The organism is Fibrobacter sp. UWT2 (assembly GCF_900142545.1).
Classification (GTDB): Bacteria; Fibrobacterota; Fibrobacteria; order Fibrobacterales; family Fibrobacteraceae; genus Fibrobacter.
Window position 1 is genome coordinate 115,343 of sequence record NZ_FRBF01000003.1, and the last position, 162,108, is coordinate 277,450.

Below are 162,108 nucleotides of genomic sequence, written 5' to 3' on the forward strand. Positions count from 1 at the left end.
CATTGCTACCTGCTGTTCCCCATGACGCTTCCGTTCGTGAGCGAAATCTTTAAGCGCCGTAAGGCTCCGAAGCAGGGCGTCGCCGAACTGCCGACGGTGTCGATTCTGATTTCGGCTTATAACGAAGAAGCGGTGATTGAGCGCAAGATCCAGAACATTCTGGAACTCGATTACCCCAAGGACAAACTTGAGGTCTTGATTGGCGACGATGGTTCTGCTGACAAGACTGCTGAAATTGTCGCTCGCTATGCGGACAGGGGAATCACTCTGGTGAAGGCCCCGAAGAATGCCGGTAAGGCTGCCATGCTGAACCGCCTGAACAAGATTGCAAAGAATGAAATCCTGCTCTTCTGCGATGCGAACACGATGTTCTTCCCGAATGTGGTGCGCAAGCTCGTGATCCCGTTCCAGGACAAGAAAATCGGTTGCGCTTGCGGACACTTGATTCTGTCGGACAAGAGCGGCTCTACGCTGGGTCGTGGCGAAAGTTCTTACTGGGATTTGGAATCCGAAATCAAGAAGTTTGAAGGCGTGCTCGACATGCTGATTGGCGGTAACGGCGCCCTCTATGCCATTCGCCGTGAACTGTATACGGAACTGCCGGTCAAGAAGAGCGTCATGGATGACTTCTTCGTAACGACCAAGGTTCTTGAAAAAGGCTTCTACTGCACCTTCGTGACAAGCGCTATCGGTACCGAACAGACTTCTAAGGAATCGAGCGGTGAATTCCGCCGTAAGGTTCGTATCGGCCGTGCGAACTTTAACTTCTTGTTCTCTTATTTGCCGCTGTTGAATCCGCTGCATCCGCTGCTTGCTTACTTGTTCTTCTCGCACAAGATTCTGCGCTGGTTCTCGCCGCACATTTTGATTTTGCTGTTTGTCGCGAACGCTTGCCTACTCACGAGTGGTCTCTTCTACCAGATTTTCTTTGGTGTGATGTCGCTTTCGTTGCTGGTCGCCGGCTTCAAGATTGTCCCGAGCGGTTACTACTTCCTTTCGATGAACTACGCGATGCTCAAGGGCTTCTTTATGGCGTTCAAGCCTGAAAAGAGCGGTGGTTGGGCTCGTGAAGCCCGCAGCGACGAGTAATATCAGACGAAAGAACGCCGTTTCACGGCTACAGACGAGAGACGAAAGATTATATTTTAACTGAGATATGAAAAAATTTCTGACTGCCATTCTGTTTGCTTTAGCATTCGCCTTCGTTCCGGCGAACGCATTCACCATGGATGTGCAGGGCGGTGTCGTGAACCATGTGAGTGATATCGGCACGTTCAACCTGAACGTTTTTGGCCACTTGTGGTATCCTATTGACCAGATGCTCTTTTTCGGCATCGGCACAGGTTATCAGGAAATCGACAACGTGAGCTTGATTCCCGTTTCGGGCAGCGTCTGGATTCGCCTGCCTATCGGCAGCACGGCTCTTCCTGTAGCGACGGGTGACTGGGGCTATCTCTTTGGTTCCAACGGCCAGATGTTCTGGCGCGCCGGTGGCGGTTTAGACATCAAGAATGGCGATTATTCGTCCATCATGCTGATGGGTGGCTACCAGTTCCTTGACCACGACGGTAAAGGCTACGCCTACGTGCAGGCGGGCATATTAGTAGAACTGTAGTCTATTTCCCTAATTCTTGTTCTAGGAACTGCTTGTTCTCTTCGACTTTCTGCTTCTGCGGATTGTCCGGGTATTCCGTCAGGCATTTGTCGAGCGGAGCGATGGCGTCTTGCAGCATCTTTTTCTTCTTGGCCGGGTCTTTTAGCTTTTGCGCCTTGGCGAACGTCTGGCTAGTCGTCTTGCGCTGCTTGGTACAGAAGGTATCTGCAAGCTTCTGGTAGAGTTCGCTGGCTTCTTTGCGCAGCTTGCTTGCCTTGAGTTTGTTCAAGAGTTCCTTGGCTTCGCTGAATTTTTCTTTTTGCAAGAGAGTGTCTGCCTGGGCCAGCGCCTGGGCCGGATCGTGGGATTCCCAGTACTTGGTGGCTTCGGCGTTAGTGAGTTGCATCAGTTCGCGAATGTGGTCAATCAGCTCCTGCAAGTGCAGGACGTCTTCGAAGTCGCGGTAACGCATCTGCAAGGTGACGGCTTGCTTCTCGGCTTCGGCAAATTGAGCCTGGTTGTCGGCGAGAGCCTTCACGGCTGCATATTCCTTTTTAGCCTTGGCGAGGGTGTTCTTGTAGGCGATATCTTTCTGTGCCTTGGCCCATTGGGTAAGGGAGTCTCCCGGAGCGAGGGCGATCAAGCTGTCGGCCGTTTCGGCTACGAGGCCGTAGTCGGAATTGGCGCGGTTCATGTTCTTGATCTGGAATACCATGGGCTCGTAGGCCTTGGCCTTTTCGGCTCGGGTCTTGCCGAATTCATTCAGCATGGAGTCGGCCTTGGTTTCCCACTGTGCCCACAAGGGCTTGATGACGCGGAAACGTTCCAAGTAGGCGGTGGCAGAATCGGTGTAGCCTGCTTTGTACAAAGCGTCGGCGTAGTCAAAAATATTCTGGACAATTGCCGGAATGGTGGTGTAGGGGTCGGCGACATCGGTCTTGGCGGTTGCGTCTGTGTTCGGAGTGTTGACGGGTGTCGCGCTCGGAATGTTGTCCGGCGTGCTCAAGCGATGGTTGTCCAACGCCTGGGAATTAAAATAGACATCTTGTTCGGCGCTTGTGGCCGGTTGGCTCGCTTTCGGGGTAGTCTCTGCTTGAGGCTCTGAAACGTCTGCGGCGTTTGCCGATTCAGGCTGGGGATTGGTTTCGGGGGCGGGGGCATTGCCGACGCAAGCCGTCAGCGCGAATGCCATAGAACAAATAAAACTGGGGAGTATAGCCTTATTCAAGATCATGTTGCTAATATAGAAAGAAAACGGACTGCGAAAATAGAGCTTTTTAGTGCGAAAAAGGATGATTTTTACTGAAAAAAAGGAGTGTCCGTGAAAAAACGTTTGCATTTCTGCAAATATTCAATTAATTTAAAGGAGAGAGAAAATGTGAATTAAGGTGGGAGCAATGACTTTGCGTGATAAATCCGACATTCCCGCGTCGGTAGTCGTGGATCTTTTGAATACGGCCAAGGTGGACCCGTTTGTGATTTTCGATGCGAAAACGCACGAAATCTATATGGTGAATCCTTCTATGTCGCTTTTTTGGAAACCGAAAAGACCCTATGAACAGGGAATCAAGTTCGAAGAATATTTCTTTCCTGCCAACGAACAGAATACCTTGTTTGTCGAAGAACTCCTTGAAAAAGGGGTGACGATTATTCGCTGCCCGTATTCGGGAAAAGACCTGGTTGTAGAGGCGTCGCAGATTTCCTGGAATGGCAAGCGCTCCATTTTCATGCGCGTAAACGATCATTCCGACCGGTTCTTCGATTCCCTGACGGGGCTTCCGAATTTAGAGTATTGCCGCATCCGCGGAGAAAACTATGTAGAGGGCCTTTTAAATGCAGGTAAAACCCCTGCAGTGGTTTTCTTCGACATTATCGGGATGAAGCTTTACAACAATGCCAACGGCTTTAGCTCCGGAAACGAGTTCTTGATTCACTTTGCGGCCGTACTGAAAAAGCAGTTTGCAGATAACCTGGTATGCCGTAGCACGAACGACCATTTTGTCGTTGTTGCAGACATTGCCAACCTCGAAGAAAAGTTGCGCGAAGTTCGAAAATACGTTAAAGGTACGGTTTCGAAAATTTCGATGGACCTTTACGTGGGCATTTGCCAAACGGATACAGAAAGCGATATTCTCGACGCGATTGAAAAGGCGAAACTCGCCTGCAACATTCAAAAGAAAAAAGGCGACAAATTTATCCGGCAATATGACGAAGACCTGCACAGGACACTCTTGTTGCACAATTACGTGGTAAACCACATTGACGATGCCATTGCGAACGGCTACATCAAGGTTTACTACCAGCCGGTGGTGCGAACGATTTCGGAAACGTTCTGCGGCATGGAGGCGCTTGCCCGTTGGATCGATCCGGAACAGGGCTTTTTGAACCCGGGCGAATTTATCGGCGCATTAGAGGAATCCAAGCAAATCCATAAGCTCGACAGCCACGTGATAGAACTTGTCTGCAGAGAAATGCGCGAACAATTGGACCAGGGCTACCCTGTGGTTCCGGTGTCGTTCAACCTTTCGCGATTGGACTTTACCGGCTGCGATATTTTTGAGGTAGTCGAAGGTATTCTTGAAAGATACAAGATTGAGCGTGACTACATCCGTGTAGAAATTACCGAAAGCATCATGGCGTCGGATTCGTATATCCAGCATGAAATTGAGCGATTCCGTCTGGTTGGCTACGAAGTCTGGATGGACGATTTCGGGAGCGGTTATTCTTCGCTGAATACGCTCAAGGACTACAAGTTCGACGAACTTAAAATCGACATGGCCTTCCTTTCGAACTTTAACGAGGTATCCCGCACCATTATCAGCTCGATGGTCCGCATGGCGAAAAGCCTTGGGTTAAAGACCTTGGCCGAAGGTGTAGAAACCAAGGAACAGATGGAATTCCTGAAGAGCATCGGTTGCGAAAAAGTCCAGGGCTACTACTATGGGAAGCCGCAACCGTTGAAGGCTACCATGGAGCACATGGAGACTTCGGGAATAGTCATCGAAGATAGTAACACGCGTGCAGTGTATTCAAAAATCGGGCGTCTCGACTATCAGGAAAATACTCCCAGGGCGATCATGTCCTTCGAAAACGGAATTTTCAAGTTCCTGTTTGTGAACAAACAGTACGAAGAACAGCTCCTGAGTCTCGGTTTTAAGGATGTCCAGGAAGTCGAGGATGCTTCGAACAATCCTGAAAACCCGGTGTACTACACACTTCACGAGGCAGAAAGGGCCGCCTACGAGGCTCCCTGTGAAGTGACCTATGTGACGCACGGTATGTACGTCTTTATGAAGGGCCGCCTTATTGCCGACAATAACGGCTGCCACATTTACGATTTGTCTTTCCGCAATACGCATGTGAGTGCTCATGAAAGTTCTTCTCGCGGCAAGGAGGTCGCACTTCCGGCGAATACGAAGACCATCTTGATTGCCGAAGCTAATCCGCAAGAGAGAGCGTTCCTTGAAAGTATTCTGAGGTCGGATTACCACGTGCTGCTGGCCGAAAATGGCGAACAGGCGCTCAGCTTGCTGCTTGAATACGGGCGTCATGTGGCTCTTGCCTTGATTAACGCAAACCTTCCGAAAATGGACGGTTTCAAGCTCATCCAGAATTTCCAAACTGAACGGCGCAATCTCCAAATTCCATTTGTTGTCATGACCGACAACATGGATTTAGCCAAAGAAAGCATCCGTATAGGCGCCACTCAGTTCCTCTTGACGCCTATTAAAGATAGGGGCATGCTCAAGGCAAAAATTGATGGCTCTATCAAGAATGCCGAAGAACTGCAGCAGCTGGCGTTGAACTACATGGAATTTGTTCCCGGCGGAGTAGTCTTGTTCAGCGTAAAGACGGGCGAAATTCTTTATGCGAACGCTCGCGTGCTCGATATGCTGGAGTGCCACAGCATCGAAGAATTCCGCACCTATGTCGGAAGATTCTTCAAGAACGCGATCCTCCCCGAAGATTACGGAAAGATAAATGCCGAAATCTCGGAACAGGTGACGAGCAGGAGTACAGCGACAAAGCAGCTGACTTTCCGTGTAAAGACGACTGGCGGAAAAACCAAGCGTGTCTACCATGTGGGTAAAGTCTTTGGCAAAACCCCGTATGGCACCATCTTTTCGGCCTTCATGTCCGAAGATGACTTGGCGATGAAAGCGTACTTTAACCGTAAAGACGCCTTTGAAAAATTCATGGCATCGGGCGTGTCGACGAACTCAAAGTCCTACGATCCGGGCTATCGAGGGTTCCTGTTCTGGAATCTGACAAAGAATTCTCCGGTACTTCGCATGGGCGGAATCTCGTACATTCCCAAGGAACTCGAAGACAAGTACACCTACGAAATCCATTACAGGTACCTGAGTTCCTTGATGCTGCAAAACGAGACTAATGTCATCAATTCATTGGATTACACCCGCGACAAGCTGATTCTCGATTACATGAACAAGTGCATGGTCCACGCAATGGACATAAGCTATGACGTCGCGGGCTTCAAGTTTACCATCCGCTCAAGCTTTGACATGATGATGGATCCGGAAACAGGCGACATCATCCTGAAACTGCAAAACGACAGTATCAAGACGACAAAGAAGTAACGATCTCTCAAAAAAGAAAACCCCGACTCAATTGAGCCGGGGTTTTCAATTTCGCGTTAGCGGGGCTTATGCCTGCTTGTAGCTTTCGAGCGATTCCACGCTGAGGCTCTTCACGAAGTTGTAGTGCTTCGCGACTTCGGCTTCGGCGAGGTTCAGGTACACCTTCACGCTCTTGTCGAACAGTTCAGGCGACTTGGTGGCATCGCGGAGGAGCAGCTGGCTCATCACGCAGTTGGCGGCCATTTCGTACAGGTGACGGCTGCAGAGGTCGGTGAATTCGTTGTTGTTCGCTGCCTTCACGAATTCCACAGCTTCGTTGTACTTGGCGTTCATGGCCTTTGCGCGAGCCTTGAGTGCTTCGTATTCCGGGCGCACATCCTGGGCTTCGAATTCTTCGAGCATCTGGCTGTAAGTACCGGTGGTCACGTGCGGGAGAGCTGCAACCGTCTGCAACTGCGTCGTACCTTCGTAAATGGATGTGATACGGGCGTCGCGGTACAGGCGCTGGCAAGCGTATTCGAGCATGTAGCCCGAACCGCCGTGAACCTGGATGCTGTCGTAGCTGTTGATGTTTGCGTATTCGGAGTTCATACCCTTTGCAAGCGGAGTGCATGCAGAGGCGAGCTTCTGGTACAGCTTGAGTTCGGCCTTTTCTTCGTCGGTGAGCTTGCGGTCACGTTCGATGTCTTCGAGGCCCTTGTAGATGTCCACGTAGCTGGCTGTCTGGTACAGCAAAGCGCGGCCTGCATCGAGGCGTGCCTTGATGTGGGAAATCATTTCGTACACAGCCGGGAAGTTCACGATAGCCTGACCGAACTGCTTACGGTCCTTGGCGTAGGCGAGAGCTTCGTTGTAAGCCATCTGGCTGATGCCCACGGACTGGGCGGCAATGCCGAGGCGTGCGCCGTTCATGAGGGCCATCACGTACTTGATCAGACCGAACTTGCGGCGGCCGCAGAGTTCTGCCTTGGCGTTCTTGTAGACAAGTTCGCAAGTCGGGCTTCCGTGGATACCCATCTTGTTTTCGATACGGCGGACATCAACGCCACCGTCGCGCTTGTCGTAAATGAACATGGAAAGACCACGACCGTCGCGGGTGCCTTCTTCGGAGCGGGCGAGCACCAGGTGAATGTCGGAGTCGCCGTTCGTGATGAAGCGCTTCACGCCGTTCAGGTACCAGCACTTGTCGGCTTCGCTGTAGGTGGCCTTGAGCATCACGCGCTGCAGGCCGGAACCGACATCGGGTTCGGTCAAGTCCATCGACATCGTTTCGCCGGCGCACACGCGCGGAATGAAACGGGAACGCTGGTCTTCGTCGCCGAATTCATAGAGCGTCTCGATGCAGTCCTGCAGGGACCAGATGTTCTCGAAACCGGCGTCTGCAGAGGCGATCATTTCGTTGATGGCCGTGTAGGCGGTAATCGGGAAGTTCAGGCCGCCAAAGCGGCGCGGCATCGTGACACCGTTGAGGCCAGCCTTGCGGGTGGCTTCGAGGTTTTCATAGGTCTTGGATGCGTAACGAACGCGGCCGTTTTCGCAGTGCGGGCCTTCGGCGTCCACTTCTTCGGAGTTCGGGAAGACGGTGTTCGCGGTGATGTCGCCAGCGACTTCGAGCACGCGGTTGTAGTTGTCCATCGCGTCGGCAAAATCTTCCGGCGCATAGTCGAAAGCGTCCTTGTCGGCATAGCCCTTTTCCTTGAGCTCGACAATGCGCGGCATCAGGGAATTGCTTTCGAGGTTGAATTTAATCTCGGGATGATCTGTATAAAAATTCGCCATATCGCCTACTTATTGTTTGCCTTGTAATACTTGATCATCTTCGGGAGAACTTCTTCGACGGTGCCGTTGATCACGTAATCAGCGATAGCGTTGATCGGAGCTTCGGGGTCGGAGTTCACGGAGATGATGATACCTGAATCCTGCATGCCAGCGAGGTGCTGGATCTGGCCGGAAATACCGAAAGCGATATAGACCTTCGGGCGGACAGTCACGCCGGTCTGACCGATCTGGCGGTCATGATCGACAAAGCCCGCATCCACGGCGGCGCGGCTTGCACCGACTTCGGCGTGGAGTTCCTTGGCAAGTTCAAACAGCAGGTCGAAGTTTTCCTTGGAGCCCATGCCGTAACCACCGGCGACCACGATGGGTGCGCCCTTGAGGTTGTGCTTGGCCTTTTCCACATGGCGTTCGAGCACCTTGACCACGTATTCCGTTTCCGGCACGTACTTGGCCACGTCGTGCTTGATGACTTCGCCCTTGTAGTTCGGATCGACAATTTCCTTCTTCATCACGCCTTCGCGCACGGTCGCCATCTGCGGGCGGTGTTCCGGGTTCACGATCGTTGCGACGATGTTGCCGCCGAATGCCGGGCGGATCTGGCAAAGCTGGTTTTCGTAAGCCTTCTTCACGCCACCGATGCTCATTTCGAAGCTGTCGATTTCGAGTTCGGTACAGTCGGCGGTAAGACCGCTGTGCATGGCGCTAGAAATGCGCGGGCCGAGGTCACGGCCAATCACGGTTGCACCGAGCAAGCAAATCTGCGGCTGCTCTTCCTTGAAGAGGTTCACCACGAGGGCTGCATGCGGGTTGGTGGTGTAGGGGAACAGGCCTTCGGCATCGAACACATGAACCTTGTCCACACCATACGGGAAAACCTGCTTTTCAATGCCATCGAGGCCCTTACCGGCGCAGATGCACTCGAGCTGAACGCCGAGCGTGTTGGCCAGCTTGCGACCCTTGGACAAAAGTTCGAGGGAAACGTCAACGACGGTCGTGCCCTCAATTTCGCAATATACAAATACGTTATTCATAGGCTAGCCAATAATTTTCTCGTCTAAAAGTTCCTTGATAAGTCCTTCAACGTCGGCGTCGCTCGCGGTAAGCGTGCGGCTTTCCTTCGCCTTGAACACGATGTTCTTGACAGCCTTCACGTTCGTCGGAGAACCGGCCTTACCGATCTGCGTCGGGTCGGCGTCGATGTCCGCGGCACCCCACTGCGGGATGTCGAGGTAGGGCTTCTTCGCGATGAGGGCGGCGTACTTTTCGGCGGCTTCCGGAGCGCGTTCGGCGACGGCGGTTGCATTCTTGAACTTCATGATGCGCTTCGCGTTGCGCGGGCGGCACGGAGCGGCACTGCCGTTCACGGTCACGACCAGCGGGAGCGGTGCTTCCACCGTTTCCACACCACCGTCGATATGGCGGCGGATCACAACCTTGCGGGCCTTCTCGTCGAGGCTCAAAATTTCTTCGGCGTAGGTCACCTGGGTGAGTCCGAGCTTTTCGGCAATCTGCGGACCGACCTGTGCGGTGTCACCGTCGATAGCCTGGCGGCCACCGAGAATGATGTCATAGTCGCCGACCTTCTTGACGGCCTGGGCGAGCGTGTAGCTAGTAGCGAGCGTGTCAGCGCCACCGAGGGAACGGTCCGTAATCACGTAACCGCAGTCGGCACCGCGATACAGAGCTTCACGGATAACTTCAGCGGATTTCGGCAGACCCATCGTCAGCACAGAGATGGTGGAACCCGGGAACTGGTCCTTCAAACGAAGGGCTTGCTCCAGGGCGTTCAGGTCTTCGGGGTTGAAGACCGCGGGCAATGCGGCACGATTGATAGTACCCTGCGGCGTCATGGCGTCCGGGCCTACGTTTCGTGTATCAGGTACTTGCTTAGCAAGCACAACGATTTTAAGACTCATAATTCTCTAATTAGGTTGTACAGTTAATTGCTGAAATCTTGCGACTTTGCAAAATTTACGGGGTATAAAATAGCATTTTCTCTCGAATGTCGTTCTCGGCTTGACCATGAATCGCCGCATTCACCTGTAAATTATGTGTAAGAAAACTGTAGTAAATTCGTAAGATGTGGCTTTGCCCAATGAGGGGGGAATGAAGATTGAGCCTGCAAAAATGTGTAGAATGATATGGGCAATGTAGCACTTTATTGTTGTGGATAAGTCGCCCGATAAGGAATGGCGAACTGCCCCCCGAAATTAGACTTCGTTTAAAATTTTAAACAAAGGGCGTCCTTTCAACACGAAAGTTCTACATAGCCGTTTTCGCAGAGCACCATTAACAGCCTGCCCAGAGGGCTTTGGCCATTTGCAAACCAGTTGAACGACTGATTTTTTACGTCCGCGTTTTGTGGCAGACGGTGCTCTACGTTGATAGCCAAGGGGCCGGTTCCCCTCAGGGTAACTGTCTCGATTCGCGATACTGTCAATACTGCGAAGGGCGACGACCTCAAGCAGATAGTGGAACTTCCCGCCCGAATCGAATACGCTGTCAGCGGGATTAGCTGCTACTCTGCGAATAAATATATTTAATGCGATTGTGAAAAGCAAGAGGTATGACTTTCGCCCTTACTTCACCACTTCGATGTACACGCCCTTGGGTAAATCGGGGAGGGCGCCGCTTGCGTTGCGTACTCCGACAGGCTTTCCGAGCGCATTGAATATCTTGCTGCCGGGCTTGCCGTGCCGCGCTTTCTCGAAATTGCGGATGACTGTGGTGCCGCCTTCGATTGTTACCTTGATTTCAAAGGTGACTTGCTTACTGCCGTAAACGAGCGCTTGTCGCACGGTGAATGTATCTCCGGCTTTGACTTTACCTGGCATGTGGCCGATTTTCGTGGTCATGGTCGTGAGGTCCACGTTGGAGAACACGACGCTAGAGCCGTTCGGGTCCCAGGCAACGATTTTGCCGTCCTTGTCGAACCAATGTCCGGTGCCTTCGCCGGTCGTTTTGCTGTTGAGGCTTCCGTCGGGTTCCACTCCGTAGAATTCTACTTTGTCTTCAATTTCAGTTCGCTTGATGCCGAGGATGCTTGCGGCTTCGCTGCCATTCAGGTCGAGCGTTACGGGCGCATAGCTGTCGCTTATTGGGAGCGTTGTCTTGAGCGCGATTTTCTGGACAGTGATTTCGACAGAGCTGCTGGATGCGGGTTCCGACGAACTTGAAGTTGGCTCGGAACAGTTCTCACCGATGCAGAACGTGAGCGATTCACCGGGCGTCCCGATGTCGGTAATCTTGAGACCTGTCTTGGAGCCGTTATACCAGCGGATAGCGGGGTAGACATCATCTGAAAATTCCGAATAAGTGCCGCTCTTGAAGAACGTGTTGGCGGTGCTGCCCGGACTTGGCCATTGATCGCCCGGGTTGTCGCTTGATTTGCCTGCGGCGCTGGCGTGCACGATTCGGAGTCCCAGCTTATCCGCAGCGGAATTGCCTTCAATGGAAAAATCGTAATGCTGCATCAAGAGGCCGCTGCCTGCAAGCACCTTGTTGCGGCCCGTGTTGCGCACGTAGGACCACACCAATCCTTCTTGGTTTGGCTTGTTTGGGTTCTTGTAGCGGTAGCAGAATTCTCCGGGCTTGGAAACTTCGAGGGGCGTTATGTTGTTTACGTCGTCGCTGGTGATGTCCACAAACGGAATCCAGCCCTGGTCTGCACGGAAAAAGTCGTTTATTGCCACCGGGTTCAGGTCGTTTGCGCGGTTGCCCATAGTGCAGTAGTCGCCATACCAGTAGAGGTCCGGCCAGCCAAAGATCATGTGCCCCGATTCATGCACAAAAACATATATCGAAAACTTGCCCGGCATGTCCGTCATCTGATGGTGCGTGAGCCGGACTCCATCGCGCCTTTCGTTGGACCATCCGGAATGCGGCCACAGGCCCTGTCCCCAAGTTTGCCCGGCGCCGGCGTATACGATGTTGATGGCTTCGGTAGTCCCGTCCTTGTCGTTGTCGTAGCGCGAAAAATCAACCTGAGAATCGAAATACGCGAATACTTCTTTCATCAGCGAATCCGACCCGGAGTATCCCTGCAAACCTTCGTACCAGGACTTGGGATGCTTTGCGCGGTACCAGCCGTAGACTTCGTTCGTGAGGTCGAGCTGCCCGTTAGAAACGTCTAGATAGTAGTCGCGTACGGAACCGTTGCAGCCGTCCCTATTGAAGCCTTCCTTGTTGAGCCATTCCTTGACTTCGTCCACTGTAACGGGGACTGCCTGGTCCGAGAAATCGACGAGCAGGGTAAGGCTGTAGATTTTGCCCTTGGGGGCGGCGTAGTGGCCCTGGGTTGTGACCGCGGTCGTTTTCATGAGGGCGCGGGTTTGGGGTGCCCCGCGGGAATTGTCGAACGTGGGCCTCGCCTCGGCGGGCCATTCCTGGACGCGTTTCCCCTGATACACGATGTCTGCAAAAAGCATCGTCGGGAACAACAATAATAAAAGACAAAGCGGGTTAACCCAATTTTTCATATAACACATCCCATGTTTAGTACACCTTTTTTCCGAAAATACATTAATTTCGCCCCAAAAGGCCGCTTTTCTTTAAATTTTACGCAAGGGGGCTTTGAAATTTCTGCAAAACTATTTGCTTTTAGGTGGGGTAAATCCCTTTTTGCCGGATTTATTTTTGAGAAAGGTTGTGTAGTGTTGGAAAAAGGATGGTACAAGATGTTTGGAATCGAAACAAAAAAAATTGCTTGCGTTGCCCTTGCTTTGGTTGGAGGTCTCTTCACACAAGGGTTTTCTCAAGACGTTCTTTATCCTGATATGTTCGCGTTGAACGAAGTTCAACTGCTTGACGGTCCGTTAAAGGAGCGCCAAGACTTGAACGTAGAAACCCTGCTGAGTTACGACGTGGACCGCCTTCTGGCGCCGTTCTACGAAGAAGCGGGCATGAGACCGAAAGCATCCAAGTTCCCGAACTGGGCTGGTTTGGACGGGCATGTACTCGGGCATTACCTGAGTGCGCTTGCGATGCATTACGCCGACAATGACGACATTCAGGTTAAAGAACGGTTGGAATATGTCTTGAATGAACTCAAGACGATTCAGGACCAGAATTCCAAGGACAATAACTTTAAGGGCTATATTAGCGGCGTGCCCAACGGCAAAAAGATGTGGCTCAGCATGAAGAGCGGCAATGCCGGCGCCCAGAATGGCTATTGGGTACCATGGTACAATATTCACAAGCTTTACGCGGGCCTGCGCGATGCCTACATTTATGCAGGCTATGAACAGGCTAAGACCATGTTCTTGGCTCTTTGCGATTGGGGCTTAACAATTACGGGCGGCCTCAACGATTCCAAGATGGAATCGATGCTAGGCACGGAACATGGCGGCATGGCCGAAGTCTATGCCGACGCCTACGCGCTCACCAAACAAGACAAGTACTTGAAAGAGGCCAAACGCTGGTCGCACAAGTGGCTTTTGAATGCCATGGCGGCAAGCAATGATAACCTGACCAACGTGCATGCGAATACGCAGGTGCCGAAAGTTGTGGGCTTTGCGCGCGTTGCCGAACTCACGAATGACGCAACATATGTAAAGGGCTCCGAATACTTCTGGGATCGTGTGGTCAACAAGAGAAGCATTGCAATCGGCGGCAACAGCATTTCGGAACATTTCCCCTCTTTCGATAACCACAAAAAGTATGTGGAAGAGCGCGAAGGACCGGAATCTTGCAACACCTACAACATGCTCAAGCTCACGGAACGCCTGTTCAATATGGACCATAGCGCCAAGCAGGCGGATTTCTACGAACGTGCGCTCTTTAACCATATCTTATCCACAATACATCCAAAACATGGCGGGTACGTGTACTTCACTCCTGCACGTCCCCGCCATTACCGGGTGTATTCCAAGGTGAACGCGGCCATGTGGTGCTGCGTGGGTTCGGGCATGGAAAACCCGGCCAAGTACAATCAGTTTATTTACACCAAAGACGGCGACAAACTTTACGTGAACCTCTTTGCTGCATCTATACTGAATTGGAAGGCGAAGAACGTGCAAATCAAGCAAGAGACTGCATTCCCGAAGGGTGAAAGTTCCAAGTTCACCGTTACCGGCTCCGGCTCTTTCGACATGCAGATTCGTCACCCGTACTGGGTCAAAGAAGGCGAATTCAAGGTGATCGTCAACGGCGACACTGTGGTGAAAAAGTCTGACCCTTCGAGTTACGTGTCGGCCGGAAAATCTTGGAAGAGCGGCGATGTGATCGAAGTGCTTTACCCGATGCATGTGCATACCGAAGACCTGCCGAATGTGTCTGACTACGTGGCGCTCATGTACGGCCCGATTGTGCTCTCGGCAAAAACGGGAACCGCAAACTTAAACGGCCTCGTAGCCGATGACGGTCGCTGGAGCCATATTGCCTCGGGCGCGCTCGAATCGCTTGACCAGGCGCCCATGCTTGCAAGCAAAAAAGAAGATATTCCCTCGAAGCTTGAACCTGTCAAGGGCGAACCGCTGCACTTCAAGGCGCCGTACTTGTTTGCGAACAAGAAAGACGGCAGCCTGCTTCTGGAGCCTTTCTACGAGGTGCATGACGCACGCTACATGATGTACTGGATGGTGCTTACGGACCCCTCGATTCTGGAACGCCTAAGAAAGGAACAGGAAGAAGCCTTGGCGCTCGACGAAAAGACGGTTGACAAGGTGGCTCCTGGCGAGCAGCAGCCCGAAGTGGATCACCAGATGAAGACCGAAAATACGACCTCTGGTACGGCAAACGGTGAATTCTACCGCGACGCAGGTAAGTGCAATGCGGGCGACGGCGGCATGATCAGCTACGTGCTCGAAACCAATAGCGAAGATTCCTTGAGCCTGATGGTTCGCTATTGGGGCAACGAAGGCTGCTCCCGTACCTTTGATATCATGATCGACGGCGAAAAGCTCGCGACCGAAAGCATCGAGGGCAAGTGGAACAAGAAGGAATTCGTGAATGAAGTCTATGCGATTCCCGATGCCATGGTCAAGGGCAAAAAGGAAATCCGCGTGACGTTCCAAGCGGGTGCCGGCAACATGGTGGGTGGCCTCTACGGTGTGCGCCTGCTGCGCAACAAGCCCAAGCCTGAACCGACGGCGATTGCCGCAAAATTGGCTACTCGCCCTGATTTGAAGGCCCGCGTTTACGGCGGAGAATTGCAGATTGATGCCGGTACGGCGCTTTCGCAGGGCTATACCGCCAGAATTTTCAGCATGAACGGTCGCTTGGTAAAGTCGCAGGCGCTTGCGGCGGGGCAATCCAGCTTCAGCATCGGCCTTGGCGACGTGCAAAACGGCATGTACATTTTGAAGATCCAACGCGACGGCTTTAGCTACGGCACGACGATTTTCAGAAAAAACCGATAAAATTGAGAACATTTCGCAGAATTTGAGAACATGAATTCTGCGAAATTCTGAGTTTTGTGCTTAAATTTGTTAAATTTTAGTTAATTTAGGACGTTTTGCTAATATAGAGCTATATTTACCATATAAAATTTGAGAACATTTTAAAAGTTCTCCGGGATGGATATATGGTAAATTGGGTGAATAAGTTCAAAATGGCGGCCTTGGCCGCCGCTTTGGGCACAGGCGTTGCCTCGGCAGAAAAGACGGTTGTGTTTTTTACGCCATGGTCGAATACCAATGCGGTCTTGTTCATGAACGGCGATTCCGTGGCGACAATGACTGCGCTTGACAATTATTGTGGCTGGTTCAAGGCGACCGTCGACGCTCCCGAAAAGAATTTCAACGTCTACTTCAAGCAGACCGTTGGCCTGAATTACGTGGGCGCCGAGGGCATGGTGACTGAAGAACCTATGATCGCAGGCGAAATATCGCTCGATTCCGTGGCAGCACTTTCGGACACCATTTGGGTGCAGGGCTACAAGACCGATGTTCCGGCGCAGTTTTCGGGCTACCCTGGCGTACTCGGCGATTGTCCGCTCAAGAAAATTCCCGTGACCGTTTACGACTGGCTGCACGGAACCAAAGGCGACGGCGACGGTAGCGGCAAAAATGGTGACCCCGCAAACGGAGTCAGTGCCGACTTTGGTTCGGGCGGATGTTCCGGCAAGGACAAGGCCGTCACAGGCATGGTTGAATACAACCTCGGCGAAAACGGAGTCCCCGTGCGCGCAGACCCGTTCCCCGAAAAATGCAAGATTACGGAACATCTCGACAGTTGGTTTTTGCCCGAAGTCATTGCCAAAGACGACGAAGGCAACGAGTACACCAACATGACTTGCCGCGACCTTTACGTGTCTATGGACGACGAAGGATTCTGGCTTGCTGAAGTTTCCAAAGACCAGATTTCTAAAGGCAACGAGGCCAATTCGGACGGCATGTTCCTGTTGGACGATTTTGAATTTCTCGACGAAGCGAAGACGGTTCCGAACCCTTATTACGACCAACTGAAGGGAACAAAAATCGGAAAGCATAACTTCGGCTATGCTGCAAAAATCCAGGCGACGTTTGAATACGTTCCGGGGCAGTATTTTGATTTTTACGGTGACGACGATGTGTGGGTGTTTATCGACCACCGCCTGGCGGTAGACATTGGCGGGCAGCATGGCCAGGTGGCGGGCGCTGTGGATCTCGATACCATCGGGCAGAATACGGGCGACAAACTTGTTCCCGGCAAAATCTACGACTTCCATATTTTCTATGTGGAACGCCATACGGGCTCTTCGAATTTCCGCATGCGTACCTCGATTGATTTGCAGGTTGATGCGTCAATCTTCTTGTCGTCGGACAATCGCGACGGCGGCACCACTTACGAAGTCTGGCAGATAAACAAGAAGAGCGAGCTTTCTTGCAACTTTGATGCAAATTCTACCGAGCTCGATACGACCGGTGGCGTGTCTACCTTCAAGCTTACGGGCGGAAACCTCGCAGGGCCAGAAATTCTGGGCATTGGCACCCATTACGAAGGTATCAAGATTACGAGCGATTCTACGTTCTCCATTGACTCTGCGGCGATTGTTTCTAGCTTTGCGCTTGCCCCCGGCCATTACTTCTTAGAAATCACGCTCAAGGCGGACCCGAGTCAAATGGTGAAGGTCGAAATTACGGTGCCCTCTTATTCTGTGCCGAGTGTCGCGTTTGCAAAAGAAGACTGGACGATTCTCGGTAAAGAGGTTTCGGGCGACACCGCCCAAATTGGCCCCTGGGCGTATGCGACATACCAGGTGAACATTACCTTCTTTGAAGAATGGGCGAAGGTCAACAATTACAACCGCAAGATTAATCTTTCTTTCTCGAACCCGGATATCGATATTTTAGATACGGTGGGCGGCAAGAAAATCAATGCCGTGACTCTCGACGAAAACGGTCGCGCCACGTTCTACGTGCGTGCGAATTCCCCTGTGTCGGGCGTGAACCTTACGGCCAAGGGCGCTGCAGCGGGTGTTTCGGTTTGGAGTAACTTGAAATTTGCCGAACCGCCTGCACCCCGTGTAGAACGCGCCATTGTGGTAGATAGAAACGGTGACGGCCGTGCAGATAGTTTGTATGTGCATTTCGAGCGCTCTATCATGGGCAATAGCCGACTTGATTCGATCCAGTTTACCTTTGGCGAATCGTTCCAACCGACATCGAAATTCAAGGTGATAAACGAAACCGATATCGTGATCACGGCTGAAGACATGACCGGCGAAGGATGCAGCAAGAGCGTTTGCGGCTTTGGCAGTAGGCAATTTACGGGCGATGCGTCCGGTGTTTACACAGGGACTTTGAATAACTGGTTCACCTACGAAAACGAAGGCGAAGTAAGCAGTTTCTATATCGAAAATGAACCTGTTGCCGATGGCGTTGGCCCCATTATTCTTGCGGCTTCGAAAACCGAAAACAAAGACGGGAATAGATTTTTGAACATTACCTTTAGCGAAGCGATTACGGATGAATCCAGGGCCGCCTTTGCCGAGATGTTTGAATTCACCTGCATACGTTCGGGCTCGAATCAGGTACCCGAAAAGCCTGTATTGCAGAGCGGTTTGGGTACGCAAATGATGTTGGTTTATGCCGTAAGCGAAATGGATGCGGTGCTCCCGAATGCCGGGGACATGATTCGCTTTGCGCCTCGCGGCTCCGCGCGTGATTTGGTCGGCAATGCGCCGCATGCCGAAAATCCGTGGGTCGTAATTACCGGAAACCAGGACCTCGGCGTAGAAAATCCGGGTGTTGTCGCGCTTGGCGAAGATCCCTACGATATCATCAAGAATAATTCTGTAACGCAGCCGAAGCTTATTACGGGTACAACGCAGACTGCCCAGCAGATAGCTGATTCACTGGGCGTGCAAGGGACTCTTCTTGATTTCGATATCGCAAAAATCATGGTGGAACAGACGAAAAATTCGGTCGATGCTCTTGACGCCTTTATCAAGTCGCGCATAGGGAGCGAAACCGATTATGACACGACTATTACGAGCATTAGCGAACAAGAAGCGCTTGCGCAGTTGTTCAACGATATCCGCGTGAATCTGTTGGATACGTCGTACGGCTTTAGCGAACAGACCATCAATGGTATTTTGGACGGTTCCATTACCGAAGAAAACTACAAGGCCTTTGTGGGCGAACAGGAACTTGGCGTGATAGCGACCATGACCGAAGCCAATATCGAAGCGAGCCGCGACACGACCATTACCATAGGCGGGGTTACGACAGTAACTCAGGGCGACATGTTCGAATTGATCCGTAGCGGAAAACTGGATGCCGAACTTGCCGAGGCGGGGGTGAGCGAAAAACTGGTCGAGGCAATCAAGCGGGGCGATGTGACCGAATACAACCTCGAAGAATACCGCAGCGGCGAAAAGACGGTTGTGGCCGACAATGCAGTCGAACTTTACTACCGCACGCATTATTTTAGCCAATTTGGCCAGTATGTGGGCGGAACGTCGGGTTCCATCAAGTGTTCCGACAAAGAAGTGTACGGCGACGAAGGCTGCCTCAAAAACAAGGGTAAAGTGTTCCTTGCCTGGAACATGCGCTCCAAAAACGGGCGATTGGTGGGTACAGGCGTCTATATTGCGCGCCTCGAAGTCAAAATTGTGGTAGACGGCAAGAATACGGTGCACCGCACGCACGATTACCTATGGGGCGTACGCCGCGGAAAATCGGGATTTTAGCCCCCCCCATTGACATTATGTCAATAGAATCTCCTTTTAGGGGGTTCTTTTTTTTTCGCTTAAAAGGTAATTTATAATCAGGTTGTTTGAAAAGGTGGAAAGGAAGGTGTTCTTATGATGTTTGGATTCAGGCGTGCCGCCTGCGTCGTTTTGGAGGCTACAGCTATTTCGGCAGTGAATTCTTTCGCTGTCACAAGTCAGTTCCGCGGTGTGAACTGGGCAGATAAACGCGATAATTTCGTGTCAGACGTGCTGGTGCTTTCGGGCATGAGCCTGTCGGACAATTACCAGTCGGCATCTGTGGTGGCAGACCGCGTTATCGGGCAGTTCCAGGAGCTTTTCGGCACCAACAGCGTGCGAATTCCGGTGAACGAACCCACGATTCTCAAGTTCTGGGATACCTACACGGGCGTTATCGACATGGGTCTTTCCAAGGGCCGCATCGTGATGGGCTACTGGGGCCCCGCACAGCCTTCAGGCCCGAAAAATATGAATGATTGGTGGAGCATGTGGGCAAAAATCGTCGAAAAATACGGCGATCACCCGAATGCCTATTTTGAAATATTCAACGAACCGCACATGTACAGCAAAACGGAACTGCGCGACCTTTATGCCCAGTGGTTGAGCAAGTTCCCGAATGTGCCGCGCGACCATATTCTGCTCGACGGTTCGGGCCTTGCCTGGAATGTGCCCGACATTGCCGACGACCCGCGTTTTGAAGGTTGCCTTTTCGCGGTGCACGAATACACCTTCTGGAACATGAGCATTACCACCGAGCAGGGCTGGAAAAACAGCTTCAAGGGCAAAGTGGGCAAGTACGTTGACCGCACCGTGTGTACAGAATGGGGCGGTGCCATGAGCCCTGGCGACAAGGCGGGCGTGCATTACGACTACATGGACTATAATTCTACTCCGACGAATTACTTTATGGCCTACATTCGCGGCATGTCCGATCAATTGCGCGAATGGGAAATGGGTAGTTTTTACTGGCCGGGGCTTCGCGATGGCGACTGGTACAGTATGACAAAGCGCAGCGGCGAAGGCGCAAACATCAAGCTCGAAATCGTGAACCAGTCGGGCGTAGACCGCATGAAAATGGCTTGGGCCGACACCGTCGAAACGAACCCGCCAGAACGCAAGGCATACAATGACAAGGTTGCCGAAATTCCGGGGAAAATCGAGGCCGAAAATTACGACGAGGGCGGTAACCGATTCAGTTTCTATGACAAAGATGCTTCAAACAAGGGCGAAATCTACCGCGAAGATGCCGTAGATGTCGTTACCCTCGATGGTGCGACTTGCAATGGTGACGCTTGCAAGGGTTACGCGATTGGTTACACCGAAGCGGGCGAGTGGCTTGAATACAGCGTGAAAGTCGCTGCCGATGGCAAGTACGGCGTTCGCGCGAACGTGGCGACAGCGTCCGAAACTTCAAAAATCCAGCTGCTTGTCGACGGCAAGGTGCTTCTCGATACCATTACATTCGAAAAGGTCGACACGACCTGGAATGTATACAAACAAGTTGATCTCGGAACCGCAAACCTTACTGCTGGCGAACACATTCTAAGGCTTGTCATTGCAGGCAGCTATGTGAATGTAGACTGGCTCCAGTTCTGCGAAAAAGAAACTTGTGAAGACAAAACAGGAATCCGCGCAATCGCTCCGACAGCGGTTTCCAAGACGGCCCCGCGCCTCCGCAAGCAAGGCGGCAAGCTCTTTGTCGAAAAGAACGGAATGCGCTTTGACTTGACCGGACACCGTATCAAATAAGTGTTTCGGCATTGACAACTTGTCAACGAGAACTCCCGAAAAGGGAGTTCTTTTTTTGACATCAAAAGGTATTTTTTTACTGGTGTGGATTTTTCGTGAGGTTTCTTATGGATACAAGGATTCTTTCTTTGGCCTTTGGCTGCACGCTCGCTTTTGCAGGTGCCGCCGCTGCCGCCACTCAGGCGACGTTCTATGTTTCCCCCTCTGGCAATGATGCTGCCGCGGGTACAAAAGATGCTCCGTTCAAGACGATTACGCAGGCACAAAAAGCCGTGCGCGCCATTAACGGTTCTATGACAGGCGACATCGAAGTCATTCTTCGCGAAGGCACCTACGTGCTCCCTGCAACCATTGCATTTGACGAACGCGACGGCGGTAAGGACGGCCACTACGTGCGCTATAAAGCTGCCGATGGCGAAAAGCCCTTGATTACCGGCGGTATGGGCATTACCGGCTGGACCATTCACGACGAGGCGAACAACATCTGGAAAGCCGAAGGCGTTGAAGGCCGTTTCCGCCAGCTTTACGTGAACAACCGCAAGGCGGTTCGCGCTTGTTTTCCCAACGTGATTGCCGCAAACGAAAAGGGCAACGGCGGTTTCGACCACGATTTCGTGCGCCTCACGAAGGTGGACTCTTCGGGCCGCGCCTTCGATGTCTCTGCCGACTACATCAAGAATATCAAGAACATCGAGGATGTCGAAATCCACTTGATGATTGCCTGGTCCGAAAACATTTTGCGCTTGGAAAAGGCCCAGGTAAACGGCGGCACCGCAAAGCTCATCCCCAAGGATCCTGAACGCACCAAGCTGTTCCACCGCGCTTTCCCCATGCTCGGCACCGCCTTCATGAGCAATCCGCCCAAGCAGCAGGTTTTCTATCTGGAAAATTCCTACGACCTGATTGACGCTCCGGGTGAATGGTACCTGGACGAAAAGAACCATGTGCTTTATTACAAGCCGCGTTCCGGCGAAAGTATGGCGACTGCCCACGTGGTTGCACCCCGCCTCAATACTTTGTTCAGCGTTTTGGGTAAAGACACCAAGAATAAGGTGGGCTACATGTCTTTCGAAGGCCTGACCTTTGCCCATTCCAATTATACACGCCCGAGCGAAGAGGGCTTCTTGGATTTGCAGGCGGCAAATTTCAATGTAGACGTTCTTCCGGATCAGAGCCGCGGAAACTGGGAAAAGCTGAACAGCAACAAGTACTTGCTGTGGCGCCCCGATGCGGCTTTCCGCGTCGAAAATGCGCACCACTTCTTGGTGCAGGGTAACGTATTCTCGCAGATTGCAGCCACCGGCCTTGACTTTGTCTCGGGTACCAATGACGACATGATTCAGGGCAATGCCTTCTTCGAAATCGGTGCCGCGGGCATTATGCTGGGCAAGTTCTATCAGGATTCTACGACTGAAATCCATATCGCCTATAATCCCAGCGACAAGGACGAAATCAGCACCCGCGATACGGTCAAGAACAACCTGGTCACCAACGTGACGAACGAACATCAGGGTGCCGTAGGTATTGGCGCCGGTTACCCCCGCTATGTGGTAATCGAACATAACGAAGTCTCTTACACTTACTACTCCGGCATTTCTATTGGCTTTGGCTGGACAAAGCAGCAGACAGCCATGACCAATAACCATGTGAACTGGAATGAAATTCACCACATTGCGCGCTTGCTTTGCGACTCCGGCCCGATTTACACTTTGAGTAACCAGGGCACTGGCAGCGAAATTCAGCACAACTACATTCACGATAACGGAACCTCCAAGTGGGCGGATTACTGGAACGTGCCTATTTACCTGGACGAAGGTTCCAGCGGCTTTACCGTGAAAGAAAACGTGTTCAAGAATTCCCCTGCAGGCGTAGGCCAGAATCAGGCGGGTCAGAACACTCTGCAGCAGTCCAATAACTATTACAGCGATGATGTGGTAAACAACGCCGGTATCGAAAAGGCCTTCCGTTACATCCGCGACATCAAGGAAATTCCGCTCGCTGACTTTAACGGCGCCATGGAACAGACCCCGTACAAGGCTCAGCTCACCCTCCCGGGAATTGTGCAACTCGAAGACTACGATATGGGCGGCCAGAGCGTATCGTATAGCGACAAGGACTTTGTGAACGAAGGTGGCGCCTACCGCGAAGACGGTGTCGACATTGTGCAGGTAGATTCTGCCGACGCTAGCAAGGGTTATGCCATTGGCTACACTCAGGCAGGCGAATGGCTTGAATACTCCGTGAACGTGGTGACCGCAAGCAAGTTCGTGTTCCGCGCCAGCGTGGCAGACGGCCTCGAAGGCGGTGGCATTCGCCTGTTTATCGACGGTAAGGCCGTGACCGATACGATTGCGGTACCGCAGACCGACGACTGGAACACCTATACGCTCATGGATGGCGAAACCAGCGAAATCGAAAAGGGCGAACATATTCTGCGCCTGCAGTTCACCGGTGCTTACGTGAATATCGACTGGATTCAGTTCGCACTCACCAAGGACGAACTTGGAACCACCGGAATTCGCGCCTACAGCATGGACTTCATGCCGAATGCGGATCGCTCTCTGAAGGTGTTTAACGCAAGCGGTCGCTTGATGGGTGTCTTCAATAACCGCGCGGGCCTCTCGCTCACTGAAACCTTGAAGCAGGCTGGCCTTGCAAAGGGAATCTACCTGGTGCGTGGCGCTGGCAAGACGCTCCGCGTGCAGGTGAAGTAATCGGCGCTAGATAAACTTGGGTCTATAAGAAAGGCGGGCAAATGCCCGCCTAATTTTTTTTCAGCAGCGGATGCTGCCATGGCTTCTTCGCGGCCTTCAAAAACTTCTGATTGGTTTTCTTCGACCTGAATATCTTCTTTGTTTTCCATATAAATCCCTTTAAGTTGTATGTACTTAAAGGGAATATATAAAAATTATCGCAGGATGTAGTAGCCGGGACTTGTGCGGGTGTGCGTGACGTTTCGGCCCTTGGTGTCGAAGCGCCTTGTGGTTCCGTATTGGGGCGCAGGTCGAATCGTGGCTTTTGGCCTGATGCCGTCAACGACGGTCGGCGTTGACGTAGTGAGCAGTACTGCGGTAATTGACTTTGCGGGGAGCGTCATCTTGAAACTGTTAATGCTGTAGCCAGTCGCAGAGGTGGTTCCGCCCTGCGGATTTGCATCTACCACGTTTTCTTTCAACGCGTTGCTTGTGTGTGAAACGAACGTTTCGCCTTGGAGATTTTGCAAGGTGAGTGTTTTGACTGTTCCGTCGGAGGCGAAGTTCGCAAGATCGATGTTGATTTCTTGTGCGTCCTTTTCTGCGCGGTTCACGAAGATGACTGTGAGCGAATCGCCCTTGTTGCTGATGGAACTATAAGCTGAAACGAGTGAGTCGTTTGTGGAGGCGGATTCGATGCGATTCGCATGCCCGTAGCGACTGAACAGGTGGACTGCTTCGTACATGCCGTCTCCCCATGTCCACGGGGTGAATATTTCGACGCCGTTGTCCTGCATGGTGCCGATGAACGAGGCGTAGGTGAGGGCTGTGACCATGGGGTCATCTTCGTCGATGAGGCTTGTTTCGGTAATGCCGAGCGTGATGCCATGATCCTTGCCGAAGTATTTGTCGAGCCAGTCGTTAATACGCTTGAAGATGTATTCCTTTTGGTTGTCGTTGTCCCAGCCGCCGTTTACCATCTTGATTCCGTTTGCGCCGGAGTAGTTGTAGGTGGTGTCGAATAGTACGCGGTGCCAGTTCATGCGCGATTCGTAATCCTTTTCGCTTGGGTACCAGTGAATGTCCAGGACGTCAAGCAGGCGCACGCCAGATGTCTTTTGTTCTTCGGCGACCTTCATGATAAAGTATTCGAGCCAGCAGTAATTGCGATCGGGGCCTTTGGGACGGTCCTGTTCGTTATACGAGGCGACGGAACACCATTGCCATTCGTTTGCGGCAACGGGGCCGGTGAGCTTGATATCTTTCCATTGCGCGCGAGCTTTTTTTGCGACTTCGATGTAGTGTTCTACAAGAAAATCTCCGGTGACGGGTAAGTCGAGGTCGGAATGTGTGCCGCGCCAGATTTCCATTTCGTTGTCCATGCTCCAGTATTTAAAGCGGCTCATGTCGAACTTGAGTTCGTCACGCCAGTACGGGATGATGGCGACGGTGGAGTCGGCGGGCCATTCCATGTTGTAGAGCTTGTAGTCGCCGGCCTTTACGAGTGTCTTGCCGTCTTCATCTACTTCGCCGCCACCTGCAAGGTCGAGTGTCGAGGTCGCGTAGAATCCGTGCTCTTGTTTCCAGTTCCAGTCGCCAAAGTTGTAGTCGGTGGAGCTGGCGGCGAAACCGGTGAGCTGGAAGGCGTACATGGCGTCGATACCCGGCATTTTGTCAAGGACTTTTTGTGCGGTAATCGCCCAGTCGTGAGAGTAAACGTTGTTGTACCAGTCGGGGTGAACGGTCATTTTGTGACGCCAGTTGTAGCGCGTGGCGTTGTTGCCGTTGTTTGCACGCAGCATATGCACGCCCGCTTCGAGCATCTGGTTGATGAAAGCGGTTTCTTCTTCATTCACTTCGGGGTCGCCATCGCTGATTTTATCAATGTTGCGCCCGTACAGGTACTGTGAAATTTTCTTGATACCTTTTTGCGTGTCGACGGTGATGTCGATGGCGGCTGTAGATACGGTCGTGAAACCCGCGACGGTAATAGCGGCTAAAAGTTTTTTCATAAAACAACCCTTTTTAAACAACCTGCCTTTAAAATAATCTCTTTTTTGAAAAAGCGGTTGAAGAGTCGAGGGCGTTTTTATGCATTTATGTTGAAAATCCCGCAACGAATACGATGCGGATTGGGACAAAATGGCGCGGACTTTGGTTTACACTTTCACGTGGAAGTAGTCGATTTCGGGGTGGCTGATGTAGAGGCCGCTCACGGAGGCCTGCGGGTACATGGCGCCGTTTTCGGTGAGGCTGATGCCTACGCTGCCGAAGTCGATGAGTTTTGCGACATTGAAGATTTCCTTGATGTTCGGGAGCACGGGGTAGCCGACGGCCGGGCGGATGCCCTTCCAGTTGTTGGTGCGTTCGAGTTCCTTGCTCAAGTATTCGGCGCCGGCTTCGGCCAGGCGGTCGGCGACAGTCTGCATCAAGAGAACGTCGTAGTCGCTGCCGCCCTGTTCGGCTTTCAGCTTTTCGAGGCGCTTGACGAAGGCGTCGCTTACGGTGACGGCGAAGGCACCCACGATGTCGCGGAAAACATCTTTACCGGCGGGAGCGGCGAAGACGCTTGCGGTGTTCGCATTCGCAGGAGCAACGTAGTCACAGAGCGCGAGGCAAGTGCCTTCGGGATTCTGCTGGCGTGCCGTGGCGACTTCGACAAGGTCGGAGTCGGTGCCGGTACGGCCCGTGTTGAAGATGACCGACTTTTCCGTACCGGCTGCAGGGTAGAACGCCTGCACGGCACGCAGTGCATACTCGGGCTTTGTGAGCGACTTGATGAGTGCTTCGGCATCGGCCTTGAGTTTTTTTGCTTCTTCTTCTTCGGGCTTGATTTTCCAAGTGAAGAAGAAGTATTCCCAGCTGATAAGCGGGATAACTTTTTCGAGCGGAATCGGCGGGAGCTTGCTTTCGCCCATGAACGGCGGTTCCACAGGCTGGTACTTGCTCCAGTCGCATTGATAGCGACGTTCTTCCGGAGTCTTTTCGGCAGCGGCCATGGCGCTTGCGGCTTCGGTCTGGATGCCGTTTTGCTTGTCGCGGATGCGCTGCTGTTCTTCACGGTTTTCGCGAATCGTAGTCTCGCTAGTGGCCGGATCCAAAAGTTTTTGGGCGAGGCCCGGGTTGCTCGCGGCGTCGCGCACGTGGAATACGGGGCCGTCGTAGCACGGGGCAATTTTCACGGCGGTGTGCGTGGGCGAGGTTGTAGCGCCGCCCACGATAATCGGAATGCGTTGGCCTGCGTCCTGCATGGCCTTCGCCACGGTGCACATTTCTTCGAGCGACGGTGTAATCAGTCCGGAGAGGCTCAAGATGTCGGCCTTGTTTTCGATGACGGCCTTTACGATGACATCTTCGGGAACCATCACGCCGAGGTCCACCATTTCGTAGCCGTTACAGGCCATAATCACGGAGACGATGTTCTTGCCGATATCGTGCACGTCGCCCTTCACGGTGGCGATTACGATCTTGCCGCGGCTCGATGCGTTGGTATCCTTGCCCGCCTCGATGTAGGGCTGCAAAATTTCCACGGCCTTCTTCATGGTGCGTGCAGTCTTCACCACCTGCGGCAAGAACATCTTGCCTTCGCCGAAGCGGCGGCCGACTTCGTTCATGCCGTCCATGAGCGGGCCAGAGATGATTCCCACCGGGCTATCGCCGCGGTTGATAAGTTCCATCAAGTCGGGCTGAAGCGTCGTGGAAGTTCCCTTGAGCAATGCTTCTTGCAGGCGTTCTTCGGGTGTGGTGGGCTTTGCATCTGCGGCGGCGTTTGCGCTGTCGTCAGAAGAGCTGCTTGCGTCCGTGCTCATGGCGAAAATCGCCTTCGGGTCGTATTTGGTGCCCGCTTCCTTGGCGGCTGCGGCGGCCGCGGTCATACGGCTTGCAATTTCGATGAGTGCTTCGCTCGCGTCCGGTTCCGTGTTGTAGATGACTTCGGTAATCGCCATGCGGAGTTCCAGCGGAATCGTCTTGTATTCGATAATTGCGCTGGGGTTCATGATGGCCATGCCCATGCCGTTCGGAATCGCGTAATGCAGGAACGTGGTATGCATCGCTTCGCGCAGGTAGTTGTTGCCGCGGAAAGCGAAGGAAAGGTTCGAGAGACCGCCCGAAATGCGTACGCCGGGAAGGTTGTCCATAATCCAGCGGACCGCGCGGATAAAGTCGATGGCGTAGGCGTTGTGTTCCGCCATGCCGGTTGCGACGGTCAAAACGTTCGGGTCGTAAATAATGTCAGAAGGATCGAAGCCGAGCTTTTTGACCATGATGTCGTAAGCGCGGGCGGCAATTTGCACGCGGCGCTCGTAGTTGGTGGCCTGACCTTCTTCGTCGAAGAGCATCACGATGACGGCACCACCGAGGCGCTTGATAGTGAGCGCATGCTCAATGAAAGCTTTTTCGCCCATCTTTAGGGAGATGGAGTTCACGATGCACTTGCCCTGGGCGCACTTGAGGCCCGCTTCAATCACTTCGAAACGGGAAGAGTCCACCATAATCGGCACGCGGCTGATAGCCGGGTCCGAAGCGAGCAGGTTCAGGAAGGTCTGCATTTCGGCGGTAGCGTCCAAGAGGCCGTCGTCCATGTTTACGTCGATCACGTCGGCGCCGTCTTCCACTTGCTTGCGGGCGATGTCGAGCGCTTCTTCGTAATTCTTTTCGTTGATAAGGCGGAGGAACTTCTTGGAGCCAGCCACGTTGCAGCGTTCACCCACCTTCACAAAATCTTCGGCGTTGCAGCTGTCGGCACCGTTACTCGGACGCACCTGTTCCTTGAACAGCGGTTCCAAACCGGCGAGGCGGAGCAGCGGGCTTGTGGCATACTTGGGTGCGGGCTTGCGGCGTTCGTAATCGGCCGGTAGGGCGTCGAGCATCTTACGCATGGCGGCGATGTGTTCCGGCGTGGTACCGCAGCAACCGCCAATCATGTTCACGAGCTTATCGTCCAGGTAAACGCCCATGAGTCGCACCATGTCTTCGGGCGTGTCATCGTAACCGCCGAACTGGTTCGGAAGACCCGCATTCGGGTGACAGCTAATGTAGCAAGGAGCGACCTTGCCCATACGGCGCAGGTACGGCACCATACCGTCGGCACCGAGACCGCAGTTCAAGCCGATAGAAAGCGGATGCATGTGCATCACGCTTACGGCGAATGCTTCCACCGTCTGACCCGAAAGCGTACGGCCCGAGGCGTCGCTCACCGTCATGGAGAACATGACTTCGACAGGGCGCGAAACATTTTCCATCACTTTGACAAAAGCACTGGCGGCAGCCTTCGCATTCAGCGTATCAAAAATCGTTTCAATCAGAATAGCATCAACGCCTTCTTCTACCAGCACCTGAATCTGTTCCAGGTAGGCGTCTTCGAGTTCGTCAAAGGTGATGCTACGGCTTGCGGGGTCGTTCACGTCTTCGCTCATGGAGAGCATCTTGCTCGTGGGGCCCACGTCGCCCAGAATGTACACCTGGCGGCCATACTTTTCCATGGCTTCTGCCGCAGCCTGCTTCGCAATCTTCACGGCAGCGCGGTTCATTTCGGCAATGCGGTGTTCCTGGTGGTATTCGTGCTGGCTGACGCGTTGGCTCGAGAACGTATTCGTCGTCAGACAGTCCACGCCCGCATCCACGTAACGGCGCTGGATATCGAGAATGATATCCGGCTTTTCGATGGAGAGCATGTCGTTGTTCGCGCCCTTGATTCCGTAGGTCTGAATAACAGAACCCATGCCGCCATCGAGCAGCATCATCTTACTTTCAAAAGCTTCGCGTAACGTCATTTTTCTATCATCATCCCGGCGTTGTTTTATGCATTTATTTAGTTTTATGCATAAAAGATAGAAAAAGGCGGAGCCTCTTTCAAGACCCTCTTTTGGGAGGTTCGGGGCGTTTGGTGGGTTATTCCTGCTCAGGATACGTGCCGGAATCGTAGCTGTTCGTCTCTTCCGGGTAATCGTAGCCTTCGATGCAACGCACAAAATGGTAGTCTTCGTGGCAGAGCATGGCTTCGCAATAATCGGTGCCGCCAAAGCGGTAGTGCCTTAACTGCTTGACTTCTACGTTGCCGTTTTCGTCGGGCCAAAGGGGGACTTCTTTCGAGTCCTTGGTCCAGTAAGATCCAAAAGCGTAAGTTTCGCCGTATTCTTCGGTGCATTCACCGTCATAATAGTGGCGTGTCAGAGTGGAAAAATTCATCCCGGTGGCATTCGTCGGGAAGAAGAATACTTCCGCGTCGGTCGAGTAGGACTGTGAACCGCTAAGGTTTCCGACTTGATGGATAGAGTAGAAGGGCCTGCGGTAGGCGGCAGAGAACAAGTCGTCGTAAGAAGCGTTTACGGGAAGGTTCGATTTCAGGTTTTCCAGCTCGGCGGCTTTTGGCAGGCGCCATCCTTCGGGGCAAACGCCGTTGATGTCGGATTCCGGATATTCCAAGCCCGCGTCCGAAGGCTGCTTGATCTTGGGAGAATCCCCTATAAAAGTGCGGCTTCCCGGAGTCTTGTATCGCATATCCTGTGCCATCCAAGTCTGGTCGCCAATGGTGATGGTCTTGTAGACTTGGCCATCGCGAGGGTCTGTCATCTGTCCGGTTTTCGCCTTGTGCGGCAACTTGGGGAATCCCCAGAACTTGATCAAGGCGATACACACGTTGGGATAGAGTTTTCCCGGATAAATATCTTCGATTTCAATGATGATCTTGAAAACGTTTTTCAGCGGCCTGTCAAAAACGATGATATCGGCGTGCGGGTCCTTGTACCCGTGCCATTTCGGTTTTGCGAGAGTGGCCACCTTCACGAGGTTATCCGAGGTGTTCAGGTAAATCTTGAGGCTTTTGGCGAGGCTGTTGTTTACGTAAGAGGCGGAATCGCGCATATACCCGTTATACAGGGTAATCTGATCCAGTCGCTGGGCCTCTACCAAGAATTCCAAGGTGATTGATTTGTCATTGTACTTGGCACTCCATACCTGGTAGAAGGGGTGTACGTACTTTTTCATGACCATGTTTTCGGGACGGAAGGTGTTCTGGCCATAATCCGGCAAGGTGGCGGAAGCCTTGATGCCGTTAATGGGAACGTCCGTAATTGCATAGGATAACGCTACTCCTGCAAGAATGAGTAGCGTTATCAATTTCGCCGATAAACTTTTCACGGGACACAATATATCTTTTTTTAAGCCCCAGCGAATGGAACAGAAATAAAAAAATATTTACCATTTGCCGTTAGTCAAGGCATTTTTCGAGTTCCATTCGAATGGTATCTTTATTGTAACCGTTGCCAATAAAGACGACCTGGTTTTCGCGGTCGCCATAGCGGGAATCCCAGTTTTCTCTGACTTCAGGATTTTCGGCAAGGTAGGCTTGCTTTTGATCCTCGCGCAGAGCGTCTATCCAAAAGGAAACGGGCATGACCGAGGAATTTCTGCCGGCCTGTTCGAACAGTTGCACATCCCTGCTCGCATCCGAGAACCAGATGTAGCCTTTGGAGCGAATGAGTTCGGCGGGGTAGCGGTTGTTGACGAAATCCATGAATCGAGTTCTGTTGAATGGTTGCCTTGTCTCGAAAACGAATGACGAAATTCCGTATTCGTCTACGCAACTGTCGCGTCTGCGTCCGGATTGCAGTAAGCTTGCGGTAGCTTTTTGAATGGCCGAGGACGATTCGATTTGACCATAGTTGAATGGCTTGGTCGTCATGATCTTATCGATATCGATGTCGCCGTTTACCGAATGGATAATCGGTGCGCGGGGCTGGAAATCTCGCACGATGGATTCGACTTCCTTGAGTTGGTCTTCGCTGAGTAAATCGCACTTGTTCAAGACGATGAAATTGCAGAATTCGATTTGGTCTACAATCAATGTGGAAATTTCTTCTTGCGAAAGATCATATTGGTCGGCGAGGTGATCCCGCTGTTCTTTTTTATGCTTCAGGTCGCTGAGGAATTCGCGGTAGATGCGGTCTGCATCGACGACGGTAACGATGGAGGTCAAGTAGACATTCGTTTTGGGATTGTCTTCTTCGTAGGCCAAGAAGCTTGCGCTGACGGCGCCGGGGTCGCTAATGCCGGAGGCTTCGACGAATACGACTTCGATAGAATCCAGTTTGGAAATCTTTTCGACTTGTTCGATAAATTCGTCGCGGAGGGTGCAACAGATGCAACCGTTTTGCAGTTCGAACATCGGACATTCGGCAACGTTCGAACCATTCTTCTTCAAGATTTCGGCATCGACATTGATGCTGCCCATGTCGTTGACGATGAGGGCGACTTTTCGTTTCTCTTGCTTGAGAATGTTGTTCAAGAGAGTCGTTTTGCCGGAGCCCAGGTATCCGGTAATGAGGATGACGGGTTTCTTGTTCTTTTTCATGGTTCTCCTTTGTGGTTTGATGGGTGTTACCATTCGATTTTGGCAAGTGCGCTAAAGTTGCGGCCCTTTTCGGGCATCACCGATTTGAGTCGTGAAAGGTGATTGCGTACGTCAGCGTCGAAAATGTTGTCGGTGCGGAAAACGAGGCTGTAATGGGCGAGGGCGAGTTCCCAGTAGAATTCTAGCGATGCTCCGAAGGTGATGTAGCCGGGAGTGCGTTCCTCGTATTTATCCACCTTATGTTGGGCGAGTGCAAAGTCGGTGTGCGCCCCGGTGCGTACATGTTCCCAGAGGTAGCCGAGTTCGCCGTGGAACTTGAACGGCGGAATTTGCGGCATGTCGCTCCAGTGGGTGTTGCGGTACATGCCGCGCACATAGCTTGCAGAGGTGGCGGCACGGAAGCCCTGCTCCGCTACAGTTTCTACAGAGGCGCTGGCGCCGTAGAGCAGGGCTTCGTCGCCCCGCACTTCGTAAATGGGGAGTAGCTGTGACCAGTTGGTGTCTCCGGTGGCGCGCGGGGCGAGGTGGTTCTGGAACCACGTGCCGTAAGCGGAGGTGCGTACATTTAGGTATTCGCCGTAAGCGCGGTATTCAAGCTCGCCGCCGTAGCCGCTTTCGGCATCTAGCTTATGGTTCCCCCGTTCGTAGGTGTAGGCGGCGAGATGCGGCCCCTGATTGTAAAGCTCCTCGATGGTGGGCGCCCGTGTGGTCCTGAAGACATCAAGCGTCAAGAATTTTCCCACACCGACGCGTTGCGAAAATTCCACGTCGAATGCCCATAAAGCAAAGTTGCGGTCTTCGATGGCCTCCATGTCGGCCACCACACTTTCGTGGGGCCTAAAGAAAGCACCTCCCATTCTTGCTGCTGCTGTAATCTCCAACCCACGCCACCCACTCGTCGTTACAGAAGCAAATGTTGCCGCCCCGTAAGACTGAGTCGGTGGCGTGAATACGTAGCCGCCCATTTCAATCCAGCGGGTTTCCAGTTCCGCTCCTAGTTTCAGGCCGAAAAGGGGGCCGAGATTCGCCATTGTTTTTTCTATAAGGAGTATTCTTTGATTTACGGCGAACTCAGCCCCCACGGCGCTACCTTCATATTCCTTGTGATGATATTGATTGCTTCGAAAGGTCAAACTCAAGGTGTCGATTGATGAGTTGGCCGGCAAATAAAGTCCACGAAGCGTCAAGTCGCGTTTCCACATTTCGATGTCGACGCCATTCGGGTGCCCGCCAATGAATCCGCCTGGAATTCCATAGTCGCTGTTGAACCAGCGGTAAGATGCTCCGAAACGGAAACGCCCCAAGGCGTAAGCCGCGCCCACGGCGCCGCTCCCATTTTCAATATCTGTATTTTTCAGTGTGCCATCGGGCGTTTCCATGTCACCCATGCGTCGCCCCGAAAGTTCTCCTTTCAACGAAACGCCTGCAACCGACGCGTTTGCTCCCACGGCCGTTGCGTACCCCGACTGTGCACTTTCTGAATACCCCGCGACATAGCCGTGAAAAAGGGTGTCGTCAAAGGGAATGTCCCTGCGTTCCACTTGCACTACGCCGCCCGCGGCAGAAAACGAATGCGCCAAGATATGCGGCCCGCGTAAAACGCGAAGTCGGTGTGCGGTTAAAACTTCTGATGCGACGGCGTGATCGGGCGATGTGGCACTCATGTCTCCACAAAAGGCGCCGTCTTCGGTAATTTCTACATGGCTTCCTGAAAGCCCCTTGATGACGGGGCGTGCGGCGGCAGGACCCATCGAGCGAATGGCTACGTCGGGCTCGTTTTTGATGGTTTCGGCAATGGTTGTGGAAAGTTTGCGCTCCAGGGCGTCCTTTTTCAAATCGTCATCTTCGCGCAATCCATCCAAAATGGCGTGCGTCGGGCCTTCCGTTTGCACCACCGAACTTCCTAAATCCTGCACAAAATCTTGAGCCGAATCTTGCTCTATAATTTGGGCAAAAGAAGAGTGAAGGAAGCCTCCTAAAAGGAGGCTCCCCATGGCAGCCCTAATAAGGCTAATCTTCATGTTCGTGCTCGTGATCGTGGTGGTCATGATCATCATCGTCGTCGTCATGATGATGTTCATGGAACGGGCATTCTTCTGCGTCCAAGGCCTTGTCTACGACAACGCGAATTGCCGGTGTACGTGCGTCCGCATGGTCGTGGTGATTTACCTTCAGAATCAAAGTTGTTTCACCTTCCTTGACTCCCTTCAGGTGGAAACCCCAGCTACCGCAGGAGTGTACGTCAAGAATTTTTTCGTCGGCGATTTCCCAGGCGAGGGAATGCTCGTCATCCGTCGGGGGTTCCACTTCTTTTTTATTGTCGTCAAGGAACTTCACGGAGATGTGTTCACTCATGCAGTTTGCATTCACGTGCATCACTTCGATAGAGGAATCGGCCTTGCCGCGATAAACGCTGTAGGCGAGTTGCCAGTCTCCCCAATAAAGGTTCCAGCCTTCGGCTTCAAAGTGTTCGTGCTGGTCGGTAGAGGCACTATTGCTGTCGCCACAGGCGGCAAAGAATACGCTAAGGACAACGGCAAGAAATGCCGCGTAAACGGTTTTGAAATTTTTCATTTTTCTCTCGATTGTTTGGTTTGATGTGGTTAAAGTTTTAACGAATTATATCGAGAGAACAGGAGGGGCGCGCGGCCTCGAAAAATGAAAATGCGGATTCGTCTTGAAGACGCGAGTTTCACTTACAAGTTCACAAATAACCACCAAAAACACGGCGACTTCGGGAACATCGCCACTAAAGTCGAGACCATTCTGCACTAGCGCGCAGACCGGGCAATCATCATGCTCGTCAAAGTCATCGTGATGGTGCTGGGCGATAGAGAGTACGCCCGCCACTACCAAAGCAACGATTATGGTCTTCAAAAACTTCACTAAAAATCCAGTTAAAAAACGGAATTATTTCTTGGTCTGCATTTCTGCATTGCGAATGATGGGGAATCCTCCGCCACCTTCGTCTTTTTCGTAATCGAAGTCGCCTTCGACTATGATGGCATCGCCTTCGGCGGGGTATTCTTTGGGGTATTTGCGCGGCTTTGCAAGCTCGAAGGCGAGTCCTTGCGAACAGCAGGCGAGCGCGTCGGCGATAACGCAGCCGTAAAAGCGTCGGTCGATTTGATCGTCGTAGTAGCTGGAAAATACGCCGGCCATCTTGATGTGCTTTCCTTGGAACTTGACGGGCTCTGTCACCATACGGTTAACCATGGCGAACACAACGGTGCCGCTCATTTTAGTCAAGTCAAAATGAATGGTCTTGGTTTGGCCCGGCTTTTGCGCGAAGCTTGGTGCTACAAGCGCGAATAAAACGAGGAATAAGAATATTCTAGACATTAAACTCTTTTATCGCGAATCAGGCTGACAAGGCAAATGATTCCGAACACCACGATGTCTATCGCCACGATGGTAGAACCTACGGGCGTCCCCGCCAAAATGGCGATCAAGATTCCGGTAAGCGAACACAAGACCGAGATAATGCCTGCGGCAACGGTTACCGAGAAAAAGCTCTTGAAAAGACGCATGGCCGAAAGGGCTGGGAATACGACCAAGGCAGACACCAGCAAGGCGCCCACCAGGTTCATGGCAAGAACAATGATGACGGCGATAATCACGGCAACGAGGATGTTGTAAAGCATCACGCGTACGCCTGTCGCCTGGGCGAAATTTTCGTCAAAGGTGATAGCAAAAATTTTATGGTAGAAAATAACGAATACGGTAAGTACAGCAATGGAAAGTGCCACGCAAAGGTAGACTTCTTCTACCTTGAGCGTGAGAATCGATGTAGAGCCGAAAAGTGTGGTACACACGTCGCCCGAAATATTTGCCGACGTAGAGAAAATATTCATGAGTAAGTAACCGATAGCGAGCGCCCCCACCGATACCATGGCGATGGCGGCATCGCCTTTGACCTTTGCCTTTTTTCCCGAGCACAAAAGCAGCACGGCGACTGCGATGGTGATGGGGAGAATAATTAGCATATTGTTGGTAACCTTGAGAACGGCTGCAATCGAAAGCGCACCGAAGGCCACATGAGAAAGACCGTCGCCAATGTAGGAATAGCGCTTGAGCACGAGAGTGACGCCCAAGAGCGACGAACACAGCGAAACGAGAACGCCCACGATAATTGCATAGCGCACAAACGGGAAATCCAGGTAGAAGAAGAGCTTGTCGAGTAATTCAGGCATGGGACTATCCTCTCCTATCTTCAATCGGGTCGAAATCCAGAATGCGGCTGGATTCTCTGTGGGCTGCTTCAAGATCGTGAGTCACCATGATGATGGTCATACCGCTCTTGTGCAAGTCGCTAATGATTCTGTACATGGATTCTGTCGATTCCGGATCAAGGCCGGTGACGGGCTCGTCGAGCAACAGCAAACGTTCGGCGGCGCAGAGGGCCCGGGCCAAAAGCACGCGTTGCCTTTGGCCCCCCGAAAGTTCGCGGAAGCAGGCCTTGCGCAAACTTTCGGTCCGCGTAAGCGCCATGCACTCCATGGCGCGTTCCCGGTGGGCCCTCTTGTAAAACGGCAAGAGTCCTTTTTTACCCTGGAACGCAGAGAGCACGATTTCTTCGACCGACGCCGGAAAATCTTTCTGCACGTTCGTGATTTGCGGCAAGTAGCCAATCTGGTTTCGCGTAAGGCCGTCGCACAATTCGATACTTCCACTCTTGGGCGAAAGCAGTCCCGAAATGCCGCGCAAGAGCGTGGTCTTTCCGGAACCATTGCGGCCCACGATGCAAAGGTATTCCCCTGCATTAATATCGTAGTCGAAATCGCTCACGATATCTTTGTTCCCGTACCCAAGTGTCAATTGACGGCACTTAATCAAAACCATAATGAACCTACTTCAAAGCCTTTTTAATCACTTCGAGATTTTCGCGCATGATATCGAGGTAGTTTGCGGAATCCATCTGCGAAGTCTTTATGGACTGCATCGAATTGAGGGTGAGTACCTCGGCGGTCTTGGATTTTTTGCTTGCGGCAAGTACGGCCTGTGCAATCTTGCCGTTGCCACCGTCGATCGTGAAGATGGCGGGCAGCGCTAACGAATCCATTTTGTTGGCGAGGAAGGCGACCGTCTCGAAACTCGCTTCGCTTTCGGCGGAACAGCCAACAAACGCGGCATAATACTTAATGCCATAATCGTCCACCAGATAGCGAAACGGGAACCTGTCGCCGAACAGGACTGTCTTGTGGGTGACGCTATCCATCGCGGCGCGGTATTGGGCGTCCAGGGCGCTGATTTTTGCAATGTAAAGGCCTGCGTTCATGTGGTATTCCATGGCGTGAGCCGTATCTGCTTTTGAAATGGCGTCTGCAAGGGCCATCACCAGGATTTCGGCATTCTTCAGCGAGAGCCAAACGTGTTCGTCATTTTCCACTTCTTCGGCGTGAGCTTCGTGCTCGTGATGATCTTCGTGATGCTCATGTTCTTCGGCGTGTTCGTGATGCTCGTGTTCCTCTTCGGCTTGCATGCCTTCGACGATTTCTTCGGCCTTGACGCGGTCACCCAAAGCCTCGAGCAAGTTCACTTGCACGCGTTTTTCGTTGGGCGTTGCTTCAAGAGCCTTTTCGATCCATTCGTCCGATTCACCGCCGACGTACACGATCATGTCGGCCTTGGCGATTGTGGCGATATCGGCCGCCGAGGGCTTGTAACTGTGCAAGTCCATACCGTTCTTGATCAGGAGCGTCAGGTCCAGGGAATCGGCCTGGTTGCCCAGGATTTCCTTGAGCCAGGCGTACTGCGGGTAAATGGTGGCAACAACGGAAATCTTTTTGCCGTTGCTTGCCGGTTGTTCAGGATTCTTCTTTTCGGAATCCGGGTTGCACGCTATAAAGAGTGTAAGTAGCGCAAAAATAGATGCAATGAATGCGATCTTCTTCATTAAAAGTCCTTCGCCATTTTGGCGTGAAATTGTACGTGTGAATAAGATGCCTTGCGACAATATGTCGCGTTCAATCGGAACACATCAATTCAGTAGCAGGACTTTTTGTGAAACAAGTGTCGTCGGCTGCGAAGTCGCAGCCCTAAAGCAAACTAGTTTGAAGTAGAAAAATCGTAATGCAAGTTCGAACGGTGCTACCACCAGTTCCATGCAAACCGAAATCAGTTCCAGGCAACGGTGGATGTGGTGACACACGTGGCAGTGTTCGCCGTGACAGTGGTGCTCCAAATGCTTGGCCACGTAGAGCGAAGCCAAGACGACGAGTAACTTGTTGAACAGGGCGTTAACCATGACGCCTCCGCGAACAACCCGCACAGCGTCCGAGCAACACCGATTGCTGCTGGTCCAGTTCAAAACCGCTGCGCTGCACCGAAAGCTGCAACACCTTGAGGGCGGGGCCTTCCAGGTGGAAGAACTTGCCGCATTCCTTGCAAACGAGGTGCATTTTTTCTTCGCAACGACCGGGTCCCGTATAGCGGTACTGCAACTCATTATTCTCGGCGGCGCCGACAATCTGGATCATTCCCGCCTTTTCGAGCCTGGACAGGTTCCTGTAAATGGTGCTCAGCGAAACTTCGGACAGGCTCTGGGCCAATTCGGAGGCCTTGAAAATCCGGTCGGGATTTTCGGCCATGTAGTCCATGATCATCTGTCGGGTCTGAGTTTTGTATTCCATTTCCAAAAACGCCTAATTTGCGAACGATTCGCAAATATAGTAAAATTGCGAATGGTTTGCAATTTGTAGGTTGGCAAGACCCCAAATCCCTTTTTTTGGGGATTTTGCCCCATTTAGGCCATTTTGTGACCATTGTCACAACCGATTTGGATAAAACGTCCACGGCATTTTTGCCGTTGGTATATGTTTCTTTACCTGCAAAGTCTATTTTATTATTGTAAATATACGGGTAAATAATTATGGTTACGTTTTCTGACATATCGGATTACCGCGACTTCTTGAAGGAGTACTACGACCGTAGAAAGGCCGAAATGCCGTTCTACTCGTACCGTATGATGGGGGACAAGCTGGGGCTGGATTCCAGCTACCTTTATCGCGTGTTGCAGAAAAAGCAGCACCTTCCGGCTCATGCACTCCCGGCCGCGAAAGAAATCCTGGATCTGTCCGGCCGTGAGGCCGAGTACTTTGACCTGCTCTTCTCCGCAGCAGTAACCAAGGACAAGAGCAAACGCGAAGAATTGATGGCGAAAGCCCTCGATCTTCGGGATGTGGACCGCCACAGCCTGCAGGCAGCCGAACTCAAGCTGCTCCAGAACTGGTGGATTCCGGCCGTGCGCGCCTACCTCGAACTGAACGGTGGCGTGGTTAACGTAAAGCAGATTTCTAGAGACCTGTGCCCCCCGATTACCGAGGCCCAGGCTCAGGAAGCTATCGATACTTTGCTAGAGGTTGGTTTGGTAAAGAAGATGGCTTCTGGTAAATTGGCGGTTACAGACGCCCATTTGACGGCTGGTGGCCCCGAAAAGAAACTTGCCGTGCGCCATTTCCAGAAAGAAGTCCTCTCTTTGGCTAGCGATGCGCTCGACAACATTCCTGTTGACGAAAGAAATATTTCTACTCTTACATTGTCCGTGGACCAGTCCTGCTTCGATGACTTGGGTGATATGCTTAGGGAATTTAGGCGCTTGGTCCAAAAGAGGGTGGACAGTGCCAAGAACCCCGATCGAGTAATGCAGCTTTCGATGGCTTTTTATCCGATTGCGCGTAAGGGCGGTGTCCGTACCGTTGATTCTGTGGAGGGCGACAAAAGGGAGTCCAAATGAAGAAATGGGTGTGGCATATAGGTTTTGCAGCAGCAGTGGGAGCGCTCATTGCGGCTTGCACTAGCGGCGAGACGAACGGCGCGGGTACTTCGCTTGAAACGGAGAACTCCATTGCTGTCGTGCTTGCAGTGCAGAAGAGCGATGGCTCTCCTGCGGCCCGTACCAAGGTTTTTGTGCGTCCCTCTGAATTCTTGGCTGGCGCAAACAATATGGCTTATAGTGAAGATCTCGACGGACTGGAATCGCCGGTTGTCGAATCTGATTCTTCTATTGGCGTCTTGAATATGGAAACGGACGACCAGGGCCAGTTGAACCTCCCGAGACTTAAACCTGGTTCTTATACGATTGAAGCCCGTCGCGAATCTGCCAAGGCTCTTGCCCGCGTGGTGGTGACTGACAGTTCCTGCGATTCTCTTTCTATCAAGGTGGAAAACGCTGGCTCCATTACTGGTCAGGTCTACTTGCCTGATAACGAATCCTCCGTGACGGTGGGCATCAAGGGCCTCGATTACTTTGTTGAAACTGACACTGCCGGTAACTTTGAATTCGCTAGCGTTCCGAAGGGTGTCTTGAATGTGGTGGGCTTTGTGTTCCGCACTTACAAGACTCTCGATATGAACGGCGAATCTTCTACCATCAGCAACTTCATGGCTGTGGGTAGCCGCAATACCAAGGTGGAATCTGACAAGACTTCCGAGAACGTGGTTATCGGCCAGAAGATTGTGATCGTGCAGCCGGATACGACATCTGAGGAAGATACTACAAGCAAGTATCCGGTGTTCGAATTCGAAGACTTCGAAGATAGCACCTATGGCTGGTACACCTCGGTGTCTAGGTATGCCTCTGCTGAACTTGATGCCGAAGGCGATGTCAATGGTCGCAAGGGTCTGTCCGCACACTTTGTATACCAGAATGATTCTAACTACAACTGGGCGTTGATGGGTCACGATCTGAATGGCGTGAAGGACTTCAGTGAACTTGATTCTGTGGTGTTCTGGGCCCGTGCAGGAATTGGCGATTCTACTCAGTGGATTAGCCTCTCCTTCGATGTGCTCCTGGATTCTATTGCCCTCGATAGCACTGGCTACGAAAACGGTAAGTCTTGGGTGCACTTGACTCTTGATACCGCATGGACCCGTTATGTGGTGACGCCGAAGAGCTTGCTCAAGTCGGATTCTACCAAGAACGGTGGCAATATCGGTTGGGACAACGTCAAGGATCATGTGACGAACTTGAACTTCTTTGGCGGTGGTGTCACGACGGGTACGCCTTACGAAATGTGGCTTGACGACATCACGATTTACGGCGTCAAGGGACTGCAGGAATAGTTTTCATCTAAAAATGTTGCACTAGGTGCAATGACGAGCATTATGGCGGGCTTCGGTCCGCCATTTCTGTTTTATGCTTATGGACAATGTGTCAATGGAAATAGGCTTTTGGAGCGTTTTTTTTGTGCTTTTTTAGGGTAATTTTTGAATTAAGAAGGTTTGGTTGTGTTTTTGCCTTCGAAGGAGTCCTCATGGATTACAGAAAAGTATGGGAATTGAAAAGCCTGAAAAAGGCTGCGTGCTTAGTTGCCGGACTTGCCGCGTTTGGCTTGGCCGACAACCCGATTTCAAGTTATCACTACCTGGCTGACCCGGGCGCTGCCGCCGATGACACCTATTTCTACGTCATCACCGACTCCGACGACCCGGCGGCATACAACGCAAACGGCTACAACATCAAGGCCCTCTACGGTTTCCGCACCAAGGACATGAAAAACTGGACCGACTTCGGTATCATTTACGATGCCCGCAAGGTTGACGGTATCGGCGATATCTGGGCATCCGGCATTGCGGTGAACCCCAACGATCACAGGCTTTACATCGTGTTCCCCGATGGCGGTGGTGGCGGCATTGGCCTCATCGGCGCCGACAGCATTGCCGGCCCCTGGACGAACCCCGTTTCGGGCAACAAGAAGCTCATCAACAACTGGGGTGGCGGTATTTCGGACTGCGACGGCATCGGCTGGTGCTTTGACCCGGCAATCTTCTTTGATGACGACGGTACGGGCTACTTCACGTTCGGTGGCGGTAGCAGCGATAGCCGCCCGGCGAACAACAACAATAACGACATTTTTAACATCTACAAGCTCAACAAGGACATGAAGGGCTTTGACGTGAGTACCAAGACTCACCTGAAGATTGGCGGCCCGAAGGCGATGGAAGCTTCTTACATCCATAAGTACAAGGGCAACTATTACCTGTCTTACAGTACGGCTGACTTGCGTATTGCCTACGGCATGTCCAAGAACCCGATGGGCCCCTACGAATACAAGGGAATCTTCATGGGGAACCCGAACATTGGTGGCCAGAACATCAACGCGAACAACAACAACCACCATGGCATTGCCGAATTCAAGGGCCACTGGTACGTTGCCTACCATGACCGCCGTATCGCGAACGGTTACGATGGCCTGGAAAAGATTCCTGCCGACGACGGCAAGGCGAATCCGGCGCCCGCATACCACCGCAGCGTAAGCGTCGATGAATTCTATTACAATGGCGATGGCACCATGAAGGAACTGACCTTCACGAAGGAAGGTCCGAAGCAGATTGAAAACTTTGATCCGTACGACTGGTATCCGGCACTCACGAGCTCCAAGCAGAAGGGCATCCGCAGTCGCTCCAACTGGGCTCCGGGTAAGGTCGCCGAGCACTTGTTGCTCCCGCTTTCCACGAAGGAATCCTGGATTCGCGTGAGTGGCGTGGACTTCGGTACGGCCGCTACGGGCTTTACCGTGCAGGCAGCAAGTGCTGCCGACGGCAACAAGATTGAAATCCATACCGGTTCTGCAAGCGGTACCTTGGCGGGCACATGTACGCTCAAGAATACCGGCAACAAGTCTACCTTTGCTGAAACCAAGTGCGAAGTGGAAGGCCTGAAGGGTGTCGTGGAATCCTTGTTCCTCGTGTTCAAGGGCTCGCAGGATTCGACCATGGCAATCAAGGCTTGGGGCTTCGAAGGAAGCGGCTCTACTCCGCCGACTCCTCAGACTCCTTATGGCGACAAGGCTGTGACGATTCCGGCTAAGATCGAAGCCGAAAACTATGACGTTCCGGGCACGGGCCGCGGTGATGAAGCGCAATCCTATAGCGACAACGAGTCCGAAAACCAGGGCGATGCCGAATTCCGTACCGACTTGGGAGTCGATATCGTGCTCGGTGGTACCGGCAAGGCTATTGGTTACACCGCTGCTGGTGAATGGCTGGAATACTCGATCGTGGTTCCAGAAGATGGCGAATACGCCTTGAAGGCATCGGCTTCTACCGGTATGGAAAACGGCGCAAGCTTCTGCCTGCTTGTCGATGGCAAGGTCGTGGGCGATACCGTGAAGGTCCCGCAGACTGGCGAAGACTGGAGCGTCTATGAAGAATTCAATGCCGGTAATGCGACCCTGACCAAGGGCGAACACATTGTCCGACTGGTGATTACCGGCGACAACGTGAACGTGGACTGGTTCTCGATTGGCGAAGTGGCCACGGGGATCCAGCAGGAAGCCAAGCTGAATGTTGCCTCTGTCTCGACTTACGATGTATTTGACTTGAGCGGCAAGAAGATTGCAAGCTTTACGGCCCGCAACATGATCGAAGCCACTAAGATGTGGCGCGATGGTTCCGTGAAGGGGTCTGAAAAGGCCCGCGGCGTGAACCTGCTCCGTAACCGCACCAGCGGCATGGTGACCAAAATTCGCACCGCGAAGTAAAGATTTATAAATAAACCATTGACAAAAAGTCAAAGAAAAGTGTCCTTCGGGGCACTTTTTTTTGTGCTTTTGAAGATAATTTTAAAGATAGAAGGTGTGGTGTTTTACCTTCAGAGGAGTCCTTTATGGATGTTTGGAATGTTAAAGGCCTGAAGAAGGCCGCGTGTTTGATTGTGGGCTTGGCGGCTTTCGGCCTTGCCGACAACCCGATTTCGACTTACCATTACCTGGCAGACCCGGGTGCTGCCGCTGACGATGAGTACTTCTATATCATCACGGACTCCGATGACCCGGCTCCGTACAATTCTAACGGTTACAAGATTTACGCCCTTTATGCATTCCGCAGTAGGGATATGCAGAACTGGACCGACTTCGGCATTATTTACGATGCCCGTAAGGTGAGCGGCATTAACGACATTTGGGCTTCTGGCATTGCCGTGCATAACGGTACGTTCTACATCGTGTTCCCCGATGGCGGTGGCGGCGGTATCGGCTATATCAAGGCTCCTGCAATTGAAGGCCCGTGGACGAACGCCGTGGGTAACGGCAAGGACAAGCTTGTCGGCGGTCGCGGCATTATCGGTTGCGATGGTGTGTCTTGGTGCTTTGACCCGGGTATCTTTATCGATGACGACGGAACCACCTACGTTACATGGGGCGGCGGCGAAAGTAACAGCCGTCCGAACACCGATAACTTCGATATCGTCAAGCTGAACGATGCGAAAAATGCTCCGGTGGGTAACGGCAGCCACGTGAAGGTGAACAACTTGCCGACCCGCAAGATGCTTGAAGCCTCTTACATCCACAAGCACAAGGGCACTTACTACTTCTCGTACAGTACCGGTTGGCAGCAGGGCGCTCCGACGATTGACTACGGTACTTCTAACAACGTAATGGGCCCTTACACCTGGAAGGGCACCATTCTCGGCGACCCGAGTATGAACGGCCGCAGCATCAACGGCAACAACAACCACCATGGTATCGCCGAATTCAAGGGCCACTCTTATGTTGTCTATCATGACCGTCGTATTGCCAAGGGCCATAACGGCCTGGAAATTATTCCGGCCGATGACGGTCAGCCGAAACCGAACGAAGGCTATCACCGTAGCGTTTCCGTAGACGAAATGTTCTACAACGCCGACGGTACAATTAAGCAGGTGGTTTGCACCAACGAAGGCCCGGAACAGATTGAAAACTTCGATCCGTACGATTGGTATCCGGCTCTCACGAGTTCCAAGCAGAAGGGCATTCGCAGCCGCTCCAACTTTGTGCAGGGCAAGGCTGCTGAACATGTGCTGCTTCCGCTTTCGACCAAGGAATCTTGGCTGCGCGTTTCGGGTGTTGACTTCGGTACTGCAGCGACGGCCTTCAAGGTTGAAGCCGCAAGCGCTGGCGACGGCAACAAGATTGAAATCCGCACGGGTTCTGCAACGGGTACGCTCGCAGGCACTTGTAACCTCAAGAATACCGGCAACAAGAATACTTATGCCGAAACCACTTGCGAAGTGGAAGGACTCAAGGGCATTGTAAAACAGCTGTTCTTGGTGTTCAAGGGCGCTCAGGATTCTACCATGGCTGTTAAGGCCTGGGGCTTCGAAGGCAGTGGATCAACTCCTCCCACACCGCAGTCTCCGTTCGGAGGCAAGGCTTGGGAAATTCCGGGCAAGATTGAAGTCGAAAACTTCGATGAACCGGGTGTCGGCCGCGGCAGCGAAATCAAGTCTTACAGTGAAAACGATTCCGACGACCATGGCATTGAAAATGGTGGCACGAGCTACCGCGAAGGTACCGGCGTCGATATTTACAAGAAGGCGACCGGTTACGTGGTGGGCTACAACCAGTCTGGCGAATGGCTCGAATACACCGTGAACGTGAAGGAAGATGGCGATTACACCATGTACGCTTCTGTCGCAACGGACAATTCTACCGCTGGATTCTCGCTGTCTATCGATGAAAACAAGATTGCCGATGTCGCAGTCTCTGGTTCCAGCTGGGAAGACTTTGCCAATGTGAAAGCCAATGTGTCTCTGAAGGCTGGCGAACATATCCTGCGCATGACGGTAACGGGCGACTGGTTCGACATTGACTACATCAACTTCGTTGCAGGCAAGGACGCTCCGGAAACACCGACGGGTCTTGCAGGTAACGTGAAGCTGAATGTGGCCAAGGAATCGACGTTTGACGTGTTCAATTTGAATGGCAAGAAGGTGGCTAGCTTTACGGCCCGCAACATGGCCGAAGCTTCCAAACTCTGGCAGAGTGGTTCCATTCAGGGTAGCGAAAAGGCTCAGGGAATATGCCTGATTCGTAATCGCGCAAACGGCATGATTGCAAAGGTGCGTACTACCAAATAGTTTCCCATAAACACATCCAACCAGGAGGACACCCCCGAACGGGGGTGCCTTTCCTCTGGGAAAAAAGGTCTTGATTTTAGAATTGCAGGAATGTATTTTAATATCGGGAGTTGTGTTAAAAAGGAGTATAAGATGACAATCCAAAAAATTGCAAAGAGTGTGGGCCTTGCCTTTGGAGTGGTTGGCCTTTGGAGTTCGGCTATGGCCTCGACGGTCAATGTCGACGTAACGGAAGAACACCAGGTCATTCGCGGTTTCGGTGGCATGGTGCATAACCAGTGGCAGGGCGGTGGCGGTCTTTCCGAAGCCGATGCCAAGCTTGCGTTCGGTACGGGCGATGGCCAGATTGGCTTGAACACGCTCCGTATTCCGGTGTATGCAAGCTCAAACGATTTTAATAAAGAAGTACAGGCCGCAAAGTATGCCAAAAAGTACGCCGGCGATGACTTTATCTTGTATGCAACGCCGTGGACTTCGCCGTACGCGGGTGCAAACCAGCACATGGCTTCTTCGAACTACCAGAAGTATGTGGATCACCTGAACAGCTTCAATGATTACATGAAGAACCAGGGCGTTCCCCTGTACGCCATCTCTATCAGTAACGAACCGGACTGGTGCGGTGAATGGGCTTGCTGGAGTGCAGATGAAATCTACAACTTCACCAAGGGCTATGCCGATAAGATGCGCAAGAACGGCGTCAAGGTGATTTCGACGGAATCGTTTGCTTATCAAAAGAAACTTTATGATAAAGTGCTGAACGATGCGAATGCTCTCAAGAACTGGGACATTCTCGGTGCGCACTTCTATGCGAGCGACAGAAACACTGCCGATAGCTGGTTCCAGTATTCCTTGGCTGACCAGAAAAACGTGGAACGCTGGATGACGGAACACTACACCGAAAGCCAGGGCAGCGGTAACTACTGGCGCACGATTACGAATACGGGCGACCAGGCGAACCAGAACAAGCGCGATACCGTGAACGCCATGGATGTGGCTTACGAAATCCACCGCGCCATGGTTGTGGGCAACTTCAATCAGTACACCTGGTGGTACATCCGTCGTTGCTATGGCCTGATCATGGAAAAGGACTTTGGCAACAAGCTTCAGATTCCGAGCAACGAAATCGGCAAGATTTCTAAGCGCGGTTACGTGATGAGCCAGTTCGCCCGATTCATCCGCCCGGGTGCAATCCGCGTGGGAGCGACCGCCAAGCCCGAAGCAAACCTGTTTGCCAGTGCTTACAAGAGCTCCGAAGGCGACTCCGTGATTGTGGTGCTCGTGAACCGCGATTACAAGAATTCCAAGACCGTAACGGTGAACGTGAAGGGTGCCGATGTGGAAACGTTCCATGTGTACACCACGAGCCAGGCGAAGAATGCCAAGTATGAAGGCGAAGTCGAAGTCAAGAACGGCTCCGTGACAATCACCATGGATCCGGGCAGCTCGGAATTCAAGGATTGCATCGTGACGCTCGTGGGCGTGGGAACGCCTGCAGAACCTGTACCGCGCGAACCGTTTGGTGGCAAGGCTGTGGAACTCCCGGGCAAGATCGAAGCCGAAAACTTTGACGTTCCGGGTACCGGCAAGGAAAACAAGACCTATTACGATTCCGATTCCGAAAACCATGCCTGCACCGACGAAGGCAAGACTGCCGAATGCTCCAAGGTTCGTGAAGATACGGGCGTCGATATTTACAAGAAGTCCTCTGGCGCTGTCGTGGTGGGTCACAACCAGGCTGGCGAATGGCTTGAATACACCGTGAACGTGAAGGAAGCCGGCGAATACACCATGACCGCTTCTGTTGCGACAGCCAATTCGGATCCGGGCTTTACGCTTTCGATCGATGGAAAGTCCCTTGCCGAAGTTCCGGTTTCCGGTTCCAGCTGGGATGACTTCAAGGATGTCACGGCCAAGGTGACGCTCCCGGCTGGCGAACATATTCTGCGCCTCGAAGTGACGACCTCTTGGTTCGATATTGATTACCTCAAGTTCGAAAAGCCGTGCGAAAACTGCAATACGGGTATTGCCGATGCTCGCCTGAACATGCCGACCGAAACCGAAAGCTACCGCATTTTCGATATGAACGGAAGCTATCTCGGTGTGGTTTCTGCAACGGGCATGCCAGAACTCCGTGCCAATGCGGCTAGCCTCGTGAAGCGCGGTGGCGCCTACCTGGCCAAGTCCATGAATGGCCGTACCAAGCTCATTCAGGTGACGAAATAAGCTAAAATCTCTAAAAAACCTTGCTGAAAGCCCCGGAATGTTTCCGGGGTTTTTCGTTGGTTGATTATTTATCCATGGAATATTCGCCTTTTATGCGAAAAAAGCTGTTTTTGAGGGTAATTTTAGAGTATTGCAAAAGGAGTGTGATATGGATTTCAAGAAGATTTCCGAGTTTTTGACCCCGGCCCTTTGGCTTGCGGGCGGGCTGATGATGCTTGCGACAATTGCAAACGCGGCACCGGACCCGAATTTCCACATTTACATTGCGTATGGCCAGTCCAACATGGAAGGCAATGCCACGAACTTTGACAAGAATGTCGACGGTAAGGAACATCCGCGCGTAAAGATGTTCGCAACGACGTCTTGCAGTAACCTTGGCCGCCCGACAGTGGGCGAGATGTACCCGGCAGTGCCTCCGATGTTTAAGTGCAACCAGGGCCTTTCTCCGGCAGACTGGTTTGGCCGCCACATGGCAGACTCCCTGCCCGATGTGACAATCGGTATTATCCCGGTGGCGCAGGGCGGCACGAGTATCCGTTTGTTTGACCCCGATGACTACAAGAATTACCTTAATTCCGCCGAAAGCTGGCTGAAGAACGGTGCCAAGGCTTACGGTGACGATGGTAACGCCATGGGCCGTATTATCGAAGTGGCCAAGAAGGCTCAAGAAAAAGGCGTCATCAAGGGCATTATCTTCCACCAGGGCGAAACCGATGGTGGCATGAGCAACTGGGAACAGATTGTCAAGAAGACTTACGAATACATGCTCACGCAGCTTGGCCTTAAAGCAGAAGAAACCCCGTTTGTCGCCGGCGAAATGGTGGACGGCGGTTCTTGCGCGGGCTTTAACAGCCGTGTGCACAATCTTTCCAAGTACATCGTCAACTTTGGCGTGGCGAGCTCCAAGGGCTACGGAAGCAAGGGCGACGGCCTCCACTTTACCGTAGAAGGCTACCGCGGCATGGGTCAGCGTTACGCTCAGGAAATGCTCAAGCTCATTAACGTAGCGCCAGTGGATCCTGAACCGCAGACTCCGTTCAAGGGAGAAGCTCTTGCGATTCCGGGCAAGGTCGAAGTGGAAGATTTCGACAAGCCGGGTATCGGCAAGAACGAAGATGGAACGAGCAATGCTTCTTACGGCGACGATAGCGAAAACCACGGTGACTCCGACTACCGCAAGGATACCGGCGTTGACCTGTACAAGAAAGCTACCGGAATTGCCGCTGGCTACAACACTACCGGCGACTGGCTCGAATGGACTGTCAATGTTGCCGAAGCAGGCGATTACACCGCTGCAGCTTCTGTTGCTACCGACGGTACGGGTTCCTTTACGCTCTCTATCGATGGCAAGTCCGTTGGCGAATTCACGGTCACGGGCTCTAGCTACGATGATTTCACCGAAGTGAAGCAGAAGGTGACTCTCCCGGCCGGTAAGCATATTCTGCGCATGGATGTGACGCAGCAATACTTTGATATCGACTACATCAACTTCTCGATGGCGCAGGATCCTTGCGATGGTTGTGGAGAACCATGCGCCGATTGCGGCACCAAGATTGCCGATGTCCGTCTGAATATGCCGACCGAAGCCGAAAATTACCGCATTTTCGATATGAACGGCACCTATCTTGGCGTGGTCCGTGCAACGGGCAAGGCGGAACTCCGCGTGAATGCCGCTAACCTGGTCAAGCGCGGTGGCACCTACCTGGCCAAGTCTGCAAAGGGCCGTACGAACCTGATTCAGGTAGCCAAATAGGCATTTTGGACGATTTTAAGAATTGAATGCTGAGACCCGCCTAAAAAGGCGGGTTTCTTGTTTATTTTTCATTACCTTTTGTTGACTATTTATCCATAAATTTTGGCGTTTTTCGCGTGAAATCGGCGTTTTTTGAGGGTAATTTTAGGGTATTGCAAAAGGAGTGTGCTATGGATTTCAAAAAAGTTTCTGAGTTTTTGACTCCGACATTATGGCTTGTGGGCGGGCTTTTGATGCTTGCGACGCTTGCCAATGCGGCGCCGAACCCGAATTTCCACATTTATATCGCCTACGGCCAGTCCAACATGGCGGGTAACGGCGATATCGTCCCTTCCGAAGACCAGGACAAGTACAAGGACAAGTTCTTGATGCTCGCCTCGCATAACGCAAACGCGAGCCAGCGCAGCGGCAAGACGAATCAGTCTATCAAGACGGGCGAATGGTACCCGGCAATTCCCCCGATGTTCCACCCCTTCGAAAACTTTTCTCCGGCAGACTACTTCGGCCGCGCTATGGTGGATTCCCTGCCGGGCGTTACCGTGGGTATTATTCCGGTCGCTATCGGTGCGGTGAGCATCCGCGCCTTCGACAAGGACCAGTACGAAGCTTATTTCAGGGGCGATGGCAAGGACATCATGAACTGGGGCTGGCCCAAGGATTACGACAACAACCCTCCGGGACGCATTCTGGAACTTGCCAAGAAGGCAAAGGAAGTGGGCGTCATCAAGGGCTTCATCTTCCACCAGGGCGAAAGTGACGGTACCGATGCTAACTGGCGCAAGACCGTTTACAAGACCTACAAGGACGTGATTGATGCGCTTGGCTTGGACGAAAATGAAGTGCCGTTTGTGGCGGGCGAACTCCTCCAGGAAGGCCAGAACTGCTGCTCTAGCAAAAACGGCGGCATTGCCCAGCTCAAGCAAAATTTCAAGAAGTTCGGACTTGCCTCTTCCAAGGGCTTGCAGGGTAACGGCAAGGACCCGTACCACTTTGGCCGTGCAGGCGTGATTGAACTTGGCAAGCGCTACTGCTCCGAAATGCTCAAGCTTATCGACAAGACGATTGATCCGGATGCTCCGCCGGTAAACCTTGTGGACCCGAGCCAGTCTACGGTTCCGGATGAACCGCCCGAGGAATATGGCCCGTACACGGACCCGATTGAAATCCCTGGCAAGGTCGAAGCTGAAAACTACAACAAGGGCGGCGCCGACAAGGCTTATTACGATTTGAGCAAGGGCAACGAAGGCGGCAAGCTTCGTAAGGACGATGTGGATATTTATCAGCCGAACATGGGCATTGTCGTGGGCCACTGCCAGAAGGGCGAATGGCTCAAGTACACCGTAAACGTGGAAAACGATGGCGAATACGAAATTTCTGCCAACGTGGCGGGCGAGAACGGAACCGGTGGATTTGTGCTCTACATGGATGGCGATCGCATCGGTGACGAAATCGTGAATGCAGGTTCGGGCTTTGATACGTTTACCACGGCGAAAGGCGGCAGGGCTGCTCTGGTTGCCGGTGAACATGAGCTCAAGCTCGAAATCACCAATGACTGGATCGATATTGACTTCATAGAATTCAGACTCACTTCTACGGGCATTGCCCAGCGTGTGAACCTGATGACCGAAGCCGAAAGCAATTTTAACCTGTTCGATATGCAGGGCAAGCATGTGGCTAGCTTCAAGGCCTCTGGCATGGATGCTGCAGTCCGCATGGTCAAGGGCGGTGTCAAGGGTATCCGTCAGGGAGTGTATTTGGTTCGCTCTGCAAGCAAGATGGGCATCAAACAAAAGGTGGTGACTTATGAAAAGTAATGAAATTACAATTATCAAGCAGATTGCGTTTTTCTCGGTAGTCGCGGTCGTGCTCGGATTCCTTTACGGTTAGGACTTAAACTCTCTCTCTTTGTTTTGCACCCCTGAATAAGGGGTGTTTTTCATTTTATTGGCGAAAAGGATTGACAATTTGTCAAAGGATAATGTGTGCGGGAATGGTAAAAAGGGCCTTTTTTAGGGTAATTTTACTATGAAGAAATTTGCATGGGCGGTGGTGCGCCCGCAAAAGGAGTACTAACATGGGATGGTTTAAAAGTTTGGGCATTGCCCTCGCTAGTTCTTGTGCAGTTTACGCTGTAACAGTTAACAATCCGATTATGTATGTCGATAGCCCGGACCCCTCGATTGTCCGCGTTGACGACGCCTATTACATGGTCACGACGACCATGCACTTTGCCCCGGGCGTGCCCGTTTTCAAGAGCACCGATTTGGCCCAGTGGCGCACGGTGGGGTATGCTTACCAGACGCTCACCAACAATGACCAGCAGAACCTGAATGGCGGCAAAGACGCCTACGGTAAGGGCTCGTGGGCATCGAGCATTCGTTATCACAAGGGATTTTTCTACGTGCTGACACCGTCGTACACGACGGGCAAGACTCACCTGTACAAGACCGCCGACGTGGAAAGCGGCCAGTGGAGCGAAGTGCAGCTTCCGTTCTACCACGACCCTTCTCTGTTCTTCGATGACGACGGAACCGTGTGGGTGTTCTACGGCAGTGGCGACCAGATTAGCTACGTGCAGTTGAACGACGACGCTAGCGGCGTGAAGGCTGGCGGCAAGAGCGGTAAGGTTGGCGGCGTGAGCGTGAACCAGGTGACCGGCACCAGCAATTACTATGTGCAGCAAGAAGGTTCGCACATGGAAAAGGTGAACGGCGAATATTACTTGTTCACGATTTCTTGGCCGGCTGGCAAGAGCCGTAGTGAAATTGTTTACCGTTCCAAGAACTTGCTCTCTGGTTACAGCGGAAGGTACTTCCTTTCTGACAACGGCGTTGCGCAGGGTGGCATCTTTGATACTCCCGATGGCAAGTGGTATGCCCTCCTGTTCCGCGATTCCGGCCCGGTCGGCCGTATGTCGCACTTGGTTCCGATGGAATGGAAAGACGGCTGGCCTGTGCCCACGAGCGGCTCCAAGGCGCCCTCTACAATTGACTTGCCGGAATCTCCGTTGCCGGGCTACGGCATGGTGACTTCTGATGACTTTGAATCTAGCGAACTTGCTCTCGAATGGCAGTTCAACCATAACCCCGATAACAAGAACTGGAGCTTGTCTGCAAATCCGGGCTTCTACCGCATTACTACGAGCCGCACTGATAGCCGCGTGGTGAATGCGAAGAACACCTTGACCCAGCGCTCTTTTGGCCCCAAGTGCTCTGGCCGTACGCTTGTGGATGGCACCGGCATGAAGGATGGCGATATGGCTGGCCTCGTTGCCCTGCAGGACGACAAGGGCTTTGTGGCGCTCGCTAAAGATGGCGGTAGCTACAAGGTGGTGATGTACACCGGAAACAAGAATGGTGAAAGCCTGAAGGATAGCAAGGCGATTTCGGGTTCCAAGGTTTACTTGCGTATCGATTTTGACTTGCCGATTGACCGCGGTACCGCATACTTCTACTACAGTACCGATGGCAGTACCTGGTCAAAAATCGGTAGCGATGTAAAGCTCAATTACGACCTGCACATGTTCGTGGGCGTGCGTTGGGGCCTCTTCAACTTTGCGACCAAGCAGGCCGGTGGTTACGCAGACTTTGATTGGTTCAAGGTCGGTACCGACGTGAACGATGAAATTTATCTCGATGGCGCTGGCTCTGAACCTGTCCCGCAGACTCCGTTCTGTGCCGCTGGTGAAAACTGCCCTGCTATTGCTCTCCCAGGCAAGATCGAAGCAGAAAACTTCGACGTTCCGGGCAAGGGTAAAGATGGCACCTCTTACTATGACGCCGATTCCGAAAACCACGGCGATAGCGATTACCGCAAGGGCACGGGCGTTGACCTTTACAAGAAGGCGACCGGCGTCATTGTGGGCTACAACAGCGAAGGTGACTGGCTCGAATACACCGTGAACGTAAAGGATGCAGGTGATTACACCATGTTCGCGGCTGTTGCTGCGGCTGGCTCTACCTCGAGCTTCAAGCTCTCCCTGGACGGCAAGGACATTACCGAAGAAATCGCAGTGCCTGCGGCAAGTTCCGGCGAAGAAAATTACGACGATTACAACAAGGTGAAGGCCAATGTAACGCTCCCTGCTGGCGAACATGTGCTCCGCTTTACGGTTACTGGCGCCTGGCTCGATATTGACTACTTCACATTCGTGAAGGGCGCAAACGCTACGGACCCGGAACCGATTGATCCGACGGGTATCGCAAATGCAGTGCGCTACGATGTGCAGGCCGAACAGGTTTACCGCGTGTATGGCCTGAACGGAAACTTTGTGGGCTCCGTGTTTGCGACAAGTGCAAGCGAGGCTCAGTCTAAGGTGCGCGCCATGGTTTCGGAAAAGGGCGTGTACCTGATTAGAGCGAAGAATGGGATGGTTCGTCGCTTTACGGTAACGAAGTAAGGACCCATAAAAAAGGAGCGAAGGATGTTTGGTTTCAAAAATTTGGGCAAGGTGGTGCTTGCCTTCGCAAGTGTTGCGCTGCTTACGGGTCATGCTGTTGCTGACAACATCACAGTTGACGGAAAATCCCGCAGCATGCTCGTGTATGCTCCGTCGGGAATCGAAAAGAATCGCCCGCTCATCATTCAGATGCACGGCATGAATCAAGATGCCCCCTACCAGAAGAATGCGGCGAAGTGGGAATCCATTGCCGATACCGCGCGCTTTGTGGTGGTGTTCCCCAACGGCGAAAATAAGGCCTGGGACATCGGTGGCAATAAAGACATCAATTTTATCAAGGCCATCATCAACGAGATGTACAACAAGTACGGCATTGATAAAAACCGTGTGTACGTTTCGGGATTTTCGATGGGTGGCATGATGAGTTACCATGTGGCAAACAAGATGGGCGACCAGATTGCGGCCATCGCGCCTGTTTCGGGTGGCGGTGGCGTGAATTCGCCTAAGCGCGCCATGCCGATTATGCATACGCACGGTACCACCGACGACGTGGTGAATTATAACAGCACCGTGAATACCCTGAAAGGCTGGGTCAATGCGCAAAAATGCTCCAGCAATTCGCAGAAGATCAAGCCGTATCCGTCGACCAAGCCGGGCTCTGCCGCATCGCTTGAAATCTGGAGCGGCTGCACCGATGGTGTCGAAGTGCGCTTGCTGACTATTGATGGCAAGGGCCACTGGTATTCCATGGACGAAGCCGTGAGCGTGAACACGAGCGTGGAAATCTGGAATTTTGTGAAGAACTATTCGCTGGACGGTTCTAGCATTACTCCGCCGACCCCTGCGATTGTCGTTCCCACGAACCGCGAAGAAGTCTTTAACGGTGGCTTTGATTCGAGCGCCGTGGCTTGGGACTTGCAGACGCATGGTGACGCTCAGGCCAGCGGCGATGCAAAAGACGGCAAGTACAAGCTCGATATTTCGGCAATCGGCACACAGAATTACCAGGTGCAGCTGATTCAGCACGACTTGCGCCTTGTAAAGGACCAGTGGTACGAAATCAGCTTTGATGCAGTCGCAAGCGCTGCCCGCACGCTCGAAGTGAACGTGGAACAGCATAATGACCCGTGGGAAAGCTACCTCAAGGAAAAGCAGAATTTTGAAATTGGAACAGATGTAAAGAACTTCAAGTTCAATTTCCAGATGACAGCCGCAACGGATACCAACAGTCGCTTGAGCTTTAACGCGGGCGCTGCAACGGGTACGCTTATGCTGGATAATGTCGTGCTTAAAAAGATTGATGCTCCGACGGATCCGGAATTGACTGGCATTGCACCGAAAATGGGCTCGGTTGTCGCTGCTACCGCCGAATATGCGGTATATAGCCTCTCCGGCAAACGCCTCGGAACGGTGAAAATTCGCCATGCGACGGAAACGGAGACTTTGTTGAAGGCCAAATTCGGGAAGGGCGTCTACATGCTCCGTAGCGAGAACGGCAAAAAGACCTTGTTCCATGTTAAATAAAAACGGTCGCTTTTATCGGTAAAAATTGCTGAAATTCGCTTAAATTCAGAAATAATATGACAAACGGCATTGACAAATAGTCAACGCCGTTTTGCTTTTCTGGGTGAGTTTTTCCTTTTTTTAAGAATATTTTTTTAGGTGTAAATATCATCATGGAGTGATGAAGATGTTTGGCTTAAAAAAATACTCGTTTGGCGGGGCTATCGCCCTTGCCTTCTGTGGTTTGGCCTCTCAGGCCTTTGCCCATCCCGATAGTTTGGTGCTTACACCCCCGCTGGGGTGGAACAGCTGGAACGTGTTCCACGAAAACATCAACGAAAAGCAGATTCAGGAAATCGCCGACGCGATGGTGTCTTCTGGCTTGAAGGACGCGGGCTATATTTACCTGAACCTCGACGACAACTGGATGGACACCAAGCGCGATGCGCAAGGCAACCTCCAGAATAATCCGAAAACCTTCCCGAGCGGCATGAAGGCCATTGCCGATTACGTGCATGCGAAGGGCCTTAAGTTCGGCCTTTACGGCGACCGCGGCAAACGTACTTGCCACCATTACAACAGCAAATGGGATAGCCAGAGCGGTTCCAACGGTCACGAAGAACAGGATGCCAAGAAACTCGCCGAATGGGGTGTTGACTACTGGAAGTACGACAACTGCGATTCTGACCCGAATACCCAGGAAAAAGATTACACCGCCATGTCCAAGGCCCTCCGCAATTCCGGACGCGACATCGTGTTCAGCATTTGCATGTGGGAATACAAGGAGTGGATGCCAAAAATTGCGAACCTCTGGCGTACCACTTTCGATATCGGTCCTGAATGGATTTCGACTTCTTGGTATCGCGGCGTCTACGAAATTATCGATGCCAACAACAAGTACTGGCAAATTGCAAAGCCTGGTCACTGGAATGACCCGGACATGCTCGAAGTGGGCAACAGGGGCCTCTCTTACGAAGAACAGCGCTCCCAGATGACGATGTGGTCCATTATGGCGGCTCCCATCATGATCAGTTCCGACGTGCGCAACATGAGCAACGAAACCAAGGAACTCTACCTGAACAAGGACATGATTGCCATCAACCAGGATTCTTTGGGCGTTCAGGGCCACCGCATCTCTGACAAGCAAGGCAAGCAGGTCTGGACCAAACCCTTGAAGAATGGCGACCTTGCCGTGGCACTCCTCAACAACAACAATTCTACCCAGACTGTCGAATGCAACTTTGCAGACATTGGCGTAGAAGGCGAAGTAGAAGTCCGCGACGCTTGGCAGAAAAAAGACTTGGGCCCGCGTTCCAGCGTTTCTATCGAACTTCCGGCTCACGGCTCGGCTCTTCTCCGCTTGGTTTTAAAGCCGGTTCCGCGCGCTCCGTTCAAGGGTGAAGCTCTCGCTATTCCGGGCAAGATTGAAGTCGAAGATTTCGACATTAACGGCGTGGGCCAGGGCAATACCACCTATAACGAAAGCGATACCGAAAACCACGGCGACTCCGACTACCGCCCGGGTACCGGTGTCGACCTTTACAAGAAGGCATCTGGCATCATTGTCGGCTACAACCAGGCTGGCGAATGGCTCGAATACACCGTGAAGGTGGCTTCGACGGGAACTTACACGATGAACGCCTCCGTGGCTTCTGCCAACAGCACGTCAAGCTTCAAGCTCTCCATGGACGGCAAGGACATTACCGAAGAAATCGCCGTGCCTGCAGCAACCGCCGGTGAAGACAACTATGACGAATACAATACAGTCGAAGCCAAGGTGAACCTGACCGAAGGCGAACACATTCTCCGCTTCACGGTTACCGGCGACTGGATGGACATCGACTGGATTGAATTCTGTGAGGGCGAAAGTTGCGAACCGATGGGCTTGCACAAGGCAATCCCCGCGGCAGTGCGCAACACTACCTCTCCGCGACTTCTCAAGAAGGGTAACGCACTCTTCATCGAAAAGAACGGCCAGCGCTTTGATCTCACGGGTCATCGCATCAAGTAATTTCCCATAATAATCACTCCTTGCCCGCCAATCCTGGCGGGCATTTTATTACATTTCTCACTATGAAATTCAAACGCATTCTTCTCAAGCTCAGTGGCGAAGCCCTCGCAGGCGAAAAGGGCCACGGCATCGATAATACTATCCTCTCCGACATGGCTTCGGAAATCGCATCCATCGTTAAGCAGGGCGTTCAAGTGGCTCTCGTGATTGGTGGTGGCAACTTGGTTCGTGGTATTTCTGCTTCTGCAGGCGGCATGAACCGCGCTCAGGGCGACGCCATGGGCATGCTCGGCACGGTCATGAATGGCCTCGCCATGCAAGATGCTTTGGACAAACAGGGTATCGATTCTGTGGTGATGTCCGCTATCCGCATGGAACCGGTTTGCGAATTCTTTGATCGTCGCAAGGCTCTCAAGCTCCTCTCCGCTGGCTCCGTCGTGATTTTCTCTGCCGGTACGGGCAACCCCTTCTTTACCACGGACAGCTGCGCCGCTCTCCGTGCTATCGAAAGCGAATGCGACGTGATTATGAAGGCCACTAAGGTTGACGGCATCTACACGGCCGACCCGGTCAAGGACCCGACTGCAACCCGCTTCGATGACATCTCCTACAAGGAAGTCATTTCTCGCGGTCTCAAGGTTATGGATACTGCAGCTGTGGCTCTCTGCATGGAAAACAACATGCCCATCTTCGTTTTCAAGATGGAAAAGGGCAACCTGACCCGCGCCGCTATCGAAGGCGACCTCGGCACGCTGGTGCACTGCTAATTTAAATCAGGCTGTATTTCTGGCTTCGTCCGCCCTTGTTTTCAGGGCGGACGATTTCTTTTTGAATCATGTCCTGAATGTCGCGGAGGGCGGAGTCGTGGCTGGTGCCGGTAAAGGCGGCGACTTCTTTGACCGAGAAAATGGCCGGCAGGACGCCGTTGCAGACGGCTTCTACAATCTTGCGTTCACGGCTGCTCAAGTCAACTTGGTCGTTCTTTTGCATAAGCTGCATTTTCTTGAGGGCGCCGGTGATTTCGCGCTTGCATTCTTCGATGGATTTCTGCATGGCGCCTAGGAACCATAGAATCCATTCGGTTAAGTCGCCGTTGCCGGCTTGTGCCTTGAAAAGCGTCTCGATGTATTTTTCGCGGTCACTTAAGATTTGTTCGTTCAGCGCGTATTGGCAGCGGGTGGTATCTTCGCTGCGGGCCAAGAGCATGGCACTTAAGGCGCGGGCGATGCGACCGTTGCCGTCTTCAAAGGGGCGAATCGTCAAGAACCAAAAGTGCGCGATTGCGGCTTTGATGGCTCCGTCTTGCGTCGAGTTTTCAAACCAGTCTATAAAACGCCCGATTTCGAGCGGAATGCGTTCCGGACTTACGCCTGTAAAGGTTCCGATGCCGCTCTCCTTGGTCCTGAAGCTTTTTACTTTGTTCTGGCCGATGGCGGCGTGCCACGCGAAAAGTCTCTCTTCGGTCAGCGGGAGCTTTGCGTTTTGAATAGCCCCTACAAAATTTCGGATGTCGTTCTTGGCGGAATTCTTCTTTTGAATTTCGTCTTCCAGGTTTTGCAAGTTGAGCTCGGTTCCGTCGAGGGCATAGTTCGCCGCAATATCGCGGGCGAGCATCTTGGTTTCGAACTCGGTATTGCATACCAAATCCGCCACACCTACGAGGGCGCCTTCAAGCAGGCGGGTCTGCCCCAGGGCGTCAATGACGCTTTGGGCGTTGTAGCGGAACTTGGTCCAGTCGGGGTACTGGTGTATGAAAAGCGGCTTAGAGACTATCATTTAACGCAAAATATACGTAGAATGCACCAAAAAGCAAGGCCGAAATTGGAATGTTCCATCTTGGAATAAGAAATTGTCACTTTTTTTCGCCGATTTACCTAAATGTGTTTATATTAGTTTACAAGATGGATGAAAGGGGTCCAAGCGGTTTTAGGTGTTTGCGCTTGGTGAGAGGCTCGGTGACGGGGTTGGCGTACCGAGCCTCTCCTTTTTTTTATAGTCCCCGCGAAGGCGGGAGTCAGCGTCGAGTGTCTGAAATTCTATTATTGTGCCATGCAGAAAATCGATACATGGTACAAGGCCGAGGGCTATTGCCCTGCCGAAGAATTTGAATTGGCAAGCTACCTGCTTTTTGAAGCCGGCGTGGCAACGCTCGAAGAATTGGACCCTAAGGCAGAAGGCCGCACGGATTTTTGCTTTTATACCGGCGACAAGGCCGAACGGGACCGTATCGTAAACGAATTCCCCCAGTATCATTTTTCCGTTAGTGAAGAACCCGCGAAGGATTGGGACAAGTGGTGGCGTGACCGTGCCCAGCCCGTGTCCGTTTCGCCCCATTTGTGGGTGCGTCCGCCTTGGGTTGAATTTACTCCCGATGACCCGAAAGCCGTGGTGCTTGAACTCGAAGCAAAGACTGCATTCGGCACCGGCGAACACGATACCACCAGCAGCTGTGCCACCCTTATGGAATCGATTGATTTCAACGGCAAGACGGTGCTGGACATCGGTACGGGTACGGGAATCTTGGCCATGTACGCTCGCCGCATGGGCGCCCGCATGGCAGTCGGTACTGAAATCGATCCGCTCACGATTCCTTGCATTGCCGAAAATTTCGAACGCAACGGTTTCAAGGAATGCGATTGCATTCTCGGTTTCTTGGATGCTTTTAAAGATGGTGCCAAGTTCGACGTCATTCTCTGCAACATGATCCGCAGCGAACTTTGGCCGCTCCGTGACGATATCGAAGACTTGCTCGCCGAAGGTGGCGAGTTGATTATCTCGGGCCAGCTTTTGACCGAAAAGGATTATATCCTCAAGTGGTTTGAAGAAGCCGGCTTCAAAGTCAAAGAAGAACGAATTAGCACAGAGTGGTGGAGTGTGCTCGCACACTCCTAACCATATTCCCTTTTATTCCTACTCTTTGTTCTTGACGCAGCGCACCGAGCGTGCGACTGTCTTGGACTTCGCGAACTTCTCGAGGACGGTGTTGGCATTCGAAATGGAGTAGTAGAATGCCGAGCTGTCGCTCACAATCGTGCTCGTCCAGAACTGTGCGCTAGTGCCGAGTCCGGCGAATTTTCCGTCGTAGTAACCGGCCGGAATCGCCGTGAATCCGAATTCATTTTTAGGATAGGCGATTTCTTTCCACAAACGGGTTGCCTTCAGCAGGGTGCCGATTTTCGCCGTGTTGTTCACGGCCTTTTCGAGGTTGTCCCAATCGGTTCTTGTAGAGACATGCCAGCCGCTGGGGCATACGCCTTGTTCGGTTCCGCCCAAGGTAGCGGCATTCCAGGTGTAGAGCCTGCCGTAAGTGGTGCAGTTGGAATCGGTGCTGTCGTAACAGACAGAGCCTTTTTTCAGAAGACTGGTGGTGTCGATGTAGTTCATGTTGTCGGCCATCCAAGTGTCTTCACCGATTTTCGTCGTTCTGTAGACCTTGTCGTCGCGAGTGTCGGTATAGGTGCCGAAATCCGTGAATTCAATAGGAGTGGCGCCTTCGTCTCGGATGCAACGTACCGGGAGGTATTTGCGTTTGGCAATGTCGGATGACCTCATGGAGGTGCCGCTGGAGAACATGTAGGCCCCGCCCGTGGAGGAGTCGTTTTCGGCAGTCCATAAACCGGTGTAAGAATAGTCTTCGAATCCGCAGGCGATGTAGTAACCCAAGGGGTACAGGTTGAAACCTGTGGCGGGTTCAAAATTGTTGATGCTGCGCCATCCGCTGACAGACGAAATGTCTGCAACATTTTTGCCGATGTTTTCGTAAAGGTGTTCGAATTCATTCTTGCTGGGAATGTGCCATCCGCTGGGGCAGAGTCCCTGGGGCTTTTCGGGCACTTCTACTTTTTCCATCATGTTACCGCTGGGGACATCCAATGCGGCATTCCAACGATAGTAGCAGCTGTAAACGGAATCAACAATACCGGAGGTGCATTTGCTACCGACACCTTTATCGGCGTATCCGCCTTCAGTGACGTAGACTAGGTTTTCGGCCATCCATACCTGGTCCACGATTTGCGTGGTCTTGTAGACCTTGTTATCGCGCAGGTCGGTCAACGTGTTCGCGACGCTGTCGTAGACGCTTCCTGCCTTGGGAGCGGGTGTAGCGCCTTCATCGATGTCGTAGTTTTTAACGCAGCGGACAAAGTTCTTTTGTTCCTTAAAGGTGCCGCCGCCACCTCCGGCACCACCTTTTGAGAAACAGATTTCTCTGGCGTAGTTTTCCGAAAAACTGGGACCGTCTTCTTCGGCGAACCAATAGCAAGATTCCGTGTGTCCCACAGAACCGTAAGTCACATAGACTCCGGCGTAAGAAACGTAGCCGCCGTAAACGGCAGAAAAACCGAAGGCGTCCGTTGCGGTGGAATCTTCGGGCCAAGCGCCGTTTCTGTTGGATTTGAGCGCGGCTCCAATATCGGTGTAACCTTGCTTCTTTACGTAATTGACGAGGATGTTCCAGTCGTGAACTTGCGGCAAATGCCAGCCGTCGGGACAGATTCCTTTGTAGTTAAAGACGTCTGTTGTACTGCAATATGTGTTGAATGGCCTTGAAAGGTCCACGGCTTCGCCCCAGGTGTACAGCTTTCCGCAGTTATAGCGGGACTCGGAGCTTTCCTCGGTTTTCAGGTCAAGGTTTTGCGCCATCCATGTTTGAATGCCGATTTTTACGGTCTTGTAGACGCTTCCGTCTCGCGGATCCTTAAGTTCGCCGTATTCGATGTCGGGGTTCAAATAGTCGTCTTGAGTGCGTTTTTGAGAGCTTTCGCTGCCAGAAGACGAATTGCTGTCGCTGGTAGACGAAGAGCTTGTGTCGTCTGTGCTGCCAGACGAACCGTTCGAATTGGAACCAGATGAATTGTCCGATTTGCCGCTTGACGAGGATCCATCCTTGTCGTTCGATTTAGAATAGCTCGAAGACGAATCCTGCGAATCGTCATCATTGGGGCCTGTGGTTCCGCTCTTTCCGCTACAGCCGGCGAGAACGGCGGCGCAAACACAGGTGTATAAAAAAGCTTTTCCCTTGATGTTCATAGAACCCCCATATAAAGCGTTACGTAAAACTTAGTATTATTTTCCGCGGCGCATGGAACTGAACTGTACCGGAGAATTGTTTCGTTTCTCGTTGCGGTTGTTTTGCTCGCGATTTCCGCGGTTGTCCTTGTTGGAATGGAAGTCGCGGCCCTTGTTGCCGTTAAACTTGCGGTCGCTATGGAAACTCTTGCGCTCTTCGCGCCTGTCATTGCGCGGTTCGCCAAACTGTGCTGCGCGGCGTTCCTTGCGGGCAGAATTTTCCCAGCGGCCCTTGTCGCCGGATTTCTGTGGCACGATAGTGACAACGCGCTGCTCGCGTTTCTGCTGTTCGCGCTGGCGGTAGTCCTCGTTTTCTTCGCGCTCCTTGCTCGGGAAGAATTCCTTGCCTTCGGCCTTCGCGCTGCGGCTAAGGAGCAGTCGGCCAATCTTGCCGAGTTTCAGGCGTTCAAGCGTCGCGCGAATCTGCGGGCGATTTTCTGGAATGTACCAGAAGAAGAACTGACGCTGGCTGCGCTTCTGTTCCGGTGTCTTTGCCACGTAAAGTGGCTTGCCATCCGGTGTCATTTCGCTGTAGAACATCTCGGTCGCAATCGTCATCGGTGTCGGCGTAAAGTCCTGCACCTGTTCCAGCTGGAATCCGAGCTGTTTTGTCTCGAGTGCAAGTTCCGCCATGTCGGCCTCGGTGCATCCGGGGTGGCTACTGATAAAGTAAGGAATAATCTGCTGGCGCTTTCCGATGCGTTTGCATTCGTCGTCAAAGAATTCCTTGAACTTGTGGAACAGCGTAAAGCTCGGCTTGCGCATCAGCTTAAGGACTGCATCGCTCGTATGTTCCGGGGCCACCTTCAGGCGCCCGCTCACATGATAGTCGATGAGTTCGCGAGCGTATTCCTCGTGGTCGCGGATTAGTTCCTTGTCGTCGGTTTCTTGCAACAGCATGTCGTAACGCACGCCGCTTCCGATGAACAGGTGCTTCACCTTCGGGTGGTTGCGCACTTCGCGGTAAAGCTCCAAAAGCTCATGATGGTGCGTGTCCATGTTGTCGCAGACTTTCGGAGTCAGGCAACTGGGGCGTGCGCATTTTTGGCAACGGCTCGGATCACGGCCACGCATGTTGTACATGTTGGCGCTCGGGCCTCCCAAATCGGTGATGGTGCCGGCAAAGCCGTCCATCTTGGTAATCAAATCCACTTCGCGCAGAATGCTTTCGCGGCTACGGCTCGCGATGAACTTGCCCTGGTGTGCGTTGATGGCGCAGAAACTGCAGCCGCCAAAACAGCCGCGGTGCGTGTTGATGCTGAACTTGATCATGTCAAACGCAGGCACGTTGCCGCGCTTTCTGTAACGCGGGTGCGGTTCGCGGGCGTAGGGGTATTCAAAGCTTTCGTCGAGCTCGCCGTATTCCAGCGGCGGGTATGCCGGGTTAATCACCACGGTCTGTTCCGCGACATCCTGCAGAATGCGGCGCTGGAACCACTTGTTACATTCAATGTCCACCTTGCGGCAGTTGTCAATTTGATTGCGCTTGTTGGCGAGGCATTCCTCGTAACTATACAGGCGCAAGTCTTCCCACTGCTTGGTCGTGGGAATTTGTCCCTTGGGCGCAAGGTAAGCGGTCTGCGGAATCGAATGCAGGCTGGAGAAGGGTACGCCCTTCTTCAAGAGTCGCACGATTTCTTTCAGCGGCTTTTCGCCCATACCGTACACGAGAATGTCGGCTTGTGTATCAAACAGAATGCTCGGCTTAAGTCTGTCGCTCCAGTAATCGTAATGCGTCACGCGGCGCAGGCTTGATTCAAGCCCGCCAATCAGCAGCGGAACATCGGGGTAGAGCTTCTTTAAAATCTTGGCGTACGTGTAAGTTGCGTAATCGGGGCGGAATCCGGCCTTGTTTCCCGGCGTAAAAGCATCGTCGCTACGCAGGCGTTTGGCGGCGGTGTAATGGTTCACCATGGAATCCATGCCGCTCGAAATCGCAAAGAACATGCGGGGCTTGCCGAGCTTTTTGAAATCACGCAAGTCGTCGCGCCAGTTCGGCTGCGGTAAAATTGCCACGCGTAGGCCTTCGTGCTCGAAAAGGCGACCGACCACGGCGTGCCCAAAGCAGGGGTGATCCACGTAGGCGTCCGCGCTAATGATAATCACATCGACATAGTCCCAGCCGAGTTCGTCCAGGTCTTCTTTGCAGATGGGTAAAAAGCGCGGATCGTACATAGAGTGAAAGATAGTAAATTTCTAAATTTCCTCCCATGAAACCTTTAAGCAATCGTACTGAACATTTTACGGAATCGGTCATTCGTCACATGACGCGCATCGCGAACGCTTGCGGTGCAATCAACTTGTCGCAGGGTTTCCCGGATTTTGACCCGCCCAAGGCCTTGCAAGACCGCCTGGCCGAAGTCGCCCATACAGGCCCGCATCAGTACGCGCTTACGATTGGCGCCCAGAATTTCCGCGAGGCGCTTTCCAAAAAGCAGGAACGTTTCAGCGGCTTGCGTTACGACCCGCAAACCGAAATGGTCATCACCTGCGGCAGTACCGAAGCCATGATGGTTTCGATGATGTCGATTTGCAATCCGGGCGACAAGGTGGTCATCTTCTCGCCATTCTACGAGAACTATACCGCCGATACGATTTTGAGCGGAGCAAGCCCGATTTACGTGCCGCTTGACCCGCACGATTTCACCTTCGATGCCAACGTCCTCGAAGATGCCATGAAGCAGCCGGGCGTCAAGGCGCTCGTACTTTGCAATCCGTCGAATCCGAGCGGAAAAGTCTTTACCCGCGAAGAACTGCAGATTATTGCAGACCTCGCCATCAAATATGATTTGTATGTAATCACCGACGAAGTCTACGAACATATCGTCTTCGCGCCGCATCATCATACGTATCTGGCAACGCTCCCGGGAATGCGCGAACGCACCATCGAATGTTCCAGCCTTTCCAAGAGCTATTCCATTACGGGCTGGCGCTTGGGCTATGTGCTCGCTGCCGAACCCATCATGAACTGCATCAAGAAAATTCACGACTTCACGGTGGTGGGTGCCGCCTCGCCGCTGCAAGAAACTGCACTTACCGCGCTCAACTTCGGTGACGATTACTATCAGGAACTCCAAGCGCATTACACGCACATGAAGGAAATCTTCACCGGCGGCCTGCACAATTTAGGCTTCAAGTTCACCGAGCCGCAGGGCACGTACTTCGTGATGATGGATATCAGCGAATTCGGCTACAAGTCCGATGACCAGTTCTGTATCGACCTTGCGCAAAAAGTGGGTGTCGCCGCAGTGCCGGGTTCCAGTTTCTTCCGCGAACCGGTGAATCACCTGATTCGCTTCCACTTCGCCAAGAAAGACGAAACCCTCTACGACGCACTTAATCGCTTAGAGTGCCTCAGAAAGAAAATGAAATAGTAGACAGTAGGAAGTAGGCAGTAGACAGTATTTGTTGCAATTCTCATTGCTCAAAGCGAAGCGACCTCATACCTCGTTCTTCTCTGCATCCCGCTTCGAGTAAACACACCCGCAGTAATTCTGCCTATATAAATTGTATTCGGCGGAAAGCTGAATGGAACGCTTGTACCCGCCCTTCTTCTTGAAGTCGCTGGGCAGGCGGCGGATGCCGTAAATATCGCACTGCTCCTGCACCACCTCGTTCAGCACCTGTGCATTTTTCATGGGACTGATCGTGAGCGTGGTGGTAAAGTATTCGCAGTTCAGTTCCTTCGCAAGTCTTGCCGATTCAGCGAGGCGCAGCTCGAAACACTTGCGGCAACGAGCGCCGCCTTCGGGCTCGTTTTCAAGCCCGCGAACGGTGTCGTAGAATTTTTTCGGGTCGTATTCGCCTTCAATCAGCGTGACCGGATGCTTCGTCTTGAATTCTGCCACAAACCGCTTGATTTCTTCGACGCGGTGGCGGTATTCTTCGTCCGGCGCGATATTCGGATTATAGTAGAAAAGCGTAATCTTAAAATACTGCGATAGGTATTCAATGGTGTAGCTGCTACAGGGTGCACAGCAGGCATGCAACAAGAGCGTCGGCACTTCGCCGGTGCGTTCCAGCCTGCGGATGATATAATCCAAGTCGCGCTGGTAATTATGCTTGGGTGCGTTGGACTGCTGTTCCATGGCCTACTCCCAACTTAAGGTGCCAAAAGCGGTAATCCAGTAGCAAATGGCCGTAATTACGGCGAAAGTCCCCATCACGGTGCGTTCCTTATGGGCGGTGCTAAAGAGAACCGTCGCGGTATAGAACGTCAGGTAAAGCGCAAAGAAGAAGGCGAGAATTCGCGTTACCATGAATGGGATAATCTCGGGTAGAACATGTCCCGCCGAAAGTAACACGAAAAGGGCGACGAACTGCATCGTGGTCGGCACAATGAATGCCTTGCGGACTTCGGGCGGAATCACCTTGTAGCGGGCATTCATGGCGTATGCGCCGAGCGGGGCGCCCAAGGCGAGCGCGATATTCAAGGCGATAGAGGGCAAAAAAGCGACTGCCCCGATGATTGTAGCGATAATCATTGTTAAAAAAATAGAATTTAAGTGAGGAAGGGGATCCCCGCGTTCGCGGGGAAGACAATAAAAAAGAGGACGGCCCTGGGTAAAGGAGGTAACCTAGGGCCGTCAGGGAGTGTTTGGGTACCCATAAAATAGATATTCCAACTTGGAATAAGCCTAAAAATCGTATAAATCGCGTATACCCGAGTAAACATCCTGTATCCACCTAAAACAGGGGCAAAATTGGCTTATTTTTTGAATTTTGGACCATTTTTACTATATTCCTCATTATGCTGGACCTCTATAACATTGTGGCGGAACTGTGTTCTGATATCGTAAACTCCTGCTCGGAGAAATTCTTTGTCGAATACAGCTGTGTTTCCCCAGCCGAAAAAGCCCGTATCACAAAAATTGTCCAGATAGGAATTCCCGTATTGTTTCTGGAATCCGGCGAAGGGGTGTGCGTCCGCGAGCTTTCCTCCGAAAATTTGACCACCGAATTTCTTGAAAACTTGAAATCGCTCGTCAATCGTTTGAAGGCTGACCGCGATTATTATGCGCTACTCGGATTATTGCAGATTTTGGATCGGTCCATGACTTTGCTATTGAACGAAGCCATAGCGGAGTTTGAACAGGAATCTTTTTCAATTGTATTGAACACTAACCGCGAAACGGTGGGGGTGGGTATTTTGCCGCGTTGCTCCTGCGTGTGGGAGCGCAAACACCGCCTGGTGCACCGCTACAACAACCTCGAAAGTTTCCTCTACAATATATTGCTCATCGAAAACTCGGTGCTTGGGGAACTCATTGATGAACATTTCTTTTTGAAAAAGGAACTGTTTCCCCGATTCAAGGAACGCAATGCCGTAAAGATTGCAGCTACCCCCTTAAGGCGTGAACGCAATTTTAAAGTCCAGCTCACCGACAAGGACAAGGTGCAGTATTTCAACATCGAATACGAAAATCCTTCCTTCGACTCGGATAACGAACTCATCTGGAAAAAGATATGGACTGCCGCCGAAAACGAAAGTGATATTGTGGTGTTTCCGGAACTTCTCGGAAATTCCAAGATGGTGGATTTCGTGGCCGGCAAAATCAAGTCCCTTTCTCCGGCCGACGCCGATAAGATTCCGTCCCTGATTATTCTGCCCTCTTACTGGGACAAGAATCGCAACGTGGTGACGGTCATGGACAAGTTCGGCAACGTGATTTGCAAGCAGAACAAGCAGAACCCTTTCCGCAAGGTGTTCGGCGGTGTCGGGTATCTGGAACAAATCAATTCAAACCTTGTCGTCAATATCCTGCATTTTGAAGGTGTCGGTCGAATTGCGATTATGGTTTGTAGGGACTTCCTTGAAACGGAATACATGCAGCAACTGATGCGCTGTTTCAAGCTGACGCTCATTATTGTACCGTCGTTCTCTACGGGATCTTACGATTTCCGCCGTTCCTTTGACTTGTGCGCTCACGAAGACTGCAACGTGGTGTGGATCAATTCCTGCGCTGCCTTGATCAAGGGTAAGGAAGCCAACTTCCAGGACATCGGTTACGTGCGCAAGCGAATTTCCCGCAACGAAGATGAAGCCCAGATGCTTTATAAAATGCCGATTTGCAAAGGGGCCTTCGACGGCGAATGTGCCCATGACTGCATTTATTACGAGACTATACAAGGGGTGTGATCATGGAATTTGAATCGATTGAAAAAATCCACCAGGGCAAGTTCATTACTCGATACGATATTCATTACAGAACGGTCAGCGGCAAGGCCAAGACCTACGAAATGATCAGCCGCAATCCCGATATTACGGGGCTCAAGGATATGCTCGAAAAGAAGCCCCATGCCGTAGTGATGATTATGCACGATTGCACCGGTCAAAAGCTCCTGCTTTGCAAGGAATACCGCATGGCCGTGGGTGAAAGCATCTACAATTTCCCGGCCGGCCTCATTGACCCCGGTGAATCTTACGAAGAAGCCGCTGCCCGCGAACTCCGCGAAGAGACCGGCCTTACGCTTATGCGCATAGACGAAGTGTGGAAGCCGAGCTATTCTGCTGTAGGTTTCTCTAACGAGCGAAATGTGGTCGTGTTAGGCGTGGCCGGTGGTGAAATCCGCCCCAGCGATTCCGAAGTTGAAGAAATTCAGGCGCAGTGGTTCGACAAGAAGCAAATCCGCGAAATCTTGAAAGACGAACGCCTCTCCGCCCGCACCCAAACTTATTGCGCCATGTGGAGCCGCACTTAAGTCCCCCGCCCTACGTCACCCTGAACTTGTTTCAGGGTCAGCTTTCCAACCTCGCTGTCATCCTGAACTTGTTTCAGGATTGTTTCAGGATTGTTTCAGGATCGTTTCAGGGTCAGCTTTTATCCGAAGAACCTAGAAACATACCTTCCCCCTGATCGCCGCATGCAGCGGGTGTAGCGCCTCGTCGCGTGTTCGCCTAAAAGTCACCGCCATTGACAGCTGCAAAAAATCATTGCCGACCTCGGCGCTGCTTCGTAACTGCAGTTCCCTCGAAGGCTTCCCTTTAGGAACCGTCACTGCGATACTCGTCTTATTAAAAGCATCAACCCCATAAGTGACCCCCGCCTCGTAACGAGGCGGGCCGAAGCCTTCGTCTCGAGTATGCCTTGCGCGGACTTTCCCGGAGAAAATGAGCTGCTTGCGATCAATGCTCCAGGAAGATTGCGCATTTAGAGCCAAGTCCTTTTGTCGGCAATGGTCTTCGGCTTGCAGGCATGTAACGCTGGTGGCGCTCCTTAAAACGTTTGGCCCCCATTCGGCGGTCGCTTTAAAGCGGGTCTTGCTGGAGTCGCCTTCAAGCGGAATGAGCGTTCGGGCGTTTACGGTGAGTTTGCTTTTCCAAGGGTCAAATGTGGCGACGCCGATTGTCTGGCTGCCCCAAAAACGGCTCTTGACAATAGTGGCTGCCAGATGAGCCTCTTGAGGTAAGGTCTCCCCGTGGACATAAGCGTCCGTCTTCCAAGTCAGCGAGGCAAATTCCATTTTTTCTTTGTGCTGCAGCTGCAATTTCATTAGAGGTAGGTCTCCCTTGTTTTCGGGAATCCACCAGGCTGCAAAACTTCCCCAACGGCCTTTCGCCTGCGACGAAAAGGAACGGTGCTCGACGCTGTCGGTCGGGTGTGTATGATTCCAGTAAGCCAGCTGCAAGTCTAAATCTTTGTTCGGCGAAAAATTCATGGATAGTCGCGTTGTCATCGCCGTATCCAGAAGCGCTCCCGCCTTGAATGCCCCTAAGGGGTAAAGTAAGACGGTGCCCCATAAGGTGTCTGTAGGAATCGTGCTGTGGATTTCTTTAGTGGAAACCTGCCCGAAGTGAGCCTCGCTGCCTTTGTTCCTGTAAGTCAACAGGGACTGCGAACCTAGCCGCAGCGAATAGCGGTAAAAGTTGATGCGGATTTCAGCACGTTGGCTTTCAAGATGCCCCAGGGAATCTGTGCGGCCTCGCCATTCTGCGAATCCATGCGGAACGATGCTCGGCCGCTCGCTTTTTCGGACTTGCCTTTTTGTGGAAGGCTTCTTTGTTTGCTGCTTCTTTGGCTGGGGCGTTTCGTCGGTGGTGCAATTTTCTAGGGCGTACACCTCGGCCAGAATGCAGGCCTCTTGGGTATTGCCTTCTTCCAATAGGTCTAAAATTTCACGGGCCTCGTCGCTGTCAATGATTCCGTCGTCCCACCATTCAAAAACCTGAGCCTCGTTAAGGGTGGCGGCGTTGACCGCCAAAGCGAAGGCGGTTAAATAGAGCGTTAGTGCGAAAAACTTCATTTTTCAGGGGAGCCTCTATACTATATACGCCGTTTTGCACAAACCGGTTCATTTTTGCACCCTGAAAAGTTCTATTTTTGTTTTTATGGCAAATAACTGGTCTAAAAAGCCCTTCTCGAAAGGCCCCTCGAGGCAGCCTTCCCGCAACGCCTCTGCTGCTGGTCGCGACTTTGTGCCGCACCTCAAGGCTCCCCGCACCGACTTTCCGCTGTTCAACGGAAAGCGTGTGACTCCGTCTTTGGCGGGCCTCGACAAGTTGCTGCATTACTATGGCGTGGAACTCCAGCCCGAAACGCTCAAGCAGATTTGGGAATTCCACCAGTTGCTCCGTGCGAACAACGATGACCAGGATTTGACCCGCCTGAACGCTTTTGAAACGATGGTGGAACGTCATTACGCAGACTGCACGCTCATCAATGCGTACGTGCCCAAGTGGCCTGCCCGCATGATTGACGTGGGTAGCGGCGCCGGATTTCCGGGCATTCCCCTCAAGATTGTGAACCCCTCCATTCGCCTCACCTTATGCGAGCCCCGTCCGAATCGTATCAATTTCTTGAATATGGTTATCGAGAAAATGGGCCTCAAGGGGATCGACGTGTTCGGTCACAAGGTTACTAGCCGCAGCATGACCATCCCGGTAGACGGAGTCATTAGCCGCGCTTTTGAATTGATGGAAAAGACGCTCCCGCGTATCGCCAATTCCCTGAAAGTGGGCGGCCGCGTATTCTTTATGAAGGGGCCCGCCGTAGCCGACGAACTCAAGACCTTCCATCCCGAAGATTTTGGCTACAAGTTCGTGGGCCAGCACTTCTATACGATTCCCAACAGCACGCAGGAACGCGCCCTGATTATTTTGGAACGCGTGGAGTAGCCGCCTCTTTTGCAGTGTTTGCAGAAGTGTCTGCGGGGCATTTGGGAAGTTCCTTTGCCCAATAGCTCGTGTCGATGACAATGACTTTTTGCGTCGTCAGGTTGACAGAACCGGTGATTGACGTATGATAAACTGAATCGATTCTGGGATCGTCAGTTTCGAGTTTGCGTAGCATTTCGGGCGTTTCGCTCCCGGTCAAGAATGGTCTGCAACCTCTGCGGATGTGCTTTTCGAAAATCAGGATGGAATTTCCATCGCGGTTGGTGGTGAGGGGCATCAGGTAATCGCGCTTTTCCCAGATCAGGTAGTTGTCGGGACAGTGGCCGACGACTTCGGCGACAATTTCTTTGACGGTTTCTTTTTCGCTTTCGTTATCTTCGATGATCACGTAGGCGACAAAACCTCCTATGACGAATCCGACCAATCCCCAGAAGGCGTAGAACCATATGTTTGTCAGGGTTTGCTTGATAGCCGCGATGATGAATTTCATTGGTAGAACTCCTGTTTTTATTGATTTATCGACATTTTGAAGAAAATTGTCAAATCCTCGTGTTGATAAAAAATCAACACAAAGTGCCTTTTGGGGCGGTTTTTGGCCTGTTTTTGGGGCTAATTTTATAGTGGTTGGAAATTTTTAGGAGCTCTTATGAAGACGCTGGGCTTAGTGTTTGGTACTTTGGCGTGTGCGGCGACGGTGTTTGCACCTGTGGCTTTCGCTGCCGAAAATCCCCTAAAATTGTGGTACAATAGCGATGCGGGTACCTCGTTTACCGACGCTTTGCCCATTGGCAACGGCTATATGGGCGGTATTGTTTATGGGGGTGTCGCAAAAGACATTATCGGCCTGAACGAAAGTACCGTGTGGTCGGGTGGCCCGGGCGACAACAACAAGCAGGGGGCGGCGAGCCACTTGAAAGATGCCCGCGATGCCATGTTCCGTGGCGACTACCGCACGGCAGAATCCATCGTTTCTAATTATATGATTGGCCCGGGCCCGGCGAGCTTTCAGCCGGTGGGCGACCTGGTGATTACCACGTCGCATTCGGGCGCTACCAATTACCGCCGCGAACTGGACCTCAAGACGGCTATCGCCAAGACCACGTATACGGCGGGCGGCGTCAACTACACCCGCGAATATTTTGCAAGCTACCCGGACCATGTGATTGTGGTGCGCCTCACGGCCGACAAGAACGGCTCGGTGAGTTTTGGTGCCACCATGACGACTCCGCACCGCAGCAACAGCATGTCGAACAGCGGCAACACGCTCGTTTACGACGTGACGGTGAATTCCATCAAGTTCCAGAATCGCCTGAACGTGGTGGCTGACGGCGGCACGGTTTCGGTCGCGAACGGCAAAATCAACGTGCAGGGCGCAAATTCTGCAATGCTCGTACTCACCACGGCCACGAACTTCAAGTCTTATAACGATGTCTCGGGCAACCCGGGCTCCATCGCCACCGAAATCATGTCCAAGGTGGCCAAAAAGTCTTACGACGACTTGCTCTCCGCGCACCTCAAGGATTACCAGACTATTTTCAATCGCGTGTCGCTGAACCTGGGCGAACCCGACAAGAGCGCAGGCGACATTACCAGCACTCGCGTCAAGAATTTCAATTCCACGAACGACCCTTCTCTGGTGGAATTGCACTATCAATTCGGCCGTTACTTGCTGATTTCTAGCTCGCGCAAGGGTGGCCAGCCCGCCAACTTGCAGGGCATTTGGAACAAGGATACGAACCCGGTTTGGGGCAGTAAGTACACCACGAACATTAACCTCGAAATGAACTACTGGCCGGTAGAGACGGCGAACCTCGGCGAATGCGTGTGGCCGCTCATTGACAAAATCAAGAGCATGGTGCCGCAGGGCGAAAAGACTGCCAAGGTGCACTGGGGCGTAGACGAAGGCTGGGTGGAACACCACAATACCGACCTCTGGAACCGTACCGCTCCGATCGATGGCGCGTGGGGCTTGTGGCCTACGGGCGCAGGCTGGCTAAGCACGCACTTGTGGGAACATTACCTGTTCAACCCGACCGACAAGGCCTACTTGCAAGACGTTTATTCGACCATGAAGGGGGCGGCGCTCTTCTTTGTGAATAGCCTTATCGAAGAGCCCGAAACCGGCAACAAGTACTTGGTCACGGCGCCGAGCGATTCTCCGGAAAACGATCACGGCGGCTACAATGTCTGCTTTGGCCCGACCATGGACAACCAGATTATTCGCGACGTGCTGAATTACACCATCGAGGCTTCCAAGATTCTGGGCGTCGACGAAGATGCCCGCGCCAAGATGGAAGCGGTGGTAAAACGCTTGCCGCCTACAAAGACGGGTAAGTACGGCCAGATTACGGAATGGCTGCAGGATTGGGATGACCCGAACAACAAGAACCGCCATATTTCGCACTTGTACGGCCTTTTCCCGAGCGCACAGATTACGCCCGAAGAAACTCCCGACTTGATCAAGGGCGCAGGCGTTACGCTCAAGCAGCGCGGCGACGATGCGACCGGATGGTCCTTGGCTTGGAAGATCAATTTCTGGGCGCGTATGCACGATGGCGATCACGCTTACACGATGATTCGCATGCTGCTTACGCCGAACAAGACTTACAATAATTTGTTTGATTCCCATCCGCCGTTCCAGATTGACGGTAACTTCGGTGCGGTCTCGGGCGTGAACGAAATGCTCATGCAGAGCCACAACGGCCGAATCAACTTGCTGCCGGCACTGCCTTCGCAGTGGAAAGACGGTAGCATCAAGGGCATTCGCGCCCGCGGCGGTTTTGAAATCGATTCCATGGCCTGGAAGGGAGGCAAGCTCACTTATGTGGCCATCAAGTCCGATGTGGGCCAGACGCTCAACCTGGTGAATGGCTCTAACAAGTTTACGACCACCACGGTTCCGGGCAAGGTTTATGAATTCGATGGCAATCTCAAGCTCACGAACCAGCCGTTCGAGCCGGTGGTCATTCCGGGCAAGATCCAGGCCGAAAGCTACATCTCCATGGACGGCGTGCAGATAGAGCCCGACACCGATGGCGAGCCGAATCTCGGCTGGATTAACGACGGCGATTACAGCGAATACCTGGTAAAGGTTCCGGCTGCAGGTGCTTACAAGCTTACCGCCCGCGTGGCCTCTGGTGCCGAAGAAAAGTCGACCATTGCGGTGACCGATTCTACGGGCAAGGCGCTTGCGACGCTTACGGTGGACCCTGCAAAGACTGAAGGTTGGAACGACTGGTACGAAACTTCGACCGCGATCGATTTGCCCAAGGGCGAACAGAAGCTCAAGTTCACTTATAACGGAAGCGACACGTACCTGATGAATGTCGACTGGTTCAGCTTCGATAGCGATCCGACGGCGATTCCGACGGCGGTTCGTGTAGCAAATTCGCTCAGTGTTCATGCGGTGTCGATGGCCCGCGCCTCGGTGGCCCTGATGGTAAGTGCCGACGGCGACTTTGAGGCCCGCCTGTACTCGGCAAATGGCAATTTGGTGGCAAAACGGCAGGGTAGCGGTAATTCTTTGGTGGAATTCGGCAAAAATGGCCGCCTGCTGCAAGGGACTTACATTGCGGTTGTCAAGAGCGGTAACCTGCAAAAAACGCTCAAAATCAAGGCATATTGATAACTTGTCCACGCGAAATGCCCTTTCGCGTGGAATTTTGGCCTTTTTTGGGGCTAATTTTAGATGGGTGAGTAAAGAAAATCGCTCCTGTGGGGGCGTAAAGGGATGAAATATGATGTTTGCGAAGAGTATTAAGGCGGCTGTTGCCTTGGTTGGTTTCGGGCTCTGCACGCAGGCCATGGCCGAAAACCCGCTTATCCAGACATATTATTCTCCGGACCCGGCGCCTGTCGTGTTCGGCGATACGCTTTGCACCTATTCCGGCAACGACGAGGGCGGTAGCTTTTTTACGATGCACGGCTGGCGCGTATCGTGCACCACGGATATGGTGAACTGGACCGACATGAACACCCTCATTCTGGAAGCGGGTGACTTCAACGGTTCTGCCAAGAAAAACGGCGACTGGGCTTCTCAATGCATTCGCCGCAATGACAAGTACTATTATTACGTGACCGTGGAATCCACCCGCGGCGGCCGCGCCATTAACGTGGGTGTGTCCGACAAGAAGGAAGGCCCCTTCAAGGATGCCCTGAACGGCAAACATTTGGCGGGCCCCAACTGGGACTACATCGACCCCACCGTATTTATTGACGACGATGGCCAGGCATGGCTTTACTGGGGTAACCCCAAGCTTTATTACTGCCCCCTCAAGGAGAACATGATTGAATGCGCAAGCGAAATCAAGGTCTCCGACATGAGCACCTTTAACGGCAAGTATACCGAAGGCCCATGGATTCACAAGCGCGGAAAAAAATATTACATGATTTACGCCGCCGGTGGCATTCCCGAATCCATTGACTATTCCTGGAGTGATTCCCCGACGGGTCCCTGGACCTACAAGGGCGTCATTATGCCGAAAAGCGAACCGGGTGCCGCGTTCACCGTTCACTCCGGCATTGTCGACTTCAAGGGCCGCAGCTTCTTCTTCTATCACAACCAGAAGAACGTGAAGGGTGGCGGCTACAGCCGTTCTACCGCAATTGAAGAATTCACCTGGAATGCCGACGGTACCATTCCCACTATCCGCGCTACCAACAATGGCGTCGTGAAGCCCATCAAGAACCTTGACCCGTTCGTGCGCGTGGAAGCCGAGACCAAGTCTTGGGTTGGTGGCATGACTGTCAATACGTCGGGCGGCTACACCATCATCGAACATGTGAAGGCTCAAAACGGTGCGGTTTACCTGACCAATATGGGTAACAGCTTCTACACCAAGGTGCGCTCTGTTGACATGGGCGACGGTGCCGACCGCATTATCGTTTGCACTAGGGGCAACGGCGGTAAGCTTGAACTCCATGCCGGCTCCGAAAACGGTGCGCTCCTTGCTACAATGAATATTCCGTCTAGTTCTGCCTGGCAAGAAAATTCGTTCGACTTGACTGATGCCGCAGGCGTCGATGACTTGTTCTTCGTGGTAAAGCAGGGCGGGTTCGATTTTGACTACTGGTACATGGAAAGCGAAAAGACCGCTGTGCCGCAGACTCCTTACAAGGAAGTGGCTGCAAAGATTCCGGGCAAGATCGAAGCCGAAAACTACGACGTGGGCGGCCACAATAAGGCCTTCTACGACAACGACCGCGAAAACCAGGGCAAGGCCTACCGCGAAGACGAAGTCGATGTGGTTGACATTAGTGATTCCAAGTGCGGCGACGCCGCCTGTGCGGGCTATGCTATCGGTTACACGAACGATGGCGAATGGGTGGAGTACACCATCAATGTCACGGCGGATGCCAAGTACGACATTACGGCGAATGTGGCGACCGCCTTCGAAACTTCTGCAATGCAGCTGTTCATTGACGACAAGGAAATTACCGAATCGGTGGTGGCTCCGAAGGTCGACAGCGTATGGACTACGTACAAGGAAGTGGAAATCGGTTCCGCAGAGCTCAAGAAGGGCGAACATGTGCTCAAGCTCTTGATTACCGGCGGTTACTTGAATGTTGACTGGATTCAGTTTACCGATCCGAACGACACCACGACTTCTATTGCGAAGAACGTAAAGCTTGCCCCGCAGACAGCGTCTTACAACGTGTTCGGCACCACCGGCAAGTTCCTCGGTCGCGTAGAATCCGGTGCGAACATGGCTGCAACCCTTAAGAATGCTGGGTTCGCAAGCGGTATGTACATCTTGCGTGCCGTGGGCCTGAACAAGACCCTCCGCGTGCAAGTCCGCTAGAACGTCATTCCGAACTAGGTTCGGAATCAGCTTTGCTCCGAAATAGGCGTTGACAACTTGTCAACGAGAACTCCCTAAAAGGGAGTTCTTTTTTGTTGTATAAAAGATATTTTTCTTATTGGTGTGAATGATTAAGTGAGGTTTCTTATGAAAAACTTCTTGGTTTCGTTTGCTGTTACGTGCGCAGCCCTTTGCGCTACGTTGGCTTCCACTACAAATGCTCAGCCCAACGATGAATGGAACGGCAAACCGCGTGTGTTTGCGGTGAATGCGCTTACGCCGCACGTCACGTCTATGCCGTACTCTACGGTCGAAGAGGCCGTGAAGGGTGACCGCCACGCTTCTGAGTGGTACCAGACACTTTCGGGTAAGTGGAAATTTTTCCATGTTGAAAAGCCTGCCCAGCGCAATAACGATTTCTACAAAGACAACTACGATGTGTCCGGCTGGAACGAAATTCCGGTGCCGTCATCTTGGCAGCTGTTTGGTTACGACCACCCGATTTACACCAACGTGGTTTACCCGTGGGCGCAGACCCATAACGTGTCTGCACCTGCAGCCCCTACCAACTTTAACCCGGTGGGCCATTACCGCCGTAACTTCACCATTCCCGAAAAGTGGAGCGGCAAACGCATTCGCCTGCACTTTGAAGGTGTGGAATCTGCCTACTACGTTTGGGTGAACGGCAACTACGTAGGCTACGCCGAAGACACCTTTACGGACCATGAATTCGATATCAACAAGTACTTGCGCAAAGGCGAAAACAACGTCTCTGTTCAGGTGTTCCGCTGGTGCGATGGTTCTTGGCTCGAAGACCAGGACTTCATTCGTCTCGCCGGTATTTTCCGCGATGTGTACCTGTATGCAGTCCCTGAAGTGCATATTCAGGATTTCCAGATCGATGCGACGCTCACGAACAACTATACCGATGGCTTGCTGAAGACGACAGCCTGGATTTACAATTCTACGGGCTCGGCTTCCAGCGAATTCACTGTGGAACTTTCCCTGTACAACGACAAAGGTACCGAAGTGATTTCCCCGTCGGCACAGAAGGTTTCTGGCATTGGTTCGAAGGGTGAAAAGAGCGTGCACTTTGAACTCCCGATTACAAAGCCGGACCGCTGGTCTGCCGAAACGCCGAACCTTTATACGGCGGTGCTTGCCATTAAAGATGCTAGCGGCAAGGTGATTCAGGTCGAAAGCAACAAGATCGGTTTCCGCAAGATTGAAATCAAGAAGGACAACGGTGCTCCGCGCCTGTACGTGAACGGCATGCCGGTGAAATTCCATGGTGTTGACCGCCATGAACTCGACCCGGATAACGGCCGCGCGGTTACATACGATCGCATGGAAAAAGACGTGATTCTCATGAAGCGCTTTAACATTAACGCGCTGCGTATGTCGCACTATCCGAATAACCCCTACATGTACGATCTTTGCGACAAGTACGGTATTTATGTGATTGACGAAGCAAACGTCGAAAGCCATGGTGCAAACGGCAGCTTGCCCAAGAATAGCGACGACTGGCGTGCCCCCGCTGTGGACCGTATGAATTCCATGGTGCAGCGAGACAAGAACCACCCCTGCATTATTCTGTGGTCTTTGGGTAACGAAGCCGGTAACGGTAACGTATTTGCCTCTGAACGTGAACGTGCCCACCAGATTGACTCCACCCGCTTTGTGCATTACGAAGGCGACTGGAATAACGCCGATGTGAACAGCTGGATGTACTATGGCCCCGACGCCGTGCGTAACTATAAAGACGCCAACAAGCCGATTATGCTTTGCGAATACGAACACGCCATGGGTAACTCTGTGGGCGACTTGCAGGAATACATGGATGCCTTCTACGGCAACCCGCGCAGCTTCGGTGGCTTTATTTGGGACTTCATTGACCAGGGCCTGCGCCATAAGGGTACGCCGTACTTTGAATTCGGCGGCATGTGGGGCGACTGGCAGAACGATGACAACTTCTGCGCCAACGGCCTCGTGTTCCCCGATCGCGCCTTGCAGCCCGAAATTTGGGAAGTCAAGTATCAGTACGCTCAGGTCCGCGTCAAGAACGTTGACGCCGCCAAGGGCAAGATTCAGATTGAAAGCCGCTACCTCTATAAGAACCTGGGAGATTTCCTCGATGGCTACTGGTCTATCAAGGAAAACGGCAAGGTCATCAAGGAGGGCAAACTGAGCGGTTCGCAGATGAACGTTGGCCCGAACGAAAAGAAAGAAATCACGATTGACATGCCGAAAATCGAAACCACAGTTGGTGCCGAGTACTTCTTGGATCTCGATTTCCGCCTCAAGAACGATGAACTCTGGGCTAAGGCCGGCTATAGCATTGCCCACGAACAGTTCGGCATTGATTTGGGCCAGCTCTGGTCTACTGAAATCGATATCAGCACCTTGCCGACTTACAAGGTGAACAAGGCGAACGGCCTCGAAATCGAGGGCAAAGATTTCAAGATTCGCTTCGACGAAAAGAACGGTACGCTTGCAAGCTATGTTCTCGGTAACGATACCATTATCAAGAACGGCGGTATTCCGAACTTCTGGCGCGCTCCGATTGACAACGACAAGGGCTTCAATATGGAAAAGGGTCATGGCGAATGGCGTAAGGCAAGCCTGAAGCGCAACGTGACCTCCGAAGTCAAGGAAGTTTCTCAGCAAGAAACCCAGGTGACCTTCAACTTCACGTTCCCCGACGTGGGCAGCACCAAGATGAAGATGACTTACTACGTGTACGGTAGCGGCGATATCGTGGTGAGCTACACGCTCAATCCCGATGGCTCCAAGAGCTACTTGCCGAACGTGGGTACAATCTTTACCGTGCCGGGCGGCTACGAAAAGGTCCGCTGGTTTGGTCGCGGCCCCGACGAAAACTACATTGGCCGTAACCGCGGAAGCTTCATGGGTCTCTATTCTACGCTCGCCGATTCTATGACAATCAAGTACATGGAAATCGGCGAAACCGGCCAGCGCACCGACGTCAAGTGGGCAACGCTCACCAACAACGACGGCAAGGGCCTGATGATTGTGGGTAACCCGCGCATGGAATTCAGCGCCCAGCATTACACTCCGGAACAGCTTTCCAACGTAAAGCTCCCGTGGGAACTCAAGCGTGACAAGGACATTACGCTCCGCGTAGACTTGCACCAGATGGGCGTTGGCGGTATCAATTCCTGGGGTGCCCAGCCGCTCGATGCGTACCTGCTCAAGGCTAACCGCGAATATTCTCACACCTTCCGCCTGGCTCCGATTCGCCAAAAGCTGAACGACCCGACCGAATACTCCTTGCTTGGCTTCAGGAACTTTGGCTGGAACAAGGAAATCGCCCCGGCTAAGTACGGCGAAACAGAAATCAAGAAGATTTACGAAAACCAGCCGGACAAGGATATTACCGAAGAAGCCAATGAGGAAACCGAAGGTCGGACCCCGATTCTGCCGGGTAGCGTAAAAATGGCAAATAATGCAGTCCGCGACTACAGTGTGTTTGACATGCAGGGCCGACTTGTTGCTAAATTTACGACAGTTGGTATCGAAGATTTGCAGGCCAAGACAACGGCCGCGGTCAAGCGCTCAGGTACTTACTTGGTGAAAACTAAGACGGGTACGGCTTATCGCATCAACGTAAAGTAATTGTCATCCCGGACTTGATCCGGGACCCCGAAACTCCACACCCCATGCAATGAACGCCCCGGAAATTTTCCGGGGCGTTTCCTTATAATAAACAAAAACAAAATGTGGTTGACCTTTTGGAGTTCTCAGAATGCATTGGAACTTATAGTAGTGCCGAGTTGAGTCGACAAGCAAAAGCTTGTCGTCGAAACGAAGGGCGACCAAAGAGTGGTAAACCTTTTGGAGCTTTCGTATGTCTTTGGTAGCGTATATAAAAGAAGTTCCTGCCGAGGCGGGAACTTCTTTGGTTTGGTTGGTTTTTAGGAGGTATTCTTAGGAGTACTAAGATTCGTTTGTGAGAGAGAACTTACTTCACGAAGCTTGCCGGGAGCGTGAACTGCTTCAGGAACGGCCAGCCGATGCTTGCGTCACCGTAGTCGTGGCCACCGCCCTGCTTGGTGCAGAGAACAACCTTCGTGCCGTCCTGGCAGTTGGAGTATTCGTCGCAACCATTGGCGTTCTTGGTCGGAGCCCCGGTACAGCCGTTCTTTTCAGCCCAGAACTTGAAGGTGCCTTCGGCGCCGAGGAAGTTCAAACCGTCATTGAAACCACTGTCGCCACCTTGGTAACGGCAGACCGGGTCGTTTGTGCCGCGGAAGTTGATGACAGAGATCGGACGAGACATCTTGCACTGTGCACTGTTGGTCTTGTTCAAGTCCATAGCTGCCGGAGCGACTGCTGCAAAGACATCGGACATCATACAGGCCACGTGGTTGCTCATGCCGCCACCCATCGAGAAACCGGTTGCGTAGATGCGCTGCGGGTCGATACAGGCGATTTCTTTGAGTTTGTCGATCATTGCGTAAGAGAACTTGACGTCGTCGTCGTTGGAGCAGCAGGGGCCGACGTTCCAGCCGTTACCCATTCCACCCGGTTTGCTGGTGCCGTCCGGGTAAAGCGTGATTACGCCTTCGGGGTCAGTCTTGGCCTTGTACGGAGAACTTCCGAATTCGCCATTGCCGGAACCGCCAATCGGGTGGTAGTCAATAACGAGCGGTACGGGCTTGTCGCCCTTGTAGGCACTCGGAATGTGCATAATAAAGGTGCGCTGCTTGCCATCGACGGTCACGGACATGTTTTGCTTATCTCCGACCTTTGCAGTCTTGCCGGAGCAATCAACTACGATAGGTCCGTCGTTGCCGGCACTGCTGGAAGATTTCGGCGGTTCGACCTGTTGAGAGCTAGAAGATTTCGGCGGTTCAATAGCTTCAGAGCTGGAAGAAGCGTCGGCAGAGGGCCTTACCATTTCGATGGTCACGCCGGTCTCGGTTTCGCTCTGCATCTGGTAGACAAAATTGGCGTAGCCGTCAAGCGCGAATTGGAGCATCGGCAACAAGTCGCCTTCTTTCTTGAGAGCCTTGACGGCGCCCTTGTCGGTCACCATAAAGGTGCTGTTGCGGTTGTCTGCGTTGACGCGGATAATCTTTGCGCCTTTTGCAAGCTTGCCCAAGTCAAGGGAGACGATTCCCTGGATGTTTTCAATGTTGCTTCTCTTGAGGACTTTGCCCAAGGGGTTGATTACGGACACGGTGAGGGAACGTGCGTCCGCATTGTAAACGGTGAGCGTGTTGCCTTCCATGTGGAGGGCGATATTTGCGGTGTAGGCGTTGGCGACAATGCCGGTGTTGCCATCGCTGCTGAGGTGGAACGTGCCGTCTTCGGCGCTCACGGTTTCAAATCCGCCGAAGTTAAAAGTGTTGACCTTTACACCAGATAGCAAACGGCCAGAAACTTTGGATTTGACCACGCCGTCAATGCTCCAGGCGAATGCCTGGCTGCTGAACAAGCCGAACAGTGCCAGGCTAGCGATACTTGCGAATTTGGGGTTACGCATAAATACTCCTTTTTTATGATACCCTTTTGTTTTCACTCCATAATAAATTTACACATTTATTGCTAAAATGTAATATATTTTGCGTAAAGTTTGCGAAACCACGAATAAATCTTACACATTTCCGTGTAAAAAGCGTTTTAAAACGACTTTGTTTTTCAATGTTTACCTGCCCTTGGACGTTTTGTCAATGGAACTGTTTGCCCAAGGGGGGCTTTCGGGCCTTTTTCGCGGTAGATTTATCATTGGTTGGTACACATTAAAAAGGATGTTGTTTCATGAAGAAGACAATTCTCTCTACGATTGCCTTGGCTGCATCGTTTGCAACCATGGCTCAGGCGGCTCCGCTTGCAGAAGGTGGCGCCAAATTCCTGGGTAACATTACTACCCGCGGCCAAGTTCGAAGCGATTTTGGTACCTACTGGAACCAGATTACCGCCGAAAACGAATGTAAGTGGGCCTCTATCGAAGGAACCCGCGGCCGTTACAATTGGTCCGGTTGCGATGCCTGTTACAACTGGGCAAAAAAGAATAACGGACATTTCAAGTTCCACGCCTTGGTTTGGGGCTCTCAGTACCCGAACTGGCTCAATGGCCTTAGCACCGACGAAACCAAGAAGGCGATTACCGCTTGGTTTGATGCGGTGGCCGAACATTACCCCGACCTCGAAATGATCGACGTGGTGAACGAAGCTATCAAGTCTGGTGGCAAGTACCACTCCAACTATGGCTCTCAGGGCAACAATAACATCATCGCTGCTCTCGGTGGTGACAACGGCAACTATGAATTTGTCGCCGAAGCGTTCAGAATGGCTCGCAAACGTTGGCCGAACGCAATCCTTATCTATAACGACTATAACACCGTCCAATGGCAGAAGAATGAAGGTATCGACCTCATTCAGAAATTGAAAAAGGCCGGTGCTCCGGTGGATGCCTATGGCTTGCAGGCTCACGACATGCAGGTTTCTGGCGGTCAGGCCGGTGGCCAGGGTGGTGGCGGTTCCTGCTTGAACATCAATACGCTCAAGAGCACTATTGAAGAAATTTGGAACAAGACTCAGATTCCGCTGTTCATCTCTGAATACGATATCGCTAGTAACGACGATAACGACCAGAAGAACTGCTACTCTCAGCAGATCTCCTACTTCATGGAAAATGAACACATCGCCGGTATTACCATTTGGGGTTATATCTACGGTGCAACTTGGACCTCCGGCGGTAACTCCGGTATCATCAGGGATGGTAAGGACCGTCCGGCCATGACTTGGCTGAAGGATTACCTCTCCAAGAACAAGGGTGCAAATACCACTGGTCTTGCCACTGGCGAAGTGACCCCGGTTGAACCTGAACCGCAGACTCCGTTCAAGGGTGAACCTCTCGCCGTTCCGGGCAAGATTGAAGTCGAAGACTTCGACATTCCGGGTAAGGGCAAGAACGAAGACGGTACGAGCAACGCTTCTTACGCTGACGATGGTGAAAATCATGGCGACAGCGACTACCGCGATGGTACCGGTGCCGACCTTTACAAGAAGGCTACTGGCATCGCTCTCGGTTACAACAACACTGGCGACTGGTATGAATACACGATCAACGTTGCCGAAGCTGGCGACTACACCGCAGTGGCTTCTGTCGCTACCGAAGGCGAAGGCGCATTCACGCTCTCTATCGACGGCAAGGTTGTTGCTGAATTCGAAGTCACTGGTACTAGCTATGACAGCTTCTCTGACGTAAGCAAGAAGGTGACTCTCACTGCTGGCAAACATATCCTCCGCTTGGATGTGACTAAGGAATACTTCGACATCGACTACATCAACTTCGTGAAGGGTGATGCTGGCGATCCGATGATCGTGCAGCAGAATGTCAAGCTTGACAACAATGCTCGTCAGGACTACCACGTGTTCGACCAGAACGGTGTCCATATGGGTGTGCTCACGGCCTACGGTTTCGATGCCGCCAAGGAAATCCTCCAGTCCTCTAGCGCTGTGAAGAGCTCCGGCATCTACTACCTGCGCAGCCGCACCACTGGCCAGATGCAGTCTGTAAGAGTGACGAGATAATTAGAGTACTCAATACACCAAACAACGGGCCCCGAAGCGAATGCTTCGGGACTTGTTGTTTATGAGCCCGCTCGCGCCCAATCATATAAGTACGTCCCCCGAGCGCACGCTCTCGCCACCGCCCCAGCTTAACGCTTGGGGCTTTATGGCTCACGTAAGCCCGCTCGCTTAGATTTCCAAATCGGCGGAATAGACTGTTTCGACGGAGCCGTCGTCGCATTTGAAGAGCAGGCTGCCGTCGTCTTGCATGTCGAGGATGCTGCCGGTCTTTTTGGTGGCGCCTTCGCCGCTGTCGCGGTTTGCGTCGGTGCAGCGGTTGTTCACGATGATTGTTCCGCGAGCGCCTATGAATTGGTCCATGCGCTTCCACGCGGCGACCCACGGGCGAATGCCGAAGGCGCGGAATTGTCCGACTGCCCGTTCAAGGTTGCCGATGAGCATTTGCAGAAGCTTTTCGCGGTTGATGCTTCGACCGCAGATGTCTTTCAGCGTCGTGACGGCGCGGCCCAGGTGCGCGTAATCCAGCGGACTGCTATTCACGTTAATCCCCACACCCATACTCACCGCCGGCACACTCACGTCATGCCGAACTTGGCCACTCACGTCATGCCGAACTTGTTTCGGCATCAGTTTTTTCACGTAAACAACCTCAGCCAAAATTCCGCAGAACTTGTGCTTGCCGCAAAGAATGTCATTCGGCCACTTGACAGTAACTTTCCCGAGACTCTTGTTGCCGAGTCCCTGCGCGTTCGATTCGTCTTGCAGACTCTTGAATACTTCGGCAAAGGTGAGTGCGGCCACCTGCGTAATCTGCGGTGCCGATGCGAGCGGAATGCCGTCTAGGGAAATTAAAATGTTGAAGTAAAGGTTCTGCCCGGCCGGAGACGCCCAGGTGCGCTCATGGCGCCCGCGGCCCGCTGTTTGCCTGTCGGCGACAATAAGGGCGCCGCCTGCGATTTCGCCTGCGGCAGCTCGCTGCTTCATCAAGCTGTGCGTACTTTCGAGAGATTCAAAGATAAATGCGGGCGAATTGCCGAAACCGCAAAGTTGCCAATCGACAAAATTTCGTTCGGGAGAAAACATGCCTACTGGTCTTTCTGCTGGTCTTCAAGCATCTTGAGCGCTTCTTCGGGGAAGATTGCAAAGTACTGCTTCTTCTTGTCTTCGAAGAGCTGCAGCAGACGTTCCTGTTCGAACTGTTCGCGGTCGATATTCTGCATAAAGAATTCGTCGCGGGCAAAATCGCGGGTCGTCATCTGCTTCTTGATGTCTTCGGAAAGGTCAACTTCGTCCCACAGAATATAGTACGAACCAACCATGCCATCGGCAAAAATGTCGACGTTCAAGGTGACGGCGTTGTTCTTGGTGGAATCCACCAGCTGCACCTTGGTGTCGCGCTTTTCGGGGCGGAACACTTCTACGTCGTTGACGGGCTTGTCCAAGTCGTCCTGGGCCCAGACTCCGGTGGCAAGACTACAAAGCAAACACACGGCTAAAAGGCTTGCCGTGTTCATTAAACGAAGAGTCTTGTGCGCTACTTTATTGAACATACCTATAATATACAATGTAAAAATAAAAAAAGAAAGGTATGTGCAAAAAAGCGTGATAAAAAGAGGGCTAAAATGGGGTTTAGCCCCGTTTGAACTTACACTACGCCGTAGCGTTTCCACTTGCCGCCACGCCAACGGATGTAGTTGACGATGGAACGGTAGAATTCGTCGGCGGCCATGCCGAGCCAGATGCCGACCAGACCGAGTTCTAGGCCGAAGGCGAGCAGAAGGGCGGTGCCCAGGCCGCAGGTCCACATCATGGCAGAACCCACGATGGCGGGGAACTTGGAGTCACCCGAAGCACGCAAGGCCGAGGTAATGACCATATTCGCGGCCTTGAAGGGCTGCAAGATCACGTCGCACCAAAGGCAGAGCTTGCCCAGGCGAATCACTTCGGGGTCGCTGGTGTAGAAAGACAACAACTGGGTGCCGAAAATAGCGACGATGATTGCGACGATAAGTCCGCTGGCGCTACCGGCGATAAGGCTCTGGTGGAGTCTGCGGTTTGCCTTGTCGAAGTCGTGAGCGCCCACCAGGTGGGCCACGAGAATCTGGTTGCCGCTACTCAAACCCACGCTCAGAATCACGGCAAGCATGGCGAAGTTCGCACTGAAGATGCGGGCGGTCATGGCGATAATGCCCAAGTGCACCACGATGGCGGTCAACACCACCTGGAAAATCTGGAAACTGACGGGTTCAACAGCGGCGGGGAATCCGATGCGAATCCAGTCCGGCAAAATCACGCGGGAACGCTTGAAATCGGTACGGCGAATCTTGTGGTGAACCTTGACGCGCAAGATGATGAACAGAATGCTTGCTGCAATCAGCCAAGAAAGCATGGTGGCAAGCGCCACGCCTTTCACGCCCATCTGCGGAAAACCGAGATAGCCGTTCAAGAAGATGACGTTCATGATGGCGTTCGAAATAATCGTGATGATGTTGCCGAGCAGGTTCCAGACAGTAAGCCCGTGGGTAGCGATCAGCGAGGTGAGGCAGGATTGCAGGGCTCTGAATGCAAAGCCTATGGAAACGACATGCAAAAAGTCGCGGGCGTGGTGGGCGGCCTCGCCGGAAAGCCCCATCCAGCTCACAATCTGGTTGTTCAGGGGGATAATGACCAGTGTGATGGCGATACCGAGCAAGAGGCTGCCCAACAACACCATAGTCTGGGTGGTGCCAGCTTGCTTGGGGCGTTCTGCTCCCATGAATTGGGAGGCGATGCTCGCCCCTGCCTGGGCGAAGGCGTTGATTGCCATAAAGAGTGCGCCCAGGACGGGCATTAATGCCCCCACGCCCGCAGCCGCTGTTTCGGAGGTGCGCGACAAAAACCAGCTGTCCATCATGGGCTGGCAGGTCGCGATACCGAAGGTAATGAACAACGGCCACGAAAGGCTCAATAAGGAGCGGTCTTTGACTTGCACTTGCATACGACGCCAATTTTAGAAATGCTCAAATCTAAAGGCTAGGGCTAAAAGAATATTTTTTGTATACAGCCGTGGGCGCTTTTACAACCTTCGGTCCGTTATTCTAGTCATATTCTCTCGTCTCTCGTCTATTATCTCTCGTCTATTTTCTAAATTTACCCCCGAAAAAATAAAGGGACACATTATGCCTACAATGACTTCTGCGCAGGTGCGCGAATCTTTCATCAAGTTCTTTGAATCCAAGGGCCACCTCTTTGTGCGTTCTTCGCCGGTGGTTCCGCATGACGACCCGACGCTCATGTTCACGAACGCGGGCATGAACCAGTTCAAGGCTATCTTCCTGGGCGACAATCCGAAGGGTTGGAAGCGCGCATGCAACAGCCAGAAGTGCCTTCGCGTGTCCGGTAAGCACAACGACCTTGACGTGGTGGGCCGCGACAACTACCACCACACCTTCTTCGAAATGCTCGGTAACTGGAGCTTCGGCGACTACTACAAGAAAGAAGCTATTTCTTGGGCTTGGGAACTCCTGACTGAAGTTTGGAAGCTCCCGAAGGAACGCCTGTTCGCCACCGTGTACCAGGATGATGACGAAGCCTGGCAGATTTGGAAGGACGTGTCCGGTCTTCCGGATGACCGCATCATGCGTTTTGATGCTCACTCCAACTTCTGGGAAATGGGCGATACCGGTCCGTGCGGCCCCTGCTCCGAAATCCACTATGACCGCGGCGACCTCGCTACGCAGGCCGAAACGTTCAAGGACCCGATCAAGGGCGTGAACGGCGAAAACGACCGCTATATTGAAATTTGGAATAACGTGTTCATGCAGTACGAACGCGTGAGCGACGGCTCCCTGATTCCGCTGAAGGCCAAGAACGTTGATACCGGCATGGGTTTCGAACGTATCTGCGCTATTCTGCAGGGCAAGACCAGCAACTACGACACCGACGTGTTCACCCCGATCATCGCAAAGATTGCTGAACTTAGTGGCGTTCCGTATAACGATGGCGAAGCCGGCACTCCGCACCGCGTGATTGCTGACCACATCCGCGCCATTTCTTTTGCTATTGCTGACGGCGCACTTCCTTCCAACGAAGGTCGTGGCTACGTGCTCCGCCGCATTCTCCGCCGCGCAAGCCGCTTTGCCCGCCTCCTCGGTCAGAAGAAGCCGTTTATTTGCCAGCTCGTGCAGGTGCTCGCCGACACGATGGGCGATGCCTTCCCGGAAATCCGTGAACGCAAGGAATTTGTTGCTAGCGTCATCAAGAGCGAAGAAGAAAGCTTTATCCGCACGCTCGACGCTGGTCTCGAACGCTTTGCCGCTATCTCCGCCGAACTCAAGAAGGGCGACAAGATTCCGGGCGACAAGGTGTTCCTCCTGTATGATACCTATGGATTCCCGCCGGACCTCACTGGCATTCTCGCCGAAGAAAAGGGCCTCCTCATCGATGAAGAAGGCTACGAGAAGTGCATGGAAGAACAGAAGGCTCGCGCCCGCGCCAACATGAAGCAGGGCATCAACACGATGGGTACCGAAGGCTGGACGCAGTACAGCGAAGAAAGCACCAAGTTCGTGGGCTACGAACTCTCCGCTTGCGAAACGAAGGTTGTTCGCTGGCGCGAAGACAAGGGCGTGCTCAGCATCGTGCTTGAAACTTCTCCGTTCTATGCCGAAATGGGTGGCCAGGTCGGCGATAAGGGTACGCTCGTTTCTGGCGACCTCGAAATTGACGTGTTCGACACCGTGAAGGTGAACGATACCGCCCTCTGCCGCGGTAAGGTGAAGAAGGGTGCGGCTAACGAAACGACGATGGGTGCTGTGTTCATGGCAACCGTCGACAACGACCGCCGTAACGACATTCGCAAGAACCACTCCGCCACTCACTTGCTGCAGGCGGCGCTGCGTCAGGTGCTCGGCACTCACGTGCAGCAGCAGGGTAGCTTCGTTTCGAACGAACTCCTCCGCTTCGACTTCAGCCACTTCAACGCGATGACCGCCGAAGAAATCCAGAAGGTGGAAGACATCGTGAACGCGAAGGTGATGGAATGCCTGCCGGTCAACACCCAGGTGATGGGCGTCGACGAAGCTAAGGCCAGCGGTGCTATGGCTCTGTTCGGCGAAAAGTACGGCGACGAAGTCCGCGTGGTGAAGATGGGTTGCGCTAACGAAGAATTCTCTAAGGAACTCTGCGGTGGCTTGCACGTGCAGAATACCGGTAACATCGGCCTCGTGAAGATTATCTCTGAATCTAGCGTGTCCGCTGGCGTGCGCCGTATCGAAGCGGTCTCTGGCCGTGGCGTGCTCTCGCTGCTCCGCGCCGGCACGCAGATTTTGACTGCCCTCCGCGAACAGATCCGCTGCAAGGATGCCGAAGTTCTCGATCGCATTCAGCAGAGCTTTGCCAAGACGCAGAACTTGGAAAAGAGCCTGCAGTCCGTGAAGCTGGAACTTGCAACGCTCGCCGCTGCCGAACTCTTGAACGGCGGTATCAACGTGGCTGGCGTGAACCTCTACGTTCGCGAACTCTCGATTCCGGATGAAAAGTACAAGAACTTGCTCGACGGCGTTCAGAACAAGCTTGCAACCGATTCTGTGGCCGTGATTGCCAACAAGGATAATGGTTCTGGCAGCATCGCCGTGTTGGTCGGCAAGGATGTGCAGGCCAAGGGCATCAAGGCCGGCGACCTGGTGAAGGATCTCGCCGCTGCTTGCGGTGGCCGCGGCGGTGGACGTCCGGACCGCGCTCAGGCCGGCACCAAGGAAATCGACAAGATTGCCGGTGCTATCGCCAACGCGAACAACTGGATTAGAGCTAAGTTGGGCGCATAGTTGCCAGTGTCATCCTGAGAGGTGAAGCCTCGAAGGATCTAAAACATTTAAGAAAGGCTGCGGTAAAACGCAGCCTTTTCTGTATATGGTTGAGTTCGCGGAATGCCGCACTCGTTTTACTTTATCACAAATCTCTGCATCAGACTCTTGGAACCGTCGCGCACGCGAACCACGTACATGCCTTCGGCAATCTTCAAGTCTATAGAACCCTTCACGTTTTTCGCGCTGAATACCGGGCGGCCCTGCATGTCGAATACGTCGACCTTGGCGGCGGTGGCGCCTGCAATAAACAGCGTGCGGTCAGAAAGGTGCATCGAAAGGCTGCTCATGCTGGCGATAGTCTTGATCGCGATGGTAGAATCGTTCGATGTCGTGTCTGTCTTGGTGGTGTCTGTCTTGGTTGTATCCGTTTTAGTCGTGTCGGTTTTCGTAGTGTCCTGCTTTACCGTATCCTGCGGCGGTTCATACGTCTTAAGTCTCACCAAGATGCTGTCGAATGCCGGTTTCGGTTGCAAGTTGTCGTCGTAAATGAGACCCTTTTGCCTGTTCAGGCCGCCAAGCCAACTCCATTTATCAGAAACGCCCCAAATCAGGTAGGTGTCCGCATTCGGTTCTTCAAGGATAATGTCCAGGTACTGGCGGAAAGTCTGGCCTTGGCGTTCAAGATCGCTCTTGCTCACGTTGATGCCGCTCTTGAATCCGATATCGAGTTCGGTGATTTTCAGCTTGATATTGAGTTTTGCAAGTTCCTTGGCAAGGGAACGGAGACTGTCCGGCGAACCGATAAAGTGCTTGTCGGTCGTGGTGTCTTCCACGTGCGTCTGGGAACCCACGCAATGAATAGGAATGCCGTTTGCGACCCAGCGCTTCACCTGTTCCAGCAAAAAGCCTGCCTTGGCTTTCGGGTTGACGCCCTGTTCCAGGTTGTAGTCGTTGTAGCAGAGCTCCGCATTGGGGTCGGCGGCGTGCGCCCACACGAAGGCGGAGTCGATAAATTCGGGGCCGATTCCCTGGTACCACACGGAATAGGAACGCCATTGGGGTTCGTTGTTGCTGATGGCCTCGTTCACCACGTCCCATTCATCCACCTGGCCTTTCCAGTGTCCGACCACGTTGTTGATGTGGTTCTTGAGCACGCTGAGAAGTTTCTTTTTGTCGTTCTTGTAGTTGTTCACCCAGTTCGGAACCTGGCTGTGCCAGGCGAGGGCATGGCCACGGACACGCATGCCGTTCTGCTTTGCGTACTTGACCATTTTGTCGCCGTTATTGTAGTTGAAACGGTTTTCGCTCGGTTCGGTGGCGTCGAATTTCATCTCGTTTTCGGCGACGACAATATTGAACTGTGTCTTGTGAATTTGTTCGTAGTTGCCTGGGAGGCCACCGCCAAACCACTGCGAGTTCAGAATGGCGCCGATGTAGATATTGTTTTTATCTGCGAGTGACCTGAGTGTTTCATCTGCAGCAAAGGCGCTCGTGAGTCCCGTGCCGAGAAGGGTCGCGCACAAAGCGAGGCCCGCAATGGAATGATTGCTCATCATTACTACTCCTTTTTCTTTACCTCCCACACGATCACTCATTTTATAAAATAAATAAAAATAGCCCCAAAAGATGTAAACAAAGCGAAACCAAAAGTTCCGGTTTTTGAGCGTTTAAAGGATGATTTTCTTTATATTGGGCTTTAGTTTCTTTTTGGCATCAATGACAGCGTATTATTCGACTTTTTGCACAGTGATATCGCCGATGGTTTCGTTTTGGGCAAGTTCTAGAAGCAGGGCAAATTTGTCCTTGGAGTTGAGCTTTAAGCACCTGCAGATGTATGCTAGGTTTTCTCCTTCGGGCAAGAGTCCGCTAAAGAAGGGAAATAGGTATCGCGAAGAAAAAATCCTTTGTGTCTTGGGGAATCCAATAGCGATGGAGGATCCTCCGGTTGCGAGGTAATTGCAGTCGTAGATAAATACAATGCGTCTTTTGTTTGCTAGCAGGTATCCTGCTGTTTTCCAGTTTTTGAGAACCCGCGCCTTGCGTATTTTGTAGTGAGTCGTTTTAATCATGAATGACTCGCCCCTGCAGGGTAATTTTGTCATTATGCAAATACATCGTAAAGTTTCAAATCGTAGATAGACTTGTATGTTTTTAGGGGGAAGTTTTCGATGTATTTATCCACATCGGCGCGGAGAATTTTGTTGCGCAGGATATGCCTGCGAATGATGTCGGGAGCTTCCTCTTCACTGCAATAATCGGTGTATTCTTCTACATCCTTTAGCAAATCTAGGAGTTGAAGAACGTTGCGATTTTCTTTGGTTACGGCGACCTTGGCACGACGAATGTAAAACGGAATGTTGCCTACTTTAACTTCGCGTGCGATGGCTGTTGCGTTGTTTGTTACGATTTCTTCTTTATAAGGTACTTGTAAGCACAGTCCAAGTTGATTTGCGAAGGTGTAGCCCGAATAATAGCCGTAGATTTCATCGCCATTAGTGATGTACTTATATTCAGCGACCGTATTTGACGAAATCGGGTAATATTCGTGATTGTGGTCCGGCAGAAAATAGACTCCGGGTTCATAGCGAAAAAGTTCGCCGGAATCAACGAGCTTTTTTAACTGTTGACGTAGATTCCCTGCCGAAAGTCCGAGTGGTTCGGCGTCTTCCGTAAAAATGGGCTTTCCTGGCCCAAATTTCGATTTTAAATATTCTAAAAGCATATTGACTCCGTATTAACGGAATTTAATATATATAATTAAAATTCGTTTGCCAATAGGGGTTGTGCAGCATCAGCTTTTTCTGACATTCTCTGTGGATTTGTCATGCTGGATTTGATCCGGCATCAACTTTCCATACGTCATTCTGGGCGTATTGTCTCCCTGAACTTGTTTCAGGGTTGGTTCAGCATCAGCTTTTCTCGCATATTTACTTATATTATCAGTATAAAGAGTTTTGTCTCTTGTTCTCACGACTGAAACCTAGACAATTTCAAACCCGAGAACAAGGCGAACGCTCACGCATGCATTGGCGGAAGCCTGTGCATCGCTATGTCCATGCCCAGATTCTGTCCGGGTCTTTGGTGCATTGTGCCCTTTATGGGGCGTGGGTCGTGCGTTTATCGGGTTAAGGCTTAGTCTAGGGCCGCAGTCGTGGTAAACGTTTCGACTCACGCCTTTTTCTATTGCATTAAAAGCGTGGATTGAACGTCAGGCAAGAGCATGCTGATGTTTAACCTTTTACCGGTATGGCTGCATGTCCACGCTTAACGAACTGATTGAACAGGTTGAAAACCCGGAACTCAAGGCAAGAATTCGGGCCGAGGTTGCCCGACTTAGCAAGCAGAAAAAATTTGGACTTGTATTCGAGGAGCACCTACCGGAATGCACTCCGCTTTACGAGATTCCCGTAAAGAAGGGGGCGACTGTCGCACTTAAAGCGGGCAAGGCGAATGAGACTTACACGGTTCTTTGCATTGATGATGGTATGACAACTTGTGAACGGCAGGACAATCATGAGCACGCGCAGTTCTCGGTAGCGGATTTGGTATGCGTGGCAAAGTTCGGCGAAGCGATTTACCCATACCTTAAGCCGATTGATTCCGTTTGCAATGCACCGGATTCATCCCTTTGGCATGCGCTTATCGAAGCGGACAATTATCATGCGTTACAACTGCTGGTTTACCTGTATGGTGGCATGGTGGACTGCATTTACATTGATCCGCCGTACAATACCGGAGCAAAGGACTGGAAATACAACAACGATTACGTGGATAGCAACGACAGCTACAGGCATAGCAAGTGGCTTTCCATGATGCAAAAGCGCCTGAAACTCGCGAAGCAGTTGCTGAACCCGAAAGATTCCGTCCTAATTGTGACGATTGATGAGAAGGAATACCTGCACCTTGGTTGCTTGTTAGAGGAAATGTTCCCAGAAGCAAGAATTCAGATGGTGAGCAGTGTGATTAATCCTGGAGGAGCAAGTCGATTTAATGCTTTCAACCGCACAAATGAATTCATCTATTTCGTAATGTTTGGTAATGCTGCTCCCATGGCTTTACCATTGAATGATGAATGGAAGGGGAATATTAAAGGAGGTTCGCGTGATACGCTTCGATGGCGAGAACTACGTCGAGCTAGTACTAATGCGCGAAGAATTGATAGACCAAATCTTTTTTATCCCATTTACCTATCTAATGATGGAAGCCGTATTTTAGGATGTGGGGAATCTCCCTCTTTTTCGGATGATTACAAAAAATGGAAGTCGCCTTATGAAAATTCGATTATCATATTTCCAATAAGGCCAAATGGTGAAGAGGGTAATTGGCAATTATCGCAAGTAAAATTGATGGAAATGTATAAAAAGGGTTTTGTAAAAATTGGAAATTATCGTTCAGAAAACACGGCTTTTTCTTATCTAGCAGAGGGTGAAAGAGAAAAAATAGAAAAGGGTTTGTTCCCGATTATTGGCAGAAAAGAAGACGGATCAATAATTGTTGATGATAGTAATTATCAGGCAAAATTTATCCCTGGAACTCAATGGTGGATTGGATCTCATGACGCTACGCAACAAGGCTCTAAAATTATTAATAATATCGTTGGTCGTGGCAGGTTTGATTTTCCTAAATCCCTTTACGCGGTTCATGACACAATTCGTTTTTTTGTCGCCAACAAACCAAACGCCTTAATTGTCGACTTTTTCGCAGGCTCCGGCACGACGCTCCATGCCGTCAATCTGCTCAATGCTGAAGATGGTGGAAATCGCCGTTGCATTATGGTCACCAACAACGAGGTCTCTGCTGACGAATCCAAGGAATTTCTCGCAAAAGGAATACATCCCGGTGATGACGAGTGGAATGCAAAAGGCATCGCACGTTACGTTACTTGGCCACGTACCGTTTGTTCCATTGAAGGCCATGATGTAAACGGCAAACCGCTCCAGGGAAAGTATATCGGTTCCGACCTTGAAATGTCCGCCGGCTTCAAGGCAAATGCTGCTTTCTTCCATTTGGGTTTCTTGGACAAAAATGCGGTGGCGATTGGTAGGCAGTTCAAGGAATTGCTTCCGCTATTGTGGATGAAGGCGGGTGCCATCGGCCCATGCCCCAAACTTCCCATGAACAAGCCCTTGCCGGAATACATTATTCTCCCCGAAAATAGGTTTGCCGTTCTAATTGACGAAAATGCGTTCCATCCGTTCTCCAAGGAACTTGCAAAAGCGCCCGAAATTGACGTTGCCTACATAGTCACCGATTCTGAACGCGGATATCGGCAGATGATTTCCAAATTGAACATTGAAACTACCTTCCAACTCTATCGCGACTATCTGGATAATTTCCGCATCAATAAGGCCCGCTAATTATGAAAGTCGAACTTTTCTCATTCCAGAAAGAAGCTGTTGAAAATTTGCGCATGTGGGTCTATGAATCCCAGGGGGCATTTCGCCGCACGCATGTTCCGCAGGTTATCTCTTTTACCGCTCCTACCGGGGCCGGTAAGACCATTGTCATGGCGTCGCTTATCGAAGAAATCTTCAATGGCGACGACTCTCACGCCGATGAACGTGATGCCGTATTCGTGTGGCTGTCCGATTCTCCGGAATTGAATCTGCAATCTAAGGCGAAAATTGACCTCAAGGCAGACCGGATTAGGCTTGGCCAGTGTGTTGTGATTGAAGACGAATCTTTTGATAGGGAAGAACTAGAAGATGGTCATGTGTATTTCTTGAATACGCAGAAATTGGGCAAGTCTTCCAATTTGACCAAGCATTCTGACGGCAGGCAATACACTATTTGGGAAACGCTTCAGAATACGATTGTGAACAAGCCCGACCGCCTATATTTTATTATTGACGAGGCGCATCGCGGTGCTTCCGGGAATGCTGCCGCAACAGCAACTACAATCATGCAGAAGTTCATCAAGGGTAGTCCCGAAAATGGGCTTTCTTCAATGCCGATTGTTATTGGCATGTCTGCAACACCGGAGCGGTTCAATGCCCTTGTCAAGGGGTACACAAATTCGTCTATCCATAATGTAGTCGTAACGCCCGATGATGTTCGTAAGTCAGGTTTGCTGAAGGATCGGATTATCATCACGCATCCGGAAGACGACAAGGTAACCAACGAGATGAGCATCTTGCAGGCTGCCGTTGACGAATGGCAGCACAAGTGTGCCCACTGGCACCAGTATCTTGTGGAACAGCATTATGCTGTCTTTAATCCGGTTCTTGTTATACAGGTTTTGGATGGAACTGCAGGCAAGGTTTCCGAGACTCCGCTGGAAGATTATCTTCGCAAAATCGAGGAACGAATCGGCCGCACATTCGATGCCGGCGAAGTGGTGCAGACATTTGATACCAAATCTGCAATCGATGTTGGCGGATACCAGATGCAGTACATAGAACCGTCAAGAATTGCAGAAACAAAGAATGTCAAGGTTGTATTCTTTAAGCAGAATTTGAGCACGGGTTGGGACTGTCCCCGTGCAGAAACCATGATGTCTGTCCGCCGTGCAAAAGATTCTACGCATATCGCGCAGTTGCTTGGCCGTATGGTCCGTACACCCACCCAACAGCGGATTCAGGTGGATGATTCGTTGAATGATGTCCATTTGTATTTGCCGTATTTTGATTCTGAAACGGTCAAGGCGATTGTAAAGGATTTGCAGGACCGTGAAGGCGGTGAACTCCCTACCGAAATTGAATCTGAAAGATTCGATGACGGCCCTACACAAATACTGCAAATCAAGCCCAAACGTATTGTGCAGAAACCTGTGGTAATACCTGTTGTAATTGAAGAAAAATCTTCTCCGAAACAGCCTGCTGCTCCGGAAGTAAAAATGCCTGTACAGGAAACATCTGTAAAGGAGTCAACCGCTGAATATAATGCTGCAAAAGATGCCGCTGCAAAGAATGCTCCTAAAGAGGCAACTAGTAAAAAAGAAGAATCAGTCTTTGTCCCGGTTGAAGAGGAGGTTGTTTTAGAAGATGGCATAGATCGCGAGTCTGTAGTCAAGTTTATTAACGATTCAGAGTTTGATACTTTCGACGTGCGTTCCGTCCGCATCAGTAAAAATCATGTTTCGTCACTGTTTGCCTTGGTTCAGGTTCTGGTAATGACGGATATATGGCGTGATGGGTTGCGGACAGTCAAAACGGAAATTGTGGACTTGATTCGTGATTATGCCGATGGACTCCGCAAGTCCGGGAAATATGAACAACTTTCCAAGGACATCACCGAATTCAAGTTGTCGTCTGAAATATTCGACGTGTATGGAATTTCCATTCAAGACGAAGTTCAAGGCTCAATTGCGACAGCGCAGTCTGATATAGATCGAATCTTTAAACTTGCTGATAAAAAACTAGGTGAAACAGGAATCGGAAACTTCTATATCACCAGTTCGTCCAAGACAGATGCCGATTGGGAAAATCCGGAATTCAAGGTGGATGTCATCTTGTTTGCGGCCGACAGCGAATGCTTGCGAAAGTTGGATGACTACGCGTCCAAGCGATTCAATGAAATTGATGATGCTTATCGCCGTAAGGTGAACTTGCTCAAGGGCGCCGATGAAAAATTCAAGAAGGAATACAACGATATCGTTAGTAATTCTGCCGAGGTCACCAAGCATGTGTTCGGTTTGCCGGAAACGATTATGGGCACGGACCGTGATGGCGAAAAGTTTGAAAAGCATCTTTTCGTCGATGATCATGGTTTTGCAAAATTTAAACTGAATAATTGGGAAAAGAAAACTCTTGCTGAGGAATTTGCTCGCGAAGATTTTGTTACATGGTATAGAAATCCTCCTCGAAAATCGTTCTCGCTCGCAATCCCGTATGAAAAGGATAATCAGATAAAGGCGATGTATCCGGACTTTATCATAGTGCGCAAGGATGGTGATTCTTACGTGGCGGATATGTTGGAACCGCACAACCCTGAATTGGGCGATAATCTAGGCAAGGCGAAGGCGTTTGCAAAGTACGCCGAAGAACGCGCCTTGTTCGGGAGAATCCAACTCATTCGTGTGAACGGAGAGCATGTAAAACGATTGGAATTTACCAAGCGCGATGTTCGCGAAAGGGTTTTGCTTTGCAATAATCTGGAAGACCTAAACCGAGTCTTCAGTGATTGCGCCGTGGAAGAGTGAATTTAGTCTCACCCCAATTCGTCATCTACCCATTCAACTTCGCGCTCGATCTCAGGGAGTTTCTTTCCTTCAAAGATTGGCTGCTCAAGAAATTCCTGGGCGCATTCGCTCAATGATGCCTTGTAGGTTTTCCAAAGGTATTCTTTGTCTTGTCCTTCGGTTTCGCCCTTGACTAGGAAACAGCACATGAAATATTTAGACGGATCTTTCGTCTCGTGCCACCCTTCGACAAAGTAGATTTTCCCCTTGTACTTGAGGTACATTTCTTCGCCGTAATTCAGGTTGTCGAGAAATTCAACGTAATTACCATTGATCATACTTGGGTACTCCTACGAAAAATTTAGAATATTTGTCGTAAAGTTCTTTTGTAATCGGTTCAGCTGTTTGTCGATTGAAATTAGGCCCGTATCTGTGGATGTGGAGAACGCTTTGCCTGCTCTTGTCGATATTTGGCTCTGGGTGATAGGCGATATCAAGAACGGCTTCGTGATTGTCGCCATAAATACGCATTTCATGAAAGGTTCCGTTTTCTCTGAGTTTGATATAGGCTTTGCTTGTGTGAGATTCTTCGGGAAGAGCGTGCTTTCCGCTAAGACCCTTCAGCACTTTAACGTCGTGAATCATCCCAACTGTTTCATAGGTGAACGGCACATTTCTTCCTGCCGCAAAAGTTCCTCTGCCTCCCATCTTAAAACCTCCATGTGTTTACGTAACTGACCGTATAAAGAGGCTGTGCCTCCATTTCGTGGAACGGCTCTCCAACGCAGATAATGCATTCTGGGGTAATCCGCTCACACATGGCGTCAAACCCCTTGAGAAAACTGCGTTTGGAATGCTTGCACCCAATCATGCCGACTGCTACATAAGCGTTTTTCTCAACGCCATCAAAGGCGTAATCAAAACTTTCGGGCGTACTCCAACTTATGGTTGGGACAACTGTCAATCCGTTGCTTTGCCAGTAGGCTCCGCACCATCTGCTTTTCCCTGTGCTTTCGATTCGTCTCCAGGGTTGCATTTCCCCGTACAAAGAAAAATCTGGAGTGAGGAGCAGTTTATATTGTTTTAGCTTTGCCAAATTTTTATCTGGTTGGGAATAGACAACTTCGAAACGGTTGTCGTCCACAAAGAAATGGACCGCGAATTCCCTAAACATGGGGGCTTCGTCATTTCTGGTGCTGTTGAATGCCAGAAAGTTGATGTTTGAAAGTTTTATCTGCTGTTTTCTCACGATAGGGATATCCCATCTTCCGTCTCCTTTGAAGGAACTTCGAAGGAAACGCTGTTGATTTCGAAAAGCATAACTTTTCATATTTTTCCTTTGACCTTTGGCCAGTCTTTTGATTGTTGGTAGCCAAAATGCCCGGAAATTCCTATCTTGAGAAATACCCTAGCCTCGAGATAGCAATATCTAGGCGAGCCGTGGTGCTATTGGCGTAGCGCTGCGGCTTTTTTTGATGGCTGTTTGTTATTTCAAATATAGCATTCTTTTAAAATTGTGTCAATTTATGACATTAAAAATTTGTGCGTTTTAGGGTGAGTTAGTTAAGGTGGGGCGAACGCTCACGCACTTGTCCTTTGGTGCGTGGGTTGTTCGTCTTCGTTATCCGATTTGGAAAATAGAAATAATTAGCGAGTGTCGAAATTTGGTGTGTAATTAATATGGGTGTTTTTCTCTATATAAAACAACTTGTGAATAAGGAATTCCTGATAGGGTAGTTCGTGTGAGCGTATAAATTGAAATCAAGGGCTACGCCATTTTTTAACGAGATTGTAAGAAGTTCCCCTTGCCAGACAAATCTTTCTTATTTATATTTGTGGTGCTCAAATGTGTACTTACATGCTTTGAATGATGAACCGTAAAGCCCCGCCTTTTTATACTTGTAGGCGGAAGGAGAGAAAGATGAATGAAAAAGAATGGCCAAATTCGGCCTCAAATCCGCAAATTAGCGGTCAAATATATTGCATTTGCATTGAAAATGAATTAGATTTGTATAAAAATGAGGTAATTCATATGGCAAATGCAGTTTTACAGACGAGAATCGACAAGGCCACCAAAGATCAGGCGGAGGATTTGTTTGAATCGCTCGGTTTGGATATTACCACGGCTATTAGACTGTTCTTGAAACAGGCGATTAACCAACGCTGCATTCCTTTTGAAATTGTTCCTCCTCAACGTGAGTTTTCCGATTCAACGTTAGCCGCTATTGAAGAAGCTAAAAGCCTTGCAAGGAGCCCCAGAGCGAAAAGGTATTCTTCTGCTAAGGAACTCCTTGAGGATTGCAAGTAATGGTCTATGAACTTCTTAAGACTTCTCGCTTTAAGGCTGGCGTAAAGCTCGCCCGAAAGCGGGGGTTGGATCTTTCTCTTCTAGAAGATGTCATTGAAAAATTGCGACTTGATCAACCGCTTGAAGCAAAGCATCATAACCATGAATTGTCAGGAAAATTCAAAGGCGTCTGGGAATGCCATATTCAACCGGATTGGCTGTTGCTTTACTTGAAAGACAATGGGGTACTTGTATTGACTTTGGTCGATACGGGAACGCACAGCGATATCTTTAAGAAATAAAGTTCGATTGGCAATCTAAGGTTTCCGCTCAATAGTAATGGTGTCCTGCAGGTCTATGCGCAGGAGCCCTTCCCTTGCGGCAACGTAGAACTTGTCGAAGTTGCAGGTGTTTTCTTCGGCACCGGTGGCGTCGAATTCCAGCACGTCCGTGAACGTTTTCTTGCCGACGGTGAGCGAATCCAGCATGTGCACGGTGTAGCCGTCGCTATTGGTCATCTTGTTGCCCTTAAGGTCCCTGAACACGATGTCCGAACCGTAGTGCAACAAGCCGTCGCGTAAATATTTGAGGCACGAAACTGTCATCTTGCCGCCATCTTCATTGCATTCGACGCGCATTTCAATGTTGATTTCGTTGATGCTGCCCGATGTTTCGAAATAGAAGTTCTCGGGCTTGTGACTGTAGATGCGCTCGCTGTAGGTGTCTTCGATGCCCCAGTTGTCTACGACCTTGATTGTGTCGCTCCATTCCTGTTCTTTCTGCACCAACTTTGCGAAATTACCTCCGACATAGTCGTCCGACGTGTCGAACATTCCGCACGAAGTAAGCGCCATGCCCACGATCAGTATGCCCACCATCTTTACGAACCTATTCATTGTCGCCCCCTTCCTTGATGGTGAAACTCTTACCGTCGGTGGTTTCGAATTTCAGGATTCCCTTTTCCTTGGAAAAATAAAGGTAGGCTGTATCGCCTGGAACATCTTCGTGGTAGTTGAGACCATCGTAATGCGCATTGTCCATGATGACGAATACGCTGTCGTAGGTTGTTCCGTTGAAGGTGATGGTGTCGAGCATCATGAGGGTGTTCTCGATGCCCTTTTCCAGCGGGGTGCCGTTGGAATCAAGGGCGGCGGAGAATTTAGTGTTTCCGTGGCTTATGCGCATCGGCATGCGAGTGTTTTTTTCGTCGCTGTCGTCAATGTTGCCGTAGAAGTTTACCTCGACGCTCATGATGGGGTAGGTGGACGTGAGCAGAATGGTTCGATCCTCTTCTTCGACCTCTACGCAAAACTCGCTCCATTCGTTCTTGAAAATGGAGTCCTGGCTTACGGTCAGGTCGAATTCGAAACCTTCGGAATGTATGTAGTGGGTCGTTGCGCCCTTCTTGAAGCTGCCAACTGTTTTCTGACAATCGGCGAGCTTTAATTTTGGGTGACGCACTTCGTTGCAGGTGTCGGTAGACCCGCAGGCAGTGAGAACCGCGCTACAAGCGGCAATCGCTAGCCCGGCTGTAAATAAAACTCCTTTTCGCATATTGTTCTCCTTTTACCCTAACTTCAATCCCGCAATCTGTTTCTCAAGTTCTGTCGCTTGCGTTGCAAGCTTCTTCTTGAGTTCCTGTGTGGCGGGGGAGTTTTCGTCCTGGATTCGGTGGTTGGCCGTTTTCAGGAACTTTTCCACTTTCGCCATGTTCTCGCGGGTGGCGCTGTCGCAGTAGGTTTCGACCATTCGCTCAAAGATGTATTCTTCTGCGGTTTTAGACAAATGGATCATGTCGTCGCTGTAAAAGCGGTAGTCGCGCAGTTCATCCATTACTATTTCGTAGCTCGGGAAATAATCAACGGTGTCATTGCGCGAAGCGCATGACTGCTGCGTCTCGCAAATGCGTGAGTAAACTCCCGCGCTTGCTCGACTTGCGTTGTCATTGCGAGGAGCCAACGGCGACGTGGCAATCTCTTTGTTGATGGCGAGCAGTACCGTCGCCTTTGAAAGGTTGTTCCCGTGAGCGCCGTCGCCTAGGTGCCTGATAGGCGATACGGTGAAGACGATGCGGGCGTCGCGATTCATGTCGCGGAGCAGGGTGACGATCCTTTGGATGGCTTCGGCGGCTTCGTCGACCGAAATTAGCTTGCGTTCAAATTGGCTCGGGTCTTGCCGGTGACAATTCGCTACGGGTTTGCCGCTGTCTTTTAAATAGTAGACAAACGCGGATCCGAGCGTGATAAAGATGACGTTTGCCTTCTGCAAAAAATCGCGGGCTTGTGTTGCCGCGGCATTCAGCTTGCCGATACATTCTTCTTTTGTCGTGCTCGAAAGCGAACTATGTGCGTCCCAACAGTGCCAAAGCCTGTCGCATCGCGTGTCCTGAAAAACATCTTCTTCTCCGAAAACTTTCCCGTCGGCAATCGCCTTGATCTGGCTCGCTAGCGAAACCGGATTATAGACCGTTCCGAACGGATTCGCAAGAACGTTGAATTTTCGTTCTGCGAACAGCGCCGAAATATTGTCGGCAAAGCACGACCCGAAAAATGCCAAACGACTCGTGTAGTCGATTTTAAAATCTGCGGCGGGAATGTCGATCTTCGTGAAAAAGTTCATGCTACAAATTTAAATAGAATAAGCGGGGCGAATTGTATATGCTTAACGGTGTTTCTGAAAGAAGGGGTGGAGTGTTGCCTTTTTTTTTGCTGTATTTATTGTGAAAAATATTGATTTTTTATATAAAATTCTGCAAAATGCTTAAATTTTAGAAATTTAGTGAAAAATTTATTGTAAAAACTATTGACTTTTGAAAAATCTTTGTTTATATTTAGGGTGTACTTAACCGGGGGGTTAAGAGGAGGACAAATGAAAGATATACTTGAATATACGAGCTACCGTCAGTATATCGCGGATTATTACGCCGACAAAAAGGCGAAATCTGCGTTTACCTGGCCGGAGTTCGCTTCTGCGGCGGGATTTTCTTCGCCGGTCTACCTAAAATATGTGAGCGAGGGCCGCTTCAACTTGAGCGAAGCGGCTGTCGATCGCGTTGCCGCGGCAATGCACCTGTCCGGTAGCGATCTTGATTTTTTCCGCGAGATGGTTCGTTTCGATCATGCGAAGTCGGACAAGGCGAAAAAGGAATCTTTCCAGAAGTTGGTGGCGATGGCGGAAAGTCGTAAGGCAAAAGTGATTGAGGCCGATGCGTTCCGCTATTTTGACAGCTGGAAAAATCCCGTGCTTCGTGAATTGGCGCCTGCCATGCCCGGGGCAAAACCGTTAGCACTTGCAAAAGCGTGCCGTCCTAAAATTACTGCTGCCGAAGTGAGCGATTCGCTGAACTTTCTGATTAAGGCGAACATGCTTCAGAAAGACGAAAACGGCAATTACGTTCAAACGGACAGGTCGATTACGGCCGGGCCCATGGAAGTGACACCTGCGGTGATTCGCGGATTGCACCGCCAAATGGGCGAACTTGCGCTCGACACAATCGAGGGCGTGCCGCAAAACGAAAGGCATTTTTCAGGCGTGACTTTGGGCATTACGCAAGGCGCCTACGACGAAATCGTCGCTGAAATCAATGCGTTCCGCAAGCGCATTATTGAAATTGCCACTAGGGAAACTGAAACGGATGAGGTGTACCGCCTGAACATCCAGTTTTTCCCCATGACAAATAAAAACGGTACAAAAAAGGGTTAGGAGGATATCATGAATTACTCAAAAATGGCTGTGCAGTTTGTCTGCAAAATGGCAATGCCGCTCGCCTTGATGTTCGCGGCCTGTTCCACTGACGAAGGGAATACCATTTCAAAGGTGGAAACGACTCCGGGAACGCAGATGGGAGGCTCTTCGGAAGAGCCGAGTGTTATCGCGTACGAAAATATCTCTTTGAGAGGGCGTGCTTATTATGCGCCTGCAAAAAGTGAAACCAAGCCTTCTCTGGAAAACTTGGATGCCTCTTTCCCGCAGGATGTCTTTGGGGCGGGCGGTTCGGTAACGCTGAAAGAGTTGGATTCAACAACATTGGAATGGATCGATGGCGCGTCTTATACGGCGGAGATCGACGGTGCTGTAGAAGATTCTGTGACCGGAGAGATGTGTCCGAGTAATAATGGCTCAATCCAGTTTGACAGTGTTTCTCTAAACAGCCCGGTTGTCATGCTGATTGCGACTTCTGACGATATTTCTTTGCGTGCGATTCTTGATTTGCGAGACACAAATTCTTTTGTTGTTGATGCCTTGTCTCATTTGAAGGCTTATCGCCTTCAAAAACTGGTTGCTTCTGGGGAGTCTTTTGCGTCGGCGAAGATTCAGGTAGAAACTGAAACGGCGAATATGTTTGGTTTTTGCGGACAGGGGACGCTTGAAGCTGCTGATGTTCGTGAAATGCTGAATGAATTTCCGTTTGAATTGTTGCAATCAATAAAAGAGGATCTCGGTAAAACAGGCTCAATTGCGGGACTCTCTGAAAGTACAAAAGAATCTATGCGTTTCTATGCGTTGCGTTCGTATTTTATGAAGGTTTCGCTGTTTCCGGAATCGCAGTTTGAAAGACTCGACGAAGCTGCTGTCTTGTTCTATCAAGAAAATCTGAAAAAGAAACAGTATTTGCTTAGTATGCTTGCTAGAGTGTATGGGTATGACTGCACGTCGGCAAATGAAGGAGCGCTTGTTGAAGTTTATAAGAATGAGACTCTCTTGAAATGCCATGAAGGAGACTGGGAGTTAGTTGATAATCGTGTCGCTCAGTTGAATGTTTCTTCGACCATGGGGACTATGATTGATTCAAGAGATGGTCAAACCTACAAGACGGTCAAGCTTGAATATGATGGTATTTCGCAGACGTGGATGGCGGAAAATCTGAACTATGTTACGGAAAAATCGAGTTGCTTTAGAGATGATTCGTCGTATTGCTCGGTGTATGGCCGCATGTATTCGTTCTTCCCGCTGGATTCGATTTACAATAAATATGCGTCAGAAGAGGACTGCGTTGCAGATCGCATAAATGTTTGGCTGGCGGAGTATCGTGCACTTGCGGACTCGTTGGATGAAATTGATCCGTTGAGTGAGGACGATTCCCTGCGTTTTGTAGACGAAGCGCATAGGCTCTGTAAGGAACTTGGCGAAAGTCCGGAAAATCCTGACAATGTGAATTGGAGCAAGGTGATTGATTCTCTGGATGTGCTGAACTATAATGTATGTCCTGAAGGTTGGCGTATCCCCTCGTATGAAGATTGGGAAGCCTTGTTGACTCATGTCGATTATGACTTGCTGCATTCCGCTAATGGGGATCCGGTGGGCTTTGGGCTCGAAACTTTGGGAATTGTCCGTGGCTCAAATGGCAATTATAGAATGACGATAATGGGAGGCGCTAGCTACCTGTTTACGCCGAGACCCACGCCTGAAGAATATCTGCAGCCGGGGATGCCGTATATGGGAGATGCGATAGGAATGATTTATACGTCGGCGTCTCAATTGAATAATGGCTTTTTAGGTACTGGATATACGTATGCGATGTGGAGTCGCGGATTTGTCCGCTGCATCAAAAACGACTAGCGAATTTGGGGGTTAGGCCTGTTTGGAGGACCGGTTAGGAGGATTCGGTTGGGGGAGAACAGGCCGAGAACGAGAAGGTGGGCTTCGGCCCGCCTTCTTTGTAATTTTTGTGGCATGGAGGAAACAAATAATGTATCTTTATGGTATCTTGCGGAGTAGACGCAAGAAAAGGAATTGTATGAAACCTGGGAAGACTGAACTCCGTCTGAATGCTGAAATCGAAAAACGCGGTGCGCTTTTTGCCGTGCTGCTGGATCCCGATACGTCTGACGAAGCCGCCTTTGTGAAGGCGGGCGCTATGGCCGCCGAAAACGGTGCCGACCTCTTGCTGGTGGGCGGTTCTTACCTAGGTAACTTTACGCTGCCGAAGCAGGTGGCTGCCCTCAAGGCGAACGTGAACTTGCCCGTGGTGCTGTTTCCAGGTGGCGCTTCGCAGGTGGTGCCTGGCTTTGACGCGATGCTCTTTATGACGCTTGTGAGTGGCCGTAATCCGAATTACCTGATCGACGAACAGGTTCGCGGTGGCGCACTCGTGCGTGCCTTGAATATGGAAGCGATTCCGACGGCCTACCAGCTGATCAACAGCGGCAAGCGTACGACTGTTGAATATATCAGCGGTACCATGCCGGTGCCTGCCAATAAGCCTAAGCTCAGCATGGTGAACTCCATTGCGGCCGAACTCATGGGCATGCGCTATGTGTATCTGGAAGCTGGCAGCGGTGCCGAAGAGCCCGTGCCGGTAGAACACATCGCCTACACCCGCAAGGCAACCGAAATGACGATTATGACCGGTGGTGGAATCAAGGATCCGCAGACAGCCGCTATCCGCGTGGCTGCCGGCGCAAACATCATCGTGACCGGCACCCTCTGGGAAAAGGTGGAAGACCCGAAGCTGTTGGCTGAATTTGCCTCCGCAATTCACGTGAAAGGCTAGCAGCACGTCATCCCGAATGTCATCCCGAACTCGTTTCGGGATCGGCGTTTTTATAAGCATTTTTAGGGAAGCGGCTTTCCCTTTACTCAAATATTTGTGTATTTTTCTGTTAAAAGGAATGCACCGTTTTGGTGCAGTTTTGAGGTATCTATGAAAAAACTCGTGATTGTGACTTATGTGCTCCGTGCGCTGGGCTTTGTGCTGGTGCTTTTGATGCTTTTCGGGCATAGCATTGTCTTGAATATGTTCCCCGGACTCGAGGGCCATTCGATCAATCCGATATTCTATACGGGCGTGGCATGCTACGCCGTGGGTGCGATCATCCATTTCTTTATCAAGAAGCAAGAAAGGGAAGAACGCCGTCGCAGAGAAATCGCAGAAGCCTCGGAACGAGCCTTTGGTAAAAAGTCCGAAGATTCGGATAAGTGATTGGGTTGTTTATGATTAAGATTGAACATTTGCATAAGACGTACCGCAGCGGTTTCTTGACGAAACCGAAGCTTGCGCTTAAGGATGTGAGCTTTAGTGTGGAACCGGGGCAGGTCTACGGATTTATCGGGCCGAACGGCGCGGGCAAGTCCACGACTATCAAGGTGCTTACGGGTCTTTTGAATTTTGAATCGGGCAAGGTTTTGGTGAACGGAATCTCGCCGCGAGATGTAAAGAGCAGGCGGTTTATCGGTTACTCTCCGGAACAGCCGTACTTCTATGATTATTTGACGGGTCGTGAACTCTTGCAGTTCTACGGTAAGTTGGTCGGTCTTTCCGGGGCGGAACTCAATAAGCGCATCGACTGGTCGCTCGACTTGCTGCATGCGAACAAGGACTGGATTGATCGTCGTCTGCGTTCGTACTCCAAGGGCATGATGCAGCGCGTGGGCATTGCACAGGCGATCCTCGGCAAACCGAAGCTGTTGATTCTCGACGAACCCATGAGCGGTCTCGACCCGATGGGCCGTCGCGACGTGCGCGAAGCAATTATGGAACTCAACCGCACGGGTGTGACGATTTTCTACTCAAGCCATTTGCTCAGCGATGTGGAATCGATTAGCCACAAGGTCGCGATGATTGTCGATGGCAAGATCGTGCGTGAAGGTACCGTAGACGAAATTACGGAATCTTGTGGCGTGGAATACCATGTGCGAACCCGCGAAGCGATTCCGCAGGCAGAACTGCCTGAAGGTGTTTCGCCTGCCGGTCATCCGCAGGAATGCGTTTGTGCAGACGACGCTGCCCGCGACCGCTTGCTGCGCTTCTGCTTGGAAAAAGGAATTGCGGTGGAGCGCATGGACCACAAGCGCCCGAGCCTCGAAGACATTTTGACGGAGGAAATTGCCCGTGCAGACGCTTAAGCATATCGGCATTATTGCCCTCAATACGTTCCGCGAATCCATTCGCGACAAGATTCTTTATAACATCGGGTTTTTGGCCATCGCCATGACTTTGTTCAGCATTGTGCTTGGTGAATGGTCGGTGTTTGACCGCGCCTACGTGATCAAGTCCACGACTCTTTCGGTGATGAGCCTTTCGGGCTTGTTGATTTCGATTTTCGTGGGCATTAGCCTAGTGCAAAAGGAAATCCAGCGCAGAACAGTGCTTACGCTGTTGTCGAAACCCATTAGCCGAGCCTCATTTATCGTGGGCAAGTACTTTGGACTTTTGGCGGTAGTGGCGGTGCACCTGACGCTGTTGACCGGCATTTACTACGTGATGCTGTTCCTCACGGGTTCCGCTCCGACGCTTAGTCTGCTTACGGCCATCTACCTGATTTTCTGCGAAATGGCGGTGGTGATTGCAGTGGCGCTCCTGTTCAGCAGCTTCAGCAGCACGGTGCTTTCGGCACTCTTCACGCTGGGTGTCTACTTTGCGGGCCACTTGAGCGACCAGCTCTTGGAACAGGTCCGCTTTGCCACCCGCATGGGCGAACTCAACGGAACGTCGAGCATGCTTTTCCAGAAAGCCGCCGAAGTCATTCACGCGATTTTCCCGGGACTGTACCGCTACAATGTGACGACTTACGTGGTGCATGGCGTGGCGCTCCCCGATATGTATGTGTTCTGGAATAGCATTTATGCGCTGGGCTACATCGGCTTGTTCCTCGCGGTTGCAAGCTGGTGGTTTAGCCGGAGGGACTTCTTATGAGAAACCAATACATGGCGAAAGTCCTTGTGCATAACAAGGTCGTTACAGAAGCTCAGGTTAAAGCCCATTGGGGTGAAGTTACCGACAAGAAGGATATTGGTCAGGTTCTTGTAGATGCAGGAATCCTTCCGCCTCCGATGTACATCAAGGTGCTTGCCTTTGTGAAGAATCTTGAGGCGAAGGCTGCCGCCGAAGGTGGTAGCGCTCCTGCCGCAGCACCTGCAAGTGTTGCTTCCGCGGCTCCGCAAAAGCAGTCAACCGCACGCTTCGAGGCTCCTCCGGCCTCGGCCCCGTCGGTAGCGCCCGCACAGCCCGCTCCCTCCGAAGGTTTACAGATTGAAGGTAACAGCAGCTTGTATGGCGAAGTTTCGACCTCCAATGTGGAAGTCGAAGCGGTCGCGGGCCTCGAATCGACCAGCATCAGCACGGTGCAGGTGCAGGCCGAAGCCGAAGAAGAAGCAACTGGCGAAGATGCCGAAAAGTTGCCGAGCCGCTTTGCGATTTTGACCGGCGAAGGAACGCCCGTCGAAGCTCCTGAAAAGATTCGCCCGATGACGAACCTTTCGCAGATTATCGCTTTCGCCCGTAAGTTCGGTGCAACGGACATTTACCTGTATGCGGATCGTCCGGTGGTGATGCGCCAGTCGGGCGCGCTCTTTGTCGCCTCGGATGATGTCCTAGATCTGTCCCGCATCAATGAACGTTTGGACGAAGCTGCCAAGGGATTCTCGGACGGCTACAAGATTGTTGTCGGTAAGAACTTTAGCAAAACGATTGGCTTGGCCGGTGTCGGTCGCGCCCGTATCACGGTCACGTGGAACGGCACCAATCCGAGTGTTTCGATTCGCGTGATTCCGCAGGAATCGACGACACTCGAAAACTTGTACCTGCCGGCATTCTGCAACCAGTTTACGGAACTGAACAGTGGCCTTGTACTTGTGGCGGGCCCTGCAGCTAGCGGTCGCTCGACGACGATTTCCACTTTCGCCGAAACGATTGCAGCTAATCGTGATGTTTATATCCAGACGGTTGAAAAGCCTATTGAACGTGTGCTCCAGAATCCGCGCGGCGCCATTGCCCAGCGTGAAGTCGGCTTGCATGTGCGTTCGGGTGTCGAAGGTGTGGAACTTGCCATGCAGAGTGGCGCCGATGTCATCTTGTTCGACTATCTGGAAAATATGGATGAACTTGCAATGCTGTTGCGCGCATCCAATGCCGGCGCCTTGGTATTCGCCGTAACGGCGGGCAACAACATTCACGCTCTGCTTTCCCGTTTGCTTTCGTCGGTGTCTGCCGAAAAGCGTACGGCCTTTGCGAACTCGCTCGCTGAACAGCTCAAGGGAATTATCGTACAGCACTTGATTCCGATTGTGCAGAATCAGGGCCAGGTGCTGGCTGTCGAAGCTGCCAAGATGAATTCGACGATGGCGAACATGCTCCGCCGCGGCGAGATCTCGCAGCTTTCTGCTTCGATCAGCAGCCAGAAGGATCAGGGCATTTCGCTGGATGATTCTTTGCAGAAGTGCGTGGAATCCGGTTACATTGAAGGTGCCGAGGCTTGGAAACGCGCCTGCGACAGTCGCCGTTTTGCCGCTTACAGGGCTCAGAACTAAGGGGATATTATGGCTACAGAAATTGAATCTTTGCTGGAATATACGCTGAATGTGGGCGCCTCTGAATTGGTGATTACCGAAGGTGCTGCCTCTGCGGTACGCTTGGCGGGTAAGGTTTGTGCCATTCCCGATGCTCCTGCGGTTGAAACGGGTTCCCTTCGCAATTTCTTGAATTCTATGGATGGCGAATCGGGTACGGTCATGGGCGGCCCCTGGTGCGGCTCCAAGTGGCGCGTGCATTATAACCGTACGGCTTTGGGTAGCTCCGCTATTTTCCGCCCGGTACTCGATGAATGCCCGGACTTTACGGCGCTGGGCGTTCCCGAATCCATGATGAACTTGCTCGGAATCCGCTCGGGCCTGGTGGTCTTTAGTGGCCCTGCCTGCAGCGGAAAGACGACCTCTGCGACGGCTTATGTGTCGGCTCTTTGCCAGTCGGGCATTATGCGTGTGAGTCTGTTGGATCCTGATGCCGAAATGCCTGTAAAGCGCGGCGACAGCTTGGTGCTTGAAAATTCTACGGGAACGATTCCCGAAAAAATGGAACAGGCGCTCCGCAGTGGAATCGACTTGATTTGGCTCGGTAATTTCGAAGGCCAATCGCTGATTCCGGTGCTGCGTGCTGCTGAAGCGGGTGCCCTTGTTGTGCTTACGGTGACTGCCGGTAATGCGGTGGGCGCGCTCGATGCTTTGCTTTCTTCGGAATCACTTGAAAACCGCGATATGGCATGCAATATGCTCGCTTCTGTACTGAAGGCTGTCGTGGTGCAGCGTTTGTTGCCGGGTGCCCAGGGCGTTGTGCCTGCTTGGGAAATCCTTTACGGCACGCAGAACGTGGCTTCTAAAATCCGTAGTGGCGAACATTACACCTTGCCTTCGATTATTGCGGCTTCCGCTTCCGAAGGCATGATGCTTATGGATGACTGCTTGGCGGAACTTGTAAAGGCGGGCTATGTATCTCAGGAAGATGCAATCCGCGTGGTTTCGAATCCGGCTCGCTTAGGGTAATTCGTGCGGAATGGGTTAGGCAAATTTGTCGCGGCGATTGCGCTGTGCGCAACGTGGGCTTTCTCGGGCGAGAATGCCGCATCAAAAGGTGCACCGTCTCTAGATTTGCTGAAGGCGTCTGCTGATTCTATTGCGAGTGCGACCGCTACGGATTCCTCAAAGGCGAATTCACTCAAGACGGTTCTCTACTTGGGTGGCGGTGAGCGTTCTCCCTGGTTCCAGCTGGGCGTGCTTTATGCTATCGAAGAGTACGGCATCCCTGTAGATTCCGTGGTGGCGACATCTTGGGGCGCATGGATTGCTTCTTTGTGGACGCGAGGCGTTCCCCTGGATGATATCCAGGTGCTGATGCTGGATTCTACTATCGCACCCTTTGTGGGTCATGATCTTACGGCTGCAGAAAGCGAATATGGCTATCAAAAGCGAGATGCTTATGAAATGCCGATTTCGCTGTCGGGAATGCCTTCGATCAGATCCCGCTACAGTGTGGTGATGGATACTTCCCGCTCGATTCACGTCGAAAAGAAAGCTCTGACGATGGATTCCATGCAGGTGGTGCGTGCCCTTGCAAAGCTGCGTTTTCAAGAAAGCCTTTACCGTCAGCGACAAAATGCCCGCATCCCATTGTCGCTGCAGTCTTGCGAATCGGGAAAGCCCGTTGTCGTCGAAAGTACTATTCCGCAGGTGATTGCTTCGCTCCCGCTCTGGGGACAAGATTCTGCAGGAGTGTCTGGCGAACTTTGCCCTTATTACGCCTTGCCTATCGAAGACAATGCGCGAGAGCTTTCGATTATCGTCGTGTCTGATCCGTTGCGTGCACCTATCGTGGGCGATGAACGGATGCGCTTGATCAAACAGCATGCTGGCGAAATTCTTGCGAGTCAGCCCGGCGTTATTGTTCGTGCCCATACGATTCTAGATACGAATCGTGCGGTTTGGATTCAGTCCGGATTTTCTTCTTTCGAAAAGCAACTGTCCAGTTTCAAGATCTTGAATGGGCGCCGTCAAGATTATTCTGCGGGCCGTATCTCGGCGAAACCTTGGTTCCGCTTCGAGCCTTCTTATAACGGTCTCTCTTCCGAGGTGCAAAATGCGGTGAAGGCTTATTGGGTGGAATCCGATACGGCAATGATCGCTCCCGAGAATTTCGCCTTGGATTTGCTGCAGAATCCTGCTTACGATTCCTTGCGTTTAGATATGCAGCCTAGCGGTAATGTCGCTGTTGAAACGGCGGTACATCCGACGCTGGACCTTGCTGCGGGTGGCTTTGGTTCCAATATGATTGGCCCCAACGCCTACGCCGAAGCGACGGTGCATTATGTGGACCATGTCGAAATTGAGTTGGTCTTGGCTGGCTTCTGGGGTGGAAATTCCTACGGAATTCGCCCGCGCCTGAATATTTCAAAGTTGTGGAACCGCCATTGGGATTTGCAATTTGGCTACGATTACATGAAGCTGGTTCCGCTGAAGTCTTATAACCGCAATATCAATCGGGGACTTCGTATAGAATCTGAAGAACGCAGTGACTTGACGATGAACCTGTTGTATACGGTGGACCGTTTCCAGCGGGTTTCGGCGGAGTTTATGTTTGGTTCCAGGTACTATGACCTGGATACGGCTTACTATGGCGATCGTGTCATCAAGACTTATCCCGTGTCGCCTATGCTGCATTACCGCTACTTGAATGGCGCTGACGACAACTGGTTTGCTGATGACGGCTACGTTCTGAATGTCTGGGGTGGCTTTGAATCGATTGGCTTTGATGATGGCATTATCGATGTGGTGCCCATCTACTGGAAGCTTCTAGCCGATGCCCGCTATACGATTTCGCCGGTGCGTTTCGTGACATTGAATGTGGCTGCTGCTGGCGCCATTGAACGTTACCACGACGAAGGCCACGGTTATGTTTCGCCTAAGTCCATCGGGAAGGCTCCTCTGGATGTTGCGTACCGTCAGCATGCCGCGGCAACGCCTTGGTCTACCGAATGGTACCATCCGGAACTTTCATCTCATGAATATGCAATGCTGCGGTTTAACGGAGGCTTGCACGGGAACTATCTAGGCGCTTGGTTATTCGGTGCCTACTACCACGACTTCGAAGGCAGCCCCGAAGCGGAATTGGACGAAAACAAATTCGTGTTTGAACCGGCTCTGCGTTTTGCATACCGCTCGGTCACCGCTTATGCGGGAATCAGCCGTATCGTAGATTACGGCACCTTTGGTGATTTGACTCATTTGAGCGGATACAATTACTTTATCCGCATCGGAAACTATAGCTTTTAATTGCTGCTTTTAAATGGCGAGCGGCATCCAGGGCTTGACTTCGTTGACTGAAATCAACTTGCCCTGACGCTTGCGGCGAATGGCTGCGGCTGCAATCATGGCACCGTTGTCGGTGCTCAGGCTGCGTTCCGGAATGCAGAACATGATTCCGTGCTTATCGCAGTAATCTTGCAGGCGTGTGCGGAGCCATGCGTTGGCACTTACGCCACCGCCGACCACGAGAGTCTTCATCTTGGTCTTTTTAAGGGCGGTAATCGTCTTGGTCACGAGGCTATCGACAATCGCATCTTCCAGGGAGGCGCAAATGTCGCCGATGTTCTTCTGAATGAATTCAGGGTCGTGCGTTTCGGTGTAACGCAGTACAGCCGTTTTCAAGCCGCTGAAAGAAAATTCGCAGTTGTCGTGCACATGGAGGGCGCGCGGAAAATCCACGAATTTGCGGTTGCCGTCTTTGCCGAGGCGGCTGATGGTAGCACCTGCGGGGTACTTGAGGCCTAGCAGCTTACCGCACTTGTCGAAAGCCTCGCCGGCGGCATCGTCGCGGGTGCGGCCGATACTGGTGTACTTAAAGCCAGGTTCTTCGAGCACGAGTTCCGTATGTCCGCCCGAAACGGTAAGCGTCAGGAACGGCGGCTCGATTTCGGGGTGCGTGAGCCACGCGGCGGCCAAGTGGCCTTCCAAGTGGTTCATGCCGTAGGCCGGAATTTGCAAGTCGCGGGCGAGGCCCTTTGCAAAGCTTGCTCCCACCAGAAGCGGTCCCATAAGGCCCGGACCCGTCGTGTAGGCGATTGCATCGATATCCTTGAGTTCGATGCCAGCTTCCTTGACGGCTGCTTCTGCAATCGGCGAAATCTTTTGCAAGTGCGCACGTGCAGCGATTTCAGGAACCACGCCGCCGTAAAGGGCGTGTTCGTCAATCTGACTGTAAAGAGGATTCGAAAGAACTTTTACGGGATCGTCTTGCAGAATGGCGCAGGCGGTTTCGTCGCAGCTGGATTCAATTCCAAGCCAAATCATGGTGCAACCTCTTCGAGAGAGTCCGCGGTAGCGACAGGCTTGGTTTCTTTCTTGCGGAGCGTCACCTTTTCGGGTTTCAGCTGGATAGCCTTGATTGCCATTTCGCGGTTGATGTGGGCCGGGAGCGTGAGCTTCACCGTCGGAGAAAGACTGTCTGCGTCTTCGATGGCGAATCGGTTGTATTCCATCACCAATTCAATGTTCTGGGCGGTAATAGAGTCAAGTACCTGTTCGCCACCCGTGATTTCCACGGAAAGGCTCTTGGGCTCCAGGGAATAAACTTGTCTGTCGAAGAATCCGATGAGGCTTACGGGGATACTGTCGTAAGTGCGGCTGCTCATCTTCTGGATGTTCACCGAAATCTTGACCGAGGAATCGCTCGGCGAAACGAATGCCGGCAGGTTGCTGAAGTCCAGCGGAATGGTGAATTCCTGGCTGGCGTGCAAGGTGTCAAAGAAAGAAGAATCGGTCGGAATATCGATGATGCGGGTAAGGGCGTTGCGTGCGCCGGACACCAACAGCTCTTCAGGGGAAATCGCAGGCTCGTCGGCAATCAGGTAGCCTTGGGCCGCCGTAAATGTGGCGACGGATTTAATGGGAACGTTTCTTGTAATGCGGGTATCAATATCGAGGTCTACGAACAAAAGCTGATTTTCGGGTTCCACGAAGTGAATGTCCGGGAATCCTGCAGAAACAAAGTTCTTGCTGTCCAGGTGAATGCGCTTTGCACCCAGTTCGGCTTGCTGCAGGTCTACTACCATGGCAATGGAATTTTGTTTGGGATCGTTCACGATGTTGTTCAAACGAATCAAATCCCAGGACTTGCCTTCGACGGTAATGTGCAGGGAGTGGGGCGGTTTCGAAGCAATCGCCATTGTTTCGGGAAGTTTAACAAAGTTCAAAGGGACACTCACCGAAAGCTGGAAATCCTTTTGAGATATGACAAGAAACCAGAGGGCGATGCCAAATATCAGTGCGGTTATTTTTAGAACGATGTTTCCCATAGAACTCTCGAATGACTGTCTAAAATTTAGTTATAATTCACCCTGTGTTCGGACAACTAGGCTATTTAATATCGGAATCTTTTCGCGGAATGCGGCAACACCGTACGGTAATCCTTCCGTCGTTTGCCACAATCTTCCTGTGTTCCCTGCTTCTGTCGGCTTCCTTTACCGCTTTCGGGGCGGTGATGCGGATTCTTTCCATGGAAAAGAACCTGTATGCCCTTGAAGCCTTCCTGCCGGAATCTGTAGGCGAAGATTCTCTGACGGTCATCCAGAATCGCCTGGAACATACCAAGTTTATCGATTCGGTGACTTTTGTGAGCGCCGATTCCGCCTTAGCCGATTTCCGCAAGCATTTTTCGGGCGAAATGCTGGACCTTGTAGAAGGTAACCCCATTCCGCCGTTCTTCAGGGTCACCCTAGTTGAAGACCATAAAAATCCGGCCACCCTGATCGAAGTGAAAAACAATCTTTCCCGCATGGACTTTTTCGAAGAAGTGCAGGCTCCGGTGCAGTGGGTCGAAAAAATTTCGGCCTGGAAGTTCCGCATGCTGTTCTGGCCCATTTGCGTCAGTGTTCTGCTGCTGTTTACCCTTTCCTTGATTATCTGCAATTCCGTAAGGCTTTCGCTTCTTTCTCGCAGGCTCCTGGTCGAAAATATGAAGTATGCGGGCGGTAGCCATTTCTTTATCGAATTCCCGTTCGTACTGCAGGGAGCGTTCCAGGGTGTCGTGGGTAGCGGTCTTGCCGTTATTTTGCTCGCGGTCGTTTTAAACTCGGTGGCGGATGCGTTCCCCATTGTGGCTGCGAACCTGACTGGCCTTGGCTCTTGTCTTGCCTTAGTGGTCCTTCTGGTGACGGCTCTTTCGGGCTATTTCAGTTACCGTACGGTGCGCGGGTTCCTTTCGATCAAGCGCAATGAACAGGATTAACGATGCGGCTTGTGGTTTTGCTTTTTTGCCTGTTGCTGGGGGTTGGCGCCGAAAACGCCTACGCTAAGCCTGCCGCAAAAAACACCAAGAGTGCTCCGGCAAAATCCGCTCCTGCCAAAAAATCGACGAAGGCCACGACAAAGTCTGCGTCCAAGTCTTCTGCGACAAAAAAGACTGACGCCCAGATTAACGAGCAGAAAAACGCCCTGAAAAAGTTGGAGTCGGACTTGGCTAAAAAACGCCAAGAGCTGGCGCTCCTCGAAACCGAAGAGAAAGGCGTGCTGAATACGATTTCGATTCTCGACCAGAACTTGAACCAGACCCGAACTTACCTCTCGGAACTCTCCAAGAGCGAAGTCATGCTGGAACGGGCTCTTGTACAACTTTCTGCAGACATTGATTCCTTGGACCGCAGAATCGAGACTCGCCGGGAAGCCATGAAAAAGCGAATCCGGACGCTCTATGTCAGCGGCCGCAACAGCGAGGCAAGAGTCCTATACGGCCTGCTTACGCAACAAGGGAACCCCGACCGCCAGGTGTATTGGGTGCACCATATTCTGAACCAGGACCAGCAAGAAGTAGAAGTCCTGCAACAGCTGGTGCAAGAACGGGATGAAAAGAAACAAATGGAATCGGCTCACTTGGACGATCTTAAACAGATGCGTTCCAAGAAGGCTGCCGAAGAAAAGGGCCTAGTTTCCCAGATGAGCGGCCAGGAAAAAATGCTCATGTCTTTGAAGCATGACCAGAACATGCAACGCCGCGCCCTGAAGGAATTCGAACAGAACCAGAAGACCATGCTGGCCCTTATCAAGAAGCTCGAAGAAAAGCGTAAAAAGGAAATCGAGCAGGCCAAGAAAGACGAGGCTGCTCGCAAGGCCAAGGAAAAAGCCGGCAAGGATAAAAAGAAGGACAAGAAGACTCCGACCAAGACGGTGGAAAAGCCGAAGGTCACCGTGGCTGAATCGGTAAAGGGCCCCAAGTGTACGCCGCTGAAGGGTGATGTCATCAGTAATTACGGTTTGCAGGAACATCCGGTGCTGCATATTATGACGCGTAACCTGGGCGTCGAAATCCGCGGAAAACGCGGCGCTGCCGTTCGTGCCGCCGCGGCGGGAACGGTGGTGATGGTGGCCGAAATTGACGGCCGCGGCCCCTCTGTCATTATTGAACATGAGGGTGGAACTTACTCCGTTTATGGTCACCTTGCGTCAATTCGTGTGCAAGAAGGCAAAGAAGTGCGAAATTGCGAAGAAATTGGTGAAGTGGGCGATGTTGCCTCTCTAAATGGAATTAAATTGTACTTCCAAGTGAGCGAGGGTACACAGACCGTGGACCCCTTGCAGTGGTTGAAACAGAAATGATCGAATATACTTTACATGGTCCTGCCTCTCAAGAACGCGCCCGTATCCGGGTGATGTCTGCGCTCCGCGAGAACCGCTTTCCCCAGGCGATTTTGATTGATGGTCCTGCAGGAATCGGCAAGAAATGGCTCGCCATGGAAATTGCGAAGTCGCTTCAGTGTACCGATCCGAACATGCGCCCCTGCGGTCATTGCTTTGGATGCCGCATGGCCGACGATAGCGGTGCCACCGACGGTTGGGTGGTCCCCATGGAAGCCGACGAGGCCCGCGCCCGCAGTTCCGATGACGTGGCTCCGGGCAGCAAGGCGAAAACCATTGAAGACTTTAAAAAGGCCTACATCGAAGAAATTCAGAAGAACCCGTACCGTGTCGATATCTTTTCGGCGGGAGCCTATATCTCGGTAGACCTGATTCGCTCCATGACATCTAGCTTTGCTATGAAGGGCGACCGTATTCGCACCATTATTATTGCCGAAGCGGACCGCATGAACGAATCGGCGGCCAACGCCTTCCTCAAGACTCTTGAAGATGTTCCGGCAAACACCTACTTTATCTTGACGACGAGCTCCCGCGAAAAGATGCTCCAGACCATTCGTTCCCGCTGTCTGGCACTGCATCTGTTGCCTCTTTCCGACGACGAAGTGCGGTCGGAAGTGCTACGGGTAGCCGGCGAAGAATTTGACGAAGCGTCCCTGACGGACGATGTGATTGGACTTGCGGTCGGCTCTCCGGGCAAGGCCCTTTACTATGCGGAACATGCGAAAGCCTGGTGCAAGTTGGCATCTGATTTCGTTGTATTCTCCTTGCGCGGGAGCTATACGGAACTGTTCATGCAGCTAAAGGAAACGTCGCTCGACGAAGCCTACGACGCCAATCGCTTTTTGGAAGTGCTTTCGTTCTTGCTGGCGGACTTGCTGCGAGAACAGGCGAATGCGCCCTTGCGCATGCCCGAAACCACCACGGCCGTGGGGCTTTCGAACTTCCCCCGTGTAGATGCGACTGCTTTGGAACTGGCCCTTGTGGCGGTACAAGAAACCATGTCTCGAATCGAGTCGAGACGAGTGTCTGCATCCATGTGCCTGCAGAACCTTTCCCTGAAACTTTTCGAGGGCTACAAGTAAATGACCGAGGCGCAGGACGAAATCATGAACGAACACCTGGCTTCGGCAATGTCGAAAAGCCTTCGCGTTCCCCATGTGGTGGCGCGTTTCCTGGTGTCTCGTGGAGTTCGTTCCGTGTCCGAAGCGCACCGCATGCTGTGTGGTAACGCAGGCGATGTGCTGGATCCGTTCCTGATCAAGGGAATGGATGCTGCCGTGGCTTGGCTCTTAGATGTCCGCGAAAAGCACGAAAAGATTTTTGTCTTTGGCGATTACGATCTGGACGGCATGTCCGCTGTAACGCTTATGACACGCGCATTGGCCGAACTTGGTATCGAGTCCGATTGGCGACTCCCGAACCGTTTTGGCGATGGCTACGGCCTTTCGTCTTCGGCCGTCGAAGAAATGCACCAGGCGGGCGCCCGCTACGTGATTACGGTAGATACCGGCATCACGGCAAATGCAGAAATTGCGCTGGCCAAGCAATTGGGCATGTCGGTGTTGGTCATTGACCATCACCAACCTTCGGGCGACGGCCTCCCGGAATGCGACGTTCTATTGGATCCGCATCAAGAAGGCGATACCTACCCGAATCCAGAACTCTGCGGTGTCGGTGTATCTTATAAGTTTATTTGCGCTCTGTACTCTAAGCTTTCTCTGCCGGAACCGACCAAGTTCCTGGACCTGGTAGCCTTGGGCACCTTGGCCGACTTGGTCTCTATGACGCCTGAAAACCGCGCCTTTACTAAGGCGGGTCTTAAGTCTATTGAAAGCAGCCATTGGCCGGGCCTGCAAGAAATGTACAGCAACTTGATGAAGGGCCACGGCAGCGTGGGTGGCATCGATGTGATGTACAAGTTCGCCCCGCTCCTGAATGCGCCTGGCCGTATGGAACGCCCGGATCCGGCTCTCAAGCTTTTGCTGAGTCCGAACATGGCTACGGCCAACGCCCTGATGGCGGAACTGCGTGAATGGAACAGCAAACGCAAACAGAAAGAAGCGGAAATTACCGAGATGGCTCAGTCGCAGATGACTGCCATGTATGGCGAAAACCTTCCCACGGTAATTGTGGTGGCTGGTAACGATTGGCATGTGGGCGTCATTGGAATTGTGGCGGCTAAGCTCGCGCAGGAATACCACCGCCCTACGGCAGTGCTTTCCATTCAAGATGGTGTGGCTCATGCTAGCGCCCGTGCGGTACCTGGCTTTAACTGGCACAAAGCCTTGTTTGAATCTCGCGATTTATTTGACCGTTGGGGCGGTCATGCCAACGCCGCGGGCTTCTCCCTTCCGGCCGATAAAATCGATGAACTCCGTAAGCGTCTGGAAGTTTCTGCCGCAAGCCAGAACTACACCGGAGCAGAGGAGTGCGAAGGCGAGGCTGCTCCTTGTTCCTACGACATTTGCATTTCGCTCAATGAACTTGTGGTCGAAGCTTCGCAGTATATGTCGCCCCGTGAATACGGCGCCGGCAATGCTGCAAACAAAAACCAACTGATTTCCATTCTGGATTTCATCGATCTGCTGGAACCCTTTAGCGGAAACTTCCCGTACCCGACGTTCCGCGCCGATAACGTCAAGGTGCACCGCCTTCGCGAACTCAAGGGTGGACACTTGCAGATGGATATTTCCCAGGCGGGAAGTCGCGTGTATCCGGCCATCGGCTTCGGGCTTCGCAAGTTCAAGAGTTTGCTTAGCAAGCCCGTATCGGTTATCTTTGAACCGACCTGGAATTATTTCAACGATCGCAAATCCTTGCAGCTTTGCATCAAGGCGATTGAACCTTATACAGAACCTTCCACCGTCAACAACTAGGATTTAAACAAATGCGCAACCTGCCGATCTATTTCTTGATTCTGGTTTTTGCGGGGCTCATGTTCGCCCTATCAAGAGTTCAGCTCTATACTCCGGTGATTACCGTAGAGCCTGAACCGACGCCGGTTTTGCCCGATGACGGTTTCCTGGGCCGTATGGAAATGCCGTCGCTGGATGATATCTATGTGCTTGACAATTCTGCCGGCCGCGACTTGGTGAAGTTCGAAAAATTCCTGAAAGGTCGCGCGGCGAGCCTTCACTTTGCTTCTGCTGCTTATTTCAAGGCGAACCGCAAGAATATTCACAAGGATTCTAACGCCTTCATGGGAATCAAGCTCACGCTGGATTCATTGGGCGCATTCTCTCCCGAAATTCTTTTCACCAACGTGAACGACGAAAATTTTAAAGGCCTGGTACTTTCGCAGATCCAGGCCTATTGGCGTTACCCGCGCAGCGAACAGGGAAAGTTCGTGGCTTGGGTTCCCTTCGTGTGGAAGAACCACTAATGTCATGCCGAACTTGGTTCGGCATCAGCATAAAATTATTTGCTCTTGAGAATCGCCAGCAATTCGGCGGTTCTTTTTTCAATCAAGATAAAGGCTTCGAACATACGGGCTTCGCGCCACTTGACCAGATACTTGGCCTTCCATTCTTCGGCCACTTCTTCGGGGTCTTCGTGGTGGGACTCGTTGCGGTACCATTCTTCCTTCTTGATTTCCTTGATCATGTCGCCCATTTCGGCGGCAGGCTGCAAGGAACCCTTGCAGAGCAGAAGGGCGCGCAGGTTGTCGAGCAGGATTTCGTCGGTGGGATTGTCGGAGTCATCACGAGCGCAATCCCAGATTTCGCCGCGGTGGCGTTCCGTCCAGCCCATCAGGTGCTTTTCGGTTTTCTGGAGTTCACCCTTGGCGAGCTTTTCTTCGACTGCTTCGCGAGGATAGTAGATGCTGTTCGGGTAGAATTCAATCATAATGGCTCCCTGGTTTGCCGTAAATGCCCGGGGCGGGACTTGAACCCGCACGAGGTTGCCCTCAAGGGATTTTAAGTCCCCAGTGTCTACCATTCCACCACCCGGGCTCGGGCGTGGCCTAAATATAGTAAAAGAGTGCAAGGGAAGAATGCGCAAAAACTTGTTTCTGGCTTTTTCTAAATTAAAACCTATGAAACATCTTGCTTTTATCTTCGCCTTATTTCTTGCAGCACCGCTTTTCGCCTACGATGGCGATATGGATACCTACCACGAATTTAAGGAAGATCTTTCGCTTGCTCGCGATGGCTACGTTGCATGCCTCAATATGGCGATGGAATCCGCTAACGAAAGCACCGAAGGTTCCTTGGAAGGCTGGTTCAGCTTGCGCGATAAGGGTGGCGCCCGCTCCTGGATGCAGCTTGATTTCGAAGCCCCTACGTTCAAGTTTCTGAAGATGGAAGAAGTTCCTTACGGCTTCAAGCTGAAAGGCTCTCACGGCCCGTACAAGATTGACGCTGAAGTCCGAGTCGTTACCCGCGATACCGACATCTTCTATGATGTTAAATACAACAAGGCGAGCAACGCCGCCGGCAAGGAAATCTTCGGCGAAGTCTTCCGCAACGACCGTGTCGTTTTCTACGACGAAAGTACGCCCTGCAAGCGCAAGGCAGTCACCTGCATCAACGAATATTCCCGCGGCACTTTAGGTAAATAAAAAAGGAACCCTTTCGGGTTCCCTTTCTATAATTTTTCTCAAAGCAGCATAGCTGCGACCTCATCGCTCAAAGCGACTGTAGGTCGCGTGCTCATACCTACTTGATGATGAGCATCGAGTCGTCCCAAGCCTCTCGTGAGACTCCGCACCTATGGTGCGGGAGAAGGGTTTTATACCCTTCGTTCGTCGAACGAAATCGTTGTTTTTAGAGATGCGCCAGCCTATGGCTGCCGCAGCTCTTAACAAGGATTTGGAGGCGTAGCAAAAATGGAACCTTTGCAGGTTCCATTTTTAATCTCGTTATATGTTAATCGTTTATTTAACGATTAACATAGATTCATCCCACGCCTCGTGCTTTTCGAGGCCGAGGAGGTTGGCCGTCGTAGCAGCGATGTTGGAAAGACCCCAGTCGCCTTCCTTGAGGCCGAGCTTGCCGCCCGTTACGTTATCGTAAAGAATGCACGGCACCTTGTTGAGCGTGTGGCTCGTCTTGGCCTTGAAGGAACCGTCCTTGTTGACCTTCGGCATGCCGGTCTTCTTGTCGATTTCGTACATTTCGTCGGCGTTACCGTGGTCAGCCGTGATGATAGCAACACCACCGAGGGCGTCGATCACCGGGAGGAGTCGTGCGAGGCCGATGTCCACAGCTTCGATAGCCATCGTAGCAGCGCGGAAGGAACCAGTGTGGCCCACCATGTCACCGTTCGGGAAGTTGCAGCGGAGCGTCTGGTACTTGCCGCTCTTCAATGCTTCGATCATGGCGTCGGTGATTTCGGCAGCCTTCATCCACGGGCGCTGTTCGAACGGAACAACGTCAGATTCAATTTCGAGGTAGGTTTCGCCGTCGAACTTGCTGGAACGGTTACCATTCCAGAAGTAAGTCACGTGGCCGTACTTCTGCGTTTCGGAGCAAGCGAACTGCTTGACGCCCGTTTCAGCGAGCCATTCGCCGCTAGTTTCCTTGATGGCCGGAGGCGGAACGAGGAAGCGGTTCGGGAGCTTGAGGTCGCCGTCGTACTGGAGCATGCCAGCGTAGCAGACGTGCGGGAAGCGCTTGCGGTCAAATTCGCTGAAGGATTCTTCTTCGAAGGCGCGGGTGATTTCGATGGCGCGGTCGCCACGGAAGTTGAAGAACACCACGGAGTCGCCGTCGTTGATGGTGCCGACCGGCTGGCCGTCCTTGGCAATCACGAACGGCGGGAGATCCTGGTCGATAGCCTTGGTTTCGCCACGGAGAGTTTCGATAGCCTGGGTGGCGTTGTCGAAGTAGCGGCCTTCGCCGAGCACGTGGGTCTTCCAGCCGAGTTCCACCATCTTCCAGTTTGCGTTGTAACGGTCCATGGTGATCTGCATACGGCCACCGCCGCTAGCAATGCAAACGTCGAATTCCGGGCTGCGGAGTTCGTCGAGGAACTTTTCGAACGGGCCAACGTAATCGAGTGCGGATGTTTCCGGCACGTCACGACCGTCGAGGAGGATGTGCACGCGGACCTTCTTGAGGCCTTCCTTCTTGGCCTGGGCAACCATGGCTTTCAGGTGAGAAATGTTGGAGTGAACGTTACCGTCGCTGAAGAGACCGATGAAGTGGAGGACGGTGTTCTTTTCGCGGGCGTTGCCGGCGATTTCCTTCCAAGCGTCGCGGCCGAAGATGTCGCCGGAGACGATGGCGTCCTGCACGAGGGCTGCACCCTGATTGTACACCTGGCCAGCACCGATAGCATTGTGGCCCACTTCGGAGTTACCCATGTCTTCGTTGGTCGGCATACCCACGGCGCGGCCGTGAGCCTTCAGGAGCACGTTCGGGTACATCTTGAAGAGGTTGTCGAGAGTCGGGGTGCGGGCGGCCTTGATGGCGTTGCCTTCGACCTTATCGGTGATACCAAAACCATCCATCACGATGGTTACGACCGGTCCCTTGATGCCGGGGAAGTTGGAAAGTTTCTTGAGCATGTTTTACTCCATGTTTGAATTTACGCGGGTAAATTTAGTAAAAGGCGAGCGCAGCGACAAAACAACTAGTTGTTTTGGCATTGCCGAGCCGTACTAAATGCGCTCCGAAGGAGCGCCAAGATAGAAAAAAGGCTCCCCTTGGGGGAGCCTTTAAACTTGGTTTTGAACCAGATTACTGGACTCTGTAAAGTCTCACAGTGAGGTTGTAGTCGCCGTTGTTTCCTTCGACAGCATCAACGATGGCGAATGCATAGAAGCCCACGCCAGTGTCAGTGTTGTAGCCCGGAGCCAGAGCGACGTAAATCTGGTTGGAGTTTTCGATCATGGTGGCAAGGGAGTTGCCCGTACCGGTGCTCTTGAACTTGAAGTCGCTCACGTAGGCAGCGGCAGGAACGCGGTCAGCGTTCAGGTCTTCCGGCCACATATCCACTTCGTAGTCGTCGGTGTACGGCGGAAGGTCGCCGTTGTTGATCGGAGCGAGAGAAACGGTTGTGCTGGTGGCGGTGAGTTCCGCATTGCCGTTAACCTTAGCCTTGGCGAAGACGATGTCGCCAGCAGTGCCTGCAGTGCAGGCGGCGAGGTTCAGGGCCGGAGCGAGGTTCGTAGACAGGTCAACTTCGCAATAAGTCATCACGACTTCCTGCTTGACCGGTTCCGGTTCCGGCTCCGGTTCGTCAGACTTGCAGAAGTACGGATCGCGAGTGAACGGGATCAGCACGGTGCTTTCGAATTCCTTGTCGCCATTCTTTGCCTTGACGGTGACCATAAGGTTGTAGGTACCGCAAGCGGTAAAGCCTGCGTCCTTCATGTCGATGGACACGTCAGCAGAGGTCTTGGAGTTCAGGTTGATACCGGTGGTGGGGAAGATGTTCATGTTCGAATTGACGGTTACGCCAACAAGAGCATTTGCTGCATCAAGCACCTTGTAATCAATACCGGTGAATGCGATAAGGTCGTTATTTTCGTTTGTGGAGTCGACGGTAATGTCAAGACCGAAACGGCCGTGGAAACGCATAATGTCAGCAGATTCCGAAGCGTTGGTCAAAAGGCCTTCGCCGACAAGTTCGCTACTCAAGGTGATGTTGGCGTCCTGCTGGGTCGGAATGACAACCGGATCACCCGGCTTTTCCTGTCCGGGTTCGGTAGAAGACTTGCTATCGCTTCCGCATGCAATGAGTCCGAATGCGCCAAGGGCGAAAACGGAACCCACGAAAAGTTTCTTAAAATTCATGATCTTTCCTCATAAAAAGTTTTTCTGCCCTTGAAAATAAACAAAAAAGGCCGAAAATGCAAACAAAAAAGTGTAAATTTTGGCTAAAATGGGGCAAAAAACACGCTTTTTTGCGTAAAAAAGCGGATTTTCGTGATATTAATCTATTTCATGCTGCGAATGATGTCGCGAAGTCTGGCCGCTTCCTCGAAATCGAGGCGTGCGGCAGCCTCTTTCATCTGTTTTTCCAGGTCTTCCAGCTTGGATTGTGGGTCTGGATTCTTCGACTTCGCACGATGCGGAGCCTGCCCTGAGCTTGTCGAAGGACTCAGAATGACACTGTTGTCTCGTTTCGAGCCTCGTGTACCCTTCTTCTTCGTCTTGCTGCTCGGCTGCAGCGGTTCCATCGGGCGAATTCCGTTGCTGTCATCTTCGTAGTCGTCGTCGACAGAATCGTCGCCGATATCGCCTAACGGGTCGTTGATTCTCAGGTCGTCTTCCAACTTGCGGGTCACGGATTTTGGCGTGATGCCATGTTCTTTGTTGAACTCTTCCTGAACGGCTCTGCGGCGGGCGGTTTCGGTGATGGCCTTGTCGAGGCTGTCGGTCATGTTGTCGGCAAAAAGCAGTACGGTGCCGTTCACGTTACGGCTTGCGCGGCCCATCGTCTGGATGAGGCTGCGGTAGTTGCGCAGGAATCCTTCCTTGTCGGCATCGAGAATGGCTACCATGCTCACTTCGGGCAGGTCGAGGCCTTCACGTAGCAGGTTGATGCCGACGAGTACGTCGAATTCGCCGGTGCGGAGCCCGCGAATCAGTTCGTGGCGTTCGAGCGTCTTGATGTCACTGTGCAAGTAACGTGCACGGATGCCTGCTTCTACAAAGAAGTCGGTGAGGTCCTGCGCCATCTTCTTGGTGAGTGTCGTGACCAACACACGGTCGCCCTTCTTGACCACTTCTTCGATGCGGTACAGCAACACGTCCATCTGGCCCTTGATGGGGAACATCTCGATTTTCGGATCCAAAAGGCCGGTTGGCCTGTTAATTTGTTCGGTAACAACGCCGCCCGTTTTGGTCAGTTCGTAATCGCCGGGGGTGGCGCTCACGAAAAGCACTTGCTTCGGGTACATGTACTCGAATTCGGCAAAGTTCATCGGGCGGTTGTCGAGCGCGCAGGGCAGGCGGAACCCGTACTGCACCAGCGTGGTCTTGCGGCTTTTATCGCCTTCGGCCATGCCGCCTACCTGCGGAATGCTCACGTGGGATTCGTCGATCATCAAAAGCCAGTCATCGCCAAAGTAGTCGATGAGCGTAAAGGGGCGCGTACCCGGAGCGCGGTTTTCGATAATGCGCGAGTAGTTTTCAATGCCGCTGCATTGGCCCGTCTCGCGGATCATTTCCATGTCGTAGCGGGTGCGGCTGCTGAGTCGGGCCGATTCCAGAACCTTGCCTTCTTTGTCGAGTTCGGCGAGGCGTTCGGTGAGTTCCACTTGCATGCGCTGCAAAATGCCTGCGCGGCCTTCTTCCTTCGTCACAAAGTGCTTGGCCGGGGCAACTGTCATCTCGTCCAGTTCCTGAGTGACTTCGCCGGTGACAATGTTGAAGCGGCAGAGTCTGTCGACTTCGTCACCGAAAAGTTCAATGCGCAGCCCTTCTTCGTCGTAGCTGGGCTGGATTTCAATCACGTCGCCGTGGACGCGGAAAGTACCACGTTCCAAGCTGAAGTCGTTGCGGGTGTACTGAATGCGCACCAGATCGTGCAGAATCTTGTCGCGGTCGTAAACGTCGCCCTTCTTGATTCGCACCATCAAGTCAAAATATTCACTCGGGCTTCCCAAACCGTAGATGCAGCTGACAGAGGCAACGATGATGACGTCGCGGCGGGTCAGCAAATTCGCGGTGGCACGCAAGCGGAGCTTATCGATTTCATCGTTGATGCTAGCGTCTTTTTCGATGAATGTATCCGTGTGCGGAATGTACGCTTCGGGCTGGAAATAGTCGTAATAGCTGACGAAATATTCCACCGCATTGTGCGGGAAGAAAGCCTTGAATTCTTGGTAGAGCTGCGCCGCCAGCGTCTTGTTGTGCGTCAAGATTAGCGTGGGCTTACCCACGTTCTTGATGACGTTTGCCATCGTAAAAGTTTTGCCCGAACCGGTCACACCCAGGAGTGTTTGGAACTGGTCGCCGCTCTTGAATCCGTTCGTGATTTCTTCGATGGCTTTGGGCTGGTCGCCTGCAGCTCCGTAAGGGCTTTCCAGAATGAACTCCGCACGCGTCGGCGATTGGAATTGCTTGAGTTTTCCGGGCAGGCTCTGCTCGGGCGGTAGCGGTTTCGCTATCGGTTTCGCATACGGGTCCGGTGTAATGGTTTTGCGAGCGCGAGCCATAATTTGCCCTAGCTTCTAATCGTTATTCTGCTTCGATAGGCACGAAAGCGCTCTTGCTATCAAAGCCTTCAGGCAAATCCCAGTCGTCGTCCTTGGGCATGGCGGCAGCCTTCGGCTGGGCCGGTTGTGCAGACTGTGCGGGTACGGCCACGGCGGCAGGCTCCGAGGTAGAGCCTTCGGCAGGAGCACTCGGGGCGGCGCCGGCTACATTGGCAGAATCTGCGGGCGCGGCAGGTGCGGCGGCCGGCATGGGCAAGCTAATCATGATTCCGTGGGCGGCGATGTCTTCGGCGGCCGCGGCGTGTACCTGCGGCGGCGTGAATCCCGGAACTTCAATCCACGGGAGCGGGCGGCCTTGTTCGGCGCTACCGCCTGCGATAATGCTACCGGTCATCGGGTCAACGGTCAGCTGGCCGCGTTCGTTGGGAAGTACCAGCGGAACTTCGCCCGCGGCAAGCATCGAAATGTCGAGGAAGTCAATCTTTTCTGGCAGTCCCAAAATATCGATTTCTTTCTTCGCAAAGTCAGCCCACTGCGGAAGGCCGCCGCTTGCGCCAGCAATACGCGTGCGGCCCGATTTCAGCGGCTTGTTGTCGTCAAAGCCCACGTAGCTACCGATAGCAATCACGGAATCAGTAGAAATGCCGTTCTTCTCGTTCACGTAAGTCGGGAGCGCGCCGAGGAATGCCACGTTGCGGTAATCGTTGGTGGTTCCGGTCTTACCGAGGGCGGGGTAGCGCAGCGTAATGGCTTTATCCGGCGAGGTCACCGTAATGTGCGTGTACTGGCTGCGTGCTGTACCGTTGATGAACACGGAGTGCAACATCACGGCCATCTGCGAGGTAATCGTGTCGCCAAGAACCACCTTGCTTTCGCTCTTGTTTCTAAAGATCACCTTGCCGTCGCGGTTCTTGATTTCCTTGATGAAGCAAGGATCGGTCCAGTCCCCATCGAGGCACTTGAATACCTTGCCAGTTAAAAGCGTCTGGTAGGCTGTCGAAATTTCAGCCAGCGTAATGTCGTTCACGCCGAGCGGCATACTGAATACTTTCTGCAGCTTCTGGTGAATACCGATTTCTTTGGCAAAGCGTGCGTATTCGGCAAAGGACAAGGAACGTCTGTAATCGGGCCAGTAGCGCAGGTGTTCTGCATCCAGGTAATCGACTTCGCTATCCACCGGTTCGATCATGGTAGAAAGTCGCTTCATGTCGGCAAGCGTAAAGTTGTTGTACAGCACCACCGATTCGATAGGCGGAAGATCAACGGTCGGGTCGAGTTCCTGAGCCTGGCGTTCGCGCAAGATTTCGGAATAGCGCTTGTAGTTGTGCTTAATGAATCCGAGAGTCTTCGCATCTTTCTTGGACTGCTTCACGGCGATATCGTTAAAGGTTCCGTAGCGCAGGTTCAGCACGTCACGGGCTTTGTCGTCTTTACCTTCGAGCCTGTAGCGTTCGGCAAGGGCGTCGCGGGCCTTGGTGAATTCGATTTCGCGCTTGGTGTCTTCTTTCAGAATCAGACCGTACTTGTCGCGCAAGCGTTCAAAGAACTTCTTGGTGTCTTCGTCTTCGTGGCGAGCCATGTCGTTCACGGTGGCGATGTCGTTGAATTCTTCGAGCGACAGCTTGTCGAGCAAGTGTTCCAGAAGCCAGATACTTGCAATGTTTTCAGAACGCGTGGCAGACCAGGCGATGCTTACGACGTCACCCTTGTTCTTGTGGTCCGGGCGCGGGAAATAGAACTGGTTGGTGAACTGGAAAACGTTGAAGTCGTTTTCAAGCATGTCCAGGTAATTCCAATGGTACTTGAGGGCGAGCGCGTAAAGAATCGGCTTCCAGCTAGAACCCAGCTGTCGCACGGCCTTAAAGCTACGGTCGAATCCGGTGTTGTGGAAACCGCCCTGGCTTGCGATTACGTTGCCGTTCTGGATAGCGAACAGGGCGCCTTGCAGTACAGGTTCCGTTTCAATCTGGCAAGGGGCAAAGCCGTCTACAAGCTTATCGTCCATGATGCTCACCAAGAGGATTGCTCCCTTCTTGAGCTGCGGGGCCAAAATCTTGTTCACGTCGCCGCCGGCCTTTTTCGCGAAGTCCTTCACGGCGGCTTCAGAGACCAAGCCCTTGAGTTGGCCGAAGCTGAGCGTCAGAGCCTTAAGTCCGCCCTGGTCGTCGACCATGATGCTGTCTACAGTGCCGTATAGGTAGTCTCCCTTGCGCGCCGTCTGGGCGCGGTTAGCGAACTGTGCCTTCGGAAGAACAAAACCACCGAGCTGCATCTGGAGTCCGCTGATGTTTGCCTGCAAAGCGGTCTTTGCGGCGTTCTGGCTGCGGGCATCTACGGTCGTCGTAATCGAAAGCTGAGCCTTGCGCCAGTCTTCGATGCCTTCGGCTTCAAACTTTTTCTGGAAGAATTCGCCATCCAGCTTTTCTTCGATGCGGTCCAGCATGGTGCTCACGCTAAAGCGGAAGTTACCGTGGTTGAATTCCAGCGGCTTGGCGAGCGCTTCGCTCATATCTTCTTCGGAGATGTAGTTTTCTTCGACCATGCGGCCGAGTACATATTCCAAACGTTCCTTACCGCGGGCCAAGGCCTTCTCGCGGCGTTCGGCGCTGCGCTGAATGAACGGGTCGTAGTTGAACGGGCCCTTCACCGAACCTGCAATAAAGGCGCATTCGGCAAGCGTCAGGTCCTTGAGTTCCTTGTTAAAGAAGTACTGGGCGGCAATGGCCACGCCCTTTCCGGTACCCGAAACGTGGAACTGGTTCAGGTAGAATTCCAGGATGTCTTCTTTGCTAAAGTGCTTTTCCATGCGGAGCGCGTTAATGAGCTCCTTGCCCTTTTCCTTGATGCTTCGTTCTTCGCGGCCAAAAATGTTCTTGACGGTCTGCTGGGTCAGCGTAGAACCGCCCTGGCGCATGTGCCCGCTCTTGATGTTCGAAATCATGGCGCGGGTAAAGCCGTAAATGCTGAATCCGGAGTGTGTCCAGTAGCCGGCGTCTTCGGCTGCGATCAAGGCGTTCACGATATTGGTCGGAATGTCGCCGTAGGGCACGTACACGCGGTGGTTTGCGTCAAAGAAGGCGCCCAAAAGTTCTTCGCCGTCATTATAATAGACGCGAGTTTCGCCTGAAAGCACCTGCAGGATGGTGGAACGGTTGAACTGGTTGTCCGGATCCTGGGTCGGGAGGATCTTGAATACCACGATGTAGGCGGGAATACAGCAAATGAGTCCGACCAGCGCAAATGCGGCCGCGATTTTTAACACTTTGGATAAGAAACGCATGGTGAAAATTTAGAAAATTTGGTTTTTCGCTCCATGTAATGTAAAAAAAAGTGCCATTATGGGGCTAAATTTGCCATTTTTGCGTCTTTACCCTTGAAAAATTACCGAATTTTATCTAAAATTTGTGTCCCCAAGATGGGAAGATGGCCGAGCTGGCCGAAGGCGCGTCCCTGCTAAGGACGTATAGGACTTAATCCTATCGCGAGTTCGAATCTCGCTCTTCCCGCTGCAAAGACCCTCTGGAGCAATCCAGGGGGTCTTTTGCTTTTTATATTTTGGTCGTAAAGGAATCAAAAATGAACAACTTCCTGAAACTGTTTTTTTCTGGTGCGGTGCTGCTTTTGACGGCGTGCACGACGGATTCTGGTGAATCTAGTGTAGTTGATGATTTCGATGCAAGTGTTGTGTGCCCGGCTGAGGGGACAAACGCCTATGGCATGCCGAACCGAGGCACGTTTGTAGACGAGCGAGATGGTCAGGAATATAAGTACACGACTATCGGTGACCAAGTATGGATGGCCGAAAACCTGAATTACAATGCGGTGGGCAGTATTTGCCAGGGCAAGGATGAGTCAAAGTGTGAACTATACGGCAGATTGTATAGGTATACTTGGCAGGATCGGAATACAGGGCGTGATACCATAAATTGGGACTTTATTGATTCAGTGTGCCCGCCCGGTTGGCACTTGCCTAAATTGGCTGAATGGGAACTTTTGCAGTCGTATATGGGTGGAACGGATTCAATGGCTGTTGCATCAAGATTAAAGTCCGAAAATGGTTGGGAAAATAGCAACTGGGGAGCGGGAATAGATGCATGTGGCTTTTCTGTGTTACCTGCAGGATACTTTTCGTATGAAAGTTCAGTAGAGGGCAATTCTGCTTTTTTTCTTTCTGCTACAGCAGGATATGAAACTATGAATTATGTAGTTTCATTTGGAAAAATAATTGGCATTTTCCCTTATGGAGGCAGTTACACAATTCGTTGCATTAGAGATTGATATAGGGAAAAAATGGGAGTTTTTTTAATGCTGCTCGCCATAGTATCCGTTGTATTAAGGACTAAAAGCCCAATTTTCATGGATTTGCCCCTAAAAATCCGAAAAAAAGACCTCTTTAGGTCTTTTTTTACTTGATTTTTCTATTTTCAGAATGGATATTATAAGAAAAGATTTTTCAAGGAGCTTAAAAATGAAAGCATCAAGTTTTTTTGCTGGTCTTGCCTTGGGCGCTGTTGCTGCTATTGCCGCTTCTAAAAAACTCAAGGCCATGTGCGACGACGAAGATGATTCTTGCGACAACGATGCCGCTCTCAAGGATGCCGAAGACACCGTCCAGAGCCTCCGCAACTCTGCCGACAGCTTGCTGAACGATCTCAAGACCCAGACCGAAGCCAAGCAGACTTACGCTGCCCAGTGCGAAGATCTTAAGGACCAGCTTGCAAAGAAAGACGCCGAAATCAACAACCTGAAGAATGTCTGTGACAAGCAGGCCGGCGAAATCAGCAAGCTCGAAGCCGCTCAGGCAGGCTAATTAACCGCCAGATTTTGCAATTTATCCGATTTCCGGCTCGGGAATCGGAGTTTTTCTTATAATAAAGGTATATTTGACCCATGACAAAGTACCTTTTTGTTCTGACTAGTTCCCCGAAGGATTTTTTCTGTGAACAGACGCTGGTGGCGATTGCGTCGCTCCGTGTCCATAACCCGGGCGCCTTTGTGACGCTCTTGACCGACGACAAGACGGCGGCGACTCTCACTGGCCCGCGTGCGGTCCTTAAAGACGCGGTGGACGAACTCAAGGTACTCACCCTCGACGAAAAGTTTACGCCCATGCTCCGCTCCCGCTACCTCAAGACGGTCATGCGCAATGTGGTCGACGGCGATTTTCTGTACATGGATTCCGACATCGCCATCGTGGGTGACCTCTCGATTCCCGAAGAATGGAAAGGCGGCATCTATGCGGTGCTCGACTTCCACACGAATCTTTCGAAGGCGATTAACCGCAAGAAGGTTTTGAACAACGCGAAGATGATGGGCTTCTCGCCGATTCTGAACGACGAAATCTTTAACGGGGGAGTGATGTATGCAGCAGACACTCCCGAAGCCCGCAAATTTTTTGAGACTTGGCACGAACTCTGGCTCTATTGCGTGTCCAAGAATTTCCCCTACGACATGGCAAGCCTCGCCGAAACGAACTTCAAGTTCGGCTATGTGACGCAAAAGATGCCCGGCGGATGGAACTGCCAGCTGGCTTACGGTAACAGGTTCCTCCCGACGGCAAAGGTGCTGCACTTCTTCGGTTCGCGAATCATCGATACCCGAGGCCACAAGGTGCCTGCCAGCATGGACCTGTTCTTGCCCAAGATTTTACGCAAGGACTTCTACACGAACCTGAAGAACATTCCGGTAAAAGTCAACGCCGACAAGAGCATTACGATTAACGAGTACTACGATGACGTGATTGCTCACGCCAAGGAAGAATTTGAATTCCAGACCCGTAAGGTGGGGGCGGCGGGCGCCTACATTATTCGCAGCTACGCCTTTGCCAAATCGCTCGCCTGGATTTATAAGAAGATGCCGTTCCTCGTGTTCCCCTTGAGAGTGCTCGGAAAAATCCTCGGGAGGTAACGATGAACCTGCTTTTCAATCTGGTCGCAGTACAGCCGATTCATAGCGCCAAGTTCCATGGCGGCGGCTCTTACGGCGAAGTGATTTTCTGGGCGCTGGTCAAGCGCGGTGTGCAGTTTAGCTGCGCCTACGATAGCCGCAAGTACCTGGACCCGATGATTCTCGATGCCTGCAAGACGCAGAACATCCCGCTGTTCGACATTAACGAAAAAACGCCGCAGCAGATTATCGACGAAAATCAGATTGACACCTTTTACACCCCGCTTTATTCGCTCGAAAAAAAGTGGGACATTAACGTCAAGGATTTCGTGTTCACCTGGCATGGCGTACGTGCTCTCGAAATGCAGTACAGCTGGGCCGGTGTCGGTTTCGCCAAGAAGCTCGGGCAGAAGTTCGAAGCGTTGGTGCGTTACCGCGAAAGCTGGAAAAAACATTACTACAAGCCCAAGTACCAGGATTTGGCCAAGCGTATGGCCGAGGGCAAGGCCCGCACCATTACGGTAAGCGAACACAGCCGCGCTTCGATCAAGTCGTTCTTCCCGGAACTTCTGGATTTGGAAATCCCGGTATTCTACAGCCCCATGACGGCTTACGAACCTGAAGGATTCTTGCCGCCGGGAGTGGCTGCGAAAATGTATTTCTTGCTCACGAGCGGTGCCCGCTGGGAAAAGAATAACTTGCGTGCGGCTAAGGCTTTCGATGAACTGGTCGGCATGTATCAGTCGCAAGGCAAACCGTTTGATTTCAAGATGGTCATTACCGGGGCGGCAAACACCAGGGCGTATCTTCGTCACCTCAAGCATAAAGACCGATTTGTGCTGCTCGGCTATGTGGAAAATAGGGAACTGGAGTTCTTGCACCAGAACGCCTACGCATTTGTGTTCCCGAGCCTGAACGAAGGCTTTGGCTACCCGCCGGTGCAGTCCATGCGCTATGGCGTGCCTGTGGCCGCAAGCGGTACGACTTCCATTCCCGAAGTCTGCGGTGACGCGGTGCTGTACTTTGACCCATATTCCGTAAGCGAAATCAAGAACCGCCTGGTGCAGCTGCTCGATTCCAAAATTTACGACGAGTATGCGGCCCGCGCGCCTAAGCGTTATGTCGAGGTGAATACCCGCCAGACTGCCGATCTCGAAGAAGCGGTGAATTTCATTTTGAAGGTGTAATCGTGCGCTTTTTGAAAAATCCTTACCTTGCGATGGCGCTTGTGGCCCTGGTGGTACAGAGCGTACTGTTGATTTTCTTCTATAGCTTGCCCGATCCCTTGGGTCTTTCGATGTCTGAAATGTTCGAAGGCAAGACGCTTTGGCAGATTTTCATGGCTTTCGGTGCGGTGCTTGCGATGGCAGGCCTCTTCGGCTTTGCTCGCGCTCCGCGCGGTCTTGCAATTTTTTATGGGCTTTACTTTTTTGCTGCGGTAGCGGACTACGACGTTTTCCGCTTTTCGCACCAGCGCCTTTCTTATTCGTTTCTGCGTACTTACTTCCATATTTCAAATATTACCGATGCCACCACTGTTTCGACACTCGGTGGCGACTTGCTCGGGACGGTGCTTTGGGTAACGATGGTTGTCCTCTGCCTTGCGGGCGCAATTGCATTTGTAACCGTCTACTCGCTCCGGCTTCGTAAACAGCGCCGTTCGCTCGTGCTGAGCAATCAGGGAGGCGCCTGGAAGCCCGCTTCCCGTAAAATTCCGGGAGCGATGTTCGCCATTGGCATGGCTCTCTCGCTCGTGCCGCTCGTGCTGTTCCTTACGGGCACTCGCGGCTGGATTGAAATTCCCGTGACGCACACGAAAGTCGATATGCGCTTTACGCTTGGCAAGCACACGCTGACGGCGCCTATCTTGCACATTGCGGCGGTTGAAACTTTTGAATTCATTCACGACAACGCTAAAATCACCGAAGAATTGGTGAGTGATTTGGATGCCTTCTTGCCGAAGGATTTTGCGGCAGGCCGCAAGAATTCTCTTGAACTTCCGATGTACCGGAACGCTCCCACGCACGAGTACAAGGCGAAAAAGCCTTACAACATCGTGTTCATTATGGGCGAGTCGTTCAAGGGCCGTATCTTTAACAAGATGCTTGAAGGCGATACGACCGTGGCGCCGAACATCTGGAATTTTGCCCACATTGGCGGTTACTGGTTCAAGAATGCCTTTAGCGGCGGATATCCGACGGTGCGTGGCACGATGGCTACTTATATGGGATTCCCCTCGCACCCGAACCGCGATGTGCCAAGTTTCTATGCCGCGAATAAGTTCAAGGGTTGGCCTGAATTTTTGACAAACTATCGCCGTGCGTACGTAACGGTTTCGAATCCGATTTTTGACCATACGCTGCCTTTTATTGAAAAGTTCTTCGATAAGGATTGGCACTTGATTGGTGATGAAACGGTGGAGGGAACGGCCGACAGCTTGGGCGTTGACCTCGCCATTGATGTGCTGGGAAAAATGCCGACGGATAAACCTTGGCAGCTTTCGTTCAATACGATTTCTTCGCACATTCCGTTCTATGGCTATCCGGATGATTTTGCCGAAAAGCCTGAAGATGCCATGGTGCGCTATCGCAACGCCATTCGCTATACCGACAAGCAGCTTGGCCGATTCTTCGAAACACTTTCCAAGCGTCCTGATTTTGAAAGCACGGTGGTCTTTGTCTTGGGCGACCACGATACTCCTGTAGATTCTATTGACTATTGGGTTCCTCAGCCGCTTGGACTTTCGGCGTCGCAGATTTTCATCGGAATCTTCTCGGCCGATACGAACTTGTTTAACGGACTTACCGTGCGCGAAGATGTTGCCTCGCAGCTGGATTTGGGCCCGACAATTTTCGACCTCGCCGGCGTTCGTGAATCTAGCCATTTCTGGGGTTACGACTTGCTCGCACAGGAACGCCCCGCAGAACAGCCGACGGTGTTCTTCTCGCAAAATGCGTACTACTTGGGCTTCCGCGACCATGTGCTTGCTGGCGGCCTCGAAAACGAAGATGTTTACCGCGCCGGTGTCGGTGGCGAAAGTCCCTATGCGATTACGACGGACGCAAATGACCTCGCTTGGAAAAAGAAGGCGGTGGGTGCCGCCAAGGCCGTGCGCTCCGTACTCCGTAATGACATTATGATGCCGTAGCGCCCTGACCCCTTTTTTCTATATTGCAAGTGATTATGGGTAATCTGGAAACAGACAGTAAGTTCTTAAAGAAGGCGATGATCGTAAATATCGTGGGGACAATCCTCAAGGTTTGCGGTCCGCTTCTGACTTTTGTGATGGCGCGTATTTTTGGCGCCGCTGAATTTGGCATCTTTGTCTCTGCACAGACGCTCCTTTTGACGATTGCACACTCGGCGACACTCGGCCTCGATAAGGGCCTGTATTGGTATCTGCCGCAAAATGGCTTGCATGGCCGTCCCCGTTACGATGGCATTATGGAATCCTTCTGGATTTCGGCGGCTATTGCAATTCTTTGCACCGCGGTGATTTTTGTGGGCTCGTTTACGCCCTACATTTCCAAGGAACTTCCGTGGTATGCGTTGTCGCTGTTGTTCTATGTGGGCACTTATGTCTTTAGCACCGCTTCCGAAGGCAATCGCCGCCCGCAAAATGCGGTGTTCGTCAATTCCTTCTTGACGGTGACCCTTGCTCCGGCCACTTCGATTGCGCTCCACTTTATGGGTATCCCGCATGCGCTTCCGCTGGGTCTCTTGGTGGGCCAGGTGGTGGGTTTCTGCGTACATTTCGTTCTGGTCCGCAAGCAGTTCCCCGAAATGCCCTTGCGCCCTCACAAAACGGTTTCCGGTGCCCTTTTGCGTTATTCGCTCCCGCTGGGCATCGATGAATTCGTATCCTCGTTCTTGATTCGTTCTAGCCTCTGGATGGTCATGCTGTTCCTGGGCCCCGAAAAAGCGGGCGCCTACGGTATCATGGTCACGATTTCGAATGCGCTGCAGACTATTCGCGTGGGCTTCACTTCGATTTTGACTCCGGTGGTGGCCGGTATGGACAAAGGCCGCCTCAAGACGGATCTCAAACCGGTATACAGCTATTGCGTTTTCATGGTCACCTTTATTCAGCTCATGATCGGTTTCTTTATCGTGCTGTTCCCGGATTTGATTTTGGGCATTGCGGGTAAGGACTTTATCGTGCAGCCGGAAACCTTGGGCATCCTGTTGCTGGTCCACTTGGTGGCCGGTTTTGGCGGCATGTCTTTGGTGGTGCTGAACGGAATGGGCAAGAGCCTTTATTCGCTCATTATGGATATTATCTCGCTGGGCGTGGCCCTTGTTTCGGGTTATTTGTTAATCCCGGCATTCGGCCTAGTGGGAGCGGCACTTTCGATGCTTTGCTACAACGTGGTGGCAATCATTTGCAATAACGTTTATCTTTTCAAGATGGGGCTGCAACCCTATTCCTTGCGCCTCTTGTCTCAGGCGCTTTGGATTCTTTTCTTAGTCGGTTTCTATATCGCTATCAATATGCAGTTGTTCACGCTGTCCTTGGCTGAAAAGGTGATTGCTTATGTGGTGATTCTTGCTGCCCTTGGCGCTTATGGCTTGGTGGCAAAGAAGAAAATGGACAAAGACAGGAATGCTGTTTCGGCGGGGGCTTCAAAATGAGAAAGATTGAACAGAATGAATGTCGCGAAATCCAGATGTCGATTCTGGATGAAATCCAGCGCATTTGCAAAGAGAACAATCTGAATTATAGTCTGGCCTATGGTACGCTCTTGGGAGCTATACGCCATAAGGGGTATATTCCGTGGGATGACGATATCGACATCTTCCTTTTCCGCGAAGATTACGACAAGTTGATGGCTCTCCTCAAGGACCCGAATGTCAAGAAACAGGAATGGTTCTCCCTTCTGGACGACTCCGTCAAGGATTACTATTACCCCTTCGCCAAGGCTTATGATAACCGCACTCATGTGAAGATGGATAGGCACAAGGGTGAAATGGGAATTTGGGTTGATATTTTCCCGTTGGACAGTCTGCCCCAAACCCGTTTCCTTGAAAAGCCTTTCGTTCTCTACTGCAGTTTCTTGCGCGTGATTTGCTTGGCCCTCAGCACCGATTTTAAGGCCAAGACGCTTGATACATGGACTCGTCTGTACAAGAGATTCTTCTATGTACTTGTATCCATGATGGGCAAGAAACGTTATTGCCGCTTTGTGCAATGGGTGTTCCGTCTGTTTGCTGCAAAAAAGTCCAATCGTGTGGCGTCCCTCTTTTTCGATACCAAGGCCGACTGCATTTGGGATCGAGACCGCTTGACAGAATTTGCCTACTACAAGTTTGAAAACCGTGAGTACATGGGTGTGAAGGATTACGATTATTATTTGTCGGAATGCTATCACGATTACATGCAACTCCCGCCCGAAGAAAAACGTTATACCCATGCGCTTGATGTGTGGTGGAAAGAATAACCCTCTTTATAGTTGATATTATGGCTGCTAAAAAATCGATTCCTGAAAGATTCTCTAATTGGTACATCCCCCTCATTTGTAAGCACCAGTACAAGGCCCTTGCCTTTTACCTGATTCTTGCGGTGCTTTTTGCCATTCCCATTTTGTTTAAGCCGGGCCTTAAACTGGATGCGGACCTTTCGCATTTGCTGCCTCAAGATACGCCGAGTGTGAAGGCTCTCGAAGAATCTTACTTGCGCTTCGGTTCTACCGACAAGTTCATGATCGCTATCCAGAGCGAAGACGTAAACCTGGTCGTTGCCTTGCAGGATTCCATCGCGGACTACATTCACCGCAATTGGGAAGGCGACTATGTTTCGACTCAAGTCGATAACGACAACCAGTTCTTCAAGGACAATGCGCTGCTTTACTTGCCGGTAAAGCATCTTGAAAATATCCGTGACAACCTGGAAGATTTGCAGCTTGAAATTGGTCGTAAGAACGGCCCACTGGTCGTTGACTTGCTGGGTGCCGCTGATTCTGCTGCGGTCGCTGATTCCACGAATGCTTCTGCAGATGCTGCCCCTGCGAAAAAGGAACGCGTGTGGTTCGACGAAAACCTGCCGCAAGAATTGGGACTCCCTGACGAAGCAGTGAGTGCCTTTGCCGCATTCTTCAAGAAGGACAAGGCCGATTCCGTTGACATCGCCAAGGCTCAAAACGAAGAAGAGGAATGGAATCCGAAGTCTACGATTCCGTCAGAACTTAAGAATCGCCTAATCGGTTCTCCGCGTCCGGATAGCACCGGAAAGATTCTCTATAACGGCGTGGTGAACGCCAAGCTGATTAAGCCCTCGACGGACTATGAATTCGTGACGCACATTTTGGCACGCACCGATTCCTTGCTCGCTTATTTCAGCAGCAAGACTTATCCGGTGCCGACCCGCTTTACGGTGGAAGGCACCTACGAAGGCCTTAAGGAAGTCGATGAAGTTGCGAACGATTCCATCTTCTCGTTTGCAATCAGCCTCGTGCTGATTATCTTCCTCACGATTTTCTTCTTCCGGAGCGTGAAGGGCCCGATTTTGGTGACGGCCTCGGTGCTTTATGCGTGCCTCCCGACGCTTGCTTTTACGGCTTTGTTCTACGGCAAGTTGAACCCGTTTACGGTGTTCGTGGCATCGATTATTCTCGGTATCGGTATTGACTATTCGATTCATATTCTGGGTACTTCGCAGAAGTTGCTGCACAAGTACGCGACCCTCGAGGAAGTGCTGGAACATGCCCAGAGGAAGATGCTCAAGCCGTTTATCTTGGCAAGCTTTACGACAATCGCTGCGTTCCTTACGTTGCTCGCGGCGCACTTCCGTGGATTCTATGAATTCGGCGTGGTGGCTTCGATGGGTGTGCTGTTCAGTATGCTTACCTCGGTGCTGTTCCTCCCGGTGCTGGTAAAGTGCATGGGCGGTATCCCGAAGGCTCCGGACAATTCCTTGTTGCCCAAGTCCTGGGATGAGGCTAAGATCCTGCGCATCTTCAAGTATCTCGCTTTTGCTGGCTTTGCCCTCGGTGCCGTTTCGCTCTGGTTTGCACAGGATGTGGACTTTGAACATAACCTGCGTAATTTGCGCCGCGTTTCCACCAACGTGACCACCTCGAAGAACAAGATTTCGACCAAGGTGACTCGCGCAACGGGCAAGGCCGTGACCTCGACTCCGGCTGCCGTGATGGGCTCCAAGCCCGAACAGCTTGACAAACTTTATGATACTCTGATGGTGCGCCTGCATGTGGAACACGATTCGACTCTCGGAAGTTTCCTCACGCTCAAGAGCTTTGTGCCGCCTATGGATTCGCAGAAGGCCCGTCTCGAAATCATCGAAGAAATTCGCGACCTCGCCGAAGCCCGCGTGTTTGACCGCGCCGAAGGTGAAGACTCCGTGAATATTGCGAACCTGCGCAAACTCTCTGCGGTTGAAGAACCCTTCACTCCCGAAGATGTTCCGAGCTGGACGCTGGACTTGCTCCGCGAAAAAGACGGCAGCTACGGTAAGATTGGCTTTATCTACGGCGACTTCCCAAGCTGGGATGCTCACGCCTTGCATCGTTTCCAGGAACGTTATGGCCACTGGAATTTTGACGGTGAAGACCTTCGCACGTTCTCGTCGCAGTTTATTCTCTCTGACGTGATTGATTCGGTGAAGAAGGATAGCTTCAGGCTCGCGCTCGTGATCATCCTCGTGATTTTCGGTACGCTGGTGATTTCGTTCCGCAAGCCGAAATTCTTCCTGGTGGGTTGCGTTTCCTTTGGCATGGGCACGCTCCTTACGCTCGGTCTTCTCGGATTCCTGACGGATATGTTTGAATTCGGCAAGATCAGCATCTACAACGTGATTGTGATTCCGATGGCACTCGGTATCGGCATCGATGCCACCATCCACATGATTACCTCGTGGACCTCTGACAATAATAAGGAAATGAATCTGCGTCAGCTGATGGATACCACAGGCCGTAACGTGATGGCAAGTTCTACTACGACCATCGCGGGCTTTGTCGGATTCCTGTTCACGACTCACCGCGGCCTGAAGGGCATCGGCGACCTCGCTTGCATCAGCATCGCGATGTTCCTCATCACGAGCGTTATCTTCTGCATGTATTTGTGCGGCACCTGGCTCAAGAAAAAGTAGTCAAAGCCATAAGCTTCGTCTAGCTGCGTTCTCGACCCTCTCGCCGTATTATTTATACGGCTTCGGGGTCTGCGGCCTTGCTATACTCGCTTCTGACTTTGACTGTAGTTAAATTGTACAGCTTCGGTCCTGCGGCGTCGTTCTGCTCGCTTCTAGCTTCGGCTTGTCATGCTGACGCAGGTCAGCATCAGCTTGTCATGCCGTTTGTCATGCTGAACTTGGTTCAGCATCGGCATTTAAAGACCGCGTTCGAGCGAGTAGTCCGAAATCTTGAGCAATGTGTCGAGGGTCGCTGAGAGGCGACCTTCTTCATTTTGCAACTTGCCGGTAAGTTCGTTTTCCTGGCGCAGGTCGCTGTCAGCGAAAATATGCGTTTCATCCTGAGCGGGGTACTTCGCGATAAAGCGGTAACCGTCAAGCCCGATGGCTGCATAACCAGAATAGGCACCGAGCGAGAGACCTGCGATTTCTTTTGCCTCGACAACAGAAATAGTAGAATCAGCAGCAACAGAATCGTTTGCGACTGTGTCGGCCTTCGTTACGTTTCCGCGCAGCAAGTTGTGTCCCATGAAAATGTTGGGGACTGCAAAACCGGCGAGTTCCAGCACGGTGGGCGCAATATCAATTTGCGCGGCGGTTGTCGTATCGCGTACAGCGTCAAGTCCCTTTCCGTGAATAAAGAACGGAATCCAGCTCACGTTCGAAAAACCGCCGCCGTTCATCGTCGAAACGCCGTTTTCACCCAGAGGGAATCCGTGGTCGGCCATAATAATCACGTAGGTGTTCTTGTACCATTTTTCGTTTTCGACGGCGCGGAAGAATCGGGCGATTTGCCTATCGGCATAATTCATCGTCACGTTGATGCGTTCCTGCAACGGACGATTCTTCTCTTCGTCGGTCATGCTCGCGGCAAAGTTGAACGGGTAGTGATTCGAACGCGTCATGAGGGTAGCGAGGAAGGGCTTGCCCTCCTTGGAAAGAGTGTCGCGAACGTATTCAATCGCGTTATCGATGAATGTGGAATCGTCTTCGCGTTCGCGGCTGTAATGCTGCTGCGTGTACCACTTGGACATCCATACGCCCAGATTGTCCCAGGCAGGATCGGCGGCAGACATGTAATGGGTGCTGTAGCCGTTTTCGGTCAGGACAGAAACAAAACTCGGAAGCGTTACGTGGGCAAGGTCTGTTGCCTGAGCCAAGCGAGAGTGATGCGGAATGCCGATGTGGGTTGAAAGTACGCCACCGGTCGTCGGAACGCCGCTGGTGTGCATACGCATCCACACGTGGGAATGGGCGGCGAGCGAATCCATGAACGGGGTTGGCGTGGGCTGAATTTGCGGGTTCATGTAACCCGTGTTGCGACCGCGCTGCGATTCCATGAGCACCAATATAAAGTTGGGTTGCATTTCGCGCTGGGCCTTGAGCTTTTCGCTGTTCAGGAGCTCGGCACTCGGCACACGGTAAAGCGGCAGGTGATTGCCCGCGTCGCTGTCCGCAAAGGTCCAGTCGGAATCGCCTTCGATTTTTTGCCACAAGTTCTGGTAGGCGGTACGGTAAGTTCCGAGGTCAGCATCTGTAAGGCCAACGGCTTTCTTTGCCACGAACAGGTCGTTGTAAATCAGTGATACAACCGGACGGAGCTTCGTCATGCGTGCGTTTCCTGTCCATATAAAGTAAACAAATAGGTAAGAGGCGATGTAGAAGATGACCATGGCAATCACGGATTTCTTCACATAGAATCCGTCGTTCGGTTGGTACCATTTGCAGAACAGCCTGTAAACGACATAAGTCAACGGCAACATCAGTGCCAGTACCACGAATTGCAAGTACGGTACGGACAGGTCGTTTGCCACGTAGTCATAGAACACGATAATCGAAGACGTGTCCTTGTAAGTATCCACAAGTCCAAAAGTCAGGTGGCCGCCCAGGAATCGCTGGGTTTCGTTATCCAGAAGCGTCAAAAGTAAAATCGCGGTATGGAAGACGGCGTAAAGGATCGTTACAAGTTTTGTGACAACGGCTTTTGCAGATTCCTTGCTAGAGGCGAGTTGGTAAACGATGCCTCCCAAAATCAGGAACACCACCAAGGCGTTCACAATCCACATAAAGTCAATGCACACGGCATGGAAAATGAACCAGTCCGGCTTAGAAACGAAGGGGAATCCGTAGGGATTGCTGCGGAACAAAAGCAACACGCGTAAAACAATGTGGGTAAGCCATGCTGCGAGCGAAATCAGCACAAGTTTCTGGAACGGGGCAACGCTTGCCGCCACTTTCTTCAAAAAGCCGAGAATAGTAAGTTTCATGTGATTAAAATAGAAAATCAAATTATGTATATTTGGCCTATGATTCTTCAAAAGTGGGCGTTGATACCTTTATTGCTGATCGGTCTCGTTGTGACCGCTTGCGAAGAAATTGAAGAAGAAAAGCCCTGGTTGCAGGTAGAACGCCCCGAAATGCTCTTTACCGACACCACCCTCATGGACAGTTACGACAAGGGTGTGTTGGCTTGGAAACTCAAGACGGCCTATTTGGAACGCTGGAGCGACAAGGAAGTCGTATTTGTGCGCCCGGTGCTGGTTGATATTTATGATTCCCTTGGAGAACGCACTGCCTTCTTGCGCGCCGATTCCGGCCGCATGGATTTGAAGTTCACCTACGTGTATGCCTATGGCCATGTTTACGCCCTTACGCCCAAGGGAGCCTCGGTGCGTTCGGACTCCTTGATTTGGAACAAGAAGGACAACCTAGTCAAAACGGAAAGCTATGTGCGCGTGGTGAGCGAAGAAGGCGATGTGCTGCAAGGCCGCGGCTTTGAAAGCGACGCCCACATGGACAACTGGCGCATTCTTTCTAGTGTGACGGGCATTTTCCAGGATGCCGCCCGCCGCCTTAAAGAAGAAGACAAGTCCCAAGCGAAAGAAATTGAATCTCGCGATAGCGCCCAGGCTGCAGCGACTCCGACGTCTTCGGCAGTGGTGCTGCAACCCAGTTCGTCTTCGGTTGCTGTAAACTCGCAGAAAGTTACGAATACGGCAGCAACCGCTGCAATGCCCGCGACAAAGCCTGCCGCAAAATCGGCGAACGATTCCGCTGCAACAGAACAGCCTTCTCCGTCTAAAGTGGATCGAGGATTCCTGTCGAAAATCAGAAACAAGGGGAATCGCGCCAGAGCAAAGCAGAGGGACGAATAATGAATTCGTCGCTGTTCAAACTGTGGCTTTTGCCGTTGCTCCTGGTCGCGCTTCTGGCGACGAGTGCCGCTGCGCAGTCCTCGCCCTTGATCATGAAACATGCCGACAGCCTTGCTGTCGCCCGCAAGCGCGGAACGCTCTTGCTGCAAGGGCGAGTGCATTTCATTCACGACAGTATCCAGTTCCGCACCCAGCGTGCCTTCTGGCATAAGGATGCCGAAAGTGTGCAGTGCAGCGGCGGATTCCTGTTCACGCACCCGTCGGGCTACATTAAGGCGCAAAATGGTTTGTACCAGAAAAAGTCTGCTATCGCAACGGCTTCGGGCGATGTGTATGCCGGCGACTCGGCGGCTTCGTACCTCTTTACAGGCGATTATTTGGAATATGACCGTGAAAGAGAAATTCTCACGATGCCGCAAAAGCCAAAGCTTTACCAGTTCGAAAAGCAGAAAAGTGGAAAAATCGACACGGTGACGATTTCGGCCAAGCGCATTGTTTATAACAAGAAGGACGCTTTTGCTCAAGCTTTCGACGAGGTGAAGGTGACGCAGAACGATATGGTCGTCACTTGCGATACGGGCTTTTTCGACCGCAAGAATAACTGGCTTTCAATGAAGGGACACCCCACCTGCGACCTCAAGAATTACCACCTGACGGGGGATTCCATTTTCCTGGTGCTGGATTCTACGGGCAAGTCTCTGAAGTCTGCATTGGTGATTCGCAATGCCCACGGTGTTCAGCAAGAAGAACCCAAGAAGAACGCCCCCGGCAGTGTGACCGAAGCTTTTGGCGATACGCTATATGCGGAATTCAGCAACGAAAAAATCGAACGCCTGTACGTGAACCTGAATGCCCGCGGATTCTTCTACGAAACCGATCTTAAAGATTACCGCAACTTGATGGATGGCGACCGCCTAGACCTGTATTTCAATCAAGGAAAGATGGACAAGGCGGTGGTGTCGGGCAAGGCCCAGAGCACCTATTTCTACGTGAAAAAGGATCGCTCCGTTTCGGGCAAGAACGAGGCGACCGGCGACACCATCCATATCTTGTTCGATGCCCAGAAGAATGCGGTGAAGTCCTTGAAACTTTTAGGGGCTGCAGCCATGGCAAGCGGTCGCTATATCGACATGGAAAAGACGGAACGCCTCAAGAGAGAAGCCGAGGCGGCCAAGGCTTCCGAAAAGGCTGCCGAAAAAGAGCTTGACAAAAATAAAGAATCAAGCGATAATAAAGATGCGAAAACGGTGAAATCCAAATTAGAAATGATGAGGAAAATCCGTGAAAAGGCTGTCACCCCGCCGAAAGATTTGTAAATTGGGTTTGGAAGGTATATGAAAAATTTAGTGAGTACCATACGCACGGAACACCTGAGAAAGGTTTATGGCGGTCGCCAAGTGGTGAGCGACGTGTCCATCCGTGTGTCCCAGGGCGAAATTGTCGGACTCCTGGGCCCTAACGGTGCTGGCAAGACAACTTCGTTCTATATGATTGTGGGTATGGTGCGTCCGGAGTCGGGTCACATTTTTCTCGATGACATCGAAATGACTGACAAGCCCATGTACAAGCGCGCTCGCTTGGGCATCGGCTACCTGCCCCAGGAAGCTTCGATTTTCCGTAAGCTCAGCGTCGAAGACAACATCATGGCGATTCTTGAAACACAGGGCATGAAGCGTTCCGAACGCAAGCGCCGCCTCGAAGAATTGCTTGAAGAATTTAAGATTACGCACATTCGCAAAACCAAGTCCATGAGCTGCTCGGGTGGTGAACGCCGCCGCTTGGAAATTGCTCGCGCCCTTGCCAGCGATCCGTCGTTCCTTTTGCTGGACGAACCTTTCGCAGGTATCGACCCCATTGCGGTGGCCGACATCCAGTCCATTATTTCGGGTCTCAAGGATCGCGGCATGGGTATCTTGATTACGGACCACAACGTGCGTGAAACCCTTTCGATTACGGATCGCGCCTACATTATGTACAAGAGCCAGGTGCTTACCGAAGGTTCTTCGGAATACCTCGCTAACGACCCCGAAGCCCGCCGCATTTACCTTGGCGATAGTTTCAGCCTAGGGTAGGGGGTAACGTGGATCTTGGAATTCAACTTGGCACAAACCAGCGTCTGGAGCAGAATCTCTCGCCCCAGTTAAGGCAGTTTGTCACCATTCTGCAAAAGAATTCCCTGGAGCTCGATACCGCTATCAAAGAAGAACTTGAAAGCAATCCGCTTCTGGAATTGGATGAAGCCGCGCCTATGGAGGAACGCGAAGTTCACGAAGACGAACTTCCGGATTCCGGTGCAGAATTGCGCGAAGCCAAGGATGACTTCGACGACTACGATTCGGGCGACTATTCCAGCCTCGAAGACAGCGCCATGGGCGACAGCCGCCTTCTAGATGGCGGTGACGATATCAATTACGAGCAGTACCTGAAAGACGGCTCCATGAACGAAGACGCCCCCTTCAAGGATTTGAATGTGGGTGGCGATGCTGACGACGAATGGGACCGTCCCATTAAAGATCACGGCAAGAGCCTTCAGGATCAGCTGCGCGACCAGCTTTCGCTTTGGTCGGGTACCCGTGAACAGCTTGATCAACTGGCCCAAAGCAATTGCTCCGAACCGAAATTCCGCTCCTTGGTGGAGTACCTGATCGATTCGCTGGACGAGAACGGCTTCTTGCAAGAAGCGACTCTCGAAGAGACGCCCTTGCGCCTGTCCGAAGACCCTTACATCAACGAAATCGAATCCATGCTCCGCAATGAAATTCCCCTGGAGGAATGTTCCTTGCCGGTACGCGAAGCGGTTCATGTGCTGCAGGGCTTCAATCCGCGCGGAATCGGTGCCCGCAACCAGCGCGAATGCTTTTTGATTCAGGCTTACGGTCTCCCGAATTTTCCGCCGCTCGGCATCAAGATTCTTGAAAAATGCTACGACGACTTGCTGGCGTTACGTTATGCTAAAATTGGTAAGGCTTTAGGTGTTTCTACCGAAGATGTGCAGCGAGCAGTCGCAAGCTTTGCAAAGTTGAATCCCCATCCGGGTTTCCAGCTGTCCAATTCCCGCGTGCAGACCATTGCCGCCGACCTCAAGGTGGTCGACAAGCATGGCCGTATGGAAGTGGAATCGGTGCGTTCCTCGGTACAGAAAAGACTCCGCGTGAATCAGACCTACAAGGCCATTCTCGACGACAAGAGAGCTTCCAAGTCCGACAAGGATTACGTACGCACTCATTTGTTCAAGGCAGTGGAATTTATCAAGGCGCTCGATAACCGCTACACGACCATGGAACTCGTGATGCGTGCGATTTTCAAGCGCCAGAAGGATTTCTTCACCAAGGGCCCTGCATTCCTGAAGCCCATGGTGCAGCAGGACATTGCCGATGACATCAAGCGCGACGTGAGTACCGTGAACCGCTCGGTCAACGGCAAGTACGTCGATACGCCTTACGGCATATTCGAACTCAAGCAGTTCTTTACTTCGGGCGTCAAGCAGGATTCTTCTCCGGATGCCGCCGAACTCAGCTCGGCAACCATCCTGGATGCCATCAAGAAACTCGTGGACGAAGAAGACAAGAAAAAGCCTCTTTCGGACCAGGCCATTGCAGACAAACTGATGGAACAGGGTATCAAGGTGGCGCGTCGAACGGTAGCAAAATACCGCGAAGAAGAGCTTCATTTGTTGCCCGCCAGCAAGCGCAAAAAGCTCGTTTAGGCCTTTTTTTGCCTAAAAAGGCCACTTTTGTACTAAATATTCCAATTTGGAATAAGTTTTTTTGAAAATTTTTGAAAAACCCTTTGTTTTTGAACAAAAAAAGATGTATATACTCTAGACGTGGAGCAAAAAGCTCCGCAAATAAATAAGAACCCTTTTTAAGGAGGTTAATATTATGGATATTCAGTTCTCTGCTCGTCACTTTAATGCTTCTGCCGGACTCCAGGATCGTATTCAAGAAGAAATGGATAAATTAGCTCGATTCTACCCGAATATCACCAGTGCCTCCGTTATCCTTGACCATGAAGTTGAACACCAGCGCCATTGTGAAATTACTGTGAATATTACCGGTTCTCAAGTGGTGGCCTCTGCCGACGAAGAAAACATGGGCAAGGCTGTAGATGTGACCCTTGAACGCATCAAGGTGCAGCTCAAGAAGGCCAACGACAAGCAGAACGACCATCGTGCCCAGCCGATGTCTGAAGTTGTATAACCGGATGATATCGTGGCTGAGTCAAGATTAAAAGACATCAAGATCCTGCACCGAGAACGTCTCTTGGTGCGGGACTTTTTTTTGCGTTACGGCAAAGACTTGCAAATGGCTTGTCATTCTCCGGAATCGAGCCTTGACGCCCCTATTGCCGAAAGTGGTATTCACAGACCGGGCCTTGCCATGGCGGGCTACACCAAGGTTTATAGTTCCCAGCAGATCCAGGTGGTAGGCCACACGGAATGGAACTATCTGGAATCGATCGGTCCCGAGGGTCGCGCAAAAGTTTTTGAGAATTTATCTGTATTCAAGGCCCCGATGTGGGTGGTGACGCATTCGCAGATGCCGCACCCCGAACTCAAGGCCATGTGTGACCGCTTGAACATCCCGCTGTTCTCGACCACGCTCCATACCTACGAATTCAACAAGATCGCCCAGCGTATCTTGGAAGAATTCTTTGCGCCCCATGCCATTATCCATGGCAGCCTTGTGGACGTTTACGGTGTGGGTATGCTCTATGTGGGCGACAGCAACGTGGGCAAGTCGGAATGCGTGCTCGACCTCGTGGAAAGTGGACACCGCATGGTGGCCGACGACGTGGTCCATATCAGTAACGTGGGACGCTCCATTATCGGACGTCCGGACCCGCTGATCAAGCACCACATGGAAATCCGCGGAGTGGGTATCCTCGATATCCGCGCCATGTTCGGTATCCACGCCATCCGTAAGGTGAAAAAGATCGAAACCATCGTGGAACTGCAACAGTGGCACCGCGACGGTGGTTACGACCGCACCGGGCTCAATGAGCAGGAAGAAGAGGTGATGGGTATAAAAATCCCCAAAGTCGTCATTCCTGTGGCCCCCGGTAAGAACCTGACCGTGATTTCCGAGGTCATTGCCATGAATACTTTGATGAAATATAGCGGTCAAAACGTGGCTCAGGACTTTAATGAGTCCCTAATGCAAAAGATTAAGGCCAAGGCCAAGGGTGAGTATGTCGATGATTTATTAGATTTCGACAATCAAAATTGGTCTTACTATGAATAAGTTTTCGAGGCTGATCAAAGAGAACCTGTTGCCGTTTGTCGTGTTCGTCATTCTCGTGGCGTCCTGTTCTGCGGCATGGTTCTTTTTCCATCCGGCTAGTCCTTATCATGAACGCTTTAGTTTTGTAGTGTCATTCGATGCCGTGGGTACCCTTTCTCCGGGTAACCTGGTCAAGGTGCGTGGCATTAAGCGTGGCGAAATTACCAAGGTGGAACTGACGGACGAGGCCGTCTATGTGACGGTTCGGGTTCTGGCTGAAACGAAGGTTCCGAGGAACTCGGAATTCCGCCTGATTACCGCGGGCCTGATGGGCGAACGCGAAATTTGCATTTTGACGGGTGATTCCCAGGAACTGGTCCATGAGGGCGATACACTGATCGGACGTTTCGACCAGGGCATGGCCGGTTTCGGCAAGAAGGTCGGAGCCATTCTGGCCGATTTGGGCGAATTGAGGGATTCTGCCCGCTCGGTCATGGATTCCCTCTCGAATGGTCAGGCCGGTGCGCAACTGGATCGAGTTTCCAAGAAGGCGAACACCGTGGTCCGCAAGACCAAGGTGAACGTAAACGCCTGGAAAGCCGAGGTGGACGCTCTTCTGGATAAATGCGACCACAGCCTGGAGAATGCGCAGGGAGCCCTGGAATCTATCGCCAACACTGGGGAATCCAGAATCAAGGAATTGAATGCATTGATAGCGCGCACCCGCGAATTGCTGGAAACCGTCAAGAAGTTGAAGGACCGGTCCAATACGGTTTTGGCTAAGCTGCTGGAGGGAGACAACACGGCGGGGATGGTGATTGACCAGGCTTCGCCCTTAAACAAGGGACTGGATAAGCTGCTTAAAGATGTGGATGCCTTGCTTTCTGACATCAAAAAGAACGGCTTAGACATTAATGTGGATATTTTTTAAAAAAAGTTTACCCCTTTTCCGAAAAAAAAGTTATTTATCACATTATTGGTACAAACGAGTTTAATCGCAACCAAGGAGAAAACCATGGCTGAAAAGAAACCTGTAAAAATGAGCGATGCAGACCTCAAGTTCTTTGAGGATATGTTGATTGAAAAGCGTAGACAGATTGTTACGGCGCAGACCGACTTTGACAAGACCGAAACGTTCAAGAATCAGGCACAGGCAGGCGAAGGTGGTGAATCCAACAGTGCTGACCTGGCAACCGACTATAACGCTCTCGAAACGAACTTCTCCTTGGCTGCCCGCGAAGGCAAGTATCTGGTGTATCTGGAAGAAGCCCTCAAGCGCATCAAGAAGGGTACCTTCGGTATTTGCAAGGTGTGCGGCGAACTGATTCCCAAGGCCCGCCTGATTGCCGTGCCTACGGCCACCAAGTGCGTGAACTGCAAGGAAGAAACCAAGCGCAAGGAAAAGGAAGACAGCCGTCTTGAAATGGCCCGTATGCTTGCCGAAGCCCAGCGCCGCGAAATGCAGAAGCGCGCCGCCGGAAAGTAATAGAGGACGCACCTGCGGTGCTCTGAGCAATGAGCTTTGAGTAACGAGGTATGGAAAAATTTAAAGCCCCCTTAAGGGGGCTTTTTTTATTCTCGCAGGCACGTTAGTGCCGTGCTCACACCTCAGAGCTGGGCGACCTCACTAGCCCTTCGCGAGCAGTTCCATCAGCTCGTTATCGAGGCGGTCCGGATTGTCGTACTGCTTCAGGCTGTTGTGGAGCGATTCGCCCTTCGATACAATGCCGAAGTCGAGGTTCTTGTAGTTCCAGTAGCTGTAGCCGACGTCTGCATCGCGGAGGATTTCCATGAAGTCGTGCATCCAGGCGAGTTGGTACTTACGGGGCACCTGAACGTACACGCCGAATTCGTTGCAGGCGACGGGCAGGTCGTACTTTGCGCGGAAGTCGAGTGCGTTCTGGATGCTTTCTTGCAGACGGGCCTTGTCCCATTTGCCGAATTCCACGTTGAGGCGGGTGGTAGCACCGGCCTCGGGAGCGGCGTAGTCGCCTGGCCACGGGCGTTCAATTTTAAAGAACGGATCGTTGATCCAGGCGGCCCCCTGGTGCGTGAATGTCACCGGGGTGTAGGTATGAAAGCTGTAGATGGCGTTGTCGTCGTCCATCGGGGTCAGGTACTTGAATTCGTGGGCGCTGTTCCACTTGTTGCTGCCGACCACAATCGTGTTCTTGGGAGCGTGCTTGCGGATTGCCCAGAAAATTTCGTCTTTTACTTTGTCCCAAACCAGGGAGTCGGCCGCAGCGGGCTCGTTCAGGAGCTCCATCATCACGCGCGGTTCGCTGCTGTAACGTTCGGCCATGAACGACCAGACTTTTGCGGTGTCCTTGCGGGCATCGGCACTTACAAAGAATGGCTGCTCCTGGTAAGAGCCGAGGTGAAAGTCGTGGCCCGGGCACTTGTGCAGGTCAAGAATCACGTACAGGTCATTTGCCAGAATGTCCTTGATGGCCTTGTCCAGCAGAGCGAAAATTTCTTCTTTAGGCTTGATCGTTCCTTCGTCGAACAGGTTAAAGTAGTCTACCGGCAGACGTACGTGGTTGAACCCCGCACCGCGGATGCGCTTGAAATCGCTATCGCCGAGGAAGGTCTTGATGTGTTCAATGATCCCGGGAAACCCTACGGGATCTTTTTCCTGGATGCAGTCCACCTGACTGAACCATCCGCCCAAATTCACTCCCCGCAGTCTTTCATTGGTCATTGTATCATCCCTGTGTGCGATAAGGCTGGATTGCCTTATTCGTTTACAATCGTAAGGTCTTCTTCGGCAATGTTCAAGCTCATGATGACTTCCATGTCATCGGGAAGATCCTTGAAATCAACTACCAGTCCAACCTTCTTGGATTCGTCCTTCTGCTTTTCGAACAGGACGACATCAAAAATCTTCATTCTTACCACCGCCTCTTGTGTGACGGGGATTTCTACTGTCATGCCCTTGCTGATGGGACCTTCAACAATCTTGCCCTTGAACACCAGAGACGTCTGGTCGTCGCCGAGCGATGTCTTCTTTACATGAAATACAGCCATTATACCTTAGCCATTTTCGGTTATTTTTTGGTTATTTTATTTTTTGACCTTGTTGCAGGTCGTGGCGAAAAATTAACTTTTTTATATGGCTTTACGAGTTGGTCGAATCCCTTTTTTGGTCTGTGCGCCGTTTTTTCATGACTTCCTTGGACGAGAGTCCGAATTTGGCGATGTGGAATTTGTGGACGGGGCGCCGAGTGCGCATTGTGCAGGACTAAAAAATGGTTCTATCCATTTGTCTCCGGCGTCGTCGATTACGTTTGCGCAGAAGCCGGGAGCCTTTGTGCTTGCTCCTGATATTTGTACCTCGTGTTCGTTCGAGGTCCGCTCGGTAAAACTTTTCTCCAAGGTCCCTATCGAAGAATTGTCGCACAAGACGGTGTGCCTTACGGCACAGAGTATGACGTCTATTAACTTGTTGAAGATTCTGCTGCAAGAACGTTTTGGCCTTGAACCGGTATACAAGTCTGGAACCTACGAGGCGACCGATGACGCATGCCTTTTGATTGGCGACCAGGCGCTCGAAGAAAATGAACGCCACCGTTTTGCTTTCGGGTACGATTTGGGTGCCTTGTGGCAGGATTGGCAGCAGGTCCCCTTCGTTTTTGGGGCGTGGATTGTTGCGAAGAGCGCGCTTAAGCCAGATTTAGAACAAAGTTTGTTCCGTTACCTGCAGGCCACTCGCGATAGCGTTGAAAAGTTCCGTGAAAACCCTACTAAGGCGTTGGATAAGTGGCTTGCCCATTATCCGGTGGACTTGCCCCGTGCGGTAGTGGAAAACTACTATTCGGCGATTGACTACCGCTTTACCGATGATCGAAAACGCTCGCTTTCGCTGTTTTTTGAACATGCGGCGGCCCTCGGCTTAATTGAAACTGCCCCGAATTTAGAGTTTTTGGCGTTTCCCTCGCAAGAAGTATAAAAAAGTAAAAAATAAATAGACATTGCCTTAAAACAAAGTTATTTTAAAGACATCGCCCTTTAACAGGTGAGGTTGGTCTATGGTTGAAGAAAAAATCCTTATTGTGGACGATAACGCCGAAATCTTGGAGAAAACCAAGGACCTTTTGGCTCGTGTCGGTTATAGTGTTGAATGCTGCAGTTCCGGAAAAGACGCTTTGGATTTCTTGGCTGAAAACCAGGTGGATTTGGTGTTGCTGGATATCAATATGCCGAACATGAACGGTTTCGATGTCTGCTTGCGTATTCGCCAGCGCCATGCTCTCGATGACCTTCCGGTGATATTCCTGACGAACCGCGAAGATTCCGATAGCGTGACCAAGGGATTCCAGGCGGGCGCTTCTGACTTTGTGAGCAAGAGCGCCATTGCCGAAATCTTGCTGGCTCGTGTGAATGTGCATATCCGTTTGGCCCGTTCGCTGCGCAACCTGCGAGATATTTCTTTGACCGACGACATGACGGGCTGTTTCAACCGCCGCCACGGCATGTTCTCGCTGCGTGAATGGTTCTCGCGTTCCAAGCGTTACGGAACCCAGTTCGCCATCATTTATTTCGACTTGAATGGTCTTAAGGCGACCAACGACCAGTACGGCCACCAGGCAGGTGACTTGCTCTTGCGTTCGGTGGCGACTGCTGTCAAGGACATTTTGCGTGAAACCGACCAGCTCTTTAGAATGGGTGGCGACGAGTTCATGGTCATTTGTCCCGAAACCGACGTGAAGGGCGCCTTCGTTTGTGCCGAGCGTATGGAAAAGGTGGTGTCCGAAATCAAGATTGTCGATAAGCAGGCGTCCTTCGCTTACGGCGTTGCCCATTCCAGCGAAGACTACAAGGAAGTCGACGACATGCTGCACAGCGCCGACGTTTCCATGTACAAGATGAAACAGGAAATGCGGAAGAAGTAGACGCTCGAAGGATCTAAAAAAAATCCTGCTTAAAAGCAGGATTTTTTTTGTTATTTGAATCTTGTGTCCGAGTCACCCTGAACAACGTCATCCTGAACTTGTTTCAGGATCGTTTCAGGGTCAGCTTCAGCCTTTTATCGATGCAAGCAGCTTCTTCAGGCGCTCGGCAATGGTTGCCCAGTCGCCTGCGGCCATCAGCTTCGGATCGTAAATGCTTGCGCCGAACGAAAGCAAATTTGCGCCGGCCTTCAAGTAGCTTGCGGCGTTCTCCGGGTTCACGCCGCCGCATGCCATCAGTGGAATGTCGCGGAACGGCCCGCGCAGCGCCTTGATGTATTCGGGGCCGCCTACGCAGTTCACCGGGAAAATCTTCACGGCGGTGGCGCCCAGGTCATAAGCCTTCTGCACTTCGGTCGGGGTGAGTGCACCCGGAATAATCGGGATGCGGGCCGTGGCCGAAAGGCGGATGATTTCGTTGCGGGTATTGGGCGTTACAATAAATTCGGCGCCTGCGGCAATGGCCTTCTCTAAATCGCTGCCGTGGCGGACTGTGCCTGCACCTACGGCAATGCCGTGCGGCTTGGCGGCAGCCTTGATTGCCGCGATAATCACCTCGGCGTCCTTGGTATTCATGGTGACTTCGATCGCCTTGAGACCGCACTTGACGGCGGTGTTGACGCAAGCTTCTTCTGCACCACGGGGAATGTCGCGGAGAATGCCCACGACCGGCATCGGTTTTAAAAATTCTAGCAGTTCCATGCCCTTAAAATTAATAATAAAAAGGCGAGCCGGAGCTCGCCGTAAGATTTATTTCACCTTGATGCTTTGGGTTGCAAGGACCTTGCCGTTTTGCATGACCCTTGCAATTAGGGCGCCGCGGTGCGGAAGGTTTGCGAGGTTCACTTCGGCGCGGGTTCCGTCGAAGGTCTTGACCATCAGCTGGTTGCCGAGCATGTCAAAGATTTTGACAGTCTTGGTGCCTTCAGTGTTGGTAAGCACGTAGAGCCTGTTGTTACCTACTTGCATGCGGGCCTTGGCGACTTGAGTAATCTTCTTGATGCCTACGCGGTCGTCGGTAGTTTTACCCGGGCCGTAACCCCATACGAGCTTGCCCTTGCTGCGCAGAACGATGTAGGGGTCCTTGGGAGCAACTTGGATTTCGCCTTGCTCTGCGGTCCATTGGGGAATCCCATCGTATTTGGGTGTGTAAATAGCATCTGTAGAATCTGCATTGATGACGATGTTTGATTTTGAGTCGTGGAGCATCTCCGAGTAGTGAGAGATAAAGCTCCAGCCGTCAATGACTTTGACCTTGGAGGTTGTGTTGACTATAAATTCAATCATAATTTGATTGGCCACATCAAGATTGCCAAGGAAGATAGGCTGTGCCCAAGAATAGGTGTTGTTGTCTTTATCGAACGAATCTTCGATCTTTTGGGGCTTGCCGAGTTTTCTGATAGCGACACTATCTGCACAAGGCCTGTTAAAACCAGCTATATCATATGTTCGGCAGGAGTCGACCTTGTACAAACTTTCGTAATTCGATATGTCTTCTTCGGTGGCGTCAAAATAAATGTAGGCGACAACGCTATCTAACTTTTCCAAGGATTCGTTAGAAACGCGAATGTTAATCGTGTCCGTTTCTTTGTCAGATGTATAATGGAATGCCGCTACGTAGGCCTTGTCTTCTATTACAGGCGAGGCGTTTCCAGATTTGCAGTTATCGCACTTCTTTTCGTAGTAGTCGCTGCCGCCGTTGCTGACGATGGTGAGGGCCGAAAGAAGTGTTGCCGAAGCGTCGAGGCAAGTCTCCGAGAAATGGTAGTCTTCCCAACTTATCGTACTAGGGGTCCAAGAGTTTTCTGCGGAGGGCGGAAGTCCGCCCAAAAGGCCTCCTACAGGGCAGTTGTATTTGTAACTGAAGCCCGATGTGTTTCTGCCTTCGGGGTTGGATGCCCTGTGGTGCGGGTGGGCTTCGTTCTTATCGCCAATGCCGTACACGAACGAAATATCCCAGGGGTTTACGCCCAACAGGTAGTTCAGCTGGTTGATGCCGAGCTGGCGCATTTCACTTGCCTTGAGGCCCGTACTTGCCATAGCCGGGAGCGTGACGCCCTGCTTTTCGATATCGGCCGCGACATCGGCATAGGCCAAAACTTCAAAGATGTTTCCGACATGATAACGGCTGAAAATCCATGTTTGATCAGTCTGCATGGCATACCAGGTGGGATCGTAACTGACGGTGTTTTGTTTCCAGCCGATGTCTCCTTTGGGAAGAACGATGGAACCGGTCCCTGTGCCGCTTACATCGCCAAGATTGACAATCATGTCGGCAAGGCAGTCTTCGATGGCATTAAGGCGTTCTTCTTCGGTAAGGCCGTATTCAGTAGTCGCCTTGGTCTTGTCGGCAAGAATTAACTTGTACAAAGCGTACAGCGCGAAACTATGGGCGTTTGCCCAGCTGGTGTTCTTTACGTTTTTGAGCATGCCACTGTTTTCGGTAGCGAACCAACCGCCAGCAAAGAAACCTGCGCCGTCACGGATCTGTTGACTTGCGAACAGTTCCGTCGTGCGGATCATGTCGTCGGCGTAATCTTTTTTGCCTGTAGCGTACAGAAGCGCCACCGAGGCAAGTGCCAAGTCATCGACAAATTCATTGTTGCCGTTGTATGCGGGAGTATTGAAGAAAGCCTTGTTGTTCTTGAAAGTCTTGCCTTGGGCCAAATCCTTGGCAAAGGCGTACATCTTTTCGGCAACCACCAAGCAACTATCAGCAAACTTCTTGTCGTACTTGGCGTAATCCTTGGAGAGAATTGCAAGTCCCGCGGCAATTTCACTGGAAATGTTGGCGCCGAGTTCGCCGAGGCGCACGTCACGTTCGGCAGGACCTCCGCGATGTTCAACATTCACATAATCTTGGGCTTCGGGGCGCCCCCACCAGCCGTGATCACTGCCGAAGTTACCCACGGAAACGGGCATATCGTCAATAACGCCCTTGGCAAATTCGTACGCTCGCAAGAAGAAGTCTGCACCGTGCTTGGCTTCGCGCAAAACATCGGGTACACCGTCGGTCTTGACAAATTCACCTTGGTTGTAGGCGTAGTGGTCTACGTCCTTGGCGGGGTTGGTGGCAGACATCACGGCGAGAGTCATGAAGGCGTACGCCATGGTTTGCGATTCCTTCAGGTGGTCGCCGCAGTCGTACCAGCCGCCTGCAAGAGTGCCTGCACGCGATTCGTCAAAGGCTTTGCTGTCATCTCCGAAGTCAGAAACAATCGGACCGCCACCGTCCTTTACGTGGCTCGGGCCATGGAACCAAGATTCGGAATTGCCACTACGCTGGATTCCGAAGAACTTGAGCGTGGCGTCCTTTGCCATGGTGTAAACGTCGTCGCTTACAATGAAGGTGCTAGAGATTTCGTCACCGACCTTGATGCGCAGGCGCTTTTCGGTAGGTACGTTCTGCGGGATTTTGCCGACAAAGATATTGCCTTCAGGTCCGGTGATTTCAACCTTGTAACGCTTCCGGTCGTTTGTAGCGGCATTTGTACCAGCAATAATGGTCCAGTCGCTCTTGGTGGCCGTTTCGGTTGCGGTGAACGTTCCAGTTATCTTGGTGCTGAGCGACTTCCCGTCGGCATCTACGACTTCGAATTCAGTTGCGGAGCCTACATAGTAGAACTGGCGCTGCTTATCGCTCTTGAGGTAACCCGCCTGGTTCACGCGGATCGGCGAAATCTTGGTGTTGATAGCGTCAAAGTAAGCCTGGTCCAAGGTGTCGGGCATCATCGCCCCCGCCTTAAAGCTTGCGGGAGTCGCCTCTTTCGGAAGCATACCTGTTTTCTTGGTGACAGTCGTATCGAACTTGCTGAACACCGTCGAATCCCAGCTCAGGGGCCACGTCGGGCGAATCAAGTCGTAGGGGGTGGTGGCGGCCATTGCAGCCGTTGCCGAAAAGGCGAGGGAAGCGGCGATAGCAATGGGCTTCAATTTTCTATTCCTTCTCATAAATACCTCCGAGAGTGGCGTAAGGTAATTATAAGAAAAGTCTGTTTACCTTTCAAGTACAGTGTAAAAAAGACATGCCCGCACAATAGCGGGCATGTCTTAAGTGCAATAGAATGTAATGCGTTTACTTGATTTTAATGCTTTGGGTTGCAAGCGTCTTGCCGTTTTGCACGACTCTTGCAATCAGGGCGCCGCGGTGCGGAAGTTTTGCGAGGTTCACTTCGGCGCGGGTTCCGTTGAAGGACTGTGCCATCAGCTGGTTGCCAAGCATGTCAAAGATCTTCACTGTCTTGGAGCCCTGTGCACTTGCTAGCACATAGAGCTTGCTCTTGTTCACCTGCATGCGAGCCTTGGCGACATTGAACTTCTTCACGAAGCCTACGCGGTCGCTGGTGGTATTGCCCGGACCGTAGCCCCACAAGAGCTTGCCCTTGCTGCGGAGAACGATGTAGGGGTCCTGCGGAGCTTGCTGGAGATCGCCCTGGTCCTTGTCCCAATCGGGGGCGCCTGCGTAAGCGGGAGCATCCTTAGTGGCGGTGTGGGCGGTAAAGCTCCATCCACCAGCCACGTTAACCTTGGAGGGCTGCATGGTGGCGTCGCAATGTCCGGTTGCGGCTAAGCCAGTAGTCACGCCAATGTCAAGTCTCATCCTTCTTCCGTAGGGGACGGTTCCGAGATAGATGGCTTGTTGCCAGGTATAAGTCTTTTTGTCTTTGTTGTAAGTATCTTCGATTTTCAGGGGGAGTTGATTCCTCAATGTGGTTGTGATTTCGCGATCGTTTTCGCATGGATTGTTGAAACCGGCCATGTCGTAAGCTTGGCAAATATCTAGAGTGAATATGGCTCCGCAACCTTCCATTTCTTCTTCGGTTGCTTCGAAGTAAATGTAGGCGACAACGCTGTCGGCATCTTCAAGGGTCTCGTTGAAGAGATTGATGTTGAAATAGTCCATGTCGCCGAAAGTGTAATGGTATGCAGCTGCATAAACCTCACCAGAGAAGGGGCTGAATTCCGTGGTGTCACAGTTTTCGCACTTCTTTTCATAGTAGTCGCTGCCGCCGTTGCTTACAAAAGTCAGTGCAGATGTCAAAAGTGCTGCGGCGTTAAGAGTAACTTCAGAAGTATAGAAGTTTTCCCAACTCATTTTATCATCATCATTTTTTGAAGTATTGGCAGGGGATTGCCATCCAACCAGGCCACCGGTAGGAACGTTATATTTGTAGCTCAGACCGGGCATATTCTTTCCTTCAGGATTAGATGCCCTGTGGTGCGGGTGAGCGTCATTTTTGTCGCCTACGCCGTATACAAAGGAAATGTCCCAGGGATTTAAGCCGAATAGGTAGTCGTCCCTTAAAATCCCGCCCAGCCCGCATAACTATTGGGAAAAACTGATTTCTACCCTGTGAAAATATTGCAAGGTTTTCTAAAATATGAC

Annotated in this window: 117 protein-coding genes and 2 tRNA genes (1 of these 119 running past the window's edge); 66 read left to right on the forward strand and 53 right to left on the reverse strand. The window is 51.9% G+C overall.

From position 1 onward, the window contains the following. A protein-coding gene (locus tag BUA40_RS02840; protein ID WP_072798120.1) for a glycosyltransferase family 2 protein crosses the window boundary here: on the forward strand, positions 1–1,089 show its 3' portion. The gene continues 63 nt to the left of window position 1, outside the view; 1,089 of the gene's 1,152 nt are visible here — the last part of the coding sequence; its start codon lies off the left edge, out of view; its stop codon occupies positions 1,087–1,089. A gap of 67 nt (positions 1,090–1,156) precedes the next feature. Then, the gene (locus BUA40_RS02845) at positions 1,157–1,615 is read left to right on the forward strand and encodes a hypothetical protein (RefSeq protein WP_072798123.1); all 459 of its coding nucleotides are present in this window, start codon (positions 1,157–1,159) and stop codon (positions 1,613–1,615) included. Position 1,616: 1 nt separating this feature from the next. On the opposite strand, the gene BUA40_RS02850 is transcribed toward BUA40_RS02845, so the two are convergent. Beyond that, positions 1,617–2,786, reverse strand: a complete 1,170-nt coding sequence (locus BUA40_RS02850) for a hypothetical protein (protein WP_072798125.1) — start codon at positions 2,784–2,786, stop codon at positions 1,617–1,619. 205 nt (positions 2,787–2,991) lie between these two features. Here BUA40_RS02850 and BUA40_RS02855 point away from each other — a divergent pair, with 205 nt between their 5' ends. Then, positions 2,992–6,192: an EAL domain-containing protein gene (locus BUA40_RS02855; RefSeq protein WP_072798128.1), complete on the forward strand. Its 3,201-nt coding sequence runs from the start codon at positions 2,992–2,994 to the stop codon at positions 6,190–6,192. Positions 6,193–6,258: 66 nt separating this feature from the next. On the opposite strand, the gene BUA40_RS02860 is transcribed toward BUA40_RS02855, so the two are convergent. The 4 genes from BUA40_RS02860 to BUA40_RS02875 all read right to left on the reverse strand — a co-directional run bounded on the left by BUA40_RS02860 (position 6,259) and on the right by BUA40_RS02875 (position 12,449). Continuing rightward, positions 6,259–7,971, reverse strand: a complete 1,713-nt coding sequence (locus BUA40_RS02860; protein WP_072798130.1) for an acyl-CoA dehydrogenase family protein — start codon at positions 7,969–7,971, stop codon at positions 6,259–6,261. A 5-nt stretch (positions 7,972–7,976) separates the two neighbouring features. Continuing rightward, the gene (locus BUA40_RS02865) at positions 7,977–9,002 is read right to left on the reverse strand and encodes an electron transfer flavoprotein subunit alpha/FixB family protein (protein WP_072798132.1); all 1,026 of its coding nucleotides are present in this window, start codon (positions 9,000–9,002) and stop codon (positions 7,977–7,979) included. Positions 9,003–9,005: 3 nt separating this feature from the next. Next, the gene (locus tag BUA40_RS02870) at positions 9,006–9,887 is read right to left on the reverse strand and encodes an electron transfer flavoprotein subunit beta/FixA family protein (protein WP_072798135.1); all 882 of its coding nucleotides are present in this window, start codon (positions 9,885–9,887) and stop codon (positions 9,006–9,008) included. 663 nt (positions 9,888–10,550) lie between these two features. Then, positions 10,551–12,449, reverse strand: coding sequence for a M6 family metalloprotease domain-containing protein (locus BUA40_RS02875; protein ID WP_072798138.1), 1,899 nt, complete (start codon positions 12,447–12,449; stop codon positions 10,551–10,553). Between the two features lie 198 nt (positions 12,450–12,647). On the opposite strand from BUA40_RS02875, the gene BUA40_RS02880 reads away from it, so the two are divergent. The 4 genes from BUA40_RS02880 to BUA40_RS02895 all read left to right on the forward strand — a co-directional run bounded on the left by BUA40_RS02880 (position 12,648) and on the right by BUA40_RS02895 (position 23,568). Continuing rightward, entirely contained in the window at positions 12,648–15,329 is a 2,682-nt protein-coding gene (locus BUA40_RS02880; RefSeq protein ID WP_143149673.1) for a beta-L-arabinofuranosidase domain-containing protein, read from the forward strand. 176 nt (positions 15,330–15,505) lie between these two features. After that, positions 15,506–19,084 (forward strand): fibro-slime domain-containing protein, encoded by a 3,579-nt coding sequence (locus BUA40_RS02885; protein WP_255369173.1) that lies wholly within the window; start codon positions 15,506–15,508, stop codon positions 19,082–19,084. Between the two features lie 114 nt (positions 19,085–19,198). After that, complete coding sequence (locus BUA40_RS02890; RefSeq protein WP_255369174.1) at positions 19,199–20,854, forward strand: carbohydrate-binding protein; 1,656 nt, start codon at positions 19,199–19,201, stop codon at positions 20,852–20,854. A 107-nt stretch (positions 20,855–20,961) separates the two neighbouring features. Next, positions 20,962–23,568: a carbohydrate-binding protein gene (locus tag BUA40_RS02895; protein ID WP_072798140.1), complete on the forward strand. Its 2,607-nt coding sequence runs from the start codon at positions 20,962–20,964 to the stop codon at positions 23,566–23,568. On the opposite strand, the gene BUA40_RS14325 is transcribed toward BUA40_RS02895, so the two are convergent. The 14 genes from BUA40_RS14325 to BUA40_RS02955 all read right to left on the reverse strand — a co-directional run bounded on the left by BUA40_RS14325 (position 23,520) and on the right by BUA40_RS02955 (position 38,532). Continuing rightward, on the reverse strand, positions 23,520–23,717 hold the full coding sequence (locus BUA40_RS14325; protein WP_143149674.1) for a hypothetical protein: 198 nt from the start codon (positions 23,715–23,717) through the stop codon (positions 23,520–23,522). The two genes, BUA40_RS02895 and BUA40_RS14325, sit on opposite strands and share 49 nt — an antisense overlap. Before the next feature lie 45 nt (positions 23,718–23,762). Next, positions 23,763–25,559, reverse strand: a complete 1,797-nt coding sequence (locus tag BUA40_RS02900; RefSeq protein ID WP_083585240.1) for a glycoside hydrolase family 44 protein — start codon at positions 25,557–25,559, stop codon at positions 23,763–23,765. Between the two features lie 147 nt (positions 25,560–25,706). Next, on the reverse strand, positions 25,707–29,321 hold the full coding sequence (gene metH / locus BUA40_RS02905; RefSeq protein WP_072798142.1) for a methionine synthase: 3,615 nt from the start codon (positions 29,319–29,321) through the stop codon (positions 25,707–25,709). A gap of 118 nt (positions 29,322–29,439) precedes the next feature. After that, positions 29,440–30,687 carry an FISUMP domain-containing protein gene (locus BUA40_RS14330; protein WP_255369175.1) on the reverse strand — a complete coding sequence of 416 codons (1,248 nt, stop codon included), beginning with the start codon at positions 30,685–30,687 and terminating at the stop codon, positions 29,440–29,442. Between the two features lie 70 nt (positions 30,688–30,757). Beyond that, on the reverse strand, positions 30,758–31,900 hold the full coding sequence (locus BUA40_RS02915; RefSeq protein ID WP_072798146.1) for a CobW family GTP-binding protein: 1,143 nt from the start codon (positions 31,898–31,900) through the stop codon (positions 30,758–30,760). 26 nt (positions 31,901–31,926) lie between these two features. Then, positions 31,927–33,981 (reverse strand): TonB-dependent receptor domain-containing protein, encoded by a 2,055-nt coding sequence (locus BUA40_RS02920; protein ID WP_255369176.1) that lies wholly within the window; start codon positions 33,979–33,981, stop codon positions 31,927–31,929. Then, positions 33,911–34,474: a hypothetical protein gene (locus BUA40_RS02925; protein ID WP_072798148.1), complete on the reverse strand. Its 564-nt coding sequence runs from the start codon at positions 34,472–34,474 to the stop codon at positions 33,911–33,913. Before BUA40_RS02925 ends, BUA40_RS02920 begins: the two co-directional genes overlap by 71 nt. A 45-nt stretch (positions 34,475–34,519) precedes the next feature. Then, positions 34,520–34,777, reverse strand: a complete 258-nt coding sequence (locus BUA40_RS02930) for a hypothetical protein (protein WP_178299517.1) — start codon at positions 34,775–34,777, stop codon at positions 34,520–34,522. A gap of 33 nt (positions 34,778–34,810) precedes the next feature. Then, positions 34,811–35,242: a hypothetical protein gene (locus BUA40_RS02935; RefSeq protein WP_072798152.1), complete on the reverse strand. Its 432-nt coding sequence runs from the start codon at positions 35,240–35,242 to the stop codon at positions 34,811–34,813. Further along, on the reverse strand, positions 35,242–36,093 hold the full coding sequence (locus tag BUA40_RS02940; RefSeq protein WP_072798154.1) for a metal ABC transporter permease: 852 nt from the start codon (positions 36,091–36,093) through the stop codon (positions 35,242–35,244). Before BUA40_RS02940 ends, BUA40_RS02935 begins: the two co-directional genes overlap by 1 nt. Positions 36,094–36,097: 4 nt before the next feature. Beyond that, positions 36,098–36,742: a metal ABC transporter ATP-binding protein gene (locus BUA40_RS02945; protein WP_072798156.1), complete on the reverse strand. Its 645-nt coding sequence runs from the start codon at positions 36,740–36,742 to the stop codon at positions 36,098–36,100. A 7-nt stretch (positions 36,743–36,749) separates the two neighbouring features. Next, complete coding sequence (locus BUA40_RS02950; protein ID WP_072798159.1) at positions 36,750–37,796, reverse strand: metal ABC transporter substrate-binding protein; 1,047 nt, start codon at positions 37,794–37,796, stop codon at positions 36,750–36,752. A gap of 84 nt (positions 37,797–37,880) precedes the next feature. Then, entirely contained in the window at positions 37,881–38,147 is a 267-nt protein-coding gene (locus BUA40_RS14335; RefSeq protein ID WP_143149675.1) for a hypothetical protein, read from the reverse strand. Continuing rightward, on the reverse strand, positions 38,140–38,532 hold the full coding sequence (locus BUA40_RS02955) for a Fur family transcriptional regulator (RefSeq protein ID WP_072798161.1): 393 nt from the start codon (positions 38,530–38,532) through the stop codon (positions 38,140–38,142). Before BUA40_RS02955 ends, BUA40_RS14335 begins: the two co-directional genes overlap by 8 nt. Before the next feature lie 239 nt (positions 38,533–38,771). Here BUA40_RS02955 and BUA40_RS02960 point away from each other — a divergent pair, with 239 nt between their 5' ends. The 11 genes from BUA40_RS02960 (at position 38,772) to pyrH (ending at position 58,393) form a co-directional block, all read left to right on the forward strand. Further along, positions 38,772–39,635, forward strand: coding sequence for a DUF4423 domain-containing protein (locus tag BUA40_RS02960; protein ID WP_072798164.1), 864 nt, complete (start codon positions 38,772–38,774; stop codon positions 39,633–39,635). Further along, positions 39,632–40,963 (forward strand): hypothetical protein, encoded by a 1,332-nt coding sequence (locus BUA40_RS02965; RefSeq protein ID WP_072798166.1) that lies wholly within the window; start codon positions 39,632–39,634, stop codon positions 40,961–40,963. Before BUA40_RS02960 ends, BUA40_RS02965 begins: the two co-directional genes overlap by 4 nt. Before the next feature lie 191 nt (positions 40,964–41,154). Beyond that, a complete protein-coding gene (locus BUA40_RS02970) occupies positions 41,155–43,383 on the forward strand; it encodes a carbohydrate-binding protein (RefSeq protein WP_255369177.1) in 2,229 nt (742 codons plus the stop codon). A gap of 125 nt (positions 43,384–43,508) precedes the next feature. Further along, on the forward strand, positions 43,509–45,737 hold the full coding sequence (locus tag BUA40_RS02975; protein ID WP_072798169.1) for a carbohydrate-binding protein: 2,229 nt from the start codon (positions 43,509–43,511) through the stop codon (positions 45,735–45,737). A gap of 132 nt (positions 45,738–45,869) precedes the next feature. After that, complete coding sequence (locus BUA40_RS02980; RefSeq protein WP_072798172.1) at positions 45,870–47,960, forward strand: carbohydrate-binding protein; 2,091 nt, start codon at positions 45,870–45,872, stop codon at positions 47,958–47,960. A 148-nt stretch (positions 47,961–48,108) separates the two neighbouring features. Next, positions 48,109–49,713, forward strand: coding sequence for a sialate O-acetylesterase (locus BUA40_RS02985; RefSeq protein ID WP_072798174.1), 1,605 nt, complete (start codon positions 48,109–48,111; stop codon positions 49,711–49,713). A gap of 170 nt (positions 49,714–49,883) precedes the next feature. After that, positions 49,884–51,527: a sialate O-acetylesterase gene (locus tag BUA40_RS02990; protein WP_072798177.1), complete on the forward strand. Its 1,644-nt coding sequence runs from the start codon at positions 49,884–49,886 to the stop codon at positions 51,525–51,527. A gap of 260 nt (positions 51,528–51,787) precedes the next feature. After that, positions 51,788–54,112, forward strand: coding sequence for a beta-xylosidase family glycoside hydrolase (locus tag BUA40_RS02995; protein ID WP_072798179.1), 2,325 nt, complete (start codon positions 51,788–51,790; stop codon positions 54,110–54,112). A gap of 24 nt (positions 54,113–54,136) precedes the next feature. After that, positions 54,137–55,636 carry a carbohydrate binding domain-containing protein gene (locus tag BUA40_RS03000; protein ID WP_072798182.1) on the forward strand — a complete coding sequence of 500 codons (1,500 nt, stop codon included), beginning with the start codon at positions 54,137–54,139 and terminating at the stop codon, positions 55,634–55,636. 160 nt (positions 55,637–55,796) lie between these two features. Next, positions 55,797–57,626, forward strand: coding sequence for a carbohydrate-binding protein (locus BUA40_RS03005; RefSeq protein WP_255369179.1), 1,830 nt, complete (start codon positions 55,797–55,799; stop codon positions 57,624–57,626). Between the two features lie 62 nt (positions 57,627–57,688). Beyond that, complete coding sequence (pyrH, locus tag BUA40_RS03010) at positions 57,689–58,393, forward strand: UMP kinase (protein WP_072798184.1); 705 nt, start codon at positions 57,689–57,691, stop codon at positions 58,391–58,393. A gap of 1 nt (position 58,394) precedes the next feature. On the opposite strand, the gene BUA40_RS03015 is transcribed toward pyrH, so the two are convergent. Further along, positions 58,395–59,402, reverse strand: coding sequence for a Fic family protein (locus tag BUA40_RS03015; protein ID WP_072798185.1), 1,008 nt, complete (start codon positions 59,400–59,402; stop codon positions 58,395–58,397). Between the two features lie 273 nt (positions 59,403–59,675). Between BUA40_RS03015 and BUA40_RS03020 the strand changes: the two genes are divergently transcribed. Beyond that, complete coding sequence (locus tag BUA40_RS03020; RefSeq protein ID WP_072798187.1) at positions 59,676–60,518, forward strand: 50S ribosomal protein L11 methyltransferase; 843 nt, start codon at positions 59,676–59,678, stop codon at positions 60,516–60,518. A gap of 18 nt (positions 60,519–60,536) precedes the next feature. Here the strand turns inward: BUA40_RS03020 and BUA40_RS03025 are convergent, their stop codons facing one another. Both BUA40_RS03025 and BUA40_RS03030 read right to left on the reverse strand, forming a co-directional pair. After that, positions 60,537–62,654, reverse strand: a complete 2,118-nt coding sequence (locus BUA40_RS03025; protein WP_072798189.1) for an FISUMP domain-containing protein — start codon at positions 62,652–62,654, stop codon at positions 60,537–60,539. Between the two features lie 36 nt (positions 62,655–62,690). Then, positions 62,691–64,868, reverse strand: coding sequence for a YgiQ family radical SAM protein (locus tag BUA40_RS03030; protein WP_072798191.1), 2,178 nt, complete (start codon positions 64,866–64,868; stop codon positions 62,691–62,693). A gap of 35 nt (positions 64,869–64,903) precedes the next feature. Between BUA40_RS03030 and BUA40_RS03035 the strand changes: the two genes are divergently transcribed. Then, positions 64,904–66,067 carry a pyridoxal phosphate-dependent aminotransferase gene (locus tag BUA40_RS03035; protein ID WP_072798193.1) on the forward strand — a complete coding sequence of 388 codons (1,164 nt, stop codon included), beginning with the start codon at positions 64,904–64,906 and terminating at the stop codon, positions 66,065–66,067. A gap of 66 nt (positions 66,068–66,133) precedes the next feature. Here the strand turns inward: BUA40_RS03035 and BUA40_RS03040 are convergent, their stop codons facing one another. Together BUA40_RS03040 and BUA40_RS03045 are read right to left on the reverse strand one after the other, a co-directional pair. After that, the gene (locus BUA40_RS03040; protein ID WP_072798195.1) at positions 66,134–66,781 is read right to left on the reverse strand and encodes an epoxyqueuosine reductase QueH; all 648 of its coding nucleotides are present in this window, start codon (positions 66,779–66,781) and stop codon (positions 66,134–66,136) included. A gap of 3 nt (positions 66,782–66,784) precedes the next feature. Further along, positions 66,785–67,177 (reverse strand): hypothetical protein, encoded by a 393-nt coding sequence (locus BUA40_RS03045; RefSeq protein ID WP_072798197.1) that lies wholly within the window; start codon positions 67,175–67,177, stop codon positions 66,785–66,787. Positions 67,178–67,443: 266 nt separating this feature from the next. Between BUA40_RS03045 and BUA40_RS03050 the strand changes: the two genes are divergently transcribed. Both BUA40_RS03050 and BUA40_RS03055 read left to right on the forward strand, forming a co-directional pair. Beyond that, positions 67,444–68,832, forward strand: a complete 1,389-nt coding sequence (locus BUA40_RS03050; RefSeq protein ID WP_072798199.1) for a carbon-nitrogen hydrolase family protein — start codon at positions 67,444–67,446, stop codon at positions 68,830–68,832. A 2-nt stretch (positions 68,833–68,834) separates the two neighbouring features. Next, positions 68,835–69,395, forward strand: a complete 561-nt coding sequence (locus BUA40_RS03055; protein WP_072798201.1) for an NUDIX hydrolase — start codon at positions 68,835–68,837, stop codon at positions 69,393–69,395. Between the two features lie 132 nt (positions 69,396–69,527). Here the strand turns inward: BUA40_RS03055 and BUA40_RS03060 are convergent, their stop codons facing one another. Continuing rightward, complete coding sequence (locus tag BUA40_RS03060) at positions 69,528–70,937, reverse strand: hypothetical protein (RefSeq protein ID WP_072798203.1); 1,410 nt, start codon at positions 70,935–70,937, stop codon at positions 69,528–69,530. A gap of 85 nt (positions 70,938–71,022) precedes the next feature. On the opposite strand from BUA40_RS03060, the gene rsmG reads away from it, so the two are divergent. After that, entirely contained in the window at positions 71,023–71,808 is a 786-nt protein-coding gene (gene rsmG, locus BUA40_RS03065; RefSeq protein WP_255369180.1) for a 16S rRNA (guanine(527)-N(7))-methyltransferase RsmG, read from the forward strand. On the opposite strand, the gene BUA40_RS03070 is transcribed toward rsmG, so the two are convergent. After that, positions 71,786–72,298: a hypothetical protein gene (locus BUA40_RS03070; RefSeq protein WP_072798205.1), complete on the reverse strand. Its 513-nt coding sequence runs from the start codon at positions 72,296–72,298 to the stop codon at positions 71,786–71,788. The two genes, rsmG and BUA40_RS03070, sit on opposite strands and share 23 nt — an antisense overlap. 156 nt (positions 72,299–72,454) lie before the next feature. Here BUA40_RS03070 and BUA40_RS03075 point away from each other — a divergent pair, with 156 nt between their 5' ends. The 3 genes from BUA40_RS03075 (at position 72,455) to BUA40_RS03085 (ending at position 81,245) form a co-directional block, all read left to right on the forward strand. Continuing rightward, positions 72,455–75,433 carry a glycosyl hydrolase family 95 catalytic domain-containing protein gene (locus tag BUA40_RS03075; protein ID WP_083585241.1) on the forward strand — a complete coding sequence of 993 codons (2,979 nt, stop codon included), beginning with the start codon at positions 72,455–72,457 and terminating at the stop codon, positions 75,431–75,433. A gap of 112 nt (positions 75,434–75,545) precedes the next feature. Beyond that, complete coding sequence (locus tag BUA40_RS03080; protein ID WP_143149676.1) at positions 75,546–77,609, forward strand: family 43 glycosylhydrolase; 2,064 nt, start codon at positions 75,546–75,548, stop codon at positions 77,607–77,609. 147 nt (positions 77,610–77,756) lie between these two features. Further along, on the forward strand, positions 77,757–81,245 hold the full coding sequence (locus tag BUA40_RS03085) for a beta-galactosidase, LacZ type (protein WP_072798207.1): 3,489 nt from the start codon (positions 77,757–77,759) through the stop codon (positions 81,243–81,245). Positions 81,246–81,591: 346 nt separating this feature from the next. Here the strand turns inward: BUA40_RS03085 and BUA40_RS03090 are convergent, their stop codons facing one another. Next, on the reverse strand, positions 81,592–83,118 hold the full coding sequence (locus BUA40_RS03090; RefSeq protein WP_072798209.1) for a PHB depolymerase family esterase: 1,527 nt from the start codon (positions 83,116–83,118) through the stop codon (positions 81,592–81,594). Positions 83,119–83,393: 275 nt separating this feature from the next. On the opposite strand from BUA40_RS03090, the gene BUA40_RS03095 reads away from it, so the two are divergent. Continuing rightward, positions 83,394–85,172 carry an endo-1,4-beta-xylanase gene (locus BUA40_RS03095; protein WP_072798211.1) on the forward strand — a complete coding sequence of 593 codons (1,779 nt, stop codon included), beginning with the start codon at positions 83,394–83,396 and terminating at the stop codon, positions 85,170–85,172. A gap of 168 nt (positions 85,173–85,340) precedes the next feature. Here BUA40_RS03095 and BUA40_RS03100 read toward each other — a convergent pair whose 3' ends face one another. From BUA40_RS03100 to BUA40_RS03110, 3 genes are all read right to left on the reverse strand, one after another. Further along, entirely contained in the window at positions 85,341–86,255 is a 915-nt protein-coding gene (locus BUA40_RS03100; RefSeq protein WP_072798214.1) for a biotin--[acetyl-CoA-carboxylase] ligase, read from the reverse strand. A 2-nt stretch (positions 86,256–86,257) separates the two neighbouring features. Next, the gene (locus BUA40_RS03105; protein ID WP_255369181.1) at positions 86,258–86,722 is read right to left on the reverse strand and encodes a hypothetical protein; all 465 of its coding nucleotides are present in this window, start codon (positions 86,720–86,722) and stop codon (positions 86,258–86,260) included. 95 nt (positions 86,723–86,817) lie between these two features. Continuing rightward, positions 86,818–88,149 carry an MATE family efflux transporter gene (locus tag BUA40_RS03110; protein ID WP_072798220.1) on the reverse strand — a complete coding sequence of 444 codons (1,332 nt, stop codon included), beginning with the start codon at positions 88,147–88,149 and terminating at the stop codon, positions 86,818–86,820. A 181-nt stretch (positions 88,150–88,330) separates the two neighbouring features. On the opposite strand from BUA40_RS03110, the gene alaS reads away from it, so the two are divergent. Next, on the forward strand, positions 88,331–90,976 hold the full coding sequence (gene alaS / locus BUA40_RS03115) for an alanine--tRNA ligase (protein ID WP_083585242.1): 2,646 nt from the start codon (positions 88,331–88,333) through the stop codon (positions 90,974–90,976). Positions 90,977–91,092: 116 nt separating this feature from the next. On the opposite strand, the gene BUA40_RS03120 is transcribed toward alaS, so the two are convergent. From BUA40_RS03120 to BUA40_RS03130, 3 genes are all read right to left on the reverse strand, one after another. Further along, on the reverse strand, positions 91,093–92,514 hold the full coding sequence (locus BUA40_RS03120) for an endo-1,4-beta-xylanase (protein WP_255369182.1): 1,422 nt from the start codon (positions 92,512–92,514) through the stop codon (positions 91,093–91,095). A 171-nt stretch (positions 92,515–92,685) separates the two neighbouring features. Then, on the reverse strand, positions 92,686–93,027 hold the full coding sequence (locus BUA40_RS03125) for a HipA N-terminal domain-containing protein (RefSeq protein ID WP_255369183.1): 342 nt from the start codon (positions 93,025–93,027) through the stop codon (positions 92,686–92,688). 32 nt (positions 93,028–93,059) lie between these two features. Continuing rightward, positions 93,060–93,680: a DUF6088 family protein gene (locus BUA40_RS03130; RefSeq protein WP_072798222.1), complete on the reverse strand. Its 621-nt coding sequence runs from the start codon at positions 93,678–93,680 to the stop codon at positions 93,060–93,062. Positions 93,681–94,212: 532 nt separating this feature from the next. Between BUA40_RS03130 and BUA40_RS03135 the strand changes: the two genes are divergently transcribed. Together BUA40_RS03135 and BUA40_RS03140 are read left to right on the forward strand one after the other, a co-directional pair. Beyond that, positions 94,213–96,315 carry a site-specific DNA-methyltransferase gene (locus tag BUA40_RS03135; protein WP_072798223.1) on the forward strand — a complete coding sequence of 701 codons (2,103 nt, stop codon included), beginning with the start codon at positions 94,213–94,215 and terminating at the stop codon, positions 96,313–96,315. Between the two features lie 2 nt (positions 96,316–96,317). Beyond that, positions 96,318–99,098: a DEAD/DEAH box helicase gene (locus BUA40_RS03140; RefSeq protein ID WP_072798224.1), complete on the forward strand. Its 2,781-nt coding sequence runs from the start codon at positions 96,318–96,320 to the stop codon at positions 99,096–99,098. Between the two features lie 8 nt (positions 99,099–99,106). Here BUA40_RS03140 and BUA40_RS03145 read toward each other — a convergent pair whose 3' ends face one another. Genes BUA40_RS03145 through BUA40_RS03155 form a run of 3 tightly spaced genes read right to left on the reverse strand, consistent with a single transcriptional unit; the run spans position 99,107 to position 100,407 of the window. Further along, the gene (locus tag BUA40_RS03145; protein ID WP_072798225.1) at positions 99,107–99,415 is read right to left on the reverse strand and encodes a hypothetical protein; all 309 of its coding nucleotides are present in this window, start codon (positions 99,413–99,415) and stop codon (positions 99,107–99,109) included. Further along, a complete protein-coding gene (locus tag BUA40_RS03150; protein WP_072798226.1) occupies positions 99,402–99,785 on the reverse strand; it encodes a hypothetical protein in 384 nt (127 codons plus the stop codon). The genes BUA40_RS03145 and BUA40_RS03150 overlap by 14 nt, the downstream gene beginning before the upstream one ends. 1 nt (position 99,786) lies before the next feature. Further along, positions 99,787–100,407 carry a DUF4417 domain-containing protein gene (locus BUA40_RS03155; protein WP_072798227.1) on the reverse strand — a complete coding sequence of 207 codons (621 nt, stop codon included), beginning with the start codon at positions 100,405–100,407 and terminating at the stop codon, positions 99,787–99,789. A gap of 591 nt (positions 100,408–100,998) precedes the next feature. Between BUA40_RS03155 and BUA40_RS03160 the strand changes: the two genes are divergently transcribed. Together BUA40_RS03160 and BUA40_RS03165 are read left to right on the forward strand one after the other, a co-directional pair. Continuing rightward, positions 100,999–101,385 carry a type II toxin-antitoxin system RelB/DinJ family antitoxin gene (locus BUA40_RS03160; RefSeq protein WP_218588179.1) on the forward strand — a complete coding sequence of 129 codons (387 nt, stop codon included), beginning with the start codon at positions 100,999–101,001 and terminating at the stop codon, positions 101,383–101,385. Continuing rightward, a complete protein-coding gene (locus BUA40_RS03165) occupies positions 101,385–101,666 on the forward strand; it encodes a type II toxin-antitoxin system YafQ family toxin (RefSeq protein ID WP_072798250.1) in 282 nt (93 codons plus the stop codon). Before BUA40_RS03160 ends, BUA40_RS03165 begins: the two co-directional genes overlap by 1 nt. 15 nt (positions 101,667–101,681) lie before the next feature. On the opposite strand, the gene BUA40_RS03170 is transcribed toward BUA40_RS03165, so the two are convergent. From BUA40_RS03170 to BUA40_RS03180, 3 genes are read right to left on the reverse strand one after another with little or no spacing between them, the layout of a single operon-like run. Then, on the reverse strand, positions 101,682–102,260 hold the full coding sequence (locus tag BUA40_RS03170; protein WP_072798252.1) for a hypothetical protein: 579 nt from the start codon (positions 102,258–102,260) through the stop codon (positions 101,682–101,684). After that, entirely contained in the window at positions 102,253–102,918 is a 666-nt protein-coding gene (locus BUA40_RS03175; RefSeq protein ID WP_072798255.1) for a hypothetical protein, read from the reverse strand. The genes BUA40_RS03170 and BUA40_RS03175 overlap by 8 nt, the downstream gene beginning before the upstream one ends. A gap of 12 nt (positions 102,919–102,930) precedes the next feature. Continuing rightward, positions 102,931–103,983 carry a GSCFA domain-containing protein gene (locus BUA40_RS03180; protein ID WP_072798257.1) on the reverse strand — a complete coding sequence of 351 codons (1,053 nt, stop codon included), beginning with the start codon at positions 103,981–103,983 and terminating at the stop codon, positions 102,931–102,933. A gap of 249 nt (positions 103,984–104,232) precedes the next feature. On the opposite strand from BUA40_RS03180, the gene BUA40_RS03185 reads away from it, so the two are divergent. The 9 genes from BUA40_RS03185 to BUA40_RS03225 all read left to right on the forward strand — a co-directional run bounded on the left by BUA40_RS03185 (position 104,233) and on the right by BUA40_RS03225 (position 114,903). Beyond that, positions 104,233–105,066 carry a TIGR02147 family protein gene (locus BUA40_RS03185; RefSeq protein ID WP_072798260.1) on the forward strand — a complete coding sequence of 278 codons (834 nt, stop codon included), beginning with the start codon at positions 104,233–104,235 and terminating at the stop codon, positions 105,064–105,066. 9 nt (positions 105,067–105,075) lie between these two features. Then, positions 105,076–106,923, forward strand: a complete 1,848-nt coding sequence (locus BUA40_RS14340; RefSeq protein WP_143149678.1) for an FISUMP domain-containing protein — start codon at positions 105,076–105,078, stop codon at positions 106,921–106,923. Positions 106,924–107,101: 178 nt separating this feature from the next. Continuing rightward, positions 107,102–107,857, forward strand: coding sequence for a phosphoglycerol geranylgeranyltransferase (locus tag BUA40_RS03195; RefSeq protein WP_072798264.1), 756 nt, complete (start codon positions 107,102–107,104; stop codon positions 107,855–107,857). 150 nt (positions 107,858–108,007) lie between these two features. Beyond that, positions 108,008–108,286 carry a hypothetical protein gene (locus BUA40_RS03200; protein ID WP_072798267.1) on the forward strand — a complete coding sequence of 93 codons (279 nt, stop codon included), beginning with the start codon at positions 108,008–108,010 and terminating at the stop codon, positions 108,284–108,286. A gap of 11 nt (positions 108,287–108,297) precedes the next feature. Further along, positions 108,298–109,209: an ABC transporter ATP-binding protein gene (locus BUA40_RS03205; protein ID WP_072798268.1), complete on the forward strand. Its 912-nt coding sequence runs from the start codon at positions 108,298–108,300 to the stop codon at positions 109,207–109,209. Then, on the forward strand, positions 109,196–109,999 hold the full coding sequence (locus BUA40_RS03210) for an ABC transporter permease (RefSeq protein ID WP_072798269.1): 804 nt from the start codon (positions 109,196–109,198) through the stop codon (positions 109,997–109,999). The genes BUA40_RS03205 and BUA40_RS03210 overlap by 14 nt, the downstream gene beginning before the upstream one ends. Then, positions 109,996–111,612, forward strand: a complete 1,617-nt coding sequence (locus BUA40_RS03215; RefSeq protein WP_072798270.1) for a type IV pilus twitching motility protein PilT — start codon at positions 109,996–109,998, stop codon at positions 111,610–111,612. The genes BUA40_RS03210 and BUA40_RS03215 overlap by 4 nt, the downstream gene beginning before the upstream one ends. Positions 111,613–111,621: 9 nt before the next feature. Continuing rightward, a complete protein-coding gene (locus tag BUA40_RS03220) occupies positions 111,622–112,620 on the forward strand; it encodes an ATPase, T2SS/T4P/T4SS family (RefSeq protein WP_072798271.1) in 999 nt (332 codons plus the stop codon). 3 nt (positions 112,621–112,623) lie between these two features. After that, complete coding sequence (locus BUA40_RS03225) at positions 112,624–114,903, forward strand: patatin-like phospholipase family protein (protein WP_083585244.1); 2,280 nt, start codon at positions 112,624–112,626, stop codon at positions 114,901–114,903. Positions 114,904–114,912: 9 nt separating this feature from the next. Here the strand turns inward: BUA40_RS03225 and tsaD are convergent, their stop codons facing one another. Then, entirely contained in the window at positions 114,913–115,920 is a 1,008-nt protein-coding gene (gene tsaD, locus BUA40_RS03230) for a tRNA (adenosine(37)-N6)-threonylcarbamoyltransferase complex transferase subunit TsaD (RefSeq protein WP_072798273.1), read from the reverse strand. Continuing rightward, positions 115,917–116,924, reverse strand: a complete 1,008-nt coding sequence (locus tag BUA40_RS03235; RefSeq protein WP_072798274.1) for a CdaR family protein — start codon at positions 116,922–116,924, stop codon at positions 115,917–115,919. Before BUA40_RS03235 ends, tsaD begins: the two co-directional genes overlap by 4 nt. An 89-nt stretch (positions 116,925–117,013) precedes the next feature. Between BUA40_RS03235 and BUA40_RS03240 the strand changes: the two genes are divergently transcribed. From BUA40_RS03240 to BUA40_RS03260, 5 genes are read left to right on the forward strand one after another with little or no spacing between them, the layout of a single operon-like run. Then, positions 117,014–117,856 (forward strand): cell division protein FtsX, encoded by an 843-nt coding sequence (locus BUA40_RS03240; protein ID WP_255369184.1) that lies wholly within the window; start codon positions 117,014–117,016, stop codon positions 117,854–117,856. Positions 117,857–117,858: 2 nt separating this feature from the next. Next, positions 117,859–119,220 (forward strand): murein hydrolase activator EnvC family protein, encoded by a 1,362-nt coding sequence (locus BUA40_RS03245; RefSeq protein ID WP_083585245.1) that lies wholly within the window; start codon positions 117,859–117,861, stop codon positions 119,218–119,220. Next, complete coding sequence (locus BUA40_RS03250) at positions 119,217–120,341, forward strand: DNA polymerase III subunit (protein ID WP_072798278.1); 1,125 nt, start codon at positions 119,217–119,219, stop codon at positions 120,339–120,341. Before BUA40_RS03245 ends, BUA40_RS03250 begins: the two co-directional genes overlap by 4 nt. After that, entirely contained in the window at positions 120,342–122,135 is a 1,794-nt protein-coding gene (gene recJ, locus BUA40_RS03255) for a single-stranded-DNA-specific exonuclease RecJ (RefSeq protein WP_255369185.1), read from the forward strand. It abuts the gene before it with no gap. Between the two features lie 11 nt (positions 122,136–122,146). Continuing rightward, a complete protein-coding gene (locus BUA40_RS03260; RefSeq protein WP_072798280.1) occupies positions 122,147–122,641 on the forward strand; it encodes a hypothetical protein in 495 nt (164 codons plus the stop codon). A gap of 35 nt (positions 122,642–122,676) precedes the next feature. On the opposite strand, the gene BUA40_RS03265 is transcribed toward BUA40_RS03260, so the two are convergent. Both BUA40_RS03265 and BUA40_RS03270 read right to left on the reverse strand, forming a co-directional pair. Further along, positions 122,677–123,105, reverse strand: a complete 429-nt coding sequence (locus BUA40_RS03265; RefSeq protein WP_072798283.1) for a hypothetical protein — start codon at positions 123,103–123,105, stop codon at positions 122,677–122,679. Between the two features lie 24 nt (positions 123,106–123,129). Next, a tRNA-Leu gene (locus BUA40_RS03270) sits at positions 123,130–123,212 on the reverse strand. A gap of 83 nt (positions 123,213–123,295) precedes the next feature. Between BUA40_RS03270 and BUA40_RS03275 the strand changes: the two genes are divergently transcribed. Continuing rightward, a complete protein-coding gene (locus tag BUA40_RS03275) occupies positions 123,296–123,820 on the forward strand; it encodes a hypothetical protein (RefSeq protein WP_143149679.1) in 525 nt (174 codons plus the stop codon). A gap of 315 nt (positions 123,821–124,135) precedes the next feature. On the opposite strand, the gene gpmI is transcribed toward BUA40_RS03275, so the two are convergent. The 4 genes from gpmI to BUA40_RS03295 form a co-directional block, all read right to left on the reverse strand. Next, positions 124,136–125,770 (reverse strand): 2,3-bisphosphoglycerate-independent phosphoglycerate mutase, encoded by a 1,635-nt coding sequence (gene gpmI / locus BUA40_RS03280; RefSeq protein ID WP_072798288.1) that lies wholly within the window; start codon positions 125,768–125,770, stop codon positions 124,136–124,138. 172 nt (positions 125,771–125,942) lie between these two features. Continuing rightward, on the reverse strand, positions 125,943–127,001 hold the full coding sequence (locus BUA40_RS03285; protein ID WP_072798290.1) for a hypothetical protein: 1,059 nt from the start codon (positions 126,999–127,001) through the stop codon (positions 125,943–125,945). Between the two features lie 143 nt (positions 127,002–127,144). Then, positions 127,145–129,370, reverse strand: coding sequence for an excinuclease ABC subunit UvrB (gene uvrB / locus BUA40_RS03290; RefSeq protein ID WP_072798292.1), 2,226 nt, complete (start codon positions 129,368–129,370; stop codon positions 127,145–127,147). A 22-nt stretch (positions 129,371–129,392) separates the two neighbouring features. Continuing rightward, complete coding sequence (locus BUA40_RS03295; protein ID WP_072798293.1) at positions 129,393–132,650, reverse strand: transglycosylase domain-containing protein; 3,258 nt, start codon at positions 132,648–132,650, stop codon at positions 129,393–129,395. Positions 132,651–132,787: 137 nt separating this feature from the next. Between BUA40_RS03295 and BUA40_RS03300 the strand changes: the two genes are divergently transcribed. The 9 genes from BUA40_RS03300 (at position 132,788) to BUA40_RS03340 (ending at position 143,357) form a co-directional block, all read left to right on the forward strand. Beyond that, positions 132,788–132,876: transfer RNA gene (locus tag BUA40_RS03300), tRNA-Ser, on the forward strand. Positions 132,877–132,946: 70 nt separating this feature from the next. Beyond that, complete coding sequence (locus BUA40_RS03305) at positions 132,947–133,648, forward strand: FISUMP domain-containing protein (RefSeq protein ID WP_072798294.1); 702 nt, start codon at positions 132,947–132,949, stop codon at positions 133,646–133,648. 190 nt (positions 133,649–133,838) lie between these two features. Beyond that, positions 133,839–134,180, forward strand: a complete 342-nt coding sequence (locus BUA40_RS03310) for a hypothetical protein (protein ID WP_072798295.1) — start codon at positions 133,839–133,841, stop codon at positions 134,178–134,180. A gap of 80 nt (positions 134,181–134,260) precedes the next feature. Beyond that, complete coding sequence (locus BUA40_RS03315; RefSeq protein WP_072798296.1) at positions 134,261–135,277, forward strand: glycosyltransferase family protein; 1,017 nt, start codon at positions 134,261–134,263, stop codon at positions 135,275–135,277. Between the two features lie 2 nt (positions 135,278–135,279). Beyond that, positions 135,280–136,443 carry a glycosyltransferase gene (locus BUA40_RS03320; protein WP_072798297.1) on the forward strand — a complete coding sequence of 388 codons (1,164 nt, stop codon included), beginning with the start codon at positions 135,280–135,282 and terminating at the stop codon, positions 136,441–136,443. Positions 136,444–136,445: 2 nt separating this feature from the next. Next, positions 136,446–138,404 (forward strand): LTA synthase family protein, encoded by a 1,959-nt coding sequence (locus tag BUA40_RS03325; RefSeq protein ID WP_255369186.1) that lies wholly within the window; start codon positions 136,446–136,448, stop codon positions 138,402–138,404. Positions 138,405–138,439: 35 nt separating this feature from the next. Further along, the gene (locus tag BUA40_RS03330) at positions 138,440–139,888 is read left to right on the forward strand and encodes an oligosaccharide flippase family protein (RefSeq protein ID WP_072798298.1); all 1,449 of its coding nucleotides are present in this window, start codon (positions 138,440–138,442) and stop codon (positions 139,886–139,888) included. After that, entirely contained in the window at positions 139,885–140,694 is an 810-nt protein-coding gene (locus BUA40_RS03335; protein ID WP_072798299.1) for a LicD family protein, read from the forward strand. The genes BUA40_RS03330 and BUA40_RS03335 overlap by 4 nt, the downstream gene beginning before the upstream one ends. A gap of 20 nt (positions 140,695–140,714) precedes the next feature. Beyond that, complete coding sequence (locus BUA40_RS03340) at positions 140,715–143,357, forward strand: efflux RND transporter permease subunit (RefSeq protein WP_072798300.1); 2,643 nt, start codon at positions 140,715–140,717, stop codon at positions 143,355–143,357. A 236-nt stretch (positions 143,358–143,593) separates the two neighbouring features. Here BUA40_RS03340 and BUA40_RS03345 read toward each other — a convergent pair whose 3' ends face one another. Further along, the gene (locus BUA40_RS03345) at positions 143,594–145,663 is read right to left on the reverse strand and encodes an LTA synthase family protein (RefSeq protein WP_143149680.1); all 2,070 of its coding nucleotides are present in this window, start codon (positions 145,661–145,663) and stop codon (positions 143,594–143,596) included. Positions 145,664–145,702: 39 nt separating this feature from the next. On the opposite strand from BUA40_RS03345, the gene lptC reads away from it, so the two are divergent. The 8 genes from lptC to BUA40_RS03385 all read left to right on the forward strand — a co-directional run bounded on the left by lptC (position 145,703) and on the right by BUA40_RS03385 (position 153,259). Beyond that, positions 145,703–146,551, forward strand: coding sequence for an LPS export ABC transporter periplasmic protein LptC (gene lptC / locus BUA40_RS03350; RefSeq protein ID WP_255369187.1), 849 nt, complete (start codon positions 145,703–145,705; stop codon positions 146,549–146,551). Further along, complete coding sequence (locus tag BUA40_RS03355; protein ID WP_072798314.1) at positions 146,551–147,867, forward strand: hypothetical protein; 1,317 nt, start codon at positions 146,551–146,553, stop codon at positions 147,865–147,867. The genes lptC and BUA40_RS03355 overlap by 1 nt, the downstream gene beginning before the upstream one ends. Positions 147,868–147,885: 18 nt before the next feature. Continuing rightward, positions 147,886–148,623 (forward strand): LPS export ABC transporter ATP-binding protein, encoded by a 738-nt coding sequence (gene lptB / locus BUA40_RS03360; RefSeq protein WP_072798316.1) that lies wholly within the window; start codon positions 147,886–147,888, stop codon positions 148,621–148,623. Between the two features lie 8 nt (positions 148,624–148,631). Then, complete coding sequence (gene rpoN / locus BUA40_RS03365) at positions 148,632–150,257, forward strand: RNA polymerase factor sigma-54 (RefSeq protein WP_072798319.1); 1,626 nt, start codon at positions 148,632–148,634, stop codon at positions 150,255–150,257. Between the two features lie 175 nt (positions 150,258–150,432). After that, positions 150,433–150,750 (forward strand): ribosome hibernation-promoting factor, HPF/YfiA family, encoded by a 318-nt coding sequence (gene hpf, locus BUA40_RS03370; protein ID WP_072798321.1) that lies wholly within the window; start codon positions 150,433–150,435, stop codon positions 150,748–150,750. Between the two features lie 12 nt (positions 150,751–150,762). Continuing rightward, positions 150,763–151,794 carry an HPr(Ser) kinase/phosphatase gene (gene hprK, locus BUA40_RS03375; RefSeq protein ID WP_072798324.1) on the forward strand — a complete coding sequence of 344 codons (1,032 nt, stop codon included), beginning with the start codon at positions 150,763–150,765 and terminating at the stop codon, positions 151,792–151,794. Then, positions 151,787–152,704, forward strand: coding sequence for an MlaD family protein (locus BUA40_RS03380; RefSeq protein ID WP_072798327.1), 918 nt, complete (start codon positions 151,787–151,789; stop codon positions 152,702–152,704). Before hprK ends, BUA40_RS03380 begins: the two co-directional genes overlap by 8 nt. Positions 152,705–152,788: 84 nt before the next feature. Continuing rightward, on the forward strand, positions 152,789–153,259 hold the full coding sequence (locus BUA40_RS03385) for a TraR/DksA family transcriptional regulator (protein ID WP_072798329.1): 471 nt from the start codon (positions 152,789–152,791) through the stop codon (positions 153,257–153,259). Positions 153,260–153,400: 141 nt separating this feature from the next. Here the strand turns inward: BUA40_RS03385 and BUA40_RS03390 are convergent, their stop codons facing one another. After that, positions 153,401–154,474: a glycoside hydrolase family 5 protein gene (locus BUA40_RS03390; protein ID WP_072798332.1), complete on the reverse strand. Its 1,074-nt coding sequence runs from the start codon at positions 154,472–154,474 to the stop codon at positions 153,401–153,403. Positions 154,475–154,509: 35 nt separating this feature from the next. Further along, positions 154,510–154,800 carry a hypothetical protein gene (locus BUA40_RS03395; RefSeq protein WP_072798334.1) on the reverse strand — a complete coding sequence of 97 codons (291 nt, stop codon included), beginning with the start codon at positions 154,798–154,800 and terminating at the stop codon, positions 154,510–154,512. Between the two features lie 85 nt (positions 154,801–154,885). Between BUA40_RS03395 and BUA40_RS03400 the strand changes: the two genes are divergently transcribed. Beyond that, positions 154,886–155,722 carry a menaquinone biosynthetic enzyme MqnA/MqnD family protein gene (locus BUA40_RS03400; protein WP_072798336.1) on the forward strand — a complete coding sequence of 279 codons (837 nt, stop codon included), beginning with the start codon at positions 154,886–154,888 and terminating at the stop codon, positions 155,720–155,722. A gap of 79 nt (positions 155,723–155,801) precedes the next feature. Then, positions 155,802–156,665, forward strand: coding sequence for a GGDEF domain-containing response regulator (locus BUA40_RS03405; RefSeq protein WP_072798339.1), 864 nt, complete (start codon positions 155,802–155,804; stop codon positions 156,663–156,665). A gap of 126 nt (positions 156,666–156,791) precedes the next feature. Here BUA40_RS03405 and BUA40_RS03410 read toward each other — a convergent pair whose 3' ends face one another. From BUA40_RS03410 to BUA40_RS03420, 3 genes are all read right to left on the reverse strand, one after another. After that, positions 156,792–157,424 (reverse strand): bifunctional 4-hydroxy-2-oxoglutarate aldolase/2-dehydro-3-deoxy-phosphogluconate aldolase, encoded by a 633-nt coding sequence (locus BUA40_RS03410; protein ID WP_072798341.1) that lies wholly within the window; start codon positions 157,422–157,424, stop codon positions 156,792–156,794. Between the two features lie 48 nt (positions 157,425–157,472). Beyond that, positions 157,473–160,673, reverse strand: coding sequence for a glycoside hydrolase family 9 protein (locus BUA40_RS03415; protein ID WP_255369188.1), 3,201 nt, complete (start codon positions 160,671–160,673; stop codon positions 157,473–157,475). Positions 160,674–160,797: 124 nt separating this feature from the next. After that, positions 160,798–162,039, reverse strand: a complete 1,242-nt coding sequence (locus BUA40_RS03420; RefSeq protein WP_083585247.1) for a glycoside hydrolase family 9 protein — start codon at positions 162,037–162,039, stop codon at positions 160,798–160,800. Positions 162,040–162,108: the final 69 nt, after the last annotated feature.

Bases quoted from the DNA above. Each gene is read 5' to 3' on its own strand.
- BUA40_RS03310 (WP_072798295.1), top strand. From the start codon at position 133,839: ATGAAAGCATCAAGTTTTTTTGCTGGTCTTGCCTTGGGCGCTGTTGCT.
- BUA40_RS03320 (WP_072798297.1), top strand. From the start codon at position 135,280: ATGAACCTGCTTTTCAATCTGGTCGCAGTACAGCCGATTCATAGCGCC.
- BUA40_RS03150 (WP_072798226.1), bottom strand. From the start codon at position 99,785: ATGGGAGGCAGAGGAACTTTTGCGGCAGGAAGAAATGTGCCGTTCACC.
- BUA40_RS03135 (WP_072798223.1), top strand. From the start codon at position 94,213: ATGTCCACGCTTAACGAACTGATTGAACAGGTTGAAAACCCGGAACTC.
- BUA40_RS02915 (WP_072798146.1), bottom strand. From the start codon at position 31,900: ATGAAAAAGAACAAGAAACCCGTCATCCTCATTACCGGATACCTGGGC.
- BUA40_RS02970 (WP_255369177.1), top strand. From the start codon at position 41,155: ATGGATTACAGAAAAGTATGGGAATTGAAAAGCCTGAAAAAGGCTGCG.
- BUA40_RS02920 (WP_255369176.1), bottom strand. From the start codon at position 33,981: ATGAACATCATCATGACGACGACGATGATGATCATGACCACCACGATC.
- BUA40_RS02995 (WP_072798179.1), top strand. From the start codon at position 51,788: ATGGGATGGTTTAAAAGTTTGGGCATTGCCCTCGCTAGTTCTTGTGCA.
- BUA40_RS02870 (WP_072798135.1), bottom strand. From the start codon at position 9,887: ATGAGTCTTAAAATCGTTGTGCTTGCTAAGCAAGTACCTGATACACGA.
- BUA40_RS03265 (WP_072798283.1), bottom strand. From the start codon at position 123,105: ATGATTGAATTCTACCCGAACAGCATCTACTATCCTCGCGAAGCAGTC.
- BUA40_RS03080 (WP_143149676.1), top strand. From the start codon at position 75,546: ATGATGTTTGCGAAGAGTATTAAGGCGGCTGTTGCCTTGGTTGGTTTC.
- BUA40_RS02980 (WP_072798172.1), top strand. From the start codon at position 45,870: ATGACAATCCAAAAAATTGCAAAGAGTGTGGGCCTTGCCTTTGGAGTG.
- BUA40_RS03175 (WP_072798255.1), bottom strand. From the start codon at position 102,918: ATGCGAAAAGGAGTTTTATTTACAGCCGGGCTAGCGATTGCCGCTTGT.
- BUA40_RS02880 (WP_143149673.1), top strand. From the start codon at position 12,648: ATGTTTGGAATCGAAACAAAAAAAATTGCTTGCGTTGCCCTTGCTTTG.
- BUA40_RS03335 (WP_072798299.1), top strand. From the start codon at position 139,885: ATGAGAAAGATTGAACAGAATGAATGTCGCGAAATCCAGATGTCGATT.
- BUA40_RS14340 (WP_143149678.1), top strand. From the start codon at position 105,076: ATGAATTACTCAAAAATGGCTGTGCAGTTTGTCTGCAAAATGGCAATG.
- BUA40_RS03105 (WP_255369181.1), bottom strand. From the start codon at position 86,722: ATGTTCAATAAAGTAGCGCACAAGACTCTTCGTTTAATGAACACGGCA.
- BUA40_RS03305 (WP_072798294.1), top strand. From the start codon at position 132,947: ATGAACAACTTCCTGAAACTGTTTTTTTCTGGTGCGGTGCTGCTTTTG.
- BUA40_RS03045 (WP_072798197.1), bottom strand. From the start codon at position 67,177: ATGATTATCGCTACAATCATCGGGGCAGTCGCTTTTTTGCCCTCTATC.
- BUA40_RS03295 (WP_072798293.1), bottom strand. From the start codon at position 132,650: ATGCGTTTCTTATCCAAAGTGTTAAAAATCGCGGCCGCATTTGCGCTG.
- BUA40_RS03110 (WP_072798220.1), bottom strand. From the start codon at position 88,149: ATGCAAGTGCAAGTCAAAGACCGCTCCTTATTGAGCCTTTCGTGGCCG.
- BUA40_RS03140 (WP_072798224.1), top strand. From the start codon at position 96,318: ATGAAAGTCGAACTTTTCTCATTCCAGAAAGAAGCTGTTGAAAATTTG.
- BUA40_RS03160 (WP_218588179.1), top strand. From the start codon at position 100,999: ATGAATGAAAAAGAATGGCCAAATTCGGCCTCAAATCCGCAAATTAGC.
- BUA40_RS03345 (WP_143149680.1), bottom strand. From the start codon at position 145,663: ATGAAACTTACTATTCTCGGCTTTTTGAAGAAAGTGGCGGCAAGCGTT.
- BUA40_RS03315 (WP_072798296.1), top strand. From the start codon at position 134,261: ATGACAAAGTACCTTTTTGTTCTGACTAGTTCCCCGAAGGATTTTTTC.
- BUA40_RS03220 (WP_072798271.1), top strand. From the start codon at position 111,622: ATGGCTACAGAAATTGAATCTTTGCTGGAATATACGCTGAATGTGGGC.
- BUA40_RS03240 (WP_255369184.1), top strand. From the start codon at position 117,014: ATGCGGCAACACCGTACGGTAATCCTTCCGTCGTTTGCCACAATCTTC.
- BUA40_RS03260 (WP_072798280.1), top strand. From the start codon at position 122,147: ATGCGCAACCTGCCGATCTATTTCTTGATTCTGGTTTTTGCGGGGCTC.
- BUA40_RS14325 (WP_143149674.1), bottom strand. From the start codon at position 23,717: ATGGAAAACAAAGAAGATATTCAGGTCGAAGAAAACCAATCAGAAGTT.
- BUA40_RS03020 (WP_072798187.1), top strand. From the start codon at position 59,676: ATGCAGAAAATCGATACATGGTACAAGGCCGAGGGCTATTGCCCTGCC.
- uvrB (WP_072798292.1), bottom strand. From the start codon at position 129,370: ATGGCTCGCGCTCGCAAAACCATTACACCGGACCCGTATGCGAAACCG.
- BUA40_RS02895 (WP_072798140.1), top strand. From the start codon at position 20,962: ATGGATACAAGGATTCTTTCTTTGGCCTTTGGCTGCACGCTCGCTTTT.
- BUA40_RS03125 (WP_255369183.1), bottom strand. From the start codon at position 93,027: ATGATTAAAACGACTCACTACAAAATACGCAAGGCGCGGGTTCTCAAA.
- BUA40_RS03395 (WP_072798334.1), bottom strand. From the start codon at position 154,800: ATGGCTGTATTTCATGTAAAGAAGACATCGCTCGGCGACGACCAGACG.
- BUA40_RS03070 (WP_072798205.1), bottom strand. From the start codon at position 72,298: ATGAAATTCATCATCGCGGCTATCAAGCAAACCCTGACAAACATATGG.
- BUA40_RS03185 (WP_072798260.1), top strand. From the start codon at position 104,233: ATGAAAGATATACTTGAATATACGAGCTACCGTCAGTATATCGCGGAT.
- BUA40_RS14335 (WP_143149675.1), bottom strand. From the start codon at position 38,147: ATGGTTAACGCCCTGTTCAACAAGTTACTCGTCGTCTTGGCTTCGCTC.
- BUA40_RS03095 (WP_072798211.1), top strand. From the start codon at position 83,394: ATGAAGAAGACAATTCTCTCTACGATTGCCTTGGCTGCATCGTTTGCA.
- BUA40_RS02975 (WP_072798169.1), top strand. From the start codon at position 43,509: ATGGATGTTTGGAATGTTAAAGGCCTGAAGAAGGCCGCGTGTTTGATT.
- BUA40_RS03410 (WP_072798341.1), bottom strand. From the start codon at position 157,424: ATGGAACTGCTAGAATTTTTAAAACCGATGCCGGTCGTGGGCATTCTC.
- BUA40_RS03385 (WP_072798329.1), top strand. From the start codon at position 152,789: ATGGCTGAAAAGAAACCTGTAAAAATGAGCGATGCAGACCTCAAGTTC.
- BUA40_RS03330 (WP_072798298.1), top strand. From the start codon at position 138,440: ATGGGTAATCTGGAAACAGACAGTAAGTTCTTAAAGAAGGCGATGATC.
- BUA40_RS03015 (WP_072798185.1), bottom strand. From the start codon at position 59,402: ATGATAGTCTCTAAGCCGCTTTTCATACACCAGTACCCCGACTGGACC.
- BUA40_RS03400 (WP_072798336.1), top strand. From the start codon at position 154,886: ATGGCTTTACGAGTTGGTCGAATCCCTTTTTTGGTCTGTGCGCCGTTT.
- pyrH (WP_072798184.1), top strand. From the start codon at position 57,689: ATGAAATTCAAACGCATTCTTCTCAAGCTCAGTGGCGAAGCCCTCGCA.
- BUA40_RS02860 (WP_072798130.1), bottom strand. From the start codon at position 7,971: ATGGCGAATTTTTATACAGATCATCCCGAGATTAAATTCAACCTCGAA.
- BUA40_RS03405 (WP_072798339.1), top strand. From the start codon at position 155,802: ATGGTTGAAGAAAAAATCCTTATTGTGGACGATAACGCCGAAATCTTG.
- BUA40_RS03155 (WP_072798227.1), bottom strand. From the start codon at position 100,407: ATGAAAAGTTATGCTTTTCGAAATCAACAGCGTTTCCTTCGAAGTTCC.
- BUA40_RS02875 (WP_072798138.1), bottom strand. From the start codon at position 12,449: ATGAAAAATTGGGTTAACCCGCTTTGTCTTTTATTATTGTTGTTCCCG.
- BUA40_RS03130 (WP_072798222.1), bottom strand. From the start codon at position 93,680: ATGCTTTTAGAATATTTAAAATCGAAATTTGGGCCAGGAAAGCCCATT.
- BUA40_RS03085 (WP_072798207.1), top strand. From the start codon at position 77,757: ATGAAAAACTTCTTGGTTTCGTTTGCTGTTACGTGCGCAGCCCTTTGC.
- BUA40_RS03355 (WP_072798314.1), top strand. From the start codon at position 146,551: ATGAATTCGTCGCTGTTCAAACTGTGGCTTTTGCCGTTGCTCCTGGTC.
- BUA40_RS03035 (WP_072798193.1), top strand. From the start codon at position 64,904: ATGAAACCTTTAAGCAATCGTACTGAACATTTTACGGAATCGGTCATT.
- BUA40_RS03235 (WP_072798274.1), bottom strand. From the start codon at position 116,924: ATGGGAAACATCGTTCTAAAAATAACCGCACTGATATTTGGCATCGCC.
- BUA40_RS03120 (WP_255369182.1), bottom strand. From the start codon at position 92,514: ATGATGAGCAATCATTCCATTGCGGGCCTCGCTTTGTGCGCGACCCTT.
- BUA40_RS02965 (WP_072798166.1), top strand. From the start codon at position 39,632: ATGAAGAAATGGGTGTGGCATATAGGTTTTGCAGCAGCAGTGGGAGCG.
- gpmI (WP_072798288.1), bottom strand. From the start codon at position 125,770: ATGCTCAAGAAACTTTCCAACTTCCCCGGCATCAAGGGACCGGTCGTA.
- BUA40_RS02855 (WP_072798128.1), top strand. From the start codon at position 2,992: ATGACTTTGCGTGATAAATCCGACATTCCCGCGTCGGTAGTCGTGGAT.
- BUA40_RS02950 (WP_072798159.1), bottom strand. From the start codon at position 37,796: ATGAAGAAGATCGCATTCATTGCATCTATTTTTGCGCTACTTACACTC.
- BUA40_RS03055 (WP_072798201.1), top strand. From the start codon at position 68,835: ATGGAATTTGAATCGATTGAAAAAATCCACCAGGGCAAGTTCATTACT.
- BUA40_RS03060 (WP_072798203.1), bottom strand. From the start codon at position 70,937: ATGAAGTTTTTCGCACTAACGCTCTATTTAACCGCCTTCGCTTTGGCG.
- BUA40_RS03145 (WP_072798225.1), bottom strand. From the start codon at position 99,415: ATGATCAATGGTAATTACGTTGAATTTCTCGACAACCTGAATTACGGC.
- BUA40_RS02985 (WP_072798174.1), top strand. From the start codon at position 48,109: ATGGATTTCAAGAAGATTTCCGAGTTTTTGACCCCGGCCCTTTGGCTT.
- BUA40_RS03245 (WP_083585245.1), top strand. From the start codon at position 117,859: ATGCGGCTTGTGGTTTTGCTTTTTTGCCTGTTGCTGGGGGTTGGCGCC.
- BUA40_RS03205 (WP_072798268.1), top strand. From the start codon at position 108,298: ATGATTAAGATTGAACATTTGCATAAGACGTACCGCAGCGGTTTCTTG.
- BUA40_RS03040 (WP_072798195.1), bottom strand. From the start codon at position 66,781: ATGGAACAGCAGTCCAACGCACCCAAGCATAATTACCAGCGCGACTTG.
- alaS (WP_083585242.1), top strand. From the start codon at position 88,331: ATGCCTACAATGACTTCTGCGCAGGTGCGCGAATCTTTCATCAAGTTC.
- BUA40_RS02845 (WP_072798123.1), top strand. From the start codon at position 1,157: ATGAAAAAATTTCTGACTGCCATTCTGTTTGCTTTAGCATTCGCCTTC.
- rsmG (WP_255369180.1), top strand. From the start codon at position 71,023: ATGGCAAATAACTGGTCTAAAAAGCCCTTCTCGAAAGGCCCCTCGAGG.
- BUA40_RS02955 (WP_072798161.1), bottom strand. From the start codon at position 38,532: ATGGAATACAAAACTCAGACCCGACAGATGATCATGGACTACATGGCC.
- BUA40_RS02945 (WP_072798156.1), bottom strand. From the start codon at position 36,742: ATGGTTTTGATTAAGTGCCGTCAATTGACACTTGGGTACGGGAACAAA.
- BUA40_RS03025 (WP_072798189.1), bottom strand. From the start codon at position 62,654: ATGAACATCAAGGGAAAAGCTTTTTTATACACCTGTGTTTGCGCCGCC.
- BUA40_RS02900 (WP_083585240.1), bottom strand. From the start codon at position 25,559: ATGAAAAAACTTTTAGCCGCTATTACCGTCGCGGGTTTCACGACCGTA.
- BUA40_RS03415 (WP_255369188.1), bottom strand. From the start codon at position 160,673: ATGAGAAGGAATAGAAAATTGAAGCCCATTGCTATCGCCGCTTCCCTC.
- BUA40_RS03030 (WP_072798191.1), bottom strand. From the start codon at position 64,868: ATGTACGATCCGCGCTTTTTACCCATCTGCAAAGAAGACCTGGACGAA.
- BUA40_RS03090 (WP_072798209.1), bottom strand. From the start codon at position 83,118: ATGCGTAACCCCAAATTCGCAAGTATCGCTAGCCTGGCACTGTTCGGC.
- BUA40_RS02960 (WP_072798164.1), top strand. From the start codon at position 38,772: ATGGTTACGTTTTCTGACATATCGGATTACCGCGACTTCTTGAAGGAG.
- BUA40_RS03005 (WP_255369179.1), top strand. From the start codon at position 55,797: ATGAAGATGTTTGGCTTAAAAAAATACTCGTTTGGCGGGGCTATCGCC.
- lptB (WP_072798316.1), top strand. From the start codon at position 147,886: ATGAAAAATTTAGTGAGTACCATACGCACGGAACACCTGAGAAAGGTT.
- BUA40_RS03275 (WP_143149679.1), top strand. From the start codon at position 123,296: ATGAAACATCTTGCTTTTATCTTCGCCTTATTTCTTGCAGCACCGCTT.
- recJ (WP_255369185.1), top strand. From the start codon at position 120,342: ATGACCGAGGCGCAGGACGAAATCATGAACGAACACCTGGCTTCGGCA.
- BUA40_RS03285 (WP_072798290.1), bottom strand. From the start codon at position 127,001: ATGAATTTTAAGAAACTTTTCGTGGGTTCCGTTTTCGCCCTTGGCGCA.
- hpf (WP_072798321.1), top strand. From the start codon at position 150,433: ATGGATATTCAGTTCTCTGCTCGTCACTTTAATGCTTCTGCCGGACTC.
- BUA40_RS03390 (WP_072798332.1), bottom strand. From the start codon at position 154,474: ATGACCAATGAAAGACTGCGGGGAGTGAATTTGGGCGGATGGTTCAGT.
- BUA40_RS03200 (WP_072798267.1), top strand. From the start codon at position 108,008: ATGAAAAAACTCGTGATTGTGACTTATGTGCTCCGTGCGCTGGGCTTT.
- lptC (WP_255369187.1), top strand. From the start codon at position 145,703: ATGATTCTTCAAAAGTGGGCGTTGATACCTTTATTGCTGATCGGTCTC.
- BUA40_RS03000 (WP_072798182.1), top strand. From the start codon at position 54,137: ATGTTTGGTTTCAAAAATTTGGGCAAGGTGGTGCTTGCCTTCGCAAGT.
- BUA40_RS03340 (WP_072798300.1), top strand. From the start codon at position 140,715: ATGGCTGCTAAAAAATCGATTCCTGAAAGATTCTCTAATTGGTACATC.
- BUA40_RS02890 (WP_255369174.1), top strand. From the start codon at position 19,199: ATGATGTTTGGATTCAGGCGTGCCGCCTGCGTCGTTTTGGAGGCTACA.
- BUA40_RS02850 (WP_072798125.1), bottom strand. From the start codon at position 2,786: ATGGCATTCGCGCTGACGGCTTGCGTCGGCAATGCCCCCGCCCCCGAA.
- metH (WP_072798142.1), bottom strand. From the start codon at position 29,321: ATGACGTTACGCGAAGCTTTTGAAAGTAAGATGATGCTGCTCGATGGC.
- BUA40_RS02940 (WP_072798154.1), bottom strand. From the start codon at position 36,093: ATGCCTGAATTACTCGACAAGCTCTTCTTCTACCTGGATTTCCCGTTT.
- BUA40_RS03195 (WP_072798264.1), top strand. From the start codon at position 107,102: ATGAAACCTGGGAAGACTGAACTCCGTCTGAATGCTGAAATCGAAAAA.
- BUA40_RS03380 (WP_072798327.1), top strand. From the start codon at position 151,787: ATGAATAAGTTTTCGAGGCTGATCAAAGAGAACCTGTTGCCGTTTGTC.
- BUA40_RS02990 (WP_072798177.1), top strand. From the start codon at position 49,884: ATGGATTTCAAAAAAGTTTCTGAGTTTTTGACTCCGACATTATGGCTT.
- BUA40_RS03050 (WP_072798199.1), top strand. From the start codon at position 67,444: ATGCTGGACCTCTATAACATTGTGGCGGAACTGTGTTCTGATATCGTA.
- BUA40_RS02865 (WP_072798132.1), bottom strand. From the start codon at position 9,002: ATGAATAACGTATTTGTATATTGCGAAATTGAGGGCACGACCGTCGTT.
- BUA40_RS03180 (WP_072798257.1), bottom strand. From the start codon at position 103,983: ATGAACTTTTTCACGAAGATCGACATTCCCGCCGCAGATTTTAAAATC.
- BUA40_RS03170 (WP_072798252.1), bottom strand. From the start codon at position 102,260: ATGAATAGGTTCGTAAAGATGGTGGGCATACTGATCGTGGGCATGGCG.
- BUA40_RS03215 (WP_072798270.1), top strand. From the start codon at position 109,996: ATGAGAAACCAATACATGGCGAAAGTCCTTGTGCATAACAAGGTCGTT.
- BUA40_RS02925 (WP_072798148.1), bottom strand. From the start codon at position 34,474: ATGAAAAATTTCAAAACCGTTTACGCGGCATTTCTTGCCGTTGTCCTT.
- tsaD (WP_072798273.1), bottom strand. From the start codon at position 115,920: ATGATTTGGCTTGGAATTGAATCCAGCTGCGACGAAACCGCCTGCGCC.
- BUA40_RS03100 (WP_072798214.1), bottom strand. From the start codon at position 86,255: ATGTTTTCTCCCGAACGAAATTTTGTCGATTGGCAACTTTGCGGTTTC.
- BUA40_RS02935 (WP_072798152.1), bottom strand. From the start codon at position 35,242: ATGTCTAGAATATTCTTATTCCTCGTTTTATTCGCGCTTGTAGCACCA.
- BUA40_RS03165 (WP_072798250.1), top strand. From the start codon at position 101,385: ATGGTCTATGAACTTCTTAAGACTTCTCGCTTTAAGGCTGGCGTAAAG.
- BUA40_RS03075 (WP_083585241.1), top strand. From the start codon at position 72,455: ATGAAGACGCTGGGCTTAGTGTTTGGTACTTTGGCGTGTGCGGCGACG.
- BUA40_RS03250 (WP_072798278.1), top strand. From the start codon at position 119,217: ATGATCGAATATACTTTACATGGTCCTGCCTCTCAAGAACGCGCCCGT.